The sequence below is a fragment of the Albibacillus kandeliae genome (assembly GCF_003116585.1).
Lineage (GTDB): Bacteria > Pseudomonadota > Alphaproteobacteria > Rhodobacterales > Rhodobacteraceae > Albibacillus > Albibacillus kandeliae.
This window is the reverse complement of sequence record NZ_QEHM01000008.1, coordinates 56140-278918: the sequence shown is the minus strand read 5'-3', so window position 1 is coordinate 278918 and position 222779 is coordinate 56140. Positions and strand designations below refer to the sequence as shown.

219 protein-coding genes and 2 tRNA genes (2 of these 221 only partly in view) are annotated in these 222779 nt (G+C 66.3%); 142 read left to right on the top strand and 79 right to left on the bottom strand.

The genetic code is table 11. The features are described 5' to 3' along the window. The 5 genes from DDT93_RS19155 to rarD all read left to right on the top strand — a co-directional run. On the top strand, window positions 1-2437 hold the 3' portion of the coding sequence (locus tag DDT93_RS19155) for a sarcosine oxidase subunit alpha family protein (protein ID WP_109467482.1). Its footprint begins 575 nt before the window's first position; the window shows 2437 of its 3012 coding nt (coding positions 576-3012); its start codon lies off the left edge, out of view; the stop codon is at window positions 2435-2437. Then, on the top strand, window positions 2430-2996 hold the full coding sequence (locus tag DDT93_RS19150; protein ID WP_109467481.1) for a sarcosine oxidase subunit gamma: 567 nt from the start codon (window positions 2430-2432) through the stop codon (window positions 2994-2996). The genes DDT93_RS19155 and DDT93_RS19150 overlap by 8 nt, the downstream gene beginning before the upstream one ends. 125 nt (window positions 2997-3121) lie before the next feature. Then, window positions 3122-3571 (top strand): hypothetical protein, encoded by a 450-nt coding sequence (locus DDT93_RS19145; RefSeq protein ID WP_157960231.1) that lies wholly within the window; start codon window positions 3122-3124, stop codon window positions 3569-3571. A gap of 211 nt (window positions 3572-3782) precedes the next feature. Further along, on the top strand, window positions 3783-4382 hold the full coding sequence (locus DDT93_RS19140) for a superoxide dismutase (RefSeq protein WP_109467479.1): 600 nt from the start codon (window positions 3783-3785) through the stop codon (window positions 4380-4382). 146 nt (window positions 4383-4528) lie between these two features. Next, on the top strand, window positions 4529-5479 hold the full coding sequence (gene rarD / locus DDT93_RS19135) for an EamA family transporter RarD (protein WP_109467478.1): 951 nt from the start codon (window positions 4529-4531) through the stop codon (window positions 5477-5479). Here rarD and DDT93_RS19130 read toward each other — a convergent pair. Then, window positions 5386-5937, bottom strand: a complete 552-nt coding sequence (locus DDT93_RS19130) for an LOG family protein (RefSeq protein WP_109467477.1) — start codon at window positions 5935-5937, stop codon at window positions 5386-5388. The genes rarD and DDT93_RS19130 overlap by 94 nt on opposite strands. Window positions 5938-6053: 116 nt before the next feature. Here DDT93_RS19130 and DDT93_RS26785 point away from each other — a divergent pair, with 116 nt between their 5' ends. Continuing rightward, window positions 6054-7577 (top strand): LysM peptidoglycan-binding domain-containing protein, encoded by a 1524-nt coding sequence (locus DDT93_RS26785; RefSeq protein WP_232825505.1) that lies wholly within the window; start codon window positions 6054-6056, stop codon window positions 7575-7577. Between the two features lie 78 nt (window positions 7578-7655). Here DDT93_RS26785 and acnA read toward each other — a convergent pair whose 3' ends face one another. Continuing rightward, the gene (gene acnA, locus DDT93_RS19115; RefSeq protein ID WP_109467475.1) at window positions 7656-10400 is read right to left on the bottom strand and encodes an aconitate hydratase AcnA; all 2745 of its coding nucleotides are present in this window, start codon (window positions 10398-10400) and stop codon (window positions 7656-7658) included. A 237-nt stretch (window positions 10401-10637) separates the two neighbouring features. On the opposite strand from acnA, the gene DDT93_RS19110 reads away from it, so the two are divergent. Both DDT93_RS19110 and DDT93_RS19105 read left to right on the top strand, forming a co-directional pair. Beyond that, window positions 10638-11351 carry a DUF1223 domain-containing protein gene (locus DDT93_RS19110; RefSeq protein ID WP_109467474.1) on the top strand — a complete coding sequence of 238 codons (714 nt, stop codon included), beginning with the start codon at window positions 10638-10640 and terminating at the stop codon, window positions 11349-11351. Between the two features lie 210 nt (window positions 11352-11561). Next, window positions 11562-12095, top strand: coding sequence for a CHAP domain-containing protein (locus tag DDT93_RS19105; protein ID WP_109467473.1), 534 nt, complete (start codon window positions 11562-11564; stop codon window positions 12093-12095). Between the two features lie 81 nt (window positions 12096-12176). Here the strand turns inward: DDT93_RS19105 and DDT93_RS19100 are convergent, their stop codons facing one another. Then, window positions 12177-12866 carry a GntR family transcriptional regulator gene (locus DDT93_RS19100; RefSeq protein ID WP_109467472.1) on the bottom strand — a complete coding sequence of 230 codons (690 nt, stop codon included), beginning with the start codon at window positions 12864-12866 and terminating at the stop codon, window positions 12177-12179. Between the two features lie 146 nt (window positions 12867-13012). Here DDT93_RS19100 and hutI point away from each other — a divergent pair, with 146 nt between their 5' ends. The 10 genes from hutI (at window position 13013) to nusB (ending at window position 24959) form a co-directional block, all read left to right on the top strand. Then, the gene (hutI, locus tag DDT93_RS19095; RefSeq protein WP_109467471.1) at window positions 13013-14203 is read left to right on the top strand and encodes an imidazolonepropionase; all 1191 of its coding nucleotides are present in this window, start codon (window positions 13013-13015) and stop codon (window positions 14201-14203) included. Continuing rightward, the gene (hutH, locus tag DDT93_RS19090; RefSeq protein ID WP_109467470.1) at window positions 14200-15708 is read left to right on the top strand and encodes a histidine ammonia-lyase; all 1509 of its coding nucleotides are present in this window, start codon (window positions 14200-14202) and stop codon (window positions 15706-15708) included. Before hutI ends, hutH begins: the two co-directional genes overlap by 4 nt. Continuing rightward, window positions 15705-16505, top strand: a complete 801-nt coding sequence (gene hutG / locus DDT93_RS19085) for an N-formylglutamate deformylase (RefSeq protein ID WP_109467469.1) — start codon at window positions 15705-15707, stop codon at window positions 16503-16505. Before hutH ends, hutG begins: the two co-directional genes overlap by 4 nt. Continuing rightward, window positions 16502-18184 carry a urocanate hydratase gene (gene hutU / locus DDT93_RS19080; RefSeq protein ID WP_109467468.1) on the top strand — a complete coding sequence of 561 codons (1683 nt, stop codon included), beginning with the start codon at window positions 16502-16504 and terminating at the stop codon, window positions 18182-18184. Before hutG ends, hutU begins: the two co-directional genes overlap by 4 nt. Before the next feature lie 553 nt (window positions 18185-18737). Further along, a complete protein-coding gene (gene dctP / locus DDT93_RS19075; protein ID WP_109467467.1) occupies window positions 18738-19838 on the top strand; it encodes a TRAP transporter substrate-binding protein DctP in 1101 nt (366 codons plus the stop codon). Window positions 19839-19922: 84 nt separating this feature from the next. Further along, the gene (locus DDT93_RS19070) at window positions 19923-21236 is read left to right on the top strand and encodes a TRAP transporter small permease subunit (protein WP_109467466.1); all 1314 of its coding nucleotides are present in this window, start codon (window positions 19923-19925) and stop codon (window positions 21234-21236) included. Between the two features lie 2 nt (window positions 21237-21238). Further along, the gene (locus DDT93_RS19065) at window positions 21239-22594 is read left to right on the top strand and encodes a TRAP transporter large permease (protein ID WP_109467465.1); all 1356 of its coding nucleotides are present in this window, start codon (window positions 21239-21241) and stop codon (window positions 22592-22594) included. Window positions 22595-22807: 213 nt separating this feature from the next. After that, window positions 22808-23929: a 3,4-dihydroxy-2-butanone-4-phosphate synthase gene (ribB, locus tag DDT93_RS19060; RefSeq protein ID WP_109467464.1), complete on the top strand. Its 1122-nt coding sequence runs from the start codon at window positions 22808-22810 to the stop codon at window positions 23927-23929. Window positions 23930-23931: 2 nt separating this feature from the next. Beyond that, the gene (locus DDT93_RS19055; protein ID WP_109467463.1) at window positions 23932-24483 is read left to right on the top strand and encodes a 6,7-dimethyl-8-ribityllumazine synthase; all 552 of its coding nucleotides are present in this window, start codon (window positions 23932-23934) and stop codon (window positions 24481-24483) included. Beyond that, window positions 24480-24959: a transcription antitermination factor NusB gene (nusB, locus tag DDT93_RS19050; protein ID WP_109467462.1), complete on the top strand. Its 480-nt coding sequence runs from the start codon at window positions 24480-24482 to the stop codon at window positions 24957-24959. The genes DDT93_RS19055 and nusB overlap by 4 nt, the downstream gene beginning before the upstream one ends. 70 nt (window positions 24960-25029) lie before the next feature. Here nusB and DDT93_RS19045 read toward each other — a convergent pair whose 3' ends face one another. Together DDT93_RS19045 and DDT93_RS19040 are read right to left on the bottom strand one after the other, a co-directional pair. Beyond that, a complete protein-coding gene (locus DDT93_RS19045) occupies window positions 25030-25707 on the bottom strand; it encodes an anti-sigma factor (protein WP_109467461.1) in 678 nt (225 codons plus the stop codon). Beyond that, complete coding sequence (locus DDT93_RS19040) at window positions 25704-26246, bottom strand: sigma-70 family RNA polymerase sigma factor (protein ID WP_109467460.1); 543 nt, start codon at window positions 26244-26246, stop codon at window positions 25704-25706. Before DDT93_RS19040 ends, DDT93_RS19045 begins: the two co-directional genes overlap by 4 nt. A 271-nt stretch (window positions 26247-26517) precedes the next feature. On the opposite strand from DDT93_RS19040, the gene DDT93_RS19035 reads away from it, so the two are divergent. Together DDT93_RS19035 and DDT93_RS19030 are read left to right on the top strand one after the other, a co-directional pair. Next, window positions 26518-26829, top strand: a complete 312-nt coding sequence (locus tag DDT93_RS19035) for a hypothetical protein (RefSeq protein WP_109467459.1) — start codon at window positions 26518-26520, stop codon at window positions 26827-26829. 354 nt (window positions 26830-27183) lie between these two features. Beyond that, window positions 27184-27633, top strand: a complete 450-nt coding sequence (locus DDT93_RS19030) for an MmcB family DNA repair protein (RefSeq protein ID WP_109467458.1) — start codon at window positions 27184-27186, stop codon at window positions 27631-27633. Here DDT93_RS19030 and DDT93_RS19025 read toward each other — a convergent pair. Continuing rightward, window positions 27623-27811 carry a DUF6324 family protein gene (locus DDT93_RS19025; protein WP_109467457.1) on the bottom strand — a complete coding sequence of 63 codons (189 nt, stop codon included), beginning with the start codon at window positions 27809-27811 and terminating at the stop codon, window positions 27623-27625. The two genes, DDT93_RS19030 and DDT93_RS19025, sit on opposite strands and share 11 nt — an antisense overlap. Before the next feature lie 80 nt (window positions 27812-27891). Here DDT93_RS19025 and DDT93_RS19020 point away from each other — a divergent pair, with 80 nt between their 5' ends. The 5 genes from DDT93_RS19020 to DDT93_RS19000 all read left to right on the top strand — a co-directional run bounded on the left by DDT93_RS19020 (window position 27892) and on the right by DDT93_RS19000 (window position 36186). Next, complete coding sequence (locus tag DDT93_RS19020; protein ID WP_109467456.1) at window positions 27892-28374, top strand: GNAT family N-acetyltransferase; 483 nt, start codon at window positions 27892-27894, stop codon at window positions 28372-28374. Between the two features lie 66 nt (window positions 28375-28440). Further along, window positions 28441-28517, top strand: a tRNA-His gene (locus DDT93_RS19015). A gap of 176 nt (window positions 28518-28693) precedes the next feature. Further along, window positions 28694-30898, top strand: a complete 2205-nt coding sequence (locus DDT93_RS19010; RefSeq protein ID WP_109467455.1) for an NADP-dependent isocitrate dehydrogenase — start codon at window positions 28694-28696, stop codon at window positions 30896-30898. Between the two features lie 384 nt (window positions 30899-31282). Next, a complete protein-coding gene (locus DDT93_RS19005) occupies window positions 31283-35404 on the top strand; it encodes a calcium-binding protein (RefSeq protein ID WP_109467454.1) in 4122 nt (1373 codons plus the stop codon). 44 nt (window positions 35405-35448) lie between these two features. After that, window positions 35449-36186 (top strand): hypothetical protein, encoded by a 738-nt coding sequence (locus DDT93_RS19000; protein ID WP_157960230.1) that lies wholly within the window; start codon window positions 35449-35451, stop codon window positions 36184-36186. A gap of 4 nt (window positions 36187-36190) precedes the next feature. Here the strand turns inward: DDT93_RS19000 and DDT93_RS18995 are convergent, their stop codons facing one another. Further along, window positions 36191-36499 carry a DUF6476 family protein gene (locus tag DDT93_RS18995; protein WP_109467452.1) on the bottom strand — a complete coding sequence of 103 codons (309 nt, stop codon included), beginning with the start codon at window positions 36497-36499 and terminating at the stop codon, window positions 36191-36193. Here DDT93_RS18995 and DDT93_RS18990 point away from each other — a divergent pair. Beyond that, window positions 36498-37523 (top strand): RluA family pseudouridine synthase, encoded by a 1026-nt coding sequence (locus DDT93_RS18990; protein ID WP_109467451.1) that lies wholly within the window; start codon window positions 36498-36500, stop codon window positions 37521-37523. The two genes, DDT93_RS18995 and DDT93_RS18990, sit on opposite strands and share 2 nt — an antisense overlap. On the opposite strand, the gene DDT93_RS18985 is transcribed toward DDT93_RS18990, so the two are convergent. Then, the gene (locus tag DDT93_RS18985) at window positions 37520-38182 is read right to left on the bottom strand and encodes a DUF4386 domain-containing protein (protein ID WP_109467450.1); all 663 of its coding nucleotides are present in this window, start codon (window positions 38180-38182) and stop codon (window positions 37520-37522) included. The two genes, DDT93_RS18990 and DDT93_RS18985, sit on opposite strands and share 4 nt — an antisense overlap. 218 nt (window positions 38183-38400) lie before the next feature. Between DDT93_RS18985 and rpoH the strand changes: the two genes are divergently transcribed. Beyond that, window positions 38401-39297 (top strand): RNA polymerase sigma factor RpoH, encoded by an 897-nt coding sequence (gene rpoH / locus DDT93_RS18980; protein ID WP_109467449.1) that lies wholly within the window; start codon window positions 38401-38403, stop codon window positions 39295-39297. Between the two features lie 181 nt (window positions 39298-39478). Further along, window positions 39479-40810, top strand: a complete 1332-nt coding sequence (locus DDT93_RS18975; protein ID WP_109467448.1) for an MFS transporter — start codon at window positions 39479-39481, stop codon at window positions 40808-40810. A gap of 96 nt (window positions 40811-40906) precedes the next feature. Here DDT93_RS18975 and DDT93_RS18970 read toward each other — a convergent pair whose 3' ends face one another. Further along, window positions 40907-41257: a DUF2200 domain-containing protein gene (locus tag DDT93_RS18970; protein WP_109467447.1), complete on the bottom strand. Its 351-nt coding sequence runs from the start codon at window positions 41255-41257 to the stop codon at window positions 40907-40909. 262 nt (window positions 41258-41519) lie between these two features. On the opposite strand from DDT93_RS18970, the gene DDT93_RS18965 reads away from it, so the two are divergent. From DDT93_RS18965 to DDT93_RS18950, 4 genes are all read left to right on the top strand, one after another. Next, entirely contained in the window at window positions 41520-42206 is a 687-nt protein-coding gene (locus DDT93_RS18965; RefSeq protein ID WP_109467446.1) for a phosphatidylserine decarboxylase, read from the top strand. Next, complete coding sequence (gene pssA, locus DDT93_RS18960; RefSeq protein ID WP_109467445.1) at window positions 42206-42970, top strand: CDP-diacylglycerol--serine O-phosphatidyltransferase; 765 nt, start codon at window positions 42206-42208, stop codon at window positions 42968-42970. The genes DDT93_RS18965 and pssA overlap by 1 nt, the downstream gene beginning before the upstream one ends. Continuing rightward, window positions 42967-43584, top strand: coding sequence for a class I SAM-dependent methyltransferase (locus DDT93_RS18955; protein WP_109467444.1), 618 nt, complete (start codon window positions 42967-42969; stop codon window positions 43582-43584). Before pssA ends, DDT93_RS18955 begins: the two co-directional genes overlap by 4 nt. A 108-nt stretch (window positions 43585-43692) precedes the next feature. After that, on the top strand, window positions 43693-44694 hold the full coding sequence (locus DDT93_RS18950) for a Gfo/Idh/MocA family protein (protein WP_109467443.1): 1002 nt from the start codon (window positions 43693-43695) through the stop codon (window positions 44692-44694). Here the strand turns inward: DDT93_RS18950 and DDT93_RS18945 are convergent. From DDT93_RS18945 to DDT93_RS18915, 7 genes are all read right to left on the bottom strand, one after another. After that, window positions 44640-45149 (bottom strand): GNAT family N-acetyltransferase, encoded by a 510-nt coding sequence (locus tag DDT93_RS18945; RefSeq protein WP_109467442.1) that lies wholly within the window; start codon window positions 45147-45149, stop codon window positions 44640-44642. The genes DDT93_RS18950 and DDT93_RS18945 overlap by 55 nt on opposite strands. Beyond that, a complete protein-coding gene (locus tag DDT93_RS18940; protein ID WP_109467441.1) occupies window positions 45149-46969 on the bottom strand; it encodes a M3 family oligoendopeptidase in 1821 nt (606 codons plus the stop codon). Before DDT93_RS18940 ends, DDT93_RS18945 begins: the two co-directional genes overlap by 1 nt. Window positions 46970-47042: 73 nt before the next feature. Next, window positions 47043-48272 carry a caspase family protein gene (locus DDT93_RS18935; protein ID WP_109467440.1) on the bottom strand — a complete coding sequence of 410 codons (1230 nt, stop codon included), beginning with the start codon at window positions 48270-48272 and terminating at the stop codon, window positions 47043-47045. A gap of 81 nt (window positions 48273-48353) precedes the next feature. Continuing rightward, window positions 48354-49946 carry an ATP-dependent DNA ligase gene (locus DDT93_RS18930; RefSeq protein ID WP_109467439.1) on the bottom strand — a complete coding sequence of 531 codons (1593 nt, stop codon included), beginning with the start codon at window positions 49944-49946 and terminating at the stop codon, window positions 48354-48356. Next, window positions 49943-50956 carry a ligase-associated DNA damage response exonuclease gene (locus tag DDT93_RS18925; protein WP_109467438.1) on the bottom strand — a complete coding sequence of 338 codons (1014 nt, stop codon included), beginning with the start codon at window positions 50954-50956 and terminating at the stop codon, window positions 49943-49945. Before DDT93_RS18925 ends, DDT93_RS18930 begins: the two co-directional genes overlap by 4 nt. Window positions 50957-50995: 39 nt before the next feature. Then, a complete protein-coding gene (locus DDT93_RS18920; protein ID WP_109467437.1) occupies window positions 50996-51964 on the bottom strand; it encodes an alpha/beta hydrolase in 969 nt (322 codons plus the stop codon). Then, on the bottom strand, window positions 51964-52254 hold the full coding sequence (locus tag DDT93_RS18915) for an SCP2 sterol-binding domain-containing protein (RefSeq protein WP_109467436.1): 291 nt from the start codon (window positions 52252-52254) through the stop codon (window positions 51964-51966). Before DDT93_RS18915 ends, DDT93_RS18920 begins: the two co-directional genes overlap by 1 nt. Before the next feature lie 167 nt (window positions 52255-52421). On the opposite strand from DDT93_RS18915, the gene DDT93_RS18910 reads away from it, so the two are divergent. From DDT93_RS18910 to DDT93_RS18900, 3 genes are read left to right on the top strand one after another with little or no spacing between them, the layout of a single operon-like run. Then, window positions 52422-52946, top strand: coding sequence for a tetratricopeptide repeat protein (locus tag DDT93_RS18910; RefSeq protein WP_408607950.1), 525 nt, complete (start codon window positions 52422-52424; stop codon window positions 52944-52946). A gap of 32 nt (window positions 52947-52978) precedes the next feature. Next, window positions 52979-55945, top strand: coding sequence for a helicase-related protein (locus tag DDT93_RS18905; protein ID WP_109467434.1), 2967 nt, complete (start codon window positions 52979-52981; stop codon window positions 55943-55945). A gap of 4 nt (window positions 55946-55949) precedes the next feature. Further along, window positions 55950-56315, top strand: coding sequence for an RNA-binding S4 domain-containing protein (locus DDT93_RS18900; RefSeq protein ID WP_109467433.1), 366 nt, complete (start codon window positions 55950-55952; stop codon window positions 56313-56315). A gap of 3 nt (window positions 56316-56318) precedes the next feature. Here DDT93_RS18900 and DDT93_RS18895 read toward each other — a convergent pair whose 3' ends face one another. From DDT93_RS18895 to glmU, 3 genes are read right to left on the bottom strand one after another with little or no spacing between them, the layout of a single operon-like run. Next, the gene (locus DDT93_RS18895; RefSeq protein WP_109467432.1) at window positions 56319-56867 is read right to left on the bottom strand and encodes a pyridoxamine 5'-phosphate oxidase family protein; all 549 of its coding nucleotides are present in this window, start codon (window positions 56865-56867) and stop codon (window positions 56319-56321) included. Window positions 56868-56873: 6 nt separating this feature from the next. Then, on the bottom strand, window positions 56874-58697 hold the full coding sequence (glmS, locus tag DDT93_RS18890; protein ID WP_109467431.1) for a glutamine--fructose-6-phosphate transaminase (isomerizing): 1824 nt from the start codon (window positions 58695-58697) through the stop codon (window positions 56874-56876). A gap of 2 nt (window positions 58698-58699) precedes the next feature. Continuing rightward, window positions 58700-60055 (bottom strand): bifunctional UDP-N-acetylglucosamine diphosphorylase/glucosamine-1-phosphate N-acetyltransferase GlmU, encoded by a 1356-nt coding sequence (glmU, locus tag DDT93_RS18885; protein WP_109467430.1) that lies wholly within the window; start codon window positions 60053-60055, stop codon window positions 58700-58702. Between glmU and DDT93_RS26555 the strand changes: the two genes are divergently transcribed. Both DDT93_RS26555 and DDT93_RS18880 read left to right on the top strand, forming a co-directional pair. Further along, window positions 60054-60200, top strand: coding sequence for a hypothetical protein (locus tag DDT93_RS26555; RefSeq protein WP_157960229.1), 147 nt, complete (start codon window positions 60054-60056; stop codon window positions 60198-60200). The genes glmU and DDT93_RS26555 overlap by 2 nt on opposite strands. Window positions 60201-60202: 2 nt before the next feature. After that, window positions 60203-60874, top strand: coding sequence for an HAD-IA family hydrolase (locus DDT93_RS18880; RefSeq protein ID WP_109467429.1), 672 nt, complete (start codon window positions 60203-60205; stop codon window positions 60872-60874). Here the strand turns inward: DDT93_RS18880 and DDT93_RS18875 are convergent. Beyond that, complete coding sequence (locus DDT93_RS18875; protein WP_109467428.1) at window positions 60817-62157, bottom strand: MmgE/PrpD family protein; 1341 nt, start codon at window positions 62155-62157, stop codon at window positions 60817-60819. The two genes, DDT93_RS18880 and DDT93_RS18875, sit on opposite strands and share 58 nt — an antisense overlap. Before the next feature lie 96 nt (window positions 62158-62253). Between DDT93_RS18875 and DDT93_RS18870 the strand changes: the two genes are divergently transcribed. Beyond that, window positions 62254-63450: a DegT/DnrJ/EryC1/StrS family aminotransferase gene (locus DDT93_RS18870; protein ID WP_109467427.1), complete on the top strand. Its 1197-nt coding sequence runs from the start codon at window positions 62254-62256 to the stop codon at window positions 63448-63450. 122 nt (window positions 63451-63572) lie between these two features. On the opposite strand, the gene DDT93_RS18865 is transcribed toward DDT93_RS18870, so the two are convergent. Then, window positions 63573-64028 carry a CreA family protein gene (locus tag DDT93_RS18865; protein ID WP_109467426.1) on the bottom strand — a complete coding sequence of 152 codons (456 nt, stop codon included), beginning with the start codon at window positions 64026-64028 and terminating at the stop codon, window positions 63573-63575. 16 nt (window positions 64029-64044) lie between these two features. Beyond that, the gene (locus DDT93_RS18860) at window positions 64045-64515 is read right to left on the bottom strand and encodes a pyridoxamine 5'-phosphate oxidase family protein (RefSeq protein ID WP_109467425.1); all 471 of its coding nucleotides are present in this window, start codon (window positions 64513-64515) and stop codon (window positions 64045-64047) included. A gap of 167 nt (window positions 64516-64682) precedes the next feature. Between DDT93_RS18860 and DDT93_RS18855 the strand changes: the two genes are divergently transcribed. Next, a complete protein-coding gene (locus DDT93_RS18855) occupies window positions 64683-65843 on the top strand; it encodes an isovaleryl-CoA dehydrogenase (RefSeq protein ID WP_109467424.1) in 1161 nt (386 codons plus the stop codon). 90 nt (window positions 65844-65933) lie between these two features. Here DDT93_RS18855 and DDT93_RS18850 read toward each other — a convergent pair whose 3' ends face one another. Beyond that, window positions 65934-66536, bottom strand: coding sequence for an OmpW/AlkL family protein (locus DDT93_RS18850; protein ID WP_109467423.1), 603 nt, complete (start codon window positions 66534-66536; stop codon window positions 65934-65936). 149 nt (window positions 66537-66685) lie between these two features. On the opposite strand from DDT93_RS18850, the gene DDT93_RS18845 reads away from it, so the two are divergent. From DDT93_RS18845 to DDT93_RS18680, 35 genes are all read left to right on the top strand, one after another. Further along, window positions 66686-68215, top strand: coding sequence for an AMP-binding protein (locus DDT93_RS18845; RefSeq protein WP_109467422.1), 1530 nt, complete (start codon window positions 66686-66688; stop codon window positions 68213-68215). Next, window positions 68212-68688, top strand: coding sequence for a lysozyme inhibitor LprI family protein (locus DDT93_RS18840; protein ID WP_109467421.1), 477 nt, complete (start codon window positions 68212-68214; stop codon window positions 68686-68688). The genes DDT93_RS18845 and DDT93_RS18840 overlap by 4 nt, the downstream gene beginning before the upstream one ends. A 1-nt stretch (window position 68689) precedes the next feature. Continuing rightward, a complete protein-coding gene (locus tag DDT93_RS18835; RefSeq protein WP_109467420.1) occupies window positions 68690-70294 on the top strand; it encodes a carboxyl transferase domain-containing protein in 1605 nt (534 codons plus the stop codon). 2 nt (window positions 70295-70296) lie between these two features. Beyond that, a complete protein-coding gene (locus tag DDT93_RS18830) occupies window positions 70297-70722 on the top strand; it encodes a WapI family immunity protein (RefSeq protein WP_109467419.1) in 426 nt (141 codons plus the stop codon). A 100-nt stretch (window positions 70723-70822) separates the two neighbouring features. Next, a complete protein-coding gene (locus tag DDT93_RS18825) occupies window positions 70823-72760 on the top strand; it encodes an acetyl/propionyl/methylcrotonyl-CoA carboxylase subunit alpha (protein WP_109467418.1) in 1938 nt (645 codons plus the stop codon). Between the two features lie 64 nt (window positions 72761-72824). Beyond that, window positions 72825-73679 carry a hydroxymethylglutaryl-CoA lyase gene (locus DDT93_RS18820; protein WP_109467417.1) on the top strand — a complete coding sequence of 285 codons (855 nt, stop codon included), beginning with the start codon at window positions 72825-72827 and terminating at the stop codon, window positions 73677-73679. An 8-nt stretch (window positions 73680-73687) separates the two neighbouring features. Next, window positions 73688-74473 carry a crotonase/enoyl-CoA hydratase family protein gene (locus DDT93_RS18815; RefSeq protein WP_109467416.1) on the top strand — a complete coding sequence of 262 codons (786 nt, stop codon included), beginning with the start codon at window positions 73688-73690 and terminating at the stop codon, window positions 74471-74473. Window positions 74474-74685: 212 nt separating this feature from the next. Beyond that, window positions 74686-75051 carry an NADH-quinone oxidoreductase subunit A gene (locus tag DDT93_RS18810; protein ID WP_109467415.1) on the top strand — a complete coding sequence of 122 codons (366 nt, stop codon included), beginning with the start codon at window positions 74686-74688 and terminating at the stop codon, window positions 75049-75051. After that, window positions 75042-75575, top strand: a complete 534-nt coding sequence (locus tag DDT93_RS18805; RefSeq protein ID WP_109467414.1) for a NuoB/complex I 20 kDa subunit family protein — start codon at window positions 75042-75044, stop codon at window positions 75573-75575. The genes DDT93_RS18810 and DDT93_RS18805 overlap by 10 nt, the downstream gene beginning before the upstream one ends. Further along, window positions 75572-76168: an NADH-quinone oxidoreductase subunit C gene (locus tag DDT93_RS18800; RefSeq protein ID WP_109467413.1), complete on the top strand. Its 597-nt coding sequence runs from the start codon at window positions 75572-75574 to the stop codon at window positions 76166-76168. Before DDT93_RS18805 ends, DDT93_RS18800 begins: the two co-directional genes overlap by 4 nt. A gap of 23 nt (window positions 76169-76191) precedes the next feature. Further along, window positions 76192-77151, top strand: a complete 960-nt coding sequence (locus DDT93_RS18795; protein ID WP_109467412.1) for a sulfotransferase — start codon at window positions 76192-76194, stop codon at window positions 77149-77151. A gap of 17 nt (window positions 77152-77168) precedes the next feature. Further along, a complete protein-coding gene (locus DDT93_RS18790) occupies window positions 77169-78383 on the top strand; it encodes an NADH-quinone oxidoreductase subunit D (RefSeq protein WP_109467562.1) in 1215 nt (404 codons plus the stop codon). A 77-nt stretch (window positions 78384-78460) separates the two neighbouring features. Beyond that, window positions 78461-79645 (top strand): NADH-quinone oxidoreductase subunit E, encoded by a 1185-nt coding sequence (locus DDT93_RS18785; protein WP_109467411.1) that lies wholly within the window; start codon window positions 78461-78463, stop codon window positions 79643-79645. Between the two features lie 33 nt (window positions 79646-79678). Then, window positions 79679-80404 carry an endonuclease gene (locus DDT93_RS18780; RefSeq protein WP_109467410.1) on the top strand — a complete coding sequence of 242 codons (726 nt, stop codon included), beginning with the start codon at window positions 79679-79681 and terminating at the stop codon, window positions 80402-80404. A gap of 17 nt (window positions 80405-80421) precedes the next feature. Then, entirely contained in the window at window positions 80422-80643 is a 222-nt protein-coding gene (locus tag DDT93_RS18775; protein WP_109467409.1) for a DUF5337 domain-containing protein, read from the top strand. Window positions 80644-80647: 4 nt separating this feature from the next. Continuing rightward, the gene (gene nuoF, locus DDT93_RS18770; RefSeq protein WP_109467408.1) at window positions 80648-81943 is read left to right on the top strand and encodes an NADH-quinone oxidoreductase subunit NuoF; all 1296 of its coding nucleotides are present in this window, start codon (window positions 80648-80650) and stop codon (window positions 81941-81943) included. A gap of 3 nt (window positions 81944-81946) precedes the next feature. Then, window positions 81947-82342, top strand: coding sequence for a hypothetical protein (locus DDT93_RS18765; RefSeq protein ID WP_109467407.1), 396 nt, complete (start codon window positions 81947-81949; stop codon window positions 82340-82342). Between the two features lie 2 nt (window positions 82343-82344). Further along, a complete protein-coding gene (locus DDT93_RS18760; protein WP_232825504.1) occupies window positions 82345-82701 on the top strand; it encodes a hypothetical protein in 357 nt (118 codons plus the stop codon). 98 nt (window positions 82702-82799) lie between these two features. Beyond that, a complete protein-coding gene (locus DDT93_RS18755) occupies window positions 82800-83213 on the top strand; it encodes a DUF5333 domain-containing protein (RefSeq protein WP_109467406.1) in 414 nt (137 codons plus the stop codon). Window positions 83214-83216: 3 nt separating this feature from the next. After that, window positions 83217-85235, top strand: a complete 2019-nt coding sequence (nuoG, locus tag DDT93_RS18750) for an NADH-quinone oxidoreductase subunit NuoG (RefSeq protein WP_109467405.1) — start codon at window positions 83217-83219, stop codon at window positions 85233-85235. After that, complete coding sequence (locus tag DDT93_RS18745) at window positions 85232-85618, top strand: hypothetical protein (protein ID WP_109467404.1); 387 nt, start codon at window positions 85232-85234, stop codon at window positions 85616-85618. The genes nuoG and DDT93_RS18745 overlap by 4 nt, the downstream gene beginning before the upstream one ends. A gap of 6 nt (window positions 85619-85624) precedes the next feature. After that, window positions 85625-86665 (top strand): NADH-quinone oxidoreductase subunit NuoH, encoded by a 1041-nt coding sequence (nuoH, locus tag DDT93_RS18740; RefSeq protein ID WP_109467403.1) that lies wholly within the window; start codon window positions 85625-85627, stop codon window positions 86663-86665. A 96-nt stretch (window positions 86666-86761) separates the two neighbouring features. Continuing rightward, window positions 86762-87256, top strand: a complete 495-nt coding sequence (gene nuoI, locus DDT93_RS18735; RefSeq protein WP_109467402.1) for an NADH-quinone oxidoreductase subunit NuoI — start codon at window positions 86762-86764, stop codon at window positions 87254-87256. Beyond that, window positions 87253-87660, top strand: a complete 408-nt coding sequence (locus DDT93_RS18730) for a carboxymuconolactone decarboxylase family protein (RefSeq protein ID WP_109467401.1) — start codon at window positions 87253-87255, stop codon at window positions 87658-87660. Before nuoI ends, DDT93_RS18730 begins: the two co-directional genes overlap by 4 nt. Next, window positions 87657-88259 carry an NADH-quinone oxidoreductase subunit J gene (locus DDT93_RS18725; RefSeq protein ID WP_109467400.1) on the top strand — a complete coding sequence of 201 codons (603 nt, stop codon included), beginning with the start codon at window positions 87657-87659 and terminating at the stop codon, window positions 88257-88259. The genes DDT93_RS18730 and DDT93_RS18725 overlap by 4 nt, the downstream gene beginning before the upstream one ends. A 160-nt stretch (window positions 88260-88419) precedes the next feature. Beyond that, window positions 88420-88956: a hypothetical protein gene (locus DDT93_RS18720; RefSeq protein ID WP_109467399.1), complete on the top strand. Its 537-nt coding sequence runs from the start codon at window positions 88420-88422 to the stop codon at window positions 88954-88956. Between the two features lie 58 nt (window positions 88957-89014). Beyond that, complete coding sequence (locus DDT93_RS26550; RefSeq protein ID WP_157960228.1) at window positions 89015-89197, top strand: hypothetical protein; 183 nt, start codon at window positions 89015-89017, stop codon at window positions 89195-89197. 114 nt (window positions 89198-89311) lie between these two features. Beyond that, window positions 89312-89617 (top strand): NADH-quinone oxidoreductase subunit NuoK, encoded by a 306-nt coding sequence (gene nuoK / locus DDT93_RS18715; RefSeq protein WP_109467398.1) that lies wholly within the window; start codon window positions 89312-89314, stop codon window positions 89615-89617. A 4-nt stretch (window positions 89618-89621) separates the two neighbouring features. Continuing rightward, complete coding sequence (gene nuoL, locus DDT93_RS18710; RefSeq protein WP_109467397.1) at window positions 89622-91781, top strand: NADH-quinone oxidoreductase subunit L; 2160 nt, start codon at window positions 89622-89624, stop codon at window positions 91779-91781. Beyond that, on the top strand, window positions 91781-93322 hold the full coding sequence (locus DDT93_RS18705) for an NADH-quinone oxidoreductase subunit M (RefSeq protein ID WP_109467396.1): 1542 nt from the start codon (window positions 91781-91783) through the stop codon (window positions 93320-93322). The genes nuoL and DDT93_RS18705 overlap by 1 nt, the downstream gene beginning before the upstream one ends. Before the next feature lie 13 nt (window positions 93323-93335). Continuing rightward, complete coding sequence (gene nuoN, locus DDT93_RS18700) at window positions 93336-94775, top strand: NADH-quinone oxidoreductase subunit NuoN (RefSeq protein WP_109467395.1); 1440 nt, start codon at window positions 93336-93338, stop codon at window positions 94773-94775. 64 nt (window positions 94776-94839) lie between these two features. Continuing rightward, complete coding sequence (locus DDT93_RS18695; protein WP_109467560.1) at window positions 94840-95589, top strand: biotin--[acetyl-CoA-carboxylase] ligase; 750 nt, start codon at window positions 94840-94842, stop codon at window positions 95587-95589. Window positions 95590-95604: 15 nt separating this feature from the next. Further along, on the top strand, window positions 95605-96378 hold the full coding sequence (locus DDT93_RS18690; protein ID WP_109467394.1) for a type III pantothenate kinase: 774 nt from the start codon (window positions 95605-95607) through the stop codon (window positions 96376-96378). A gap of 4 nt (window positions 96379-96382) precedes the next feature. Further along, on the top strand, window positions 96383-98050 hold the full coding sequence (locus tag DDT93_RS18685) for a ribonuclease J (RefSeq protein ID WP_109467393.1): 1668 nt from the start codon (window positions 96383-96385) through the stop codon (window positions 98048-98050). 93 nt (window positions 98051-98143) lie between these two features. After that, on the top strand, window positions 98144-98569 hold the full coding sequence (locus DDT93_RS18680) for an OsmC family protein (RefSeq protein ID WP_109467392.1): 426 nt from the start codon (window positions 98144-98146) through the stop codon (window positions 98567-98569). Window positions 98570-98624: 55 nt separating this feature from the next. Here the strand turns inward: DDT93_RS18680 and DDT93_RS18675 are convergent, their stop codons facing one another. The 3 genes from DDT93_RS18675 to DDT93_RS18665 all read right to left on the bottom strand — a co-directional run bounded on the left by DDT93_RS18675 (window position 98625) and on the right by DDT93_RS18665 (window position 102934). Next, window positions 98625-100103 carry a DEAD/DEAH box helicase gene (locus DDT93_RS18675; protein ID WP_109467391.1) on the bottom strand — a complete coding sequence of 493 codons (1479 nt, stop codon included), beginning with the start codon at window positions 100101-100103 and terminating at the stop codon, window positions 98625-98627. A gap of 230 nt (window positions 100104-100333) precedes the next feature. After that, on the bottom strand, window positions 100334-101311 hold the full coding sequence (locus tag DDT93_RS18670) for a glycosyltransferase family 2 protein (protein ID WP_109467390.1): 978 nt from the start codon (window positions 101309-101311) through the stop codon (window positions 100334-100336). A 15-nt stretch (window positions 101312-101326) separates the two neighbouring features. Continuing rightward, window positions 101327-102934 (bottom strand): peptide chain release factor 3, encoded by a 1608-nt coding sequence (locus DDT93_RS18665; protein WP_109467389.1) that lies wholly within the window; start codon window positions 102932-102934, stop codon window positions 101327-101329. A 186-nt stretch (window positions 102935-103120) separates the two neighbouring features. Here DDT93_RS18665 and DDT93_RS18660 point away from each other — a divergent pair, with 186 nt between their 5' ends. Continuing rightward, window positions 103121-103483: a nuclear transport factor 2 family protein gene (locus tag DDT93_RS18660; protein ID WP_109467388.1), complete on the top strand. Its 363-nt coding sequence runs from the start codon at window positions 103121-103123 to the stop codon at window positions 103481-103483. Between the two features lie 15 nt (window positions 103484-103498). On the opposite strand, the gene DDT93_RS18655 is transcribed toward DDT93_RS18660, so the two are convergent. Further along, the gene (locus DDT93_RS18655) at window positions 103499-104506 is read right to left on the bottom strand and encodes a Hint domain-containing protein (RefSeq protein ID WP_109467559.1); all 1008 of its coding nucleotides are present in this window, start codon (window positions 104504-104506) and stop codon (window positions 103499-103501) included. A 166-nt stretch (window positions 104507-104672) separates the two neighbouring features. Between DDT93_RS18655 and DDT93_RS18650 the strand changes: the two genes are divergently transcribed. Together DDT93_RS18650 and DDT93_RS18645 are read left to right on the top strand one after the other, a co-directional pair. Beyond that, entirely contained in the window at window positions 104673-105452 is a 780-nt protein-coding gene (locus tag DDT93_RS18650; protein ID WP_109467387.1) for an SDR family oxidoreductase, read from the top strand. 117 nt (window positions 105453-105569) lie between these two features. Continuing rightward, entirely contained in the window at window positions 105570-106661 is a 1092-nt protein-coding gene (locus tag DDT93_RS18645) for an ABC transporter ATP-binding protein (protein WP_232825503.1), read from the top strand. 9 nt (window positions 106662-106670) lie between these two features. On the opposite strand, the gene DDT93_RS18640 is transcribed toward DDT93_RS18645, so the two are convergent. Continuing rightward, complete coding sequence (locus tag DDT93_RS18640) at window positions 106671-107330, bottom strand: helix-turn-helix transcriptional regulator (RefSeq protein WP_109467386.1); 660 nt, start codon at window positions 107328-107330, stop codon at window positions 106671-106673. Between the two features lie 231 nt (window positions 107331-107561). Between DDT93_RS18640 and DDT93_RS18635 the strand changes: the two genes are divergently transcribed. Genes DDT93_RS18635 through DDT93_RS18620 form a run of 4 tightly spaced genes read left to right on the top strand, consistent with a single transcriptional unit; the run spans window position 107562 to window position 110025 of the window. Further along, the gene (locus DDT93_RS18635) at window positions 107562-107777 is read left to right on the top strand and encodes a twin-arginine translocase TatA/TatE family subunit (protein WP_109467385.1); all 216 of its coding nucleotides are present in this window, start codon (window positions 107562-107564) and stop codon (window positions 107775-107777) included. 6 nt (window positions 107778-107783) lie between these two features. Next, on the top strand, window positions 107784-108269 hold the full coding sequence (gene tatB / locus DDT93_RS18630; protein ID WP_109467384.1) for a Sec-independent protein translocase protein TatB: 486 nt from the start codon (window positions 107784-107786) through the stop codon (window positions 108267-108269). Beyond that, complete coding sequence (gene tatC / locus DDT93_RS18625) at window positions 108266-109159, top strand: twin-arginine translocase subunit TatC (RefSeq protein WP_109467383.1); 894 nt, start codon at window positions 108266-108268, stop codon at window positions 109157-109159. The genes tatB and tatC overlap by 4 nt, the downstream gene beginning before the upstream one ends. Beyond that, window positions 109159-110025: an ATP-binding protein gene (locus tag DDT93_RS18620; protein WP_109467382.1), complete on the top strand. Its 867-nt coding sequence runs from the start codon at window positions 109159-109161 to the stop codon at window positions 110023-110025. The genes tatC and DDT93_RS18620 overlap by 1 nt, the downstream gene beginning before the upstream one ends. A gap of 139 nt (window positions 110026-110164) precedes the next feature. Here the strand turns inward: DDT93_RS18620 and DDT93_RS18615 are convergent, their stop codons facing one another. The 7 genes from DDT93_RS18615 to DDT93_RS26545 all read right to left on the bottom strand — a co-directional run bounded on the left by DDT93_RS18615 (window position 110165) and on the right by DDT93_RS26545 (window position 115906). Further along, window positions 110165-111355, bottom strand: a complete 1191-nt coding sequence (locus tag DDT93_RS18615; protein ID WP_109467381.1) for a LysM peptidoglycan-binding domain-containing M23 family metallopeptidase — start codon at window positions 111353-111355, stop codon at window positions 110165-110167. Between the two features lie 62 nt (window positions 111356-111417). After that, a complete protein-coding gene (locus DDT93_RS18610; protein ID WP_109467380.1) occupies window positions 111418-112065 on the bottom strand; it encodes a protein-L-isoaspartate(D-aspartate) O-methyltransferase in 648 nt (215 codons plus the stop codon). Continuing rightward, complete coding sequence (gene surE, locus DDT93_RS18605) at window positions 112062-112844, bottom strand: 5'/3'-nucleotidase SurE (protein ID WP_109467379.1); 783 nt, start codon at window positions 112842-112844, stop codon at window positions 112062-112064. The genes DDT93_RS18610 and surE overlap by 4 nt, the downstream gene beginning before the upstream one ends. A gap of 101 nt (window positions 112845-112945) precedes the next feature. After that, complete coding sequence (locus tag DDT93_RS18600; protein WP_109467557.1) at window positions 112946-113587, bottom strand: SDR family NAD(P)-dependent oxidoreductase; 642 nt, start codon at window positions 113585-113587, stop codon at window positions 112946-112948. Between the two features lie 39 nt (window positions 113588-113626). Then, on the bottom strand, window positions 113627-113881 hold the full coding sequence (locus tag DDT93_RS18595; protein WP_109467378.1) for a hypothetical protein: 255 nt from the start codon (window positions 113879-113881) through the stop codon (window positions 113627-113629). A 218-nt stretch (window positions 113882-114099) separates the two neighbouring features. Continuing rightward, a complete protein-coding gene (gene purF / locus DDT93_RS18590) occupies window positions 114100-115557 on the bottom strand; it encodes an amidophosphoribosyltransferase (RefSeq protein WP_198654914.1) in 1458 nt (485 codons plus the stop codon). A gap of 145 nt (window positions 115558-115702) precedes the next feature. After that, the gene (locus tag DDT93_RS26545; RefSeq protein WP_157960227.1) at window positions 115703-115906 is read right to left on the bottom strand and encodes a hypothetical protein; all 204 of its coding nucleotides are present in this window, start codon (window positions 115904-115906) and stop codon (window positions 115703-115705) included. A gap of 157 nt (window positions 115907-116063) precedes the next feature. On the opposite strand from DDT93_RS26545, the gene DDT93_RS18585 reads away from it, so the two are divergent. After that, window positions 116064-117248: an alpha/beta fold hydrolase gene (locus DDT93_RS18585; protein WP_109467376.1), complete on the top strand. Its 1185-nt coding sequence runs from the start codon at window positions 116064-116066 to the stop codon at window positions 117246-117248. A 15-nt stretch (window positions 117249-117263) separates the two neighbouring features. Here the strand turns inward: DDT93_RS18585 and DDT93_RS18580 are convergent, their stop codons facing one another. The 6 genes from DDT93_RS18580 to DDT93_RS18555 all read right to left on the bottom strand — a co-directional run bounded on the left by DDT93_RS18580 (window position 117264) and on the right by DDT93_RS18555 (window position 123449). Further along, on the bottom strand, window positions 117264-117830 hold the full coding sequence (locus DDT93_RS18580) for a CvpA family protein (protein WP_109467375.1): 567 nt from the start codon (window positions 117828-117830) through the stop codon (window positions 117264-117266). A gap of 38 nt (window positions 117831-117868) precedes the next feature. Further along, window positions 117869-119236 carry a DNA repair protein RadA gene (gene radA, locus DDT93_RS18575; protein WP_109467374.1) on the bottom strand — a complete coding sequence of 456 codons (1368 nt, stop codon included), beginning with the start codon at window positions 119234-119236 and terminating at the stop codon, window positions 117869-117871. A 30-nt stretch (window positions 119237-119266) separates the two neighbouring features. Next, entirely contained in the window at window positions 119267-119722 is a 456-nt protein-coding gene (locus DDT93_RS18570; protein WP_109467373.1) for a paraquat-inducible protein A, read from the bottom strand. 77 nt (window positions 119723-119799) lie between these two features. Continuing rightward, a complete protein-coding gene (gene metG, locus DDT93_RS18565; protein ID WP_109467372.1) occupies window positions 119800-121518 on the bottom strand; it encodes a methionine--tRNA ligase in 1719 nt (572 codons plus the stop codon). Between the two features lie 135 nt (window positions 121519-121653). After that, a complete protein-coding gene (locus DDT93_RS18560) occupies window positions 121654-121926 on the bottom strand; it encodes a PEP-CTERM sorting domain-containing protein (protein WP_109467371.1) in 273 nt (90 codons plus the stop codon). Window positions 121927-122222: 296 nt separating this feature from the next. Next, complete coding sequence (locus tag DDT93_RS18555; RefSeq protein ID WP_109467370.1) at window positions 122223-123449, bottom strand: MFS transporter; 1227 nt, start codon at window positions 123447-123449, stop codon at window positions 122223-122225. Between the two features lie 233 nt (window positions 123450-123682). Between DDT93_RS18555 and DDT93_RS18550 the strand changes: the two genes are divergently transcribed. Further along, window positions 123683-124726 carry an aldo/keto reductase gene (locus DDT93_RS18550; RefSeq protein ID WP_109467369.1) on the top strand — a complete coding sequence of 348 codons (1044 nt, stop codon included), beginning with the start codon at window positions 123683-123685 and terminating at the stop codon, window positions 124724-124726. 124 nt (window positions 124727-124850) lie between these two features. Here the strand turns inward: DDT93_RS18550 and DDT93_RS18545 are convergent, their stop codons facing one another. Further along, complete coding sequence (locus DDT93_RS18545; RefSeq protein WP_109467368.1) at window positions 124851-125819, bottom strand: GlxA family transcriptional regulator; 969 nt, start codon at window positions 125817-125819, stop codon at window positions 124851-124853. A gap of 79 nt (window positions 125820-125898) precedes the next feature. Here DDT93_RS18545 and DDT93_RS18540 point away from each other — a divergent pair, with 79 nt between their 5' ends. The 4 genes from DDT93_RS18540 to DDT93_RS18525 are packed head-to-tail and all read left to right on the top strand — an operon-like array spanning window position 125899 to window position 129495. After that, window positions 125899-126810, top strand: a complete 912-nt coding sequence (locus DDT93_RS18540) for a BKACE family enzyme (protein ID WP_109467367.1) — start codon at window positions 125899-125901, stop codon at window positions 126808-126810. Continuing rightward, window positions 126807-127268 (top strand): lipocalin family protein, encoded by a 462-nt coding sequence (locus DDT93_RS18535; RefSeq protein ID WP_109467366.1) that lies wholly within the window; start codon window positions 126807-126809, stop codon window positions 127266-127268. Before DDT93_RS18540 ends, DDT93_RS18535 begins: the two co-directional genes overlap by 4 nt. Continuing rightward, complete coding sequence (locus DDT93_RS18530) at window positions 127265-128740, top strand: carnitine 3-dehydrogenase (RefSeq protein WP_109467365.1); 1476 nt, start codon at window positions 127265-127267, stop codon at window positions 128738-128740. Before DDT93_RS18535 ends, DDT93_RS18530 begins: the two co-directional genes overlap by 4 nt. Window positions 128741-128784: 44 nt before the next feature. Then, window positions 128785-129495 carry an SDR family oxidoreductase gene (locus tag DDT93_RS18525; RefSeq protein WP_232825512.1) on the top strand — a complete coding sequence of 237 codons (711 nt, stop codon included), beginning with the start codon at window positions 128785-128787 and terminating at the stop codon, window positions 129493-129495. A 3-nt stretch (window positions 129496-129498) separates the two neighbouring features. On the opposite strand, the gene DDT93_RS26780 is transcribed toward DDT93_RS18525, so the two are convergent. Further along, on the bottom strand, window positions 129499-129642 hold the full coding sequence (locus tag DDT93_RS26780) for a hypothetical protein (RefSeq protein ID WP_198654909.1): 144 nt from the start codon (window positions 129640-129642) through the stop codon (window positions 129499-129501). Between the two features lie 85 nt (window positions 129643-129727). Then, entirely contained in the window at window positions 129728-130732 is a 1005-nt protein-coding gene (gap, locus tag DDT93_RS18520) for a type I glyceraldehyde-3-phosphate dehydrogenase (RefSeq protein WP_109467363.1), read from the bottom strand. Window positions 130733-130917: 185 nt separating this feature from the next. Between gap and DDT93_RS18515 the strand changes: the two genes are divergently transcribed. Beyond that, the gene (locus tag DDT93_RS18515) at window positions 130918-131892 is read left to right on the top strand and encodes a DUF808 domain-containing protein (RefSeq protein ID WP_109467362.1); all 975 of its coding nucleotides are present in this window, start codon (window positions 130918-130920) and stop codon (window positions 131890-131892) included. Here the strand turns inward: DDT93_RS18515 and DDT93_RS18510 are convergent. Next, the gene (locus DDT93_RS18510; RefSeq protein WP_109467361.1) at window positions 131889-132776 is read right to left on the bottom strand and encodes a helix-turn-helix domain-containing protein; all 888 of its coding nucleotides are present in this window, start codon (window positions 132774-132776) and stop codon (window positions 131889-131891) included. The two genes, DDT93_RS18515 and DDT93_RS18510, sit on opposite strands and share 4 nt — an antisense overlap. Window positions 132777-132883: 107 nt before the next feature. Here DDT93_RS18510 and DDT93_RS18505 point away from each other — a divergent pair, with 107 nt between their 5' ends. Both DDT93_RS18505 and DDT93_RS18500 read left to right on the top strand, forming a co-directional pair. Then, the gene (locus tag DDT93_RS18505; protein ID WP_408607948.1) at window positions 132884-133804 is read left to right on the top strand and encodes a fatty acid desaturase; all 921 of its coding nucleotides are present in this window, start codon (window positions 132884-132886) and stop codon (window positions 133802-133804) included. Window positions 133805-133824: 20 nt separating this feature from the next. Further along, window positions 133825-134724, top strand: coding sequence for a DMT family transporter (locus tag DDT93_RS18500; protein WP_109467360.1), 900 nt, complete (start codon window positions 133825-133827; stop codon window positions 134722-134724). A gap of 162 nt (window positions 134725-134886) precedes the next feature. Here the strand turns inward: DDT93_RS18500 and DDT93_RS18495 are convergent, their stop codons facing one another. After that, window positions 134887-135615, bottom strand: coding sequence for an NUDIX hydrolase (locus DDT93_RS18495; protein ID WP_109467359.1), 729 nt, complete (start codon window positions 135613-135615; stop codon window positions 134887-134889). Window positions 135616-135638: 23 nt separating this feature from the next. Further along, window positions 135639-135989 carry a DUF983 domain-containing protein gene (locus DDT93_RS18490; protein ID WP_232825511.1) on the bottom strand — a complete coding sequence of 117 codons (351 nt, stop codon included), beginning with the start codon at window positions 135987-135989 and terminating at the stop codon, window positions 135639-135641. A 339-nt stretch (window positions 135990-136328) separates the two neighbouring features. On the opposite strand from DDT93_RS18490, the gene DDT93_RS18485 reads away from it, so the two are divergent. Genes DDT93_RS18485 through DDT93_RS18470 form a run of 4 tightly spaced genes read left to right on the top strand, consistent with a single transcriptional unit; the run spans window position 136329 to window position 138547 of the window. Continuing rightward, complete coding sequence (locus tag DDT93_RS18485) at window positions 136329-136985, top strand: EF-hand domain-containing protein (RefSeq protein ID WP_109467358.1); 657 nt, start codon at window positions 136329-136331, stop codon at window positions 136983-136985. A 22-nt stretch (window positions 136986-137007) separates the two neighbouring features. Beyond that, window positions 137008-137622 carry an RNA polymerase sigma factor gene (locus tag DDT93_RS18480; RefSeq protein WP_408607952.1) on the top strand — a complete coding sequence of 205 codons (615 nt, stop codon included), beginning with the start codon at window positions 137008-137010 and terminating at the stop codon, window positions 137620-137622. Next, window positions 137615-138019, top strand: coding sequence for a hypothetical protein (locus DDT93_RS26775; protein ID WP_198654908.1), 405 nt, complete (start codon window positions 137615-137617; stop codon window positions 138017-138019). The genes DDT93_RS18480 and DDT93_RS26775 overlap by 8 nt, the downstream gene beginning before the upstream one ends. Beyond that, window positions 138020-138547, top strand: coding sequence for a periplasmic heavy metal sensor (locus DDT93_RS18470; protein WP_109467355.1), 528 nt, complete (start codon window positions 138020-138022; stop codon window positions 138545-138547). It begins immediately after the preceding gene. Between the two features lie 45 nt (window positions 138548-138592). Here the strand turns inward: DDT93_RS18470 and DDT93_RS18465 are convergent, their stop codons facing one another. Beyond that, window positions 138593-139990 (bottom strand): diguanylate cyclase domain-containing protein, encoded by a 1398-nt coding sequence (locus DDT93_RS18465; RefSeq protein WP_109467354.1) that lies wholly within the window; start codon window positions 139988-139990, stop codon window positions 138593-138595. A gap of 95 nt (window positions 139991-140085) precedes the next feature. Between DDT93_RS18465 and DDT93_RS18460 the strand changes: the two genes are divergently transcribed. The 3 genes from DDT93_RS18460 (at window position 140086) to DDT93_RS18450 (ending at window position 142790) form a co-directional block, all read left to right on the top strand. After that, complete coding sequence (locus DDT93_RS18460; RefSeq protein WP_109467554.1) at window positions 140086-140370, top strand: DUF3572 domain-containing protein; 285 nt, start codon at window positions 140086-140088, stop codon at window positions 140368-140370. 50 nt (window positions 140371-140420) lie between these two features. Further along, window positions 140421-141110 carry an HAD family hydrolase gene (locus DDT93_RS18455; RefSeq protein WP_109467553.1) on the top strand — a complete coding sequence of 230 codons (690 nt, stop codon included), beginning with the start codon at window positions 140421-140423 and terminating at the stop codon, window positions 141108-141110. Between the two features lie 120 nt (window positions 141111-141230). Continuing rightward, complete coding sequence (locus tag DDT93_RS18450) at window positions 141231-142790, top strand: trimethylamine methyltransferase family protein (protein WP_109467353.1); 1560 nt, start codon at window positions 141231-141233, stop codon at window positions 142788-142790. A 9-nt stretch (window positions 142791-142799) separates the two neighbouring features. Here DDT93_RS18450 and DDT93_RS18445 read toward each other — a convergent pair whose 3' ends face one another. Both DDT93_RS18445 and DDT93_RS18440 read right to left on the bottom strand, forming a co-directional pair. After that, on the bottom strand, window positions 142800-143546 hold the full coding sequence (locus tag DDT93_RS18445; protein ID WP_109467352.1) for a hypothetical protein: 747 nt from the start codon (window positions 143544-143546) through the stop codon (window positions 142800-142802). A gap of 215 nt (window positions 143547-143761) precedes the next feature. Then, a complete protein-coding gene (locus tag DDT93_RS18440) occupies window positions 143762-144247 on the bottom strand; it encodes a GNAT family N-acetyltransferase (protein WP_408607947.1) in 486 nt (161 codons plus the stop codon). A 157-nt stretch (window positions 144248-144404) separates the two neighbouring features. Between DDT93_RS18440 and DDT93_RS18435 the strand changes: the two genes are divergently transcribed. The 17 genes from DDT93_RS18435 to DDT93_RS18355 all read left to right on the top strand — a co-directional run bounded on the left by DDT93_RS18435 (window position 144405) and on the right by DDT93_RS18355 (window position 167325). Next, the gene (locus DDT93_RS18435) at window positions 144405-144992 is read left to right on the top strand and encodes a heme NO-binding domain-containing protein (protein ID WP_109467351.1); all 588 of its coding nucleotides are present in this window, start codon (window positions 144405-144407) and stop codon (window positions 144990-144992) included. Further along, a complete protein-coding gene (locus DDT93_RS18430) occupies window positions 144989-146038 on the top strand; it encodes a GGDEF domain-containing protein (protein ID WP_109467350.1) in 1050 nt (349 codons plus the stop codon). The genes DDT93_RS18435 and DDT93_RS18430 overlap by 4 nt, the downstream gene beginning before the upstream one ends. 149 nt (window positions 146039-146187) lie before the next feature. Then, window positions 146188-146874 (top strand): hypothetical protein, encoded by a 687-nt coding sequence (locus DDT93_RS18425; RefSeq protein ID WP_109467349.1) that lies wholly within the window; start codon window positions 146188-146190, stop codon window positions 146872-146874. Beyond that, the gene (locus tag DDT93_RS18420; protein ID WP_109467348.1) at window positions 146871-148595 is read left to right on the top strand and encodes a trypsin-like peptidase domain-containing protein; all 1725 of its coding nucleotides are present in this window, start codon (window positions 146871-146873) and stop codon (window positions 148593-148595) included. The genes DDT93_RS18425 and DDT93_RS18420 overlap by 4 nt, the downstream gene beginning before the upstream one ends. Window positions 148596-148604: 9 nt before the next feature. Next, window positions 148605-149822 (top strand): hypothetical protein, encoded by a 1218-nt coding sequence (locus tag DDT93_RS18415; protein WP_109467347.1) that lies wholly within the window; start codon window positions 148605-148607, stop codon window positions 149820-149822. Between the two features lie 5 nt (window positions 149823-149827). Then, window positions 149828-152893, top strand: a complete 3066-nt coding sequence (locus DDT93_RS18410) for a virulence factor SrfB (RefSeq protein ID WP_109467346.1) — start codon at window positions 149828-149830, stop codon at window positions 152891-152893. Window positions 152894-152911: 18 nt separating this feature from the next. Then, window positions 152912-155560 carry a virulence factor SrfC family protein gene (locus DDT93_RS18405; protein WP_109467345.1) on the top strand — a complete coding sequence of 883 codons (2649 nt, stop codon included), beginning with the start codon at window positions 152912-152914 and terminating at the stop codon, window positions 155558-155560. After that, on the top strand, window positions 155557-156648 hold the full coding sequence (locus DDT93_RS18400; protein WP_109467344.1) for a hypothetical protein: 1092 nt from the start codon (window positions 155557-155559) through the stop codon (window positions 156646-156648). The genes DDT93_RS18405 and DDT93_RS18400 overlap by 4 nt, the downstream gene beginning before the upstream one ends. After that, complete coding sequence (locus tag DDT93_RS18395; RefSeq protein ID WP_232825502.1) at window positions 156632-158569, top strand: vWA domain-containing protein; 1938 nt, start codon at window positions 156632-156634, stop codon at window positions 158567-158569. The genes DDT93_RS18400 and DDT93_RS18395 overlap by 17 nt, the downstream gene beginning before the upstream one ends. 13 nt (window positions 158570-158582) lie before the next feature. Beyond that, on the top strand, window positions 158583-159302 hold the full coding sequence (locus tag DDT93_RS18390) for an ABC transporter ATP-binding protein (protein ID WP_109467343.1): 720 nt from the start codon (window positions 158583-158585) through the stop codon (window positions 159300-159302). Then, window positions 159296-160492, top strand: coding sequence for an ABC transporter permease family protein (locus tag DDT93_RS18385; protein ID WP_109467342.1), 1197 nt, complete (start codon window positions 159296-159298; stop codon window positions 160490-160492). The genes DDT93_RS18390 and DDT93_RS18385 overlap by 7 nt, the downstream gene beginning before the upstream one ends. Next, a complete protein-coding gene (locus DDT93_RS18380) occupies window positions 160489-162042 on the top strand; it encodes a formylglycine-generating enzyme family protein (protein ID WP_109467341.1) in 1554 nt (517 codons plus the stop codon). Before DDT93_RS18385 ends, DDT93_RS18380 begins: the two co-directional genes overlap by 4 nt. 228 nt (window positions 162043-162270) lie before the next feature. After that, window positions 162271-163599: a peptidoglycan-binding domain-containing protein gene (locus DDT93_RS18375; RefSeq protein ID WP_157960226.1), complete on the top strand. Its 1329-nt coding sequence runs from the start codon at window positions 162271-162273 to the stop codon at window positions 163597-163599. Between the two features lie 220 nt (window positions 163600-163819). Then, complete coding sequence (gene fdxA, locus DDT93_RS18370) at window positions 163820-164158, top strand: ferredoxin FdxA (protein WP_109467339.1); 339 nt, start codon at window positions 163820-163822, stop codon at window positions 164156-164158. A gap of 283 nt (window positions 164159-164441) precedes the next feature. Further along, on the top strand, window positions 164442-164951 hold the full coding sequence (locus DDT93_RS18365; protein ID WP_109467338.1) for a CarD family transcriptional regulator: 510 nt from the start codon (window positions 164442-164444) through the stop codon (window positions 164949-164951). Between the two features lie 181 nt (window positions 164952-165132). Further along, the gene (locus DDT93_RS18360) at window positions 165133-165558 is read left to right on the top strand and encodes a hypothetical protein (RefSeq protein ID WP_109467337.1); all 426 of its coding nucleotides are present in this window, start codon (window positions 165133-165135) and stop codon (window positions 165556-165558) included. Between the two features lie 135 nt (window positions 165559-165693). After that, window positions 165694-167325 (top strand): MFS transporter, encoded by a 1632-nt coding sequence (locus DDT93_RS18355; protein ID WP_109467336.1) that lies wholly within the window; start codon window positions 165694-165696, stop codon window positions 167323-167325. Window positions 167326-167331: 6 nt separating this feature from the next. On the opposite strand, the gene cobS is transcribed toward DDT93_RS18355, so the two are convergent. Next, window positions 167332-168102, bottom strand: coding sequence for an adenosylcobinamide-GDP ribazoletransferase (gene cobS / locus DDT93_RS18350; protein ID WP_109467335.1), 771 nt, complete (start codon window positions 168100-168102; stop codon window positions 167332-167334). A gap of 80 nt (window positions 168103-168182) precedes the next feature. Between cobS and cobT the strand changes: the two genes are divergently transcribed. Continuing rightward, on the top strand, window positions 168183-169196 hold the full coding sequence (gene cobT / locus DDT93_RS18345) for a nicotinate-nucleotide--dimethylbenzimidazole phosphoribosyltransferase (protein WP_109467334.1): 1014 nt from the start codon (window positions 168183-168185) through the stop codon (window positions 169194-169196). Window positions 169197-169211: 15 nt separating this feature from the next. Here the strand turns inward: cobT and DDT93_RS18340 are convergent, their stop codons facing one another. After that, complete coding sequence (locus DDT93_RS18340; RefSeq protein WP_109467333.1) at window positions 169212-171086, bottom strand: monovalent cation:proton antiporter-2 (CPA2) family protein; 1875 nt, start codon at window positions 171084-171086, stop codon at window positions 169212-169214. Window positions 171087-171108: 22 nt separating this feature from the next. Next, on the bottom strand, window positions 171109-171564 hold the full coding sequence (locus DDT93_RS18335) for an Lrp/AsnC family transcriptional regulator (protein ID WP_109467332.1): 456 nt from the start codon (window positions 171562-171564) through the stop codon (window positions 171109-171111). Window positions 171565-171906: 342 nt separating this feature from the next. On the opposite strand from DDT93_RS18335, the gene DDT93_RS18330 reads away from it, so the two are divergent. Both DDT93_RS18330 and DDT93_RS18325 read left to right on the top strand, forming a co-directional pair. Then, window positions 171907-173148 carry a calcium-binding protein gene (locus DDT93_RS18330; RefSeq protein ID WP_109467331.1) on the top strand — a complete coding sequence of 414 codons (1242 nt, stop codon included), beginning with the start codon at window positions 171907-171909 and terminating at the stop codon, window positions 173146-173148. Between the two features lie 99 nt (window positions 173149-173247). Next, the gene (locus DDT93_RS18325; RefSeq protein ID WP_232825501.1) at window positions 173248-174483 is read left to right on the top strand and encodes an MFS transporter; all 1236 of its coding nucleotides are present in this window, start codon (window positions 173248-173250) and stop codon (window positions 174481-174483) included. Between the two features lie 10 nt (window positions 174484-174493). Here the strand turns inward: DDT93_RS18325 and DDT93_RS18320 are convergent, their stop codons facing one another. Beyond that, complete coding sequence (locus tag DDT93_RS18320; protein ID WP_109467330.1) at window positions 174494-177001, bottom strand: hypothetical protein; 2508 nt, start codon at window positions 176999-177001, stop codon at window positions 174494-174496. 183 nt (window positions 177002-177184) lie between these two features. Between DDT93_RS18320 and DDT93_RS18315 the strand changes: the two genes are divergently transcribed. After that, window positions 177185-177967: an SIMPL domain-containing protein gene (locus DDT93_RS18315; protein ID WP_232825500.1), complete on the top strand. Its 783-nt coding sequence runs from the start codon at window positions 177185-177187 to the stop codon at window positions 177965-177967. Window positions 177968-178054: 87 nt separating this feature from the next. Here the strand turns inward: DDT93_RS18315 and tkt are convergent, their stop codons facing one another. Beyond that, window positions 178055-180073 (bottom strand): transketolase, encoded by a 2019-nt coding sequence (gene tkt, locus DDT93_RS18310; protein WP_109467329.1) that lies wholly within the window; start codon window positions 180071-180073, stop codon window positions 178055-178057. Between the two features lie 258 nt (window positions 180074-180331). Here tkt and DDT93_RS18305 point away from each other — a divergent pair, with 258 nt between their 5' ends. Continuing rightward, entirely contained in the window at window positions 180332-180928 is a 597-nt protein-coding gene (locus DDT93_RS18305) for a hypothetical protein (protein ID WP_109467328.1), read from the top strand. After that, window positions 180928-181323: a cell division protein ZapA gene (locus DDT93_RS18300; RefSeq protein ID WP_109467327.1), complete on the top strand. Its 396-nt coding sequence runs from the start codon at window positions 180928-180930 to the stop codon at window positions 181321-181323. The genes DDT93_RS18305 and DDT93_RS18300 overlap by 1 nt, the downstream gene beginning before the upstream one ends. Window positions 181324-181384: 61 nt before the next feature. Here the strand turns inward: DDT93_RS18300 and grxD are convergent, their stop codons facing one another. From grxD to xth, 3 genes are all read right to left on the bottom strand, one after another. Beyond that, window positions 181385-181756: a Grx4 family monothiol glutaredoxin gene (grxD, locus tag DDT93_RS18295; protein WP_109467326.1), complete on the bottom strand. Its 372-nt coding sequence runs from the start codon at window positions 181754-181756 to the stop codon at window positions 181385-181387. A gap of 283 nt (window positions 181757-182039) precedes the next feature. After that, the gene (locus DDT93_RS18290; protein ID WP_109467325.1) at window positions 182040-182282 is read right to left on the bottom strand and encodes a BolA/IbaG family iron-sulfur metabolism protein; all 243 of its coding nucleotides are present in this window, start codon (window positions 182280-182282) and stop codon (window positions 182040-182042) included. 98 nt (window positions 182283-182380) lie between these two features. Next, window positions 182381-183160, bottom strand: a complete 780-nt coding sequence (gene xth / locus DDT93_RS18285) for an exodeoxyribonuclease III (protein WP_109467324.1) — start codon at window positions 183158-183160, stop codon at window positions 182381-182383. Between the two features lie 331 nt (window positions 183161-183491). Between xth and DDT93_RS18280 the strand changes: the two genes are divergently transcribed. The 3 genes from DDT93_RS18280 to DDT93_RS18270 all read left to right on the top strand — a co-directional run bounded on the left by DDT93_RS18280 (window position 183492) and on the right by DDT93_RS18270 (window position 185809). After that, the gene (locus DDT93_RS18280; RefSeq protein WP_109467323.1) at window positions 183492-183779 is read left to right on the top strand and encodes a DUF6749 family protein; all 288 of its coding nucleotides are present in this window, start codon (window positions 183492-183494) and stop codon (window positions 183777-183779) included. Between the two features lie 63 nt (window positions 183780-183842). Beyond that, window positions 183843-184916, top strand: a complete 1074-nt coding sequence (locus tag DDT93_RS18275; RefSeq protein ID WP_109467322.1) for a DUF6902 family protein — start codon at window positions 183843-183845, stop codon at window positions 184914-184916. Beyond that, complete coding sequence (locus DDT93_RS18270; protein WP_332872704.1) at window positions 184913-185809, top strand: DMT family transporter; 897 nt, start codon at window positions 184913-184915, stop codon at window positions 185807-185809. The genes DDT93_RS18275 and DDT93_RS18270 overlap by 4 nt, the downstream gene beginning before the upstream one ends. Window positions 185810-185826: 17 nt before the next feature. On the opposite strand, the gene DDT93_RS18265 is transcribed toward DDT93_RS18270, so the two are convergent. Then, a complete protein-coding gene (locus tag DDT93_RS18265; protein WP_109467320.1) occupies window positions 185827-186150 on the bottom strand; it encodes a HesB/IscA family protein in 324 nt (107 codons plus the stop codon). A gap of 91 nt (window positions 186151-186241) precedes the next feature. On the opposite strand from DDT93_RS18265, the gene DDT93_RS18260 reads away from it, so the two are divergent. The 7 genes from DDT93_RS18260 (at window position 186242) to scpB (ending at window position 194570) form a co-directional block, all read left to right on the top strand. Continuing rightward, on the top strand, window positions 186242-187408 hold the full coding sequence (locus DDT93_RS18260) for a deoxyguanosinetriphosphate triphosphohydrolase (protein ID WP_109467319.1): 1167 nt from the start codon (window positions 186242-186244) through the stop codon (window positions 187406-187408). A gap of 21 nt (window positions 187409-187429) precedes the next feature. After that, window positions 187430-189280, top strand: coding sequence for a cation:proton antiporter (locus DDT93_RS18255; RefSeq protein WP_109467318.1), 1851 nt, complete (start codon window positions 187430-187432; stop codon window positions 189278-189280). 57 nt (window positions 189281-189337) lie between these two features. After that, entirely contained in the window at window positions 189338-191083 is a 1746-nt protein-coding gene (gene argS, locus DDT93_RS18250; RefSeq protein ID WP_109467317.1) for an arginine--tRNA ligase, read from the top strand. 84 nt (window positions 191084-191167) lie between these two features. Further along, entirely contained in the window at window positions 191168-192118 is a 951-nt protein-coding gene (locus DDT93_RS18245) for an SPOR domain-containing protein (RefSeq protein WP_109467316.1), read from the top strand. 7 nt (window positions 192119-192125) lie between these two features. After that, complete coding sequence (nagZ, locus tag DDT93_RS18240) at window positions 192126-193130, top strand: beta-N-acetylhexosaminidase (protein WP_109467315.1); 1005 nt, start codon at window positions 192126-192128, stop codon at window positions 193128-193130. After that, window positions 193123-193908, top strand: coding sequence for a segregation and condensation protein A (locus DDT93_RS18235; protein WP_109467314.1), 786 nt, complete (start codon window positions 193123-193125; stop codon window positions 193906-193908). The genes nagZ and DDT93_RS18235 overlap by 8 nt, the downstream gene beginning before the upstream one ends. A 53-nt stretch (window positions 193909-193961) precedes the next feature. After that, complete coding sequence (gene scpB, locus DDT93_RS18230) at window positions 193962-194570, top strand: SMC-Scp complex subunit ScpB (protein WP_109467548.1); 609 nt, start codon at window positions 193962-193964, stop codon at window positions 194568-194570. An 894-nt stretch (window positions 194571-195464) separates the two neighbouring features. Here the strand turns inward: scpB and DDT93_RS18225 are convergent. The 9 genes from DDT93_RS18225 to DDT93_RS18185 all read right to left on the bottom strand — a co-directional run bounded on the left by DDT93_RS18225 (window position 195465) and on the right by DDT93_RS18185 (window position 201946). After that, on the bottom strand, window positions 195465-196088 hold the full coding sequence (locus tag DDT93_RS18225; RefSeq protein ID WP_109467313.1) for a DUF1236 domain-containing protein: 624 nt from the start codon (window positions 196086-196088) through the stop codon (window positions 195465-195467). A gap of 168 nt (window positions 196089-196256) precedes the next feature. Next, the gene (locus DDT93_RS18220) at window positions 196257-197333 is read right to left on the bottom strand and encodes a 2'-deoxycytidine 5'-triphosphate deaminase (protein WP_109467312.1); all 1077 of its coding nucleotides are present in this window, start codon (window positions 197331-197333) and stop codon (window positions 196257-196259) included. Between the two features lie 55 nt (window positions 197334-197388). Continuing rightward, window positions 197389-197465, bottom strand: a tRNA-Pro gene (locus DDT93_RS18215). A gap of 63 nt (window positions 197466-197528) precedes the next feature. Beyond that, a complete protein-coding gene (locus DDT93_RS18210) occupies window positions 197529-198443 on the bottom strand; it encodes a MerR family transcriptional regulator (RefSeq protein WP_109467311.1) in 915 nt (304 codons plus the stop codon). Between the two features lie 15 nt (window positions 198444-198458). Beyond that, window positions 198459-198761 carry an integration host factor subunit alpha gene (gene ihfA, locus DDT93_RS18205; protein ID WP_109467310.1) on the bottom strand — a complete coding sequence of 101 codons (303 nt, stop codon included), beginning with the start codon at window positions 198759-198761 and terminating at the stop codon, window positions 198459-198461. A gap of 106 nt (window positions 198762-198867) precedes the next feature. Further along, complete coding sequence (locus tag DDT93_RS18200; RefSeq protein WP_109467309.1) at window positions 198868-199839, bottom strand: beta-ketoacyl-ACP synthase III; 972 nt, start codon at window positions 199837-199839, stop codon at window positions 198868-198870. After that, window positions 199836-200969 (bottom strand): phosphate acyltransferase PlsX, encoded by a 1134-nt coding sequence (gene plsX / locus DDT93_RS18195; protein ID WP_109467308.1) that lies wholly within the window; start codon window positions 200967-200969, stop codon window positions 199836-199838. Before plsX ends, DDT93_RS18200 begins: the two co-directional genes overlap by 4 nt. Before the next feature lie 24 nt (window positions 200970-200993). Next, a complete protein-coding gene (gene rpmF / locus DDT93_RS18190) occupies window positions 200994-201200 on the bottom strand; it encodes a 50S ribosomal protein L32 (protein WP_109467307.1) in 207 nt (68 codons plus the stop codon). 209 nt (window positions 201201-201409) lie between these two features. Continuing rightward, window positions 201410-201946 (bottom strand): YceD family protein, encoded by a 537-nt coding sequence (locus tag DDT93_RS18185; protein ID WP_109467306.1) that lies wholly within the window; start codon window positions 201944-201946, stop codon window positions 201410-201412. 84 nt (window positions 201947-202030) lie between these two features. Here DDT93_RS18185 and DDT93_RS18180 point away from each other — a divergent pair, with 84 nt between their 5' ends. The 3 genes from DDT93_RS18180 (at window position 202031) to DDT93_RS18170 (ending at window position 205238) form a co-directional block, all read left to right on the top strand. Next, complete coding sequence (locus DDT93_RS18180) at window positions 202031-202501, top strand: outer membrane protein assembly factor BamE (protein WP_109467305.1); 471 nt, start codon at window positions 202031-202033, stop codon at window positions 202499-202501. Between the two features lie 109 nt (window positions 202502-202610). Next, window positions 202611-203351 carry a GNAT family N-acetyltransferase gene (locus tag DDT93_RS18175; protein ID WP_408607946.1) on the top strand — a complete coding sequence of 247 codons (741 nt, stop codon included), beginning with the start codon at window positions 202611-202613 and terminating at the stop codon, window positions 203349-203351. An 81-nt stretch (window positions 203352-203432) separates the two neighbouring features. Beyond that, window positions 203433-205238: an ABC-F family ATP-binding cassette domain-containing protein gene (locus DDT93_RS18170; RefSeq protein ID WP_109467304.1), complete on the top strand. Its 1806-nt coding sequence runs from the start codon at window positions 203433-203435 to the stop codon at window positions 205236-205238. A 19-nt stretch (window positions 205239-205257) separates the two neighbouring features. Here DDT93_RS18170 and DDT93_RS18165 read toward each other — a convergent pair whose 3' ends face one another. Further along, complete coding sequence (locus tag DDT93_RS18165) at window positions 205258-206148, bottom strand: GNAT family N-acetyltransferase (RefSeq protein WP_109467303.1); 891 nt, start codon at window positions 206146-206148, stop codon at window positions 205258-205260. Between the two features lie 46 nt (window positions 206149-206194). On the opposite strand from DDT93_RS18165, the gene DDT93_RS26770 reads away from it, so the two are divergent. Continuing rightward, the gene (locus DDT93_RS26770; protein WP_198654907.1) at window positions 206195-206332 is read left to right on the top strand and encodes a hypothetical protein; all 138 of its coding nucleotides are present in this window, start codon (window positions 206195-206197) and stop codon (window positions 206330-206332) included. Here the strand turns inward: DDT93_RS26770 and tyrS are convergent. Beyond that, complete coding sequence (gene tyrS, locus DDT93_RS18160) at window positions 206329-207582, bottom strand: tyrosine--tRNA ligase (RefSeq protein WP_109467302.1); 1254 nt, start codon at window positions 207580-207582, stop codon at window positions 206329-206331. The two genes, DDT93_RS26770 and tyrS, sit on opposite strands and share 4 nt — an antisense overlap. Window positions 207583-207646: 64 nt before the next feature. On the opposite strand from tyrS, the gene DDT93_RS18155 reads away from it, so the two are divergent. Continuing rightward, entirely contained in the window at window positions 207647-208756 is a 1110-nt protein-coding gene (locus DDT93_RS18155; RefSeq protein ID WP_109467301.1) for an anhydro-N-acetylmuramic acid kinase, read from the top strand. Between the two features lie 126 nt (window positions 208757-208882). On the opposite strand, the gene DDT93_RS18150 is transcribed toward DDT93_RS18155, so the two are convergent. Then, entirely contained in the window at window positions 208883-209302 is a 420-nt protein-coding gene (locus DDT93_RS18150; RefSeq protein WP_109467300.1) for a cupin domain-containing protein, read from the bottom strand. Between the two features lie 69 nt (window positions 209303-209371). On the opposite strand from DDT93_RS18150, the gene DDT93_RS18145 reads away from it, so the two are divergent. After that, complete coding sequence (locus tag DDT93_RS18145; RefSeq protein ID WP_109467299.1) at window positions 209372-210790, top strand: protein adenylyltransferase SelO; 1419 nt, start codon at window positions 209372-209374, stop codon at window positions 210788-210790. Here DDT93_RS18145 and DDT93_RS18140 read toward each other — a convergent pair whose 3' ends face one another. After that, window positions 210791-211666: a DMT family transporter gene (locus DDT93_RS18140; protein ID WP_109467298.1), complete on the bottom strand. Its 876-nt coding sequence runs from the start codon at window positions 211664-211666 to the stop codon at window positions 210791-210793. Window positions 211667-211851: 185 nt separating this feature from the next. Between DDT93_RS18140 and DDT93_RS18135 the strand changes: the two genes are divergently transcribed. Next, window positions 211852-212211 (top strand): hypothetical protein, encoded by a 360-nt coding sequence (locus DDT93_RS18135; protein WP_109467297.1) that lies wholly within the window; start codon window positions 211852-211854, stop codon window positions 212209-212211. Window positions 212212-212378: 167 nt separating this feature from the next. On the opposite strand, the gene DDT93_RS18130 is transcribed toward DDT93_RS18135, so the two are convergent. Beyond that, window positions 212379-213020 (bottom strand): suppressor of fused domain protein, encoded by a 642-nt coding sequence (locus DDT93_RS18130; RefSeq protein WP_109467296.1) that lies wholly within the window; start codon window positions 213018-213020, stop codon window positions 212379-212381. A gap of 242 nt (window positions 213021-213262) precedes the next feature. Next, on the bottom strand, window positions 213263-214582 hold the full coding sequence (locus tag DDT93_RS18125; protein ID WP_109467295.1) for a DEAD/DEAH box helicase: 1320 nt from the start codon (window positions 214580-214582) through the stop codon (window positions 213263-213265). 358 nt (window positions 214583-214940) lie between these two features. Between DDT93_RS18125 and DDT93_RS18120 the strand changes: the two genes are divergently transcribed. Continuing rightward, the gene (locus DDT93_RS18120) at window positions 214941-215354 is read left to right on the top strand and encodes a Fur family transcriptional regulator (protein ID WP_109467294.1); all 414 of its coding nucleotides are present in this window, start codon (window positions 214941-214943) and stop codon (window positions 215352-215354) included. Here the strand turns inward: DDT93_RS18120 and DDT93_RS18115 are convergent, their stop codons facing one another. Then, window positions 215355-216401, bottom strand: coding sequence for an AbrB family transcriptional regulator (locus DDT93_RS18115; RefSeq protein ID WP_109467293.1), 1047 nt, complete (start codon window positions 216399-216401; stop codon window positions 215355-215357). Window positions 216402-216526: 125 nt separating this feature from the next. On the opposite strand from DDT93_RS18115, the gene DDT93_RS18110 reads away from it, so the two are divergent. Beyond that, window positions 216527-217432, top strand: coding sequence for a DMT family transporter (locus DDT93_RS18110; RefSeq protein ID WP_109467292.1), 906 nt, complete (start codon window positions 216527-216529; stop codon window positions 217430-217432). A 35-nt stretch (window positions 217433-217467) separates the two neighbouring features. Beyond that, window positions 217468-218742: a phosphopyruvate hydratase gene (gene eno / locus DDT93_RS18105; RefSeq protein WP_109467291.1), complete on the top strand. Its 1275-nt coding sequence runs from the start codon at window positions 217468-217470 to the stop codon at window positions 218740-218742. Window positions 218743-218988: 246 nt separating this feature from the next. Here eno and DDT93_RS18100 read toward each other — a convergent pair whose 3' ends face one another. Both DDT93_RS18100 and DDT93_RS18095 read right to left on the bottom strand, forming a co-directional pair. After that, a complete protein-coding gene (locus DDT93_RS18100; protein WP_109467290.1) occupies window positions 218989-219747 on the bottom strand; it encodes a hypothetical protein in 759 nt (252 codons plus the stop codon). 234 nt (window positions 219748-219981) lie between these two features. After that, a complete protein-coding gene (locus tag DDT93_RS18095) occupies window positions 219982-220263 on the bottom strand; it encodes a glucose-6-phosphate isomerase (protein ID WP_408607945.1) in 282 nt (93 codons plus the stop codon). 212 nt (window positions 220264-220475) lie between these two features. Here DDT93_RS18095 and DDT93_RS18090 point away from each other — a divergent pair, with 212 nt between their 5' ends. Further along, entirely contained in the window at window positions 220476-220988 is a 513-nt protein-coding gene (locus DDT93_RS18090; protein ID WP_157960225.1) for a GNAT family N-acetyltransferase, read from the top strand. A gap of 10 nt (window positions 220989-220998) precedes the next feature. Here DDT93_RS18090 and DDT93_RS18085 read toward each other — a convergent pair whose 3' ends face one another. Next, window positions 220999-221448 (bottom strand): GNAT family N-acetyltransferase, encoded by a 450-nt coding sequence (locus tag DDT93_RS18085; protein WP_109467287.1) that lies wholly within the window; start codon window positions 221446-221448, stop codon window positions 220999-221001. Continuing rightward, window positions 221445-222386: a nucleoside hydrolase gene (locus tag DDT93_RS18080; RefSeq protein WP_109467286.1), complete on the bottom strand. Its 942-nt coding sequence runs from the start codon at window positions 222384-222386 to the stop codon at window positions 221445-221447. Before DDT93_RS18080 ends, DDT93_RS18085 begins: the two co-directional genes overlap by 4 nt. An 80-nt stretch (window positions 222387-222466) precedes the next feature. Here DDT93_RS18080 and DDT93_RS18075 point away from each other — a divergent pair, with 80 nt between their 5' ends. Continuing rightward, window positions 222467-222779, top strand: the start of a protein-coding gene (locus DDT93_RS18075) for a hypothetical protein (RefSeq protein WP_157960224.1). It continues 566 nt past the right edge of the window; only the first 313 of its 879 coding nucleotides appear in the window; the start codon lies at window positions 222467-222469; its stop codon lies beyond the right edge, outside the window.

The following is a 222779-nucleotide window of genomic DNA, read 5'->3' as shown; positions in this document are numbered from 1 at the left end:
CAAGGTTCTGCTGATGGAGCAGACCGCCCACTGGGGCGGGCGTGCCCCGGTCGATGGTGGCCTTGTCGATGGCCAGCCGGTGGGTGACTACATCGACGCGCTGGTGCGCGAGCTGTCGGAGATGCCGAACGTCACCCTGCGCCTGCGCTGCATGGCCTCCGGTGTCTACGACCACGGCTATCTGCTTGGCTACGAGCGGGTGCGCGACCACCAGCCCGGCGCGCCGGGGCCGCGGCACCGGCTGTGGCGGGTCCGCGCCAAGCAGATCGTGACGGCGACCGGCGCAATCGAACGTCCGCTGTCCTTTGCCGGAAACGACGTACCGGGCGTGATGCTGGCCTCGGCGGTGCGCGACTACCTCGTGAACTATGCGGTGTCCGCCGGGAAGCGGGTGATCGTCGCGACCAACAACGACGACGGTTATCGTACCGCCATCGCGCTGAAACAGGCGGGGCAGGAGGTGCTACGTATCCTCGACGCCCGCGAGACCGGCGGCGGCGCCCTGATGGCCGAGGCCCGGCGACTGGGAATCCGCATCGACTGTGGCCGTGCCATCGGCAAGGTGTCGGGCGGCAAGCGGGTCAAGAAGGTCCAGATCTGCGCCTATGCCGGTGCCGGCGGGGCGCTGGAAGAGGTCGCCTGCGATGCGGTCGCCATGTCCGGCGGCTGGTCGCCGGTGGTGCACCTGTGGTCCCATTGCGGCGGCAAGCTGACCTGGGACGCGGAGCAGGCTTATTTCCGGCCGGACGCCACGCGCGCGCCGACCGGTGCGGATGGCCAGCCCTACGTGGTGCCCGCAGGCTCCGCCAACGGGGTGATGATGCTGGACGCCATCTGTGGCGATGCCGTCGAGGCGGGGCGTGCTGCGGCCAAGGCGGCGGGCTACAAGCTGAAGAAGGCGGCGGCCATCGAGGCCGAACCCGCGCCCGAGACGCCGATTGAACCGGTCTGGATGATGCCGCGCGACGCGCGGGTGCAACTGCGCATGAAAGCCTGGCTGGATTACCAGAACGACGTGAAGGTCTCGGACGTGCAACTGGCCGCGCGCGAGGGGTACGAGAGCGTCGAGCATACGAAGCGCTACACCACGCTCGGCATGGCCACGGATCAAGGGAAGCTCAGCAACATCAACGGCCTGGCAACCCTAGCCGATGCGCTGGGCGCCGAGATTCCGGCGGTGGGGACGACTACCTTCCGCCCGCCCTATACGCCGATCTCGATGGGGGCCATCGGCGGCGAGGCGCGCGGGGCGGTCTTTCAGCCCCTGCGCCGCACCGCGATGCATGGCTGGCACGAGAAGAACGGCGCGGACTGGGAGCCGGTCGGCCACTGGCGCCGTCCCTACGCTTTTGCGCGCAGCGGCGAGAGTGTGCATGACGCGGTGATGCGCGAGGTGAAGAACACCCGCGAGAACGTCGGTCTGCTGGACGCCTCGACGCTGGGCAAGATCCTCGTCAAGGGGCCGGATGCGGGCAAGTTCCTCGACCTGCTCTACACCAACATGATGTCTTCGTTGAAACCGGGCAAATGCCGCTACGGCCTGATGTGCAACGAGAACGGGTTCCTCGTGGACGATGGCGTCGTGGCGCGCATTGATGACGAGACCTTCCTCTGCCACACCACGACGGGCGGCGCCGACCGCATCCATGCGCACATGGAAGAGTGGCTGCAGACCGAGTGGTGGGACATGCAGGTCTATGCCGCCAACCTGACCGAGCAATATGCGCAGGTCGCCGTGGTGGGGCCGAAGGCGCGGATGCTGCTGGAGAAGCTGGGTGGCATGGATGTGTCGGCCGAGACCTTCCCGTTCATGACGTGGCAGGACGGTACGCTGGGCGGTTTCGACGTGCGGGCCTATCGGATCTCCTTCTCGGGCGAGCTCAGCTACGAGATCGCTGTGCCGACCGCGCAGGGCCTTGCCTTCTGGGAGGCGCTGGTCGCGGCCGGCAAGGAGTTCGGCATCATGCCCTATGGCACCGAGGCGCTGCACATCATGCGGGCCGAGAAGGGCTTTATCATGATCGGGGACGAGACCGACGGCACCATCATCCCGCAGGATCTGGGGCTGAACTGGGCTATCTCGAAGAAGAAGGAAGACTTCCTCGGCAAGCGGGCGCAGGAACGGGCGCACATGACCGATCCGAACCGCTGGAAGCTGGTCGGGCTGGAGACGCTCGACGGTGCCGTGCTGCCCGATGGGGCCTATGCGGTCGCCGAGGGCGTGAACCCGAACGGCCAGCGCAACACGCAGGGGCGGGTGACCTCGACCTACTACTCGCCGACGCTGTGCAAGGGCATTGCCATGGGGCTGGTTCTGAAGGGGCCGGAGCGCATGGGCGAGGTGATCGAGTTCCCGGGGACCGACGGAACGGTCTTCAAGGCGCGGATCGTCGATCCGGTCTTCTACGACAAGGACGGGGAGAAGCAGAATGTCTGAACCCACCAGCGCCCTCAACCGGGCCGAATTCAAGGGTATCGCCAAGGTCGAGGAGACCGGGCTGCACGGCATGATCACCCTGCGGGGCGACCAGTCCTCGGCGGCGATCAAGAAGGCCGTGCTCTCTGTCGCGGGCACCGTCATGCCCGAGCAGCGCGAGGCGATCTTCTCGGACACCGGCGGCGTGGTCTGGATGTCGCCGGACGAGCTGATGCTGCTGTGCCCCTATTCCGAGGTGGAGGCACGGGTGGCCGCGCTGAACGAGGCGCTGGCGGGCACCCATGCGCTTGCGGTCAACGTGTCGGATGCGCGGACGGTGTTCCGGGTCTCCGGCCCGGCCGCGCGCGATGTGCTGTCCAAGCTGACCCCGGCGGACCTCTCGCCCGAGGTCTTCGGGCCCGGGCAGGTGCGTCGCAGCCGCCTTGCGCAGGTGTCGGCGGCCTTCTGGATGGAAGACGACGAGACCTTCGGCCTGTTCTGCTTCCGCTCGGTCGCGCAATATGCCTTTGACCTGTTGAAGGTCGCGGCGGCAGAGGGTTCGGAAGTCGGGTATTTCTGAGATTTCCGCAATCGCGCAGAAAAGCAATTGAAATGCCAGTCCGGGAATTCGGGCTGGCATTTCAGTTTTTACTTCAATTGTTGATCAATTCGAATAATGTCACCGGACCCGGCCGCGCATAGAAAGTGGCTGACGTAACGGAAATTAAGGGTCTGGAATTGAAAGCTAAATTATTCGCGGCAATTGCCGCTCTCGTATTTTCGGCGGGAAGTGCCGGGGCTGTGGTTTACAAGTGTGATGTGAAACCGACCGCACCGGACTCGCGGTTTCTGCAGGGAACGATGTACCTTGGCCTTAATGCTGATCAGACAGAGGGCAGGGCATACGACCGGTTCATCGACCTGGTTCACGGACATGACATTCCCGTAGAACTGAAGAGAACCAGCGAGAGAAAATTGCAGTACTTCTGGCGAGTCACTCAGAAAAAGCCAAAGTACGGGCATAGCTTCAAGCTCGACTTCATGGTGCGCCTCGATACGGTTGCCAAAACCATCACCGTGAGCGCTCATCCGGCCGGTTATGACAACTGGGCCTCGGGCGAGGGGAAATGTGTCCTGGTAAGCGAGACCGGGTAGACGTCGTCCTCCTGACGCGAACCAGCGAAGTCCAGCCGGTGTCTCAATCCATCACGTGCAAGGCACGCAAAGCTGGGCCTCTCGCGCCGAGAGGCAACGCTGGCAGGTAGACGGTTGGAAAGCAGGCGGAAACTGACCTTAACCCTTGACGATAGCATGGAACGGGCTCAGTTACTGCGCAGGACATTCACCAATACCAGAGGGGGCCGACATGGCTTTTGAACTTCCTGACCTTCCCTACGCCCACGACGCACTCGCATCCAAGGGCATGTCGAAGGAAACGCTCGAGTTTCACCACGACCTTCACCACAAGGCCTATGTCGACAACGGCAACAAGCTGATCGAAGGCACCGAGTGGGCGTCGAAGTCTCTGGAAGAGATCATCGTCGGCACCTACGACAAGGGCGCGGTTGCACAGAACGGCATCTTCAACAACATCAGCCAGCTCTGGAACCACAACCAGTTCTGGGAAATGATGGGCCCCGGCGACAGCAAGATGCCGGGCGACCTGGAAAAGGCGCTGGTCGAGTCCTTCGGCTCGGTCGACGAGTTCAAGTCGCAGTTCTCCGCCGCCGGCGCCGGCCAGTTCGGTTCGGGCTGGGCATGGCTGGTCAAGGACACCGATGGCGGCCTGAAGATCACCAAGACCGAGAACGGCGTGAACCCGCTGTGCTTTGGCCAGACCGCGCTGCTGGGCTGCGACGTGTGGGAACACTCCTACTACATCGACTTCCGCAACAAGCGCCCGGCCTACCTGACCAACTTCCTCGACAACCTGGTCAACTGGGAAAACGTCGCCTCGCGGATGTAATCCGCCGCGCGATACGTGCTCTGCGAAGCCCTGCCGCACCCCCGCGGCAGGGCTTTTTCGTGGCCGGGGCGCGACGGCCGGGCCTTGCCTTTCCCGCGCGGGCCTGATCAAGCATGGTTGTTAACAAGGACAGGAAGAGAGTTGTCGTGACCGAGGGCACCAAGGGATTGCTGGCGATGGTCGGGGCCTGCTCGATCTGGGGTCTGTCGCCGATCTACTACAAGCTGCTGGCGCATATCCCCGCGTTCGAGGTGCTGGCCAACCGGATGCTGTGGTCGTTCCTGTTCTTCGCGGCCATTCTTCTCATGCGCGGGCGGGGGCGCGAGATCGTCGCGGCGCTGTCGACGGTCAAGGGCGTGGCGCTGATCGTCGTGGCCTCGCTGTCGATCGCGACCAACTGGTTCCTGTTCATCTATGCCACGCTGATCGACCGCAACACCGAGACCAGCCTCGGCTATTACATCTTCCCGCTGGTGGCGGTTCTCGTGGGCCGGTTCGTCTACAAGGAACGGATGGTGGGGGCGCAGATGCTGGCCGTCGGCCTTGCCGCGCTGGCGGTGGCCGTGCTGGCGATCGAACTGGGCGCGCTGCCGTGGATGTCGCTGCTGCTGGCAGCGACCTTCGTGCTCTACGGGATCGTCAAGAAGAACATCGCGCTGGGCCCCATGGTCTCGGTCACCTGCGAGGTGCTGGTGCTGATGCCGGTCGTGCTTGGCGTGCTCGTCCATGTCTACGCGACGCGGACGGGGGCCTTCGGGTCGAACTGGCACGACAGCCTGCTGCTGCTGTTCTCGGGGCCGCTGACGCTGGCCCCGATGATCCTGTTCAGCTACGCGGCCAAGCGCATCTCGATGTCGGCGCTGGGGGTGATGCAGTACATCAACCCGACGCTGCAGTTTCTCTGCGCGGTGGTGGTGTTCTCCGAACCCTTCACCGCGCCGCTTGCGGCCGCCTTCGGCCTGATCTGGGCGGCGCTGGCGATCTTCTCGGCCTCGGCCTTCCGTCAGGACAGGGCGGCGCGCAGGGTCTCGATGGCGGCCTCGGGGGTTGCGACCTCTGTCAGCAGCGCGGCGAGCGAGGGATCGGCGAAACCCTGATCGATCACGTGATCGACAAGGTCGAGCAGGGGCTGCCAGTACCCCTCGGTGTTCAGGATCAGGATGGGCTTGGCGTGGAGGCCCAGCTGGGCCCATGTCAGGACCTCGAACAGCTCGTCCAGCGACCCGGCGCCACCGGGCAGCACCACGACCGCGTCTGCGTTCATGAACATGACCTTCTTGCGCTCGTGCATCGTCTCGGTGACGATGTAGCGGGTCAGGTCGGTCTTGCCGACTTCCCACTTGACCAGATGCACGGGGATCACCCCGAACGTGTCGCCGCCCGCAAGCTGCGCCGAGCGCGCGACCTCGCCCATCAGCCCCACGTCCCCGGCGCCGTAGACGAGGCGCCAGCCTTCGGTGGCCAGAAGCTGCCCGAGGCTGCGGGCGTGATCGGCATAGGCGGGGCGCGTGCCCGCGCGTGAGCCGCAATAGACACAGACGGATTTCGCTGTCATATCCGGGCCTTCCAGAATTTTCCTGAAACGTCAAAGTGGTTTTGACCCGTGATAGCGCGGTTGATAGACTTGCTCAACTCTGCGACGGGGGACGTCGCCAATTGGGGACACAGGGAATGGCATCAGAAGGCGGGGCGCCCAGCGCTCCCGGTCTCATCGCGTTGATCGCACTTGGTTTGGCCGTCATCGGCGGCGGCGTCTACTACGCGGGTCTGGTGCCCGAATTCGCGCAGCCCGTCACGGTGCCCGAAGTCGCGGACAAGGCGGGAGAGGGGCAGGAGACTGCGACGGCCGAGCCGCAGGCAGAGCAGCCCTCCGAAACCGCACAGGCCCCGGCTCAGGGCGACGCAACTGCAACCACGGATCAGGCCGAGACAGCCCTTGCCGCACCCGCCTTCGACGTCGTCCGGGTAGAGCCCGATGGCACCACGCTGGTCGCTGGCACCGCGCCCGCAGGGTCACGGGTGACCTTCCTGCTGGATGAGGACGAAGTGGGCGAGGCCGTGGCGGACGCCAGTGGCAAGTTCGTCAGCTTCCTCGCGCTGGAGACCGGCGGGACTGCCCGCGTCCTGAGCATGGTGGCCGCGCTTGGTGCGCGGGAGTCGACCTCGGACGAGCCGATCATCGTCGCCCCGGTTCAGGCGCAGGAGCAGGTGGCAAGTGCCGCAGTGGAGGCCCCGGCCGAGACGGGCGAGACGCCTGCGGCGGACGCCCCGGCGGTTGGCGCGGCCCCCGTGATCGGGGATGCCGCCGGGTCCAGCGATGCAACGCCGGCGCCCTCTGCGGAAGCGGAGCAGGTGGCCGAAACTGGGGCCCCCGAAACGCCCGACGCGCCAACGGAAGGCACGGCGCCCGTCGCGGCGCAGGAGAGCGCGGCGGCACCGGTGGCAGAACAGGTTGCCGCGACCGAGCCTGCGGCCACTGCTGTCACAGAGACTGTCGAAACGACGACCAGCACGGACGCTTCGCAAGCCACGACGCAGGTGCCCGAGGCCGTGACCACGGCGGTCACGCCGACGCCTGCCGCATCTGCGACCACGGTCGCCGCTGCGCCGGCATCGACCGAGGCTGCGCCTGCCCAGTCGGCGGCCCCGGTTGCCGTGCTGCGCGCAACGCGCGACGGCGTGGAACTGCTGCAGCCGGTGTCACCCGAACAGCCGGACGCCATGGCCAGCATCGCGCTGGACACCATCAGCTATTCCGACGAGGGCGAGGTCGAACTGACCGGTCGCGCGCGCGGCAACTCGGTTGTCCGCGTCTACCTCGACAACAAGGCCGTCGCCGACCTTGACGCCAGTGCCGAGGGCAAGTGGCAGGGCGAGCTGACCGGCGTGGAGCCCGGGGTCTATACCCTCCGGCTGGACGAACTGAACGCCAAGGGCGACGTGCTGAGCCGCATGGAGACGCCGTTCAAGCGCGAGGCGCCCGAGGTGCTGAACCCGCCCACCTCGGGCGACACGCCGGGGCAGACGGCGCTGGTGCGCGCAGTGACGGTGCAGAAGGGCGATACGCTCTGGGCGATCTCGCGGGACCGCTACGGCGAGGGCCTGCTCTACGTGCGGGTCTTCGAGGCCAACCGCGAAAGCATCCGCGACCCGGACCTGATATACCCCGGGCAGGTGTTCACCTTGCCGGAATAGCGCGGCACCACCGCCGACCGAAAACGAAGACCCCCGGCGCGATGGCCGGGGGTCTCTTGCTTTGCGGGTCGAACCGGATCAGGACTTGGCGAGATCGCGCAGCACGTAGTGCAGGACGCCGCCGTGCTCGACGTATTCCTTCTCGATCGCGGTATCGATCCGACACTTGATCTTGATCGTCGTCTCGGTTCCGTCCGGCGCGGTGATCACGCAGTCGACCACCTCGAGCGGCTTGATGGTGTCGAGACCCTTGATCGAAACGGTCTCGTCCCCGGTGATGCCCAGCGTCTTGCGGGTATCGCCGCCGGTGAACTCGAAGGGGATCACCCCCATGCCGACGAGGTTCGACCGGTGGATGCGCTCGAAGCTCTCGGCGATCACGGCCTTGACGCCCAGCAGGTTGGTCCCCTTGGCGGCCCAGTCGCGCGACGAGCCTGCGCCGTATTCGATGCCACCGAAGATCACCAGCGGGGTGCCCTGCGCCTCGTAGGCCATGGCCGCGTCGTAGATCGAAGTCTGTGCACCGTCGGGGCCCTTGGTGTAGCCGCCCTCGACGCCGTCCAGCATCTCGTTCTTGATGCGGATGTTGGCGAAGGTGCCGCGCATCATCACCTCGTGGTTGCCACGACGCGAGCCGTAGGAGTTGAACTCGCGGACCGGAACCTGGTGCTCCAGCAGGTACTTGCCAGCCGGGGTGGTGTCCTTGAAGGACCCGGCGGGCGAGATGTGGTCGGTGGTGATCATGTCACCGAGCACGGCAAGAATCTTGGCGCCCTCGATGTTCTTGATCGTCCCGGCCTCGGCCCCCATACCCTGGAAGTAGGGCGGGTTCTGGATGTAGGTCGAGGTCGGCGGCCAGTCGTAGGTTTCGCCGCCCGAAACTTCCACAGCCTGCCACTTCTCGTCGCCCTTGAAGACATCGGCGTACTTGGACTGGAACGCCTCGCGGGTGACCACCTTTTCGACCAGTTCGGCGATCTCGGCGTCGCTCGGCCAGATGTCCTTGAGGTACACGTCCTTGCCGTCGGGCGTCTGGGCCAGCGGTTCGCTGGCAAGGTCGATGTTCATGTCACCGGCCAGCGCATAGGCGACGACCAGCGGCGGCGAGGCGAGGTAGTTCGCGCGCACGTCGGGGCTGATCCGGCCCTCGAAGTTCCGGTTGCCCGACAGGACCGCGGCGGCGATCAGGTCGTTGCTGTTGATCGCCTTGGAGATCTCGGGCTGCAGCGGGCCCGAGTTGCCGATGCAGGTGGTGCAGCCGTAGCCGACGAGGTTGAAGCCGACGGCGTCCAGGTCTTCCTGCAGGTTCGCGGCCTCGAGGTACTGGGTCACCACCTGCGAACCCGGCGCCAGCGAGGTCTTGACCCAGGGCTTGCGGTTCAGGCCCAATTGCCGTGCCTTGCGGGCGACGAGCCCGGCGCCGATGAGGACGTAGGGGTTCGAGGTGTTGGTGCAGGAGGTGATCGAGGCGATCACGACCGAGCCGTCCTTCAGCTGGTAGTCCTCGCCTTCGACCGGCGCGGTCTTGCAGATGTCGACGGACTTGGTCGCCACCGGGCCCTCGTCGGCCATGTCCTTGGCTTCCTTGGAAATGTCGATGCCACGGTAGTCGGCAACGACCTTTTCAAAGGCCGAGGCGGCGCCGGTCAGCGGCAGGTAGTCCTGCGGGCGTTTCGGGCCGGAGATGGCGGGAACGATGTCGCCCATGTCGAGGTGCAGCGTGGAGGAGTAGATCGGCGCGTAATCCGCGCCGCGCCAGAAGCCGTTCTCCTTGGCATAGGCCTCGACCAGCGCGATGCGGTCCTCGTCGCGGCCGGTCTGGCGCAGGTAACGCAGGGTCTCGTCGTCGATCGGGAAGAAGCCGCAGGTGGCGCCGTATTCCGGGGCCATGTTGGCGATGGTGGCGCGCTGTGCCAGCGGCAGGCTGTCGAGGCCTTCGCCGTAGAATTCGACGAACTTGTTCACCACGCCATGCTTGCGCAGCATCTCGACGACCTTCAGCACGAGATCGGTGCCGGTGGTGCCCTCGACCATCTTGCCGGTCAGGCGGAAGCCGACGACCTCGGGGATCAGCATCGAGATCGGCTGGCCCAGCATCGCGGCCTCGGCCTCGATGCCGCCCACGCCCCAGCCGAGTACGGCGGCGCCGTTCACCATGGTGGTGTGGCTGTCGGTCCCGACGAGGGTGTCGGGGTAGGCGACCATCTCGCCGTTCTGATCCTTGTCGGTCCAGACGGTCTGGGCGAGGTATTCGAGGTTCACCTGGTGGCAGATGCCGGTGCCCGGCGGCACCACGCGGAAGTTCTCGAACGCGGTCTGGCCCCATTTGAGGAACTGGTAGCGCTCCATGTTGCGCTCGTACTCGCGGTCCACGTTCATCTGGAAGGCGCGCGGGTTGCCGAATTCGTCGATCATCACCGAGTGGTCGATGACGAGGTCCACGGGAACCAGCGGGTTGATCTTGCTGGCGTCGCCGCCGAGCCCGAGGATACCGTCGCGCATCGCCGCAAGGTCGACCACCGCCGGAACGCCGGTGAAGTCCTGCATCAGCACCCGGGCCGGACGATAGGCGATCTCGACCGGGTTCTTGCCGTCCTTCTCGGCCCACTCGGCGAAAGCCTTGATATCGCTGGTGGTGACGGTCTTGCCGTCTTCGAAGCGAAGCATGTTCTCCAGCACGACCTTGAGGGAGGCGGGCAGCTTGGAGAAGTCGCCAAGACCCGCCTCGGTGGCGGCGGCGATCGAGTAATAGGAAACGGAGTTGCCGTTCACACTCAGCGTTCTGCGAGTGCTGGCGGTGTCCTGTCCAACGGTGATGGGCATAAGTGGCCTCCTCATTTGACTGGGAAATGGGAATTCGCTGTGCGTTATCTGCATCAGGTTGGATCGCCGTTCAATAGCGATCCTGAGTTGTTCATGTTTTTCTGTATACCATTGCACACAATCCCCGGCTGGCATTCTTAAGGTAGGCCCGCTCACCGGGGTTTCAAGAAGGATTGATTGGTCATTTCAATTGGCCACCGATACAGGGAACGTCACATTGCAGCAGAGAGCCAACACATGAAAATCCGCCCCATCGCCCCGGTACTGGGACTCGTTCTTGCACTGTCGGGCGCCGTTTCGGGCGCGATTGCCGGGGACAAGGCGGTGGTGGTGGAGCTGTTCACCTCGCAGGGCTGCTCTTCGTGCCCGCCGGCCGATGCGCTGCTGAACGAGCTGAGCGGGCGGGCCGACGTGATCCCGCTGGCGCTGCACGTGGACTATTGGGACTACATCGGCTGGGCCGACGAATTCGCCGATCCCCGCTTTACCAAGCGGCAGAAGGCCTATGCCACCGCGGCAGGCCGGCACATGGTCTATACCCCGCAGATGATCATCGACGGTGTCGACAGCATCGTTGGGGCCAAGGGCATGAAGCTTGGCGAACTGATCGAACAGCATCGCCGGATTGCCGCCAAGGCAGACCTGGACGTGACGTGGCGGGCCGGGGTGGCGCAGATCGTCGTGCGCCCGCTGGCCGGGACGCCGCGCGGCAAGTACGCGGTGCACCTCGTCCGGTTCGAGCCGCGGCGCGAGACCAAGATCACCCGGGGCGAGAACGCGGGCAGGTCGATCGTCTATTCCAACATCGTCACCGACTGGACCGTGCTTGGCACTTGGGACGGGCAGGGTGAACTGGCGCTGACGGCGGAAACGCCGGGCAACGATCGCAGCGTGATTCTCGTGCAGGACAGCGCGCCGGGGGCCATTCTGGCGGCCGCCCGCGCCGAGTAACCCGGCCGGCGCCGCGCGATCTTGCTGACGTAAGGTCCTGATACGGCTGCTCACGCCGCGTTTCATTTGGTTCCTTCTCTTGTTCAGCATCGGCGAGATCTTGCCGACACGTGCAGCACCCTCTTTGCTTTTCACGACAGTCTGACAAAGTTCCGCTCGGCTCGGCAGGGATGGCGGAGCCTCTCAAAAAGAAGACAAGACGAGGGACTTATGAGCGTGAAACGGGTCATTCCGCGGCTGGGCGGGCTGTCAATTCTTTGTGCTTCGCTACTTCTGACTGCCGCGTGTTCGACGACCGAACCGCAAGGACTCGACCCCGACCGCCAGGCTTTCGCATTGCGTGAAGTCAAGGAACTGCAGGCCAAGGGCCAGCGGGTCTGGTGCGTTCCCTTCGCCCGCAACGCCAGCGGCATCGACATCCGCGGCAACGCCGAGACCTGGTGGAACCAGGCCAAGGGTCTCTACGATCAGGGTCGCGAGCCCGAGGTCGGCGCGGTCATGGCGTTCAAATCGACCCGCTCCATGCCGATGGGTCACGTCGCCGTCGTCTCCAAGGTCCTCTCGGCCCGCGAAGTGCTGATCGACCACGCCAACTGGCACCGCAACCAGGTTTCGCTGAACATGGCCGTGGTCGATGTTTCGGAAAAGAACGACTGGTCGGCGGTTCGGCTGCAGAGCAATCCCGACAGCTTTGGCAGCGTCTACCCGGTGAACGGGTTCATCTACCCGGTGATCGCGCAATAAGCGTCGACCACCCGGACATCAGCCTGCGAATGAGCCCCCAAGCGGGGCTTTTTTCATGCCTGATCACGGCCGCCCGCGTCGTCAGAGCTCCAGCCGGACCCGGTGCCCCGGCGCGAAGTGGGTGCGCACGAAGGTGACCGCCGTATCGGGGCTGAAGGTGGCGCGCTCCATCGCCAGCAGGGCGGTGCCCTCGGGACAGCCAAGGTGGCGGGCTTCGAAGGGCCCGGCGGGGCTGGCCAGATAGTCCATCGTGCCACGGGCGAAGGGCGTGTGCTGCACCAGCCATTCGTTCGCGCAGACCTCTTTCAACTCCTGTGCGGCAAAGCCCGGCGCGCCGTCGAGATGGACCCAGCGGTCTTCCAGAGCGTAGGGCTGGCCATCGGCCAGGAACAGCGTGCGCACGCGCTGGGTCACGGCCTCGGCCGAAAGCCCAAGCAGGGCACGTTCGAGAGGCGGCATCGCCTCGGTCTCGCGGCTGAGGAGGCTGTGCGCAAAGCTCTGGCCACGCGCCTCGACCGCCTCGCGCAGAATCGGGATCGCCAGCCGTGCGCGCCGCTGGGGGGCCATCGCGACGCGGGTGCCCGCCTTGCGCCGTCGCTCCAGCCAACCATCCTCGGCAAGGGCCCTGAGCGCCCGGTTCACCGTGGCGCGCGAACAGCCGAGTTCGGCGGCCAGATCGGCCTCGTTCGGGATCAGCGCGCCCGGCGCCCAGTCGCGGCTGTGGATCCGCTCCAGCGCTTCCTTGTGGATGTCCTGCCAGGTGATCGCCATCACTTCGCGCCCTCAAGCGGTGCAGGGCAGGCCCGGTTGCCCGACAGGGCCGATTTCGCATGGAGGACTGTCATGAGCTTTCCCTTGACGACTCGATTATGTCTATACATAAAAATATTAACTCAGACATAAGGGGTCAATCACTGATGGCACGGCGAGTCCTGAAAGGTGCACGGATCGCGACCATGATCGGGGGCTATGGCCTCGTCGAGGCGGGGGTGATCGCTCTGGAGGAGGGTCGGATCGCCCATGTGGGCACCGAGGTGCCCGCCGCCTTTGCCGATGTGGCCGCCGAGGACCTGCAAGGCCGTCTGGTGACACCCGCGCTGATCGATTGCCACACCCATCTCGTCTTTGGCGGCCATCGCGCGCTGGAGTTCGAGATGCGGCTGAACGGCGCCAGCTACGAAGAGGTCGCGCGGGCAGGGGGCGGCATCGTCTCGACCGTGGGGGCGACCCGCCTGGCCAGCGAGGAGGCGCTCGTTGAGGCAGCGCTGCCCCGGCTGGATACGCTGATCGCCGAGGGTGTCGGCACTGTCGAGATCAAGTCGGGCTATGGGCTCGACCTCGAGACCGAACTGCGGATGCTGCGCGCGGCCCGCGCTCTCGGGCGGCGGCGCGATGTGCGGGTGGTGACCTCATTCCTCGGTGCCCATGCAGTGCCTGCCAACTACGCGGGGCGGGCGGATGCCTATATAGACGAGGTCTGCATCCCCGCGCTGCATGCGGCCCATGCCGAGGGGCTTGTCGATGCGGTCGATGGGTTCTGTGAGGGCATCGCCTTTGACACGGCGCAGATGGCGCGGGTGTTCGAGGCCGCCCGGGCGCTCGGCCTGCCGGTGAAGCTCCATGCCGAACAGCTCTCCAACATCGGCGGAACGCTCCTCGCGGCACGCTACGGCGCGCTCTCGGCCGATCACGTCGAATACGCGAACGATGCGGACGCGGCGGCGCTTGCCGCCTCGGGGACCGTGGCGGTGCTCCTGCCGGGCGCCTTCTATACCCTGCGCGAGACGCAGGCGCCGCCGGTCGCCGCCTTTCGTCGACATGGCGTTCCCATGGCCCTCGCCACGGACTGCAATCCCGGGTCATCGCCCATGACCTCGCTGCTGCTGACCCTGAACATGGGCTGCACCCTGTTTCGCCTGACGCCCGAGGAGGCGCTGGCCGGGGTGACGGTTCATGCCGCGCGCGCGCTTGGGCTTTCGGACTGCGGGCAGGTGGCCGCCGGGATGCGCGCGGATCTGGCCGTCTGGGACGCGGAGAGCCCGGGAGAGCTGTCCTACCGGATCGGGTTCAACCCGCTGCACCGGCGGATTATCGGAGGTGAAGGATGATCGAGGTTACGCCGGGCCAGGTGGCCCTGTCGGATTTGGAACGGATCTATCGCGAGGAGCTTTCGGTGCGACTTGCGCCCGGGGCCCGTCCCGAGATCGAGGCCGCCGCGGCGCTGGTTGCCGCCGCCGCCCGTGGGCAGGCACCGGTCTACGGGGTGAACACCGGCTTTGGCAAATTGGCCAACCGCAAGATCGCGCCGGAAGATACCGAGAAACTTCAGGAAAACCTGATCCTTTCCCATTGCTGTGGTGTCGGTGAACCGCTCTCGCCCCGGCTGACCCGCCTGATGATGGCGCTCAAGCTTATGTCTTTGGGGCGCGGCGCTTCGGGTGTGCGCTGGGAGATTTGCGCGCTGCTCGAGGCGATGCTGGCCGCCGGGGTGACGCCGGTGGTGCCGCACCAGGGGTCGGTCGGGGCCTCGGGCGATCTCGCGCCACTGGCCCATATGACCGCGGTCATGATCGGCGCGGGCGAGGCCCTGGTCGGTGGCGAACGGCTGGCAGGGCGCGAGGCGCTGAGCCGGGCAGGACTGGAGCCCGTGGTGCTGGGCCCGAAGGAGGGGCTGGCGCTGATCAACGGCACGCAGTTTTCCACAGCCTGCGCCCTCGCCGGGTATTTCGAGGCCGAGCGGATGGTGCAGAACTCCATCGTCATCGCCGCGCTCTCGACTGACGCGATCATGGGTTCCACTGCGCCGCTGCGCCCCGAGATCCACGCTCTGCGCGGCCATCCCGGGCAGATCGCCGTCGCCGCGCAGATGCGCGCGCTGATGGAGGGCAGCGAGATCCGCGAGAGCCACCGCGAAAACGACAGCCGCGTGCAGGATCCGTATTGCATCCGCTGCCAGCCGCAGGTGGTGGGTGCCGCCGCCGATATCATTGCGCAGGCTGGGCGCACGCTCGAGATCGAGGCTAACGCGGTGACCGACAACCCGCTGGTGCTGGTCGGTTCGGGGCTGATCGTGTCGGGCGGCAACTTCCATGCCGAGCCGGTCGGGTTTGCCGCCGACCAGATCGCCCTGGCACTGGCCGAGATCGGCGCCATCGCCCAGCGGCGCGTCGCGCTGATGGTCGACCCGACCCTGAGCCATGACCTGCCGCCCTTCCTGACGCCGGATCCGGGCCTGAATTCGGGTCTGATGATTGCCGAGGTCACCACGGCCGCCCTGATGAGCGAGAACAAGCACATCGCGATGCCCTGCGTCACTGACTCGACCCCGACCTCGGCCAACCAGGAGGACCACGTCAGCATGGCCGCCCACGGTGCCTTCCGCCTGATGCGGATGGTCGAGAATCTGGCCGTGATCCTGGGGGTCGAGGCGATGTGTGCCGGGCAGGGGATCGAGGCGCGCCGGCCGCTGGCAACCTCGCCGCGACTGGCCGCTGTTCTGGCCTGCCTCCGCGCCGAAGTGGCTCCGTTGGCCGAGGACCGGTACCTGGCGCCCGACATCGCCAAGGCCGCCGAACTGGTCCGCGAGGGCCGCCTGCTGGAGCGCTCCGCATGATCGAGGTCACCCGGGGGGACAGCCCCATCGTCCTTGGCCTGCCGCACACCGGCACCGATGTTCCACCGGACGCCTGGGAACGGCTGAACGAAACCGGGCGCGCCCTTGCGGATACCGACTGGCACATCCATCGCCTTTACGACGGACTGCTGGAGGGGGCGACCACCGTGCGCACCCCGGTGCACCGCTATGTCATCGACGTGAACCGCGCCCCTGATGACGAGAGCTTGTACCCGGGCCAGAACACCACCGGGCTTTGCCCGCTGACCGATTTCGACGGGCGGCCGATCTATCGAGACGGGCAGGAGCCCGACGCCGCCGAAATCGCCCGTCGCGTCGATGCTTTTCACCGGCCCTATCACGAGGCCCTGTCCGCCGAACTGGACCGCGTGAGGGGCATACATGGCGTTGCGATCTTGTATGATTGCCACTCTATCAGGTCGGAAATCTCCTTTCTGTTTCCGGGAATATTGCCGGATTTCAACATCGGCACGAACCAGTCCGCCTCCTGTGCGCCGATCGTGGAGCGGACGGTGGAGCAACTCTGCGCCGCGGCCCCAGGTTACACCTCGATTCTTAACGGAAGGTTCAAGGGCGGGTGGACGACGCGCCACTATGGCCGACCAGAGACCGGGGTCCATGCGATCCAGATGGAACTGGCCCAGTCGACCTACCTCGCCTCCGAGACCCCGCCCTGGACTTATTCACAGGTGGATGGGGATAAAATCCGGAACCACTTGTCAAACATTCTCAACGCCTTGCAGCGCTTAGTTCAAACGGGAGAGCTGAACCGATGACCAACCCGCGCCACAATACCCGCGATGTGTTTCCGCCGACCGGAACCGAGCTGACGGCCAAATCCTGGCTGACCGAGGCGCCGATGCGGATGCTGATGAACAACCTGCATCCGGACGTCGCCGAGAACCCGCACGAGCTGGTGGTTTACGGTGGAATCGGTCGGGCCGCCCGGACCTGGGAGGATTTCGACCGCATCGTCGCCTCGCTGGTCGATCTCGAGGCGGACGAGACGCTGCTGGTGCAGTCCGGCAAGCCGGTGGGGGTGTTCCGGACCCATGAAAACGCGCCGCGCGTGCTGATCGCCAACAGCAACCTCGTGCCGCACTGGGCCACCTGGGATCACTTCAACGAGCTCGACAAGAAGGGGCTCGCCATGTACGGCCAGATGACGGCCGGTTCGTGGATTTACATTGGAACCCAAGGCATTGTGCAGGGAACCTACGAGACTTTTGCCGAGGCCGGACGCCAGCATTACGGCGGCGATCTGACCGGCAAGTGGATCCTGACGGGCGGGCTTGGAGGCATGGGCGGGGCCCAGCCGCTGGCGGCGGTCTTTGCCGGGGCCAGCTGCCTCGCGGTGGAGTGCAACCCGGATTCCATCGACTTCAGACTGCGCACCAAGTACCTCGACGAGAAGGCCGAGACGCTGGACGAGGCGCTCGAGATGATCGACCGCTGGACCAAGGCGGGCGAGGCGAAATCGGTCGGTCTGCTGGGCAATGCCGCCGAGGTGTTTCCCGAACTGGTTCGCCGCATGAAGGCGGGCGGGATGCGGCCGGACATCGTGACCGACCAGACCAGCGCGCACGATCCGTTGAACGGCTACCTGCCCAAGGGCTGGGGACTGGCCGAGTGGCGCGCCAAGCGCGAGAGCGATCCGAAGGCAGTGGAAAAGGCGGCGCGGGCGTCGATGAAGGAACACGTCGCCGCGATGGTCGACTTCTGGAACGCGGGCGTGCCGACGCTGGATTATGGCAACAATATCAGGCAGGTGGCGCTGGAGGAGGGGCTGGAAAACGCCTTTGCCTTCCCGGGGTTCGTACCAGCCTATATCCGCCCGCTGTTCTGCCGGGGTGTCGGGCCGTTCCGCTGGTGCGCGCTCTCCGGCGATCCGGAGGACATCTACAAGACCGACCAGAAGGTCAAGGAACTGATCCCCGACGACGAGCACCTGCACCAGTGGCTCGACATGGCGCGCGAACGCATCGCCTTCCAGGGCCTGCCGGCGCGGATCTGCTGGGTCGGGCTGGGGCAGCGCCACCGTCTTGGCCTCGCCTTTAACGAGATGGTGAGGAATGGTGAGCTAAAAGCGCCCGTGGTGATTGGCCGTGATCACCTCGATTCCGGTTCCGTGGCCAGCCCCAACCGCGAAACGGAGTCGATGAAGGATGGTTCGGACGCGGTCAGCGATTGGCCGCTGCTGAACGCTCTGCTGAACACCGCAAGCGGGGCGACCTGGGTTTCGCTGCATCACGGTGGCGGGGTCGGCATGGGCTTTTCTCAGCACTCCGGCATGGTGATCTGCTGTGACGGGACCGAGGACGCTGACAAGCGCCTTGCGCGGGTGCTGTGGAACGACCCGGCCACTGGTGTGATGCGCCACGCCGATGCCGGTTACGAGATCGCGGTAGACTGCGCCCGCGAGAACGGGCTGAAGCTGCCGGGAATCCTCGGTTAAGTGTGAAATCTCAGAAGGTTGTTCACCCGGATCGGGGCTGGGCTGCAATCGCCAGTTTCCAGTCGAGGACCCGATAGGGTGCGCAACCTGATGAGAAGCCACCGCTAGGGCTTCGTAGCGAGAAATGTGTGCGGTCGGGGTAACCCGGCCGCGCCGAGCTAACTGCTCTGAAACGGCAAGCCTGCCGGGCTTGCGGCTGTCTCCTCTGGCGCAGTCATGCGCGGGGCGCGCGACAAGGGCACGTCGCCCGGGGGGCCGGGTTGCATAGCTTTCTGCGTCAGCCCCTTATCCCGGTCTCCGTAGCCATATCCGACGGCGCCGCCCGGTTAGCAGCGTTCGCACGCCATGTTGTCCGACAGCTCACTATTGATTGCCGTGCTAAACACACGGTTTTCGCCGTAGATTTGGTCAGCCATTCCAGCCATTTACCGGGATATCGCAGATATCGGCAAAATTATCTTACCAATTTAATAAACTCGCGCTAACCTGCGTGGGACCGGGAAAGCTGCGGGAGGAGAGCGCGGCGCCCCGGTCTAACGATGGGAGGAAAATCATGACTGACAAGAACACCACCCGGCGTGGTGCCCTGCGCGCATTCGCAGGAGCCGGTGCCGCGACACTCGCAGCGCCCGCGATTGCAACCGCACAGGGACAGACCACGACCTGGAAGATCCAGACCAGCTGGCCGGGCGGCGCGGGGCTGCAGATCTTCAAGGACTGGTGCGCCACGATTGTCGAGAAGACCGGCGGCGAACTGGCCTTTACGCCCTTTGGCGCCAATGACGTCGTGGGGGATTTCCAGCTGTTCGACGCGGTGAAGAACGGCGTGCTGGAGGCGGTGAACCCGTTTACCATCTATGCGCAGGGCATCATCCCCGCCGCAACCTTCCTGACCTCGATCCCCCTGGGTCTGCGTCAGCCGTCGGAATTCGACACGTTCTACTACGGGCTTGGCGGGATCGACATCGCGCGCGAGCTTTATGCGGCGCAGGGCATGCATTTCATCGGCCCGGTGCACCATGACGCGAACATCATCCACTCCAAGGTGCCGATCCGCTCGATCGACGACTTTGCCGGCCGCAAGATGCGTCTGCCGGGTGGCATGGTGGCCGAAGTCTTCAACGCTGTCGGGGCCGAAACCACGGTTCTGCCGGGGTCCGAGATCTTCCCGGCGCTGGAGAAGGGCACCATCGACGTGGCCGACTACGTGGGCCCGGCGGTGAACTACGCGCTCGGCTTCAGCCAGGTGACCAACTACATCGTCATGGGCCCTCCGGGCTTCATGTCGCTGTACCAGCCGGTCGATATCATGGACATCACCGTGGGTCAGGCCGCGTGGGACAAGCTCTCGCCGCAGATGAAGCAGTTCATGGAAATGGAGACGCATGTCTACTCCGACATGCACTATGCGGCGATCCAGAAGGCGGACCAGGAGGCCTGGGGCAAGTTCGCGGCGGATGGCACCGAGGTTACCCGCCTCAGCCAGGACGACGTGGACCTGATGACCGAGGTCGCCGTGCCGATCTGGTTCGACTACGCCAACCGCGATCCGAACGCGGCGCGGGTGTTCAAGATCCAGCTCGACTACATGATGTCCGGCTCGCTCGGCTACGTGGACCCGGCGCTGACCGAGGGGCTCGAGCTCAAGCTCTGATCTCCGGACGCCGACAAACGTCCTCCGCCCGACACCTTCGCGGTGTCGGGCGGTTTCCCGAAATACCAAGATACGAGGACCGCAATGCCGGGTCTCAGCTTTACGCTGCCGCATTGGCTCTACTGGGTGGGGCTGATCGTCTTTCCCATCGTCGCGATGATCCTGTCGCGGCGCCCGCAGCCAAAGGAACGACGCTATTCGCTGCCGCTGGCCTACATGATCGCCATCGCAGGCGGCATCATCGGGCTGCATCGCTTCTACCTGAAGAGCTTGCTCGGGCTGGTCTACATCCCGATCTTCCTGTTCATCCTCTATGCCAACAACCAGGCGCATGACGCGCGCACCGTGCTGTCGGACTATGCCAACCAGATGCGGGTGGCCGAGCGCACGCTGACGCGCGAGGAGAGCCGGGTGCAGGAGGCGCAGGCGGGGCTTGCCGACCTTCAGAAGGCCTATGACGAGGCCGAGGAGGGCAGCTTTGGCCAGAAGAGTGCCGAGCGGCGTCTGCAACGGGCGCAGGACACCATCAGCAAGGGTGAAGCGCGGCTGACCGAGGCGCGCACTGCCGTGGCCGAAATCGCCCCGCGGCGCGACGAGGCCGCGGCCTCGCGCAACTTCTGGCGGCAGGCGGGGGGCTATGCCTTCTACCTGATCCTTGCGCTGGTGGCGCTGGACTTCGTGCTGATCCCCGGGTTGGTGCGGCGCGCCAACGCGGCGCTGCCCCTGACCGAGGAAGTCTCGGAGGCCGAGGCGGCGCTGGCGGCCGCCGAGAAGGAAGAAGGGCTGAAGCAAGACAGCGACTATGCCGAGAACTGGATCGACCGGCTCTCGCTGTTCTGCGGTGAGTTCGTATCCTACTGGGCGGTGATCGCGGTCTTCGTCTACTACTACGAGGTCATCGCGCGCTATGTCTTCAACTCGCCGACCAACTGGGCGCACGAGGGCATGTACCTGATGTTCGGGATGCAATACCTGATCGCGGGCGCCTATGCGATGCTGACCGAGAGCCACGTGCGGGTCGATATCTTCTATGCCCCGCTGTCGAAGCCGCGCAAGGCGTGGGTCGATCTGCTGACCTCGGTCTTCTTCTTCATCTTTGCCGGAACGCTGCTGGTCACCTCGTGGATCTTCGCCATGGACGCCATCGCGGTGCCCTCGGGCAACTCCATCGTGTCGGACTGGGCGCGGGGGCAGATCGGGTTCGGCGAGATGATCGGCGGGCTGGGGCTGAACCAGTGGACCGATCCGAACATCCGCTGGGGCGAGATCAGCTTCAACGAATGGGAAGTGCCGCTGTGGCCCATGAAATGGGTGATGGTCATCGGCGCGGTCCTGCTGATTTTGCAGGGCATTTCGAAACTGTCGAAAGACGTGCGTGAAATCGCGCGGGGGAACTGAGAATGGGCATCGAAATCGGAATCGAGTGGCTCACACTCATCATGTTCGGCTCGCTGCTGGTGTTGCTGATGGCGGGGCTTCCGCTCGCCTTCGTCACCGGCGGTCTGGCCTGCGTGTTTCTCTTCGTGCTGGGGGATGCGCGCGCGCTCAACATCGTGCCGGGGCGTATCTTTCCGCTGATGACGAACTACCAGCTCTCGGCGATCCCGCTGTTCATCTTCATGGCGGCCATGCTCGAGAGGGCGGGGATCATCAACGACATGTTCGACGTGATCTACAAGGTGCTGGGCGGGGTGAAAGGGGGGCTTGCCGCCGCCACCATCATCGCCTCGACGATCCTTGCGGCCATGGTCGGCGTGATCGGCGCGGCGGTGGTGACGATGGGGATCATCGCGCTGCCCGCCATGCTCAAGCGCGGATACGATCCGCAGATCGCCATGGGGTCCATCATGGCGGGCGGGACGCTGGGCATCCTGATCCCGCCGTCGATCCTCGCCATCATCTATGCGGTGGTGGCCGAGCAGTCGGTGGGCGAGCTGTTCATCGGCGCGGTGATCCCCGGGTTGCTGCTGTCGGGGATGTACATCCTCTACGTGACCATCCGCAGCTACATCAACCCGGCGCTCGGGCCTGCGATCCCTGTGGAAGAGCGGGTGTCGAACCGTGAGAAGCTGCAGCTGATCAGCCGGATGGCCGCGCCCATCGTGCTGGTGGTCGTGGTGCTGGGTGTGATCTTCTCCGGGGTCGCGACCCCGGTGGAGGCGGCAGGTATCGGCACCTTCGGCGCCTTCATCGTGGCGGCGATCCACCGCAAGCTGAACTGGCCGACGGTGCGCGAGGCCTGCACGACGACGCTCAAGGCCAGCGCGATGGTCATCTGGATCATGTTCGGGGCCACGATCTTTGTCGGTCTCTACGTGCTGGAGGGCGGGCAGCAGTTCGTGCAGGACGCACTGGCGGCCACCGGGCTCGGGCCCTGGGGCATCCTGATCCTCATGCAGATCCTGCTGGTGATCCTGGGCATGTTCCTGGACTGGGTCGGCATCCTGCTGCTCTGCGTGCCGATCTTCGTGCCGATCATCAAGGCGCTGGGTGCGGCCTCCTTCGGCCTCTCCAGCCCCGAGGATCTCGTGCTGTGGTTCGGGGTGCTCTACCTCGTGAACATGCAGATGAGCTTTCTCTCGCCGCCCTTCGGCTACGCGCTCTTCTACCTGCGCGGCGTCGCTCCGGCCGAGATCCCGATGTCGGATATCTTCAAGTCGGCGCTGCCGTTCCTGGCGCTGCAGATCGTGGGGCTCGTGCTGTGCATGGTGTTCCCGCAGATTATCACCTGGTTGCCCAGGCTGGTCTACGGCTGAGGCCGAACACGGTTGAGGCAGGAGGTGGGGCGTCCCGTTCCGGCGGGGCGCCTTGCCGCATTCCGGGGCAGGGTTCCGGGGGAGAGCGGTGGCCTGTGCGATCCCGCACAGCCGCCGCGCTGCCGGGAACGCCGCGTTCCGCCCCCAAGCGCTCTGGCAATTGGGGCGGGCGTGGTCTATTTGCGGCGCAACCGCTCATTTGAAAGGCTGCCCATGAGCTTTGAAACCCCCGGGCCGGTGGAGGCCGAGCTGCACGACGCGATCAGCCCGATCGAGGACATCATCGAGGAAGCGCGCAAGGGGCGCATGTTCATCCTCGTCGATCATGAGGACCGCGAGAACGAAGGCGACCTGGTGATCGCCGCCGAGTTCGCCGACTCTGCCGCGATCAACTTCATGGCGACCCACGGGCGCGGGCTGATCTGCCTGCCGATGACCGCCGAGCGGGTCGACCGTCTGGGTCTGCCGATGATGGCCGTGAACAACTCCTCGCGGCACGAAACGCCCTTCACCGTCTCCATCGAGGCGCGCGAAGGTGTCAGCACCGGGATTTCGGCCGCCGACCGGGCGCATACCATCAAGACCGCGATCAACGAACAGAACACCATGGCCTCGCTGGCGACGCCGGGGCACATCTTTCCGCTGCGCGCGCGGCGGGGCGGGGTGCTGGTGCGTGCGGGCCATACCGAGGCCGCCGTCGACATCGCGCGGCTGGCCGGGCTGAACCCCGCGGGCGTGATCTGCGAGATCATGCGCGAGGACGGCACCATGGCGCGCCTGCCGGATCTGGTGGACTTCGCCAAGAAGCACGGGCTGCTGATCGGCACCATCTCGGACCTGATCTCGTACCGGAGCCGGAACGACAACCTCGTCATCGAGACCTCGCGCGAGAAGGTCCAGTCGGAATTCGGCGGCGAGTGGGAGCTGCGCATCTTCACAGATCAGATCCACAACATCGAGCATGTGGTGATGATCAAGGGCGACATCACCACGCCCGAGCCGGTGCTGACCCGGACCCACGCGATGCACGAAGCCTCGGACATTCTGGGCATCGGGTCGCGCCCGGCGCGCGAACTGCCGCGCGCGATGGAGATCATCGCCGCCGAAGGGCGCGGCGTGGTCTGCCTGTTCCGCCAGCCGCGCAAGGAGCTTTATGCCCATGACGAGGAAGGCGTGCGGACCATCAAGCAGACCGGGCTTGGCGCGCAGATCCTCGCCAATCTGGGCATCCACGAGCTGACCCTGCTGACCGATTACCCCGAAACCCGCTATCTCGGGCTGGATGCCTACGGGCTGACCATCGCGGGCACGCGCCCCATTTTGTCGGAGGGCTGATCATGGCCGGAAGCGAAACCCACTACACCCTGCCGCGCCCCGAGTTCGGCAAGCCGGTCAAGATCCTGATCGTCGTCGCACCCTACTACAAGGACATCGCCGACCAGCTGGTCGCCGGTGCCAAGGCCGAGATCGAGGCGGTGGGCGGCACATGGGACCTCGTCGAGGTGCCGGGCGCGCTGGAGGTGCCGACCGCCATCGCCATCGCCGACCGCATGTCGAACTTTGACGGCTACGTCGCGCTTGGCTGCGTGATCCGGGGCGAGACCACGCATTACGACACCGTCTGCAACGACTCGAGCCGCGCCCTGCAGCTGATGGGGCTTCAGGGGCTCTGCATCGGCAACGGCATCCTGACGGTCGAAAACCGCACGCAGGCCGAGGTTCGCGCCGAGGCCAAGGGGCAGAACAAGGGGGGCGGCGCCGCCGCTGCGGCCTTGCATCTGCTCGCACTCAGCCGTAAGTGGGGCGGCCAGTCCAAGAAGATCGGCTTCAAGCCGTCTTCGGACAGCTACCGCATTGCAGGCGACGACACCGGAACCCACACCGCATGACCACCGATACACCCCTCTCGGGCAACCAGAAGCGCAAGATGAGATCGGCCGCGCGGCTTTACGCGGTGCAGGCCCTGTTCCAGATGGAGCAGTCAGGCCAGAGCACGCGCCTGGTGATCCAGGAATTTCTGGACCACCGCTTTGGCGCTGTCTACGAGGGCGAAGAGATGCTCGAAGGCGATGTGGACCTGTTCCGCAAGCTGGTCGAGGATGCGGTGAACTATCAGGCCCGGATTGACCAGATGACCGACCGCGCGCTGGTCGCCAAGTGGCCGATCGCCCGGATCGACCCGACCCTGCGCGGCCTGTTTCGTGCGGCCGGGGCCGAACTGATCGAGGGCGAGGCGCCCCCGAAGGTGGTGATCACCGAGTTCGTCGATATCGCGCGCGCCTTCTTCCCGGAAGGCAAGGAGCCGAAGTTCGTCAACGCCGTGCTGGATCACATGGCACGCGAGGCGAAGCCCGAGGCGTTCTGACCTCTGGCCCGTCCCCGGTTGGGGCAGGGCCACCCCCAGTCAACCAATCATGTATCGTCGCCGCAGGCCGTTAGAGGCCGTGCGGCGCGCCTGTTGCCAGCACCGAGCCCGTCGGGGCGCCGGTCGGCGAGCCGCCGGGCGGTTCGTCGCTGATGGCGAGCACCAGCCCCTCGGCCGCGTGATAGGCGGCCGGGAGCGGCAGGCGCGCGGTTCCTTCGTCTGGCAGCACGCCCAGCGAGGCGGGGGCGGCATCGCCCTGAATGGCCCAGAGTTCGAGCACACGCCCGGCAGGCGCGGCGCCGACGGTGCGGGTGACGTGAAGCTGCCCGCTGGCGGGGTCATAGACCGCGAGCAGCCGCAGGCTGTTGTCCTCGGCCGCGATCTCGGCCACGTAGCCGGGGCCCTCGGGGGCCGCGGGCCGAAGCAGTTCGACGGCGAGGAAGGCGGCAAGGGCGATGGCCGCGAGGCTGACGCCCTGCCAGAGCCACACGCGGCGCCACAGCGGCACCGGCGGAGGAGCACCGAACAGGCGCGCCATCAGCTGCGCCTTGAGCGCGGCGCGGGGCTTGGCCGGGGCAAAGCCGTCGTTCAGCCCGGCAAAGTGATCGACCCAGTCGGCCACGTCGGATTGTAGCTCTGGATCGGTTTGCATCTCGGCCTCGAAGGCCGTCTGCTCTTGCGGGGTGAGCAGGCGCAGAACGTATTCGGCGGCGCGCGGGGTCCTGTCTTCGCCGGTCATCTCCGTCATCGGCTCATGCACTCCCGAAGCGAGATCAGCGAGCGGCGGAGCCAGGTGCGGATGGTGTTGAGCGGCACGTTCAGCGCCCGCGAGAGATCATTGTAGCTGAGCCCGTCGAGGTAGGCGCCCCGGACCGCGCGGGCGCGGTCGGTTTCGAGTTCGTCGAGGCACTCCGCGATGCGCGCGGCTTCGGACCGGGCGATCGCCGAGGCTTCGGGCGAGGGCGCGGGGTCGCTCAGGCGATCGGCCAGTGGGGCGACATCCTGCGTGTCGCGGTGCCGGCGCAGCCGATCGACGGCAGTATTGCGGGCGATGGTGATCAGCCACGTCATCGGACTCACCCCGTTTGCGGTGTAACTGCCGGCAAAGCGCCAGACCTTCATGAAGGTCTCCTGCAGCGCGTCCTCCGCGCCGGCCCTGTTCTTCAAGATACGCAGGCACACACCGAAGAGTTTCGCCGAGGTGGCATCGTAGAGGGAGGAAAAGGCCGCCCGGTCACCCATTGCGACCCGTGCCAGCCACTGTTCGAGGTCTTCCCGTGTTGCCATGACCGACGCCTGTTCCCCCTCGCGGCGAGGCGGTCCCGGCCTGCCATGAGGCATGGGCACCGCGCTCTTGTCCTTGAGATTAGGGGGAAGTCGCGGAAAATCCAGCCTCTTTCCCGAGATGGTTGCCCAAGTTTTGGGCGTTTCGTGCCTGCGTGTGGCCGCGCCGGGACGTCATTTCGCCGCGCGGCTGTCATGGAGTCTTTAAACTCCTGCGGATCGGTCTATCTTTGAGATGTATTGTGATCCTGTAGCCTGCTTGGAGGAGAACGCGATGCCAGAACTCGTCAAAATGTATATCCGCAATGTTGCGATCGGCTTTGTCGTCGCCGCGATCTTCGTCGGCCTGCTTCTGGGTTTCGACGTATCCGGGCTGCGCGGCCTGATCTTCGGTTCGGACGCCGGGCTGCTGGCACTGGGCATGATCTGGTTCGTTAACGGCATCGTCTTTGCCGGCGTACAGTTCGCCTGGGCCGTGATGTCGATGGCGGAAAAGGAACCGCGCACTCCGCGTGGCGGTCTGCGTGTCACGCCGGACCTCGTGCCGGTCAGGGTTCGCGCCGAGAAGACCAAGCGCCCGTTCTGAGCGACACGGACCGCACGATGAGAAAAGCCGCCCCGAGGGGCGGCTTTTTCGTTGCGGCGAGAACCACCAGTCAACCGTGCGGTGTTTTATTCCCGAGGACCTGTTAATACAGGTGGGCGCCAGGTAACCGGACCAGGGTCCGGACAGAGCCAGCTCCCTCGGATTTGCTTAAGGCCACCGGAATGTAACCGTCCACAAGAAGGGCAGAACCCGCCTCGGCAAGAGATAGGCGCAGTTCTGCCCTGCAGCAAGGGGGGAGGGGGATCGCCGGAAAAGATTTCCCGCGTCTGCCTTCCAAGGCCGCCCGGGCAGGTGCCTCTTGAAAAATGTTCATGGATTGTTCATGGTGAGCCCATGAACGAGCTTTTGCTTCCAGATGTCAGGCCGGGACAGCTCCTCGCGCGCGGGGTCGCGCGGCTGCTGCATGGCCACGGCTTTGTCTCGGTCGAGGAACTGGTCCCGGCGCGCGGCCTCAGGGTCGATGTGATGGGGCTGGGACCAAAGGGCGAGATCTGGGTGGTGGAGTGCAAGTCCTGCCGCGCGGACTTTCAGTCGGACGCCAAGTGGCAGGGCTACCTGGAATGGTGTGACCGCTACTTCTGGGCGGTGGATCAGGATTTTCCGACCGACCTGCTGCCCGAGGGCACCGGGCTGATCATCGCCGACGCCTATGATGCCGAGATCATCCGCATGGCGCCCGAGACCAAACTGGCCCCGGCGCGTCGCAAGGTGATGGTTCAGAAGTTCGCGACCCACGCGGCGCGGCGGCTGCACGCGCTGCGCGATCCCGGCTTTATCGTTTGATCGAACGTGCGGCCTTGGCGGCGGCGAGGATCTCTTCGGCGATCTCCTCTGCCTCGTCCGGATCGAAATCCATCGGCACTTCGAGCCCATGCGCCTCGATGAACAGGCGCACCATGCCCTTGTCGGTCGGGCCGATCTGCAGGTTCGCTTCCATGTCGCGTTCGGTGTTGATGCCCATCGTGTCTCTCCGGGAAGATAGGGGCCTCTGCTATATCGCGCCGGGTTGAGAATCAAGCGGGGTTTGGCGTTTGATGCCGCATGACCGATCTGATCCTGCGCCCCTTCACCTCCGATGACACCGACTGGCTGGTCGAACAGCACGGGCAGCTCTACGCCCGGGACGAGGGATTCGACGAAAGTTTCGGGGAACTGGTCCGCGAGATCCTCGTCGCCTTCAACGCCGATCACGACTCCGCGCGCGAAACCGGCTGGATCGCCGAGGAGAACGGTCAGCGACTCGGCTCGATCTTCTGCGTTTCGGCGGGGGAGGCCACGGCCAAGCTGCGGCTGTTCCTGCTGACGCCGGAGGCGCGCGGCAAGGGTTTGGGAAAACGACTGCTGACCACCTGCATGGAATACGCGCGCTCGAAGGGCTATTCCGAGATGGTCCTGTGGACCCACGAGAGCCACCGCGCGGCCTGTGCGCTTTACCGCGCCTTCGGCTGGACACTGGAAGACAGCAAGCCGGTCCGCTCCTTCGGGGTGGACCTTGTCGAACAGCACTGGCGGATTTCGCTCTGAGCGGTAGCGATTTCCGGCAACTTGGCCTTGCAATCGGATCCCGCCTTGGCTAAATCGCCCCCCAGTGCCGCCTTAGCTCAGTTGGTTAGAGCGCTGGATTGTGGATCCAGAGGTCCCCTGTTCAAGCCAGGGAGGCGGTACCATCCGGTTTTCCCCCATGACATCGCGAAGTATTCCCGCCTTGCAGGGCGTTGCGCCTGCCTGTTTCCGGGCGTTTTCCGCGTGTCCGTAGGTTAATGCGGCTTGTCCCACGCGGTGAGTAGACCTTGCCCGACGCATCGGGTAAGCGTTGCGCGGATCAAGAAAAGGCTAGGAAACTATGGCTGAACCGAACACTCCCGATATCGTGTATACCAAGGTGGACGAAGCGCCGGAGCTGGCCTCCGCCTCGCTTCTGCCGATCATCCGGACCTTTGCCGCCGCGGCCGGGGTTTCGGTGGGCACCAAGGACATTTCGCTCGCCGGGCGCATCATCTCGGCCTTCCCGGACAAGCTGACCGAAGCGCAGCGCATCACCGACGACCTGGCCGAGCTGGGTGAACTGGTGAAGACGCCCGAGGCCAACGTGATCAAGCTGCCGAACATCTCGGCCTCGGTCCCGCAGCTGGTCGCCGCGATCAAGGAACTCCAGTCGCAGGGCTACGCGCTGCCGGACTACCCCGAAGAGCCCTCGACCGACGAGGAAAAGGCCGCCCGCGCCAAGTATGACGCGATCAAGGGTTCGGCCGTGAACCCGGTCCTGCGCGAGGGCAACTCCGACCGCCGCGCCGCCGTGGCCGTCAAGAACTACGCCAAGGCAAACCCGCACCGCATGGGCGAGTGGACTGCCGACAGCAAGACCCGCGTGGCCGCCATGTCGGGCGACGACTTCTGCTCGAACGAGGTTTCGGCGACGCTGGCCAAGGCCGCGAGCGCCAAGATCGTTCTGGAAACCGCCGACGGCGAGACCGTCCTGAAAGAGGGTGTGTCCTACCCGGCAGGCACCGTTGTCGACGCGACCTTCATGTCGGCCAAGGCGCTGGATGCCTTCCTTGCCGCGGAAATCGAGAAGACCAAGGCCGAAGGCGTGCTGTTCTCGCTGCACATGAAGGCCACCATGATGAAGGTCTCGGACCCGATCATCTTTGGCCACGCGGTCAAGGCATGGCTGGCGCCGGTCTTCGACAAGTTCGGTGACAAGATGACCGCTTTGGGCGTCAACCCGAACTCGGGCCTCGGCGACCTGCTGGCCCGCGTCAAGGACGATGCCGAGATCATGGCCGCCATCGACGAGGTGACCGCCGCGCGTCCGCCGATGTACATGGTGAACTCCGACAAGGGCATCACCAACCTGCACGTGCCCTCCGACGTCATCATCGACGCCTCGATGCCCGCGCTGATCCGCGCCGGCGGCAAGGGCTGGGGCCCGGACAACAAGGAGCATGACTGCGTCTGCGTCATCCCCGACAACTCCTATGCCCCGGTCTATGACGAGACGGTCAAGTTCTTCAAAGCCAACGGCAAGCTGAACCCGGCCACCGCCGGCACCGTTCAGAACATCGGCCTGATGGCGCAGAAGGCCGAGGAATACGGCTCGCACCCGACCACCTTCGAGATCCCGGTGGCCGGTACGGTCAAGATGATCCTTGACGACGGCACCGTGCTGCATTCGCACGCCGTCGAAGCGGGCGACATCTGGCGCTCGGCTTCGGCCCGCAAGGCGCCGATCGAGGACTGGGTGAACCTGGCCATCGAACGCCAGAAGGCCGAAGGCTGCGAAGCCATCTTCTGGCTGGACGAGAACCGCGCCCACGATGCCGAACTGATCAAGTACGTGACGCCGATCCTCGAGGCCAAGGGCGTGGCGGACAAGTTCCAGATCATGTCCCCGGCCAAGGCGACCACGCAGACGCTGGAGACCATCACCAAGGGTGAGAACTCCATCGCCATCACCGGCAACGTGCTGCGCGACTACCTGACCGACCTGTTCCCGATCCTCGAACTGGCCACGTCGGCCAAGATGCTGTCGATCGTGAAGCTGATGAACGGCGGCGGCCTGTTCGAGACCGGCGCGGGCGGTTCCGCTCCCAAGCACGTCCAGCAGTTGGTGGAAGAGAACCACCTGCGCTGGGACTCGCTCGGCGAGTTCTGTGCGCTCGGCGAGAGCCTGAAGTTCCTGGCCGATGCCAAGGGCAACGAGAAGGCGCGGGTGCTGGGCAAGGCGGTGGATGCCGCCACGCAGGGCATCCTCGACCACGACCGCAGCCCCTCGCGCAAGGTGGGTGAGCCGGACAACCGCGACAGCCATTACTGGTTCGCCCGCTACTGGGCCGAAGCTCTGGCGGCGCAATCCGACGATGCCGATCTTGCCGCGCATTTCGCGCCCATCGCCAAGGGCCTGGCCGAAGGCGAGGCCGCGATCATCGGTGAACTGGCCGCGGTTCAGGGCAAGCCCGCCGATCTTGGCGGCTACTATCACACCGACGCGGACAAGACCGCTGGCGTGATGCGCCCCTCGGCCACGCTGAACGCGATCATCGGCTGACACCGGCGCCCGTGACGGGCTTTGGCCAAGCTTGAGAAATGATGGAAATGGCCCCAATTCGGGGCCATTTCCTGTTTCGGCGTGTCCCTGTCGCGGGAAGGGAAACTATTTGCGAAACGTGCGGGGAATTGAGCGCCGCAGTGAACTTCTTCACAGATTAATTATGGTCAATACACGACAAAAGCGTGCGAAAGGCGCCGGAATCGTCTATAGGACCGGGGTGGGTAGGGGGCTGCGGACGGCTTGGCCGGTAGTGTTTCTCGTTTTCCTCGTTTGGTATGGGTCGGTCTGTCCCGCCTGAAAAATCTTCCCGTCCGGGGCGCGGCTCCAGGCGGATCATTTCGATAACCCCGGGACGATCTCCCCGCCAATTCTGGTGAACGAATGGCAATTCTACGATTTTCCACGCCTTATGCGATTGGCTCAGAAAGCGTTACCGCGACTTTCTCGATTTCGGGCGATGCAATCATTTTCGAAAACGCGGATGGATTTCGCGGCGTCTATTATGTCGAGGATCTCGTCTATCGCGACGAGCCCAACAATACCTCTGGCCGCTACACCCTGATCAGCGGCACCATCTATGCCTATGAACAGTCTTATGACGGGGTGGACCAGTTCTCGCTCGAGGATATCTCGGTGTCGATCGAGGATGCGATCCTCAATCCGCCGGACACCACGGTCGGATTCCTCAACCTGTTCTACGACGGCGATGACGAGATCTATGGCTCGTCCGGCGATGACACGCTCTGGGGCTACCGGGGCGACGACCTGCTAGAAGGCGGCCTCGGGAACGACACGCTCTACGGCAACCTGGGCGATGACAGTCTGTATGGCGGCCTGGGTGCGGACCGTCTGGTAGGTGCCGAGGGCGCCGACCTGCTGGATGGGGGCAGGGGCGCCGACACGATGGAAGGTGGCGCGGGCAATGACACCTACATGGTGGACAACGCCAACGATGTCGTGACCGAAGCGGCGGGTGAGGGGACCGACACGGTCGTCACCACGCTGGCGAGCTATCAGCTGAGCGCGAATGTCGAGAACCTGACACTGACCGAAGACGCGGGAGAGCGCAGCGGGACAGGCAACAGCCTCGACAACGTGATCCGGGGCGCGGCCGGGGCCGCCAACACGCTCTCGGGCCTGGACGGCGACGACCTGCTGGTCGGCAGGGCGCTTGCGGACATCCTCCAGGGCGGCAACGGCGACGATATCATGCGCGGCTATGGCGGTGCGGACCTGCTGGACGGGGGCAACGGCGCCGACGTCATGGAAGGCGGCAAGGGCAGCGACACCTACGTGGTGGACAATGCCAATGACGTTGTGACCGAGGCGGGAGGACAGGGCAATGACACGGTCCTCACCACGCTCGGGGCCTACCAGCTGAGTGCGAATGTCGAGAACCTGACGCTGACCGGCGATGCGGGAGACCGCAGCGGGACCGGCAACGCGCGCAACAACGAGATCCGGGGCGCGGCAGGGGCCGCCAACACATTGTATGGGCAGAACGGCAACGACCTGCTGATTGGCCGCGATGGTGATGATACGCTCTATGGTGGCAAAGGGGCCGATACCCTGACCGGCAACGGCGGTGCGGACTTCCTGCAAGGCGGCGCGGGCGGCGATACGCTCGAAGGGGGCGGCGGTGACGACACGCTTTATGGCGGCACGGGCAAGGATACCCTGCGCGGCGCCGGCGGCGACGACCTGCTGAATGGCGGCAGCGGGGCCGACAGCATGGAGGGCGGCAAGGGCGACGACACCTACGTGGTGGACAACGCCAATGATGCCGTGACCGAGGCGGCGGGAGAGGGGACCGATACGGTCATCACCACGCTTGCCTCCTATGAACTGGGCGCGAACCTTGAAAACCTGACCTTGAACGGGGGCGGAGACGAGCGCAGCGGGTCCGGCAACAGCCGTGACAACGAGATCCGGGGTGCGACGGGGGCCAACAATACGCTGACGGGCCTCAAGGGGGCCGACATTCTGATCGGGCGCGGTCGCGCGGACACGCTTTATGGCGGGTTGGGCGACGACGATCTGCGCGGCAACGGCGGAGGCGACTGGCTCGACGGCGGCAAGGGCGCCGACTCGATGGCGGGCGGCGCGGGCAACGATACCTACGTGGTCGACAATGCCGGTGACGTGGTGATCGAGAGCGCGGACGCGGGCCGCGATACGGTCATGACCAGCCTGTCGACCTACACGCTGACGAGCAATGTCGAGAACCTTGAGTTCTCGGGGGCCACCGGCCCGGTGACCGGCACCGGCAATGCGGTGGACAACGTCATCACCGGGCAGTCGGACGTGGCCAACACGCTCTCCGGCGGTGCAGGCGACGACGAACTGACCGGCGGTTCGCAGGACGATGTGCTCGACGGCGGGACCGGGGCGGATACGATGACCGGCGGCGCCGGGGACGATACCTACGTGGTGGACGACGCGGACGATACGGTGGTGGAAGATGTCAGCGACGGGACGGATACCATCCTAAGCAGCCTCTCGACCTATACGCTGGGCGACAACCTCGAGAACCTCACGTTCTCGGGCGCGAGCGGCACCGTCAGGGGGACCGGCAACGCGCTCGACAATATCATCACCGGCCAGTCCGACGTGGTGAACCGTCTGTGGGGCGAAGCGGGCGACGATACGCTGATCGGCGGTGACGAGGACGACCGGCTGGATGGCGGCACGGGCGCCGACAGTATGTCGGGCGGCGCCGGGGACGATGTCTACTTCGTGGACGACGCGGGCGACACGGTCGACGAAGCCGACGGCGAGGGCAGCGACCAGGTGCGTACCACGCTGGCCTCCTACACGCTGGGTGACAATGTCGAGCGGCTGAAGTTGCTTGGCAATGACAGCGCGGACGAACTGGAAGGCACAGGCAACGCGCTCGATAACGAGATCCTCGGTTACAGCGGCACCGCGAATGTGCTGAGCGGGCTTGGCGGCGCGGACACGATCACCGGCGGCAAGCAGGGCGACCAGCTCTCCGGCGGTGGCGGCAACGATGAATTGCACGGGCTTGCCGGTGACGACACGCTGCAGGGAGGCAACGGCCAGGACACCCTCTATGGGCAGGGTGGCCGTGACCAGCTCTACGGCGACGGGGGCGCCGATACGCTCTACGGCGGCGGTGGCGACGATGCGTTGCTCGGTGGCGCGGGCAGCGACAGCCTTTATGGCGGGTCCGGCGAAGACCTGATCTATGGCGGTGACGGCGCGGATCTGCTCGATGGCGGCAATGGTGCCGACAGCATGTACGGCGGCGCGGGCGACGATACCTATGTCGTCGAAAACTCCGACGATTACGTCTCGGAAGAGGCGGAAGAGGGCACCGATCTCGTGCGGACCAGCCTCGGCTCCTACACGCTTTCCTCCTATGTCGAAAACCTCGAGCTGGATGGCAGCGGCGCGCAGACGGGCACCGGCAACGATCTGGCCAACGAGATCACCGTGACCGGCGACTTCGACTACACGCTCTACGGCATGGCGGGCGACGATACGCTGACCGCCGGGGCCGGGAACGACATTCTCGACGGGGGCACTGGCGCCGACACCATGACCGGCGGTGCGGGGGACGATACCTATGTCGTCGATGACGCGGGCGACGTGGTGGTCGAACTGGCCTCGGGCGGTACCGACCTGGTGAACACGGCGCTGGCCTCCTACACCCTTGGGGACAATGTCGAATACCTCGGCCTGCTGGAGGAAGACGGCACCGCGACCGAGCGCAGCGGCACCGGCAACGACCTCGACAACCGGATCACCGGCGCCACCAGCGCCGACAACACGCTCTCGGGCCTTGGCGGGAACGATACGATCTACGGTGGAGTCGGTGCGGATACCATCGACGGCGGGGATGGCGACGATACCATCTATGGCGGCGACGAGGTGTTCAACAGCTCGGAGGAGTTCTACCCCGGCGACACCATCGACGGCGGCGCGGGCAATGACACCATTTATGCCGAAGCCGGAGACGACACGCTGAACGGCGGCGACGGGGATGACCTGCTCGATGGCGGGGCCGATTACGATTACCTCTATGGCGGGCTCGGGGCGGACTCCCTTTACGGCGATGGCGATGCCGCGGAGTCGAGCTACGACACCTTCATCTTCAAGAGCTTCGAGGAGAGCCGGTCGGGTGATGGCAACCGCGACACCATCTACGATTTCGAGCAGGGCAACGACGTCATCGACCTCAGCGAGATCGTGATCTCGGACGGGGCCAACGTCGAACTGGTTCTGGAGGAGTGGAACGGCGAGGGCTACGACGAGAACTTCTATTACGTGGCGGGGGATGGCGACGCGAGCGCCGACGTGATCATTCACGTGGTGTTCGACGGAACCGACACCCACATCATCGCCGATTACGCCGCCGACTACCTGGGAGTGGGCACGGCGGATACCTCTCTGGATGCCGATTTCGAGATCCTGCTCAAGGGCGAGTTCGAGCTGGACCGATACGATTTCTACCTGTCTTTCTTCGGTGACGCAGCATGATCGGGAAGAGAGGGGAACGCCCCGGAGCGGTGCGGAGCAAGGGATTGAAGAAGATGACATTTGCCAAGAAAACGATGGTGTTGCTGACGGTGCCGGGCATGGTCCTTGGCCTTGCGCAGGGGGCCGAGGCGCGGCAGGTTCCGGGCTGGCCGATGCCGGCCACCCAGACCGAGGGCGCGCAGATCTACCTCGCGCAGGTGACCGGCGGCTCGGTCGCTGGCGAGGAACCCGACAACGATGTTTCGGAAGGGCCCGACCAGTCGCGCGAGCAGTCTTTCACTGACACCACCACCGAGATCAGTGCGCTGTCGATGTCGGTGACACCCGAAACCACGGCAACGACACAGTCGATCGTGGCCATGCTGAACGATTCCGACGCGGTCTGCAGCGTGCTTGAACTGAACTACCGGGTCGACTGTCTTGCACAGGAACTCGACCGCATCGCCGAGTCGATCCCCGAGGACCCGGCCTTTCGCGAGGTGAAGGCGGCGCTGGCCGATGCCTCTGCCGAGATGGGGGAACTGGTGCGCCAGAACCGCGACCCCGACAAGCCGCGCGTGCGGGTCGAGATGCCTGCGGGCAGCGGGCGCCAGTCGACGGGGTCGTTGCGCCCGGTCAGTCCGGAGGCGCTCGACAGCACCCGCGAGGCGGCGCTTGACATCCTCGACCGGACGGCGACCGTCCTGCTGCGCTCGGCGGACAACTACGAAGAGCGCGCGGTCGAATTCCAGCGCGTCGCGCAGGCGCTCGATTCGAGCAAGGTCCTGCTGCGGTCGTCGTAACGGCCTATTCCAAGGGCGCGATCTCGACCGTCTGGCGCAGCCTGCCGGTGGCGCGGTCGAAGATCAGCAGGCGGCTGCCGCCCTCGGTCACCACCGCGTACCAGCCCGGTGTCATGGTAAAGGCCTCGGCCCTGACACCGTCCGGCAGGGTGATGGTTTCGGGCACCACCGGCGCAGTTTGCGTGAATCGGATGACAAACAGGGCGACAATTACTAAAAGCCCGCAAATCATCACTGCCGTCAGTACCGTCACCAGCACCCGCAGGAACCGCAGGTTGGCCGGAAGAGGGCTCTGCTCCGAAGGTTCGCTCATGGCCACCCGTCACATCTCATTCGTCATCGCGGCCGATCCGCCGCCCCGTCTTGATAAGGCGCTTTCGCGCGATGTGCCAGACGAGGCGGCCCTGTCGCGCACCCGCCTGTCGCGCCTGATCGACGAGGGCGCCGTCGCGGTCGACGGTCAGCCGGTGACCGACGCCAAGGCGCGCGTGGCGGAAGGGGCCGAGGTGGTCATCACGCTGGAAGCCGCGGAAGAGAGCCATATCGGCCCCGAGGACATCCCGCTGGACGTGGTCTACGAGGACGACGAGCTGATCGTGGTGAACAAACCCGCGGGCATGGTGGTGCACCCGGCGCCGGGAACCCCGACCGGCACGCTGGTCAATGCGCTGCTGCATCACTGCGGCGATGACCTCTCGGGCGTGGGCGGCGTCAAGCGGCCCGGCATCGTGCACCGGATCGACAAGGACACCAGCGGCCTGCTGGTGGTGGCCAAGACCGACGCGGCGCACCACGGCCTCGCCGCCCAGTTCGAGGCGCATAGCGCCGAACGCTATTACCAGGCGCTCTGCTTCGGGGTGCCGAATGCCAACGATCCGCGCCTCAGGGGGATCAAGGGCACAAATTTCGAGCCCGGCAACATCCTCAAGATCACCACGCAGCTGGCCCGACACAAGACCGACCGGCAGAAACAGGCGGTGCTGTTCCAGGGCGGACGCCATGCGGTCACGCGGGCGCGCGTGGTCTCGGAGTACGGCACGCCACCAGTTGTGGCGCAGATCGAATGCTGGCTCGAGACCGGGCGGACCCACCAGATCCGCGTGCACATGGCCCATGCCGGGCACGGGCTGGTCGGTGATCCGGTCTATGGCGGCAAGCGGCGGCTTGCCAAGGGCGCGCTGAGCGATGCGGCCGCGGCAGCAGTCGTCGCCTTTCCACGTCAGGCCCTGCACGCGGCGGTTCTGGGCTTTGAACATCCCGTGAGCGGAGAGCTGATGCGCTTCGAGGCGCCGATGCCCGAAGACATGCTGGAGCTGATCGCGCTGCTGGAGGGCTAGATCCGCCCGGTGACCAGCAGCCAGAGGCACAGGGCAGACTCGCTCACCAGGGGGATAACGTAAGCGGTCTGGAACCCGGCAAGCTGCTCGGGCGCGAAGAGCCGCAGCGCGCTGCCGGTGAGGTAGACGAGGGCCGAGAGCGCAAGGCCGACGTAGATCGGCCGGGGCACGGTGCCCGCCTTGGCCAGCAGCACCGCCATCGCCGCGCAGCTGACGGCGAAGAACACGAGGCCGAGGTCGTAGGCGAGGGCGTGCAGCCCGATCAGCGCCATGGCCTGTGCCTCGCCCGCGGCAAACATCGCGGGGGCGCCAGCGAGCGCGACCAGACCCGCCCCGATCAGCGCTGCCTGCACCAGACGGAAGAACGCGGCGATCAGGGCCAGCAGCGGCTGGACCGTCGAGAGCAGGGCGAGAAAGACGGCGGCCAGCGCCACATCGGCACAGGCCATGACCGTATCCGCCGCGACCGAGAGGCTCAGGAGGCCGGGCGCGGCGGCGATGGCCAGCGCCGTGGCTGCGGCATCGCCGGGGACGATCAGCTGCGCGCGGGCGATGCCCTCGCTCCAGACCCCGCAGAGGATGATGACGAGGTAGAGGGCACCGGCAAACCTAGCCAGCCGGGACCGATTGCGCCGGTCAAAAGATGAAAAATATGTCATACTGGCGCCAGCCTCGTTACATCAATTGCCGCTAGACTAGCCATGCGCGGAGGGGAAAGCACCCTTGCGATGCCCCAACCCTGTGCACGGCTGCACAGAATTCCCTGTAACCGAATGACCTCTGAGGAATTATTCATAGTGAGCGCCTTGAAATGGCGGAAACCCTGACCCATATCCCATGTTAAGACCCTAAACATTGGGAGGAGTGGATAAGAACAATGGCAAATTACGCAAATCTCCCCGCACCGACGCCCGAAGGCGGTCTGAACCGGTACATGCAGGAAATTCGCAAGTTTCCTATGCTGGAGCCGGAAGAGGAATACATGCTGGCCAAGCGTTGGGTCGAGGAACAGGATACCGAAGCGGCGCACAAGATGGTGACGTCGCACCTTCGCCTCGCGGCCAAGATCGCCATGGGCTACCGTGGCTATGGCCTGCCGCAGGCCGAAGTCATCTCGGAGGCCAACGTCGGCCTCATGCAGGCGGTCAAACGCTTTGACCCCGAGAAGGGCTTCCGCCTTGCCACCTACGCGATGTGGTGGATCCGCGCCTCGATCCAGGAATACATCCTGCGGTCCTGGTCGCTGGTGAAGCTCGGCACCACCTCGGCGCAGAAGAAGCTGTTCTTCAACCTGCGCAAGGCCAAGGCCCGTATCGGCGCGCTCGAGGAAGGGGACCTGCACCCCGATAACGTGAAGCAGATCGCGAACGATCTCGGCGTGACCGAGGACGAGGTGATCAGCATGAACCGCCGGATGTCGGGCAGCGATGCCTCGCTCAATGCCACAGTGGGGCAGGAGGGCGAAGGTTCGATGCAGTGGCAGGACTGGCTCGAGGACGAGGATGCCGATCAGGCTGGCGACTACGAGGCGCGGGACGAACTCGACGCGCGCCGCGAACTGCTGGCCCAGTCGCTGGACGTGCTGAACGACCGCGAGAAGGACATCCTGACCCAGCGCCGGCTGGCCGAGGAAACCGTGACGCTGGAAGACCTCAGCACCCAGTACGGGGTCAGCCGCGAGCGGATCCGCCAGATCGAGGTGCGGGCCTTTGAAAAACTGCAGAAGCGGATGCGCGATCTCGCCCGCGAAAAGGGCATGCTGCAGACCGCCTGAGGGCGGAGCGAACCGATGAAACGAGAGGCCGGGCGCGATGCGTCCGGCCTTTTTCGTATCCGGGCGCGGGCACCGGGCCGATCACGTTTCGACGAAACCGGGGTCGCGCCGGTTGTAAGACCGTGACGGCGTGTCCGGCGTCTGGAATACTCGTGGCATCAGTACTGCGAAGGCGAATGCGATGATCCGGATACTGGCCAATACCACCTATGCCCGCCTGTTCGCGGCACAGGTCATCGCCCTGCTGGGCACCGGCCTGATGACCGTGGCACTGGGGCTGCTGGCCTACGACCTTGCGGGCGATCGCGCCGGGGCGGTGCTGGGAACGGCGCTGGCGATCAAGATGATCGCCTATGTCGGCTTGGCTCCGCTGACCAACGCCATCGCCGAGTACCTGCCGCGCAAGGTGCTGCTGGTCGGGGCGGACCTGATCCGCGCCGCGGTGGCGCTGGCCCTGCCGTTCATCGACGCGGTCTGGCAGGTCTATGCGCTGATCTTTGTCCTCCAGGCGGCCTCGGCGACGTTCACGCCCGCCTTCCAGGCGCTGATCCCCGAGATACTGGAAGACGAGGGCGACTATACCCGCGCCCTGTCACTGTCGCGTCTCGCCTACGATCTGGAGAACCTCGTGAGCCCGGCGCTGGCCGGTCTGCTGTTGCTGGTCATGACCTACAGCGGCCTGTTCGTCGGCACGGCGGCGGGGTTCCTCGGCTCGGCCCTGCTGGTGATCTCGACGGCGCTGCCGGTTCGGCAGGCCCCGGCCAAGCGGCGCAGTTTCTTCCAGCGCCTCACCCGGGGGGGCCGTATCTACCTTGCGACACCCCGCTTGCGAGGGCTGCTGGCGCTGAACCTGTCGGCCGCCGCCGCCGGCGCCTTCGTCATCGTCAATACGGTTGTGCTGGTGCGTTCGGGCTATGGCGGGTCGGAGGCCGATGTCGCCTATGCGCTCGCCGCCTTCGGGGGCGGGTCGATGCTGGCGGCCCTGACATTGCCGCGCCTGCTGGAGCGGCTGTCGGACCGCGCGGTGATGACCGGGGCGGCTGCGCTGCTGGTGATGCTGACGCTCGCCCACGGGATCTGCATGTTGACCGCCGGTACGCTCGCCTGGGCGCTGTTTCTTGTCGCATGGGCGGCAAGCGGCGTGCTCTACTCGGCGATCCTGACGCCCTCGGGGCGATTGCTGCGGCGCTCCAGCCATGCCGAGGACCGGCCCGCGCTGTTTGCCGCTCAGTTCGCCCTGTCCCACGCCTGCTGGCTGCTGACCTACCCGCTGGCAGGCTGGATCGGCGAGGCCTTTGGCATGGCGGCGGCGTTGTTGCTGCTTGGGGCACTGGCGGCGCTGGGCGTCTGGATCGCGCTGCAGGTCTGGCCGGATGCGGACCCGGAGGAGATCGAGCATCTTCATCCCGATCTGCCGGACGACCATCCGCACCTTGTCGAACACGGGCGGCGCAGGCATCGCCATGTCTTTGTCATCGACGACGAGCACGAGGCCTGGCCGACGCACGGGTAGCCGCAGGGCGCGATACCATCCGTGCATCCTGTGGTTGACGGCAGAACGGGGCAGGGAGGTTATCTCCCCTGCCTCCACCACTGCGCGCAGGGGGAGCTACGACTGCCGCAGGATCTTCTCCATCGGCCGACCCTTGGCCAGTTCGTCGACCAGTTTGTCGAGATAGCGGATCTCGCGCATGGTCTCTTCCTCGATCTCCTCGATCGTGACCCCGCAGATCTTGCCGGTGATCGACCGGCGGGCCGGGTTCAGCGCGGGGGCCTTCGCGAAGAAGGTCTCGAAATCGGTTCCGTCCCCGATCAGCGCCTCCAGCGCGTCCTGTTCATAGCCGGTCAGCCAGCGGATGATCTCGTCCACCTCCGCCTTGGTGCGCGCCTTGCGCTCGGCCTTGGCAACGTAGTGCGGATAGACCGAACCAAAGCTCGTCGTGTAAATCCTGTGCGCCATCTGTCTGTCCGGCCTCCCGTCCTAAGGGCCAGCCTAGCACGAGCCACGGCGCAGGGCCGTGAAAAACATAAGCCATGTCATTGGGTTGAGAGGCGGATTGACGCCGATCTATTGCGAGGGCGGCGTGGCATGAGCGCGCGGCGCGGGGAAATCTCCGTTGAACACGCGGCGGGGGCGGGTTAACTCATGGTCTGCCCGGACGCGACGTCCGGTGGAGGACTGGGCCGCGCTGCCCGTCAGGAAGGATTGCCGCCCCGTGAAAATGCACGAGACCTTCATCAAGCCGATGCACCCCGAGGGCATCCGCTTTGTCGCGATTTTCGCAGTCATCACGCTGATTCTGTTCTGGGCCTGGGAGCCGCTGGGCTGGATCGGGGTGGGCCTGACGGTCTGGTGCTATTACTTCTTCCGCGACCCCAAGCGCAGCGTGCCGCAGCGCGACGGGCTGATCGTATCACCGGCGGACGGAATCATCTCGCTGATCGAACCCGCCGCGCCGCCGCCGGAACTGGGGCTGGGCGATGTGCCGCTGACCCGGGTCAGCGTGTTCATGTCGGTTTTCAACTGCCACGTGAATCGCGCGCCCATCGCGGGCACGCTCGAGACGATGGTCTACCGCCCCGGCAAGTTCCTCAATGCCTCGCTCGACAAGGCGAGTGAGGACAACGAGCGCAACAGCCTCCTATTGCGGCTGGCCGATGGCCGGGCTCTGCCGGTGGTTCAGATCGCCGGGCTGGTGGCGCGTCGCATCGTTCCCTTCGCCAAGGAAGGCCAGCAGCTCGCAACCGGCGAGCGCTTCGGCCTTATCCGCTTCGGTTCCCGGCTCGATGTCTACCTGCCCGACGGAGTGGAGCCGCTGGTGGCCCTCGGTCAGACCATGGTGGCCGGTGAAACCGTGATGGCCGACCTCGCCGCGTCGGAGCCCCGCCGCATGGCGCGGTCGGAATAATGAGCGAGCAACCCCCCCGGCGCGAACGCGGAACGGTTTTGAGCCTCGTTCACCTGCTGCCCAACCTGATGACCCTTGGCGCGGTCTGTGCCGGCATGACCTCGATCCGCTTTGCCATCGAAGGGCAGGTGGTGACCTCGATGTCGCTGATCGTGCTGGCGGCCGTACTCGACGGGCTCGACGGGCCGACGGCACGATTTCTCAAGAGCGAGAGCGCCATCGGTGCCGAACTCGACAGCCTCGCCGACTTCATCAACTTCGGCGTGGCGCCGGGGCTGCTGCTGTATCTCTGGGCCCTGCACGACGGGCGCAGCGCAGGTTGGATCGGGGTGCTGATCTACGGCGTCTGCTGTGCCTACAGGCTGGCGCGCTTCAACGTCGCCTCGCGGATCGAGACCACAACGCCCAAGACGACCTTTACCGGGGTTCCGGCCCCGGGGGCCGCGCTGCTGGTGCTGATGCCGCTGGTCTTCTCGCGCACGATTCCGGGGCCAACGGGCCCCATCCTGCCGGTGTTCACCGGCGTCTGGCTTGTTTTCGTCGGTTTCCTGATGATCTCGCGCTTTCCCACCCCGGCGCTCAAGACGCTGCGGGTGCCGCGCGACAAGGCCCCGTTTGTGACCGTGGCCCTCCTCGGGTTCATAGCGATTTTCCTGACATGGCCCTGGCCGGCGCTGCTGGCCATCGAGGTGGGGTACCTTGCCCTGCTGATCCGTTACGCCATGCATGACCGTTTCAGAGTTCGGAAGGAGGCCGATGAATGAAAGCAGATTCCGTCACGACATCGTACCGTCGTTGGGCGCCAATCTATGACAAGACCTTTGGCGCGCTGACCAATCCGGGTCGGCAACGGGCGGTCGATTACGTGAACCGGCGCGGCGGTTCGGTGCTGGAGGTCGGCGTCGGCACCGGCCTGGCGCTGTCGCATTATGCGCGTGGGGTCGAGGTGACGGGCATCGACTACTCGCCGGAGATGCTGTCGAAGGCGCGCAAACGGGTCACCGAAGAGCGCCTGACGCAGGTGAGGGAGCTGCGCCAGATGGATGCGCGCACGCTCGACTTTCCCGACAACAGCTTTGACTTCGTGTCGGCGATGCACGTGATCTCGGTGGTGCCCGAGCCGCAGAAGGTGATGGCCGAGGCTGCGCGGGTCTGCAAACCCGGTGGCAAGGTGATCATCGTCAACCATTTCGCGACCGAGAAGGGCTTTCTGGCCGTGGCCGAACGCGTGGCCGCGCCGCTCGACCACCTGTTGGGCTGGCACTCCGACTTTCCCATCTCGACGGTGCTGGGCGAACCCGCGCTGGTCGAAACGGAGCGCTGTGCGCTGCCGCCGATGGGAATGATGACCTGGCTGGTGCTGACCAAGCAGGGCTGATCCTACTTCCAGAGATTGAAACGGGCCGGGACCGGGCGGGGCGAAATACCTCATGCCGGGACCGGCCCGTTTTGCTATGTATGTCGTCGGAGCGAGGGAGGTCGGACGATGACGGTAAGATGGGGAATCCTCGGCGCGGCGCGCTTTGCCGAGAAGCACATGGCGCCCGCGATCCACGCGGCAAAGGGCGCATCGCTGGACGCGCTGGCGACCTCATCGCCGGACAAGGCCGAGCGGTTCCGCGCCTTCTGCCCCGGGCTGCGGGTGCATGACAGCTACGAGGGGCTGCTGGACGATCCCGAGATCGATGTGGTCTACATCCCGCTGCCGAACACGCTGCACGTCGGGTGGAGCCTGAAGGCGCTGGCGGCGGGCAAGCACGTGCTCTGCGAGAAGCCCATCGCCATGCAGGCCCCCGAGATCGACGCGCTGATTGCGGCCCGCGACCAGAGCGGACTGCTGGCGGCCGAGGCCTACATGATCGTTCACCACCCGCAATGGCAGCGCACGCGGGCGCTGATCGCCGATGGCGCCATCGGGCAGGTGGTTCATGTCGAGGGGCTGTTCGGCTTCGACATTTCCGCAGATCCCGGCAATATCCGCAACCGGCCCGAAACCGGCGGCGGGGCGATACCCGATATCGGGGTCTATACCTACGGCTCCACCCGCTTTGCCACTGGGGCCGAGCCGGAGGACATCACTCAGGCGGCGCTGGTCTTTGACCGGGGCGTCGACGTGATGGCGCAGGTCTCGGCCAAGTTCCCGGGCTTCACGGCGCACTGGGTCAATTCCACCCGCATGTTCCCGGCCCAGACGATGACCTTTGTCGGATCTGAGGGCCTGATCCGTCTCACCGCGCCCTTCAATGCAGGTGTCTTCGGCGAGGCGCGCGTCGAGGTGCACCAGCCGGGTCTGGCGATCCGGGAAGAGCGCTTTCCGGGCGTGAACCAATACGTGCTGCAGGTCGAGGCCTTCTGCCGTTCGGTAGACGGGGGCGAGCCCTATGCCTGGCCTCTGGAAGAGGCCCGCGCCACCCAGCGCATGATCGACCGCATCTACACCAAGGCGCAGGGCGGCGTTTCGGCCAGTTCCATCCGCATGATGTGCTGAGGACCCGCCGCGCCGCCCTCCCATAGTTCGCCGGTGTCGATGAAGCCGGCGGAGAGATAGCTGCGCACGGCAATCGGATTTCGCAGGTTCACCGTCAGCGCGAGGCTCGGAGCGCCGGGATAGTGTCTCGGCAGGTAGTCCTGCAGCAGTCTGATGGTGCCCTTGCCGATCCCCTTGCCCTGATGGGCGGCGTCCACCATCACGGCGCGCAGGCCCAATTCGCCCTCGCGGGCGAAGGGATGGGTCTGGTCATAGCCCCGGTCGATCTTGAAGAACCCGACCGGATGGCCGTCCAGCAGGACGGCGAAGAGATCCATCATCGGGTCCGGCGACTCGAAGGCGCTCTCGAGGGTTCCCGAGAACAGCACCTGCTCGGGCGCCACGGCGACATGTTTGACCAGGTCGTAGTCGTCCAGCCCGATGGGGCGGAGGGCGAGGGCCGCGAGGGAGGACATCAGTCCTCCATCGCCTCCAGTTCGTCGATGAAGCCCGAGATCATGTCGAGGCCCTTGTCCCAGAACTTCGGATCCGAGGCGTCGAGACCGAAGGGGGCCAGCAGCTCCTTGTGGTGCTTTGACCCGCCGGCCTTGAGCATCTCGAAGTACTTGTCCTGGAAGCCCGGCGTGCCCTCGGCATAGACCGAGTAGAGCGCGTTCACGAGCCCGTCGCCGAAGGCATAGGCATAGACGTAGAAGGGCGAGTGGATGAAGTGCGGGATGTAGCACCAGAAGGTCTCGTAGCCTTCCATGAACTCGAAGGCCGAGCCGAGGCTCTCGCCCTGCACGGACATCCACAGCGCGTTGATGTCTTCCGGCGTCAGTTCGCCACCGCGGCGGGCGGCGTGCAGCTTGCACTCGAAGTCGTAGAAGGCGATCTGGCGGACCACCGTGTTGATCATGTCCTCGACCTTGCCGGCCAGCAGCACCTTGCGCTGCGCCTTGGTCTCGGCCTTTTCCAGCATCTTGCGGAAGGTCAGCATTTCGCCGAACACGCTCGCCGTCTCGGCCAGCGTCAGCGGCGTCTGGCTCAGCATCTCGCCCTGACCGGCGGCCAGAACCTGGTGCACGCCGTGGCCAAGTTCATGGGCCAGCGTCATCACGTCCCGCGGTTTGCCGAGGTAGTTCAGCATCACGTAGGGGTGCACTTCGGTCACGGTCGGGTGGGCGAAGGCGCCCGGCGCCTTGCCGGGTTTCACCGCGGCGTCGATCCAGCCCTTGTTGAAGAAGGGCTCGGCGATCTCGCCCATGCGCGGGTCAAAGGCGGTGTAGGCCTCCATCACCGTCTTTTCCGCCTCGTCCCAGCCCACGGTGCGCGGGTCTTCGAGCGGCAGGGGCGCGTTGCGGTCCCAGACCTGCATCTTGTCGAGGCCAAGCCACTTGCGCTTGAGCTCGTAGTAGCGGTGGCTGAGCTTGGGGTAGGCGTTGACCACGGCGGTGCGCAGCGCTTCGACCACCTCGGGCTCGACATGGTTGGACAGGTGCCGTGCGGTCTGTGCGGTCGGCATCCCGCGCCAGCGGTCGATGACTTCCTTCTCCTTGGCCTGCGTGTTGTGCACACGGGCGAAGGTCTTGATGTTCTCGGAAAAGACGTCGGCCAGTTCCCGCGCCGCCAGCTCGCGCTTTTCGCGGTCTGTGTCGGTCAGCAGGTTCAGGGTGCCCTCGATGTTCAGCGGCTCGCCATCGACGAAGAACTCGAGGCCCGCGATGGTCTCGTCGAACAGTTTTTCCCAAGCGTCGCCGACGACGCCGAGGTCGTGCAGGAACTTTTCCAGCTCGTCCGACAGCTGGTAGGGCTTCATCGCGCGGATACGCTCGAACACCGGGGCGTAGCGGGCAAGGTCGTCATTCGCGGCGAAGAGCTTTTCCAGGTGCCCGTCTTCCAGACGGTTCAGCTCCAGCGTGAAGAACACCAGCGGGGTGGTGAAGTTGGTGATCTTCTCCTGCATGTCGGACATGAACTTGGCCCGGCCCGCGTCGGTGGTCAGTTGGTAATAGCGCAGGCCCGCGAAGGACATGATGCGCCCCGCGATGGTGCTGATGCGCTCGTTGCGCAGCACGCAGTCCAGCATGCCCTTGTCGTCGAGCGAGGCCAGCTTGCCCTCGTAGTCGGCGGCGAAGGAGGCGCAGGCCTCTTCCAGCCAGTCGAGGTCGCGCTTCAGCTCGGGCGCGGTCTCGCTGGCGTAGAGGTCGGTGAGGTCCCATTCCGGCAGGTCGCCAAGACCCTTGTTGCCGGAACCGGCGTTGGCGTCGCGAACGGGGAAGGGAAGCTGGAACATCGGTAACCTCTTTCTCATGCGTTGCCAGAACACTTAAGCCCGCATCGCGGCAGAGACAATGGACAGGCGGTGCTCAGGGGCATCCGAGGCTCTGCTCGACGCCGCGAATGCGCTCGACCTCGGCGCGTTCGGCAAGGGTCAGCGGCACATCGGCCACGGCAAGGCCTGGGATGCAGGCGATCCCGGCAAAGGCCGCGCGCCCCCGAGCGCTCTGGAAGCAGTAGCCGCGCCGCGCGAAATAGGCGTTGCGCTGGTACCAGAGCTGATCGCACTGCGACTGCGAGGCGACAGGGCGCGCGGCGGGCTGGGCCGGTCTGATCCAGTTGGAATGGGCCCAGCCGCGCAGCCCGGTCTCTGTCTCGACCATCATCCACGCGCCGCTCTGGCCCAGCACGTTCAGCCGCGTGCCTTCGCCCATCTTGGCGATCCGCTGCGCGTTGCCGGTGATCCCGTCGCGCAGGGCCAGAAATCCGTCGCCATTCGGATCGAGGCCCGAGACCATGTAGGAAAACACCGGCTGGGGTGCGGGTGGCTGGACCTGCGCAGGCGCCTGAACCTGTGGCTGGGTTGCGGCCGAGAGGTAGAGTTCCTCGATCAGCGAGGAGTTTTCCCACGGGATTTGCTGGTCGTCGGTGTCGCGCCGCACCTCGGCCCGCACGTTGCGCATGATCGCGTGAATGTCGGCGCCGGGCGTCGCCATGTGCCGCAGCAGCGCGGCGGTGAAGGGGCTATTGCGGCCCCGGCCGTCGGCGGCGACGTTGTTGGGGCCGGTCGAAAAAGCGATGAAGCTGCCGATGCCGCCCTCCATCTTTCCGAGCCCGCTGCGCACGCCACCGGCGCGGCTGGCGCTGGCGTTGACGAAAGGATTGGTGCGGCAGGCGTCCAGGATGATGATCCGGGTGTTCGAGCGCTCACCGATCGAGCTGAGGATGCTCTGCATGCGGATCGAGCTGGACTTGAGCGCATCCTCGCCGCTCAGGTCCGCGTCGACGGGCATCAGGTAGTTGTCACTGCCGATTTGGCTGGCGTGTCCCGCGTAGTAGAACAGCGCGATATCATCTCGACCAAGGCTGGCGGCAAAGGTCTGAACCAGCTGCATCGCCTCGGTACGGGACAGGTCGATGCCCTCGTCGACAAGAAACCCCATTTGGCGCAGGCGTTGCGCCACGTCGCGCGCGTCGTTGGTGGGGTTCGGCAGCGCGTTCGCCGGATAGGCGCCGTTCCCCAGAACCAGCGCGCGCCGCTCGGCAAGGGCGGGCAGGGCGCTGGCGAGCAGCAGGAGAAGGACAAGAAGCAATTTCATGGCAGCCGCAATGACTTGGTCGGTTGCGGGATTTCTACATGGCGGGGCCGGTGGTGCAATGCGTTCTTGCCCGCCCGGGTGTCAGCCGTACTGCCGCAGCATCTCTTTGAGGTCGTCGAGCGTGTTGGCCTCCTGTACCGGCTTGTCTCGTCGCCAGCGCGCCATGCGCGGAAACCGCAGGGCAACGCCGGACTTGTGGCGCGTGCTCCGCTGGATGCCTTCGAAGGCGATCTCGAAGACATGCTCGGGCGTCACCTGCCGGACGGGCCCGAACTTCTGCCGGGTGTTGCGCCGGACCCAGGCGGTGATCTCGCGGAATTCCTCGTCGGACAGACCCGAGTAGGCCTTGGTAAAAGGCACGAGGTCGTTGCCGTTCCAGACCGCGAAGGTGAAGTCGGTGAACAGGTTGGCGCGCCGGCCACTGCCGGACTGGGCATAGATCATCACCGCGTCGATGGTCAGCGGATCGAGCTTCCACTTCCACCAGTCGCCCTTCTTGCGCCCGGCGAGATAGGGGCTGTCGGCGCGTTTCAGCATCAGCCCCTCGGCCGTGGCCTCCCGCGCGCCCTTGCGGATGCGGGCGAGGTCCTCCCACGTTCCAAAATCGACCGGCGGGGAGAGCCGCAGAGGCGCATCGCGGGGCAGGTCGGCCAGCAGCCGCTCCAGCCGGGTGCGCCGCTCGGCGAAGGGCTGGTCGCGGATGTCGGTGCCGTGCTCCTCCAGCAGGTCGTAGGCGCAGAGTTCGACCGGGGCGTCGGTGAGCAGCTTCTTGGACACCGTCTTGCGCCCGATCCGCTTCTGCAGGGCGTTGAAGCTCTGGGGGCCCTCGGCCGTCCAGACCATGATCTCGCCGTCAAGTACCGTGCCGTCCGGAACGAAATCGATCGCGCGGGCAAACTCGGGGAAGGTGTCGGTGATCAGCTCCTCGCCGCGCGACCAGAGGAAGTGGCTGCCGTCGCGCAGGACCAGTTGCCCGCGGATGCCGTCCCACTTCCATTCCGCGCGCCAGTCTTCGGGCGGGCCAAGTGCCTTGGGTTCGGTGTCGAGCCCGTAGGCAAGGTAGAAGGGATAGGGCCGCGAGGCATCCGCCGCGCTGTTCTCGGCCTCGATCAGCTCGTGCCAGCTGGTGGTCTCGGGCGTCCAGTTGCCCATCAGGCGGTGCGCCATCTCGGCCTCGTCCCGCCCGGTGGCTTGCGCCAGCGCGCGGGTCATCAGCTTCTGGCTGACACCGATGCGGAAGCCCCCGGTGATCAGCTTGTTGAATAGGAAGCGTTCAGTGGTGCCAAGTTGGTCCCACGCGCGGTGGATGAAGTCCTTGCGGTCTTCTTCGCTCACATTCGAAATGTCTCGCAGGGCGTTGATCCAGAACGTCAAACCGGAGTCATCCACAGACTCCCCAGGCGGCAGGAGCAGCGCGATGGTCTCGGCTAGGTCACCGACGATCGCATAGCTTTCCTCAAGCAGCCAGAGCGGCAGGCCAGCGCGCTCCGCCGCCCACTCGCGCAGACGGGTGGTGGTAGTGGCGCGCCGGGGCCGACGCCCCGAGAACAGTGCCACGGTCCACAATCGGTCGGTTTCCGGTGCGTCGCGGAAGTAGTCGGCAAGGGCCGCGACCTTGACGGTGGTCTTGGTCGAGCCGTCGATCTCGCGGAACAGCTGGGCGAAACGTTTCATTCCGCCGACTCGCTCTCGGTGGTCTCGCCTTCGTATTCGGTCCGGACCACGGCGGCATTCCAGCCGCTGTCATTCAGGTATCTTGTGAAGACATCGGTGTAACCGTGCGTGACATATATGTTTTCCGCGCCGGTTTGCTCGATGGCCCACAGCAGCCCGGTCCAGTCCGCGTGGTCGGAAATGACAAAACCGCGGTCGACGGCGCGGCGGCGGCGTACCCCGCGCAATTGCATCCAGCCGCTCGCGAAGCCGCCCGAAACCTTGCCGAACCGGCGCGCCCAGGTACTGCCGAGCGCGGAGGGCGGCGCGAGCACCAGCGCCCCGGGGTGGTCGGTGCCCTTGGTCTCCGGCGTGACATGAACGGTGTCGGGCAGCGCATAGCCCTGCCGACGCAGCACCTCGGTCGTGCTCTCGACCGCGCCGTGGGTCAGGATCGGCCCGATGGCCGGGTCGAGCATCGCCAGCAGCCTCTGCGCCTTGCCAAGCGAGTAGGCCCCGAGCACCGGCGTCACCCCCTCCGCCACGCTCTCGCGCCACCATTGGTTGAGCCGGGCGGCAACATCGGCCTGCGTGGGCCACCGAAACACCGGCAGCCCGAAGGTGCTCTCGGTGATGAAGCTGTGGCAGCGGACCGGCTCGAAGGGCTCGCTCAGCCCGTCGGCGACGACCTTGTAGTCGCCCGAGACCACCCAGACCTCGCCCGCGACCTCGATCCTGATCTGCGCCGAGCCGGGCACGTGGCCCGCTGGATGAAACGAGACCAGCGCGTCGCCGATCCGGAGCGTGGCGCCATAGGCCACGGTTTCGAGAGTGATGTCGCCCAGCCGATGGTGCAGCACCGGGGCAGCGGCCTCGGTGGCGAGATAGCGGGCATGGCCGGGGCGGGCGTGGTCCGCATGCCCGTGGGTGATCAGCGCCCGGTCGACCGGGCGCCACGGGTCTACGAAGAACCCGCCGGCGGGGCAGAAAATACCCCTGTCGGTGAAGGTGAGGACCGGATCGCGTGTCATGCCGCCGAATCTAGCATCCGGCGGCGACAGGACCAGTGGTCAGGCGCAGTGCTTGCTGCTGCCGTTCCCGATCTGCCCCGAGAACAGGGCGTCGAGCCGGTCGAAGACACGGGCGCGCGTCTCGGGCGTTTCCATCAGCACCTCGTGCTGGGCCCCCGGGACCACGTCCAGCTCGCCGCGCGGCCAGCGGCGCATGCGATCATGCGCTGCCGCCGTGTCGATGATGCTCTCGTCGGCCCCGATGAAGGTGATGCAGGGCAGGTCGGGCGACGGCTGGCGCGCAAGGGACTTGCACTCTTCCAGCGCCTCCCGGAGCCAGATCATGCTGGGCCCGCCGAGGGCCAGCTCGGGATGGGATTCCAGCTGGTGCTGCATCATCCGGAACATCTCGGCGTCGGTGGTCAGCATGTTGCCCTCGAACGGGTTCGACAGCACGTAGCTTTCGTACCGGGTGCTCGGCGGCAGGCGGTTGCCCATGCCGACGAGGTTCGCCACGCGGGGCAGGACCCAGCCGAAGGGCTTGAGCAGCGCGGACATGTAGATGCCCCACATCGGCCCGGTAAAGGCGCAGCTCTGGACGGGGAGGCCCTCCATCACGGCGCGCAGGCCGATGGCGCCGCCCATCGAGTGCCCCAGCACGTGCCAGGGCCGCGGCAGGTCCATCTCGGCCGCCCATTCCATCACCGCGGCCACATCGCGCTGATAGTCGGTAAAGCGCACCACGTGACCCACGCGGACATCGTCGATCAGGCGGTCGGCAAGACCCTGACCGCGCCAGTCGATGGCGACCATCGCATAGCCACGCTCGGCCAGTTCGGCGGCGGTACGGCCGTATTTCTCGATGTATTCAGTACGCCCGGGGAACAGCAAAAGCGTCCCCCTGGCGTTGTCGCAGGGCCAGTAGCCCACGCGCAGTTTCACCCCGTCAGAGGCGGTCAGCCACCAGGCCGCGCCGCCCTGCGGGCCGCCGGCCAGGTCGTCGAAGAAGGGGGCCGGCTGAAGGGTCATCAGGCCAGCACCGAGGCGAGCTTCATCGCCATCCCCATGTCGCCGTCGACTTTCAGTTTCCCGGTCATGAAAGCGCTGGTGGGGTTCATGTCGCCTTCGAAGATGGCCTGAAAGGTCTCGGCATCGGCGCTCATGGTCACGTCGGCCTCTTCGTCACCGACGCGCGCGCCGTCGGAATCGAGCATGATGCAGCCCACATCGGCCACCTCGAACTTGGCGGTGCCGCCGAAATCGGCGCCTGCGACCTTGGCATTCAGCTCGTTCGCTGCCTGCTCCAGAAAATCGCTCATCTTTCAGTCCTCATGGATATTTGACGCGCTTGTCTCTGGCCTTCGCCGCGCGTCGCGTTACACTGCAAATTGTTATGAGCATTCGTCATCCCAGACTCAAAGGTATCGTGGCGGCAATCGCCCTCATAGTCACGTATTCCATACCTTTGAACGCACAGACACTGGAGGTGCCCGGCACCCCCGCGCCGCAGGCGGCGCCGGAGGTTCCTGCGGACCTCACCAGCGAGCCGGAACTGCTGCAGCGACTCGCCACCGCGGACACCGCCGAGGCCAAGCGGCTGGACCGGCAGTTGCAGGCGATCTGGAGCAAGAGCGGATCGACCTCGATGGATTTGCTGCTGCAACGCGGGCGCGACGCGCTGGAGGCCGACGAGGCCAGCGTGGCAATCGAGCACCTGACCGCGCTGACTGATCATGCGCCCGAGTTCGCCGAGGGCTTCCATACCCGCGCGACCGCCTACTTCCGCGCCGGGCTCTATGGCCCCGCGCTGGCGGACCTCGGGCGTGCGCTGGAGTTGAATCCGAACAACTACAATGCCATCTACGGGCTCGGTGTCATGCTCGAGAGCCTTGGAGAGGACAAGCGCGCCTTTGCGGCCTACGAGCGGGTGCTGGCGCTGAACCCTCATCACGAGGAGGCCGCGCAGGGTGAAGAGCGTCTCCGGGTGGGCGTAGAGGGTACCTCTCTCTAGAGGTCGGTTGCATTGATTACAGGGTTCCGCTGATGACAGGGTCATCCCGGGTCGTGGCCGTTCTCGGCCCCACCAACACAGGCAAGACACACTACGCGATCGAGCGGATGCTGGGGCACCGGACCGGGGTCATGGGCCTGCCGCTGCGCCTGCTGGCGCGCGAGGTCTACGACCGGATCGTCGCGATTCGCGGTCCCTCGGTGGTGGCGCTGGTCACCGGTGAAGAGCGGATCGTGCCGCCGCGCACCCAGTACTGGGTCTGCACGGTCGAGGCGATGCCCGAGGGCATGGGCTGCGATTTCCTTGCCGTCGACGAGATCCAGCTTTGTGCCGACCCTGAGCGCGGCCATGTCTTTACCGACCGCCTGCTGCGCGCGCGCGGCCTGCACGAGACGCTGTTTCTTGGGTCCGACACCATGCGCGGAGCGATTCAGGCGCTGGTGCCCGAAGCGCGGTTTCTCCAGCGCGAGCGAATGTCGCAGCTGGTCTACACCGGCGCCAAGAAGATCACGCGGATGCCGCCGCGCAGCGCCATCGTCGGCTTCTCCGTCGAGAACGTCTATGCCATCGCCGAGCTGATCCGGCGGCAGAAGGGCGGGGCGGCGGTCGTGATGGGCGCGCTCAGCCCGCGCACGCGCAATGCCCAGGTCGCGCTCTACCAGAACGGCGAGGTCGACTACCTCGTGGCGACCGATGCCATCGGCATGGGCCTGAACCTCGATATCGACCACGTGGCCTTTTCCTCGCTGAGCAAGTTCGACGGGCGCCGGATGCGGCCGCTGGCGCCGAACGAACTGGCGCAGATTGCTGGACGGGCAGGGCGTGGCATGTCCAACGGCACCTTCGGCGTCACCGGCGAGGCGCGGCCGCTGGACGAGGGGATGGCGCAGGCGATCATGGAGCATCGCTTTACCCCGCTGAAGAAGCTGAACTGGCGCAACGCGGCGCTGAGCTTCGGGACCATTCCGGCTCTGATCGACTCGCTGGAGCGCAGCCCGGACTCCGAACACCTGAACAAGGCGCGCGAGGCCGACGACCTGATGGCGCTGAAAACGCTGGGCCGTCAGGCCGAGGTCGCGGCGCGCGCGACCGATGCGGTCTCGGTACGGCTGCTCTGGGATGTGTGCCGAATCCCCGACTTCAGGGGAATCAGTCACGCCGAACATGCGAGCCTTCTCGAGGTTATTTTCAATCACCTGCATGAACGCGGAGCGATTCCCGACGACTGGATGGCGCGACAAATTCGCAGGATTGACCGAACTGACGGCGATATTGACGCGTTAAGCAAGAGATTGGCCTTTATCCGCACATGGACCTACGTTGCACAGCGCAAGGGATGGACGAAGGACGAAAGCCATTGGCGGGATGAGACCCGCGCGGTAGAAGACAGGGTGTCCGACGCTCTTCACGAACGTTTGACGCAGCGATTTGTGGACCGGCGGACCTCTGTTCTGCTCCGCCGGCTCAAACAGAAGGAGGCCCTTTTGGCCGAAGTGAACGAAAAAGGTGAGGTCACAGTCGAAGGCGAATTCGTCGGTCGGCTGGAAGGATTCCGCTTTAGCCCGGACAAGGGCGCCGCTGGCGCCGAGGCAAAAGCGATCAAGTCTGCATCCCTGCAGGCCCTGGCGCCGCAATTCCATCTGCGCGCGGACCGTTTCTATAACGCCCCCGATACCGAGATCGATTTTACCGAACAGGGTGGCCTGATGTGGGGCGACAGCGCCGTTGGCAAGCTGGTCGCCGGATCGGAGCCACTGAAGCCGCAGGTCGAGGTCTTTGTCGACGACGTGGCCGGACCGGAGGTGGCTCAGAAGGTCCAGCGCCGTCTGCAGCATTTCATCGACCGCAAGATCGCCGCGCTGTTCGAGCCGCTGCTGAACCTTCAGCGCGACGAGACGCTGACGGGCCTCGCCCGCGGCTTTGCCTTCCGCATGGTCGAAGGGCTGGGGATCCTGATCCGCGCCGACGTCCAGCAGGAGGTCAAGGACCTCGATCAGGACGCGCGCGCCAGCCTGCGCAAGCATGGTCTGCGTTTTGGCCAGTTCACCATCTTCATGCCGCTGCTGCTCAAGCCCGCGCCGACGCGCCTGCGGCTGGTGCTGTGGTCGCTGGGCAAGGGCCTGCAGGAGTTCCCCGAGGCCCCGCCGCCGGGTCTGGTGACCATTCCCGCGGTCAAGGACGCGCCCGATGGCTACTTTGCCATGTGCGGCTACCGCGCAGCGGGCGAGCGGGCGATCCGCATCGACATGCTGGAACGCCTTGCCGACATGCTGCGGAGCGAGGACAGCCGGGGTGGCTTTGAGGCCAAGCCCGACATGCTCTCGATCACCGGCATGACGCTGGAACAGTTCGCCGACCTGATGCAGGGCCTTGGCTATCGCGCCGAGAAGGGTGAACGGACCAAGGTCAAGGCGGTCGACCAGGTGGTGCCTGAAGCGGCCGAGCTCTCCGAGCCCGAGACGCCAGTTGCCGATACCCCGGTGATGGATGCCGCCGAAGAGGCCGCCCCCGGCGCCGTGATCGCGGAACCGGAGACACCGGCCGCCGCCGACGTGCCGGAAGGCACCGAGGCAATTGCGGACGAGGGTGTCGCGCCCGTGGCCGAGGAACCGGCGGAGCAGGCCGAGGTCGCAGCCGAGATCCCCGAGGTTTCGGAAACCGAGGTTCCGGTGGGCACGCCTGCCGACGCCGAGGTCGAAGGCCCCGAAGCCGAGGTCTTCTATACCTTCACCTGGGGTCGTCAGAACACCCGCAGCCGGGGGCCGCAGCAGCAACAACAGCGCGGCGCCGGTGGCGGCGGTGCTGGCGCAGGGCGCCCGCAGCAGGGCAAGGGCGGCAAACCGCGTGGCAACAAGCCCAAGGGGGGCAAGCCGGGTGGTAACAAGCCCCGCAACGAAGGTCCCCGGACCTTCTCGGCCAAGCCCAAGCGTGAAGAGAAGAAGATCGACCCGGACAACCCGTTTGCCGCAGCCCTGATGGGGCTTCGGGACAACAAGTAATCCCATGGCCGAGGCGCCGGGCAAGATCCGCGTCGACAAGTGGCTGTGGTACGCCCGGTTCTTCAAGACCCGCTCGCTGGCGACAAAGCTGGTGAGCGGGGGACATCTCCGGTTGAACGGCGAACGTATCGAGAAACCGGCGCATTCGGTTGCGCCGGGAGATGTGCTGACCTTTCCGCAGGGGCGGCAGGTTCGGGTGGTCCGCATCGTCGCCATCGGCGAGCGGCGCGGCCCGGCGCCTGAGGCGCAGGCGCTCTACGAGGATCTCACCCCGCCCGAAGAGCGCGACAAGCCCGTGGAACGGGCAGGGGAACGGCCGACCAAGAAGGACCGCCGCGCGCTGGATGCCTTCCGGCAGCTCGACGAGTAGTGATCAGTCGAACAGCGGCACGTTGGTCGGCTTGCCGTCGATGGTGACGGTGTTCTTCTCCCGCCAGTAATCGTGCAGGTCGTCGTCCGACTTCTTGTTGGTCCACTGGTCCAGCGTATCGCGGTGGCGGTCGAAGTCCATGAAGGGCACCGCGTAACCGCAGGAGGTCTGCACCATGTCGATCTGCAGGTCGTAGACCTGCCGTGACCCGCGATGCGCCGGGAAGTGGGCGGCCAGGTCGTCCCAGCCCTCTTCACCGTACTGGCAGACAGTCGCGGTGCCATAGCAGCGCAGGATCAGCGGTCGCGTGGTGAAGGAACACCACATCAGCGTCATGCGCGGGTTTTCCAGCAGGTGGCCGGCCGTCTCATTCCCCGACCCGGTGATGTTGAGCCAGAGGATGCGGTTCGGCCCCATCACCCGCAGGCTGTCTCCGCCCTTGGGCGAGACGTTGACGCGCCCGTCCGGCCCGGCGGTTCCGGTGAAGAAGATGTGCTGATCCTCGATGAAACGCCGGTGGGCGTCCTCGAGGTTCGGGAACTGCTTGGCCATCGGCGCTTACTCCACGGTGACGGACTTGGCGAGGTTCCGAGGTTGGTCCACATCGGTCCCCTTGGCAACCGCCGTATGGTAGGCCAGCAGCTGGGCCGGCACGGCATAGAGGATCGGTGCCAGAACATGCGGCACCGACGGCATCCGGATCACCGACCAGACCCCCTCGCTTGCCTCGTTGATGCCCTCGATGTCCGAGATCAGCACCACCTTGCCCTTGCGCGCCATCACCTCCTGCATGTTCGACACCGTCTTGTCGAACAGCTCGTCCCGCGGGGCCATGACCACCACGGGCATGTGCTTGTCGATCAGCGCGATGGGGCCGTGTTTCAGCTCGCCAGAGGCATAGCCCTCGGCATGGATGTAGCTGATTTCCTTGAGTTTCAGCGCCCCTTCCAGCGCGAGCGGGTACATCTGGCCGCGCCCCAGGAACAGCACGTCGCGCGCTTCGCTCAGCGACAGGGCAGCGCGGCGGATCGCGTCTTCCTCGTCGAGCGCGGCGTTCAGGTGCGACGGCAGGCTGCGCAGGGCCGAGATGTGATCGGCAAGTTCCTCTGCGCTCAGCGTGCCCCGGTCTGCGGCGGCCTTCAGCGCCAGCAACAGCAGGACCGAAAGCTGGCAGGTGAACGCCTTGGTCGAGGCCACGCCGACCTCGACCCCGGCGTGGATCGGCAGCGCGAGGTCGCTTTCCCGCGCAATCGAGCTCTCGGGGACGTTGATGACCGAAACGATCTGGCGCGCTTTGCCTTCGCAGTAACGCAGGGCGGCGAGGGTATCGGCGGTCTCGCCCGACTGGCTGACGAACAGCGCCAGCGTGTTGGCGCTGACCGGCGGCTCGCGATAGCGGAACTCCGAGGCGACATCGACCTCGACGGGCAGCTTGGCGATCTGCTCGAACCAGTACTTGGCGGTGAGGCAGGCATAGAAGGCCGTGCCGCAGGCCACCATGGTCAGCCGCTCGATCTTGGTAAAGTCGATGCCCTTGCCCGGCAGCGAGATGGTGTCGTCCGCAATCGGCAGGTAATGCGACAGAGCATCGGCCAGAACGTTGGGCTGTTCGGCGATCTCCTTCGCCATGAAGTGCTTGTGTCCGCCCTTGTCGATCCGGGTCGATCCGATGGCGATCTCGCGCATCTTGCGGTTGGCGATGGAGCCATGCGCGTCGCGGATTTCGAGGCTGGTGCGGGTCAGAACCGCACGGTCACCTTCCTCGAGGTAGGTGATGCGGTTTGTGAGCGGGGCGAGGGCGATGGCGTCAGACCCCACGTACATCTCGCCGTCGCCATGCCCGATGGCCAGCGGAGAGCCCTTGCGCGCTGCGACGATGAGGTCGTCCTCACCCTCGAACAGGAAGGCGAGGGCAAAGGCGCCCTCCAGACGGTCGAGCGTGCGGTAGACGGCATCGACCGGGCCAAGCCCCTCCTTCATGTGCTGCTCGGTCAGCAGCGCGACGGTCTCGGTGTCGGTCTCGGTGACAAAGGTGGCCCCCTTGGCGGCCAGTTCGGCCCGGAGATCGCGGAAGTTCTCGATGATCCCGTTGTGCACCACCGCCACCTGTCCCGCGCGATGGGGGTGGGCGTTGGTCACCGTCGGGGCCCCGTGGGTCGCCCAGCGGGTATGGCCGATGCCGGACTTGCCCGGAAGCGGTTCGTGCACCAGAAGGTCCGAGAGGTTGACCAGCTTGCCGACCGCGCGGCGGCGGTCCAGCACACCGGAGTTCACCGTGGCGATCCCGGCGCTGTCATAGCCGCGATATTCCAGACGTTTCAGCGCTTCGACAAGGATCGGCGCTGCTTCGTGGTCTCCAAGAACCCCGACAATACCGCACATTTCTACTGCCCTTTTTCTTTGTTGGCTTTAATTGCCTTCAACTTTTCGAACAATTTGACGGCCAGGCCCGGTTTATTCTCTTGGCGTGCACGGGCGACGGCCATGGCCTCTGCCGGGACGTCTTTGGTGATGACCGAGCCGGTGGCGGTCATGGCATCGTTGCCCACCGTGACGGGTGCAACCAGCATCGTGTTCGACCCGATGAAGGCGCGTTCGCCGATCACGGTGCGGTGCTTCATCACCCCGTCGTAGTTGCAGGTGATGGTGCCCGCGCCGATGTTGGTTTTCGCCCCCACATCCGCATCGCCGATATAGCTCAGGTGGTTCACCTTGGCGCCCTCGGCGATTTGGGCGTTCTTGATCTCGACGAAGTTGCCGATGTGGACGTGTTCAGCCAGTTCGGCACCCGGGCGGAGCCGGGCAAAGGGGCCGACCGTGGCGCCACGGCTCACATGGCATCCTTCAAGATGCGAGAAGGCGCGGATCGTCGCCTCGGACTCGACCGTCACGCCGGGGCCAAAGACCACGTTGGGTTCGATCACGCTGTCGCGCCCGATGTAGGTGTCGAAGGCAAGGTAAACCGTCTCGGGAGCCATCAGGGTCACGCCGAGGTCCAGCAGTTCGGCCCGCGCCCGCGCCTGGAACACCGCGTCGGCCTCTGCGAGGTCGGCGCGCGAGTTGATGCCGAGGGTTTCCGCCTCGTCGCATTTCACCGCCGTCACCGAGAGGCCGCGCGCATTGGCGAGTTCGGCCACCTCGGTCAGGTAGTACTCGCCGGCGGCGTTGTCGTTGCCGACCTCGGCGATCAGCGAGAACAGGGTCTTGGCATCGCAGGCAAGGAGGCCGCTGTTGCAGAACCGGATCGCCCGTTCCTCTTCGCTCGCGTCCTTGTACTCGACGATGCGGGCAAGGCGGTCGCCCTGCATGACCAGCCGGCCATAGCGCGCGTCGGGGTGAGCGGTGTCAAAGCCGAGGATCACCATGTCGTGCCGGCCGCGCGCCGCGACCATCGCGTCGAGCGTCTCGGGCCGGATGAAGGGGGTGTCGCCGAACAGGACGACGACGTCGCCCTCGAACTCCTCCAGCGCAGGCCGCGCCATGTCGACCGCGTGCGCCGTGCCGTTCTGCTCTTCCTGCAGGACGACTTCGGCGGTTTCGTCCAGTTCGGCCACCGCCGCGCGCACCAGATCGGCCCCGTGCCCCGCCACGACCACGGTGCGCGCGGGCTCCAGAGCGGCCCCCGCCTGCAGCGCGTGGGCCAGCATCGGCGCCTGCGCGATCGGATGCAGGACCTTGGGCAGGTCCGAGTTCATCCGCGTGCCTTTGCCGGCGGCCAGTATGACGAGGGCGATATCCATGCGTTTTCTCTTTGTGTTCCGGGTCCGCCCGTTTTATCCGCTGTCGGGCGCGGCGCAAGCGGGCGCGCGATCAATCAAGGTTGCAGGCTGCAACAGCATCGGGCGAAAAGCCGCCCAGCAGCAGCTCGCGGTTCACGGAGAGTAACGATGCGGACGGTGATTTTCGACCTTGATGGCACTCTGGCCGATACCTCGGGCGACCTGATCGCCGCAGCCAACCACTGTTTCCGCGACATGGGGCTCGGCGACATGCTGGACCCGGTACGTGACGCGGGCGTGGCCCTGCGGGGCGGGCGGCGCATGCTGAGCCACGGCCTGACCCTCGCCGGACGCCATGACGAGGCGGTGATCGACGCCTACTACCAGGTGTTGCTCGACGCCTACGCCGAGGACATCGACACCCATACCGTCCTCTATCCCGGCGCGATGGAGGCGGTGGAGGCGCTGCGCATGGCGGGCTATGGCGTGGGTATCTGCACCAACAAGCCCGAGGCGCTGGCCGAGATGCTGCTGACCCGGCTCGGCGTGCGGGATGCCTTTGCCTCGATGGTGGGGGCCGACACGCTGCCGGTACGCAAGCCCGATCCCGCGCCGCTGCGCGAAGCGGCGCGCCGGGCCGGGGGCGACCCCGCGCTCTGCCTGCTGGTCGGCGACAGCGACACCGACCGCAACACTGCCCGCGCAGCAGGCGTGCCCTCCGTCCTCGTGACCTTCGGACCCTCGGGCGACGACATGGCCGCCCTCGCGCCCGAGGCGCTCTGTCACGCGTACTCGGACCTGCCCGACATCGTGACCGGGCTGATCGGCCGGAACAGCTGAGCCGTCAGCGCGTCGAAGCCGCTCTTCGGCAGGGCATGAACCGCGGCCTCGATGGCCCCGGCACGGTCCGCCCCCAGCGCCTCGTCGGCGAGCACATGGTACTTGGCCCGGATCTCGTCCTCGCTCGGCGGATCGGTCGCGTCCCAGCGCGGGGTGGTGATGCCCCCCTCGAGCCGCCGCCCATCCTTCAGCACCAGCGTCACCCGCGCGATCCGCTTGCCCGGAAAGAGGGCGTTCGCCTCCTCCGACTCGCGCATCACCATCCCGGTCGACAGGCGCACCACCTCGGGCTCGTTCAGCGCCTCGTCCGCGATGTCGGCGGCGCTGATCCCGCCGCGCACCATCGCGACGGCACTGGGGAAGGAGGTGGAATACTGCGCCTCGTCTGTGTCTGTCGGGCGGTTCATCGCCAGACGCACGGATTCGTGGAAGGTCTCCACCTCGATCCGCTCCACCATCTCCGAGGTCAGGTCATGTGCCCGGCGCAGCGCCAGCACCCCCTCGACCGGGGCCTGGGCCCAGCGGCAGACCGGATAGGGCTTGAAATACTGTTCGAGGATCAGCCAGCGCTCGCCGAGGTCGCCCCAGTAGGCCGGGGCCTCCTCGACGGTGATGGCTGGTGCCCCGGTGAAGCCGCGCGCGGCAAGCTGCACCGCCGAGACCCCGCACATGGCGCCCCAGCCCGAGCCATCCTTGACGTTGGTCGGCGTGTCGATGCAGCGCATCATCTGGCTGCGCGGCCCGTGGTACTCGGCGATGCCGAGCGCGTGCCGGGTCTTCTCGCGCCCCAGCCCGGCGATCCGCGCCCCGGCGGCGGCGGCCGTGACCGCGCCCCAGCTGCCCGAGGTGTGGTAGTCTGCCACCGTGGCATGCTGTGCGGTCGCGGCGCGCGAGCCGAACTCGTAGCCCATCACCAGCGCCGTCATGGCGTCCTCGCCGCTGATCCCGTGCAGGTGCCCGAAGGACAGGATCGACGGTAGAAGCGGACAGCCCACGTGACCCTTGGCGGGGTTGTAGCCGTCATGCCCGTCGAGCGAGTCGATGGTCATGCCCGCCGCGAGGGCCGCGCCGGGGGCGCTCGCAGTGCGTGCGTCGAAGAGCATTGGCACTGTGCCGCCGAAGGCCTCGACGGCATGGTCCCGGATCAGGGCGCTGACCCGCGTCGTGGCCGACGCCGCCGCGGCGACGCCGAGGAGGTCGAGCAGGCACATTTCCGCCCGCAGGCGGACGGGTGCGGGAATGTCCGACCAGCGCAGGTCGTGTATGAAATCAACGGGTGTCATGCCCCGAGGCTAGGCGCTGGCCCGCGCGATTCTGTTCCGTTCGCGACCTTTCCCGATCCGTCTTGACCATCCGCCGGGCGCGGCGCAGAAAGAGCCATGAGCGAAAGATTTACGGGCACATTCACCCAGCAGGAACCGATCCCGGAAGATGCTGTCGAGGCGGCGCTGGCAGTCCTGCGCCACGGCCGGCTGCACCGCTACAACGTGGTCGCTGGCGAGATCGCCGAGACCGCCCTGCTGGAAGAGGAATTCGCGGCCTTCACCGGCGCGCGCTACTGCCTCGCCGTGGCCTCCGGCGGTTACGCGATCGCGACCGCGCTGCGGGCCGCGGGCGTGACACCCGGCGACAGCGTCCTGACCAACACCTTCACGCTCGCCCCGGTGCCGGGCGCCATCGCGGCCGTGGGGGGCACCCCGGTCTTCGTGGGCGTCACCGAGCAGTTGACCATCGACCTCGACGATCTGGCCGCCAAGGCCGGTCAGGCCGGTTACCTGCTGCTGTCGCACATGCGCGGACATATCTGCGACATGGACCGGCTGATGGAGATCTGCGACGGCGCGGGCATCAAGGTGATCGAGGATTGCGCCCATACCATGGGCGCCGCGTGGAACGGCACGCCCTCCGGGCGCCACGGCGTCGCCGCCGCCTATTCCACCCAGACCTACAAGCACATGAACTCGGGCGAGGGCGGGTTCCTCGTGACCGACGACGAGGAACTCGCGGCGCGGGCGACGATCCTGTCGGGGTCCTACATGCTCTACGGCCGCCATCGCGCGGCGCCGGGACCGGAGGTCTTCGAGCGGGTGAAATACGACACCCCGAACATCTCGGGCCGGATGGACAACCTCCGCGCCGCCATCCTGCGCCCGCAGCTGAAAACGCTGCACGACCAGGTGGCGCGCTGGAACGAACGGTACGGCGTGCTGGAAGCCGGGCTGCGCGGCACGCCGGGCCTGACCGTGATCGAACGCCCGGCGGCAGAGACATATGTCGGTTCCTCGATCCAGGTGCTGCTGCTGGACTGGGCCGCCGAGGCGATCCTCGACGTGGTGGCGCGCTGCGCCGCGCGCGGGGTCGAGCTGAAATGGTTCGGCGCGCCGGAACCGGTGGCCTTCACCTCGCGCTACGACAGCTGGCGCTACGCACCGAGCGCCCCGATGCCGCCCAGCGACCGGGTGCTCGCGGGGATTCTCGACATGCGGGTGCCGCTGACCTTCTCGCTCGAGGACTGCGCGCTGATCGCCCGGATCATCCGCGAAGAAGTCAGTACCGTCTACGGCAACGGCGCATAGGGGGCGCTGCCCCCGTCGCGCGCTGCGCGCCTCCCCCGGGATATTTCTCACCCAAAGAAGGCACGCGGTTTTCTTTGGGTGTCAAATATCCCCGCCGGAGGCCTCGCGCCGCAGGCGCGACCCTATTGCGAGCCGAACAACGGGACGGTCGAGATCGAGAGCTTGGCCGAGCCGTCGGTCAGTTCGGCGGCATGGGCGAGGTAGATCAGCGTCTGGTTCTTCTCGTCGAAGATCCGTTTGACCCTGAGGGACTTGAGGATGATCGACCGCGAGGTGCGGAACACGTCCTCGCCGTCGGCAGAGCGGTCGATGTCGCCGAGGGTGATGGGCCCGGTCTGGCGGCAGGCGATCGAGGCGTTCGACGGATCCTCGAACCAGTTGCCCTTGGACAGACGGTCGATCAGGCCGCGTTCGAAATAGGCGATGTGGCAGGTTACGCCCTGCACCTTGGGGTCCTGGACCGCCTCTATGATGATGTCGTTGCCGACCCAGTCCACGCCAACCTCGCCGACCTGTTCGGCGGCGAGGGGCGTGGCGAGGCCGATCAGGCAGGTCAGCGCAGCGCAGATGCGATTCATGTCGAGGTCCGTCAGATCAGAAGGTGACGACTCCGTGGTCGCCGGCGTCGGGAGTGTCGCCGGTGAGGCGCGCCTTCGCAATCTCGTAGAGGAAGCCCGCGCCGGAGGCGGTGGCCCAGACCTCGGCGCTGGCGGGTTGCAACCGCACGAGGCGTACATCGTCGTCACGGCGCCCGTCCTCGAACCAGGCGGAGGCGACGACGCTCCAGAGTTCCTCGAGCTTCTCGGTGTCGTTCACCTCCATCACCCGGCCCTCGACGGTGGCGTAGAGATTGGCCTTGGGGTCGGCGACCTGCAGCCGGGCCTCCGCCCCGGTGGCCGCGGCCCTGGCGACACTGGTATCTCTGGCCGTAATGAACCAGATCGCGTTGGCCTCCGCGTCGCCGTAGGGGGCCATCGGCACCGGGGTGTTCCCGGCGGTTTCCAGCATGCCGGCCTGAACATGGCCGATGCGGTTCCAGAACTCTGCTTTGAGGCTGTTGGTCATTTGATGTGCTCCTGAGTTCGGCTTCGGAAACTGAACGCCTGCCCCGGCCTGCGGTTCCGGCGGCGCCGCGCGATTTCGCGCCGCGCGCCCGCGCAGGGCCCTTGACCGGGGGCGGCGGCGGTCGTAGTATTTGAACACTTGTTCATTTACGGCGGGGAGGGCCGGGCATGTTCACCGCAACGATGCAATTCGATCTGGGCGAGGACGTGAACGCCCTGCGCGACATGGTCCATCGCTGGGCGCAGGACCGGGTCAGGCCGATGGCGGCCGAGATCGACCGCACCAACGCCTTCCCCAACGCGCTGTGGCGCGAGATGGGAGAACTGGGGATGCTGGGCATCACGGTTCCGGAGGAATACGGCGGCGCAGGGATGAGCTACCTTGCCCATACCGTCGCGGTGGAGGAGGTGGCGCGGGCCTCGGCCTCGGTATCGCTGTCCTATGGCGCCCACTCGAACCTTTGCGTCAACCAGATCAAGCTGAACGGCAACGAGGCCCAGAAGAAGAAGTACCTGCCGGGTCTCGTTTCGGGCGAACACGTGGGCGCGCTGGCGATGAGCGAGCCGGGCGCCGGGTCCGACGTGGTTTCGATGAAGCTCGCCGCCGAGAAACGCAACGATCACTATCGGCTGAACGGCAACAAGTACTGGATCACCAACGGCCCCGACGCCGACACGCTGGTGGTCTATGCCAAGACCGACCCGGAGGCGGGCAGCAAGGGCATCACCGCCTTCCTGATCGAGAAGTCGATGAAGGGTTTCTCCACCTCGAAGCATTTCGACAAGCTCGGGATGCGCGGGTCGAACACCGCCGAGCTGATCTTTGACGACGTGGAAGTGCCCTTCGAGAACGTGCTGGGCGAGGAGGGGCGCGGCGTCGCCGTGCTGATGTCCGGGCTCGACTATGAACGCGTGGTGCTGGCGGGCATCGGCCTCGGCATCATGGCCGCCTGCATGGACGAGATCATGCCCTACCTGAAGGAGCGCAAGCAGTTCGGGCAGAGCATCGGGAACTTCCAGCTGATGCAGGGCAAGATCGCCGACATGTATACGGCGATGAACTCGGCGCGCGCCTACGTCTACGAGGTGGCCAAGGCCTGCGACCGGGGCGACGTGACGCGCCAGGATGCGGCGGCCTGCTGTCTCTATGCCTCCGAGGAAGCTATGAAACAGGCGCACCAAGCGGTGCAAGCGATGGGCGGGGCGGGGTTCCTGAACGACGCGCCGGTGGCGCGCATCTTCCGTGACGCCAAGCTGATGGAGATCGGGGCAGGGACCTCGGAAATCCGTCGCATGCTGGTGGGCCGCGAGCTCATGGCGTCGATGTAGCCGGGCAAGAGGGCCCGCATGGACGAGGCTGTACCATGCGGGCCGTTGCGGCCGGGGACCTTGCGGCCCCCGGTGTCTTCAGGGAGGAGATCAGAAGCGGTGAACGTAGCTCACGCCGAGGGTGACCGGATCGATTTCGGCGGTGCCGATGGCGGTGCCGTTCAGCGTCGCGTCCGTGCTGATGTCCATGTAGCGGATGTTCATCCGCAGCGCGCCGCGTTCCGAGATCTGCCAGTCGGCGCCGATGCTGGCGGCAAGGCCAAAGCTGTCGTCCAGCTTGAGGTCGCCCAGCGGCGAGGATTCCTCGAAGAAGGTGGTGTAGTTCAGGCCGAGACCGACGAAGGGCTTGAAGTTGCCACGGGTCGGGAAGTGGTAGTTCACCGAGATGGTCGGCGGCAGCTGCTTGGTCGAGCCGGCAAAGGCGCCCCCGAGGCTGATGTCATGCTCGAAGGGTGTGGCGGCGAGGATCTCGATGCCGAGATTGTCGCGGATGAAGTATTCACCGGTCAGCGAGAGCTGGGTGCTGTCGTCGATGGTGGTCGCGGCACCGGCGACGCTGCCATTGTCCGACTTCGGATTGACGTTGATGATACCGATGCCAAGCGTCCAGTCCCCGCGGGACTGGGCGGCGGCGGGGCCCGCGAGGGCGGCCAGGGCAGCGGTGAGGGCCAGAGCTGCGGTCGAGCGTGTCATGGCGATATTCCTTTGTCTTCTGGTTACGCGCCCCTTTTGCGCCCGGCGGGGCCTGCGCACCCTGATCCAGATCAAGTGAGCGCCCTGTTACCCCTTGGGAATGCAGGCGTTTCTCGCATGGCCGCCATGCGCTGGCCGGAGGGCTGGGCATGAGCGCGCCCCGGGGCATTCCCGGTCTTGGCCCCGATGGCGGTTGGGCCATCCCTGCGCAGCTGAACATGGCGCGGCAGGCGCTGGATCATCCGGCGGAGGCCCTCGCGGTGATCGACCTCACCGGGGGAGCGCGGCGTGATGTGACCTTTGGCGCACTGTCGCAGATGGTCGACGGGCTGGCGCGGCGGCTGCTGGAGGAGGTGCGCCCGGGCGACCGTGTCGGCGTGTTGCTGAGCCAGTCGCCCTGGTGCGTGGCGGCCCATCTCGCGATCTGGAAGATCGGGGCGATCTCGGTGCCGCTCTTCAAGCTGTTCAAGCGCGACGCGCTGCAGAGCCGGGTCACCGACGCCGGGACGGCGCTGGTATTGACCGACGCGGAGGGCGCGGCGCTGCTGGGCGATCTGGCGCGGCCCCTGCTGGCGGCCGAGGCCGGGCGCGAGGGCGCGCGGGTGCCCTTTGCAGACACCGGTCCGGACGATCCGGCGATCATCATCTACACCAGCGGCACCACCGGCAGCCCCAAGGGCGCGCTGCACGGGCACCGGCTGCTGACCGGTCACCTGCCGGGCGTTTCCGTCAGCCACGATCACCTCGGCCAGCCCGGCGACTGCCTGTGGACTCCGGCGGACTGGGCGTGGATCGGCGGGCTCTTCGACATTGCCATGCCGGGGCTGGCGCTGGGCGTGCCGGTGGTCGCCGCACGAATGGAGAAATTCACCCCCGAGGGCTGCGCCGCGATTATCCAGGAGGGCGGAGTGAAGAATGTCTTCTTCCCGCCCACCGCGCTGCGGATGCTCAAGGCTGCCGACATGGCGCTGCCCGGCCTGCGCTCGGTCGCAAGCGGGGGAGAGCCGCTCGGGGCCGAGATGCTGGACTGGGGGCGGCGCGCCTTTGGCCTCGCCATCAACGAGTTCTACGGCCAGACCGAATGCAACATGGTCGCCTCCTCCTGCGGGGCCGACTTCCCGGCGCGGCCCGGCTGCATCGGGCGCCCCGTGCCGGGCCACCGGGTCGAGGTGATCGACGCCGCGGGCAACCCGACGCGCGCGGAGGGCGATATCGCGGTGCACCGCGGGTCCGCTTCGATGCTGCTGGCATACTGGAACCGTCCCGACGCGACCGCCGAGAAGTTCCGCAGCGACTGGCTGGTGATGGGCGACCGTGGGGTCTGGGAGGGCGACTACCTTCGCTTCGTGGGTCGCGAGGATGACGTCATCACCTCGGCGGGCTACCGCATCGGCCCCGCCGAGATCGAGGACTGCCTGCTCACCCACCCCGACGTGGCGACCGTCGGCGTCGTCGGCAAGCCCGATCCGCTGAGAACCGAGATCGTCAAGGCCTATGTGGTGCTGAAGCCGGGGGCCAAGAGAGACGCCGCCGCGCTGCAGGTCTGGGTCAAGGAGAGGCTCGCGGGCTATTCCTACCCGCGCGAAATCGCCTTTCTTGAGGCCCTGCCGATGACAGTGACGGGCAAGGTGATCCGGCGCGAGTTGAAGGCGCTGGCGGCGCAGGAGGACATCGGATGAGACGCTTGGCGCTGGCAGCTCTGTTGCTGATCGCAGGCGTAGGCGCCACCAGCCTGCGGGCGCAGGACGTCCGGGTGAACGAGGCGACGGTCCAGTCCTGTTTTGCCTACGCAGGCCCCGGAGACGTCGCCCCGGCCTGCCTCGGCGCGGCATCTAACGCGTGCCAGCAGACGAACGCTTCGACCCTTGGAATATCGCTGTGCCTCCAGGCCGAAACGGCGGTCTGGGACAGCCTGCTGAACCGGGAGTACCAGGCGCGCCAGTCGCAGTTTTCGGCGCAGGACCCTGCGGGCGGGATCGGCAACGCCCTGCGCGATGCCCAGCGGGCCTGGATCGCCTACCGAGACGCCGAATGCGGCCTCGCCTATGCACGCTGGCAGGATGGATCGATGCGCGTGATCGTCGCCGCCAACTGCCTCATGACCATGACGGCACAGCGGGCCATCGAACTTCGCGACATGAAGGGAAACTGAAATGAAACTGCAATCCCGGGCCATCCCCTCGTCCGAGGACTTCCAGACCAATATCTCGGCCCACCTGGCCGCGCTGGAGGACATCCGCTCCGCTGCCGACCATGCGGCTTCAGGCGGCGGGCAGAAGTCCCGCGACCGCCACGTGTCGCGCGGCAAGATGCTCCCGCGCGAGCGGGTGGCCAACCTGCTCGACCCGGGCACGCCCTTCCTCGAGATCGGCGCGACGGCGGCACACGGCATGTACGATGACGCCGCCCCCTGCGCCGGGGTCATCGCGGGGATCGGTCGGGTCGAGGGGCAGGAGGTCATGGTGGTCTGCAACGACGCCACCGTGAAGGGCGGCACCTACTACCCGATGACGGTCAAGAAGCACCTGCGCGCGCAGGAGATCGCCGAGGCCAACCATCTGCCCTGCGTCTACCTCGTGGACTCGGGCGGCGCGAACCTCCCCAACCAGGACGAGGTGTTCCCCGACCGCGACCACTTCGGGCGCATCTTCTTCAATCAGGCGAACATGAGCGCCAAGGGCATTCCTCAGATCGCCGTGGTCATGGGCTCCTGCACCGCCGGGGGGGCCTATGTGCCCGCCATGTCCGACGTGACCATCATCGTGAAGGAGCAGGGCACCATCTTCCTCGCCGGTCCGCCGCTGGTAAAGGCCGCGACAGGCGAGGTGGTCAGCGCCGAGGACCTCGGTGGCGGCGACGTCCACACGCGCCTTTCGGGCGTGGCCGATTACCTTGCCGAGGACGACAGCCATGCCCTCGCACTGGCCCGCCGCGCGGTCGCCGGGCTGAACCGCTCGAAACCCGCGACGGTGAACTGGGCCGCGCCCGAGGAGCCTGCCTATGACCCGGCAGAGATCCTCGGCGTGGTTCCGGCAGACCTGCGCACGCCCTACGACATCCGCGAAGTCATCGCCCGCGTGGTCGACGGCTCGCGCTTTGACGAGTTCAAGGCCCGCTTCGGCGAGACGCTGGTCTGCGGCTTTGCCCATGTAAAGGGCTGCCCGGTCGGGATCGTCGCCAACAACGGCGTGCTGTTCTCGGAATCCGCCCAGAAGGGCGCCCATTTCGTCGAGCTCTGCAGCCAGCGCAACATCCCGCTGGTCTTTCTGCAGAACATCACCGGCTTCATGGTCGGGCGGAAATACGAATCCGAGGGCATCGCCCGGCATGGCGCCAAGATGGTCACCGCCGTCGCCACCACCCGTGTGCCGAAGATCACCATGCTGGTCGGCGGGTCCTATGGCGCGGGCAACTACGGCATGTGCGGCCGCGCCTACGCGCCGCGCTTCCTCTGGACCTGGCCCAATTCGCGCATCTCGGTGATGGGCGGCGAACAGGCGGCGGGCGTGCTCGCCACCGTGCGGCGCGAGGGCATCGAGCGCGCGGGCGGCAGCTGGTCCGCCGAGGAGGAGGCCGAGTTCAAGCGCCCCACGCTCGAGATGTTCGCCGAGCAGTCGCACCCGCTCTACGCCTCCGCCCGGCTCTGGGACGACGGCATCATCGACCCGAGAAAGACGCGCGACGTTCTGGCCCTCTCGCTCAGCGCCGCGCTGAACGCTCCCATCGAAGAGACACGCTTCGGCGTGTTCCGGATGTAGCCATGTCCCTTGCGCGGATCGGCGATCTGACCCTGCGGGCCCGAAAGTACGAGTTCCCGGACGGGAGCGACTACTTCGATCGAAACTGGCTGAACATCTCGGTCACGCTGTCCGGCGGTGCAGAGCCGCTCTCCTATCAATGGCCCTGCCTGCTGACCACCGACCTCCGGCAGTTCCGCGACCGGCTCTCGGTCCTGCTTGCGGGCCTTGCGGACACGGCCTCGCTCGATTCCATGGAGCCCCACATCTACGTGGTGATGTCTCGCGCGGGGTCAGGTAGCTACAGCGCACAACTCAGCATCCGCGATCTCGCGGACCGCGAGCATCAGCGCTCGACCGATCTATCGCCCACCGACGTCCTCGCGCTACGGAACCAGCTGGACGAGATAATAGCGCTCTTTCCCGAGCGCGATGGCGGGGAGGTGTGATCTTGGACCTCCCTGTTCATCTTTTCTTCGAAAATACTCCCGGGGGGCTCCGGGGGGCAGGCGGCCCCCCGGTCCGGCACCAGACACAAAGGACAGACCCATGTTCGATACCATCCTGATCGCCAACCGCGGTGAGATCGCCTGCCGTGTCATCGAGACGGCGCGGGCCATGGGCGTGCGCACGGTCGCCGTCTATTCCGACGCCGATGCCGGGGCAAAGCACGTCCAGATGGCGGACCGGGCGGTGCATATCGGCGGCGCCGCACCCTCCGAGAGCTACCTGCGCGGCGATGTGATCGTCGCGGCAGCGCGGGCAACGGGGGCGCAGGCGATCCACCCGGGCTACGGCTTCCTCTCCGAGAACCCCGATTTCGTCGCCGCAGTCGAGGCGGCGGGGCTCACCTTCATCGGCCCTTCGGCCCGGGCGATCCGCGCCATGGGCCTGAAGGACGCCGCCAAGGCGCTGATGGAAAAGGCCGGGGTGCCGGTGGTTCCGGGCTATCACGGCGAAAACCAGGACCCGGAGTTCCTTGCGCGGCAGGCCGGGGAGATCGGCTATCCGGTTCTGATCAAGGCGGTGGCGGGCGGCGGCGGCAAGGGCATGCGTCTGGTCGAGCGGGCCGGAGATTTTGCCGATGCGCTGGTTTCGGCGCAGGGCGAGGCCCGGACGGCCTTTGGCAACCCGGCGGTCCTGATCGAGAAGTACGTGAGCAAGCCGCGCCATATCGAGCTTCAGGTGTTCGGCGACGGCGAGCGGGCCGTGCACCTCTTCGAGCGTGACTGCTCGCTGCAGCGCCGGCACCAGAAAGTGATCGAGGAAGCCCCGGCGCCCGGCATGACCGCCGAGATGCGCGCAGCGATGGGCGAGGCGGCAGTGCGCGCGGCCGAGGCCATCGGCTATCGCGGTGCGGGCACCATCGAATTCATCGTCGATGCCTCCGAGGGGCTCCGCCCCGACCGCTTCTGGTTCATGGAGATGAACACCCGTCTGCAGGTGGAACACCCGGTGAGCGAGGCGATCACCGGCGTTGACCTCGTGGAATGGCAGCTCCGGGTCGCGGCGGGGGAGGCGCTGCCGAAGACGCAGGAACAACTTGCCATCACCGGCCATGCCTTCGAGGCCCGCCTCTATGCCGAGGACGTACCGAAGGGCTTCCTGCCCGCGACAGGTCGGCTGACGCATCTGACCTTTCCCGAGGGCGTTCGCGCGGACAGCGGTGTGCGCGCCGGTGACACCATCAGCCCGTGGTACGACCCGATGATCGCCAAGGTCATCGTGCATGGGCCCACGCGCGCTGTGGCGCTGAAACGGCTGGCTCGGGCGCTGGCCGAGACCCGGGTGGGCGGCACCGTCACCAACCTTGCCTTTCTGGGCGCGCTGGCCGGGCACGAGGGCTTCGCGCGGGGCGATGTCGATACCGGGCTGATCGCGCGCGATCTCGACCAACTGGTGGTTCCGCCTGCACCGCGCCCGCTGCACCTCGTGGCGGCGGCGATGGCCGGGGCCGGGGTGGCCGAACCTGCCGAGAGCGCAGGCTTCTCCCTTTGGGCGCCGCTGCGCCGGACCATCACGCTGAACTGGCAGGACGAGACGGTGAACGCGGTGCTGATGGCCGAGGAGGAGAACCGTCAGCGCTGGGAAGTGGCGGAGCGCACCCTTGTGGCCGAGCGCGCCGGGAGACAGTGGCGGATCGACGGAGAGCCGATGCCCGCGACCGCCCGGGCCGGGAACCATGTCACCGTCTTCGACGACTACGGGCTGGAATTCACCCTCGTGAACCCGCTGGAGCGCGCGGCGGGCCGCAGCGGCGATGGAAACCTGATCGAGGCGCCGATGCCGGGTCTGGTCAAGTCGGTGCACGCCACCGTGGGCCAGAGCGTGTCCGAGGGCGACCGGCTGGCCGTTCTCGAAGCGATGAAGATGGAACACGCGCTTCTGGCCGAGCGCGACGGGGTCGTTGCCGAGGTGCTGGTGAGCGCCGGGTCTCAGGTCGAGGCCGGGGCCGCGCTGGTGCGTCTCGAGGCGGAGGAGACCTGAGCGATACCTGTGGTCAATCGGGTTCCTTTGAGTCTTTATGAAGGGCAGAAGCAGGGAGGACGTCATGCTGGGTTCGGTTGAGATCTTCGAGGTGGGGCCGCGCGACGGCCTGCAGAACGAAAAGCGCGAGATCCCGGTCTCGGAAAAGGTCGCGCTGGTGGATTGCCTGAGCCGCGCGGGGTTCTCGCGGATCGAATGCGCAAGCTTCGTCAGCCCCAAGTGGGTGCCGCAGATGGCGGGCAGCGCCGAGGTGCTGGCCGGGATCAAGAAGGCAGACGGCGTCCGCTACGCGGCGCTGACCCCGAACATGCGCGGCTACGAGGATGCGCTGGCGGCGGGGGCCGACGAGATCGCGGTATTCGCCTCGGCGAGCGAGGGGTTCAGCCGTGCCAACATCAACGCCTCCATCGCGGAATCGATCGAACGGTTCGAGCCGATCCTCGAGGCCGCGCGCCATATCGACCTGCCGGTCCGGGGCTATGTCTCCTGCGTGACCGACTGCCCCTATGACGGTGCGGTGGCCCCGGCACAGGTGGCCGCTGTCGCCGACCGGCTCTTCGCGCTCGGCTGCTACGAGATCTCTCTGGGCGACACGCTGGGGCAGGCGACCCCGGACAAGGTCGCCCGGATGCTGCTGGCAGTGCGCGACGTGGTGCCAGCCGGCCGGCTTGCCGGTCATTTCCACGACACCTCCGGGCGCGCCATCGACAATATCGACGCCGCGCTCGCCCTCGGGGTCCGGGTCTTCGACTCGGCTGTCGGCGGGCTGGGCGGCTGCCCCTATGCGCCGGGTGCGGCGGGCAACGTGGCCACCGAGGCCGTAGCCGCGCATCTCGAGCGGCTGGGGTACAAGACGGGGCTGGACCTCGACGTGGTGAACGAGGCGGCGGCGATGGCCCGCGCCATGCGGACGGCGTGAGGCAAGGCATGTACGAAACGATTACGGTTGAAACCGACGCCCGTGGCGTCGCCACCCTGACTCTGAACCGCGCCGACAAGCACAACGCGATGTCGGCGCAGATGATCGCCGAACTGACCGAGGCCGCGGCTCGTATCGCGGCGGACCGGACGGTGCGCGTGGTCATCCTGACCGGGGCAGGGGCCTCCTTCTGCGCCGGAGGAGATCTCAAGTGGATGCAGGCCCAGATGGCGGCCGACCCCGAGACCCGCTATGCCGAGGCGCGCAAGCTGGCCGAGATGCTCTTTGCCATGAACACCCTGCCGCAGCCGGTGATCGGCGCGATCCAGGGCAATGCCTTTGGCGGCGGGCTGGGCCTGATCAGCATCTGCGACGTGGCCATCGGGGTCGAAACGCTGAAGCTCGGCTTTACCGAGACCCGTCTTGGCCTGATCCCGGCCACCATCAGCCCCTACTGCCTGGCCCGCATGGGCGAGGCGATGGCGCGGCGCGTCTTCATGTCGGCCCGCCTGTTCGGCGCGGCAGAGGCGGTAACGCTTGGCCTGCTGGCGCAGGCGGTCCCGGCCGAGGCGCTGGCAGAAGCCATCGAGGCCGAGGTGAAGCCCTACCTTGCCTGCGCGCCGAGCGCGGTGGCCGCCTCCAAGCGGCTGGCCCGCGACATGGGCACCGTCATCGACGACGCGGTGATCGACCGGACCATTCGCGCCCTCGTCACCCAGTGGGAGACCGAGGAGGCGAAGGCGGGCGTTGCCGCTTTCTTCGACAAGCGCAAGGCCCCCTGGATCCAGGAGTGAGTCGCCCCGGCCGGGCGGCTCGGGCGGTCAGCATCTGTTAATACTTTGAACACAATCTCATTCTGCGGGGATTCCGCGGCGAAACCTGTTGTCCGGCCCCGTTGACCCTCCCTTTCGACGGGGCTAGAGAGAGGAACAAGTCAACACGCCACTTGACGGCGCGCCCCACCGATCACGCGTCGCGGGGGCCTGCGCAGCAAAAGGAGCCACTCGTGGAAGAGATGTTGCGGGAATACCTCCCAATTCTGGTGTTTTTGGCCGTTGCAATCGCGTTGGGCGTTATCCTGATCGTTGCGGCAGTGGTCATCGCGGTGCGTAATCCGGACCCCGAGAAGGTTTCGGCCTACGAATGCGGGTTCAACGCCTTCGACGATGCGCGGATGAAGTTCGACGTCCGATTCTACCTCGTGTCGATCCTCTTCATCATCTTCGATCTCGAGATCGCCTTCCTGTTCCCCTGGGCCGTGGCCTTCAAGGACGTGAGCATGGTCGGCTTCTGGTCGATGATGGTGTTCCTCGCCGTGCTGACCATCGGCTTTGCCTATGAATGGAAGAAGGGGGCTCTCGAATGGGAGTGAGCACCGCAGTAAACAGTGCCGGCGCCGACAAGGAAGTCGCCACCCAGGCCCTGAACAAGGAACTGCAGGACAAGGGTTTCCTGCTGACCTCGACCGAGGACCTGATCAACTGGGCGCGCACCGGCTCGCTGCACTGGATGACCTTCGGCCTCGCCTGCTGCGCGGTCGAGATGATGCACACCTCCATGCCCCGCTACGACGCCGAGCGTTTCGGCATCGCCCCGCGCGCCTCTCCGCGCCAGTCTGACGTGATGATCGTCGCCGGCACGCTGACCAACAAGATGGCCCCGGCGCTGCGCAAGGTCTACGACCAGATGCCCGAGCCGCGTTACGTGATCTCGATGGGCTCCTGCGCCAACGGCGGCGGCTACTATCACTATTCCTATTCCGTTGTGCGCGGCTGTGACCGGATCGTGCCGGTCGACATCTACGTGCCCGGCTGCCCCCCGACCGCAGAAGCGCTGCTCTACGGCCTGATGCAGCTGCAACGGAAGATCCGCCGCACGGGGACTATCACACGATGAGCGAAGCGCTGAATGAACTCGGGACCCATATCGAGCTGAAGCGGCCCGATTGCGTCCTGTCGTGGGACGTGAGCCACGGCGAGCTGAATATCGACGTGACGCCCGCGAACATCGTCGGTTTCGTCGAGTTCCTGACCGCCGACTCGAGCTGCCGGTTCTCGTCGCTGGTCGACATCACCGCGGTGGACTACCCCGAACGCGCCAAGCGCTTCGATGTCGTCTATCACTTCCTGTCGATGTACCAGAACCAGCGCATCCGCCTGCGGGTGTCGATCCGCGAGGACGAGATCGTTCCCTCGATCATCGAGATCCACCCCTCGGCCAACTGGTTCGAGCGCGAGACCTACGACATGTTCGGGATCCTGTTCTCGGGTCACCCGGACCTGCGCCGAATCCTGACCGACTACGGGTTCCGGGGGCATCCGCTGCGCAAGGACTTCCCGACCACCGGCTATACCGAGGTCCGTTACGACGAGGCCGAGAAGCGCGTGGTCTATGAACCGGTGAGCCTGGTGCAGGAATACCGGCAGTTCGATTTCATGTCGCCGTGGGAGGGTGCCGAGTACATCCTGCCGGGTGACGAGCGGTCCTGAAGGGACGGGTGGCTTAGGCAGCTATGGACGCAGTTCGCACATCAGCCGCACCCGTCGCGGGTGAAGCCGATCACCGGCTCTCCAACGTGGAGACGGTGGTGGTCTGCATCGGTGCGCAGAAGGCGTCCACGACATGGCTGCACCAGCTGCTGGAGAGCCGGCCCGACGCGGCCCGGTCCCGGTTCAAGGAAATCGAGTACTGGTGGGAAGACGCCATCTTTCACGGGCGGGTCACCCCGATGACCCGCGTCAAGCAGGTGAGCGAACTGACCGTCGTGCGCGATTACGTCTCGGCCATGCTGTCGGGCGGCCCGAAAGGGATGTACCGGTTCTGGAAGAGCGACAGCTATCGCCGCTACCGCGAAAAGATGCGGACGGCCCCCTCGCTCGACGACTACATCAGCGTTCTGCTGCCCGACCCTTCGCGCCAGTACGGCGTGGCGATGGACTTCTCGCCCAACTACGCGCTGCTGACGCAGGAGTCGTTCCGCGACATGTACCGGTTCTTCGGGGACAAGCTGCGCGTGGTCCTGATCATGCGCGAGCCGGTCGAGCGCATCTGGTCGATGGCCAAGCATTATGCCCGCAACTCCGCAGCCAACCTCGAAGAGGGCAGGGTGCAGGACGAGTTTCGGAAAATCGTGGAAAAGCCGTCGGACATCGGCTATTCGCGCAGCCGGTACGAGCTGACGGCCCAGCAACTGGAAGAGGCGATTCCGCCGGAGCAGGTCCTCTACCTGTTCCACGAGTCGATCCGCTCTCCGGAAGAGATGGAGCGGCTCAGGGTTTTCCTCGGGTTCGAGACACTCGAAGCCGAAACGCTCTCGAAAGCGGTGAACGTGTCCGAGACGAAGCAGGTGCCACCGCCGGCACTGGTTGAGATGGCGCGACGCCAGCTGGAGCCGACCTACGAGTGGGCCCAGAGGCGTTTCGGTGGGCGTCTGCCCGACAAATGGCGCGTTTCCGCGCCCACAAGAACATGAACGGATTGGAGAGCATGATGGACGGCTCCAAAGGTTTCGAAGACGCCCTGACAGGCGAGCAGAAGATCCGCAACTTCAACATCAACTTCGGTCCGCAACACCCTGCGGCGCACGGCGTTCTTCGCCTCGTGCTGGAACTGGACGGCGAGATCGTCGAGCGTTGCGACCCGCACATCGGCCTGCTGCACCGTGGCACCGAGAAGCTGATGGAAAGCCGGACCTACCTGCAGAACCTGCCTTACTTCGACCGCCTCGACTACGTGGCGCCGATGAACCAGGAACATGCCTGGTGCCTCGCCATCGAGAAGCTGCTCAAGCTGGAGGTTCCGCGTCGCGCCCAGCTGATCCGGGTGCTCTACTCCGAGATCGGCCGCGTGTTGAACCACCTGCTGAACGTGACCACGCAGGCCATGGACGTGGGGGCGCTGACGCCGCCGCTCTGGGGCTTCGAGGAACGCGAAGACCTGATGATCTTCTATGAACGCGCCTGCGGCGCGCGTCTGCACGCGGCCTACTTCCGGCCCGGTGGCGTTCATCAGGATCTGCCTGACGAACTGCTCGACGATATCGAGGAGTGGGCGATCCGCTTCCCGCAGAAGCTGGACGACATCGACGGCCTGCTGACCGAGAACCGCATCTTCAAGCAGCGCAACGTCGACATCGGCATCGTGAGCGAGAAGGAAATCCAGGAATGGGGCTTCTCCGGCGTCATGGTGCGCGGGTCCGGCCTAGCCTGGGACCTGCGGCGCGCGCAGCCCTATGAGTGCTACGACGAGTTCGACTTCCAGATCCCGGTGGGCAAGAACGGCGACTGCTACGACCGCTACCTCGTCCGCATGGAAGAGATGCGCCAGTCGACCTCGATCATCCGCCAGGCGATCGTGAAACTGCGCGAAGCCACCGGCGACGTGCTGGCCCGCGGCAAGACCACACCGCCGAAACGGTCTGACATGAAGACCTCGATGGAATCCCTGATCCATCACTTCAAGCTCTACACCGAGGGTTTCCACGTCCCGGCGGGCGAGGTCTATGCCGCCGTCGAGGCGCCCAAGGGCGAATTCGGCGTCTACCTCGTGGCCGACGGATCGAACAAGCCCTACCGCGCCAAGATCCGGGCTCCCGGTTACCTGCACCTGCAGGCGATGGACCACGTCGCCAAGGGCCACCAGCTGGCCGATGTCGCGGCCATCATCGGGACCCTCGACATCGTGTTCGGCGAGGTCGACCGTTGACCGGCGGCGCGCCGGACAGGACTGATGCTACCGCCGGTGCCACGGGCACCGGCGCCCCGAATAGAAAGACGATCTAGATGCTCCGCCGTCTCCACCACGAACAGCCCGAAAGCTTTGCCTTCACCCCGGCCAACATGGCCTGGGCGGAAAAGCAGATCTCGAAGTACCCCGCCGGGCGTGAAGCCTCGGCGATCATCCCGCTGCTGTGGCGGGCGCAGGAGCAGGAAGGCTGGCTGAGCCAGCCCGCCATCGAGGCCGTGGCCGAGATGCTGGGCATGGCCTATATCCGCGCCCTCGAGGTCGCCACCTTCTACTTCATGTTCCAGCTACAACCGGTTGGCAGCATTGCGAACATCCAGATCTGCGGCACCACGACCTGCATGATCTGCGGCTCGGGCGACCTGATCGAGGTCTGCAAGTCCAAGATCGCTCCCAAACCGCATCAGGTCTCGGCTGACGGCAAGTTCTCGTGGGAAGAGGTCGAATGCCTCGGGGCCTGCGCCAACGCGCCGATGGCCCAGATCGGCAAGGACTACTACGAGGACCTGACCGGCGCGCGCCTGTCCGAGATCATCGACGAACTCTCCTCCGGCAAGGTACCGGTGCCGGGCCCGCAGAACGGCCGCTATTCGTCCGAACCGCTCAGCGGTCTGACCTCGCTGACCGAGTACGACAGCGGGCGGACCCAGTACAACGCCTCGGTGCAGCGCGCCGTGGACGTCGGCGAGACGGTCAAGCGCATCGACGGGACCGAGGTTCCGCTGGTCGCGCCCTGGACCGATCAGGGCGGCCGCCCGCACGGCGAGTCGGCCGTGGTGGAGGCCACCATCGCCCCGACCGCGCCCAAGGCCGGTGCCAACGAGGCGAAGCCCTCCAAGGCCAAGCCCGCGGACGAGACCGGTGTGACGGTGCAGGAGGCCAAGGCAACCTCGGCCGCCAAGCCCGTATCGGCGGACGAGCCGGAAGCGGGTGAAAAGCCCGAACTGCTGAACGCGCCGCGCGCGGGCAAGGCGGATGACCTCAAGATGATCAAGGGCGTCGGTCCCAAGCTCGAAGGCGTACTGCACGACATCGGCGTCTATCACTTCGACCAGATCGCGGCCTGGACCCCGGCGGAAGTCGCCTGGGCCGACCAGAACCTCGTCGGCTTCAAGGGCCGTGTCAGCCGCGATGGCTGGGTCGAGCAGGCCAAGCTTCTGGCCACGGGCGGGGAGACCGAATTCTCCAAGCGGGCCAAGGACGAAGGTATCTACGAAGACTGAACTCACTGAACGGCAAGGGGGCACGGAACACGCATGACGACGGCAACGGAACAGGAAGACTGCGCCAAACGCTGCTGGCTTATCGGCCTGGCGGTGGCGGTGGTTCTTGCGCTGCTGCTGATGCTGTTCGGCGTCGGGTTCCTGATGTCGCTGTTCATCGGCATCCTGGCCTTCGTGGCCGTGGGCGAAGCGCTGCTTTACTTCTGGTGCCGCGAGGCGCCGGTGGTGACACGCGCCCCGGCCGCGCCCGTCGCGGCCCCGGTTGAATCACAGCCCATGGTCGAGGCCAAGCCCGCGCCGGAGGCAAAGGTTGAGCCGGAGGCAAAGGCCGAGCCTGCGACTGTGCAGAGTGACGTGGAGACGCCCGCCGCTGCGGTGGTGAAGGCGACGACCGCGCTGCCGGGACAGGCCGAACTCGCCGAGCGCAAGGGCAGCTGGAAGTACGAGGGCGGGGCAGCCGTGCCGGCCGCAGCCGCAGCCGAGGGCAGGGCACCCGGTGCCGTCGACGCCGCACGCGGCGGCAAGGCGGACAACCTCAAGAAGATCAAGGGCGTCGGTCCCAAGCTCGAAGGCGTGCTGAACGGGGTCGGGGTCTATCACTTCGACCAGATCGCAGCCTGGAGCGAGGCCGACGTGGCCTGGGCAGACGAGAACCTCGTTGGCTTCAAGGGCCGGGTCAGCCGTGACGACTGGGTGGCCCAGGCGAAGATCCTCGCCAGTGGCGGCGAGACCGAGTTTTCCAAGCGGACGAAACCGTGAGGGGACCGCAGACAGAAATGGGCGCGAACAGGGACAAGTCCAACAGGGCACGGCAGCGGGTGGCGCTGCTGATTGCCGGGATGGGTCTTCTCTGGCTCGCCGCGAATGCAGCCGGGTCCTACCTGGGCTGGTCCGACCGGACCCTCGCCCTGTTCGACCTGATCGCGCTGGCCGGGTTCGGCTTTGCGCTGTGGCAGACGATCAACATCTGGCGCGACCGCCAGAACGACAAGGGTTAGGCAGATGCTGAAAGACCAGGACCGGATCTTTACCAACCTCTACGGGATGCACGACCGGACGCTGAAAGGCGCCCAGGCGCGCGGCCATTGGGACGGGACCGCCGGTATCATCCAGAAGGGCCGGGACTGGATCATCCAGCAGATGAAGGACAGCGGCCTGCGCGGTCGTGGCGGCGCGGGCTTCCCCACCGGCCTCAAGTGGTCCTTCATGCCCAAGGAAAGCGACGGGCGTCCGCATTACCTTGTCGTCAACGCCGACGAATCCGAACCCGCGACCTGCAAGGACCGCGAGATCATGCGCCACGATCCGCACACGCTGATCGAAGGCTGCCTGATCGCCTCCTTCGCGATGGGCGCGCACGCGGCCTACATCTACATCCGCGGCGAATACATCCGCGAGAAAGAGGCGCTGCAGGCCGCCATCGACGAATGCTATGACGCCGGCCTGCTGGGCAAGAACGCCGCCAAGTCGGGCTGGGATTTCGACCTCTACCTGCACCACGGGGCCGGGGCCTATATCTGCGGCGAGGAAACCGCGCTGCTGGAAAGCCTCGAAGGCCGCAAGGGAATGCCCCGGATGAAGCCGCCGTTTCCGGCGGGCGCGGGCCTCTACGGCTGCCCGACCACGGTGAACAACGTCGAATCCATCGCCGTCTGCCCGACCATCCTGCGCCGTGGCCCCGAGTGGTTCTCGTCCTTCGGCCGTCCGAACAACGCGGGCACCAAGCTGATGGCGCTGACCGGCCACGTGAACACGCCCTGCGTCTTTGAAGAAGAGATGAGCCTCTCGGTCCGCGAGATCATCGAAAAGCACGGCGGCGGCATCCGTGGCGGCTGGGACAACCTCAAGGCCATCATCCCCGGCGGCGCGTCCTGCCCGGTGCTGCCCAAGGACAAGCTGGAAGACGCGATCTTCGACTTCGACTGGATGCGCCAGAACCAGTCTTCGTTCGGAACCGGCTGCATGATCGTGATGGACAACTCCGTCGACGTCATCAAGGCCGTGTGGCGCCTCTCGGCCTTCTTCAAGCACGAGAGCTGCGGCCAGTGCACACCTTGCCGTGAAGGCACCGGCTGGATGATGCGCGTGATGGACCGTCTGGTCACCGGCGAGGCGGAGGTCGAGGAGATCGACATGCTGCTCGACGTGACCAAGCAGGTTGAAGGCCACACCATCTGCGCGCTCGGCGACGCGGCGGCATGGCCGATCCAGGGCCTGATCCGTCACTTCCGCGACGAGATCGAGGACCGCATCAAGGCCAAGCGCACCGGCCGCGTCAGCGCGGTGGCGGCGGAGTAAGCCTTGCGGATTCTCGCCTTCATACCCCTCGCGGCGCTGCTGGCCGCCTGCGTGGCAACCCCGCGCATGGACGACCCGCGCGCCGCCGCGATGATCTCGATGGACGGGCCGCAGCATTATGCGGACCGCAACGTCGTGCGCGAACTCGCGGTGAACTGCGCGCGGTATCGCTATGACGAGGAACTCGCCACGGCGATGACGCAGGAACGCATCAGGCAGGGGCGCCAGACCCTGATCCAGGTGCAGGGCGCCACCGATCTCGAAACCGATCTGCAGCGCCGGTCGCTGGCAGCCCGGTATGGCAGCGCGGACTACTGGAACCTCGACCCCTGCGCGGTGCTCGATGACGAAACCGCGCGGCAGACGCCGCGCAGCGTACTTGTGGTTAGGAGGGGATGAGCATGACCATGCATATCAGATCGACGGCGCTGGTCGCCGGGCTTGCCGTTGCCCTGACCGCCCTGGGCGGGTGCAGCACCTTCCAGGACAAGGAAAACCGTATCCTGTTCGACGGGATCAACTTCCGGACCAAGTCCAAGCGGATCGACGACGACTGGTCGCGGTTCACCGTGACGGTGCCGAATGTCTCGCGCTCGCTCACCGGTGCGCTGGAGGCAGGCGACTACGAGGGCACGCGCTATTGCGTGACCAACTTCGGCACCTCGCGCATCAAGTGGACGGTCGGGCCCGATACTCCGCCGCAGCAGCTGCCGATCAACAAGGACGACCTGACCCTGAGCGGGGAATGCAATCCGTGACCCTGTCTTGGCATATCCCCGCCACCGGCGCGGGCCTGCTATTGCATGACAGGTCGGCGGCATGGCCAGATCTGCGCTCCTGGAAGGAGTGTCTTGATATGAATAAACTGGTTACCACCCTGCTGGCCGCCGCCACCGGCGCGCTGACCCTTGCGACTCCCGCCGCCGCCCGGCCGGCGCTGCGGGACGTGCCCGAGATCGAGAACGGGTTGTTCGCCGTCGCCATCGCGGACGAGATCCGCGATCACTGCGACAGCATCAGCGCCCGTCTGATGCGCGCCATAGGCGTGCTCCAGCGGCTCAAGTCCCGCGCCAATGCGCTCGGCTACTCCGATGCGGAGATCCGGGCCTACATCGAATCCGATGCGGAAAAGGCCCGTATGCGTGCCAAGGGCGAGGCCTTCCTCTCCCAGAACGGCGTGCGCTATGGGCAACCGGAAACATTCTGCGCATTTGGCCGCAGTGAAATACAGAAAAACAGCGCCATCGGCGCGCTGCTGAGGGCGAATTAGATCATGTCTGACCTCCGTAAAATCGTCATCGACGGCAACGAGATCGAAGTGGAAGGGGCGATGACCCTGATCCAGGCCTGCGAACAGGCCGGGGTCGAGGTGCCGCGCTTCTGCTACCACGAGCGTCTGTCGATCGCGGGCAACTGCCGGATGTGCCTGGTCGAGGTTGTCGGCGGCCCGCCGAAGCCCGCCGCCTCCTGCGCCATGCAGGTCAAGGACCTGCGTCCGGGGCCGGAAGGCCAGCCGCCGGTGGTCAAGACGAACTCGCCCATGGTCAAGAAGGCCCGCGAGGGGGTGATGGAGTTCCTCCTGATCAACCATCCGCTGGACTGCCCGATCTGCGACCAGGGCGGCGAATGCGACCTGCAGGACCAGGCGATGGCCTACGGTGTCGACTTCTCGCGCTACCGCGAGCCCAAGCGCGCCACCGAGGACCTGAACCTCGGGCCGCTGGTCGAAACCCACATGACGCGTTGCATCTCCTGCACCCGCTGCGTCCGCTTCACGACCGAGGTTGCCGGCATCACCCAGATGGGCCAGACGGGCCGGGGCGAAGATGCCGAGATTACCTCGTACCTGAACCAGACGCTCGACTCGAACCTGCAGGGCAACATCATCGACCTGTGCCCGGTGGGCGCACTGGTGTCCAAGCCCTATGCCTTCACCGCCCGTCCGTGGGAACTGTCCAAGACCGAGTCGATCGACGTGATGGACGCGCTTGGGTCCAACATCCGCGTCGATGCCAAGGGCCGCGAAGTCATGCGCATCCTGCCGCGCAACCATGACGGCGTGAACGAGGAGTGGATCTCGGACAAGACGCGCTTTGTCTGGGACGGCCTGCGCCGCCAGCGGCTCGACGTTCCCTACATCCGCGAGAACGGCAAGCTGCGCAAAGCGACCTGGGGCGAGGCCCTCGGCAAGGCTGCCGAGGCGCTGAAAGGCGCGGGCAAGGTTGCCGGTATCGTGGGCGACCTCGCCCCGGTCGAGGCCGCTTTCGCCCTGAAACAGCTGGTCGAAGGGCTTGGCGGCGTCGTCGAATGCCGCACCGACGGGGCCAAGCTGCCCGCCGGTAACCGTTCGGCCTATGTGGGTACCGCCGCGATCGAGGATATCGACACTGCCGGTGGCATTCTTCTGATCGGCACCAACCCCGCCATCGAGGCGCCGGTGCTCAATGCCCGCATCCGCAAGGCCTGGACCCGTGGGGCCGAGGTTGGTGTGATCGGCGAGGCAGCCGAACTGACCTACACCTACCACCACTTCGGCACCGATCGTGCCGCGCTGGCCGATCACCTGAAGCTGGCCAAGGACGCCCCGGCGGATGACACGCAGGGCATCGTGATCGTGGGGCAGGGCGCCATTCGCGAGGCCGACGGTCTCGCCGTGCTGGCCATGGCGATGGAAATCGCCGCCGCCCGCGACGCCAAGCTGCTGGTCCTGCACACCGCCGCCTCGCGCGTCGGCGCGATGGACATCGGCGCGGTGACCGAGGGCGGCATGGAAACCGTCTCGCAGGCCGATGTGATTTACAACCTGGGCGCTGACGAGGTCGAGATCGCCGAGGGTCCCTTCGTGATCTACCAGGGCAGCCATGGCGACCGGGGCGCGCACCGCGCGGACCTGATCCTGCCGGGCGCGGCCTATACCGAGGAATCCGGGCTCTTCGTGAACACCGAGGGGCGCCCGCAGATGTCCATGCGCGCCGGCTTCGCGCCGGGGCAGGCCAAGGAAAACTGGGCGATCCTGCGCGCGCTCTCCGGCGAGCTGGGCACCGCGCTGCCCTACGACAGCATCGCACAGCTCCGCATGGCGCTGGTCAGCGCGGTTCCGCACCTCGCCGACATCGACGTGGTGGCAGAGAACGAACCCGTCGCGCTGGAAGCGGGCAAGCTTGGCACCGCGACCTTCCGCAACGCGGTAAGCGACTTCTACCTGAGCAACCCCATCGCACGGGCCTCGGCCCTGATGGCCGAGCTCTCGGCGAACGCCAAGGCACGCACGCAGAAGATCGCCGCCGAATGAAACAGATGGCGATCATATCGCCCCTGGTTCTGGCAGCCTGCGGCACCGCGCCCGCACCGGATGTCGCCCGCTTCGCGCCACAGTACGACGGCGTGGAGACCAGCCTGCTGGACGGCGACCTGGTGCAGTTCTCGGTGACCATGCAGGGGGCCCGGACGGCCGATGACGTGGCCGCTTATGCGGACTGCGCGGCGGCACAATACGCGCTGATCCGGGGCTACGGATTTGCGCGTCATCTACGCACAAATATTGACGAAAAGGGTGGCGCGTGGACGGCGGATGCTGTTTACACCATCTCGCCGACCCTGCCTCGCGGATTGGAGACCATCGACGCCGAAGTCGTCGTGGCCAATTGCGCTGAAAACGGGATACCCACGGTGTGAGGACTTATGGCTGACTTCTTTACTTCCAACCCCTTAGGTATCGCACTGCTGATTCTCGGTCAGATCCTGCTGATCGTGATTCCGCTGCTGGTGGCGCTGGCCTTCCTGCTCTACGCGGACCGCAAGGTCTGGGCCGCGGTCCAGCTGCGGCGCGGCCCGAACGTCGTCGGCGTCTTCGGCCTGATGCAGAGTTTTGCCGACTTCCTGAAGTACATCACCAAGGAAGTCGTCATCCCCGCCGGGTCCGACCGCTTCGTGTTCCTGATGGCACCGGTCATCGCGTTCGTCCTGTCGATGATCGCCTGGGCGGTGATCCCGTTCAACGATGGCTGGATCCTGTCGGACGTGAACGTGGCGGTGCTCTACATCTTCGCGGTGTCCTCGCTCGAGGTTTACGGCATCATCATGGGCGGCTGGGCGTCCAACTCGAAGTACCCGTTCCTCGGCTCGCTGCGCTCTGCCGCGCAGATGATCTCCTACGAGGTCTCCATCGGCCTCATCATCATCGGCGTGATCATCTCGACCGGTTCGATGAACTTCGGAGATATCGTCAAGGCGCAGGACGGGGCCTATGGCCTGCTGAACTGGTACTGGCTGCCGCACTTCCCGATGGTCTTCCTGTTCTTCATCTCGGCGCTCGCCGAGACCAACCGCCCGCCGTTCGACCTTCCCGAAGCGGAATCCGAACTCGTCGCCGGCTATCAGGTCGAATACAGTTCGACCCCGTTCCTGCTGTTCATGATCGGCGAATACGTGGCCATCGTTCTGATGTGCGCGCTTGTCTCGCTGCTGTTCTTCGGCGGCTGGCTCTCGCCCATCCCGGGCCTGCCGGACGGGTTCCTCTGGATGGCGCTCAAGATCATCGCGGTCTTCTTCCTCTTCGCCATGGTGAAGGCCGTCGTCCCGCGCTACCGCTACGACCAGCTGATGCGCCTTGGCTGGAAGGTCTTCCTGCCCTTCAGTCTCGTCTGGGTGGTCTTCGTGAGCTTCGCGGCCAAGTTCGAAATTCTTGGCGGGTTCTGGACCCGCTGGATGATCGGGGGCTGAGGATGACGCTGACACGAACCGCACCGGCGCGCCGGGTCGCACCGAAACTCAACCGGCCCAGGGCCTGACCGACAGGCAGCGAAGGGAGCAATCGAGATGACACAGATCGACTACACCAGAGCCGCCAAGTACTTCCTGCTGGCGGACATGTTCAAAGGGCTCGGGCTGGGGCTCAAGTACCTCGTCAAGCCCAAGGCGACGATCAACTACCCGCACGAGAAGGGCCCGCTGAGCCCGCGTTTCCGGGGCGAGCACGCCCTGCGCCGCTATCCCAACGGGGAAGAGCGCTGCATTGCCTGCAAGCTCTGCGAGGCGATCTGCCCGGCACAGGCCATCACCATCGACGCCGAACCGCGCGAGGACGGCAGCCGCCGCACCACGCGCTACGACATCGACATGACCAAGTGCATCTACTGCGGCTTCTGCCAGGAAGCCTGCCCGGTGGATGCCATCGTCGAAGGCCCGAACTTCGAATTCGCCACCGAAACCCGTGAAGAGCTGTTCTACGACAAGGAAAAGCTGCTCTCGAACGGGGAGCGCTGGGAAGCCGAGATCGCCCGCAACCTGGAGCTGGACGCGCCGTACCGATGAACGACATTCGCAACCCCTTCGAAACGATGATGGCGCAGGCGCGGGACATGGCGAAGGCCCTGAACCCGGCGCTCGAGACATTCTCGCCCAAGGGGTTCGAAGCGCTCTGGCCGACGATGCCCAAGGAAGCGATGGAGTTCTGGTTCGGCAATACCGTCAACAAGGACGGGCTCGACGCCAAGACCCGGCTGCTGCTGACGCTGGCGGGACTGACGATGCAGGGCGCCCAGTCGGATACGGCGGTGCGCCAGACGGTGCGCCACCTGATCGAGGCGGGCGCGAGAAAACAAGAGATCGTGGAAACGATCGGACAGATGTCGGTCTTTGCGGGGATCCCTGCGATGACCCGCGCGCTGAACCTCGCGCAGGAGGTTCTGGACGCGCAAGAAGAGGATGAGACATGAGCGTATTTGCCTTCTATCTCTTTGCGATCGGCGCGATCGCAGGCGGGTTCTTCACCGTGGTGAGCCGCCAGCCGGTGCACTCGGTGCTCTGGCTGATCCTGGCCTTCATCTCTTCGGCGGGGCTCTTCGTTCTGCTCGGGGCCGAGTTCGTCGCGATGCTGCTGGTCATCGTCTACGTGGGCGCCGTGATGGTGCTGTTCCTCTTCGTGGTCATGATGCTCGACGTCGACTTTGCCGAATTGAAGGCGGAGATGGCCAAGTACATGCCACTGGCGATCCTGATCGGTCTCGTCATCCTGATGCAGTTCGTCATGGCCTACGGCGCATGGCAGAGCAACGCGGCAGCCGAGACCCTGCGGACGCAGGTGATCCCGACCGACCGTCACAACACCGAGGCCCTCGGCCTGATCCTCTATGACCAGTACTTCCTGCTGTTCCAGCTTGCCGGCCTGATCCTGCTGGTCGCGATGATCGGGGCCATCGTCCTGACGCTGCGCCACCGGACGGACATCAAGCGCCAGAGCCCGGTCGCCCAGATGATGCGCGACCCGGCCAAGGCGATGGAACTGCGCGACGTGAAACCGGGGCAGGGGCTTTGAAGAGCCAGATCGTCATAGATATGGCATCGTTGCCCATGCTGTCCTGTGCGGAGAGGGACCCATTCGGGTTGCGCCCGGACTGTTCGGTCGCCGAAGTCGATTTCGGTTTGCCGGCGCCGGTGAACGAGGGCAATGAAATCGTGACCGAGGGGGCAAAGCAATGAGCAAGACTTGCGCTGACCTCTCGTCCGGGCACCATGTCTGGTCTGTTAAGCAATCGCTGCGGGCCTTTGGTCTGGCGGCACCCGTCGTTCTGGTGGCCTGCGCGGCGCAGCTGTCGGCGGAGGATTGCGGAGCCTCATATATCCACCATTCCTCGGACCTTCCCGAGGACTTTGGTGAAGGGCATACGCTGACCTATTCGGGGCACAAGGGGTATCATAACCCATCAGACGCCTGGGGCGCCGACGAGGTCAAACTTCAGAACTGTGCAACCGGTGCGTGGACCCGAGTTCGCATGGCGGAGCAGAATGAGTACGGCAAGGACGTCTACAATTACGCCACCGAAACCAAGGCGGAATTGGAACGGCTCAAGGAGACCCCGGCGGGCTCCTGGGTAAGCAGCTTTGAACAGACGGCGCAGAAGCTTGGTGCAAAGCTTAAGGGAGCAGGGGTCTCTGACACCGAAACCTGTGGCTGTAAGGTCTTCTATCCCGATCTGCGCGGCGACAAGAAGCGTTTCGAGGCGAACGCATGATGCGCGGCGCTTTACATACCTCGCCCGCGGGCTGCGGAGGTGAGACAGGGTGCAGGCTGTGATCCATTCCCTGTACGACCACGTGGCCGCCATCGGCGTTGCGGGGTTTGCAGGGTTTTGGGCAGCCAAGGCGGCGGTCAGCTACTCGGTCTACCGGGTCTGGAAACGCCGCCGCAGCCGGAGACTGGGTGTGATCGAAGCGATTGCACCGACGAAAATCGGAACGCCCCCCGGGTCATGAGCCGGGGCCGGGCGCCCGAAGCCCCGGAGTGGGGCGCAACCAATAGGCCCCGGCCTGACCGGGGCGATACAAGACAAGGCCGGCACAGGCCGACACGGAAAACCGAGGGACGACATGATCGGACTTGAACATTATCTTACCGTCGCGGCGACGCTGTTCGTGATAGGCATCTTCGGCCTGTTCCTGAACCGGAAGAACGTCATCATCCTGCTGATGAGCCTCGAACTGATCCTGCTGTCGGTGAACATCAACTTCGTGGCCTTCTCCTCTTTCCTCGGCGATCTTGTCGGACAGGTGTTCACCCTGTTCGTCCTGACGGTCGCCGCGGCAGAGGCGGCGATCGGCCTTGCCATTCTCGTCTGCTTCTTCCGCAACCGCGGCACCATCGCCGTGGAAGACGTCAACGTGATGAAGGGCTGAACCAATGGAAACCATCATCCTCTTCGCCCCTCTGGTCGGCGCGCTGATCTGCGGGTTCGGCTGGAAATTCATCGGCGAGACCGCCGGGCAGTGGATCGCGACGGGCCTCTTGTTCCTGTCGTGCCTGCTGAGCTGGATTGTCTTCCTCTCCTTTGACGGCGTGACCGAGCACATCCCGGTGCTGCGCTTTATCGAAAGCGGCAGCCTCGCGACCGAATGGTCCATCCGCCTCGACCGTCTGACCGCGATCATGCTGATCGTGATCACTTCGGTCTCGAGCCTCGTGCACCTCTACAGCTTCGGCTACATGGCGCATGACCCGCAGTGGAAGGAAGGCGAGAGCTACAAGCCGCGCTTCTTTGCCTACCTGTCGTTCTTCACCTTCGCGATGCTCTGCCTCGTGACCGCCGACAACCTCGTCCAGATGTTCTTTGGCTGGGAAGGCGTGGGCGTGGCCTCGTACCTGCTGATCGGCTTCTACTATCGCAAGCCCTCGGCCAACGCCGCCGCGATCAAGGCTTTCGTGGTCAACCGGGTCGGAGACTTCGGCTTCTCGCTGGGCATGTTCGCCCTGTTCTTCCTGACGGACTCGATCGACTTCAACACCATCTTCGCCGAGGCGCCGACTATCGCGGAAACGCAGATCAGCTTCCTCTGGGGCGAGTGGAACGCGGCCAACGTGGTTGCCACGCTGCTGTTCATCGGCGCGATGGGCAAGTCGGCGCAGCTGCTGCTGCACACCTGGCTACCCGACGCGATGGAAGGCCCGACCCCGGTGTCGGCCCTGATCCACGCCGCGACCATGGTGACCGCGGGCGTGTTCCTCGTCTGCCGCATGTCCCCGCTGATGGAATTCGCCCACGAGGCGACGGCCTTCATTACCTTCCTCGGTGCGACCACCGCCTTCTTCGCGGCCACCGTGGGTCTGGTGCAGACCGACATCAAGCGCGTGATCGCCTATTCGACCTGTTCGCAGCTGGGCTACATGTTCGTCGCCGCCGGTGTCGGCATGTACTCGGCGGCCATGTTCCACCTGTTGACCCACGCCTTCTTCAAGGCGCTGCTGTTCCTCGGGGCCGGTTCGGTCATCCACGCGATGCACCACGAGCAGGACATGACCAACTACGGCGGCCTGCGGAAGAAGATCCCCTATACCTTCTGGGCGATGATGATCGGCACGCTGGCCATCACCGGCGTCGGCATTCCGCTGACCCACATCGGCTTTGCGGGCTTCCTGTCCAAGGATGCCATCATCGAGAGCGCATGGGGCGGCGGGTCGACCTACGGGTTCTGGATGCTGGTCATCGCGGCGGCCTTCACCTCGTTCTACTCCTGGCGCCTGATCTTCCTGACCTTCTACGGCACCCCGCGCGGTGACAAGCACACGCACGACCACGCGCACGAAAGCCCGATGGTCATGCTGATCCCGCTGGGCGTTCTGTCCATCGGCGCGGTGCTGGCCGGGATGGTCTGGTACTCGAACTTCTTCGGCCACGCCGACCAGATCGGCAAGTTCTACGGCATTCCCGTGGCCGAGGCCGGGGTGCACGAAGAGTCCGGCCATGCCGAGGAAGCGACCGAAGAGGCCACCGGCGATCACGCCGCGGCCACCGAGGAGACCCACGGCGAGGCAACGGCAGACGCCGGCCACGGGGAAGCCGCGGCACATGGCGAAGGCGCGGGCGAACACCACGCGGGCTTTGCCGGTCAGCCGGGCGAGGGGGCTCTCTACTTCGGCCCCGACAACCACGTGCTCGACAACGCCCACGCCGCTCCGGCCTGGGTCAAGGTCTCTCCCTTCATCGCCATGGCGCTTGGCTTCGTCGTCGCCTACCTGTTCTACATCGTGAACCCGGCGCTGCCGCGGCGACTGGCCGAGAGCCAGCGCCCGCTGTACCTGTTCCTGCTGAACAAGTGGTACTTCGACGAGATCTACGACGTAGTCTTCGTCAAGCCGACCTTCCTGATCGGCAAGCTGTTCTGGAAACGCGGTGACGGCAATGTCATTGACGGCTTTCTCAACGGCGTCGCCATGGGGATCGTGCCCTTCTTCACCCGCCTCGCGGGCCGGGCACAGACCGGATACATCTTTACCTATGCCTTCTGGATGGTGCTTGGCATTGCCGCACTCATCACCTGGATGTCGATCGGAGGCGGCAACTAATGGATAACCTTCTTTCGATTGTCACCTTCCTCCCCGCCCTGGCGGCGGTGATCCTCGCGATCTTCCTGCGGGGTGAGGACAAGGCGGCGCAGCGCAATGCCAAGTGGGTAGCGCTGTTGGCGACGACGATCACCTTCCTGATCTCGATCGGCATCTATACGCAGTTCGATCCCTCCAACCCCGGCTTCCAGCTGGTGGAAGAGGGCGAGTGGCTGATGGGGCTCAAGTACAAGATGGGCGTGGACGGCATCTCGGTGCTCTTCGTGCTGCTGACCACCTTCGTCATGCCGCTGACCATCCTGGCCAGCTGGAACGTCGAGTCGCGGGTCAAGGAATACATGATCGCCTTCCTCGTGCTCGAAACACTGATGCTCGGCGTGTTCATGGCGCTGGACCTGGTGCTGTTCTACCTGTTCTTCGAGGCCGGGCTGATCCCGATGTTCCTGATCATCGGGATCTGGGGCGGGGCCAACCGCATCTACGCCTCGTTCAAGTTCTTCCTCTACACCTTCCTCGGCTCGGTGCTGATGCTGGTGGCGATGATCGCGATGTACGCCGACGCAGGCACCACCGACATCGTCGCACTGATGGATCACCAGTTCGCGTCCGAGACGATCACGCTGTTCGGGGTCCATATCCTCGGCGGCATGCAGACGCTGCTGTTCCTCGCCTTCTTCGCCTCCTTCGCTGTGAAGATGCCGATGTGGCCGGTGCACACCTGGCTGCCGGACGCGCACGTGCAGGCGCCGACCGCCGGTTCGGTCGTGCTGGCCGCGATCCTGCTGAAGATGGGCGGCTACGGCTTCCTGCGCTTCTCGCTCCCGATGTTCCCGGTCGGCAGCGACGTTCTGACCCCGCTGGTCCTCTGGATGTCTGCCATCGCCATCGTCTACACCTCGCTCGTCGCGCTGGTGCAGGAAGACATGAAGAAGCTGATCGCCTACTCGTCGGTCGCGCACATGGGCTTTGTCACCATGGGCATCTTCGCGGCCAACCAGCAGGGCATCGACGGCGCCATCTTCCAGATGCTGAGCCACGGCTTCATCTCTGCCGCGCTCTTCCTTGCGGTCGGCGTGATCTACGACCGGATGCACACCCGTGACATCGAGGCCTACGGCGGCCTCGTGAACCGGATGCCGGCCTATGCGCTTGTCTTCATGCTGTTCACCATGGCCAACGTCGGCCTGCCGGGCACCTCGGGCTTCGTCGGTGAATTCCTGACGCTGATGGGCACCTTCCAGGTCAACACCTGGGTTGCCGCAGTCGCCACCACCGGGGTGATCTTCTCGGCAGCCTACGCGCTGTTCCTCTATCGTCGGGTCGTCTTTGGCGACCTGATCAAGGAGAGCCTGAAGACCATCACCGACATGACCACCCGCGAGCGCGCGATCTTCGCTCCGCTGGTGGTGATGACACTGCTGCTGGGCGTCTACCCCTCGCTGATCACCGATATCATCGGCCCGTCCACCGCGGCGCTGGTCGATCACTATGACACCGCGGTTGCGGCGGCCGAGGCCGCGTCGCAGCACGCATCGAACTGAGGAGGGACGGGACGTGATCCAGTCCGATCTTAACATCATCATGCCGGAAATCGTGCTGGCGGTCTTTGCCATGCTGGCACTGATCGGGGCGGTCTACTCCAGCAAGGACAAGCTGGCCCCTGGCCTCGTCTGGGTGACGGCGCTTGTCATGACTGCGGTCGCGGCATGGATCGGGATGAACGGCGAGGGCAGCCACCCTGCCTTCAACGGCATGTTCATCGACGATGCCTTCTCGCGCTTTGCCAAGGTGACCATCCTGCTCTCGGCCGCCGCCGTCCTGGTGATGAGCCAGGAGTACATGCAGCGCCGTGGCCTGCTGCGGTTCGAATACCCGCTGCTGGTGGTGCTCGCCTGTATCGGGATGATGGTCATGGTCTCCGCCGGTGACCTGATGTCGCTCTACATGGGTCTCGAACTCCAGTCGCTCTCGCTCTACGTGGTCGCCTCGCTGCGCCGCGACAGCGTAAAGTCGACCGAGGCCGGTCTGAAGTACTTCGTGCTGGGCGCGCTGTCGTCGGGCCTGCTGCTCTACGGGGCCTCGCTGACCTACGGCTACTCCGGCACCACGCTGTTCTCGGGTATCATCCAGACGGCGACCGAGGGCAGCGTGTCGCTTGGCATGCTGTTCGGCCTGATCTTCCTGATCTCCGGACTTGCCTTCAAAGTCTCTGCCGTGCCGTTCCACATGTGGACGCCCGACGTCTACGAAGGCTCGCCGACCCCGGTCACCGCCTTTTTTGCCACCGCGCCCAAGATGGCCGCGATGGGCCTCTTCGCCCGCCTGCTGTTCGACGCCTTCGGCGCCGACGTCGCGGACTGGAGCCAGGTCATTGCGCTGCTGGCGGTCGCCTCGATGTTCCTCGGCGCGGTCGCCGCGATCGGCCAGCGCGACATCAAGCGACTGATGGCCTACTCGTCGATCACCCACATGGGCTTTGCCCTGATGGGTCTCGCCGCCGGGACCGAGTTCGGCGTGCAGGCGATGCTGGTCTACCTCGCCATCTACGTCACGATGAACGTCGGCACCTTCGCCTTCATCCTCTCGATGGAGCGCGACGGCGCGCCGGTGACCGACATCAACGCACTGAATCTCTATGCCCGCAAGGAGCCCGCACGGGCGCTGGCGGTGCTGGTCCTGATGTTCAGCCTCGCGGGCGTGCCGCCGATGCTGGGCTTCTTCGCCAAGTTCTACGTGCTGAACGCAGCGGTGTCGGCCGGGCTGACATGGCTGGCCGTGCTGGGCGTGATTGCCTCGGTGATCTCGGCCTTCTACTACCTGCGGATCGTCTACTACATGTACTTCGGCGAAGAAGGCTCGGAGCTGCAGACCAATGCCTCGCCCGTGCTCTGGGTGATGCTGATGGCCTCGGCCGCGGTGATGCTCTTCGGCGTCATCAACATGTTCGGCGTGGAAGGGGCGGCAGCCTCGGCGGCCGCGACGCTCCTGCACTGAGGTTCGTTGTTCCGGCCGGGGGCGTAATGCCTCCGGCGGACGTCTCTTTCGAAAGAAGATGAACATGACCGACTGGCCCCGAGGCTATGGACTGCATGTTCTCGAGAGCGTGGACTCGACCCTGAACGAGGCCGCGCGGATCGCGCCCTCTCTGGCCGGGCCGGTCTGGATCCTGGCCCATGAACAGACCGCCGCGCGCGGGCGCCGGGGCAGGGCATGGGTCAACCCCAAGGGCAACCTGGCCGCCACCCTCGTCCTGAAACCGCAGGAGGGCCCCGAGCGCGCCGCCTTGCGCAGCTTCGTGGCCGCGCTGGCCCTGTTCGACGCCTGCGTGGACCTGACCGCAAGGCCCGAGGCCTTTGCGCTGAAGTGGCCCAATGACGTTCTGCTGAACGGCGGCAAGCTGGCAGGCATCCTGCTGGAAAGCGCCGGGAGCGGGGGCGGCATCAGCTATCTTGCCATCGGCATCGGCGTGAACCTTGCCGCCGCTCCCGACGGCGGCGCGGTGGAGCCCGGAGCGGTGCGCCCGGTCTCGCTGCTGTCGGAGACCGGCTCATCGGTCGACCCCGAGACCTTCCTGACTCATCTCGCCGCCGCCTATGCGCGCTACGAGACGCAGTTCACCACCTACGGCTTCGAACCGATCCGCACCGGCTGGCTGGCGCGGGCGGCGAAACTGGGCGAGCGGATCACCGCGCGCCTCACCCGCTCCGAAACCACGGGCATCTTCGAGACGGTGGACGCCGAGGGCAATCTTGTCCTACAGACGGCGGAAGGCCGCGTTCGCCTGCCCGCGGCAGAGATCTATTTCTGAAGGGATCACGCGCGCATGCTTCTCGCGATCGACTGCGGCAATACCAATACCGTGTTCTCCATCTGGAACGGCTCCGAGTTCCTGTGCACCCTGCGCACCTCGACCCACCATGCGCGGACGGCAGACGCCTATTTCACCTGGTTCTCGACGCTGGTGAAGCACTACGGGATCGAGCCCGACATTACCGATGTGATCATCTCCTCCACGGTGCCGCGCGTGGTGTTCAACCTGCGTGTCTTTGCCGACAGGTTCTTCAACTGCCGTCCGCTGGTGGTGGGCAAGCCGGAATGCCTTCTGCCCCACGAACCGCGGGTCGATGCGGGCACGCAGGTCGGGCCCGACCGTCTGGTCAACACCGCCGGGGCCTTTGACCGTCACGGTGGCAACCTGATCGTCGTCGATTTTGGCACCGCAACCACCTTTGACGTGGTCGCGGCGGATGGCGCCTATGTCGGCGGTGTCATCGCTCCCGGCGTGAATCTCAGCCTCGAGGCGCTTCATATGGCGGCGGCGGCCCTTCCGCACGTCGATATCGCCAAGCCTCAGCGCGTCGTGGGTACGAATACGGTTGCATGTATGCAGTCTGGTGTGTTCTGGGGCTACATCGGTCTGGTGCGCGAAATCTGTACGCGCATCAAGGCCGAGCGCGACCGGGACATGAAGGTCATCGCCACCGGCGGTCTGGCCCCTCTGTTCCAGCAGAGTGAAGACCTGTTCGACCTGTTCGAAGAAGACCTGACCATGCACGGCCTGACCGTGATTCACGAGTACAACAAGGAAAACGCCTGATCTTATGAGCAGCGAGAGATTGATCTACCTGCCCCTTGGCGGGGCGGGCGAAATCGGCATGAACGCCTATGTCTACGGCTATGGTGCGCCCGGCGAGGAACGACTGATCCTCGTCGACATCGGCGTCGCCTTCCCGGACATGGACGGCACGCCCGGGGTCGATCTGATCCTGCCCGACACCACATGGCTGGAGGAGAACGCCGACCGTCTGGAAGCGGTGTTCATCACCCATGCCCACGAGGACCACGTCGGCGCCGTCGCCCACAGCTACGAAGCGCTTGGCGCGCCGATCTTCGCGCGCGCCTTCACCGCCAATATCGCGCGGCGCAAGATGGCCGAGTACGGCTATCCCGACGATACCGTCACCACGGCCTCCCCCTGGCCCGAACAGGTGACGGTCGGTCCCTTCAAGGTCGGCTTCCTGCCGATCTCCCACTCGATCCCCGAGAGCGCGGCGCTGGTCATCGACACGCCGGCGGGCCGGGTGATCCACTCCGGCGACTTCAAGCTCGACCCGACCCCGCTGGTGGGCGAGGCCTTTGACCCCGAGCTTTGGGCCGAGGTCAGCAAGGGCGGTGTCCGGGCGCTGATCTGCGACAGCACCAACGTCTTCTCGCCGAATCCGGGCCGTTCCGAGCTCGAAGTGGGCCCGAACATCGAGGCACTGGTCGGGGCGGCCACCGGCATGGTGGTGGCGACGACCTTTGCCAGCAACGTGGCCCGCGTGAAGACTCTGGCCGAGGCAGGGCATCGCGCCGGCCGGTCCATCGTCCTGCTGGGGCGCGCCATGCGGCGGATGATCGAGGCGGCGGTCGAGACCGGCGTGCTTGTTGACTTCCCCACGGTGATCAGCGCCGAGGACGCGCAGGACATGCCGCGCCAGAACCTGATGCTGATCGTCACCGGCAGCCAGGGCGAGCGGCGTGCCGCCAGCGCCCAGCTGGCCCGCGGTAAGTACAACGGGCTGGAATTGCAGGAAGGCGACCTGTTCCTGTTCTCGTCCAAGACGATCCCCGGCAACGAGAAGGGGGTGATCCGGATCATCAACGCCTTCTCCGAAAAGGGCGTCGACGTGGTCGATGACAGCACCGGGCTCTACCACGTATCTGGCCACGCCAACCGGCCCGACCTCGAGCGCATGCATGCCATCGTCAAACCGCAGATGCTGATCCCGATGCACGGCGAGCACCGCCACCTGCGCGAGCACGCCCGCGTGGCCGAAGCCGGTGGCCTGCAATCGGCTGTCGTGGTCAACGGCATGATGATGGATCTGACCGGCAACGCCCCGACAGTGGCTGCCTATATCGAAACGGGCCGCACCTATCTGGACGGCTCGGTGCAGATCGGCGCGCTGGACGGCGTGGTGCGCGACCGTATCCGCATGGCGCTGAACGGGCACGTGATGGTCTCGGTCATCCTCGACGAGGACGACGAACCGCTGGGCGAACCCTGGTGCGAGATCATGGGCCTTGCCGAGACCGGCAGCTCGCGCACGCCACTGGCGGAGATTCTGGAAGAGGACCTGAGCCAGTTCATGGGCCGGGCGGGCGACAAGACCCTTACCGACGACGACGCGCTGGAAGAGGGCCTGCGACGCATCGTGCGCCAGACCACCCAGAACGAGATCGGCAAGAAACCCGAAGTGACGGTGGTGATCAGCCGCCTGGGCTGATCACTGTCGCAAAGATTTCACTGGCAACCATTGCCCGCTTCATGTGTTGACTCGATCCATGCCGGAGAACCGGCACAGGAGAGGAGTAAGGACATGATCAGGAAAAGCGGATCGGCCAAGTGGTCGGGCGGGCTCAAGGATGGCAAGGGCACCGTCTCGACCGAGAGCGGCGTCCTCAGTGACCAGCCTTACGGGTTCAACACCCGGTTCGAGGGCGGCAAGGGCACCAACCCCGAGGAACTGATCGGGGCCGCCCATGCGAGCTGTTTCTCGATGGCCTTCAGCGTCGTTCTGGGCGAGGGCGGGATGACAGCCGATAGCATCGAAACCAAGGCCACCGTGTCGCTGGAGCAGAAGGACGGCGGATTCGCCGTGACCGCCGTGCACCTCGACGTGAAGGTCTCGGTCCCCGGGGCGGACGAGGCGGACGTATTGAAGGCTGCCGAGTTTGCCAAGGCGAACTGCCCGATCTCGAAGCTGTTGAACGCCGAGATCACGATGGACGCCAAGGTGGTGTAACCAAAACGAGAAACGGGCCCCGAGGGGCCCGTTTTTCTGTGGATCGCGGCCAGGATCAGCTGGCGCGGCGTTCCTCGAAACTCAGAGCGATGAAGCTCGGCATGTGATCGCCCATGCCGACCACCTTGTTGTTGTCGCGATCGCGGTCACCACGCTCGCCACGGCCACGGTTGCGTTCGCCGCGCTCCCCACGCTCACGATCGCCGCGCTCTCCACGCTCGCGGTTGCCCGAGCTCTTCTCGGGTGCCGGTGCCTCGGGGGCGGCGGCGGTGGCTTCCGTCTCGCCGCGCGGTGCGGATTTCCGCGAGGAGGAGCGGCTGCGGCCCGACGACTTGCGAGTCTCGCGGGTCTCTCCGTCGGCCTCGTCCTCGACCGGAGCGGCGCTCGCCACCGGGTTGTCGATGCGCGGGATTTCCTTCTGCACCAGCCGCTCGATGTCGGCGAGGTTCTTCTCGTCGCGCGGCACGCAGATCATCATCGCGCTGCCTTCGCGCCCGGCGCGGCCGGTCCGGCCGATACGGTGCACGTAGTCTTCGGCGTGCGAGGGAACGTCGAAGTTGAACACATGGCTGACCGAGGGCACGTCGAGTCCGCGCGCGGCCACGTCAGAGGCCACGAGGAACCGCAGATCGCCGCTGCGGAACTGGTCCAGCGTGCGGGTACGGTGCGACTGGTCCAGATCGCCGTGGATCGGCGCCGCGTCATAGCCGTATTTCTTGAGCGATTTCGCGACGATATCCACGTCCGTCTTGCGGTTGCAGAAGATGATCGCGTTCTTGCACTTGTCGCCTTCGGCGTCGATCAGCCCGCGCAGCACGGCGCGCTTCTCGGTCGCCTCGCGGTCCTTGCGCGACCCTTTGAACATGACCACGCCTTGCGTGATGTTCTCGGAGGTCGTGGCCTGCCGGGCAACCTCGATCCGCGCGGGGGCGGAGAGGAAGGTGTTGGTGATCCGCTCGATCTCGGGCGCCATGGTGGCCGAGAAGAACAGGGTCTGGCGGGTAAAGGGTGTGAGGCCGAAGATGCGCTCGATGTCGGGGATGAAGCCCATGTCGAGCATGCGGTCGGCTTCGTCCACCACCATGATCTTGACGTCCGACAGGATCAGCTTGCCGCGCTCGAAATGGTCGAGCAGGCGGCCCGGGGTGGCGATCAGCACGTCGACGCCCTTGTCGATCAGCTTGTCCTGCTCATTGAACGAGACGCCGCCGATCAGCAGGGCCTTGGTCAGCTTCACGTGCTTGGCGTAGGTGTCGAAGTTCTCGGCCACCTGCGCAGCGAGTTCGCGGGTCGGGCACAGCACGAGGCTGCGCGGCATCCGTGCCCGCGCGCGTCCGCGCGCCAGCAGGGTAATCATCGGCAGGGTGAAACTGGCCGTCTTGCCCGTGCCCGTCTGCGCGATGCCCAGAACGTCCTGTCCTTCGAGGGCAGGCGGGATGGCGCCAGCCTGAATCGGGGTGGGCGTTTCGTATCCGGCCTCTTCAATGGCCTTCAACACCTTGGGGCTCAGGTTCAGATCGGTAAATTTGGTCATGTGTTTCCGCTATTTGCGGACACTGTCACACGGCCCGCACGTATAAGAACAGCCGGGCCCGGATGGCCCCTGGGGTTCGATGAACCGGCTTGATGCGTGCCCTTAACAAAAACGTGGCTGCTGGTCAAATCGCCATTCAATTTCAGGTGAGCCGAGGGGCCGGAAGGCACAGTCCGGCAACGATCTTCCATTCTGGGTTGTGCATTAAGGCGCCAACGCTCTCTTTGGTTTCATTTCCGGTCGGCACCCGCCCACTGCGGAAAATGCCGACTCCGCTTCGCCGCGAGGCCAAGGTCCTCGATCCGCAGCAGCCCAAGTTCGCGCAACGCGGCGCAGTGCTGCGGCGTGGCTCTGAAGAGTGTCTCGTAGAAGCGGCGCAGCCCCGCTTCGCCTTCGCTCTCGATCAGGGCCGAGAAGAATTCGTGCAGGTTCAGCCCAGTCGGGCCCTTGCGCTCGAGGCTGGCGCGATAGGCGCCGTGGGCATGGCGATAGTCAAAGCGCGCGCGCCACGCCTCCCAGCTCTCGGCGTGCAGGTGGAGCAGGGGGACCGACTCCAGTTCGACCTGTCCGGGGTTCTTTTCGCCGTCGCTCGAAAAGTTGTGGATGCGGAACCGGGGGCCCGGCAGCCCGGTGCGGACAAGGAGCTTGCCCGCGACATGGCTCAGGAACCCGTCGTCGATCAGCGCAGCGAACTCGGGGTAGAGCGCACTCGTGACCGTCCCGCGGGCCTCGTGCAAGATGGGCATTCCCTTGAAGCAGACCGCCGGGGCATGTGGGTCGGGCTCGGTGGGGGCAAGGGCCTCCAACGGACGCACCCGGGCCACGTTGATATCAGGTGGCAGCGCGGCCAGCGCCTCGGTCACCGAGGTCTCCGGCCGGAGGAATTCGTCGCAGTCGATATGGGCCAGCCAGTCCACCTCGGCGGGACGCCGATAGGCCCGCGTGGCGTTCTGCGTCTGGCGCGACTGGTGAGCGTCAGGCCGCTTTCCCCGTTTCGCCCAATGCGCCTGGTCGCAGGCGATGACCCGAACCTTGGGGTGCGGTTTCAGGGCCGCGATGGTCTGCGGGTCCGGGGCGTCGAGATAGATGTAGAGGCGGTGCGCGCCCAGCTCCAGATGATGGGCGGCGAAATCGAGGATGTCCTGCGTCTCGGCCTTGATGGTCGAAACGATGCCCCATGTGGGCCCGCTGCGGCGTTGGTCAGCCATGCGGGCCCTCCGAGATCAAACCATCATCTCTTTCGTGGCGGTCAGCGTCACGTCTGGATAGTCGCGCACGACGCGGTCGATGTCCCACTGCAGGCGCGTCAGGTAGACGATATCGCCGTCGTGGTCATGTGCGATGTGCTGCTTGTTGGCGTTGACGAACTTGTCCACCGCCAGCTTGTTGCCGCTGACCCAGCGTGCCGAGGTGAACTGCGATTGCTCGAAGCGCACCGGCAGGCCGTATTCCAGCTCGATCCGGCTCGCCAGCACTTCGAACTGAAGCTGGCCCACCACGCCGACGACAAAGCCCGAACCGATGGAGGGCTTGAACACCTTGGCGGCGCCTTCCTCGGCGAACTGCATCAGCGCCTTTTCAAGGTGCTTGGCCTTCATCGGGTCGCCCGCGCGGACGCCCTGCAGCAGTTCCGGCGCGAAGGAGGGGATGCCGGTGACCCGGATTTCCTCGCCCTCGGTCAGGGTGTCGCCAATGCGCAGCTGACCGTGGTTCGGAATACCGATGATATCGCCGGCCCAGGCTTCCTCGGCCAGTTCCCGGTCTGAGGCGAGGAACATCACCGGGTTGGAAATCGCCATCGGTTTCTTCGTCCGGACATGGGTCAGCTTCATGCCGCGCTTGAAGTGACCCGAGGCCATGCGGACAAAGGCAACGCGGTCGCGGTGCTTGGGATCCATGTTCGCCTGAACCTTAAAGACGAAGCCGGAAACCTTTGTTTCCTCAGGAAGAATCTGCCTCGGTTCTGCCGATTGAATCTGGGGCTGCGGCCCGTAGGTCGCGATGCCGTCCATCAGTTCCTTGACCCCGAAGGAGTTGATCGCCGAGCCGAACCAGATCGGCGTCAGCGTCCCTTCGAGCATCGCCTTGGGGTCCAGCGGCGGCAGCAGCTCGCGCGCCATTTCGAGGTCTTCGCGCAGCTTCTCCAGCTGGGCGGCGGGCACGTGATCGGCCAGCTTCGGGTCGTCCAGACCCTCGATCTTGATGCTCTCGGCCACCTTGTTGCGGTCGGCGCGGTCCATCAGTTCCAGCCGGTCGCGCAGGATGTCGTAGCAGCCGATGAAGTCGCGCCCCATCCCGATCGGCCAGGAGGCCGGGGTCACGTCGATGGCAAGGTTTTCCTGGATCTCGTCGATGATCTCGAAGGTATCCCGGCTCTCGCGGTCCATCTTGTTACAGAAGGTCAGGATCGGCAGGTCGCGCAGGCGGCAGACCTCGAACAGCTTCTGCGTCTGGCTTTCCACGCCTTTCGCGCCGTCGATCACCATGATCGCCGCGTCCACCGCAGTCAGCGTGCGGTAGGTGTCCTCGGAAAAGTCCGAGTGGCCGGGCGTATCGACAAGGTTGAAGCGGTACTTGTCGTAGTCGAACGACATCGCCGAGGCCGAAACCGAGATGCCCCGGTCCTTTTCCATCTGCATGAAGTCCGACCGCGTCCGCCGCGCCTCGCCCTTGGCGCGGACCTGTCCAGCCATCTGGATGGCGCCGCCGTAGAGCAGGAACTTTTCCGTCAGGGTCGTCTTCCCGGCATCCGGGTGAGAGATGATGGCAAAGGTCCTCCGCCGGGCGATCTCGGCGGGCAGTTCGGGGCGATTTTGAGCGGTATCGAGCATGAGCGCGCGTATATTCAGGCTTTCGTCTCAGCGCAAGAAATACAAGGTCCCCGGCTCCCTTCAGGATGCGTGATCGTCAGCGGCGCGCAGCTCATTGGGCCTTCTTGCGTTAATCGGGCTTTAACGAATCGAGCCGTCATGCAATGGATGGGAACATAAAGTGAACATTTGCTTGGGAGAGAGATCATGGACGTTAAGGAAATTGCACAGGAACTGGTCAAGGGCTGCCGCGATGGCAAGGCCGCCGAAAACCTCGACCGCCTGTATTCGGCCAACGCGGTCTCGGTCGAATCCGTGGCCATGAGCGGCGATGGCCGAACCGCCTCGGGCCTTGCCGCGATCAAGGGCAAGCACGACTGGTGGGACAGCAACATGGAGACCACGGGTGGATCGGTCAGCGATCCCATGATGCATGGCGACGACCGCTTCGCCGTGATCTTCGAAGCCTCCGGCAAGGAAAAGGCGACGGGCAAGCCCTTCGCGATGAAGGAGGTCGCCGTCTACCATGTGGCGGACGGCAAGATCGTCAGGGAAGAGTTCTTCTACTGAGCACCGGCGCCGCGTCTATTTCTGCGAGGCGCGGCGCAGCAGCTCGATGGCGTCTGGCCGGTCGAGCAGGATCTTCTGAACCTCCAGACCGTGATCGCCGCGGCCCCCGTGGTGGGGCAGGATGTCCGACAGCTTTTCCAGCAGGTCGCGCGGCAGGGCGGGCCGCGTGCGCGGCTCCACCAGCAGCGACTCGGCGGCGATGCCCTCGGCGTAGATGATGTGGTGGCGGTCGAACAAGATCTGGAAGTAGTCCACGAAACCGCCCTGCATGACATAGACCGACTGGCCGTTGACCAGGTGGCGCGCCTTGACCAGCAGCTCGCGCTGACCCGCGCCAATCCGGTCGCTGCGCTGGTAGACGAACAGCCGGTGGTCGGGGCTGACCACGAGGTCGCCCTCGTTGTTCAGGGTGCCGGCCTTGATGACGATGGGAGCGAAATCACCCGTCGCGCGCACGGTCGACTGGCCGATCCAGCGGACTTCCTGCGCGCCGTGGTCCCGGGTCAGGACGCGGTCGCCGACCTTCAGGTCCTCGATGGGGCACTGTGCGCCCGAGGCGAGGGTGATCCGTGTTCCGCGCGAGAAGGAAACGCAGGCGACCAGCGCGAATTTCCTCTGGGCGCGGTCGCGGTTGACGTCGACCAGTTGATAGTCGAGGCCGGCGTCGAGCTGCGACAGCGGCAGCAGGAAGATCTCTGCAATCGTGCTGTCGGCGTCCACCTCCACCAGCACCAGCGCCTCGACCAACTCGCCCTCCGGCGACATGAGCTGAACGGCGCAGTCCAGGTGCAGCGCCGCACCGGACGTGCCCAGTTCGCTCTCGGGCGCGACCTCGATCCGTGCGTCGCCGTGGACATGCAGCGCCAGTCGGTGCCGCGTGGCCGTGGGCGACAGGACGTAGATGTCGTTTGGCACCAGATCGTCGCCAACCGAGATGGCATCGCCCAGGTTCGCGCCCTCCGTTACCCGGAATCCATCGGCCCGGTAGACGAGGAGATGCTGGACTGGAACGGACAGGCTCACGTGAATTGCCAATGGTTTACCGTCGGTTGTTGATGGGCGAGGGTTGCCCGCTGCCGACGGAAATAGCCTAGGATTGTGGCGCCAAGGGGTCAATCGCCCGGTGAAATGCTGGCAATCTCCCTTAGGCGGCGATAGGTCAGGGGGAAAGTCAACGGAAGGTAAGACGATGGACCTTGGAATTGGTGGGAAACGCGCTCTGGTCTGTGCCAGCAGCAAGGGATTGGGGCTGGGCTGCGCCGAGGCGCTGGCCGCCGCAGGCGTGGATCTGGTGATGAACGCGCGCGGCGCAGAGGCGCTGGAAGCCTCGGCCGAGGCGATCCGCAAGGAATACGGCGTGACCGTCACGACGGTTGCCTGCGACGTGACCACGCCCGAAGGTCAGGCCGAAGTCCTGAAGGCCGCCGAAGGGGTCGAGATCCTCGTCACCAACGCGGGTGGCCCCCCTCCGGGCAAGTGGAGCGACTGGGAGCGCGAGGATTTCATCAAGGCGCTGGATGCCAACATGCTGACGCCCATCGCCTTCATGAAGGCGCTGCTGCCGGGCATGATCGACAAGGGCTGGGGCCGCGTGGTGAACATCACCAGCCAGTCCGTACGCGCGCCCATCGGCGTTCTTGGCCTTTCGAACTCCGCCCGCACCGGGCTGACCGGCTATGTCGCCGGCACCTCGCGGCAGGTCGCGCCCTTTGGCGTCGCCATCAACAACCTGCTGCCGGGCATCCATGACACCGACCGCGCCGTGGCGCTCGACGGTGGCGCCAGCCGGGCCGAGAACATGACTCCCGAGGCGGTGCGCGCCCGGCGCGAGGCTTCGATCCCCGCCCGCCGCTACGGCACGCGGCAGGAGTTCGGCGCGGCCTGCGCCTTCCTCTGTTCGCAACACGCGGGCTTCATCATCGGGCAGAACCTGCTGGTTGACGGCGGTGCAACGAACCTGACGATGTGATCCACCGGAACCGGCCGCGCCGCAGCCTGCGGCGTTGCCGGTTCTTGCGTGCCCCGGGTTCGGTTGCTATCTGCCGCCGATACCCGATGAAATCCGTCGGAACCTTATGAGGCAGGCGTGCAGACCCTCCCGAAGCCACGACTGGAAATCCGCAACCTCGTCCGCAGCTACGACGGGCGGGCCGTGGTGGATGACGTCACCCTGACGATCATGCCGGGGCAGGTGACCTGCCTGCTCGGCCCCTCGGGCTGCGGCAAGTCGACAACCCTGCGCATCATCGCCGGGGTCGAGATGCAGGACGCGGGCGAAATCTGGGTCGACGGCAAGCTGGTCTGCGACACCGTCTACCGGGTCCCGCCCGAGCGCCGGGGCATCGGCCTGATGTTCCAGGACTTCGCCCTGTTCCCCCATCTCAGTGTTTCCGAGAACGTCTCCTTCGGCCTCAAGGGCGCCACCCGCGAGGAAAAGCGCGCCCGCGTGGTGCAACTGCTCGAACGGGTGGACCTGCTGCGCCATATCGACAGCTACCCCCACGAGCTCTCCGGCGGCGAGCAGCAGCGCGTGGCACTGGCGCGGGCGCTGGCCCCGCGGCCCAAGATCATGCTGATGGACGAGCCCTTCTCGGGCCTAGACAACCGTCTGCGCGACGGCATTCGCGACGAGACCCTGAGCGTGCTCAAGGAAGAAGACACCGCCGTCCTGCTCGTCACACACGAGCCGGAGGAGGCCATGCGCATGGCCGACGAGATCGCGCTGATGCGCAAGGGCAAGATCGTGCAGTTGGGCGCGCCCTACAATGTCTATACCCGCCCGGTCGACCGCGCGGCGGTCAGCTTCTTCAGCGAGGCCAATGTGCTGCGCGCCGAGGTCAACGGCGCGCTGGCCAAGACTCCCTTCGGCCAGTTCCTGGCGCCCGGAGTGGCCGACGGAACCGTCGTCGATATCGTGTTCCGGCCCCAGCACGTCCGCATCGACTTCGACCGCAACGGCTCCGGCCCGCTTCCGACCCCCTCCGAGGGCGTGGCCGCGCGCGGCGTCGTCGAACGGGCCCGTTTCCTCGGCCACGAGTCTCTGGTCGAATTCCGGATGGATTTCGACGGATCGGTCCTGAAGGCGACGGTCCCCAACGTCTTCCTGCCGAACCCGGGCAAGGTCATGTGGCTGACAGTGCGCCGCGACCGCTGTTTCGTATTCCCCGCCAGCCACTGACAGCGCCGGTCAGGCGCGGGCGAAATCCGCCAGTGCCTTGCCGGGCTCATCGGCAAAGAGCACCGGCAGCGGTTCCGCCTCGGCGATCATGTCGGTCCGCAGTTCGGCAAAACCCCCCGTGGTTTCGCACCATCCGGTCAGGATCCAGCTCCGCCCCCAGTTCTCCAGCCTGAGCGGACGCAGAACGCGCGCTGCCGGGCTGTCCGCCAGTACGACCCGCAGCTTCTGCCGGGCACCGATGGCGGCGCGCAGCACCGGCAGGTGCGAGAATCCGCGGGCGGCGCTGGCGGCGGGCAGGGTGGCGCTCTTCCAGCCGTCGGATGGGGCAGTGGCGGACTGTGGCAACGCCGCGTCGATCTTGTCGGCCAGCGCATTCGCTGCGGCGCTGAGGCCCGGGTCGGCGGATTCGGCCACGATGGCGATGCCGAGGTTCAGCGCCTCGACCTCCGCCGCGCTCAGCAGCAGGGGCGGCAGGGCCACGTGGTCCGTCAGACGATAGCCGGTGCCCCGCGTGCCAGTCACCGGCTGCCCGGCGGCCGCCAGAGTTTCCATGTCACGGTAGATGCTGCGCTGGGACACGCCGAGCGCGACGGCGAGATCCTCGGCACGGTGGCTCTGGCCATCGTGCAGCAACTGGAGCAGGCGGAACAGGCGATCGGATCGGGTCATGACTGGCGGAGTCCATCACGGCGGCCGGGAAATGTCCACTGAAACTGCCAAAAACCTGTCAGTTGTGGCGCGGGGCCACGCAGCGCACCGCTTTGCGCCCCCGGAACGAGGCCTCGGGTGGCCTTTGCCGCTTCCGTCCGCCCGACGCGCTGCTTAGAAACGCGGCGAACCGTCCCGCACCTCATCGCGCGGGAACCGGACACGGAACATTCGAGACAAGAGGAATCGACAATGCTGAACAATATCGGTCTCCCGGGGCTTCTGCTGATCGCCGTCGTGGTGCTCGTGCTTTTCGGGCGCGGCAAGATCAGCTCGCTGATGGGCGAGGTGGGCAAGGGCATCACCGCGTTCAAGAAAGGCGTGAGCGACGGAACGAAGGAACTTGAGGAGGACACCGCTGCCTCCGCCAAGGACATCACGCCCGAAACCGAGAAGGACAAGGCGTAACCGCAAATGTTCGACATGGGTTGGAGCGAGCTCCTGGTGATCGGCGTCGTCGCGCTGATCGTCGTGGGGCCCAAGGATCTGCCGGTGCTGTTCCGCAATGTCGGACGCTTCGTCGGCAAGGCCCGCGGCATGGCCCGCGAGTTCACCAAGGCAATGAACGATGCCGCCGACGAATCCGGGGTGAATGACATCGCCAAGGGGTTCAAGACGGCGACGAACCCGCTGGCCTCGGCCATGGACGGGGTGCGCGACGCCGCGCGCGACGTGACCAAGAGCTTTGACCCGAACAAGTTCGGCTCCGGCACCGAGACGGCCAAGCTGGCCAAGGAGCGGGCCGCGGACGCCAAGAAGATACAGGCCGCCACCGCCCGCGCCGCCGCCGAACGCAAGGCGAGGGAAGCGGCCGAGGCGCTGGCCAAGGCCGAAGAGGCCGAGGCTGCACTGGCTGCGCCAGACGCGCCCGAAGGCGAAGAATCCGGGAATAAAGCATGAGTCAAACCGCCGAGGACGAGATCGACGATTCCGCCGCACCGCTGATCGAACATCTCGCCGAGCTCCGTACGCGTCTGATCCATTCGGTGGTGGCCTTCATCATCGGCATGGTGATCTGTTTCGCCGTCTGGAACCCGATCTTCAACTTCCTGACCCAGCCGCTCTGCCATGCCATGGCAGCGCGCGGGCAGACGGGCGATTGCGGCCTGATCCTGATCAAGCTTCAGGAAGGCTTCTTCGTGGCCATCTCCATCTCGCTCCTTGGCGGGCTGGTGCTGTCCTTCCCCTACATCAGCTACCAGATGTGGCGCTTCGTGGCGCCGGGGCTCTACAAGTCCGAGAAAGGCGCGTTTCTGCCCTTCCTCGTGGCCTCCCCCTTCATGTTCTTCCTCGGCGCGACCTTCGCCTTCTACGTGGTCACGCCGATGGCCTTCGACTTCTTCCTCGGCTTCCAGCAACCGGGCTCGGTGCTGAACGGCGGGGCAGAGGCGACAGGCGTCGCGGGCATCGCCTTCCAGGGTTCGGCGCAGGAATACCTCAGCCTGACGATCAAGTTCATCGTCGCCTTCGGTCTCTGCTTCCAGCTTCCCGTGCTGCTGACCCTGATGGGCAAGGCCGGGCTGGTCAGCGCCTCGGGGCTCGGCGGGGTGCGCAAGTACGCGGTCGTCGCCATCCTCGTGCTGGCCGCGCTGGTGACGCCGCCCGACGTGATCACCCAGGTGATCCTGTTCACCGTGGTCTACGGCCTCTACGAGATCTCCATCCTCCTGGTGCGCCGGGTCGAGCGCAAGCGGGAGGCACAGCTCCGGGCCGACGGGTACTATGACGAGGACGCGGACGAGGATCCGCTGACGGACGAGCCTGCCGAGGGCATGGAGGAGGGCCGGTGATGCGCGACGACAGCCATCCCGAAACCCTCACCCCCTCGCTGGACCGGATCGCGGCAGCCCTCGAGCGCATCGCGCCCGCGCCGCTGCCCGCACCGGATTTCGCCGGCGCCCCGGCCTTCGTCTGGCATGTGGAGCCGGACCGCCTCGAGCCTGTGCCTTCCGTCAACCGCATCGGGCTGGACCTGCTGGTGGGCATCGACCGCTCGCGCGACACGCTGCTGGCCAATACCCGGCGCTTCGCCGAGGGGTTCGCCGCCAACAACGCGCTTCTCTGGGGCGCGCGCGGAATGGGAAAGTCAAGCCTTGTCAAGGCGATACACGCCGAGGTTCAGGCAGAGCACGAAAGCCTCAAGCTGATCGAACTCCAGCGCGAGGACCTGCCGTCGGTGGGGCGCCTGCTGGGCCATCTGCGCGGCGCGGCAGAGCGGTTCATCCTGTTCTGCGATGACCTGTCCTTCTCGCATGACGACCAGCACTACAAGTCGCTCAAGGCGGTGCTGGACGGCGGAATCGAGGGGCGGCCGGCCAACGTGGTGCTCTATGCCACTTCCAACCGGCGCCACCTGATGCCGCGCGACATGATCGAGAACGAACGCTCCAGCGCCATCAACCCCTCCGAGGCGGTGGAGGAGAAGGTGTCGCTCAGCGATCGCTTCGGTCTCTGGCTCGGCTTCCACCCCTGCAGCCAGGATGAATACCTTGCGATGATCGACCGCTACTGCGCCTCCTACGGTGTCAGCGTCGATCCCGACACGCTGCGCGCCGAGGCGATCGAGTGGCAGGCCACCCGCGGTGCCCGTTCGGGCCGCGTCGCCTGGCAGTTCTTCACCGACCTCGCCGGGCGCCACGGCATCCGCATCGGCTGACCGCCCCAACTTCTTTGGGGTCCAAATATCCCGGGGGGAGGCCGAAGGCCGGGGGCAGAGCCCCCTGAGACCCGCAAAAGAAAGGACCGGCGCCCGTGATGGGCGCCGGTCCTTTTCGCATTCCGGTGCGGGCAAAGCCCTATTCGAGGTAGGGCATCGGGTTCACACTGTCAAAGCCGTTGCGGACCTCGAAGTGAACATAGGAGTTCGAGCCGCCGCGCAGCTGGGCGATCTGCTGACCGCGCGAGACCGGATCGCCTTTCTTGACCTTGATGTTCTCGACGTTGGCATAGACCGTCAACAGGTTGTCGGCATGGCGCACCACGACGATCGGCACCTGGTCGGCGCTGGAGGTGATCGCGGCCACGCTGCCGTCCTTGGCGGCGGTCACCGCGGCACCCGGCGATGCGGCGATGTCGATGCCTTCGTTCTTGCCCTTGGTGTAGGTGCGGATGATCTTACCCTTCACCGGGAAATCCATCTGCGCCGAGCTGGTTGCCGTCGGCTTGCCGACGGAGACCTCCTGCGCCACCTCGTCGGTGCGCGCGGCAACCTTCTCGTCCGGCAGCGGCTTGCTGGCGCTCGGCGGCACCGGGGTCGGGCTGCCCTGGCCGGGTTCGGTCACCGCAGCGGCGGTCTGGACCGTACGGGCAGGGGCGGCGGCGCCCGCGACCGGGATCAGCAGGTACTGGCCCTCGCGGATGGTGAAGTCCGAGCCGAGCCCGTTCCATTCCGCCAGCGACTTGATCGGCACGTCGTAGAGGCGCGCGACGGTATAGGCGGTCTCGCCCCGGACCACCTTGTGCCGCACCGGCTCGGGCGAGGCGGTGGCGACCGGCGCAGGCGCGGGGCGGGCGGCGCTGCTGCTGCTGGCGGGCGGCAGGGTCGCGGTGCTGACCGAGGGGGTGGTGTCGGGAGAGGCGTCGATGGCGCTCCCGGCGAGCGAGGCGATGTCGACCCCGGTTGCCGCCGAGGGTTCGGCCACTCGGCGCGGCAGGGCGATCACCTCGCCTTCGCGCAGCGGGTCGCCCGGTGTCAGGCCGTTGTAGCGCGCAAGGTCGGAGGAGGGCAGGCCGATGCGGTTTGCCACGTCGCTGACCGTATCGCCGCGCCGGGCCACGACCACCTGGTAATTCGGGTAGGAGATCACGCCGCGATCATCGGGCTGGGGCCGCGCCCCGACCGCCTGCTGCGCCGCAGACGCGGTCGAGAAGGCGCCGACCTTGCCGCGCATGTCAAAGTCCAGCGGCTCGTCACAGGCGGCTGTCAGCGCCAGGACAGACAGGGCTGCGATAGCGCGGATGGAAAAGGGTCCAGCGGGCATTTTCATCTCGATATCCTCAATACGCCCCTCCCGTTGTGCCGGGCGGTGGCGGTCATCCTGCCTATGGCCTATCCGTCCCGGCCCAGTCCTTCAAGGAGGGGGACGAAGCGGACGGGCAGCAATTCATCATAGTCGAACCCGTTTTCACCGCGCCGGACGCGGATCAGGGTCTGCACCGCGTCGGACTGGCCGACCGGCACCACCATGATACCCCCGATCTTGAGCTGAGCCAAGAGCGGGCCGGGCGGGTCCTCGGCGGCGGCGGTCACGAGGATTCGGTCGAAGGGGGCCTGTTCCGGCAGCCCGTGCGATCCGTCCGCCGTCATCGCGGTGATATTGACCAGCCCGAGCGACTGGAACACCTCGTTCGCCTCGCGCACCAGCCGGGCGTGGCGGTCCACCGTGTAGACCCGGCGCGCGAGCCGCGACAGGATCGCGGCCTGGTAGCCCGAGCCGGTTCCGACCTCCAGCACCTTGTCGCGCGGGCTCAGTTGTAGGGCCTGCGTCATGCGCCCCACGATGGAGGGCTGCGAGATGGTTTGCCCGCAGGCGATGGGCAGCGGCGTGTCCTCGTAGGAGCGCTCGGCGAAGAGACCGGTGATGAACCGGCCCCGGTCGATCTCTTCCATTGCCTTCAGCACGCGGGTGTCGGTCACCCCGTGCGAACGGAGCGCGAAGAGAAACTGCATCTTGGTTTCGGCGGAGGGCCCGGTCATTCGATGGCCTTCAGCTGGTCGAGTACGTCATGGGCCGTGAAGTCCGCCCGCATCGGCGTGACCGAGATATAGCCTTCGAGGTTGGCGTGTGCGTCGCTGCCGGGCTGGCTGGCGATCTGCTGGTTGCCGCCCCGGACCCAGAGAAACCGCCGCCCGGAGGGCGAGTCATGCGGTTCGACGCTGAAGCGGGTGTCGGGGCGCTTGCCCTGCGGGGTAACCCGGATGCCCTGCACCTCTGCCGCCGGGACCGGCGGGAAGTTGACGTTGTAGAAGACCGGATAGGGATTGCTGTTGCCGGGTGCATTGGCCAGGATTCGGCGCACCACCTCGGCCCCGTGCTGACGCGCGGCCTCGAACGGGTCGTCCAGCCCCGCCAGTCGCGGCCCCATGAACTGCGAGAGCGCGATGGCCGGGATGCCCTGCAGCGAGGCCTCGATCGCGCCGCCCAGCGTACCCGAGTAGAGCGCGTTCTCGGCCGAGTTGTTGCCCCGGTTCACACCGGACAGGACCAGCGTGGGTTCGTTGTCGCTCAGCACCTCGTGCAGGCCCGCGAGCACACAGTCGGCGGGCGAGCCTTCGGCCGCGTAACGGCGTTCAGACATGCGGATCAGCATTGTGGGATGGGTGTAGCTGATGCAATGCGCCACCCCCGATTGCTCGAAGGCGGGCGCGACGACCCAGACCTCTCCTGAGGGCCCCGCCAGCTCGGCGGCAATGGCCTCCAGCGTCTCGAGACCCGGTGCGTTGATACCGTCGTCGTTGGTGATAAGTATGCGCATCCGCCGCCCCTTTTCGCGCCTTGCCCGTTTTGGGCCCTTGATAGGCGAGGGGGCAGAACGGGGCAAGGGAGGAGGCGCCCTTCGCGCCTCCTGCACTCCTGTCAGAGTGACAATTGTGCGAGCAGCCGCTGCGCTTCGTCCTGCGTTGTCGCCAGCGTGCTCCGGTCTTCGCCCGGGAAGAACCGGGCGCGGGTCGCGGTGGGCATCGGCGCGGGGGCAAGGACATGCACGCGCGGGCCGATCTTGTCGGATTCGGCCTGCCACGCCCGGGCCAGCGCGATCTGGGCCGCCTTGGTCGCGGCATGGACCGCAAAGAATTTCTCGCCCACGTGGGGATCGTCGAAGAACACCGCCTGGCCCTCTGCGCCCAGCAGGGGGGCGACGTAGGAGATCAGCACCGAGGTTGCCGTGGCGTTGACCGCGACGGCCTTGGCCCAGTCCTTGGGATCGGCATGGGGGGCAGGGCTCAGCGGCGCGGCATGGACCGCGGTGTGCAGCCAGAGGTCCAGCTTGCCCCAGCGGTCGTAGATGCCCCGGCACAGGGTCGCCATGGCCTCGGGCACGGTGACGTCCATGGGGGCCAGGGTCGCGCTGCCGCCCCGGGCCTGGATCCGGTCATCCAGCTCTTCGAGCGCGCCGGTGGTGCGCGCGACTGCGATGACATGATGGGTCGGTGCCAGCGCTTCGGCGAGCGCGGCACCCAGTCCGCGCGAAGCGCCGGTGATCAGGGCAAGTTTGGTCATGCCCAGCGGTGTGATCAGGAACGCGCCAGAGGTCAAGCCTCAGCTGTTCGGCAGGCTGTAGCGTTTGGCCGCACCGTGTTCGACCACGATCACCTCGCCGTCGGAAATCGCGGTCACGGTCGCGCCCGAGACCTTGTCGCCCTTGTTCAGGCGGTGAACCTTGCCGTTGTTGCTGCGCATCAGCGCCACCGACCCCGAAGGAGAGGTCAGCGTGCCCAGCAGGGTCAGCGGACCGGCGCGCAGGGCATTGGGGATCGTGGCCGTCCGAGCGACGGCTGCGGGTGTTTCTGACATGAGAACCTGACTCGTTTTGCTGCGCTGCGGCAGCTTGCGGGGATGGCTCTTGCCAGACGGGGGAGAAAGGTTAAAGAGCGGTTTCGCCGCGGCCCGCGCGGACCGGCGGCGCCTTGCCGTCCTCCAGCAGGGAATCGCCGATCAGCCCCAATGAAATAAGGCCCGAACGCGATAACGTCGCGTCCGGGCCCGATGATTTTGCGCGCTGCGCTGGTGGCTTACTCGGCCGCCTTCATCTCGAACCCCTGTTCGAGCATGTCGGCCGGGCGCACCGGGTACTCTCCCGAGAAACAGGCGTCGCAATACTGCGGGCGCTTGTTGTCGCGGCCACCGGCTTCGCCCACCGCACGGTAGAGACCGTCGAGCGAGATGAACTTGAGCGAGTCGACTTCGAGGTGCTGGCGCATCTCTTCCTCGCTCATGGTCGCGGCCAGCAGCTTCTCCCGCTGCGGCGTGTCGACGCCGTAGAAGCAGGGCCATGCGGTCGGCGGCGAGGCGATGCGGAAGTGCACCTCCTTGGCGCCCGCGTCGAGGATCATTTCCTTGATCTTGCGCGAGGTGGTGCCGCGCACCACCGAGTCGTCCACGAGGATGACCCGCTTGTCCTTGATCAGGGCACGGTTCACGTTCAGCTTGAGCCGCACGCCCATGTTCCGGATCTGCTCGGTCGGCTCGATGAAGGTCCGCCCCATGTACTGGTTGCGGGTGATGCCGAGCGCGAAGGGAATGCCGCTCTCCTGGCTGAAGCCGATGGCCGCCGGGGTGCCGCTGTCGGGCACCGGGCAGACCAGGTCGGCATCCACGGCCGCTTCCTTGGCCAGTTCCACGCCGATCTGGCGACGGCTCTCGTAGACCGAGCGGCCGCCGAGGATCGAGTCGGGACGCGAGAAGTAGACGTGTTCGAAGATGCAGAAGCGCGAGTTCTGGCGGCGGAAGGGGAAATGGCTCTCCACGCCCGATTTCTCGCTGATCACAACCATCTCGCCCGGTTCGATCTCGCGGACGAAATCGGCACCGATGATGTCGAGGGCGCAGGTTTCCGAGGACAGGACCCATCCTTCGGCCAGCTTGCCCAGAACCAGCGGGCGCACGCCCAGCGGGTCACGCACGCCGATCAGCTTGGTGCGGGTCATCGCGACGACCGAGAAGGCGCCTTCGACCTTGCGCAGCGCCTCTTCCATGCGGTCGGGAATCGACCGGCCCATGGAGCGCGCCATCAGGTGGATGATGCATTCGCTGTCCGAGGAAGACTGGAAGATCGAGCCGCGCTCGATCAGCTCGCGGCGCAGGGCGTTGGCATTGGTGATGTTGCCATTGTGGGCAATCGCCGCGCCGCCCATCGAGAACTCGCCGAAGAAGGGCTGGACGTCGCGGATCGCGGTGTTGCCCTTGTTGCCGGCGGTCGAGTAGCGCACGTGCCCGATGCCGATGGGGCCGGGCAAGGTTTCCATCACGCTCTGAGAGGTGAAGTTGTCGCGCACATAGCCGAAACGGCGGGCCGAGTTGAACCCGTGCTCGGGGTGGTGGACGACGATCCCGCCGGCCTCCTGACCACGGTGTTGCAAGGCATGGAGACCTAGGGCGACGAAGTTAGCGGCGTCTGATACACCGACAACGCCGAAGATCCCGCATTCCTCCTTCAACTTGTCATCGTCGAATGGGTGCGCGGGCGGCATTTGCAGCTTGGACAAGGCGGCAGCTCCGAATCCGGGGGGTGTTAGACCCCTCACATAATGGCTCAAGCCGCCAGTGTCATCAAAGGATCACAAATAACCTGCGCCTTGCCCGCAAACGTGACCGCCCTGCCGCCCCGGATAGCGCCTAAGCTGTGCGTACGCGGACACCGCCAAGCAGTCTTTGCAACAGGTTGGCGGGCTTTTGCGGCGTTGCAGGCGCAGGGCTGTGCGCCCGGGCACAGAGCCTCTGCGCCTGTTCCGCCCGCGCCCGTCGCCCATGCGCGATGTAATGCGCGACGTCGATGGAACCATCGGGGCGGCGGCGGGGGGTGATTTCGGTAAAATCCATGGCCGGTCTCCTCTGCGGATGTCTCTCCCGAACATGGCAGGAAGCCTGAGCGCGCGCCTGACGGGGACCTGAAGACGATCTGCAGATTTGCCTGAATCTCCGTCTTGCGGGCCGGTTTTTCTTGAGAGGCGCGCGGGGGACGAGGCAGACTTGGGGCATGATCTACCATTTCGCCGACTGTACGCTCGACACCGAACGCCACCGTCTGCTCCGTGCGGGCGAGGAGGTACATGTCGAGCCGCAGGTGTTCACCCTGTTGCGTCTGCTCGTCGAAGGGGACGGCGCGCTGGTCAGCCGCGATACCATGATCGCGGAAATCTGGCGGGGGCGCATCGTCTCAGAAGGGGCGATCGACTCGCGCATCCGCTCGGCCCGTGTGGCGGTGGGGGACGACGGGCGGCGCCAGTCGGTGATCCGCACGGTCACGCGCCACGGCGTGCAACTCGCCGTCGAGGTCACACGGGATGGTGCCACGGCTGCCCGCCCGGCGGAGGCGCGGCAGACGGTGCGCCTGACACGGTCCGCCGACGGTACGGGACTCGCCTGGGCCGAGTCCGGACAGGGGCCCGCCCTGATGCGGGCCGGTCACTGGCTGTCGCACCTCGAACTCGACTGGCAGAGCCCTGTGTGGCGCCCGTTGCTGGATCGCCTCGGGGCGGACCACCGGCTGCTGCGCTACGACCAGCGTGGCACCGGTCTGTCGGAACGGGCGGTGGCGGGGATCACGGTGGAGACCTGCGTGGAAGACATGAAGGCGGTGGCCGATGCCGCCAGCGCAGAAGACTTCTTCATCTTCGCGGTCTCACAAAGCGTGCCGGTCTCCATTGCCTTTGCCGCGCGCTACCCGGAACGGGTCAGGGCGATGGTGCTCTACGGCGGATTCGTCGAGGGAAGCGGCGTGCGCGACCGCCACACCGGCGAGGCCGAAACCGAAACTCTGGTTCAACTGGTACGGCAGGGCTGGGGGCAACCGGGCAGCGCCTTCATGACGGCGCTGTCCACGCTCTTCATGCCGGAGGCGACCAGCGAGCAGATGGACAGTTTCATCGAAATGCAACTCGCCTCGGCGACACCGGATGGGGCGGCAGCGTTGCGGCGGGCAGTGGGAGAGTTCGATGTGACCGACAGGCTGGCGCAGGTCCGCTGCCCGGTGCTGGTGGTGCACAGCGAACGCGACGCGGTGCAACCCTTTGCGCAGGGCAGGCGGCTGGCGCAGGACCTGCCAGATGCGCGGTTTCTGGCGCTGGAAACCGCCAGCCACGTGATCCTGCCGCAAAGCCCCTGCTGGGAGAGGCTCATGTCTGCGACAGGGGCGTTCTTCAAGGAAATGGCGGAGCGCTGAGCGCGCTCGCGCGGGTCAGTTCGCGGCGGGCGCGCTGCACTTGCCGACGAGGTCTTCGTACTTGGTGGTGATCCAGCCAAGCGCCTCTTCGGGGTTGTTGCTTTCGATCTCGCCGGTCAGGCGGTCGAACACCTGTGCCGAGCGGCTGCCGTCGACCATCGGAACCGGGTCGTTCGCCATCACCTGCTGGTAGACGAAGAAGCCGATGGTGACGAGCAGGATGCCGCGCGCCACGCCGAAGAGAAAGCCGAGGCCCTGGTCGATTCCGCCGGCTGCCGAGCGGCGCACGAGGGTCGAAAACAGCGGCGTGAAGAAGGAGACGAGGATCAGCGCGATGGCAAAGACCACGGCAAAGGCCGCAATCACCGAGAGCTCGCAGCTGTCGGCGAAGAACTTGCCGACGGCGGGGATTTCCTTGACCAGCGGTTCCACCTTGGGGGCGAACATGTAGGCGAGGACGGCGGCTGCCACCCAGCCGACGATTGCCATGGCCTCGCGTACGAAACCACGGGAATATGCCAGCAGCGCCGACAGGACGATGACAATCGCCACGACACCGTCAATGAGGGTGAAACCTTCCATGTACTTCTCTGCCTTCGTTCCTGCCTGTCGCGGGTCTTTTAACCGGCTCCGAATACTTCGCCAACAAATCCTGTCAGATCGGTGGCCCGAACAAGGGACAATCCATCACCTGTAACGGTTTTGCCACCCGCAGGGGCGATGGCCGCGGTAAAACCAAGTTTCCGGGCCTCTTTCAACCTGTTTTCCGTCTGCGGCGCCGGGCGCAGCGCCCCCGACAGTGAGATCTCGCCGAAGACGACGGTATCCGCGGGCAGGGCGGCGTCCTCCCGTGCCGACAGCAGGGCCGCCGCGACCGCGAGGTCCGCAGCGGGTTCCGAGATCTTCAGCCCGCCCGCCACGTTCAGGTAGACGTCGAGCCCGGCGAAGGGGATGCCGCAGCGCGCCTCGAGCACGGCAAGGATCATGGCGAGCCGCCCGCCGTCCCAGCCGACGACCGTACGGCGCGGCTGCGAGTGGGGCGAGGGCGCGACCAGTGCCTGCAGCTCCACGAGGACCGGGCGGGTGCCCTCGATCCCGGCAAAGACCACCGACCCCGGCGATGGTTCGCCGCGCTCGGACAGGAACAGGGCAGAGGGATTGGTCACCTCGGCCAGCCCGTTGCCCGTCATCTCAAACACGCCGATCTCGTCCGCCGGGCCAAAGCGGTTCTTGACAGCGCGCAGGATGCGGAACTGATGGCCGCGCTCGCCCTCGAAGTAGAGCACCGTGTCGACCATGTGCTCGACCACGCGGGGGCCTGCGATCTGGCCCTCCTTGGTGACGTGACCGACAAGGATCACCGAGCAGCCGCGCCGCTTGGCAAAGGTCGTCAGCTCGTGCGCCGCCGCGCGGACCTGGCTGACAGAACCCGGCGCACTCTCGACGTTGTCGGCCCACATGGTCTGGATCGAGTCGATGATGGCCAGCTGGGGCCGCTCGGCCTCCAGCGTCGTGAGGATGTCGCGTAGGTTGGTTTCGGCGCCAAGCTGCACCGGGGCCTCGGCCAGACCGAGCCGCTGGGCGCGCATACGCACCTGGGCCGAGGCTTCCTCTCCCGAGATGTAGAGCGTCTTGATGCCGTTGCGCGCGAATTGCGCCGCGGCCTGAAGCAGCAGCGTGGACTTGCCGATGCCCGGGTCGCCGCCCACGAGGATGGCCGAGGCCGGGACCAGCCCGCCGCCCAGAACCCGGTCGAACTCCTCGATGCCGGAATGGGTGCGTGGGGGCGGTGCTTCCTCGGTCGCGAGGTCTGTCAGGGGAATGGTGCTGCCCCGCGCCGCGCCGAGCGACTTCGAGGCGGGGCCCGCCGAGAGCGGGGCCTCCTCGGTGATCGAGTTCCACTCGCCGCAGGCTTCGCAGCGGCCCGACCACTTGGAAGAGGTGGCGCCGCAGCTGTTACAGATGAAGGTCTTGGTGGATTTGGCCATGCGCCTGTGTGCCCGAGCCCGCGCCGGGCCTCAAGCCCCCGCAGAGCGCGACCGTGATTTCGCGGTCAGATGGCTGATGAGAATGGAGGCGAGGATGCAGGCGGTGAAGGCATAGAGCCCCCAGGCAACCTCGATCCGGGCGAGCCCGATGCCCTTGGCGATGACCACGTAGAGCGCGATCAGGAACACGTCCGCCATCGCCAGCTTGCCCAGCAGTTCCAGCGCGGGCACGACCTTGCGCCGCATCAGCCCGAAATGGACTAGGGCAAGGCCGATGGTCTTGGCATAGGGCGCGAATACCGCGAGGAAGGTCACGATCAGCGCCAGCGCCACATCGGTGCCCCAAAGCGATTGCAGGCCCGACATCACGGAAATTTCGGAAAGGCCGAACAGCGGCAGGTCGATCCCGGCGCGTATCAGCGGTGCAAACCAAGACAGCGGGAACAGCACCAGCAGGGCGAGATTGGCGATACGCAGGAACTTCATGCTGTCTCCGGGCCGTCAGGGTCCGTTAGCAGCTAGTCACAAAGGGCGCGGCGCGCAAGCGCCACGCCCTTGGATGGTCAGGTGCGGACACCGGCAAAGCGGGTCTGCCAGTCCTCGCGCTGTTCGTCTGCGATCTTGGCGAACAGCACGTCCGGCACGGTAAAGGCGTGACCGGCGGGCAGGGCGGCCAGCGCCTCGGCCACGTCGCCGGGCCAGGTCGCGTCCTCGGTCTGCATCGCCGCCAGCATCCGGGCGGAGGCGTCGGGGATGAAGGGCGCCGAGAGCACCGCGTAGAGGCGGATCAGGTTCAGGCCGAGGCGCACCTGCATGGCGGCGGTCTCGGGATCTTCCTTGAAGGTGGTCCAGGGCGCTGCCGACTGCAGGTACTCGTTGCCAAGCACCCAGATCGCCCGCAGCTCCTGCGCCGACTTGCGCACTTCCATCGCCTCCATGAAGCCTTCGTAGGCACGGATGCGGGTGGTCAGGTTCTCGATCAGCGCCGTCTCGGCCGCGCCGTATGCGCCGCCCTCGGGCACCACTTCGCCAAACTTCGAGCGGCAGAACTTGGTGATCCGGCTGACGAAGTTGCCAAGCACGTCGGCCAGGTCCTTGTTGACCGAGACCTGGAAGTTCTCCCAGGTGAACTCGCTGTCCGAGCTTTCGGGGGCGTGGGACAGCAGCCACCAGCGCCAGTAGTCGGCAGGCAGGATGTCGAGCGCCTGGTCCATGAACACGCCACGGCCCTGGCTCGTCGAGAACTGGCCGCCATCGTAGTTCAGGTAGTTGAAGGACTTCAGGTGGTCGACCATCTTCCACGGCTCGCCCGAGCCGAGGATGGTGGCCGGGAAGCTCAGGGTGTGGAACGGCACGTTGTCCTTGCCCATGAACTGGATGTAGCGGACGTCGTCCGCGCCCTTGTCGGTGCGCCACCAGCGCTCCCACTCGGCATCCGGTGCGCCGCGCGCGTCGGTCCATTCCTTGGCGCAGGCGATGTATTCGATCGGGGCGTCGAACCAGACGTAGAAGACCTTGCCTTCCATGCCGGGCCATTCGGCCTCGCCTTTCCTGACCGGGATGCCCCAGTCGAGGTCGCGGGTGATGCCCCGGTCCTGCAGGCCGTCGCCGTCATGCAGCCATTTCTTGGCGATCGAGGTGGTCAGCACCGGCCAGTCGGACTTGCTGTCGATCCACGAATCCAGCTCGTCCTTGAGCGCGGACTGGCGCAGGTAGAGGTGCTTGGTCTCGCGCACTTTGAGGTCGGTGGAACCCGAGATGGCCGAGCGCGGGTTGATCAGGTCGGTCGGGTCCAGCTGCTTGGTGCAGTTCTCGCACTGGTCGCCGCGCGCCTTGTCATAACCGCAGTTGGGGCAGGTGCCCTCGATGTAGCGGTCAGGCAGGAAGCGTCCGTCGGCGTTCGAGTAGACCTGCCGCTCGCTCACTTCCCGGATCAGCCCGGCCTCGTCCAGCTTGCCCGCGAAATGCTGGGTCAGCCGGTGGTTCTGCGGGCTCGACGAGCGGCCGAAGTGGTCGAACGAGAGGCCGAAGCGGTTGGCGATGTCTGACTGCACCTCGTGCATCTCGGCGCAGTATTCCGCGACCGGCTTGCCCGCCTTCGCGGCGGCCAGTTCAGCCGGGGTGCCGTGTTCATCGGTCGCGCAGAGAAACAGGACCTCGTTGCCGCGTCCACGCTGGAAACGGGCAAAGAGATCTGCCGGAAGCTGCGAGCCGACGAGATTGCCGAGGTGTTTGATCCCGTTGATGTAGGGAATTGCCGAAGTGATCAGATATCGTGCCATGTCGCGCCCTTGGGTCGGTTGCGCCACCGTTTAGCGCAAGGGCAGGGCGAGGGCCAGCGGCGGATTAGGGCTGCGGAAAACGAAACCGCCGCCCCCTTGCAGGGACGGCGGCAGGATCAGCTGTTGCGCAGCGCATCAGGACTTCTTGCGGCGACGACCGATGAAACCCATCAGGGCGAAACCGCCGGCTGCCAGCGGCAGCGACGCGGGCAGCGGAACGACGGAAGGATCGCAATCCTCGTCGCCATACTGCGGCTTGTCGTAGGACGGACGCTGGTAATCCGGCTTGAAGTAGCCGGAGGGTTGGCTACCACCGGATTGGTGGCTTCCATGCCCGCCACCACCGGCCAGGGCCGGTGCCGAGAGCGCCAGCAGGAGCGCGCCCGAGATAGCAAGTGTCTTCTTCATATTACCCCCAGAGGACAATGAATGGTTACTCGTAAGTTCCCTCATTCGCGTCCCGAGGTATCTGCAATTTCACGCAAATTCCGCAGGGCGAAAAGATCTCCCACGAAATGGGATAATCTCAGATCCCCGTAATTTTTTCCATAGCTTTGTCGCTTGTTTTCAAAGGTTTCCCGCAGTGAAACGCTTTCTCCTCAGGGTAGAATTGCAGCGCTATTCCAGGTTGAAAAAGCAATCGTATTTACGGTTTATTCGCTACTTCCGCAATTGAATCGATTACAAACTGTGCGAAATGAAAATTAATTGTGCTTGTCCCGGCTGCGTCCCATAAGTCGTCCAATTAAGAAAGTCGTGCGCGGGGCATAGCGATAGGGGGTCTTGTCGGTCGAGGCCGGGCGCGCGCGCATCCGGGCGATTCCGAAGATCACCAGCGCCACGTGACCGACGGCGATCATCGAGAACATGGCGCCCGCCCCGAAGGAGCCGATCAGCCGCGACGCGAGGTAGGGGGCGGCAATGGCGCCGAGCGCATAGAAGAACATCAGCGCGGCCGAGAGCTCGACCCGTTCCGAATTCTCGGCAAAGTCATGGGCGTGGGAGGCCGCCACCGAGTAGATCGGAAAGGTGGTCAGCCCAAAGATGAAGGCCGCGCACATCACCCCCTCGACGCCATAGCCCTGGCTCAGCACGGTGAGCCCCGAACTGAGGATCGCAGCGACCGAGAGCCAGATCAGCACCCAGCGGCGGTCGAACCGGTCCGCCAGCGCGCCCACCGGGAACTGCGCCAGCGCGCCGCCCAGCACGAAGGAGGCGAGGAACCAGCCGATCTGCCCCGCCGTCAGTCCCACCTCCTGCCCGTAGATCGGCCCTACCATCCGGAAGGAGGCCCCGGAGAGCGCCGAGACCACAACGCCGGCGGCGGCAAGGGGCGAACGCTGAACCGCCAGCCACGGCCGCAGGCGCGGCGCCTCCGGCGTTTCCGGCTGCGGGCTCGAGGTCAGCGTCAGCGGCAGCAGTGCGGCGCAGCAGAGGATGGCGAGGATATTGTAGGAGACATAGCTCGCCGGAGCGAGAATGCCGATCATCAGCTGGGCAAGCAGCGAGCCGCTCATGTCGACCACGCGGTAGGCGCCCATCATCCGCCCGCGCGTGTCGTTGGTGACCCTGTCCTGCAGCCAGGCTTCGATCACCGTGTAGCAGCCCGCGATGCAGAACCCGGACATCACCCGCATCAGCGTCCAGGCATAGGCGTCGATCACCAGCATGTGCCCGAGCAGGCCGATGGCCCCGGTGGCGGTAAAGGCGGCGAAGCTGCGCGAATGGCCCACGTTGCCCATCATACGGGGTGCCCACCAGCAGCCGATGAAGAAGCCGAGGAAATGCGCCGAGCCAAGCAGACCGATCTGGGAGGTGCTGAACCCGAGTTCGAGACCCGAGAGGGCATCGAGCGGCCCGACGCCGCCTGACGACAGCTGCAACAGAACGACGGACAGAAACAGGGCGGCAAATGAAATGAGCAGTCGCATGAGTCCTCACAAATCCCACGCGCGGCGGCCGGGCTCGCAAGTAATCGACTTTTTCATGTCGTTCTTCCACCCCCGACCTCGCATCTCTCGCGGCAGGGCCAGCCCAGACATGAGGCACGACCGGGGAAACGCCCTTGGCGACGGGGCGTTTGGGGCGGATCGGGCGGCTATCGCCTTGCCTTCGGGCGTCCGGTGGCTAGGGTCCGCGCAAACCCGAAAAAAGGATCCGCCTCATGAAGATGAACCCGCTGGGCCGTACCGGCCTGACCGTCTCCGAACTCTGCCTCGGGACCATGACCTTCGGCAACCAGACCAGCGAGGCCGGGGGCCATGCCCAGATGGACAGGGCGCTCGACGCCGGGATCAACTTTGTGGACACGGCCGAGATGTACCCGGTGAACCCGGTCCGCAAGGAAACCATCGGCAAGACCGAAGAGATTCTCGGCACATGGAACGCGGCCAACAAGGCGCGGCGCGGCGACTACATCCTTGCCAGCAAGCACTCGGGCGAGGGCTCCTTTGCACGCGACGGCGCACCGATCACAGCGGCCTCGATCCCCGAGGCCGTCGAGGGCTCGCTGAAGCGGCTCCAGACGGATGTCATCGACATCTACCAGTTCCACTGGCCCAACCGCGGCAGCTACATGTTCCGCCAGAACTGGACCTACGATCCCTCCGGGCAGGACCGCGCCGCGACCCTCGCCAACATGGAGGAGTGCCTCGAGGCGCTGCAGAAGGAGGTCGACAAGGGCAACATCCGCTACTTCGGCCTCAGCAACGAAAGCACATGGGGCACCGCGCAGTGGCTGCGCCTGTCCGAGGCGCGGAACCTGCCGCGCGTGGTGACGATCCAGAACGAGTACTCGCTGCTCTGCCGCTACTACGATACCGACATGGCCGAACTCAGCGTGAACGAGGAAGCTGGGCTGATCGCCTTCTCCCCGCTCGGGGCGGGTCTGCTGACCGGCAAGTACCAGAACGGCGTCATCCCCGAGGGCTCGCGCCGTTCGCTGGTGCCGGAAATGGGCGGTCGCATCACCGCGCGCATCTTCGACGCGGTGCAGGCCTACCTCGACATCGCGGCGCGCCACGGCCTCGACCCGGTGCACATGGCGCTGGCTTGGTGCCGGACCCGGCCCTTCATGACCTCCGCCATCTTCGGCGCGACCACCACGGACCAGCTCGAGGTCGCCCTCGGTTCGGTCGATGTGACGCTCTCGCAGGAGGTGCTGGACGAGATCACCGCAGCCCATCGCGCCCATCCCATGCCGTACTGAGGCGCGGGCGTTTGGGGCAGGACAGTGAGCATTTGAAGAGAAAAGATGACATGAGCGCGCCCAGTCATCTTCTCTCCGAAAATACTCAAATCCTGACATTCACACGGGCGCGCCGCCCGAGGGTTCAGCGCCCCGACCGCACCTCGCGCGCCGATCTGCCATAGGCGGCGCGGAAGGCGCGGGAAAAGCTCGACTGCGAGGCAAAGCCGGTGGCGAGCCCGATGTCGGTCAGCGACATCGCGGTATCGGTCACCAGCCGCTGCGCCTCGGCCAGTCGCAGGGCGAGGTAATGCGCCTGTGCCGTCGCGCCGAGGCGGCTGCGGAATTGCGCCTGCAGCGAGCGCGGGCTGGTGCCGGTTCTCCGGGCGATTTCGGCGAGGGTCAGGGGCGTTTCAAGGTGTTCTTCCATCAGCGCATGGGCGCGGGCGGTCAGCGGTGAATGGCGCGGCGCCCGGGCGGCGCGGCGCTGGGCACGGGCCGGGTCCGGCGCGCTGTCGTAGATGAAGACCCCGGCGACCCGGGTGGCAAGGCGCTCGCCGCAGCGGGCCGCGATCAGGTGCAGCATCATGTCGATTGCGGGCGTCGCGCCGCCGCTGGTCATGCGGTCGCGGTCGACGTGGTAGCGGTCGTGCAGCACCTCGATCGAGGGGAAGTTGGCGGCGAATCCATCGAGGTCCTCCCAGTGGGTGGTGGCGCGATAGCCATCCAGCAGACCGGCCTTGGCCAGCAACCAGGGCCCGCCGTCGATTCCGGCGATGGTGGTGCCGCGCGCGGCGAGCCTGCGCAGTGAGGCCAGCAGCGCGGGGGTGCCGTGCCGGTCGAGGTTGAAGCCGGCGATGACCAGCATGAGGTCGCAGCCTTCCAGCCGGGCGATGGGAGTGCCCGGAACGGCAAGCCCGGAGGTCAGGCGCGCGGGCTGCTCAGTGGCGGTGACATAGCTCCAGTCAAACGGGCGCCCCGGCCCGAGCCGGTTTGCCGCGCGCATCGGGTCCACCCCGGCGGCGAAGGAAAGCGTGTTGCAGTCGTCGAGGACCAGCACCGCCACGTTCAGCGGAGCCTCGGAGCGCTGGAAGATGTTTTTCGCGGATTTCATCAACTCAGCTGCGTATCAGGGAAAGTGTGACCTGCCAAGCCGGGCCATGGTGGCGCCAAAATAACGACTGGAGGACATCATGCCCCTGACCATGAACAAAGAGGTCTTCATCACCTGCGCCGTGACCGGGTCCGGCGGGACCCAGGACCGCAGCCCGCATGTGCCGCGCAGCCCCGAGCAGATCGCCAACAGCGCCATCGCCGCCGCCAAGGCGGGCGCCGCGGTGGTGCACTGCCACGTGCGCGACCCCGAGACGGGCAAGCCCTCGCGCAAGCTGGAATACTACCGCGAGGTGACCGAGCGCATCCGCGAATCCGAAGTGGACGTGGTGCTGAATCTCACCGCCGGCATGGGCGGGGACATGATCTTCGGGCCGACCGAACGTCCGCTGCCTCTGAAGGAAGAGGGCACCGACATGGTCGGCGCCTCCGAGCGGGTCGAACACGTCGCTCAGTGCCTGCCCGAGATCTGCACCCTCGACTGCGGTACCATGAACTTTGCCGAGGCAGACTATGTCATGACCAACACGCCCGGCATGTTGCAGGCGATGGGCCGGATGATGACAGCGCTGGGCGTCAAGCCCGAGATCGAGGCCTTTGACACCGGTCACCTCTGGTACGCCAAGCAGCTGGTCGCCGATGGCGTGCTGGACAGCCCGGCGCTGGTGCAGCTCTGCATGGGCGTGCCCTGGGGCGCGCCGGATGACATGAACACCTTCATGGCGATGGTGAACAACGTCCCCGACGACTGGACCTTCTCGGCCTTCGCGCTGGGCCGCAACCAGATGCCCTATGTCGCCGCTTCGGTACTGGCGGGGGGCAACGTGCGCGTCGGTCTGGAAGACAACCTCTGGCTCGACAAGGGCGTGCTGGCCGAGAACTGGCAGCTGGTCGAGCGGGCGCATAACATCATCGAGAACCTCGGTGCCCGGGTGATCGGGCCCGAGGAAGTGCGCAAGAAGCTGGGGCTGGTCAAGCGGGCGCCCAAGTGAGGCTCCTGCTGGTCGCGCTGCTGCTCGGGGCCTGCGCCATGCAGGCGCCGGGCGCGCGCGATCCCTCCGCGCCGATCTGGTCGAGCACCCGGTTCGAGCCCGCGCGTTTCGCGGGCGACTGGGTCGTGCGACAGGCGGTCGGCGCGGCGCCACGGCAGCTCGCGGTGACGAGCGCTACGCCCGAGGGCTTTGGCTGGCTGGCCGACGGGGTGCCGCGCACCGCGCGCCTCACCGGGCCGGGCCGCTTCGTGCTGGACGGCAAGGGAGCGGGCCGGGACGTCTGGGTGCTGTGGGTGGATGACGATTTCCGCACCGCCGCGCTCGGCACGCCCGACGGCAGCCTCGGCTGGATCATCGACCGCGGCGCCACCGGCGGCACCGACCGCATCGCGGCGGCGCGCGACATCATGGAATTCAACGGATACGACGTGTCCAAACTTGTGGATGTGAGACAATGACGAAAACGGCGGCAATCATCGGGGGCGGGGTCATCGGCGGCGGTTGGGCCGCGCGGTTCCTGCTGAACGGGTGGAATGTGCGGGTGTTCGATCCGGACCCGGAGGCCGAGCGCAAGATCGGCGAAGTGCTGGCCAACGCCCGCCGCTCGCTGCCGGGCCTGTCGGATGCACCGCTGCCCGAAGAGGGCAAGCTGACCTTCCATGCCGAGATCGCCGATGCGGTCGCCGGGGCGAGCTGGATCCAGGAGAGCGTGCCGGAGCGGCTGGACCTCAAGCACAAGACCTTTGCCGCGATCCAGCTGGCCTGTGACAAGGGCGCGCTGATCGGTTCATCGACCTCGGGCTTCAAGCCAAGCGAGTTGCAGGATGGCGCCGCTGTGCCTGCGCAGATCTTCGTCGCGCACCCGTTCAACCCGGTCTACCTGCTGCCGCTAATCGAGGTGGTGACCACCGAAGAGAACACCGCCGAGGTGATCGCGGCGGCCAAGGACACGCTGACCTCGGTCGGCCTCTACCCGCTGCACGTGAAAAAGGAGATCGACGCCCATATCGCCGACCGTTTCCTCGAAGCCGTCTGGCGCGAGGCGCTCTGGCTTGTCACCGACGGCATCGCCAACACCGAGGAGATCGACAACGCGATCCGTTACGGGTTCGGCCTGCGCTGGGCGCAGATGGGCCTGTTCGAGACCTACCGCGTCGCCGGGGGCGAGGCGGGGATGAAGCACTTCATGGCACAGTTCGGCCCCTGCCTCAGCTGGCCCTGGACCAAGCTGATGGATGTTCCGGAGTTCACCGACGAACTGGTGGACCTGATCGCGGGCCAGTCCGACGAACAGTCGGGGATGCACTCGATCCGCGAGCTGGAGCGCATCCGCGACAACAACCTCGTGGGCATCATGCGCTCGCTCAAGACCCAGAACTGGGGCGCCGGGGCGCTGCTCAAGGATCACGACACACTGCTGAAGGCGGGCACGGACCTGGCAAAGCCGGCGGCCGAGATCGCCGAGCCGGGCAAGCCGATCCTGACCGTGCAGCGCGCCGTGCCGCTGGACTGGACCGATTACAACGGTCACATGACCGAGGCGCGCTACCTCGATGTATTCTCGCTGGCGACCGACCGCTTCATGGAGATGGTGGGCTGCGATCAGGACTACATCGCGGCGGGCATGAGCTATTTCACCGCCGAGACGCATATCCGCCATATCGACGAGATGCTGGCGGGAACGAAGTTCGAGACGCGCACCCAGATGCTGCTGGGGCAGGGCAAGAAGCTGCACCTCTACCACACGATCTACGCGGACGGCCGCGAGATCGCGACGGGCGAGACCTTCCTGCTGCACGTCGATCTCTCGACGCGCCGTCCCTGCGACCCCAAGCCCGAGGTCGCCGCCGCGCTGGCGCTGATCGCCGAGGCGCAGGCCGGGCTGCCCTATCCCGAGGGAGCGGGTCGTTCGATCCGCAAGCCAGAGTGAACCGCGTCCTGATCACTGCCGGTGCCAGCGGCATCGGCAGGGCCATGGCCGAGGCCTTCGACGCGGCGGGGGCCAGGGTCTGGGTCGCCGACATCGACGGGCGCGCGCTGGAGAGCTGCCCGCAGCATTGGGAAACCACGCTGCTGGATGTCACCGACGAGGAGGGCGTCGCGGGCATGTTCGGCGCCATCGAGGCCACCTGGGGTGGCCTCGACACGCTCTGTGCCAACGCGGGCGTCGCGGGGCCGACGGCAGGGATCGAGGACATTAGGCTGGCCGACTGGCGCGCATGCATCGCGGTCAACCTCGACGGCGTGTTCCTCTCGGTGAAATACGCGACCCCGCTGCTCAAGGCGGCGGGGAAGGGGGCCATTGTCGTGACCTCCTCGACCGCCGGTCAGTACGGCTATCCCAACCGCGCGCCCTATTGCTCGGCCAAGTGGGCCGTCATCGGGCTGACCAAGACCATCGCGATGGAACTGGGCAGTTTCGGCATCCGCGCCAACGCGATCTGCCCCGGTTCGGTCGAAGGGCCCCGGATGGAGGGCGTTCTGGAACGTGAAGCGAAGGCCAAGGGCATGACCCGCGATCAGGTCTACGACGGCTATGCCAGCGGCACCGCGATGGGCAGCTTCGTCGAGGCGCGGGACGTGGCCGGAATGGCGGTCTTCCTTGCCTCCGACAATGCGCGCCTTGTCTCGGGGCAGGTGATCGCGGTCGACGGGTTCACGGTGAACCCCGACCCCAAGCTCTGAGGGTCAGCGCCAAAAGGCGAGCCACTCGATGAATTCGTAGAACTTCTTGCCGAGGTACACCATGTGCCCGGATCCGAAGATCGCGACGTCAACGACGATGCCAAGCACGATCAGGATGCCCAGAACCACTGCGAGCGTATTGGTCATGCGTGTCTCGGTCCCGGTGCCAGCAACGAAAAAGCCCCGCCAGCTATGCCTGACGGGGCCATTGTTCACAAGTCCCGGGTGGGCCTCAGTTGACGAGGCGGCCCATGGCGACGGCCACGTCGGCCATGCGCACCGAGAAGGCCCATTCGTTGTCATACCATGCCAGCACGCGGACCATGCGGTTGCCGATCACGCGGGTCTGGTCGGGGGCGAAGATCGAGCTTTCCTCGGTGTGGTTGAAGTCGATGGAGACCTTGGGCTCGGCATCGTAGCCCAGCACCTTGCCCATCGGGCCCTTGGCGGCGGCGGCGACGATGGCGTTGATCTCCTCGGCGGTCACGTCGCGGCCGGCACGGAAGGTCAGGTCCACGGCGCTGACGTTCGGGGTGGGAACGCGGATCGAGGACCCGTCGAGCTTGCCCTTGAGGTGCGGCAGCACTTCGCCGATGGCCTTGGCGGCGCCGGTGGTGGTGGGGATCATCGCCATGGCGGCGGCGCGGGCGCGGTAGAGGTCGCTGTGGCGGCGGTCGATGGTCGACTGGTCGCCGGTGTAGGAGTGCACGGTGGTCATGATGCCGTGCTCGATGCCGACAGCCTCGTCCAGCACTTTGGCCAGCGGCGCGAGGCAGTTGGTGGTGCAGGACCCGTTCGAGACCATGCGGTCGTCCGAGGTCAGCGTCTCGTCGTTGACGCCGAACACGATGGTCTTCTGCACGTTCTTCGCGGGGGCCGAGATCAGGACCGACTTTGCGCCCTGTTCAAGGTGCACCTTGGCCTTCTCGCCGTCGTTGAAGTTGCCGGTGCATTCCAGCACCACGTCGCAGCCCGACCAGTCCAGTTCGGCCGGGTTGTAGCTCGAGAACATCTCGATCTCGCCGCGGCCGAGGTCCAGCGAGTTGCCGCTGACCTTGATGTCATGGCCGAAACGGCCGTGAATGCTGTCGTAGCGCAGCAGGTGCGCGGCGGTCTCGATCGGTCCGGTCGCGTTGGCCTTGACCACGCGAATGTCGTTCCGGCCGCTCGCCGCGATATGCGACAGGGTGCAGCGGCCGATCCGGCCAAATCCGTTGATACCGACATTAATGGTCATGACATACGCTCCGACGAAAGATTCGTTTCGGATCGGATATAGCCACCGCCGGGGCTGGCCTAAAGGGAAAAACCCCCAGAAATAGAATGTGTTAGCGCAAACTGTGTTTGTTAACGCTCACGCTTGCCCTAACAGGCGATTGCGCTAGGCTTCTGGCAGTCGACAGATCGGATAAGGGTGAAACAATGAGCGGCCTCCTGGCACTATTGGACGACGTGGCCGGGATCGCCAAGGTCGCCGCCGCATCGGTGGACGATGTTGCCGCGCAGGCCGCAAAGGCCGGGGCCAAGGCGGCGGGCGCCGTGATCGACGACGCCGCCGTCACGCCCAAATACGTGCACGGCTTTGCCGCCTCGCGCGAATTGCCGATCATCTGGCGCATCACCAAGGGCTCGCTGCGCAACAAGCTGGTGTTCCTGCTGCCCGTCGCACTGCTCCTCAGCGCCTTCGCGCCCTGGCTGATCTCGCCGCTGCTGATGCTGGGCGGGGCCTATCTCTGCTTCGAGGGGGCCGAGAAGGTCTGGCACGCACTGGTGCCCTCCGACACCCACGAGGTGTTTCCCGAGGACCGCCCGGGCGATCCGGCGCATCTCGAGGAAGAAAAGGCCAAGGGCGCGATCAAGACCGACTTCATCCTCTCCGCCGAGATCATGACCATCGCCCTCTCGGCCCTGCCGGAGAGCAATTTCTGGATGGAGGCAGCCGCCCTCGCGGTGGTCGGCATCGGCATCACCGTGGTGGTCTACGGCTCGGTCGCGCTGATCGTGAAGGCCGACGACCTCGGCCTGCTGATGGTCGAGAAGGGCCGCTTGGGCCTGACCCGCGCGCTGGGGCGCGGCATCGTCCGGTGGATGCCGACCTTCATGCACCTGCTGACCATCGTCGGCACCGCCGCCATGCTCTGGGTCGGCGGTTCCATCGTCATCCACGGGCTGGAGGAACTGGGCCTCGGCTGGCTCGGCCACCATATCCACGACTGGGCGGCAGCAGCGGCCCACGCGGTGCCCGAACAGTACGAAGCGGCGATGGAATGGTTCGCCAAGGCCGCGATGGACGGTGTCTTCGGCCTTGCCCTTGGCTTGGTCCTGATCCCGATCGCCACAAAGCTGATCCTGCCGGTCTGGCAGGCCGTCACCGGCGCGAAGCCGGCCGCGCACTAGGTCATGGGCCGCGCGGTGCCCGCCGCGCGGATGTTCTCCCTCAGGCGCCGTAGGTGCGTCGGCAGATGCCGCGCCGACAGATCCGCCTCGCGCACGAGCCGGTCGAAATGCCGGGTGAATGTGGTCACCCGGTCGCGGTCGCGGAATGCCATGTAGTGCCCCCCGGCATAGAAGACGCAGAGCAGGGGGCCGAAGACGGTGATCGGGGCGGAGTAGAGCCGCTTGGAATCGAACAGGTAGATCCGGAGCCGCGGATAGAGCTGGTCGCAAAGCTCCAGCAGCTGGTCGATCTGCTCGCGCCGCACGTCCGCGGGCAGCCCGTGGTAATAGCCGATCCCCTCGGCAAAGCAGTGCAACTCGTAGATCGGGATGCAGATCTCATAGTCCGATCCTGCCGAGCGCATCCACTGCAGGCGGTCCTCCGAGGCGCCGATGGCCTGGTCCGCCGTGCGCCCGAGGTGGGGCTTGTATTCCCATTCCAGCAGGGCGCGCGTCTTCAGCATGTCGGGCAGCGAGGCGGGCACATGGCGGATCTTGTAGCCCGCCGCCTCCTGGTGCCAGGCAAAGATGCGTTCATCCACCAGTGCGCGCGGCGCCTCGGTCATCGACAGCGATCCGGCCAGCAGTTCGGCTGCACTCTCGCGCCGGTCGGATAGCGACAGCAGCCAGTCAGCCGAAACCCCCAGCGCCGAGGCGCAGGCCCCGACCACGTGGGCATTCGGCAGTCGCGCGCCCTCGTCTGTCAGCAGTTGCGAGATGGTCGACCGGTCGACTCCGATCGCTCGTGCCAGCACGCTCTGGTTGGTCCCTGAATCCTGCATCGCGCTCATCAGGCGGGATCGGAATTGCGCGGCCCGCAGGCGTTTGTCGATTCTATCTGACATACGGTGATAAATATCACGCCTGCATATATTTGTTCACCATATTCCGAATGGTAACATTCCTGTGACGGGGTCTAATGGATCCCGGACGGACGAATGAAAGACCACGAATGACCGCAATGACGGAGGCCGCCCCGCGCGCCAGGCTCAAATCCTTTGAGTGGGTTACCTTTTCCCTGATCGCCGGCTGCTACGGCGGATGGGCTCTGGCCCTGTTCTGGCTGTGGGACACGCTGCCGGTCGTCGCCTTCCTGATCGCGGTCCTCACCATCGCCCTGCATTCCTCACTGACCCACGAGGTGCTCCACGGGCACCCCTTCCGCTCCGCCTTCTGGAACGAGATGATGGTGCGCCTGCCGCTCACCCTGACCGTGCCGTACTGCCGCTACCGCGACCTGCACCTGGCGCACCACCGCGACGCCAACCTGACCGACCCCTACGACGACCCCGAGACCAACTACCTCGACCCGGTGGTCTGGGCCCGGCTGACCCGCTGGCAACGAGCGGTCCTGTCGTTCAACAACACCCTGCTGGGGCGCATCCTGATCGGCCCGGCCATCAGTAACGTGCTGTTCATCCGCGGCGAGTTCCGCCTGATCGCCGCCGGGGACCGCAAGGTCGCCCGCGCCTGGATGTATCATGCCCTCGGACTGGCGGTGCTGTTGCCGATCGTGGTGCTCGCCCCCATGCCGCTCTGGGCCTATGTCGCCGCCGCCTACATGGCGCAGGGCGTGCTGCGCATCCGCACCTTCCTCGAGCATCAGGCCCACGAGAAGGTGCGCGGGCGCTCGGTCATCATCGAGGATCGCGGGCCGCTGGCCTTCCTTTTCCTGAACAACAACCTGCACGCGGTGCACCACATGCATCCGGGCGTGCCCTGGTACCGCCTTCCGGCGCTCTACCGGGCGCGGCGCGAGCGCTTCCTGACCATCAACCAGGGCTACGCCTACCGCTCCTACGGCGAGGTCTTCCGCCGCTACCTGTTCAGCGCCAAGGACGAGGTGCCCCATCCGCTCTGGCGGGGTCGCTGAATTTGCGTCAATAGGACGCCATGGAACTCTGGATACCCGTCACCGTCGCCGCAGCCACGTTTCAGACCCTGCGCTTCATGCTGCAGAAAACCCTCAGCGCCACGCGCCTCAGCGCGGCGGGCGCGACCTTTGCCCGCTTCGTCTATTCCGCGCCGGTCATTCTCGCCATCCTCGCGATCTGGCTCAAGCTCACGGGCACCGAACTGCCCGCGGTCACGCCCCTCTTCTGGACCTACGCGGCGGTGGGCGGCCTGACCCAGATTCTCGCCACCGTCCTCGTCGTGCTGCTGTTCAAGCAGCGCAACTTCGCGGTGGGCATCACCTTCAAGAAGACCGAGGTCATGCAGACCGCGCTGGTCGGCGCCATCGTGCTGGGCGAGGGCATCAGCCTCGGCGGCTTCCTCGCCATCCTCGTCGGCCTCGCCGCGGTGCTGGTCCTGTCGAAAACCCCCGATGTCGCAGGCCCCTGGTGGCGGGCACTCGTCACCCCGGCCTCGCTGACCGGCCTCGCCTCGGGCGCGCTCTTCGCGGTGTCCGGCGTGACCTACCGCGGCGCCTCGCTGCAACTCGACGCCGAGGCGCCCCTGCGCGCCGGGGTCACCCTGGCGGCGGTGGTCACCATGCAGACGCTCGCGATGACGATCTGGCTGCTCTGGCGCGACCCCGGGCAAATCCGCGCGGTCTGGGTGGCCCGTTGCACGGCGGTCTGGGTCGGGCTGACCAGCCTCGCCGGATCCTTCTGCTGGTTCCTCGCCTTCACCCTCCAGAACGCGGCCTATGTGAACGCGCTCGGACAGGTCGAGATGGTGCTCTCGCTGTTGGCCTCGGTGCTGTTCTTCCGCGAGACGATCCACCGCCGCGAGATGCTGGGCATGGCGCTGCTGGGGGTCTCGCTACTGACCCTGATCCTGGTGATCTGACGGACAACGGAGCAGGGGGCGCTGCCCCCGTCGCGCCCTGCGCGACTCCCCCGGGATACTTTTTACCCAAAGAAGGCGCGTGACACCCAACTTCTTTGGGTCGCAAATATCCCCGCCGGAGGCATCGCGCGCAGGCGCGATACCGGTTCGGCGGCAGGAGCCCTAGTCGGGCTGGGGATAGCCGCGGAGCCGCAGGAACAGGCTCGATTCATCGTTGTTGCGGAAGTAGGGGACGCTCGCGGGCGGCTCGCGATCGCGGGCGCGCGCCTCGACCTCGGCCAGCACCACCTCGGTGATGAAGGGCAGGTCGAAGTTGCGCGCGTCGCTCAGCTTGATCCATTGCAGATGCGACAGCTCGTCGGTGGCATGGGTGAAATCGTCGAGGTCGCCCTGAATGTCCTCCGCGTCGACGAGGAAGAAACGCGCGTCAAAGCGGCGCGGGCGACCCGGCGGGGTGAGCGCGCGGAACACGAACTGCAGGGCCGAGGCTGTCGGCAGGTTGCCGGTGGCGGCAAAGCGTTCCCAGTCCGGCGCGGGCGCGTCCGGCCATGCCCCGGGGGTGCCGAGCACCAGGCCGGTTTCTTCCCAGAGCTCGCGGATCGCGGCGGCGGCAAGTGCGTGCTGCAGCCCGTCGGGCGCATTGTCGGCCAGCCGCGCGTGGCAGAGCTCGGGCAGGGGCGCGGCCAGCGGGACCGCGCGATCCGCCTCGTCCACGGCGCCGCCGGGGAAGACGAACTTGTTGGGCATGAAGGCGGCCTTGGCGCCGCGCTGGCCCATCAGAATCGCGGGGGTGGTGTCGCGGTCGCGCAGCACGATCACGGTGGCCGCGTTGCGCACTGCGGATTTGTCGATGGCCGGCGTATCGGCGCCGGACTGGGTGTCTCTGCTCATGTATCCTCCCGAAGTCGGGGGGATCAGGCTGGCTTCCCGAAGCCGTAGAGCTGGCGGGCCCACTGATAGCCGACGATCGCCCCCTTCAGTCGAGGCAGAAGGTAGAGCGATAGCGCGACGCAGCCAACTGCAAAAATGCTGAACAGCACCAGCGGTTCGGGGCGCCACGTCTCGAACACGAAGAGCAGCAGCGGCGCCATCAGGTGCCCGACGATCAGGATGGTCAGGTAGGCCGGGCCATCATCGGCGCGATGGTGGTGCAACTCCTGACGGCAGACCTGGCAGGTGTCGTTGACCTTGAGGTAGCCGCGCAACAGCGGGCCGGTGCCGCAGTTGGGGCACTTGCAGCGCCAGCCGCGGACCAGGGCGGGCATCAGGTCGCGCGGCTCCTCGGCCCCGGGCGAGGCGGGGTCGCGCTGATCGGCCACCGAACCCTCCATGAGGTCGGCGGTGGCTGTGTCGTCGAAAGCGGTGCAGGTCTGGGTCATGATCTCGTGTCTCCGCCCTTGAAGATAAGGATGCGCGGCCCCGCGAAAAGAGGACAGGATGTCCTTGCGGCGCCTTGTCGCAAAGCCCTGCGGCGGGTCCGGGCGCGGTTCCGCCGGTTGCAGCCTTGCAAAAAAATCAGGCACGGCGCGACGGAAGCGCGGAGACCTCCCGTTAGAGAAGCATGGTTGGCGGCGATCGTCGACTTGGTTAAGAGGAAAGACACCATGACTTATAAAGGTTTCATCGCAGGCATTCTGGTGGCTGGTGCTGCAGTGACGGCGACCTCCGCCTTGGCCATGGGGTCCGATTTCGGACCCCGGCGCGGGCCGGTCAGCTTCGAGATGCTGGACGTGGACGGCAATGGCGAGATCACCCTCGACGAGATCGAGAACCGCGCCGAGGCCCGGTTCAAGGCCGACGACGCCAATGGCGACGGCATCCTCAGCAAGGACGAGCTGATCGCGGCGGGCCAGGCCCGGGTCGAGCAGCGGGTCGCCAAGATGATCGAACGGTTTGACAAGGATGGCGATGGCGCCCTCTCGACCGAGGAGCTGCCCAAGCCCGGCAAGCCGGGTGCGCCCGACGCGGCACACGAGGGCAAGCCCGGACCTGACCGCGCGGCCATGATGTTCCGTGCGGCGGACAGCGACGGCGACGGCGTGGTCACCGAGGAAGAGTTCGCCTCCATGCAGGACTTCATGAAGAAGTACCGTTTCATGGAGATGAGCGAGAACCGTCGCGGCGATGGCCGGATGGGGGACCGGATGCGCCAGCGCATGGGCGAGCACATGGGCGAGCACCGCAACATGATGGACCGTGACATGCACGGCCAGCACCGTCCGCCGATGTCCGGCGAGGCACCGCAGGAGAGCCAAGACTAAGCGTGTGGGACTTCACCACGACATATCCGCCGCGTCCGTCGGGCGCCGGGAGGTCCGGGTCATCATGACCGAGGACGATCCCGATGCGGATCTGCTTGCCCGCTTCGCGGCGGGCGAGCGCCACGCGGCGCGGGCGCTGACCGACAGTCTCGGGCCGCGGGCCTTTGGCGTCGCTCTCAGGATGCTGGGCGATGGCGCCGAGGCCGAGGATGTGGCCCAGGAGGCGATGATGCGCCTCTGGCGGATCGCGCCGGACTGGCGCACGGGCGAGGCCAAGGTCAGCACCTGGCTCTACCGGGTGACGATGAACCTCTGCGTCGACCGCCAGCGGCGGCGGCGCGGCGGCACTGCCTCGCTCGACGAGGTGGCAGAGCCCCCCGATCCGGCGCGCAGCGTGCCGGAGCAGATGCAGGACCGGGCGCGTGTGGACGCGCTGCAGGCGGCGCTGGACGAACTGCCGGAGCGACAGCGCCAGGCGGTGGTCCTGCGCCACATGGAAGAATTATCGAACCCGGAAATTGCCGGGATCATGGAAATCAGCACCGAAGCAGTCGAAAGTCTGACGGCAAGGGGCAAGCGGGCGCTGGCGGCCATCCTGGCCGGGCGCAGGGACGAACTGGGGTATCAAGATGGCTGAGGACGAAAAGGAACTCGACATTTTCTTCGCTGCCGCCCGGCGCGAGACGGCACGGCTTCCCGATGCGCTCGCGGACCGGATGATGGCGGATGCCGGGCATGTTCAGCGTGAGCGGGCCCGGTTCGGTTCCACGGCACGGTCTGCCATGTCGGCGCCGGCCCGGGTCCTGGCGACGGGGCAGAGCCGCGCCGAGGGCTGGCTGGCCCAGCTGCGCGAGATGATCGGCGGCTGGTACGGCATGGGCGGCATGGTCGCGGCCTGCGCCGCCGGGGTCTGGCTCGGCTTCGCGCCGCCCTCCGGGCTGCCCGATCCCGCCAGCCTGCTTGGCCGGTCCGACGCCTCGGTCGATCTGTTCTCGACCGAGACGCTTGCCGTCGTGCTCACGGAGGACCACTAGATGGCGGAGACTACCGGGCTTACCAAGAGGCAGCGCCGCATGTGGCTGCGCATTCTGGTGATCGTCTCGCTCACGCTGAACCTGCTGTTCATCGGGCTGGTGGCGGGAACCTTCGCCCGCGTGGGCCCGCCGATGCCGCCGCCGCCGCCCTCGGTCGGTGCGGCGATGTTCAAGGCGATGCCGCCGGACGACCGCAAGGAAATCCGCGAGCGGATGCGCGGCACCCGCGACATGCACCGCGACGAACGCCATGCCTCCGAGGCCGAGGCGGTGCTGGCGGCGCTCAGTGCCGAACCCTTCGATGCCGAAGCGCTGCGGCAGGTGGTGCTGAGCCAGGCGCAGTCGCGTTTCGAGGAGATCTCGGCCGCGCAGAGCGACTGGGTCGACCGGGTCGCCGGGATGAGCGACAGCGAACGGCAGGCCTTCGTGGGCCGGATGCAGCAGATCATCGCCGAGGCCGCCAAGAAGCGCAGCAAGGGCTGGTTCGGCGACAAGGACCGTCACGGCGATGAAGGCCCGCGCGATTGAGCGAGAGCAAATGAGAGAGGTGGCGCGGCCCGGGCCGCGCCGCTGTCAGGCCGCCTCGGGAAAGGTCGAGACCTTGTTTCTGCCCCCGGCCTTGGCGCGGTAGAGCGCCCGGTCGGCCCGGGTGATGAGGTCATTGGCCGACATATCGGTCGCGACCAGTCCTTCACCGCCGCTTGGCCCCAGCACCAGTCCGACACTGATCGACACCGGCAGGTCCCGCTGAAGACCGGCGAGGCGATAGGGACGGCCATTGATCTCGCGGCAGAGCCGTTCCGCGAGCAAAGCCGCCGATGCGGGTGACGTATGCGCCAGCACGACAAGAAACTCCTCTCCGCCAACCCGGGCCAGCATGTCGCTGGGGCGCAGCAGCGATTGCAGGCGCAGGGCGGTTTCGACCAGAACCGCATCCCCGACGGGATGGCCAAAGCGGTCGTTCACCTGCTTGAAGTGGTCAATGTCAGCCAGCATCACCGCAAAGCGCGCGCCCGAAGCCTGCGCCTCCTCGGTCACGCGCGCGAGATGGGGCAGGGCGTAGCGTCGGTTGTAGATCCCGGTCAGCGGGTCCAGCACGGCGGCGCGAAGCCCGTTGCGCACCGACCGGCGCAACAGGTCTGCCCGCGCCTTGCGCCTCAGCGCCTGATCCAGCCGCAGTGCCAGTTCCTGTGGGCAGAACCCGCGTTCCAGCACATCATCGGCCCCGCGTTCCAGCGCATCGGCGGCGGCGCGGGCATCCCCGGTCTCGGTCACCGCGATCACCGGCACGCCGCCGGTCACCGCCCGTGCCTTGAGCTCGGCCATCAGGCTCAGCGGATCCCGTTCGCCCCGCGCCCCGAGGTCCAGCACCACAGCGTCGGCCCCGGGGGCCGAGAGCAGGGCGAGGATGTCCCCGGTCCGGTGCACGGTCAGGAAATGGGGGCAGGCGGTGCGCAGGTCGTTCTGCCAGCGCGCGCCCCGCGCCTCGGTCGCGGTCAGCAGGGCCACCCGCGCCTGAGGCGGCGCAAACAGTTGCGCCGGTTCGGAAAAGCCCAGCGGATGCCCGGTGGCCTCGCGCAGCACCTGCACCTCGGCGTTGTTGCGCGACCGGACCAGGTTGCGGACCCGCGCCATCAGCAGCGGATCGTCGAGCGGCCGGGAAATCACGTCGTCGATCCCGGCCTCCAGCGCGCGGATGCGGGAATGGCGGTCGTTCTCCTCGGTGATGGCGATCACCGGAATGGCGTCGAGGTCGGGATCGTGCCGCAGACGCTGGCGCAGGGTGATGGCATCGCCGTCGGGCAGGTTCATGGCACAGGCGATCACGTCGGGCCGCGTCCTGCGGACCAACTCGGCGACACCGGCCAGCGCGGTGGCCTGAACGACCCGGTAGTAGGCCGCCGAGAGCTGGACGCGGAGCATGATCCGGCTGGTGGCGACACCGTCGAGAATGAGGACTGTACCCTGCACCTTCGAAGCTTCCCGAGATTGCGAAAACTTTGCATTGAAGTTTCATTGAGAGTCGTTAACAAACTCTTTCCACTGCTTGAAATAAGGTGCTGGACGTGTCCCTTTCCGCCGATGCTGCCGAAACCCTCGCCCTCCAGGCACTTGCCTGGTTGATGACGCAGGACGAACTGGTTCCGGTCTTCCTTGGTTCGACAGGCGCGTCCGAGGCCGATCTGCGCGCACGCGCGGGCGAGGCGGACTTCCTCGGTTCGGTCCTCGACTTCCTGCTCATGGACGACGCCTGGGTGATCGCTTTCTGCGACAGCGCCGAAATCCCCTATGACAGGGTGATGCCGGCCCGTGCCGCCCTCCCGGGTGGCGCCCAGACGCACTGGACCTGACAGGACCCGACTGGCGGACCGAACCTTAAGACCCGATGAAAGAGACCCCGATGCACATCCAGGCCCTGCTGTTCGACAAGGACGGAACCCTGTTCGATTTCTCCGCAACCTGGGTGGCCTGGGCCGAGGCCTTCCTGCTGCGCGCCTCCAAGGAAGACCGCGCCCGCGCCCGCGCCGCCGGGGCCGAAATCGGTTTTGACCTCGACGCGCGCCGCTTCCTGCCCGAGAGCATCGTGATCGCCGGTACGCCCGGAGAGGTCTGCGACCGCCTGCTGCCGCTGTTCCCGGAATACGACCGCGAAACGCTCCTGCAGGTCCTGAACGAAGAGGCCGAGATCGCACCGCAGGTCGAGACCGTGCCGCTGGTGCCCTTCCTGACCGGGCTGCGCGCGATGGGGCTCAAGCTCGGCGTGGCGACGAACGACGCCGAGACGCCCGCGCTGGCGCACCTCGATGCCGTCGGCGCGCGCGACCTGTTCGACTTCATCGCAGGTTGCGACAGCGGTCATGGCGCCAAGCCGGGACCGGGCCAGATGCTCGCCTTTGCCGAGCGCACCGGCCTCGCGCCCGAGCACATCGCGATGGTCGGCGACAGCACGCACGACCTCTTTGCCGGGCGCAGCGCGGGCATGGTCACGGTGGCGGTCCTGACCGGTATCGCCCGGCACGATGACCTCGCGCCGCACGCAGATGTTGTTCTCCCCGACATCAGCCATATCCCGGCCTGGCTCGCCGGCTGACCGGCGCCCGGGGCTTCACATCGGACCACTCTGTTCGTCTGCGACATGACCTGTCGCGATCAGAACGGAACCTGACCTTCCTCTGGGGCTTGCTGTGATCAGGCAGTCTCGGAGGCCGACATGACGGATACCCTCACCAAGAAGAAACGTGGCGGCGGACGCGCCGGCAATGCGGCGCGGCGCGGCAAGGCGCTGATCGAGCAGATGCCCTGGCGGCTCCCGGTAAACATCGACAAACCGACCGAACCGCTGAGCGAGGAGGGCGTCGCCGCCATCCATGACGGCGCGATGCGCATCCTCGAGGAGATCGGCATCGTCTTCCTGAACGAGGAAGCGCTGGAGATTTTCCGCGAGGCGGGGTGCACCGTCGAGGGCGACCTCGTGAAGATGGACCGCGAGTTCGTGATGGAAATGGTCGGCAAGGCGCCGTCCAGCTTCAACATCACCCCCCGCAACCCCGAGCGCGAGATCACGCTCGGCGGCAAGTACATCCTGTTCGGCAACGTCTCCTCGCCGCCCAACTACTGGGACATGGAGATTGGGCGCAAGGTGCCGGGCACCCGCGAACAATGCGCCAACCTGTTGAAACTGACGCAGTATTTCAACTGCATTCACTTCGCGGGCGGTTACCCGGTCGAGCCGGTGGACCTGCACGCCTCGGTCCGTCACCTCGACGTCCTGTTCGACAAGCTGACCCTGACCGACAAGGTCATGCACGCCTACTCGCTGGGCAAGGAGCGGGTCGAGGACGTGATGGAGATGGTGCGCATCGCGGGCGGGCTGACGCAGGAGCAGTTCGAAGCCAAGCCGCACATGTATACCAACATCAACTCCACCTCGCCGCTCAAGCACGATCACCCGATGATCGACGGCTGCCTGCGGCTGGTGCGGCACGGTCAGGCCGTGGTGGTCTCGCCCTTCACCCTCGCCGGTGCAATGGCGCCTGTAACGATGGCGGGGGCCGTGGCGCAGTCGATCGCCGAGGCCCTCAGCGCCATCGCGCTGTTCCAGTACGTGCGCCCGGGTTGCCCCTGCGCGATCGGCACCTTCACCTCGAACGTCGACATGAAGTCGGGTGCCCCCGCTTTCGGCACGCCCGAATACATGCGCGCCACCCAGATGACCGGCCAGCTGGCGCGGTTCTACAACCTGCCGCTGCGCTCCTCCGGGGTCTGCGCCGCCAACGTCCCGGACGGGCAGGCGATGTGGGAAACTTCGAACAGCCTCTGGGCCGCCGTCCAGTCGGGGACCAACATGGTCTACCACGCGGCCGGATGGCTCGAGGGCGGGCTGATCGCCAGCCCCGAGAAGTTCATCATGGACTGCGAGGTGCTCCAGCAGATCCAGCGCTACATGGAGCCCGAGGTCTTTGCGACCGGACCGGACGAGATCGCGTTCGATGCCATTCGCGAGGTCGGCAACTCCGGCCACTTCTTCGGCATCCAGCACACGCAGGACCGCTACACCACCGCTTTCTACCAGCCCTTCCTGAGCGACTGGAAGAACTACGAGGCCTGGGACCTCGCAGGCGCGGTGTGGACGCCCGAGCGCGCGCATCGGATGTTCAAGGAGATCATCGGCAGCTTCGAGGCGCCCCCGATGGACCCGGCAATCCGCGAGGAACTCGCGGACTTCGTGGCCCGTCGCAAGGCAGAGGGCGGTGCGCCGACCGATTTCTGATCGGGAACGTCAGTTCCCGACAGCTGTGGCTGCATCGGCCAGGGCAACCTGCCGGACCGGCAGATCGGCGAACCGCTGCGGGTTCTCGATCGGGCTGTCCGGCGGAAGCCGGTCGGCCAGCGCCTGCTCCAGCGCGGCGATGTTGCCAAGCGGCGGCGCCGTCTGGTCGCAGGGGAAGCTTCCCAGCGTGGCGGTGAACCCGCCCTCGTGATAGCTGGTAAGGGTGCAGAGCGCCTTGCCCTCGGCGCTGGCAGACCCGCATTCCGCCATTGCCACCATCCGCCCGCCAAGGGCCACCCAGTCCATCCGCCGGTCCTGGACACTGCCGCAGTCGTTCAGCACCGGGGCGAAATCGGTCAGCAGCAGGGTGTCGGGGTCGGCACGGCTCTCTTCGAGAAAAGTCGATACCCGCGCGAGCACTTCGGGAGAGGTGCAATTCTCCCCCGCGCTTTCCATCCGCCGTAGCACCGGGGTCGGAACCGTCTGGCCAAGCTGCGCCGCCAGCGCGGTGTCGTCCCGGTCGGGCCCGGAAAAGGACAGCTCGGTTTCTCCGGCACAGTCGGGCTGCGCGGCGTCCTGGGTGCAATCGGGCAGAAGGTCGGCCCGCAGAGCCACCTGCTGAAAGGCCACATCACCGGTCCCCTTGGCGGTGCCAAAGGCGTTGTCGGTGAAGTAGACGTAGCCGCCGATGACGAAAACCATGACGCCGATGGGAAGCCAGCGTGCGATTTTCAGCGTGGTCAGAATTTCATTCACGGGTAAGTATCGCCATTTTTAATTATGGTCGAGCTGAACGCTATCCAAGAGCGGTCACGAGTCAACTGGGTTTAATTAATTAATATCGAATTGTAGGAATTCAGACGTAATTTGTAATTAAGTTAGTTTTCATCAATTCTCCGTGAATGTTGGCGCCTCTCTTGCCTGACCTCGGGCGGGGCGGCAAGACCGAATTGCGCCTGTCCCCCGATTGTTCATTGTTCCGGCCCGCGCACCTCCGCTTCCATCGTGATCGAGGTCGGCCGGTCATAGCCTTCATGCGCGGTTTCCCCGGTCTTGACGAAGCCCAGCCGAGCAAAGATCGCATGGTTTTCCACCAGTTCCACACGGGTTTGCAGTTGCAACCGGTCATATCCCAGCGCCAGCGCCCGTTCCCGCGCGATCCCGATCATCCGGGCGGCCAGCCCCTGTCCGCGAAGGTGCTGATCCACTGCGAGTTTTCCGAGATAGAGACAATCTGGCCGGGGGGTGAGGACCATGCAGGCAACGGGCGGCGCGCCCAGCGACCAGACCTCGCCGGTGCGGCAGCTCTGGTCCAGGTCCTCGCGCGTCAGCCGATGCATGGACGAGGGCGGGTCGATACGGCCGTCCATGTAGGCGAAAGAGCGGCGGATCAGCTCCAGAACCGGGGCAAGGGCCGGGTCGCCCGCCACATGCCGAATCGCCTTCATATTCATCATCGAGTGCCCTTCGCGCTGATATTGCATGACGTTTCATGGAATTGCGCGCCGTTGCAAGACCCGCTTGGTGAATCGACCGCTTTAATTTCCGTTAGGTCAATTGGCGGTTTCTTTACCGTTTCCTGTCAACTTTCGGGGAAATGAATCGGGGTTGCGGATGCACGGTCTGATTAATAAGGCCATCCAGTCTTTCTTTTGCGTGACCTACGGTGACGCGCGCTGGAAACGGGTGACCCGCATCGCCGAACTCGGGTTCACCGACTTCGAACCTATGCTGACCTATGACGACGACCAGTACGAGCGGCTGGTCAGCGCCATCAGCCGCGAGGCGGGGCGTCCGCGCGAGGATCTGTTCGAGGATCTCGGGACCTTCCTCGTCTCCCATCCCGATTTCGAGGCGCTGCGCCGCCTGCTGCGGTTTTCCGGCCAGACCTACGTGGACTTCCTTTATTCCCTCGACGACCTCGCCGACCGCGTCCGGCTCGCGGTCTCCGACCTCGTGCTGCCGCAACTGGAACTGCGCGAACACACGCCGGGCCTGTTCAGCCTGCTCTGCCAGCCTGGGCTGCCGGGGTTCGGCAGCGTGCTGGTCGGCCTCCTGCGCGCCATGGCCGACGACTACGGCGCGCTGGTCATGCTCGACCATCGCGGCCGCCGCGACGGGTGCGAGGTGATCTCGGTCGCCCTGGTGGAGTCCGCCTTTGCCGAGGGGCGGCGGTTCGACCTCGGGGCGGGCCTGGGATGATCTCGACCGGGCAACTGACCGCGCTGCTCGATATCCTCTGCCCGATGTACGCGATCGTCTCGCCCGCGGGACGGATCGAACACGCGGGGCCGACGCTGCAGAAACTGCGCCCGGATCGGCCTCTGCGGGGCGCGGGCTTCCTTGACCTGTTCGAACTCGCGCGTCCGCGCCGGGCAGGCAACATCGCCGATCTGCTGGAGCGGTCGGGAACCCGGCTGCACCTGCGCCTTCGCGAATCCCCGGGCACCGCGCTGAAGGGCGTGATCGTGGCTCTGCCGGGCGGGCAGGGCGGGCTGGTGAACCTTTCCTTCGGTATCTCGGTGCTCGACGCGGTGCGCGACTACGGGCTCAGCGCCTCCGACTTCCCGGCGACCGACCTCGCAGTCGAGATGCTCTACCTGGTCGAGGCGAAGTCGGCGGCGATGGAGGCCTCGCGCAAGCTGAACCTGCGTCTCAGGGATGCCATGACCGAGGCCGAGGAGCGAGCGATGACCGACACGCTCACCGGGTTGCGCAACCGGCGCGCCCTCCACCGGGCCCTGCAGGGGCTGGTCGAGTCCGGGCGCCGGTTCGCCCTGATGCAGCTTGATCTCGATTTCTTCAAACAGGTGAACGACACCCTCGGCCATGGCGCGGGGGATTTCGTGCTGCGCCACGTCGCCCGGATCATGGAGGAGGAGACGCGCGACACCGACCTGATCGCGCGGACGGGAGGGGATGAATTCGTCCTCGTCCTCGACAGGCTGACTCACCGCGACCGGCTGGAAACCATCGCCGCCAAGCTGATCGAACGGATCGCCAAACCCATCCCCTACGGCAGCGCGTCCTGCCGGGTCTCGACCAGCATTGGCATCGTGGTGTCGCCTCGGCACGGTCTGCCCGACAGCGACGGCCTGCTGCGGCAGGCCGACCTCGCGCTCTACGCGGCCAAGCGCGCGGGGCGCTCGGTCTATCGCTTCTTCACCGCCGACATGGCCGACCAGCGGGCGGAGGGCGGCCCTGACGCCGGCGAGGCCAGCGCGGACGCGGCGGCAGAGGAGTCCTGACCCCCTCGCGGTCGCGCGCGCCTGCCAAAGCCCGCCGGTCGCGGCAGAGGGCGCTTGCGGTTGTTCCAGCGAAAAGCGTAACCTGACGCCGTTAGAGTACGGAATTTCTAGGGAATTCGGGTGGCGGTCAGGCCAGAGGAGAAAGGGTGATGGGGCGGCTTGCCGTCCTGCTCATGGCCGCGCTGCTGGTTGCCGCGGTAGCCGCCTCGGCGGCGCTGCTGCTGCCTGCCTGCGGTGTCCGGCTGCCTGTGTTCGGTGTGCTGAGCGTCTGCGATACGCCCGAGGCGGCGGCGACACGCCGCGATCTGGCCGCCGAACGCGCCATGACCGCCGATCTCGCCGCCGATGTCACCCGGCTGGAGCGCGACCTTGCGCTGCTGCAATGCGTGGCCGAGCCGCCACCGCCGCCTCCGCCGGTCATTCCCGAAACGCCGAGCGGACTGGCGCCGGAAGCCTTCGAAGAAGACGATATTTCGGTGATGGAGGGCTGCTGGGAACTCCAGAGCGATTACCAGGTCCGCGACGTCGATACCGGAGACATCGTCCAGTTCAACCACTGGCGCATCTGCTTCGACGAGAATGGCAATGGCCGCGAAGAGATGCGCGCGACCGACGGAACACTCTGCGAGGGCGTCCTGACCGGGGCCATCGGCGACGGCCGCCTGACCATGCGCGAGCCGGGCAAGCTGCAATGCGATGCGGGCTGGTTCATCTTCCGCCGTGACATCACCTGTGCATTGGACGCGGCGGGCGCCGCCCAGTGTGAGACCTTTCAACCGGAGATCAACGGGCGGAGCAGCGCAACGCTGCGCCGTGCCGGGAGAGAGCCGCAATGAGCAAGCAGTTCCTGACCAAGACGCGGGTGACGGCCGAGGATTTCGTCGAGGCGGGCGGCCGTCCCGTTCTGGAACGCTACGACGAGCTGGTCGATCTCCTCGCCGCGCGACTGGGGCCCGAGGCCGCCGAACTCTTTGCCGAGCCGCTGATCAGCCGTGGCAACGACCAGGCGCCGCCAACAATCTCGTGGTACGGGCCCGGGGGCGGCGAGGCCCGCGCGCTCGACCGGCTCGAGGGGGCGGAACGCGCGCTGATCCAGCGCTACCTGTCCGATCACCTGCGCCCGCTGCGCGCCTTGGCGGACACCGGGGCAGGAGACGGGTTGCTCGCTGGTGCGCTCTCGCTCTATGGCGAGGGCGACGTGCTGGTGGTCGACGGGCTCCCGGTGATCGTGAACTGGGGGCTGATGCCGGGCGGCAAGGGGGCGGCGGCCACGGCCCGACCGGACCACTACGCGGCGACCATTGGCCGGTATCTGCCAGCCGCCCCGATGGCGGCGAGTGCGCCCCCGGCCGCCGCCGCACCACCTGACGGGCGCGCTCAGGGGAGCGACGTGCCACCGCCGCCGCCGCCGACAGGGGGCGCGCCAACCGTGCCCGCTGATCCACCCGCGCCGGCGCCGCGCCGGGGGATCAGCCCGCTGGCCTGGGTGCCGCTGCTGGTCCTGCTGCTGCTGGCCGGTGGCACGCTGGCCTGGCTGCTGATGCCGGGCACCCGCCTGTTCAACGCCGCCGCGCCAGTGGCGGTCACCGAGGCCCGCATCCTCGGCGCCGCCCGCGCCGAGAACGAAGCGTTGCAGGCGCGGCGGACCCGGCTGCAGCAGGCGCTCGCCGGGGCGCAATGCCGGGCCGATGGCGAATTGATCCTGCCCGGCGGCCTGACTCCCGAGGGGCTGACACCGCCCGAGCTCGGCACCGCGCCCGAGGCCCGCGCCGAGGCCGAGCCGGACGCCATGCTGCCGAGCCGCAGCAACCGCGTGGTCGTGCCCGACGGCGCGGATGGCGAGGTCAGCCTGCTTGCCCGGCTCGAGGCCAGCACGGTGATGGTTTTGTCCTCCGGCAACGGCGAGCTCGCCCTCGGGTCCGGATTCTCGATCGCGCCGGGGCTGATCGTCACCAACTATCACGTCATCGAACAGGCGCTGGGAACGGGGTCCGAGATCTTCGTGGCAGGGGCAGGGCTCTCTGCCCCGCAGGCCGCCACCGTGGTCAAGCGCGCCGGACCCCTGCTCGACACCGGTGCCGATTTCGCGCTGCTCCAGATCGCCGACGAGGGGCTGCCGCCGCTGCCGGTCCATGTGCCCGAAACATCGCTCAAGCTGGCCAATGTGGTCGCTGCAGGCTTCCCCGGCGATGTGCTGGAGACCGACGCGGGCTTTGCCGCGCTCAGCCGGGGCGACGTGGCCGCAGTGCCGGAGCTGACCGTGACCGACGGCATCGTGAACACCGAACAGCAGCTGTCGGACCAGACCCACGTGCTGATGCATTCCGCGGCGCTGAGTTCGGGCAATTCCGGCGGCCCGCTGGTCGACATGTGCGGCCGCCTCGTCGGGGTGAACTCCTTCGTGCGCAAGGGACCGATGCAGAACCGCGGCTTTGCCCTGACCTCCGCCGACCTGCTGGCCTTCCTTGATGGCACGGCGGCGGCGCCCGTGCTCGACGCGACCCCGTGCCGCCCGGTGGTGGTGCGCCCCGGCGCCGCGTCCACCGACGGCCAGTAGGGGCAGACCATGCGGGACAGGGTCCTCGTCACCACGTCGCCCGAGGGGCTGCAACCGCTGGGAACGGCGGCGCAGCGCTCGTACGAGCTGGTCACGGGTATCCTGCGGGCGCGCCTGTCCAAGGATCATGCCGCGCTCTTTGCCGAGCCCGTCGCGACCGAGCATGGGGACAGCATCGACTGGCACGCCGGAGCGGGTGGGCCGGTGGTGCGCCTGCCTGAACTTGACGAGGCGGAACAGGCCGCGCTGCGGGACCGGATCGGCAGCCTGATCGGCGACATCAGGGCCGAGGCAGACCGCCTTGCCCTCTCTGCCGACCCCGATGACCAGCGGTTGGGCGAGGCGCTGGCGAACGCCATCGAGATCCCCGGCGAGGAGATGATCTTTGCCGCCCGCGACGACGGCGGCGCGCTACGACCGATCCTCGTGCATTGGGCCTGGCACCGCAGCGAGGCCCGCGCGGTCCGGGGCGTGCTGACCGCAATGGTGCCGCGTCCGGTTGCGCCCGTGCCCCCCGCGCCGGTGGCTGCCACGGCGACGGCGGCCCCCTCACGCGCGCCCTGGTGGATCCTGATCTTGCTGGGCTGGCTGCTGCTGGCGGCGATGATCGGGGCTATCCTCTACCTGCTGATCGCGCCCTGTGCCCTTGCGCCGGGGTGGTTCGATCACTGCCGCGCCCCCGAGGGGCGGCTGGAGGCCGTGCTGACCGAGGGGCGCGCGCTGGAAGACGAGGTGGCGACGCTGGAGTACGATCTGGCCCGCACCGGGCGCGAATGCCGCCCCGAGCCGCAGGAACAGGCGATGCTGCCCGAAGTGCCGGAGCCGGACGAGGAACTGACCCAGAGGCTGGAAGAACGGGGCGCCAGCCGCGGCGATCTGAACTTTGCGCTTCAGTGGTCCACCTCGGACGACATCGACCTGCACGTGACCTGCCCGACGGGCGAGCGCGTCTTCTTCCGCAACAAGACCGCCTGCAACGGCACGCTGGACCTCGACGCCAACATGCGGTCACAGGGGATCGTTGCCGATCCGGTTGAAAACGTGGTGTTCGAGCCTGCGATGACGGGTATCTACGTGGTGCAGGCGCATCTCTACAAGGAACGAACCCCGGGCCCCAAGCGTGTTGTTCTGACCGTTCTGCGCCGAGATGGACCTTCGCAGAGCTATGAAGCTATCCTCGGGGGCAACCAGCGGGACTGGACACTGAACATAAGTATTTCAAGATAGGCCGTATGCAGACTCCAGATCATCTCGCTCCATTGCCGGACTGGCACGACGACATCACCCTGGTGCCCTACTCGGGGACGCAGGTGCTCGACTTCGGGTTCCGTCTCGATACGCTCGATCTGCGCAGCGCCCGCTTTGTCGAGCGCGTGGTGGGCGGCACCGAGGCGGCGCAGGAGTGGGCGTTGGTTCCGATGACGGGCGATCCGGAGACGGACGAGCAGATCGAGGCGGCGGCCCGGGCGGACGATGACGAGTACAGCATCCGCCCCTCGGCGGCCCTCGACCCCTACCTTTCGAAATGGGTGCCGGTCCCGGTGCTGCGGATCAAGAACGACCGTGGCCCCGGCGGCGAGGAACGCTTTGACCCGGGCCCGTCCGCATGGGCCCGTATGCGGGTGGTGGAACTGGACGAACCCGATGCCACGACGGGCGACACCCACCGGGTGCAGCTGGCGCTGGATACCGCGCTGGTCGAGAGCCCCGGTCCATTGCACTACCTCGGCCCCGATCGCTCCGATGCCGAAAAGGCCCGCGATTTCCGCTTTGTCTCGGACCCGGTGGCGATGGACTGGTACCTGCGGCGCCTGGAAACCGACGACTCGGGCGAGGTGCTGGACCTTCAGAAATGGGTTTCGGACTGGCTGGACGAGCTGTTCATGGCCTTCAAACGGGCGGAACGTCCCGGGCGCAAGGTGACGCACGAGACGCTCCCGCACAAGTTCGAGCACTGGGCGCGCTACCTCGCCTTCCTGCGGGTGATCGACCATGCCGTCAGCATCCCGCGCATCCGCCTTGCCAATACTGTCAGCAGCCGTGACAGCGTTACCCCGGTCGAGGCGGAACTGGTGCTCGACATCGGCAACTCGCGCACCTGCGGCATCCTGATCGAACGCTTTCCCGGCGAGACCCGGCTGGACCTTGCCCGGTCCTTCCCGCTGGAGGTGCGCGATCTCTCGCGGCCCGAGTTCGTCTACTCCGGGCTCTTCGAATCCCGCGTGGAGTTTGCCGAGCACCTGATGGGGGACGAGCGCTATGCCAGCCGCTCGGGGCGGCGCAACGCCTTCCTCTGGCCCTCCATCGTCCGCATGGGCCCCGAGGCGCTGCGCCTTGTCGCCAGCGAGGAGGGGACCGAGACCGCCTCGGGCCTGTCTAGCCCCAAGCGCTACCTCTGGGATGATACCCCGGCGCCGACCGACTGGCGGTTTCATCACCACAGCGATCCCAACAACCTGCCCAAGTCCCTGCGCGCCGCCATGCGTCACCTGAACGAGGCGGGCGATGTGCTGGACCAGATCCGCGAGGACGAGGGCGCCAAGCTGCGCCCGCGTGGCAGCACCCCGACCACCCCGGCGATCCGCCCGCGCTTTGCCCGCGCCTCGCTCTTCGGGTTCATGCTGGCCGAGATCATCGCCCATGCGCTGATCCAGGTGAACGCCCCGGCGGGTCGTGCGCGGCGTCCGCAATCGGAACTGCCCCGGCGGCTCGACCGGATCATCCTGACCCTGCCGACCGCAACCACCGCGCAGGAGCAGGCCATCATCCGCTCCAAGGCGCGGGGCGCGCTCAAGCTAGTCTGGACCATGCTGGGGCTCAAGGACGGCGAAAGCACTATCAGCCGGATGCCCGAGCTGATCGTCGACTGGGACGAGGCCAGCTGCACGCATCTCGTCTGGCTCTACTCGGAACTGACCCAGAAATTCGACGGGCGCATCGACCGTTTCCTGCGTCTCAAGGGACGGGAACGCGAGGGCGAGCCCTCGCTGCGCCTGGCCTGCATCGACATCGGGGGCGGCACCACCGACCTGATGGTGACGACCTACAAGGGCGAGGCGGGCCGCGTCCTGAACCCCGAGCAGAACTTCCGCGAGGGCTTCCGCGTCGCCGGGGACGAGCTGTTGCAGCGGGTCATCGCCTCTGTCGTGCTGCCCGGTCTCCAGTCCGCCATCGAGGCTGCGGGCGGGCGCTTTGCCGGGGACAAGCTGCGTGAACTCTTTGCAGGCGACATCGGCGGCCAGGACCAGAAGACGGTGCAGAAACGCCGCCAGTTCGCCCTGCGCGTGCTGGTGCCGCTCGCCATCGCGATCCTCAAGGTCTGCGAAACCGCCGAGGAGTTCGAAACGCTCTCGGTGCGCGTGGCCGATACGCTGCCCCGCCTGCGCGAGATCGGCGAGGAGGCGGCCGAGGTGCCGCGCGAACTGGTCGCCTATATCGAGGACGCCGCCATCGCGCTGGGCGCCGAGGGCTTCCGGCTCGAAGACGTGACGCTGGGCTTCTCCCGCGAGGACGTGGACGCCGTGGCGCGCGAAGTCTTCCAGCAGGTGCTGTCGAACATGGCCGAGGTCATCGACCACCTTGGCGTCGACGTGGTGCTGCTGACCGGGCGCCCCTCGCGTCTGCCTGCGGTGCGGTCCGTCTTCGAGGAGATGATGGCGGTGCCGCCGCACCGGCTGGTCTCGATGCACGCCTACAAGACCGGGCGCTGGTATCCCTTCCGCGATCCGGTGACCCAGCGGATCGGCGACCCCAAGTCCACCGTCGCGGTGGGCGGGATGCTGATCGCCCTGTCGGAGTCGCGCATCCCGAACTTCAAGGTCGATACGCGGGCCTTCCGGATGCAGTCCACCGCGCGCTACATCGGCGAGATGGACAGCTCGGGCCAGATCACCAACGACCGGGTACTCTTCTCCAACGTCGACCTCGACAAGCGCAAGAGCCCGGCGGACATGATCGCGACGCTGACGATGTATACGCCGATCTACCTCGGCTCACGCCAGCTTCCGCTGGAGCGCTGGACCACCACGCCTCTCTACCGGCTCGACTTCGCGTCGCCCCGGGTAGAGGCGCTGGCGCCGCTCAAAGTCACCTTCGAGCGGACCGACTTCGATGACGACCCCGACAGGGAAACCTCGGAATCGGTCCTCAAGCGAGAGGCGATGCGCGAGGCGTTTGCCCCGTCGGATGTGGAAGATGCCGAGGGCGGCGGTCTCAGGAAGACCGATGTGCGGCTCAGATTACATACACTGGGCTTCGAAGATGAATACTGGATCGACACCGGCCTGTTCCGGCTGTGAGCAACGGGTAACTAGGGTATGAGCACTGAGGAACAGAACAAGCTTGCCGCCGACTGCGCCGACCTCGAGCGGCTGGCGGTCGAGGCGCTGGGCTGGCTGGGTCAGCCCGAGAACGCAGATCTAGTCGGCGCCGAGGCGCGGTCGCTGACCCGATCGCTGCGCAAGTCCGTGCGCCGCGCGCGCCGGCTGGGCAGCTCGGCCGTCACGCCCATGTCGGTCTCGGTTTTCGGCCCCAGCCAGGCGGGAAAGTCGTTCCTGGTGTCGGTCCTCGCGCGTCCGTCCGGCGGACGCCTTGTTGGAGATTTTCCAAGCAATGACGGCATGTTGGACTACATATCTCAGGTGAACCCTGAAGGAGAGGGTGAGAGCACCGGCTTGGTAACCCGCTTTACCATGCGCAAGGAGCCCGCGCCTGAGGGCTATCCGATCAAGCTGACCCTGCTGGGCGAAGCCGACATCCTCCGGACCGTTCTGAACTCGTTCTTCAACGATGGCGACGAGTCCGAGATCCCGCCTGAACCGCAGGAGATCGCGGCCCACCTCGATGCGTTCCGTCCCCGCGCTGGCGCGCCGGTGCCCGGGCTCGATGCCGATGCCGTTCTCGAAGTCGGGGAGTACGTGGAAAACGTATTCAGAAAAAGCGCTTACGCGGCGGCCTTGAAGCCTTTCTGGGAGGAGGCAGCCGAGATCGCCCCCGGCCTCTCGCTCACGGATCGCGCGGCGTTTTTCTCGATCCTCTGGGGCCGTCATGAGGCGCTCGGCGACCTCTACGCCCAACTGGCCGGGGCGCTGGCGCGCCTAGGACACGCGGCCTCGCTCCACGTCGAGATCGCGGCGCTGGTGCCGCGCGAGCAGTCGATTATCGACGTCAAGACGCTCCGCGGCCTCCGGGGCGAAGATGTCGGCCCGCCGCTGGCGGTCCAGACCCCAACCGGGCAGCGCCTGAACATGGATCGCGCCGAGCTCTGTGCGCTGGCGGCCGAGCTGGTGTTCCCGATGGCCGAACAGCCCTCGGACCTCTTCGGGCGCACCGATCTGCTGGATTTCCCCGGTGCGCGCAACCGGTTCGAGGAACCGCTGACCAAGACGCTCGGCAACCTCGACAAGAACCTGCACGAACTGCTGCTGCGCGGGAAGGTCGCCTATCTGTTCGACCGCTACGTCGAGAACCAGGAAATCACCTCGATGCTGCTCTGCGTCCCGGGCAGCAACATGGAGACGCTGGATCTGCCCGGCCTCGTCGACAACTGGATCGCGCTGACCCACGGCGACAGGCCCTCGGTGCGCAGCAAGACCGATACCGCGCTGTTCTTCGTGCTGACCAAGTTCGACATGCAACTCGGCGACAGCGCGGCCGATGGCGGCGCAACCTCGCGGTTCGAACGGCGGATGAAGGCCTCGCTGCTCGAACGTTTCGGGCGGGGGCAGGACGGATGGGTCGAGGAATGGACCCCGGGGCGGCCCTTCGACAACTGTTTCTGGCTGCGCAACCCGAACTACTTCGTCGAGGGGCTGATCGAATACGGCCCCGACAAGCGCGAGATCCGGATCCGCCCCGAGAAGGAGGCGCGCATCGCCGAGCTGAAGGCCGGATGCCTCGAAGCCGCGCCGGTGCAGGCGCATTTCGCCGACCCCGAGGCCGCTTGGAACGCCGCGCTGGCGCTGAACGACGGCGGCGTGACCTACCTTACCGATGCCCTGGCCCGTGTCTGCAAGCCCGACGCCAAGCTCCGCCAGATCCGCGTCCAGCTTGACCAGATCGTCGCCGACATCACCCGGTCGATGGCGCCGTTCCATGTCTCCGACGATGTCGAGCAGCGCATTACCGAAAAGCAGGAGGCCGCGAGCCGGGTCATCGACGACCTCGAGCTGTCGCTCTCGCGGCACCGCTTCGGCGCGGTCCTCTCTGCGCTGATGGTCGATCAGGACACCATCGAGACGCGTATCGCGCGGGTCCCGAGCTCGGTGCGTATCTCCAGTGCGGTCAGCGCCGTCGCCGCGCGCCCGGAACCGACTCAGGCCAGCCGGCCTCAGCGGCCGCAACGCCCGCGCCCGGCCTCGGCCCCTTCGGCAGGCGGAGGCGACATCCGCACCATGTCGCTGGAGCAGTTTCAGGCCGATACCGCGATACAGTGCTGGATCGACGTGCTGAAATCCTTCCGTGACGACGCCCGCCGCTGCAATGCGCTGGGGTTGCAGGAGGGAACGGCGGGCGACCTCGTGGCTGAGCTGATCCATGCCGCCCGCCGCACCGGGCTGGCGCCGCGCACGGCCAGCGCGTTGGAGGCGGTGAACTTCGGTCTCAGCGTCGAGAAACAGGCGCAGGCCGCGGCCATTCTCGGCGCGGAACGGATCAACGCCTTTGTCAGCACGCTGGGCATGGATGCCCTGCCAGAGGCGGAACGGCCGAGGGTGGAGACGGGCGAGGGCACCAGCCGCCCGGTCTTTGCGCCGCGCACCGGGGCCGACACGGTAGACACGCTGCCCACGCCGCCGCTCGACCGGGCCGGTCAGGTCTGGACCGACTGGGTCTTTGCGCTCGACGCCGTCTTTGCCGCCAATGCGCGCGACGGCGACAGCGGGGCCGTGAACATCGAGCAGAATCTGGCCCTTGGCCGCATCCTCGGCGCATTGGGCGGTCTGCACACCGGGCTGGCGGCGGAATGAGCCTGATCCTCCACGGCGATCCGCAGCAGCCTGCGGGCGGCTATGCGTTCCTCGAACTGCCCGAGGGGCGGCTTTCGGCGCCTGCCGTGACCGTGGCGATCTTCGATGCCTATGGAGAGCGCTGGCTCTCCCCGAGCGCGGGTGACGAGCAGAAGGTGGCCATCGGCAACCCCAACTGGCAGGCCGAGAAGTACGAGTACGGCCCCTACAAGGTCTATCGTCACAACGGTGCCGACTGGGTGCGCGTCGGGCCCGAGATCGTGAACAAGATCGAAGCCTACGCGCCGCTGCGCATCTCGGTCGAGGGGCGGGACTACGACGTGTCATGGCCCGACGATATCCCGCCGCGCGCGCTCGCGGCGGTCGTCGGTGGGCTGCAGACCGTCAGCCGTCCGGCCGCCGAGCTTGAAGACCGTACCGTGATCGCCCGCAAGCCCCCGGCGCCCAAGGTCGAACCGGAGCCGGTTGAAGAAGCGCCGACCTTGGCCGAGGAGCCGGCCAAGGCAACCGTCGCACCGGAGCCCGAGCCGAAGAACCGGCGGAGCGCTTTGTGGCTCCTGCTGATCCTGCTGGTGCTGGCACTGGCCGGAGCCGCTTTCTGGTGGTTCGTCCTGCGCGATCCGGCTGACGCGGATCAGGAACAGGGCACGGAGCAGACGACGACTGGCGAAACGGGTACCGAACAGACCTCGCAGGTGCCGCCGCCGGTCGGGGATACCTGCACTGCCGAGGCGCTCGGCGCGCTGCAGGGCGGCTTCGCTGTCATCGGCCCGGCGCTGCGGGAGTGCGGTGCCCGGGTCTCGCCCGACGTCGCTCTCACGCTGGTCGAGAATTCGGCGGCTGACGAGGACCCCGAGGCGCTCTATCTATTCGGTATGCTTTACGATGGCAGCCAGCAGGACGGCGTGGTGGAGGATACCATCGGCCTCACCTTCGGGGCGGACGACCCGAAGGCGGCGGAGTATTATGCCCGCGCCGTGACCGCCGGTTCGCCGGAGGCCGCGACCGCGCTCGCCGCGACCTGCGCCCGCCTCGGGCAGGAGACCGGCACGCTCGCAAAGGGGGCTCATGATGACTACTGCCGCTAGGTTCACCCGCCGCGGTCTGTCCCGGCTGGCCTTGGCCGCCGCGCTCGGGCCGATGCTGCCGCTGCGTGGCCTGGCCCAGGCCGCCGTCCGGCCGATGAAGCAGGACGGGCGCGCCACCGTCTATCAGCGTGTGCTGACGAAACCGGGCGCGACGATGCTGCAGGAGCCCGGCGGGCAGACCCGTCGCGACTGTGCCGCCTTCGAACCGCTCTACGTCTACGAGGCGCGGCCCGGCTGGTTCGCCGTCGGTCCCTCGATCGCCTCTGGTGTCGAGGGCTGGCTTCCGGCCGAGGAATGCGTCGCGTGGAAACAGAACATCGTCGCGGCCTTCACCAATCAGGCCGGGCGCAAACGGCAGCTCCTCTTCGACACCGAGGCGCGGCTCGAGGCGCTGATGAACAGCGAGGGGCTCGCCGCCGAGCAGGACAGGCTGCTGGCCGATGTCGCCGGGGGCACCGTGCCGCCCGAGGCCGGTATCGTCGCCGCCGAGCCCGCGACCTTCGTCAATATCGTCGATGACCTCTACCTGATGCCGATCCTCGATTTCTCGCAGGTGCCGCACCCGCTGACCTACGAGCCGAACCTGCTGATGGAGGTCGCCTCGGTTCCCCTGCGGGAGGCCGGCAGCGGCACCGGTGCCAGCAGCGAGGAGTTCGACGCCGGGATCGTCTTTGTCTTCGACACCACCCGCTCCATGCGGCCCTTCATCGAGGGGACGCAGAAGGCCGTCGAGAAGGTGATCCGCGACATGCAGGGCTCCGACATCGGCGGCAAGATCCAGTTCGGCGTGGTCGGCTTCCGCGACAACACCGACGCGGCGCCGGGCCTCGAATACCGCACGCGGACCCTTCTGCCGCTGAAACGACGGCAGGACCAGTCCGAGGTGGTGGCGACAATCCGCGCTGCGACCAACGTGGCACAGGTCGACTCCCCGGGGTTCAACGAAGACAGCTTTGCCGGGGTCGAGGACGCGGTCTATCTCACCGACTGGACCGGGGGCACGCGCGACCCCTTCGACGTCAAGGTCGTGATCCTGATCACCGACGCGGGTCCCAAGGACCTGCGCGACCCGAACGCGCGCTCCGAGATTGGCGCGGCCGAGTTGCAGGCAGCGGCGCAGGACAAGGGCGTCGCGGTGATGACATTGCACCTCAAGACCCCGGCGGGGGGAGAGGCCCAGCACGCCTATGCCGAAGGGCAGTACCGCAGCCTGTCGCGGTTCCACGATGGCAGCTACTACTACGGCATCGAGGGTGGCTCGACGCAGGCCTTCGAGGACACCGCCACGCGACTGGTGACCGGTCTGACCGACCTGATCCGCGTTGCCCGCGACGAGCGTCCGGTGCTCTCCGGCTCCGAGGCCGCGCCGGAACTGGCCGACCTTGGCCGCGCGATGCAGCTTGCCTACCTCGGACGGCGCGAGGGCGAACGGGCGCCGGACGTGATCCGCGGCTGGGTCTCGGAAAAGGCTATCGAGGACCCGGTGAAACTTGCCATCGAACCGCGCCTGCTGATCTCCAAGAACGAGATGGCCACGATGACCGACCTGCTGACCCAGCTGTCGCAACTGGGCGAGCAGAGCCGGGGCGAGGAGGATGCGGCCAGCTTCTTCAGTCAGGTGCGCGACGTGGTGGCGCGGATGGCACAGAACCCCGACCGCCTGATCAACCCCGAATCCGAGACGCTGGGCGGCGCGCTCGAGTTCCTCGAGGACCTGCCTTACGAGAGCGTCATCATGAACATGACGCAGGAACGCTGGGAGCAGAGCGCGATGACGCGGCGCACCGTGCTGGACGGGCTGCGCCAGAAGATTGCCCAGTATCGCAAGTGGTTGCTCGACCCGACCGTCTGGACTGCGCTCTACGACGGCGCGCCCGACGGCGATTACGTCTTTGCGATGCCCTTCGACGTTCTGCCCTGAGACGGCGCGCGACATGCTCGACCTCGGTGCGGCGCGGATAGACCTTGCGGATGGCGACCGCACCTTCCGGCTGGAAGTGGAGGCGCTGCGCCTGGAACCGGGGCAGATGCTGGCGCTGACCGGCTCCAGCGGCTCGGGCAAGACGCTGCTGCTCGAACTGCTCGGGCTTCTGCGGGCGCCGGGGCAGGGCACCCGGTTTCGCTGGCTGGGCGAGACGGGCGAGGTCGACCTTGCCGCGCTCTGGTCGCGCGGGCCGCGCAACGCCGAGCTGTCGCGGCTGCGCGGGCGCCTTTTCGGCTTCGTGCCGCAGACCGGCGGGCTGATGCCCTTCCTCTCGGTGGCCGAGAACATTGCGCTGCCGCAGCGGGTCAACGGCGCGCCCGACCCGGGCCGGGTAGAGCACCTGATGGAGCGCTTGGGCCTTTCCGACATCGCGAGGCTGCGCCCCGACGCGCTGTCGATCGGGCAGCGACAGCGCACCGCCATCGCCCGGGCGCTGTCTCACCGCCCGCCCTTCGTCATCGCGGACGAACCCACGGCCGCCCTCGACCCCGAGACCTCCGACCGGGTGCTTGACCTCTTGCTGGATGCCGCCCGAGCCGAGGGCAGCGGCGTCATCCTCTCCTCGCACGACATCGACCGGATCGAGCGGTTCGCCATCCCGCGCGTGGCCCTCAGCGCCGAGAGCGCAGGCGGCACCGTCACCAGCCGGCTGGAGGGCGCGACGTGCTGATCCTTTCGCTGGCATGGCGCGCGCTGCTGCGCGACCGGTTCTTCCTGTTCTGCAACGTGGCGGTCATGGTCGGGATCCTCGTGCCCCTGCTGGTCCTGCTCGGGGTCAAGAACGGCGTCTACCAGGCGCTGGTCGGCGAGATGCTGGCCGATACGGCGAACCTGCAGATCGACACCGCAGGCAACGCCACCCTGACCGAGGACGAGATCGCGCCGCTGCGCGCATGGCCCGAGATCGCCTTTCTCACCCCCAAGGTGCGTGGCCAGTTCGACTACATGAACGTGCGCGCCGTGGATGGCCGCCGCATGAGCACCGCGCTGATGATCCCGACGGGCGAGGGCGACCCGACCCTGCCCAAGGGCGCGGCGCTGGCCGAGGGCGAGGTCGCGGTCAGCGCGCAACTGGCGGCGCAGCTGGAACTGACCCCGGGCACCGAGGTCCAGCTGATCAGCCAGGCCGAGGACCGGCCGAAGCAGCTGGTGCTGCCCGCCCGTGTCGGCCTTGTGCTGCCCGCGAATGCGACGGCGGGGCGCGCGGTGCTGGCGCCTTTCGCCACGCTCGACCTGATCGAGGCCTTCTACGATTCCTACAGCCTGCCGGACTATGGCATCGAAGGTGCCAAACCGCTCTCGGAACGCGCGCCGACCTATGCCGGGCTGCGGGCCTACGCGCGCTCGCTCGAAGACCTCGCAGGGCTCCAGACGCGGATCGAGAAACAGCTGGCTCTCGCCACCTCGGCGCGGACGCGGGACGTGGAGTCGCTGCTGGGGCTCGGGCGCAAGCTGAACCTCGCGCTGCTCGGCACCGCGGTCCTCGCGGCCATCGGCCTTGGCGCGGCGCTGGTGCTGGGGTTCTGGTCCGATGTCCTGCGCAAGCGGACGGTACTGGCCGGGATCGCCCTGATCGGCGTGCCGAGCCATCGCCTCGCGCTTTTCCCGATGGTGCAGGCGCTGATCACGGCCACCCTCGGGCTCGCGCTCTCCTTCCTGCTCTACGTGCTCGCCGGGCGCGGGGCGACATGGCTCTTCGGACAGGGCTTGCCGGGAGAGGCGCCGCTCGCCCATATCGGGACGGGGCAGGGCATCGCCATCGCGGCGGCCGTGCTGCTGCTCGCCTTGCTGGCCTCGGGCGCCGCTGCATGGTCGGCGCTCCGGCTGGACCCGGCCAGCGTTCTGAGGGAGGGATCATGAAACCGCTTCTGCTCGCGGCCTGCCTTGCGCTCGGCCCCGCCCTCGCCCTGGCGCAGGACCGCGCCTGGCCGCGCGACCTCTACGATCCGGCGACCGAACCGGCGGACCTTGTCTTGCCCATGCCCTGTGGCGGGGCGATGGCGTTCCAGAAGGTCACCGTCCCGGTGGATGCAGGCGACCCGCTGGCCGACCGACGCATCCGGCTGGGCCAGACGCTGGACGACACCGGCTATTCCGACTACCTGCGCCCCGATTTCCTGCGTGGCGCCTTTACCGACGACACGGCGGGCACCACCTTCTATTTCATCGCGCGCTACGAGATGACCCGGGGCCAGTACCGCGCCCTGCAGGGCGACTGCGACGCATCCTTTACCCGCGCCGACCGGCAGGCGCAGGGCGACCTGTCGTGGTTCGACGCGATCAGTGCGGCGCAAGGCTATTCCGGCTGGCTGCTGGCCAATCACCCCGAGAGCCTGCCGCAGGCCGACGGCACCCCGGGCTTCCTGCGACTGCCGACCGAAGCCGAGTGGGAATACGCCACCCGTGGCGGCGCACGCGTCGACTCGACCGAGTTCGCCGGGCGCACCTTCTTCGGCTCGGACGATCCGCGCAACTACGCCTTCTTCTACGCCGGGTCGGGCCGGGACCAGCTGATGCTGGTGGGGCTGCGCCAGCCCAATCCGCTCGGACTCTACGATGTCTACGGCAATGCCGAGGAACTCATGCTCGACCCGTTCCGGGTCAACGTGCTGGGGCGGCTCGGCGGGCAGGCGGGCGGCGTGGTGACGCGCGGCGGGTCGATCCTGACGCCGGCCGAGCAGATCTACAGCGCCCAACGCACCGAGTATCCACCCTTTGCCCGTGCGACCGGCGCGCCGACGCGTGCGCCCACCTTCGGCCTGCGCCTCGTCATCGCCAGCCAGATCGCCACCTCCGACGCGCGCCTGCGCTCGATCCAATCGCGCTGGCAGGACCTGGCAGGCTCCGTGGCGCCGACAACCGGCGAGACCGACCCGATCGACCTGCTCGGGGCGCTCATCGACAACGAGATCGACCCCCGGCGCCAGACCGCGCTGAACGAGCTGAAACTGGAATTCCGCCGCGCCGACGACCGGGCGCAGATCGCCCAGACCCAGTCGGCGCGCGCCACGCTGATGTCCGGTGCCGTCTTCGTCGAGACACTGGTGGACCTGACGGCGCAGATCGAGGCCAAGAAGGCGGTGATCCGCATGCTGGTCGGCCTGCGGCCCAGCGGCGAACCCGGTGCGCTCTTTGCCCGCCAGCTGGAAAAGCACGTGACCGAGATAGGCGAGCTGCGCGACAGCCGCTCGACCTACCTGCTGTCCTTTGCCACCGCGCTCGATACCCTCGGTGGCGATGTGCCCGCCGAGCAGCGCCAGTCGGCCTACGAGGTGCTGCGCGAAGAGATGTCGCTGGCCGGGCGGGGCGAGTTGCTGGCCAGCCTCGACAGGTTCTGGGCCGATCTCGGCGCCTATTCGGAACGACCGGACATGAGCCAGGACGACCTTCTGGACCTCGCGCTGCAATAACATGGGCCGGAACGCCATACCTGCCACGTCATGACCCCATTCGCGGCAATCTTCCGCCTTGCTTGGCTGCGAGGGTTGCGCCGATCCGCCAGTGGGGCGCGGGGCGTAATGCTTGACTTTGATTCCGGGCTTTGTTGGTCTGACTCATCAGACTATGGTATCATTTCAGTATGACTTGCTTTCCCCTGCTGCCGAATGCGGTGGAGTGAACAGCGAAGGGAGTTCATGATGATTAAGAAAAGTGTTTGTGCATCGCTGGTTGCGGCGAGCCTGATCGCAGTTCCGGTGCAACGTGCCATGGCCGACGAAGGAGCCGCTCTGCTCGGCGGTCTGATCGTCGGCGGCCTGATCGGCAACGAGATCGCCAAGAACAAGCAACGCAAGACCACCACCACCACGCGCAGCTACAGCAACAACGCGGCCTACAGCGCCCAGCGGGAACAGAACCGCCAGGTGCAGAACGCGCTGAACTACTTCGGCTACAACGTCGGCAGCGCCGACGGCGTGCTGGGCAGCCGCTCGCGCTCGGGTATCGCGCAGATGCAGGCGCAGATGGGCTTCAACCCCGACGGCCACCTCGACGACTACGAGCGTGACTTCCTGCTGGGCAGCCACCAGCGCGCGCTCGCAAGCTCGCACATGGCACCCTACAATCAGGTGATGGCAACCCAGGGCCCCTCGGGGCTGCTGCGCACCTATCGCAACGAGCAGCTGGGCATCAGCACCGCAACCGCGGTACAGCCCTCTGCACCGGTCCCCGCACCGGCCCCGGTTCCGCAGCCGGTCGCCAGCCCGGCACCCCAGCCGGTGCCCGCGCCCGCGCCCCAGACCACGCAGCAGACCGACGTGACCGCACGCTCTGACAACGCGGCGCTGCCGTCGTTCACCTTCGGGGCCACCAACCGCTCGGTCAGCGAGCACTGCAACGAGATCAACGTCCTGACCGCCGCCAATGGCGGCATCACGGCGCCGGGGCAGGTCAGCGATGCCGAGTTTGCCCTGAACGAGCAGTTCTGCCTCGCACGGACCCACGCGATGGCCGAAAGCTCGGCGATCACGGCGACGATCCCCAACCTGACCGACGCCCAGATCGAACAGCAGTGCGGCGGTCTGACCCAGGTGATCCAGCCGCAGGTCGACAGCCTGTCCAGCAAGCGGCCTGACATGGTGATCGCCGATGCCTCGGCCATCCTGCAGGGCTCGGGCCAGCCGATGGCGCAGCTGGTGTCCAGCGGCAAGGTCTGCCTCGGAGTCGGCTATCGCATCGACGATCCGCAGATGGCGCTTGCCTCTGCCGTCCTGCTGACGGCGGCGGGCCAGCTCGGCTATGGCGAGGCGGTAAGCCACCACATGCGCGAGGGCTTCGGCACCGCGAAGACCGACAAGGCCAAGTCGGACGCCTGGATGAAGCTGGCGCTCGAAACGGTCACCAACACCGCCGGAACCGCCGTGATGGGCCAGTCGCCCGAACGAGTTGCGGTTCTGGAGGATGCCATCAACGGCAGCGGCGGCGGCGGCGCGGCACTGCCGGTGTTCGGGAACAGCGCGAACAACTGATCGCGCCCTGAAAAAACACGCTGCGCCCGCCGGTTCCGGCGGGCGTTTGCGTTTCGGGACGAGGGCCCGGGGAACGAATTCGTCGCCTTCGGGGCAGGGCGCGGATATTGGACCGCGGGGAACGCACGGACCGGACTTAACGTCTTTCTCGCGCCGAGGTGCTTGAATGCCCGGCTCGGCTGATTTAGCTAGGGCTCAAACGGCCCAACGGAACCCGCCAATGACCTATGTCGTCACCGAAAACTGTATCGCCTGCAAATACACCGACTGCGTGGAAGTCTGCCCGGTCGACTGTTTCTACGAGGGCGAGAACACGCTGGTGATTCACCCCGACGAGTGCATTGACTGCGGGGTCTGCGAGCCCGAGTGCCCGGCCGACGCAATCCGGCCGGATACCGAGCCGGACATGGAGAAATGGGTCGAGTTCAACCGCAAGTATGCCGAGCTGTGGCCGGTGATCGTGACCCGCAAGGATCCGATGCCCGGGCACGAGGAACGCGATGGCGAGAGCGGAAAACTGGAGAAGTACTTCTCCGAGGCCCCGGGCGAGGGCGGCTGAGCGATTCGCCTGTCCGTCGGCCGCAGCGCCCTTTGACCCCGCCGCGGATTCGCGTCGGAACTAGAAGGCTTTGCTGCCTCTGACCCAACGTCATCTTCCGTTTGGCGTTTTTTTATGATATATTCCTGTCACGAAATATAGGAAACAACCGGATTGATCCCCGGCGCACTCACCAGGGGACGAAAAAAGCCGAGTGACCAGAAAACGCTGTATGACGGGACATGGACTTGTCCCGCCACAGCGTTGTTGTCGCCGGGCATGCCGGTCAGCAAGGAAGACCTGAATGACAAAATCGAAAAAGCTGGATTTCCGCCCCAACGACTATGTGGTCTACCCGGCCCACGGCGTCGGTCAGATCATCTCGATCGAAGAGCAGGAAGTGGCCGGCATCGCGCTGGAACTTTTCGTGATCTCCTTCGAGAAGGACAAGATGACCCTGCGTGTGCCGACCAACAAGGCCACCGAGATCGGGATGCGGTCGCTCAGCACACCTGACGTGATCAACCAGGCCATGAAGACCCTCAAGGGCAAGGCCAAGGTCAAGCGGGCCATGTGGTCGCGTCGGGCTCAGGAATACGAACAGAAGATCAACTCGGGCGATCTCATCTCGATCGCCGAAGTCGTGCGCGACCTGCACCGCACCGACGACCAGCGCGAGCAGTCCTATTCCGAGCGTCAGCTGTACGAAGCCGCTCTGGAGCGCCTGACCCGCGAAGTCGCCGCCGTGGGTGGTGGAGACGAATCCGCCGCCGCCAAGCAGGTAGACGACGTTCTGATGTCGCGCGCTGCCTGATCAACGGCAACCCCGACAGAGCCTGGGCCGTACCCGTGGGTGCGGCCCTTTTCTTTTGGAGGTGTCCGCAAACCGTGTCGGTCCATCATGTGCTTTGGAGCGGACCCTTTGGGCAAAGCGCGACGAAGGTCGGCCTTAAGCCCATTGCGGACGGTCCAGGATACGAGCCATCCTGTACTACATGAATGATTCTTCGATCTATAAAACAGTGAAAGCCAAGCTGATCACCCACGGTGTCGACCGCACGGCGGACGGTCGCCTAACGTTGACTGATGCTGAGCTATTTTCTCTCTTCGTGCAGCTTGAGCGTGCAAAGGAGAGAGCAAGTTTCGACGCCGTGCTCGAAGTCTGCGCAAAGATGGAAGCCCACCTTGCTCACATTGGGAAGAGGCAACTCATTGTGTTCGCGTACATGTACCTGTGCTTCTCGGAACTGACGCCTGCTACTCAGGAACCCGATAAACTCATGCCAGACGGCAAAGTTCGAAAATCGTGGATCTTTCGCCGGGCAGTATCGGATGAGGAAATGCTCATCGGTCTTTGGGCGCGCGTAAGGTATGACGCTGTTAGGGAGCACATGCTCCGCCTTGTCTACGCCAACGGCTGAGGGCGCTGGTCAAACGAATGACTTCTCCGTCCGCATAACCAACCAACCCAGTGTGCGGACGCCCCCTTTCTTCTCAACACCCTAGCTTGACTGGCTCCGGCCCCGCGCCGACTGTGAGGGGCAAAGGAGACGGCGATGGAGCAGGCGGCGCGCAAGGGGTGGTATGACCGGATCGTTCTGGATCTGGGTCGCCAGATGCGGTGGTCTTTCGTGCCGCCGCTCATGGTCTATCTCGCCTACGGCGTCTCCACCCTGACCGCCATCGTCGGCACGTTCTTCGTCAAGGACTACCTCGGCCTCTCCGCGGCCTTCCTTGCCGGATTGGGGTTCTGGGCGGGCATTCCCTGGGCGCTCAAGATGCCGTTGGGCCATCTGGTCGACCTCATGTGGCGCTGGAAATCGCTCCTGATCTTTGTCGGCGCGGCGCTGATTTCGGCGAGCCTCGGCATCATGTACCTGCTGATCACCCGCCCCGATGCGATGGGGGCCATCCTGCCGCCGGGCTCTTGGTACGTCCTGTCGGTGGTCCTCGCGCCCGCAGGCTATGTCATTCAGGATGCCGTGGCCGACGCCATGTCGGTCGAGGCCGTCCCGACCATCGATGAACACGGCCAGCCTGTGAGCGAGGAAGCCTCGCGTGCGATGCACACCACGATGCAGACGCTCGGGCGTTTCGCGCTGATTTCGGGCACCGTGGGGGTGGCGCTGCTCAACATCGTGATGTTCTCCGGCGCCGAGGGTCTGCCACAGGCAGCCAAGGCGGCGATCTACGCCCGCATCTACCTGATCGCGCAGGTGGTGCCGCTGCTGTCGATCTCGGGTGTGGTCCTTGCCGCGCTGGAGCGGCGGGCGCGGGCAGGGCGCCTCCGCCGCCGTGGCGTGGCCGAAGCCACCATCACTGCCGGGTTCGCACGACAGGGAGAGCGGCCCCGGGTCAATCACTGGTACTTCACCGGAGGCCTTGCCTTCGTGGGGCTCTCGCTGGCCGTGGGCCTGTCCGAGATCGCCTATGGGCAGGAGCTGATCTTTCTCGGTTCGATGCTCGTTGTCGTCTTCCTGATGCACCAGCTGGCCCGCAACCTCGCGCCGGCGCAGGCGCGGTCGCTCTTCGGCACCGCCATCATCATCTTTGTCTTCCGCGCCGTGCCCTTGCCGGGTGCGGGCTATTCGTGGTTCGCCATTGACCAGTTGGGGTTTGACGAACAGTTCCTTTCAGTCCTGTCGCTCATCACCTCGGTCCTGACCCTCGCGGGCATCATCGTATTGCGCCCGATGATGGCCAGCCACACCATCACCTGGATCGTCGTGCTGCTGAGCCTTGCCGAGGCGGTGCTCTCGCTGCCCAACATCGGCCTCTACTACGGCATCCAGAACTGGACCGCGCCGTTGACCGGCGGGGTGGTGGATGCGCGGTTCATCGCGATCATCGACACGGCCGCCGAGTCGCCGCTGGGACAGATTGCGATGATCCCGATGCTGGCCTGGATCGCGCGGAACGCGCCTGACGGGCTCAAGGCGACCTTCTTCGCGGTGATGGCCTCCTTCACCAACCTTGCACTCTCGGCCAGCAGCCTTGGCACCCGCTACATGAACGAGATGTTTCATGTGGCGCGAGAGGTTCGCGATCCAACCAGCGGAAATATAACGGTTCCTGCCGATTACTCGCAGCTGGGACTCCTGCTGATCGTGGTCGCGGTGATCACCGTGGCCGCGCCGCTGATCGCGATCGTTCTGGTGCAGGCTTCTCCCCTCAGAACCCGGGACTGAGGCCGCTCAAAGCTCGGCGATGAGACCGAGGAGGAAGAGCATCTCGGCCACCTGCTGCGCCGCGCCGAGGACATCGCCGGTCTGGCCGCCGATCTTGGCGCGCGCCAGCAGCGCCAGACCCCCAACTCCGGCAAAGGCCAGCAGGATGGGCAGGATGCCCTGGATGCCGACGGCGGCCAGCGCGATACCGACCCCGAGCAGGACCGCCACGGCGACACGGTCCCAGCCGGGCACGCCGACGTGGCGCGAGAGGCCGCCGGGCCGGGCGTGCGGCAGGGCCCGCATCAGCACCGGCATCACCGCGCGCGACAGGGCGGCGGCGGCAAAGATGGGGCCAAGCCCGTCGGTTGGCAGCAGCGCCGCCAGCGCCAGCCAGCGCAACCCCAGCGACATCACCAGCGCCACGATGCCGTAGGTGCCGGTGGTCGAATCCTTCATGATCTCCAGCCGCCGCTCGCGGTCGTGCCCGCCCCAGAACCCGTCGGCGGTATCCGACAGCCCGTCCTCGTGCATGGCGCCGGTCAGCACCGTCATCACCGTGAGGACAAGACCAGCCGCCAGCCCGGGCCCAAGCTCGAACCCGAGCGCCAGATGCCCCGCCAGCGCGGCCAGCAGGGCCACCGGTAGGCCCGCGAGCGGAAACGCCCATGCGGAGCCGGACTGGCGTTCAAAGACCCTTTCGGGCAGGTGCGGAAGGGGCAGCCGGGTGAGCAGGACGCAGGCAACACCGATGTCCCAGAGCGAGGGGGTCTGCCAGGCTTTGTCGTTTTTGCCCATTGTCCTGACCGTTCCGGGGGTTGTGGCCTCTGCACGAGCGGTTAAACACCGGGGGCAACGCGGATGCAATGAGGCTTTGAATGCTGCCCGACCTGACCGACCTCGCCACACTTCGCAACCTTCTTGCCGGGGCGTCCGGGCCCGATACGGCCGCACTCGAGGGCGCGCGCGAGCGCAACGCCGCGCTGACCAAGCCCCCCGGCGCGCTGGGGCGGCTCGAAGAACTGGCGATCTGGTACGCAGGCTGGCGCGGCGATGCGCGCCCGGTGATCAAGTCGCCGCAGGTCGTGATCTTTGCCGGCAACCATGGCGTGACGGCGCAGGGCGTCTCGGCCTTCCCCTCCGAGGTCACGGTGCAGATGGTCGCGAACTTCCGTTCCGGTGGCGCCGCGATCAACCAACTGGCCGGGGCCGCGGGTGCCCGGATGGATGTGATGGACCTCGCGCTCGACCAGCCCACCGCCGACTTCACACAGGCCCCGGCGATGAGCGAGGCGGACTGCGTCGCGGCGCTGCGCGCGGGCTGGGGTGCGGTCGACATCTCCGCCGATCTCCTCGTCGTGGGCGAGATGGGCATCGGCAACACCACTTCCGCCGCTGCCCTTGCGCATGCGCTCTACGGCGGCACGCCCGATCAGTGGGTGGGGCGCGGCACCGGTGTCGATGACGCCGGGCTTGCCAACAAGGCGCGCGTGGTGGCCGAAGGCGTGGCGCTGCATGCCACGGCGGGCGACGGGCTGGACCTGCTGGCCGCGCTCGGCGGGCGCGAGGTCGCTGCCATGGCCGGGGCCATCGCGGCCGCACGGCTCCTGCATATCCCGGTGATCCTCGACGGCTTCATCTGCTGCGCCGCCGCGGCCTGCCTGCGGCAGGTCTCGCCCGGGGCGCTCGACCACTGCGTGGCCGGGCATCAGAGCGCCGAGAACGCGCATGGCATGCTGCTGGAGCGGCTCGGCATGGAGCCGCTGCTGCGGCTGGGCCTGCGCCTTGGCGAAGGGTCGGGCGCGGCACTGGCCATCCCGCTGCTTCAGGGCGCGGTCGCCTGCCATAGCGGCATGGCCACCTTTGCCGAGGCGGGCGTCTCCGGCGGCTGAGGCCAAGGTCGGCCCTCAGGCCGACTTGCGCTTGTCCTCGCTGGCCCGGTTCAGCAGGGCCGCCTCCAGCTCCTTCTCCAGCTCGCGGGAGCGCGCCACATAGGCGGCGTTCTCGCTCGGCGGGATGTTCGGGTCCCAGACCTCGGCCAGCTGCCGCAGCGCGTGGCGGTCGTGGGCGTAGAAGGTCTGCTCCGCCTCCGCCGCCTCGAACCCCGACAGGCCGACGTTCTCGAGCACATAACGCCCCGCGCGCAGCGAACTGTCGAAGGTCTCGCGGACGATGTCGTCGGCCCCGGCACGGAACAGTTGGAACACGTGGTTGCGGTCATAGGCGCGCACCACGATGTGCAGATCCGGCCGCTGGCGCCGCGCGTAAGACACCAGCATGGTCGCCTTGTCCTTGTCGTCGAGCGCCACGACCAGAACCCGCGCCTTCATCAGCCCGGCGGCCTTCAGCAGCTCGGGTCGGGTCGGGTCGCCAAGGAACCCCTTGAAGCCGAAGCGCCGCATCAGCTGGATGGTCTGCATGTCGTGGTCCAGAACCACCGTCTTGAACCCGCTGTGCTGCACCAGCCGGTTCACGATCTGCCCAAAGCGCCCGATACCGGCGATGATCACGGGGCCTTCCTCGTTGATCTCGTCGGGCTTGAAGGACGGACCGCTGTCGCGCATCCGCTTCGAAATCTGGTCGTAGAGGATGAACAGCAGCGGCGTGATCAGCATGGTCAGCGCGATCACCAGCAGGAGCTTCTCGGACAGGTCATTGGGCAGCACGTTGATCTGCACGGCAAAGGCCAGCAGGACAAAGCCGAATTCACCGGCCTGAGCGAGGGACAAGGTAAACAGCCAACGGTCGCGCCCCTTGAGCTTGAACAGCTTGCCCAGCAGGTAGAGCACCGCACCCTTGGCGACGATCACCAGCAGCGCGAGGCCGATCAGGTCGCCGGCATCGGCATAGAAGGCCTCGAAGTTGATACCGGCCCCGACCGTGATGAAGAACAGGCCCAGCAGCAGCCCCTTGAAGGGTTCGAGGTCGCTCTCGAGCTCATGCCGGAATTCGGAGTTGGCCAGAACCACGCCCGCGAGGAAGGCGCCAAGCGCCGGGGAGAGGCCCACCAGCGTCATCAGGAAGGAAATGCCGACCACGATCAGCAGAGCCAGCGCGGTATACATCTCGCGCAGGCGGGTGGCGTGGATAAAGCGGAACACGGGCCGGGTCAGGTATACCCCGGCGAGGATGATGAAGGCGATGGCGGCGATGGTCACCAGCGTCACCGCCCAGCCGGGCAACCCATCGACCAGCGAGGGCGCGGCATGGTGCGCCTCGTCCTGGATCGCGAGCGAGATCGAGCCGTCATCGTTGATCGACCCGTAGGTCGGGATCGCCAGCAGCGGCAGGAAGGCGAGGATCGGGATCACCGCGATATCCTGCGTCAGCAGAACCGAGAAGGCCGATCTGCCGCCGCCTGTGCGCACCAGCCCTTTCTCCGACAGCGTCTGCAACACGATGGCGGTGGAAGACAGCGACAGGGTCAGGCCGATTGCCAGCGACGAGGTCCAGTCGAGCCCGCTGGCGATGGCGGCGCCCATCAGCACCAGCGTACTCACCACGACCTGCAACCCGCCCAGCCCGATCAGCCGGTGGCGCATGTCCCACAGCGCGCGCGGTTCCAGCTCCAGCCCGATCAGGAACAGCATCATTACCACGCCGAACTCGGCAAAGTGCTGCAGCTCTTCGGTCTCGCTGCCCACGAAGTGCAGTGCGGGGCCGATCAGGATACCCGCGGCGAGGTAGCCGAGCACCGAGCCCAGCCCCAGCCGCGAGGCGATCGGCACCGCGATGACCGCGGCGGCAAGGTAGATCGAGGCCTGGTAGAGGAAACTTTCCATCGATAGCGGTTCCTTGTGGCGGTCAGGTCGGCAGCGGGGCGTCGCGTTTCAGCTGGTCCATCACGATCTGGCTCTGCACCCGCGCGACGGCGGGATGCGCCAGCAGGACCTCGTGGATCAGCCGGTTCAGGGAGGGCAGGTCGACACAGTAGACCCGCAGCAGGTAGTCGGCCTCGCCCGTCATGGTCCAGGCGCTGGTCACTTCGGGGCGGCCCCGGATCAGCCGGGCAAAGGAGGAGGACTGCTCGGGGCCGTGGGTGCCCAGCTGAACCTGGATGAACCCCTGCACGGCCAGCCCCAGCCGCAGCGGGTCCAGCCGGGCGCAATAGCCCTGAATATAGCCGTCGGCCTCGAGCCGCTGGCGCCGCCGCCCGGCTTGGCTGGGGGACAGGTTGAGCATCTCGCCCAGCTCCTGCGCGGTCAGGTGCGCGTTCTTTTGCAAGGCTGCCAGAAGGCGGGTGTCGGTATCGTCAAGCACGTGCGGCGAATCCCCTCGTTACTGCACAGATAGTGCGGAATTTACGCGCTTGAACAGGGAAGGCGTTTCACAAGCGCGCAAGTTCAAGCGCTGACTCGGCGTATCCTCGCCGACGAAGCGCGCGCATTGAAACAACTGGTGAGCGCGGTGCCGGTGGCTGCGATCTCTCCCGCCTTGTCTTTTTGGACGCCGTTCAACCCGCCGTTGCGGGGGCGTTGCGCAAGTGTCGCAGCCAGCCTGAATTGGCTTCTTCGCTCGCAGGGAAAGGGTTACCGTGCCTGACCGCATCCTTAGTTTAGGGACGGCGGATTGAATGAAGAACTTTCAGGGGGGAAGACCGGAATGACCACCTACACGGTCTACGACTACGCAAACAGATGGACCTACTCGGACCTCACCAACATCCTCCTGGACGACATCCAGACGGTCAGCGTCAGCTCGACCCGCCTCGTCGGTTCGGCAGGGGGCTTCCTGGTGACCTTCTCGGGCAGCTTCACCTTCTCTGGCGGTCAGCTGAGCGGGGGCACGGTGACCGGCATCTCCATGACGCACCAGGGCCATGCCGTCGCCAGCTACACGGATTTCCGGATCGGCATCATCGACCTGGCCTACGCCTACGACATCAACGCCGAGCTGTTCGGGGGCGACGACACCATCGTCTCCTACTGGAATCATGACGACCAGATATGGGCCTATTCCGGGAATGACCGGATCCGTCTGGGGACCGGGGACGACATCATCGAGGCAGGCTCGGGCACCGACACCTTCGTCGCCATGACCAAGTTCGCGCCCGGGCAGATCAGCCACGGCTACGATGTGCTGGTGATCGACGGTGCCTATGGCCGCGACCAGCTCTACGATGTCGAGATCGTCGAGTTCCTGGACGCCAAGATGGCGGTCCGCTTTGGCACCTACAGCTCCCAGCAGATCGAGGGCGACACTTTCGCCGCGACGAAACACGACTACATCGCCGGGCAGGGTGGCAATGACATCATCCTCGGGCGCACCGGCAACGACCGCCTGTTTGGCGACGGCGGCAACGACAACCTGCGCGGCGGCAACGGCGAAGACTACCTGTCGGGTGGCAGCGGCGACGACACGCTGGCCGGCGAAAAGGGCTGGGACCGGCTCGTGGGCGGCGCCGGTAACGACAAACTGCTGGGCGGCGATGGTCTCGACACCCTGCTTGGCGGCGGCGGCGAGGATATCCTCGACGGCGGGGCGCACGATGACCGCCTGCTGGGCGGTGGCCGGGCCGACGATCTGTTCGGCGGCGAGGGCAACGACGTGCTGATCGGCGGTGCGGGCAACGACCGGCTGAACGGTCACGTGGGGAACGACATCCTGACGGGCGGTGCCGGGAAAGACGTCTTCTACTTCCGCACTGGTCACGGTGACGACGTGATCACCGATTTCGAGATCGGCCGTGACCTGATCGAGATCGGCAAGGGCGCCTCGCGCTTCGGGCAACTCGACTTCGAACGCCAGGGGCAGCACGTGTTGGTCAGCTTCGATGATGTCAGCGTTCTGGTCGAAGGGGTGCGCGTGGCTGACCTGCGCGACGCCGACAACTTCCTTCTCTGACCTGAGAACCGGCATGCCCGGATCGAGTGAGTTCCTATTTTGTTCTTGATCCGGGCGCGCCTATGATGCCACCCTGCCGGAAACGGCGGGGCAGGTTGCATGGCGCATTTCAGACAGGGCGAGATGGCGCGCAACCTGCGCCTCTACCCCTGGTTCAAGTTCTTTCAGGGCCTCTATTTCTGGCACGCGGTCTGGTTCCTCTACTTCCAGTCCGAACTGTCCGCCGCCGAGGCGGTGCTGCTCTACGCCATCTACGACATCGGCGCCCTCGCGCTCGAGGTGCCCTCGGGCTACATGTCCGACCGGCTCGGGCGCCGCGTGACCCTGATCGCCGCCGCAGCATCCGGCATGGCCGGTGCGGTGCTGCTGGGCATCGGCGGCAGCTTTCCCGTGTTCGCTCTGGGGCAGGTCCTGATCGGGGCGGGCATGGCCTTCATGTCGGGAACCGACAGCGCGCTCCTCTACGAAAGCCTCGCCGCAGACGGCCGGTCCGACCAGATCGAGCGGGAGGAACTGCGCGCCTGGCGCGCAGGCTTCGCCGCCAGCGCGATGGCGGGGCTGGCCGGGGGCGCCATGGCCCTCGCGTCCGGTGCGCTGCCGTTCTGGGCCAGCGCGGCGGCCTCGGCCTGCGCCCTCGTGATCGCCCTGCGCTTTGCCGAGCCGGACAGCGCCACCCCAAAGCCGACAGGTGGCGAGCTCGCGCGCCTCGGCGGACTTGGCCGGTCCTTCCTGCATCCCGTTCTGGTCTGGCTCTTCGTGCTCAACATGGCGATGTATATCCTCGGCCATGTGCCCTTCGTCTTCGGCCAGCCTTTCATCCTCGCCACGCTCGACAGCCTCGGCCTCGCGGGCGAGGCACCGCTCGTCAGCGGCGGCGTCTCGGCCACCATGATGGCGGTCTCGCTGCTAGCCTCCCTCATCGTCGTTCCCCTGCGCCGCCGCCTCGGTCTGCCCCTGCTGCTGCTTGTCGCCTTCGCGATCCAGATCCTGCTCTGCGCCGCCCTTGCCCTGTCGGGGTCGCTGCTGGCCATAGCCCTGCTGTTCCTGCGGATGGTGCCCGACGCCCTGTCATGGCCGCTGATCCTCGCACGGATCCAACCCCTGCTGAGCAGCGCCAGCCGGGCCACCTACCTGTCATTGCAGAGCTTCAGCGGGCGCATGATCTTTGCCGGCACGCTGCTGTTCGCGGCCGATGCGATCCCGGGCGAGGGGCAAATGGATCAGGGCGCCCTCGCTACGGTTCTGGGAGCCTACACCATAGCGGGGCTGGTTGTGCTGGGGCTGCTGGCGGTGGCACTGCTGCGTGTCCGGATAGAGCAACCACCCGGGGCCTAGGTGGAAATGATCAGCCGCTCGGGATCTTGAGGGTCATGTTGCGGCCCTTCTTCTGATAGCGAAGCTCGCTGTCGCCAATCGCCACGACCCGTCCGCCGTCGACCGTGTCGCCGACCTGGACCTTCTTGTAACGCCCGCTCGGCAGGCGCACCAGCGCGCGGCGGTCGGACGAGGTGCCGTAGACGCCGATCAGGTTGACCTTGTTCAGGTTGATCGCGCCGTCCTGCGTGGCCTGACGGGCCACCGAGGCCGCTGTCGGGATCGAGGGCTGCACCGTTGCGGCGGCCGCCGTCTGTTCCGGTTCCGGCTCGTCGTCGCCAGCGTCGGACTGGCCGGCGCTGGTGTCGGGCTGGGCGGCGACACTCGGTACGCTCGCCACCGTCTGCTGCACGATGCTGGCAAAGTCGCTCGGGCGCGCGCCGGGGCGCGGCGACGCGGCGACCGCCTGTTTCGTCGGGGGCAGGCCGGGCTCGGCCTGTTCCTGCAGTTCCTGTTCCTGCTCGGACTGCGGGCGCAGACGCGGCCGCAGCGTTGCGAGTTCGGTCCGGGTCAGCCCGCCAAGCTGGTTGCGCTCGGCCTGCTCCTGCAGGTCCTCGGGACGGGCGCGGGGCCGCAGGTTGGCGAGACGGTTGCGCGCCTCCACCGTCTCGGCGGGCACATCGACGCGCGCGGGGATGGTGGCCGGTGCCAGCGGGGGCCGACCGGCGTAGATCATTACGCCATCGGGGTTCAGCGTCCCCTCGGCCGAGGCGGCGACGAGCCCGCGCGGGTCAAGCTCGAAGTCGGTGCCATGCGCCGCGGGAGAGCTGAGGATGGTCGGAGCGTTGTCGGTGGCGAACCCGCTGTCGGGCGGCAGGGCGACGGCATCCTGCGCCATGTCGGTGCGGTCGATCGAGGCGACGAACACATCGTCGATCCCGACGATCGCGGGGCTTTCGAGCGTCTCGGGCGCTTCGGGCCAGATGCCGGTGGCGGCATAGCGCGCCATCAGGTCGGTCTCGTCGCCCGGTTCGAAGTCGCCCAGTTCTTCCTCCGGCAGGGCCGCGAGCTCCATCGCTTCTTCCTCGGCGACGGTCTCATCCGCCAGCATCTCGTCGGTCAGCTCCGGCGCCGACTCTTCCGAGGTCTCGGGAATGGCATCGTCCGGCGTGGCCGACAGCGCGTCCAGCACGGCGACATCGGTGTCGCTCAGCGCCGGAGCCGTGGCGGCGGGCTGGTCGCCCGTCTCGGGCATCGCCGGGGTCGCCGCCCCATCGGGCGCGGCCATGGCGACGGGGTCGGTATCCTGCACCGTGGGCGCGGGAGCCGGGCTCATGGCGAATTCGCTCGGGTCGTCGCGGGGGCCGAAGATCCCTGCCAGCCCGTCGTCGAGGAACAGCGAAGCCCATGCGGCGACGGCGGCCAGCGCCAGCAGCAGCGCGGCGGTCAGCATCAGGCCAAGTCGCTTGGGCTTGCCGCCGACCTCGCCGGGACGGCGCGCGCCGAAAACGGTCATCCGGTCGGTTTCGTCCCGCGGTGTCTGGCCGTCGGGCAGCGGCGGCGCCTCGGTATGTGCCACCGCTTCGGCGGCGACAGGGCGGGGCGCGCGCGGCGCCTCGCGTCGGCGACGTTGCCCCAGAAGGGCGCCAAAGCTCGCGTCCGGAGTTTCCGTGCTCTCTTCGGTCCCGGGTGTTTCCTCGTCGGCAGTCTCGAACTCCGGCACCGCGATGCCCGGGTCGGTCACGGCCGCACGGGCCACGGCACTTTCCGTCTCGGCCTCGTCCAGAAGGACATCGGCCTCGGCAGGGGCCAGCGTGATGCGGGGCTGCTCGGCGGTGACCGGCGTGGCCGGGGCCGGCGTCTCGCCGCCCTCGGGGCTCTTCTGGCGGCGGCTGGAGAAACCCGCCGCGGGTGTGCTTTCCTCGGCGGCCTCTGCCGCAGGGTCTGCAACCTCGGGCGTCTCGGGTTCGTCGGGCGTCTCGTCGGGGAACTCGGCCGGCCCAACCACCACCACGGCAATGCCGTCTGGCTCGACCTCGGCGCCGCCGGTGATGTCGCGGGCACAGGCCGTCTCGCCGAAGAAGGGCTCGCCCAGAAAGGCCTCCTCGCCGGGATTGGCCACGAAACAGAGCGGCGCAAAGCGGTGCTCGTTGGCAAAGGCCTCGGCCTCGTCCAGCGTCTCCTGCGCCACCGCCGCGACATGGGTCATCCGCCCGTCGGGCGAGATGTCATAGGCCAGTTCGTCGATCTCGTAGGGCGTCGCACCGGCAAGCTGGGCACGCGCCATCTCGAGCCGGGCGTCGCCTTCGAAACTGCCGGTCTCGACGCTCAGATAGCGGATCTGGTCGTTCGGCAGAACCAGCTTGGTGGTGATCCCCTCAGGCGACAGGCGCAGCGCGGTCTCGCGCAGATCGGCCAGCGCGGCGCGCAGGTCGGGCGTATCCAGCGCGACCTCGCCCACATGGCGCCAGCCACCTGCCGCGCGATGCAGCAGGGTAATGCCCTCGAAGGACAGTGAAAGCGCGAATTCGGGTTTCATCCGCCGGGCCACTCGTATTCCTTGCTCGATCTCCTCCGCCCCGGATGCCGGGGGCGAGGGCCGTCTGCGACAGTGCCGATACTCTAAGGCAGGACTCTGCCGAGGAAAAGAAAAACACCATCCGGACGGTTGCGGTCTCCATAGCAAAGACTCAAAGTTTAAGAAAATGCAAAGGAGTGGGAATTGACCCGTATTGCGAATCTTGGGCGGCAGTTCGCCGCCGATACCGTGCGCGCCGGTGCCGCCGGTTTCCGGGCCGTGGGCCTGCCCTGCCTCGTTCTGTGCCTTGGCCTGTCGCAGGCTGCCCCGGTCCTGGCCGAGGCCGCGCCGATGCGCCAGATCACGGTAACCGGCGAAGGCACCGCCGAGGCCGAGCCCGACATGGCGCGCATCACCCTTGGCGTGACCCATCAGCAGATTGACGCCAGCGACGCGATGAGCGCCACGTCGGACGATATCGCCCGCATCACCAGCCGCCTTCAGAGCCTTGGCGTGGCCCCGCGCGACCTCCAGACCCAGTCGATTTCGCTCTCGCCGGTCTGGTCCGATTCCGAACCGGGCCGCGAAGACGGCGCGCATCGGATCACTGGCTTCGTCGCCAGTTCCACCATCATGGTCCGGGTGCGCGACCTCGACGGGCTCGGCCCGCTGCTCGATGCCGTCATGGCCGGAGGGGCCAACGACTTCAGCGGCCTGCAATTCTCGGTGACCGATCCCAAGCCGCTCGAGAACGCGGCGCGGACGGCGGCGGTCAAGGATGCGATGGCCAAGGCCGTGCTGCTGGCCGATGCCGCCGGCGTCAACCTCGGCCCGATCCAGAGCATCTCGGATCATGGCGGCGGTGGCGGCCCCGTCATGATGGACATGGCCCCGGCGTCCTTCCGCAAGGGCGCGATGCCGATCTCCTCGGGCGAGATCTCGGTGGGCGCCAACGTGACGGTGGTGTTTTCCATCGTCGGCGAGTGACCGTCGGGTATCACCCCGCAAGCCATTGAAATCAAAAAGGGCCGCCCATCGGGGCGGCCCTTTGTCATTCTGTCAGGAGGCCGGGGATCAGCCCAGCAGGTCCTTGACCTTGGCCACGGTTGCGGCGGCGGTGATCCCGAACTTTTCGTAGAGCACTTCTGCCGGGGCCGAGGCGCCGAAGCTGTCCATGCCGATGAAACCGGCCTTGGCCTCGCGGCCGCGCTCGCCCAGCAGCCAGCGATCCCAGCCCTGGCGCACGGCGGCTTCGATGCCGACGCGGACGGGGCCCGCAGGCAGGACCTTGCGGCGGTAGGCTTCGTCCTGCTCGGCGAAGAGCTCCATGCAGGGCATCGAGACGACGCGGGTGCCGATGCCGTCGGCCTCAAGCGCCTCGCGGGCCTCCATCGCGATCGAAACTTCCGAACCGGTGGCGATCAGGATCGCCTGCCGCTTGCCGGTAGCCTCGGCCAGAACGTAGGCGCCCTTGGCGGTCAGGTTCGAGTTCTTGTGCTCGGTCCGCACGGTCGGCAGGCCCTGACGGGTCAGCGACAGAACCGAGGGAGTCTCGGTCGAGGTCAGCGCCAGTTCCCAGGCTTCGGCGGTCTCGATGGTGTCGGCGGGGCGGAACACCCAGGTGTTCGGCGTCGCGCGCGAGATCGCCAGATGCTCGACCGGCTGGTGGGTCGGGCCATCTTCGCCCAGACCGATGGAGTCATGGGTCATCACGAAGACGGTCGGCACCTTCATCAGCGCGGCAAGGCGCATCGAGGGGCGGGCGTAGTCGGTGAAGCACATGAAGGTGCCGCCGTAGGGGCGGATCCCGCCATGCAGCGCCATGCCGTTCATCGCGGCGGCCATGCCGTGCTCGCGGATGCCGTAGTGGATGTAGCGACCTTTCCGGTTCTCCGGCAGGAAGACCCCCAGATCACCGGTCTTGGTGTTGTTCGACCCGGTCAGGTCGGCAGAGCCGCCCAGCGTCTCGGTCATGATCGGGTTGATCACTTCCAGCACCTTTTCCGACGACGCGCGCGTCGCCAGCTTGGGCGCGGTCTCGCTCATCTGCTTCTTCAGCGCCTTGATGGTCGCCGACAGCTTCCTGGGCGCTTCACCGGCATAGATCCGGTTGAACTCGGCCTGCTTGCGCTCGGACAGCATACCAAAACGCGACCGCCACTCGGCGAGGTCCTCTGCGCCCTTGCTGCCAATCGCTTCCCAGGCCGCTTTCACGTCGGCAGGAACTTCGAACGGGCCGTAGTTCCAGCCATAGGCTTCCTTGGCGGCGATCAGCTGCTCGGGGTTGGTCAGCGCGCCGTGGCCCTTGGAGGTGTCCTGTGCGGCGTGGCCAAGCGCGATATGCGTCTTGCAGGCGATCATCGTCGGCTTCTTCGAGGACTTGGCCTTGGTCAGCGCGGCGTCGATCTGCTCCGGGTCATGGCCGTCGATCTCGATCACCTGCCAGCCGGATGCGCGGAAACGCGCCGGCTGGTTGGTGGCGTCGGCAATCTCGACAGTGCCGTCGATGGTGATGTTGTTGTTGTCCCACAGCACGATCAGCTTGCCGAGTTGCAGGCGGCCGGCCAGCGTGATCGCTTCCTGGCTCACACCTTCCATCAGGCAGCCGTCACCGGCGATGACGTAGGTGTGGTGGTCGACGACCTTCTTGCCGTACTGCGCGCGCTGCACTTCCTCGGCAATGGCAAAGCCCACCGAGTTGGCAATGCCCTGGCCCAGCGGGCCGGTCGTGGTCTCGATCCCCTTGGCGAGGAAGTTCTCGGGGTGACCGGCGGTCTTGGCGCCCCACTGGCGGAAATTCTTGATCTCCTCCAGCGTGATCTCCTTCGAGCCCGTGAGATAGAGCAGCGAGTAGAGCAGCATGGAGCCGTGGCCCGCCGACAGGATAAAGCGGTCGCGGTCCGGCCAGGTCGGCTCGGAGGCGTCGAACTTGAGGTGTTTCTCGAACAGCACCGTGGCTACGTCGGCCATGCCCATCGGCATCCCGGAGTGGCCGGAATTGGCGGCATGGACGGCGTCGAGCGTCAGGGCGCGGATGGCGGTGGCCTTGGCCCAGTGATCGGGGTTCTTTGCAGCGAGAGAGGTCAGATCCACGGGGACGGGTCCTTTGGTTTCGGCTGAGATCCCGCTGCTAATAACAGCCATAGGTCAAAGATCAAGCGATTGCCGGACGCCGCTCAATCCATCACATCAGGTCCACCGGGCAAGCCCCTGAATCCAAAGGGGAGGCAATTTGCATTCCCTTTGCTAGACTGGCAGGACAACCGGGCAGGGACCGATTCGGCTCGCCCGCTCAAACCGGAGGCAACGGTGCGGCGCGCGGGCGGTCAGGTCAGTAAGGCAGGTGAGGGCATGAGTGAACTAGACAACTTGCAGAACCGTATCGCCTCGGCGATGGAACGGATCGCCTATCGCGTCGAGAAGCTGAACGACCGGGTCGGCACCGCTGCCCCCGCGGCGCCGGGGCTGGCCGAGGCTCTAGAAGAAGAGAAGCTGGCCAATTCCCAGCTGCAGGAACGCCTGCGCGTCCTGAACCAGAACCATTTCGATGAACTCGCGCGCCTCCAGAGCCGTCTGGCCGATGCGCCCGACGCCGAGGAACTGGCGCGGCTGCGGGCCGAGCTTGCCGCCGCCCCCGACGCGGGCGAGGTCGCACAGCTGCGGGCCCAGCTTCAGGCCCAGTCTGCTGCCGTCTCGCGGCTCGACACCGATCTGCAGCGCCTGCGGCAGGCCAATGACAAGCTGCGCGCCAGCAATGCCGCCCTGCGCGAGGCCAACGAGGCCGGGGTGGGCGAGCCGCACCTGATCAACAGCGCCATGCTGGCCGAGCTGGAGGGGCTGCGCGCCGCCCATGCCGCCGATGCCGCCGAGGCCGCCGCCGTGCTGGCCCAGCTCGAACCGCTTCTTGCCCACGCGGGCGCGGGCGAAGACCACGGGGAGGACGCCTGATGCCGGAAGTCACCATTCGTATCGGCGGGCGCAGCTTCGATGTCTCCTGCCAGTCGGGCGAGGAAAGCTACCTGCAGGCCGCCGCCAAGATGCTGGACGACGAGGCCCAGGTGCTGTCGGACCAGATCGGGCGGATGCCCGAGGCTCGGATGCTGCTGATGGCGGGACTGATGCTCGCCGACAAGACCGCCTCGGTCGAGGACCGCATCCGCGAGGTCGAAAGCCGGCTCGCCGAGAAGGAGGCCGAACTTGACCAGCTGCGCGACCGCCGCCCGGTGGCCGAGCGCGTCGAGGTGCCGGTGATCCCGCCTTCGGTCACGGCCACGCTGTCGGAACTCGCCGCGCGCGCCGAGTCGCTGGCGGCCATGCTGGAAGAAGAAGAGGCGCCCGAATAGGGCGCCTCTCTTTCAGGTCCGCGGCCCCCTCTGGGAACACGGACGATCCGATGCACTGATCTCAGGCGTTGGCTTCGCGGATCTTGTTCGCCGCGTCCTTGTCGTAGGCAACACCGTTCTCTTCGAACAGCGTGTCCAACTCGCCCGAGAGGGTCATCTCGGTGACGATGTCGCAGCCGCCCACGAACTCGCCCTTGACGAAGAGCTGCGGAACGGTCGGCCAGTCCGAGAAATCCTTGATGCCCTGGCGAATGGCGTCGTCGGCAAGAACGTTCACGTCCTTGAAGTTGACGCCCATGTAGTTCAGCACGCCCGCCACGCGGCTGGAAAACCCGCACTGCGGCATTTCCTTGGTGCCCTTCATGTAGAGCACCACGTCATTGGCGCTGATCGTGTCCTTGATCTGGCTTGCGATATCGGTGGTCTCGGTCATTTGCGATGTCCTTTGGTCCTGTCTGTCGGGTCCGGCGGCCCGGAGAGCGCCCCGTCATCTTTGTCGAACATATAGGGTCTGTCAGGGTTGCGGTCCATAGCCTGCCTAAATCCCGTCAGGTCGGTTTCGTCCATGCCGACCGCGTGGTCGCGTCGTGGCTTCGGCTGGTGGGACGACAGGGGGCGCCGCGGGCGATTGCGGCGCAGGACCGCCTCGACACAGATCGCCAGGGCAACCAGCGCCCCGATCGCGATGCCTATGACCGCGGCGGTCCCCAGAGGGCCTAGTCCGGCGCCTTGGTGGTCAGCGCCAGCGCGTGCAGTTCCCCGGCGCTGCCGTCCATCTTGCCCTTCAGCGCGGCATAGACGGCGCGCTGCTGCTGCACCCGGTTCTGGCCCCGAAAGCTCTCGTCGATCACTTCGGCCGCATAGTGGTTCCCGTCCCCGGCAAGGTCGGTGATGGTGATCTTGGCGGCAGGAAAGCTCGCCCGGATCAACTCTTCGATTTCATGGGCTTGCATGGCCATATGGCGTTCTCCTTTCGCTGTGCGGGCGCCCCGACTGGGGTCGGCCCGCGGCTTCTTCACTTAGAAAATACCCGAAATTCCCCGGCCCGCAACGGGCGCTAGAGGTCGAGCTCGACCCAGACCGGCACGTGGTCCGACGGCTTGTCGCGCCCGCGCACTTCCTTGTCGATGCCGGTGTCGACCAGCCGGTCGGCGCATTGCGGCGTCAGCAGGAAGTGGTCGATCCGGATCCCGTTGTCGCGTTGCCAGGCTCCGGCCTGGTAATCCCAGAAACTGTAGTGCCCCGGACCCGGCACGCGGGTCCGGAAGGCCTCGGTGAAACCAAGGTTGGCGATCCGCTGAAACGCCGCGCGGCTCTCGGGGCGGAACAGGGCGTCTTCGCGCCAGCTCTCCGGCCTCTTGGCGTCCTCGGCCTGGGGGATGATGTTGTAGTCCCCGGCCATCAGCGCAATCTCCTCGGCATCGAGCAGCGCCTGCGCGCGGGCCTTCAGGCGGTCCATCCACGCCAGCTTGTAGTCGAACTTGGGTCCCGGCGCGGGGTTGCCGTTCGGCAGGTAGAGCCCGCAGACCCGAAGTGCTTCCTTGCCGACGACCGTCGCCTCGATCCAGCGCGCCTGTTCGTCCTCGTCGTCGCCGGGCAGGCCGCGAGTCACGTCCTCCAGCGGGAGTTTCGACAGGATCGCCACGCCGTTGAAGGACTTCTGGCCGTGGGTCTCCACGTTGTAGCCGCGATCCTCGAACAGCTCGCGCGGAAAGGCCTCGTCGACCGACTTGATTTCCTGCAGCACCACCACGTCCGGCGTCGCTTCGTCAAGCCAGGCGGGCAGCGCCTCGGCGCGCGCCTTGATCCCGTTGATGTTGAAGGTGGCCACTTTCATTGGATGCGCGCCTTTCGGGTGTTCCGGCAGTTCCCGATCTATGACCCAGCCCGGCCCCGGGGGCAAGGGAAGCCAGGGCGCGGGGTGATTCAGGAGGGCTGATTCGGGGCGCAAACGGGGCGGCCCGGCGCGATTCTGGAGTTATCCAAGGGTGTGGATAGAGTTTTTTCTGTCCACAGGCCCGTCAGGCATCCGGAGATCCGGCGCAAGGGTAGGGCGCTGCTTTAATGTGGAAAAGCGGGCAACAATACACGCTCTCAGAGAAAAATGTTTTCAGAACTATCGCTATGGTGTCAGCCTCATCGTGTTCATCAGCAAAGGAGGGACCGCGATGATCGCTCAGAAAGTCTTTTTGAAAGAAAATGTTAGCCGTACCACAGACCTGGATGCCATGGGACTTGGCGAAGGTCTGTCGATGTTCACGTCAAGTTCGCAACCAACCGCCCACGCCGACATGCATGCTGGCGACCAGATCGCTCTCTTCACCTCCAGTTCCGGACCGGTGGAGGGGCTGGCCAGCGGCGAAGGGGTGGAAATGTTCACCTCCAGTTCGGCACCATCGTCGGGCGGGGTGATCCTGCTGGGCGCGGCGACGGGTCTTTTCACCTCCGGCAGCTGAGCCGGGCAAGGGAGCAATACCGGCGGATGGCGTTTGCCATCCGTCGCTTGCGGAGGAACGGAGATGACCAACATCCTGCAGCCGGTGGTTCCGCATTGGACAGGCCAAGAGGGCGACCGTCTCACCTGTCTGGTCGAGGCCTTCGCGCGCCATCGCCGCAACGAGGAAGAGGTGTTCTGGCTTAAAGAAAACGCCGAGTTGCTGGGCATCCTCGAATGCACCGGCCTGCCTCTCTCCGATGACATTCTCGCGCCCTACGCCGATTTCTACGCCGGGCTGGAGCAGCGCATGGGCTTCTTCCCGCAATACTACCGTTTCTTCCTCTCGCTCTGCCTCGACCTCGAAGACCTGGGAATGCCCGGGAGCAAGGGCGAGGCACTGGCACTCTGGTCGGCCCGGCAGGGCTTGGCCGATGCCGAACTCTCGGACCTGCAACGCGCCGAGGCGCGCCGGCTGATGCAGCGCAGGGGCGTGGACCCGTTCCCCAGGGACCCGGACCTCGACCAGCGCCTGCATGCCTTCATCGACCGTAACGAGACCTTCGCGCTGCCCAACCGCAAGGCCGCCTACGAACTGACCCATATCGTCTTCTACCTCGGCGAATACGGCCGCCGAGATCCGGGCCTGTCGCCCGCCGCGCTGGTCAGCCTCGAATACGCGGGCCTTGTCGCCTACCTTGGGCAGGATGCCGACCTGATGGCCGAGATCTGCATCGCGTTGCGGCATGCCGGAGCCACCCCGCCGCCGCTCTGGGAGGACTGGATCGCCCGCGAGGCGCGTGGCTTCTCGCTGTCGCATAGCGAGGTCCGGGGCGCCGATGACTACCATACCTTCCTCGTCAGCAACTGGGCGATGGCAGCCGCCGGTCGGCCCGCCTTTGCCCTTCCGCCCCGGCGCGGGGCGCTCGGCTTTCACCGCTACGCGGACCCGAGCGCGCCGTTGCGCCAGATCTCCGAACGACTGCTGCGGCTGGGCGAGCGGCGCCGCCGCGACTGGGGCGCGATGCGCGCGACCCTGCTGCAGGACATCGGGCACGAGGGGCAGGGCATCCTCGCCCGGGCCGAGGCCAGCAGCGCCCGTTTCGGCAGCTTCTTCGAAGGCTTCGCCCGAACCGGGCTGTGCGGGGTGCGGTTGTGAGCGCGGCGCGAATGGCCGCGACCGGCGCGGCACTGGCCGTCGGCTACACCGTTCTGGCCTCGGGCGCGGACGCCATCACCAAGGTGATCGCGGGGGCCTACGCAGCCCCCCAGCTCTACGCGATGTCCGGCCTGCTGGTCGCACTGATGAGCCTCGCCGCAGACCGCCACCCGGCCCAGCGGCGGGGGTTCCGCACCACCTGTCCCCGCGCCATGGCGATGCGCTCGGCGGCCACCGTGATCGCGGCCATCGCCTTCTTTCAGGCGTTCCGCCTGCTGAGCTTCGCCGAGGTGTTCCCTTTCGTCGCGCTGATCCCGATCATCGCGGCCCTGATGTCCGGCCCGGTGCTGGGCGAGCCGGTGCGCCCGGTGGCTTGGGCCGCGCTCGGGGTCGGGGTGCTGGGGGTCTTCTGCCTGTTCCCGGCCGGTCTCGGTTCCATCGGGGCGGGCCACCTCTGGGCGCTTCTGGCCTCGGTCGCGGGGACCTTCTCCATCGTGCTCGCCCGCTACATCGGCAGGCGCGAGAGCAACGGGCTGGCGCTCGTGCTCTATCCCAACCTCGCGCTCTGCGTGGCGATGGGGCTGGTGCTGCCCTTCGTCTGGCGGCCCATGCCGCTGGCCGACCTCGGCTGGGTCGTGGGCTATGCGGTGCTGCTGTTCAGCGCGCGCTGGGTGCTGGTGCTCTCGCTGCGCCGCTTGCCGGCCTACGCGGTGACCCCGCTGCTCAACCTCCAGTTCGTCTGGATGGTCGCGCTTGGTGCACTCGCCTTCGGCGAAGCGCCCGAGATGCGCGTCATGCTCGGCGCGACGGCGGTGATCGTGTCAGGGGTGGCGCTTGTGCTCGGCGAAGCCTTCGGCACCGGGACTCTCAGGGAGAGCCCGGCGCGGGCCTGAGAGTCACGGGGCTTGAATTACATCGAGAAGGAAGTGCCGCAGCCGCAGGACGAGGTAGCATTCGGATTCTCGATCACGAAACGCGCACCGATCAGTTCCTCGGAAAAGTCGATGGTGGCGTTCGACAGGAACGGCAGCGACACGCTATCGACCACGACCTTCTCGCCCTGACCTTCAAGGACCAGATCGTCCTCCGCCGGGTCATCCAGCGCGATCTCGTATTGGAAACCGGAACAGCCGCCGCCTTCGACGGCAACCCGCAGGGCCTTGCCCTGTGTGGCCGCGCCGATCTCGGCAAGGCGTTCAAAGGCGCGTTCGGTGACTTTCGGGGGAAGCTGCATGGGGCGCTCCGTCAATTTCAAAGGGGCGGTTTCATAACCGCTTCGCCTACAATATAGAAAGCCCGGGAACAGGCGACAAGGATCGGCGAACATGTGGGCGCCCTATGCCTCGGATCCGGCACAGTCCAGAGGACGTTTGATGCCGGAAGAAGAGAGTTTTTTCCGCTCGTGCTTTCAGCGCGACCGGGACCGTATCATCCATGCCAGCGCCTTCCGGCGGCTGAAGCACAAGACGCAGGTCTTCATCGAGCACGAGGGCGATTATTACCGCACGCGCCTGACCCACTCGATCGAGGTGGCGCAGGTGGCCCGCACCATCTCGGGCTCGCTGGGGCTGAACCAGGAACTGACCGAGGCGGTGGCGCTGGCGCACGACCTCGGCCATCCGCCCTTCGGCCACACCGGCGAGGATGCGCTGCACGTGCTGATGGAGCCCTACGGGGGCTTTGACCACAACGCGCAGGCGATCCGCATCGTCACCTCGCTCGAGCGGCACTATGCCGAATTCGACGGGCTGAACCTGACGTGGGAGACGCTGGAAGGCATCGCCAAGCACAACGGCCCTGTCGTCGGGGACCTGCCCTGGGCGCTCGAGGCCTACAACAAGCGCCACGATCTGGAACTGCACACCTATGCCAGCGGCGAGGCGCAGGTGGCGGCCATCGCCGACGACGTGGCCTACAACCACCACGACCTGCACGACGGTCTGCGGGCCGAGCTCTTCTCGACCGACGAACTGGCCGAGCTCCCGATCCTGCGCGACAACTTCGCCGAGGTGGACCGCAAGTATCCCGGCCTGAACTATTACCGCCGCCGGCACGAGGCGCTGCGGCGCTTCTTCGGCGTGCTGGTCGAGGACGTGATCGCCTTTGCCAAGGTCCGGCTGGACGAGATCGACCCGCAGTCGGCCAGCGATATCCGCCATGCCGGGCGCACGGTGATCCGTTTCTCGCAGCCGCTGTTCGACGACCTCAAGGTAATCCGGCAGTTCCTGTTCGACCGCATGTACCGCGCGCCCACCGTGGTGGAGATGCGCAGGAACGTGACGCGCGTGGTTTACGAACTGTTTCCCTATTTCATGGAGCATCCCGACCAGCTGCCGAAACAGTGGCGCAAGGACGTCGAAGAGGTGCAGAATGAAATCGAACTGGCGCGCATCGTCTGCGACTACGTTTCGGGCATGACGGATCGCTTCGCCTTGCAGGAACACGCGAGATTGCTGGGAACGGAACCGCTGACGGATCGTTCTCCCCTCTGATCCCGCAGAAAAGGAGAGGGCATGACGGAGGCAGGCGCGGGGATGACCCCGGTGATGGCGATTGCGCTGGTCGGGGTGCTGGGGGTCGGCGCGCAATGGCTGGCCTGGCGCCTCAAGCTTCCTGCCATCGTGCTGATGCTGCTGGCGGGCATCCTCATCGGCCCCGTCACCGGCATCTTCGACCCCGAGCGGGACATCGGCGACCTGACCGAGCCCTTCATCTCCATCGCCGTGGCCGTGATCCTCTTCGAAGGCGGCCTGACCCTTAGCCTCGGCACGCTCAAGGGCGTGGCGCAGGGGGTGCGGCGGCTGGTGCTGATCGGCGCGCCGCTCGGCTGGCTGCTGTCCTCGCTCGCCCTGCATTTCGGGGCCGGGCTGACGTGGGAAACCTCTGCGGTCTTCGGCGGCATCATGATCGTGACCGGGCCGACGGTGATCGCGCCGCTGCTGCGGCAGGCGCGGCTGTCGCGCAAGCCCTCGGCGCTGCTCCAGTGGGAGGCCATCGTCAACGACCCGATCGGCGCCATGGCCGCGGTTCTGGCCTTCGAGGTGGTTCGCATCAAGTATCTCGATACCGAGACCATGGGTGAGGCGATCTTCTCGGTCGTCGGCGGCATCCTTTTCGGCATCGCCGTCGGCTCCCTCGCCGGCTGGGGCCTCGCCCGCGCCTTCAAGCGTGGCTGGGTGCCCGAATACATGAAGGTCTCGGTGCTCTTCACGGTGCTGCTGGGCGTTTTCGCCCTGTCAAACTGGACCCTGCATGAAAGCGGGTTGCTGGCAGTGACAGCGATGGGTGTGATCCTCGCCAATGCCAACCTGCCGTCCTACGAGGAAATCCGCCGCTTCAAGGAACATGCGACGATCCTGCTGGTCTCCGGCGTCTTCATCCTGCTCGCCGCCTCGCTCGACTTCTCGATGCTGGGCCAGCTGACATGGCGCGCGGCGCTCTTCCTCGTGCTGGTGATCTTCCTCGTACGTCCGCTAACGGTCTACACCTCGCTGATCGGCAGCGACGTGGGCTGGCGCGAACGCACGCTGGTGGCGCTGACCGGCCCGCGCGGGGTGGTGTTGGTGGCGGTGGCGGGCCTGTTCGGCGCCCGCCTTTCGGGGCTCGGGGTCGAGGATGGCGACCTCGTCGCGCCGCTGGCCTTCGCGCTGGTGGCGGCCACCGTGGTCGTGCACGGCTTCACCCTCGCGCCGCTGGCCCGCGCCCTGGGCCTGACCGGGGCCGAACAGCCGGGCGTGCTGGTCGTCGGGGGATCGCGCTGGAGCACGGGCTATGCCGAGGCGCTGAAAAAGGCCGAGATCCCGGTCCTGATCAGCGACCGCAACCTGTCGCACCTGCGCCCGGCCCGCAGTGCCGGCATCCCGGTGTTCTTCGGTGACGTCCTCTCCGAGGACGCCGAGCACCGCATCGAGAGCGCCCATTTCGCCCGCCTTGTCGCGGTCACCGACAACGACGCCTACAACACGCTGGTGGCAACCGATCTGGGCCATGAGTACGGGCGGGACAACGTGTTCCAGCTCAAGCGCGCCAACGAGGAGAGTGCGCGCAACTCCCTGCCTGCGACGCTCGGCGGGCGGCTCTTCGCGCAGGGGCTGACCTATGACGAGCTCGAGAGCAGGCATCGGCAGGGCTGGGAATTCCGCACCACGCGGCTCAGCAAGGAATACACGCTGGAGCACTGGCTCGAACAGCGGCCGGACTCGGTGATCATGACCATGATCTACCCCAACGGGCAGCTTCGCTTCCCGGGGCCCGAGACCGAGGTGTCGGGCGGAGAGGGGGCGCGCATCGTCCACTTCTCGCCCCGAAAGGCCGAGCCGAAAACGGCTCCGGACGCCGGGAAGGGAGCAGGGGACGACGCTTGAGGCGTTGACCTCCTTGGCGCGCGTGGTACACCGCGCAAATCTCTCAAAGGACCTGTCATGAACCTCTTTGCCGAAATCCGTACGCTCGTGCTCGAGAGCCTCGATGCCATGGCCGCCGATGGGGCGCTGCCGCAGGGGCTTTCGCAGGAGAGCGTGACCGTCGAACCGCCGCGCGACGCCGCGCATGGCGACATGGCCACGAATGCCGCCATGGTGCTGGCCAAGCCCGCCGGTCTGAAACCCCGTGACATCGCCGAGGACCTCGCCGCGCGCCTGCAGGCCGACGACCGGATCGTCAGCGCCGAGGTGGCCGGTCCGGGCTTCCTTAACCTGCGCCTCGCGCCGACCGTCTGGCAGGGCATCGTCGGCGCCGTGCTGGAGCAGGGCACCGCCTTCGGCAAATCCGACATGGGCAAGGGCCAGAAGGTCAACGTCGAATACGTCTCGGCCAACCCGACCGGCCCGCTGCACGTGGGCCATACCCGCGGCGCGGTCTTCGGTGACGCGCTGGCGAGCCTGCTGGACTACGCCGGTTACGAGGTCACCCGCGAATACTACATCAATGACGGCGGCGCACAGGTCGACGTGCTGGCCCGCTCGGTCTACCTCCGCTATCTCGAAGCCCACGGCAAGGATGTCGAGTTCGCCGACGGAACCTACCCGGGCGACTACCTGATCGCGGCCGGGGAAAAGCTCAAGGCCAAGGTCGGCGACGCCTACATCGACGAGCCGGAGTCGGTCTGGCTGGAAGAGGTGCGCGACTTTGCCACCGACGAGATGATGGCGCTGATCCGCGAGGACCTGAAGCTCCTGAACGTCGAGATGGACGTGTTCTACTCCGAAAAGTCGCTCTACGGGACCGGCCGGATCGAGCAGGCCATCGCCCAGCTCGAAAGCAAGGGCCTGATCTATCGCGGCGTGCTCGAACCGCCGAAGGGCAAGACGCCCGAGGACTGGGAGCCGCGCGAGCAGACCCTGTTCAAGTCGACCGAACACGGCGACGATGTCGACCGCCCGATCAAGAAGTCGGACGGCGCCTGGACCTATTTCGCGCCCGACATCGCCTATCACTACGACAAGGTGCAGCGCGGCTTCGACGCGCTGATCGACGTCTTCGGCGCCGACCACGGCGGTTACGTCAAGCGGATGAAGGCGGCGGTCTCGGCGCTTTCTGACAACCGCGTGCCCCTCGACATCAAGCTGTGCCAGCTGGTCAAGCTGTTCAAGAACGGCGAGCCCTTCAAGATGTCCAAGCGGGCAGGGACCTTCATCACCCTGCGCGACGTGGTCGATCAGGTCGGCCCCGACGTGACCCGCTTCGTCATGCTGACCCGCAAGAACGACGCCCCGCTGGACTTCGACTTTGACAAGGCCGTGGAGCAGTCCAAGGAGAACCCGGTGTTCTACGTGCAATACGCGCACGCCCGGGTGATGAGCGTTCTGCGCCGCGCCGCCGAGGCCGGTGTGGCCGCGGATGACGACACGCTCAAGGCCGCCGACCGGTCGCTCGCCGCCCACGAGGCCGAGCTGGCGCTGTCGCGCAAGTTGGCGGAATGGCCGCGCCTCGTCGAGATCGCCGCGCGCACGCACGAACCGCACCGCGTCGCCTTCTACCTCTACGAACTGGCCGGCGATTTCCACGCGCTCTGGAACCGTGGTAACGACCAGACCGAGCTGCGCTTCCTGCAGGAGGGCGATGCCGCCGCAAGTCAGGCGAAAATCGCCCTCGCTCGGGCTGTTTCCGTTGTTATTTCTGCAGGTCTTGGTATCTTGGGTGTCACACCGGCGCAGGAGATGCGGTAACAAATTCGCCCGAAGCGCCGATCGAGCAGTTCAAGAACAGCACCGTTAAGCGGGTCAACCGTACAAGACGGGCAGTGAGGCGACATGGCGGATATCGAATACACTCAGGGTGTAGACGAAGACTACGACGTTCCCGCATCTGCGGGCATTGGCAGGCTGGTCAACATTCTCGGTGCGGTGGCCTCGGTCGCCCTTGTCGCCGGTATCGGTGTCTGGGGCTACAAGCTCCTCATGCGGGATGTCAGCGGCGTGCCGGTGGTACGCGCGCTGGAAGGTCCGATGCGGATTGCGCCCGAGGACCCGGGCGGCCGCCCCGCCGACCATCAGGGGCTCGCGGTGAACGAGGTTGCCGCCTACGGCACCGCCGCCGCACCGGCCGAGCAGGTGATGCTTGCCCCCAAGCCCGTGGAACTCGCCGCCGAAGACAAGGCGATGGACGAGCTGGAACAGGAAAAGGTGGCCGGTGACGTCAGTTCGACCGTCGACGCGCTGGTGCGCGAGCTGATGTCGGACTCGGGCGATGTCGACGAAGAGGGCGATACCAGCGCCGTCGACGGGCCGGAGGTTCTGACTGAAGCCGCCGTGCAACTTCCCGCAACCGAACCCGAGGAAACCCCGGCCATGTTCAGGCCGGAATCCGGTGTGGGCCGCGCGCCCGGGCTGCGCGAGTCGCTGCGCCCGTCGCCCCGGCCCGCCGGCTATGTCGCCAGCCACCAGCCCGAACGGCTGGTGCGCGCCAGCGCCTCGGCCCCGGTGCAGGAGATCGACTCCGCGACGCTGCCCGCAGGAACCCGCCTTGCACAGCTCGGCGCCTTCGACACGCCCGACATCGCCCGCGCGGAATGGGACCAGCTCAGCCAGCGCTTTGCCGACTACATGGGCGGCAAGGCGCGGGTGATCCAGGAGGCCGAGAGCGGCGGGCGCACCTTCTACCGCCTGCGCGCGATGGGCTTTGACGATATCAACGATGCACGGCGCTTCTGCTCGGTCCTCGTGGCCGAGAGCGCCGACTGCATTCCCGTGACGACCCGGTGAGGTTCATTTGAAGTTCGGTGCCACCATCCTCGACGCCGAGGGTCTTCGCCTGACGGCGGAGGAAAAGGCGTTTTTCCGTGACGTGAACCCCTTCGGGTTCATCCTCTTCGCACGCAACCTCGAGAGCGCCGACCAGATCCGCGCACTCTGTGCCGAGTTCCGCGACTGCGTGGGCCGCGAGGCGCCAATCACCATCGACCAGGAAGGCGGCCGCGTGCAACGCCTGCGCCCGCCGCTCGGGCGCCAGTGGCTGCCGCCGCTCGACCATGTGTCCCGCGCGGGCGAGGGGGCCGAACAGGCCATGTACCTGCGCTATCGCCTGATCGCCGACGAACTGCGCGGCCTCGGGATCGACAGCAACTGCGCCCCGATGGTCGATATCGCCGGGCCCGAGACCCACGATTTCCTCAAGAACCGCTGCTATGGCGATACGGCCGAAACCGTCGCGCGGCTGGGTCGGGCTGCCGCCGACGCGATGCTGGCGGGCGGGGTCCTGCCGGTGCTCAAGCACATTCCCGGGCACGGGCGCGCCACCGCCGACAGCCACTTCGACCTGCCGCACGTCGCGACCGACGCGGACACGCTCGCCGAGAGCGATTTCGCCACCTTCCGGATGCTGAACGACCTGCCGATGGGGATGACCGCGCACCTCGTTTACGACGCGATCGACCCCGACCCGGCGACCATTTCGCCCAAGGTGATGGGCCTGATCCGCGAACAGATCGGCTTTGACGGGCTGATCATGACCGACGATATCTCGATGAAGGCGCTCAAGGGCGATCTCGGCGACCTCTCCCGCCGCGCTATCGCCGCAGGCTGCGACGTGATCCTCCATTGTAACGGGACCCTGCCCGAGCGGATGGCCGTTGCCGAGGCCGCCGGAGAGATGACCGACACGGCGCAGGCCCGCGCAGAGGCGGCGATCGCCGCGCGGCAGGCGCCCGACGAACTTGACATTCCCGCAGCAGAGGCCGACCTTAGCCGACTGATGCGCGGGATGGTCTATGGCTGAGAACATCTTTCAGGAAGACACGGTTTCAGTTGCCGAACGGCTTGCGGCCGAGGCGCTGATCGTTGACGTCGACGGGTTCGAAGGCCCGCTCGACGTCCTCCTGATGCTGTCCCGCACCCAGAAGGTCGACCTGCGCAAGATCTCGGTGCTGCAACTGGCGCGCCAGTACCTCGCCTTTGTCGAGAAGGCCAAGCAGCTCCGGCTGGAACTGGCCGCCGACTACCTCGTGATGGCGGCCTGGCTCGCCTTCCTGAAATCCCGCCTGCTGCTGCCGCCGGACCCCACCGAGGATGGTCCCTCGGGCGAGGAACTCGCCGCGCACCTCGCGTTCCAGCTGGAACGCCTGCAGGCCATGCGCGATGCCGCCGCCCGGCTGATGGCGCGCGACCGGCTCGGGCGCGACTTCTTCGCCCGTGGCCAGAGCGAGGACGTGACCCGCATCCGCACGGTGAAATACACCGCGACCCTGTTGGACCTGATGCAGGGCTATGCCCGCATCCGCACCCGTGACGAGTTCCGCCCCTTCGTGATGGACCGGCACAACGTCTTTACCATGGAGCAGGCGCTGGAACGCATGCGCCCGATCATGGGCTACGCCACCGACTGGGCCGACATCCTGAGTTTCCTGCCCGAAGGGTGGGAGACGGATCCGGTGCGCCGGCGTTCGGCCACCGCGGCGACTTTTGCCGCCTCGCTCGAGCTGGTAAAGGAAGGCCACATGGAAATCCGGCAGTCCGAGACCTTCGCGCCGATACAGATACGCAAGAGAACGGATTGATAGTGAGCCAGGTCCCCGAAGAGCAGGAAGAAACGCTGTTCGAAGCACCGCCCATGGGCGAACAGGAACGCATGGTCGAGGCGGTGCTCTTTGCCAGCACCGAACCGGTGACCGTGCGCGATCTGGAAACCCGGATGCCGCACGGCTGCGACGCCGCCGAGGCGCTGGTCCGCCTGCGCAAGCGCTACGAGGGCAGGGGCGTCCGCGTGGTCAAGGTGGACGACGCCTGGGCGATCCGCACCGCGCCGGACCTCGGCTACCTGATGCAGAAGGAAACGGTCGAAACCCGCAAGCTGTCGCGTGCGGCGATCGAGACGCTGGCAATTATCGCCTATCACCAGCCGGTAACGCGCGCCGAAATCGAGGAAATCCGCGGTGTCTCCGTCTCGCGGGGGACCATCGACCAGCTGCTCGAGATGGAATGGATCCGCTTTGGCCGGCGCAAGATGACCCCGGGCCGCCCGGTAACATTCGTTGTCACCTCGGAGTTTCTGGACCACTTCGGGCTGGAAAACGCCCGCGACCTGCCCGGCCTCAAGGAACTGCGCGCCGCCGGCCTGCTGGAAAACCGCCCACCCCCGGGCGCCTTCTCGCTGGGCGAACGCGAAGAGGACGACGAGGAAGAGGCAACCTCCGGCCAATCGGAACTGTTCGAGGACTGACCGCCCCGCAAGGGCGAGTTGGGTCTTGGGGACGTGCGACGGCAGGTGCCTCGCGACGAGCGCTGGAGTGCGAGGGATTGTACCGCGCGACATGCACTGGGGGGGGGGGGACGGCAGCGCGCGATATGCGCTGAGGTGCAAGAGATGGCACCTCGCGCCGAGCGCTGAGGCGGAACTGGTAGCCCGCGTTGAGCGCAGGTGTCCTACTCCCGCATTGAGCGCTGGAGCGACTGATGCAAAGGTCGGCTCGTCTGGACGGTCTAGGCTGGGCAAGCGCTATTCAGGTCTGGCCAGGCGGGTCTGGGCCGTCCGTGAAACCCGGGCATGAGCTTTCAGTGAAGCGTCCCCTGGTGCAATCGCGATCAGTGGGGCCGGTCAAATGGCGCTGAGACCGGTCGGTCTGCTATGGAACCGTTCGCTCGCCTGTGCAACTGGACGCTCTCCTGTGGCACCTCTCGATCGCTTGTGGGATCTGTTGATCTCCTGTGAGACCTCCCGATTGCTTGTGGAACCTGTAGATCTCCTGTGAGACTGATCAATCTGCTGTAAGACGGGGACATCTGCCGTGCGTAGGTCCCGTCGCAATTACCGCTACGACGGCAACCCGCGATCCCACAAATCACGTCCGGTCCGGTATGACCCGTATGACCCGCGCCTGAGGGCAGGGCAGGGACCCGACCACAACTGATATTTCTCTAAGACCGGATGAGAACCGGCCCAATCCCATCTCCGCGCCCCGACCGATCAGCATGGACTAGGATGCTCTTCATAACTGGTCGGAGTAATTAACGTTACGTTCCGTATCTGAAAATAAGAAACGTTACGTATCGTTTATTCATAACGATACGTAACGTGCCTGTATTGGGCGAGATCTTCTCACCCGGGTCGACCGCCTCAGCGGACGACTTCAACGATGCGGCGACCTTCCGGTTCGACCAGCACGATGTGATCGTTGACGTTCACGTATTCGTACTGGGTCTCCGGCACCGGGTAGAGCGTCACATTGCCGGGAATGCCGGCGCCAACCACCACGTCACCATCGAGGTAGACCGGCTGGACCGGGTTCTGCTGGACGTAGGTCACCACCTGCGCCTGGGGGGCAACGGGGACGAGCGCAGAGCTCTGAACCGGGGCCAGCAGCACCTTGGGCGCGGGGTGGTAGAGCGTGGTCTTGTCGTCGATCCGCTCGGCCGTCGGCTGGCCCACCGGCACTTCGTAAAGCACCTGCGGCTGGGCCTCGCCCACCACGACCTGCTGACCCGGCTGCACGTTCAGATAGGACGACGAAGCCCAGCCGGACTGGCCATCATAGCTGACCTTGCACCAGCCAGAGGCGCTCACGCAGCTTTCGACGCTGACTTGTCCGGTGGAATGGATCACGTCGGTCACCGGGAACTCGGTGCCCGGGCCCGAACGCATGTTCAGGTCGGTGGTGGCCGTCGCAGTCACGGCGGCGGCGGCGGGGCCGGCAACGGCCAGCAGAATGGCGGTTGCGGTCAGGTTTCGCTTAAGAGTCATCAGATCTCTCCTTGCTGTTCACCATCGGACGGGCAGGGATGCCGTCCTTCCTGTGGACAAGAACAAGGAAAGGCCGCGTCCGGTTTCAGACGATCCTCTGAAAAGGTGAAAACCGGCGGATCGGCGCCGGTTTCGGGGGGTAAGCCGCGGGAATCGCCGGGTTTCGGCTCAGGCTGCTCGGAAGTGCTTGGAGAGCTTCAGGCCCTGTCCCTGGTAGTTCGAGGCGATGCCGGCGCCGTAGAGCTGGGTCGGAACCTCGGCCATGCGTTCGTAGACCAGCCGCCCGACGATCTGGCCGTCCTCCAGCACGAAGGGCGCCTCGTGGCAGCGCACCTCCAAAACCCCGCGCGACCCTGCGCCCCCGGCTTCGGCATGGCCAAAGCCCGGGTCGAAGAACCCGGCGTAATGGACGCGGAACTCGCCCACCATGGCAAGGTAGGGTGCCATCTCGGCGGCGTATTGCGGCGGGATGTGCACCGCCTCGCGGCTGACGAGGATGTAGAAGGCGCCCGGGTCCAGAATGATGCGGCCCTGGTCGCTGTGCACCTCTTCCCAGTAATCGCGCGGTGCGTACTGGCCGATGCGGTCAAGGTCGATGACGCCCGTGTGCGGCTTGGCCCGGTAGCCGACCAGCGTGGTGTCAGACAGCGCCAGATCGACGGAGAAGCCCAGACCCTCCTGGATCACGGCAGGGCCGTCCACCAGCGGCGTGCGGGCGTGCAGCCCGCGCAATTCGTCGTCCGAGAGCACGGCCTGACCCGAGCGGAACCGGATCTGGTTCAGCCGCATCCCGGGGCGCACCAGCACCGAGAACGAGCGCGGGCAGATCTCGGCATAGAGCGGTCCGGCGTATCCCTCGGGGATTCGGTCGAATTCCGCGCCGCCATCGGTGATGGTGCGGGTCAGCAGGTCCAGCCGCCCGGTCGAGCTCTTGGCGTTCGCCACCGCCTGAACTCCCTCGGGCAGGGCCAGCGATTCCATCAGGGGTACGACGTAGACACAGCCCTTTTCCAGCACGGCGCCGGCGCTCAGGTCGATACGGTGCATGGTGAATTCTTCAAGGCGCTCGGCCACGTTGCGGCCCTTGCCCGCAAGGAACGAGGCGCGGACACGATAGGCGGTGCGCCCCAGCCGCAGATCGAGGCTGGCAGGCTGCACCTGTCCCGCGACGACAGGCTCGGAGAGCCCGATCTCGCCGCGCGCGATCATGCCTTCGATGAACTGGTTGGGAAATACCCCGGTCACGCCACATCCTCCTGCATCTGCGGGATGGGCGTTCCTAGGCATCGTCGGTGTGATTTGGTCGGGCTAGCAGGACTCGAACCTGCGACCTTCCGTCCCCCAGACGGACGCGCTACCAGGCTGCGCCATAGCCCGACGATGGGCGTTACATACCTGTTTTGAAGCCGGGGACAAGAGGTAATCACCTCCTTTTTCCCGTCAGGAGACGCGGCGTGTGCCGGAACGGTCCAGCCAGTCCGCCAACTGGCCTGCAACAGGGGCCAGCCGCCGGGCTTCGGCGCCATCCAGGGCATAGATTTGGGCGATTCTGCTCAACAAACCGGGGCTCACGGCGATCTCGGATTCGCTCGGCGGATCGGGCGCGTCGACCACGCGGGCCCGGGGCGAAACCGATGCTTCGGGCGCCGAGGGCGCCTGTGTGGCCGCAGAGCGGATGAAAGCGGGCAGTTCGGGCTCCGGTTCGGCAACAGATTCGGGCGCCTCGTCGGCCTCTGCATCGGCCATCAGCTCATCCTCGGCCGGGACGAGGGCTCCGTCATCGGAATCAGTGTCCGCGGCAGGAAAGAGCGACTCGGCGGTCTCGGCCTCTTCCGGGGCCTCCTCGGACTCGGACGACTCATCAAAGAGGGTCGCCTGATCCACCGGTTCCAGCGGTTCGGGTGCGTCCTCCACGTCCGCAACCTCGTCGGCGGGCTCGGCCTCGAGGCTCCTGTCTGTCTCGACCGGCTCGAGCGCCTTGATCTCCGGCGCAGGCTCCGGCTCGTCCACCGGGGTGGCGGCGGAGGGCGCGATGAAGGGCACCACCGTCGCATCCACCGCGACCTCTGCGAAGTCGCTGTCGAGCGGCCGGGAGAGAGAGGAAACATGGGCAATGCCCTGTTCCCTAAGGATCTTCTGGGCGCCTTTGATGGTCATGCCGTCGTCGTGGAGCAGTTGGCGGATTCCGCCCAGAAGCAGCATGTCGGACGGGCGGTAATAGCGCCGCCCACCGGCGCGCTTCACGGGTTTGACCTGAGTGAACTTGCTTTCCCAGAACCGCAGGACATGGGCCTGAACGCCCAGCCAGTCCGCGACTTCGCTGATGGTGCGAAAGGCGTCGGGCGATTTGCTCATGACACGCGGTCCCGTTTACTTCTTGTTGCCGGCGGCAACACGGTCCTTCATGAGGTGGGACGGGCGGAAGGTCAGGACACGGCGGGGCTGGATCGGAACTTCTTCGCCGGTCTTGGGGTTTCGGCCAACGCGGGCCGACTTGTCACGCACGCTGAAAGTGCCGAAGGACGAGATCTTGACCTGCTCGCCCCGTACCAGCGCGTCGGACATGTGTTCCAGCATGCTCTCGACCAGCTGCGCACTTTCGTTGCGGGAGAGGCCGACTTCGCGAAAGACGGCTTCGCTCAGATCCATGCGTGTCAGAGTCTTCTCACTCATAACTTCCCCCTCTGCTGTTTCGGGTCAGCATAGGGCCAGCGCAAATTAACTGTCAATGTCAATGATTTGCGGGCTACCTTAAAGGCACTGCTATGCCGCGCAGGAATTACCAGCGCAGGACGACAGAGCCCCAGGCAAGCCCGCCGCCGATCGCTTCGGTGACGATCAGGTCGCCTTCCTTGATCTGGCCGCGCTGCTTTCCGACCGACAGGGCAAGCGGAATGGAGGCTGCCGAGGTGTTCCCGTGATCCTGCACGGTGACGACGACCTTGTCCATCGGCAGGCCCATCTTCTTGGCGGTGCCCTGGATGATCCGGATGTTGGCCTGATGCGGCACGATCCAGTCCACGTCATCGCTCGTCAGGTTGGCCTTGCCGAGAGAGATGTTGGCAGTGGAGGCGAGCTTCTCGACCGCGTGGCGGAAGACCTGGTTGCCCTGCATCCGCAGGTGCCCGGTCGACTGGGTCGAAACCCCGCCGTCGACATAGAGCAGGTCCTTGTAGCGCCCGTCGGAGTGCAAGTCGGTGGCGAGGATGCCCCGGTCGTCCGAGGTGCCGCCGCCCGGGCGGGCCTCCAGCACGAGGGCCCCGGCGCCATCGCCGAAGAGAACGCAGGTTGACCGGTCGCTCCAGTCCATGATCCGGCTGAAGGTCTCGGCCCCGATCACCAGCACCCGCTCGGCCTGACCAGAGGCGATCAGGGCATTGGCGTTGGCAAGGGCGTAGATGAACCCGGCGCAGACGGCCTGCACGTCAAAGGCAAAGCCGGTTTCCATCTCCAACTCGGCCTGCACCATGGTGGCAGCCGAGGGAAAGGTCAGGTCGGCGGTCGAGGTAGCGACGATGATGGTGTCGATCCGGTCCGCGCCGATCCCGGCATCGGCCAGGGCGGCACGCGCGGCATTGGCGGCCATCTGCGAGGTCGTCTCGCCCTCGGCGGCAAAGTGCCGGCGCTCGATTCCCGAGCGCGTGCGAATCCATTCGTCGGTCGTGTCGAGGGTCGCTTCGAACTCAGAATTGGGGACCACCCGCTCAGGGAGATAGTGGCCTACTCCGATAACAACCGCTCGCGTGGTCATGCCTGTCCTTCTTTTTCATCGCCGGCGTCCGTTTCGCCGAATTTTGCGGCATCTTGTGAAAGCTCGGCGGCGGATGCAACCCGCGCCGCGAGTTTTTCGCTGAAGCCCGACTCGGCCAGCCGGAAGGCCAGCTTGATGGCGGCCGAAACGCCCGTGGCGTCGGCGCTGCCATGCGATTTCACGATGGTGCCGTTCAGCCCCAGAAACACCCCGCCGTTCACTCGGCGCGGGTCGATCCGCTTCTTCAGGCGGCGCAGCGAGGTGATGGCGAGAATCGATGCCAGCCGTGACAGGGGCGAGTACTGGAACGCCTCGCGCAGCGCGTCGCCGATCATCCCGGCGGTGCCTTCGCCCGTCTTGATCGCCACGTTGCCGGTAAACCCGTCGGTCACGATCACGTCGGCGACATCGCCGGCGAGGTCCGTGCCCTCGACGAATCCCACGAAGTCAAAGCTGCTGCTCTCGGCCACGCGCGAGATCAGCGCATGCGCGTCCTTCAGCTCCTGCCGGCCCTTGTGCTCCTCGGTGCCCACGTTCAGCAGGCCGATGCGGGGGCGGGCAAGGTTCATGCCGTTGCGGGCGTAGGAGGTGCCCATCAGGGCGAACTGCAGCAGGTCCTGCGCGTCGGCGCGCACATCGGCGCCCACGTCGAGCATGACGTTGAACCCCTGCGGATTGCGCGAGGGCCAGAGAATGGCAATGGCGGGACGGTTCACGCCGGGCAGGCGCCTGAGCCGGATCATCGACAGCGCCATCAGCGCGCCGGTATTGCCGCAGGACACGGCGGCCTTCGCCTCACCCGTCCGGACCGACTCGATGGCCGACCACATGGAGGTGCCCTTGCCGTGGCGGACCACCTGGCTCGGCTTGTCCTCCATCGTCACCACGTCGGCGGCGTCACAATAGCTTACGCGCCCCGCGAGGCTGCGCCTGCGCGAGACAAGGGGTTCCAGCTCGGCCCGGGGGCCGTGCAGGACAAACCCGATGTTCGGGTTCTTGCGTGCGGATTCGTCCATGCCGGCGATGACGGTGGTTGCACCGGCATCGCCACCCATGGCGTCGACCGAGATGATGATACGGCCGTCGGACGTATCGGCCTGGGAAGTCGGCTGTTCAGGCTGGGCTGTCATTGTAGGATGGCCCGCCGCCTTAATTTATGCCGCGTCTTCGTCCAGGTCGATTTCTTCCGCCTGCGCTACGATCTCTTTGTCATCGTAGTGGCCGCAGGATGCACAGATGTGGTGCGGGCGTTTCAGCTCGCCACAGTTCGGGCATTCGTTGGGGTTTGCCGCAACCAGGGCGTCATGTGCGCGGCGGTTGTTGCGGCGCGATTTCGATACTTTGTTCTGTTGGACAGCCATGTCTCAACCTTTATCTCGTTACGTCGGCGGGCGGTCCCGGCGACTTGTGTTTCCATTCTTCGGGCGCGTGTCGCGGCGTGACGTGCGTTTAGGGCCAAGGCCCCGCGTTGTCCAACCAAAAATCCGATGAGCGCGCGAAAATACTGCGAATCCCGTTCCGTGCAAGCGCTTTTTGGCGGGACGTTCCGTCGCGGTAGTGCCGCGAAGGTCTACTCCTCCTTCTTCAGCGAGTCGCGAAGCGCTGCCAGACCGGCAAAGGGCTTGGCCTCCTCGTCGGTCATGGGCGTGATGCCCGGACCTGCAAAGGACGCGTCGCCCGATCCGACCCCTTCCTTGCGCGGATAGAGCGGCAATGCAAGGGCCAGCGCCTCGACCATGACCTGACCGGGGTCGATGACCGACCCCAGCTGCTCCTGGGTGTCGTCTTCCGGCATCTCGACTTCCTCGCCCTCGGGCTCGGGCATCTCGGCCAGGTAGGTCCGCGTGACCTCGGTGTCGATCCGGGTCGTCACCGGCTCCAGCGTGACCACGCAGGGCTGCACGACCGTCGCGCCAAGCTGCCCGGTCAGTACCCAGTCGCGGCGCCCCTGACCGGCGATCTGGCCGGAGAAGGAGAGCTTGCGCAGCCCGAGAAGTCCAAGCTCCTCGGCGAGGGCCGACAGTTCCGCCGCATCGGGGCGGAGTTCGAAGGGGGTTGACCTGTTCTGCGCCAGGTCGGCGACCCGGAAGGGCTGGGTGGTGGGCATGGCGGAACTTTCGTTTCTTGAACCGGTGGCGCGGAGCCGCTAATCGGGATAGAAGCCGGTCAAGGCCAAGGCAAGAGGGCAAGAATGAGTGGTATCGTGACTTCGTGGACCGTGGTGCGCCGCATGGTGCTGATGGGACTGGTGGCCCTGACCTGCACGGCCTGTATCTCCACCTACCGCAAATTCGGTTATGTGCCCACCCCGTCGGAACTGTCCGAGATCCAGGTCGGCAAGGACACCCGCGAGACCGTGTTCCAGGCCATCGGCTCGCCCGGTGCCTCGGGCGTCCTCAAGGAAAGCGGCTATTACTACATCGCCAGCCGGATGCGCTATTACGGCGCCACCGAGCCCAAGCTGGTCAACCGCGAACTGGTGGCGATCAGCTTCGACAGCCGCGGTGTGGTCAGCGGGGTCGAGCGTTACGGCCTCGAGGACGGCCGGGTGATCCCGCTGGAGCACCGGGTCACCGACAACGGCGAATCCGACCGTACCTTCATCCAGCAGCTGCTGCGTAACATAGGGCGCATCAACCCCGGCGATTTCGCCCAGGAGTAAGGCGGCGCGCGGCGGTCACGCCGCGCCTCTTCCGGGTCATGCCCCTGTCATAACTTGTGCGTAGAAGGCCGCAGACCTACTGTAACAGGTATCGTCTCGTGGAGGCCCCATGTTGCGCAAGATGTCCCTTCTGACCAGAGGCCGCTACAGCGCACGGCTGGCGGAGACCTCCGAGGATCTCGCCGCGGCGCAGGCCCTGCGCACGCTGGCCTTCCGCACCACCGGCCCCGACCGCGACCGTTTTGACCGCGAATGCGCGCATGTGCTGGTGCACGAGGTGCGCAGCGGCACACTGGTCTGCTGCTTCCGGATGCTGGTGCTCGAAGGCGGGGCCGAGGTCGGCCGCAGCTACTCCGCGCAGTTCTACGGGCTCGAGGCGCTTGCCGGGTTCGAGGGCCGCATGGTCGAGATGGGCCGCTTCTGCATCCACCCCAATTGGAAGGACCCCGACATCCTGCGCGTCGCCTGGGGCGCGATGACCGGATTCGTCGACGACAACGGCATCGGCATGTTGTTCGGCTGCTCCTCCTTCGCCGGGACCGAGACCGAGGACTATCTCGACGCCTTCGCAATGCTCAAGGCCCGCCACCTCGCGCCCAAGCGCTGGTGGCCCAAGGTCAAGGCGGGCGAGGTCTTCCGCTATGCCGCACGGCTGCGGCGCAAGCCCGACGCGAAGAAGGCCATGCTGCGGATGCCGCCGCTGCTGCGCACCTACCTGATGATGGGCGGCTGGGTCAGCGATCACGCCGTGGTGGACCGGCAGCTGAACACCCTCCACGTTTTCACCGGGCTCGAAATCGGGGCGATTCCCCCGGCGCGCAAACGTCTGCTGCGGGCAGTGGCCGGGTAGAGTCGCGTATTTGCCGAAAGAAGATGGGGCCGCCGCGCGCGCCCCGTTGACGTTGCGCGGGCGCAGGGATAGCTCGCCCATATGGCACGTATACCTCTTCTCCAGCTGAACGGGATCTCGCTCACCTTCGGGGGCGACCCGGTGTTTTCCGACCTCGACCTGGTGGTTCACCAGGGCGACCGCGTGGCGCTTGTCGGGCGCAACGGATCGGGCAAATCCACCCTGATGAAGGTGATGGCGCGGCTGGTCGATCCCGACCGCGGCGAGGTCATCCTGCCGGCGGGCTTCTCCGTCGGCTACATGGAGCAGGACCCCGACATGTCGGGCTGCGAGACGCTGGGCGAATTCGCCTCGATGGGGCTGGAACCGGGCGAACTCTACAAGGTCGAGCGCGCGGGCGAGGGGCTCAAGTTCGACCCCGACCGCCCCGTCGCCACCGCTTCGGGCGGGGAACGGCGGCGCGCGGCGCTGGCCGGTCTGATGGCGCGTGCGCCCGACCTGATGCTGCTGGACGAACCGACCAACCACCTCGACATCGAGGCCATCGAATGGCTCGAGAACGAACTCAAGGCGACCCGGGCGGCCTTCGTGCTGATCTCGCACGACCGCGCCTTCCTGCGGAACCTGACGCGCGCGACCCTCTGGATCGACCGGGGCCAGGTGCGGCGGCAGGAGAAGGGATTCGAGGCCTTCGAGGGCTGGCGCGATCAGGTCTGGGAGGAAGAGGACATGCAGCGCCACAAGCTCAATCGCCTCATCAAGTCCGAGGCCCGTTGGGCCGTGGAAGGCATCAGTGCGCGCCGCAAGCGGAATCAGGGCAGGGTGCGGGCCCTCGCCGATCTGCGCGCCGAACGGGCCTCGCAGATTCGCCGCAAGGGCACGGCTGACCTCGCGCTCGAATCCGGGCCCAAGTCGGGCAAGAAGGTGATCGTCGCCGAGGGCGTGAGCAAGACCTTCGGCGACAAGCAGATCGTCAAGGGCTTCTCGCTGGCCGTGGAACGCGGCGACCGCGTGGCCTTTGTGGGCCCCAACGGCGTGGGCAAGACCACGCTGCTGAAGTTGCTGCTGGGGCAGGAGGCGCCCGACGAGGGCAGCATCCGGCTTGGCACCAACCTCGAGATCGCCGTTTTCGATCAGGCGCGGGCTCAGCTCGACCCGAACATGTCGCTCTGGGAATCGCTGACCGGCGAACCGGACATGCGCGTGAGCGGGCAGGCGGACCAGGTTATGGTGCGCGGAGCACCGCGCCACGTGGTCGGCTATCTCAAGGACTTCCTCTTCGACGAGGCGCAGGCGCGCGCCGCGGTCAAGTCGCTCTCGGGCGGCGAGAAGGCGCGGCTGTTGCTGGCCAAGCTGATGGCCCGGCAGAGCAACCTGCTGGTGCTGGACGAACCGACCAACGACCTCGACGTCGAAACCCTCGACCTCCTGCAGGAGGTGCTGGACGACTACGACGGCACCGTTCTGCTGGTCAGCCACGACCGGGATTTCCTTGACCGTGTGGCCACCGCCACCGTGGCGATGGAGGGTGATGGCAACGCCGTCGTCTACGCAGGCGGCTGGACCGACTACGTCAGCCAGCGCGGCCCGCGCGAGGTGAAAACCGAAGAGAAAACAAAGCCAAGCGAGCAGAAGGTAAAGCAGGAGGCGAAGAAGAAGGCCGGCTTGTCCTTTACCGAAAAGCACCGGCTCGAAGCGCTGCCGGACGAGATCGCGCGGCTGGAGGCCGAGATCGCCAAGCTGGAACAGCTGATGGCCGACCCGGAGCTCTTCACCCGCGAACCGGTCAAGTTCCGCAAGGCGACCGAGGCCCTCGTCGAGCGGCAGGAAAAGCTCTCGGCGGCCGAGGAGGAATGGCTCCTGCTCGAGGAAAAGGCCGAGGGCTGAATTTAGGTCCGCATCGGGGTCACATCCGATGCAGGTCCAGCCGCGCGAGGGGGCCGAGGCTGCGCCCCAGTGGCGGCCACCAGCCCCATGTCCCCCCAAGCCGGCGCAACTCCGCCCCGGTCCCGAGCTTGAACCGCGCCAGCCCCGCGCCGCGCTGCATGTCGATGGGCCCGAGATCGAGCCGGCTGTGTCCCTCGGCGCGCAGCCACAGCATCGCCTCCCACAGCAGAAGGGTGTGCGCCGACAGCGCCCGCCCGCGCGCGCTGGTCTGGCCGATCTGGTAGGTCGCCGCGCCCCCGTGGCGAAGGAACAGCATCGCGGCCACGGTCTCGCCACGCTCCCGCGCCGCAAAGATCACGCATTGCCCCGGGTTCACCGCGCCATAGGCAAGGATCAGCGCCAGCGGCCATGTCCGATATCCTCGCCGGGCCTGCATCTCGGCCTCGGCACGGAACAACCAGTGGCGCGCAGACCCATCCGGCCCCTCGCGCGCCACCCGCAGCCCCTGACGCTCCGCATGGCCAAGGCGATTGCGCCATTTCGGGAGCAGCCCGGCCCGCAGCGCCTCGGGCTCCGGGCGCAGATCCAGTTCGGCAACGGTGGCCGGTGTCATCAGCGGCACCGCGCCGATCTCGCGCAGGTCCGGTGCAGGGGCATCCGGCCCCAGCAGCAGCGGCACGCGGGCCAGTGCCGAGTCCATCACGATACGCCGTATGTCCCCGGCCGGGTGGGCCGCGCGCGAGATCATGGCGAGGGGCAGGCCACCGGGCAGACGGCGCAGCATGGCGAGGGGCCCCGAGGGTCCGCCGGGGCGCAGCGTGGCCTGCCCGCAAGCGGCCAGCGCCGCCGCGAACTGCGGATGCTGCTGAAGGGGGACCGGGCGAGGGGGAGGAGGGCCGGAATCATCCATGCCCCCGTTTACCCGATGTTAACCTAACGCATGGTTAACTGATCGCATGACAAGACGAAGCCTGCCACTCACGAAAGAAGCCGCCGCACCGCGTCCGACGCGGGCGGCGGCCCTGTTGCTGGCGACCGGGCTCTCGCTCCCGGTCTTCCTGTTGCTCTCGCTGGCGGAACGCTGGCTGCTTTAGCCCGCCAGCTTGACCAGCGCGTGGCGCTTCTTGCCCGCGGTCAGCTTGATCGGCGAGGACAGCGCCGCCGCGTCGAGCATCAGCCCGGCGTCGGTCAGCGGTGCATCATCCATGCGTGCGCCATTCTCGGCGATCAGCCGCTTGGCCTCCTTGCCGGACTTGGCAAGGCCCGCGCGCACGATCACCTGCACGATCGAGATGCCCTCGGCCACCTCGGCCGCGGTCAGGTCCAGCGTCGGCAGATCGTCCCCGATGCCACCTTTCTCGAAGACCTCGCGCGCGGTCGCTTCGGCGGCTGCCGCAGCCTCGGCCCCGTGGCAGAGCGCGGTGACCTCGTTGGCAAGGATGATCTTCGCCTCGTTGATCTCCGACCCCGCCAGCGCCGCCAGCCGGTCGCACTCGTCCACCGGCAGTTCGGTGTAGAGCTTGAGGAACCGGCCCACGTCGGCATCGGTGGTGTTGCGCCAGAACTGCCAGAACTCGTAGGGCGACAACATGTCGGCGTTCAGCCACATGGCACCGCCCTGGCTCTTGCCCATCTTGCGCCCGTCCGAGGTGGTCAGCAGCGGCGATGTCAGCCCGTAAATCTCGTGGTCCAGCACCCGCCGGGTCAGGTCGATCCCGTTGATGATGTTGCCCCACTGGTCCGAGCCGCCCATCTGCAGGATGCAGCCATAGCGCCGGTTCAGCTCGAGGAAGTCATAGGCCTGCAGGATCATGTAGTTGAACTCGAGAAAGCTCAGTGACTGCTCGCGGTCCAGCCGCGATTTCACCGACTCGAACGACAGCATCCGGTTCACCGAGAAATGCCGCCCGATGTCACGCAGGAATTCGAGGTAGTTCAGATCGTCGAGCCACTCGGCATTGTTCAGCATGATCGCGTCCGAGGCCCCGTCGCCATAGGCGAGGTATTTGGCAAAGACGTTCTTCATGCTGGCGATGTTGTCGTCGATCGCCGCCGGCGTCAGCAGCGGGCGCTCGTCCGACCGGAACGAGGGGTCGCCCACCTTGGTGGTGCCCCCGCCCATCAGCGTGATCGGCTTGTGCCCGGTTTTCTGGAACCAGCGCAGCATCATGATGTTCAGCAGATGGCCGACGTGCAGCGACTTGGCGGTCGCGTCGTAGCCGATATAGGCAGGCCGGCCCGGCACCATCAAAGCCTCGTCGAGACCCTGATAATCGGTGCAGTCGGCGAGATAGCCGCGTTCCATCATGATGGCGATGAAATCCGATTTGGGGTGGTAGGTCATGGCTTGCCTCCGGTTGAAATTCAGGGTGAACGTATAGGCGGCAGTGCAGCGAAGGAAAAGGCCAATGAATAAGGCCATAGGGGCGTCCGGACCGGTTCGGGCGCTGGGGGCGATGAGCGGCACCTCGCTAGACGGGGTGGATGCGGCGGTGGTGGTCACGGATGGCCACAGGATCATCGAGTTCGGCGAGAGCGGATACCGGCCCTACACGGTCGAGGAACGCTCGATCCTGCGCGCAGGCCTCGGGCGCTGGTCGGGGCCCGAGGTGACGCTCGCGGGCGACGTGATCGACGTGGCCCACTTCGAGGCGCTGAAGGGTTTTGACGGCATCGACATCGTCGGATTCCACGGCCAGACCCTTGCGCACGAGCCGCGCGGGCGCGGCACGCTTCAGGTCGGCGACGGCGCCGCACTGGCCGAGGGGCTGGGGCGGCCGGTGGTCTGGGATTTCCGCACCGACGACGTCAAGATGGGCGGCGAGGGCGCGCCGCTCGCCCCCTTCTTCCATTTCGCCTGCGCCAAGTGGATGGGCACCACCGCGCCGGTCTGCTTCCTCAACCTCGGCGGCGTCGCCAACATCACCTATGTCGATCCCTCGTTCGAGCGCCCGGAAACCCCGGGCGCGCTGCTCGCCTTCGACACCGGCCCGGCCAACGCCCCGGTCAACGACCTGGTGCAGGCCCGCCTCGGCCTCGAGATGGACGAGGGCGGGCGCATCGCCTCCACCGGCACGGTGGAAGAGGGCGCGCTCGAACTGTTTCTCGCCGAACCCTACTTCGCGCGCATGCCGCCCAAGTCGCTGGACCGAAACGATTTCTCCGAGATGATCGGCCTCGTCGGCGAGCTGGACGATGCCGATGCCGCCGCCACCCTCACCGCGATGATCGCCGCCGGGGTGGCGCAGGGCATGGAACATTGCCCCACCGCGCCCGAGCGCGTGCTGGTCACCGGCGGCGGGCGGCACAACCCGGTGCTGATGCAGATGCTGTCGGTCAGCCTCGACTGCCCCGTGGTCCCGGTCGAAGAGGCGGGCCTCGACGGCGACATGCTCGAGGCGCAGGCCTTTGCCCACCTCGCCGTGCGCGTCGCGCGCGGCCTGCCGACCTCCTGCCCGGGCACCACCGGCGTGCGCGCTGCGGTCGGCGGCGGGATCGTGTCGCGGCCCGAGCGCTGAACCCCATTGTGGCGAACGTGGCGGATGACGTGCCCTGAGTATTTGGAGAGAAAAGATGGGCAGAGGGCGCTCCCCTGATCCCATCTTTTCTTCTCAAATACTCATATCCGGCCCTCTCACCGGCGCTCAGCCGCGGGGAATGTCGAACCCCGGCGCCGCCAGCGTGAAGCCTGCGAAGTCAAAGCCCGGGCTCACGGTGCAGCTGACCAGCGTGTAATCCCCGGTGGCGCGGGCGGCCTGCCAGTGGTTCTCCGGCACGATGAACTGCGGCTCGCCCGCGGCGAGGTCCGGGGTCAGCAGGTGATCCGTCGCGGGCCCGACCTCGGTGGCGGCGAGGGACAGCACCAGCGGCGCGCCGGCGTGCCAGAGCCAGATCTCGGTGGCGTCGACCCGGTGCCAATGGCTCGATTCGCCGGCCTTGAGCAGGAAGTAGATGCAGGTGCCCGACGCGCGGCCCGCGTTTCCGGCGATCCAGGTCTGGCGATAGTGGCCGCCCTCGGGGTGCGGGGCGAGGTTCAGGCGGGCGATGATCTGGTCGGCTGTCATGACCCAAGATTAGGGCGGGCAGGGCGCGGAGGCCATGGCATTTGCGCCCCGAGCGATTATGTTTGGCGCATGAGCACCATGATCGCCTTCGACAACACCTTTGCCCGCCTGCCGGGTGTCTTCTATGCGCGCCAGGATCCGCAGCCGGTGAAGGCCCCGCGCCTCGTGGCCTGGAACCGCGATCTGGCACGGATTCTCGGTCTGCCCCCATCGGCGGGAGACGACTTTGCCGAGGTCTTCTCCGGCAACCGCGTGCCCGAGGGGGCGGAGCCGCTGGCGCAGCTCTATTCGGGGCATCAGTTCGGTCAGTACAACCCGCAATTGGGGGACGGCCGCGCGATCCTGCTGGGCGAGGTGGTCGGCAGCGACGGCATCCGCCGCGACATCCAGCTCAAGGGGGCCGGACGCACGCCCTATTCCCGCATGGGCGACGGGCGCGCCTGGCTCGGCCCCGTGCTGCGCGAATACGTGGTGAGCGAGGCGATGCATGCGCTCGGCATCCCGACGACGCGGGCGCTGGCGGCGGTCGAGACCGGCGAACCGGTGGTGCGCGAGCGCGTGCTGCCCGGTGCGGTGTTGACCCGGGTGGCGCGAAGCCACCTGCGCGTGGGCACCTTCCAGATCTTTGCCGCGCGCGGCGAGGTCGAGAGCCTGAAACGGCTCACCGACTATGCCATCCAGCGCCATTACCCGGAGGCCGAGGGGCCGATGGGCCTGCTCCGCGCCGTGCGCGATGCCCAGGCCGAGCTGATTGCCGCCTGGATGTCGGTCGGTTTCATCCACGGGGTGATGAACACCGACAATTCCTCGATCTCGGGCGAGACCATCGACTACGGCCCCTGCGCCTTCATGGACAGCTATCACCCCAACACGGTCTTCAGCTCGATCGACCGGATGGGCCGCTACGCCTATGCCAACCAGCCCGATATCGCCGTCTGGAACCTGGCCCAGCTCGCCACCGCGCTGATCCAGCAGTACGAGGACCGCGAGGCGATGGTGGAGGAGGCGACCGAGATCGTCCACGCCATGCCCGGCCTCATGCAGCGGGCCTGGCTGCGCCGCTTTGCCGCCAAGCTCGGGATTTCCGCGCCGCGCGAGGAAGACGCGGGGCTGGTCACCGATCTGCTGACCAGAATGGCCGGGAACCAGGCCGATTTCACCAATACCTTCCGCGCCCTCGGTTCGGGCCGCGAGGGCGACCAGTTCACCGACCCCTCGGCCTTTTCCGCCTGGGCGGAGGGCTGGCGTGCCCGTCTGGAAGGCGAGCCATACCCGGAGGGCGTGCGCCGTGCCGCCAACCCGGCCTTCATCCCGCGCAATCACCGGATGGAGGAGATGATCGAGGCGGCGGTGGAGGGGGACTACGCTCCCTTCAACCGGCTGGTCGAGGTCCTGGCACGACCCTACGAGGACCAGCCCGGGGCCGCCGACCTCCAGCGCCCGCCCTTGCCCGAGGAAGTGGTGCCCGCAACCTTCTGCGGGACCTGATCACTTCCGGTTGATGAGGGTGATCCCGAGCGCCACCAGCGCCAGCGCGACCAGCACGGCGGGGCCGATGTGCTCGCCCAGCAGGGCCCAGCCGAAGAAGACCGCCAGCACGGGCGAGAGAAAGCTGAACGAGGCGACGCTGCTCGCCCGGTAGATCTTCAGCAGGCCGAACCAGAACAGGTAGGCGATGCCGACCACGGCAATGGCCCCGAAGAGCAGACCGGCCCAGTGCACCGGACCGAGGTCGCGGATCAGCGGGCCGAAGAAGGGCGCCGCGATCAGCAGGATCGGCGCCGAGACCACGGTCTGGAACAGAAGCTGCCCCTCGGGCGCCACGGTCTGCAGCGGCGTGGCCCGCACCACCAGCGCGATTCCGGCCCAGCCAAAGGTCCCGACCAGCGCGAGGATGTCCCCCGCGAGGCTTGCCTCGCCGTTCGAGCGGTCGCTCAGGGCCAGCACGACACCGCCGATGGCAAAGGCCATCCCGAGGACATGCACCGCGCGCAGCTTTTCCCCCGGCAGCAGGAAGTTGGCCGCAATCGCGAGCCAGACCGGCATGGTGTAGAAGATGATCGAGGCGCGCGCGACGGTGGTCAGGTCGAGCGCGATGAACAGGCAGAGGAATTCGAAGGCGAACAGCAGCCCGCTGACGATGCCCCAGGGCAGGGCGGCGCGGGGCAGGGAGACCCGCTTGCCGGTGACGCCCAGCCAGCAGAACAGGAACAGGCTCGCGATGACCGACCGCAGGGCCGCCTGGAACACCGGGCTGAAGCCGTCGCTGGTGACCTTGATGACGACCTGGTTGAATGCCAGCAGGGCGGCAAAGCCCACAAGGGCTGCCGCGCCGTACAGGTCTATGGCGCGTTTCTCCTCCACGGCGCCACAGGAGGACGCGGCAGTCGGACTGTCAAGGGTGGTTCGCCTGTTATCTATCCGAATTCATGAATTTCGGGATCCTGTGAAATTTCTCTTTCGATGGCGGGAACCCGCTGCACCAGCGCGGAGTTGAGCAGAGAACCGCCGGTTAAGCGGTTGCGTTTTTAACGAGTATCGAGGTTCCCATGTTTGCGAGAGTTGCCATTGTTCTGGCACTGACCCTTGGTCCCGGACTTGCCCAGGCGGAGTGCTTTGCAGCCGCCGCCGGCGGCTCCTGCGGGACCGCTTTAGGTGGTGTGGCGGTAAGCGGTGCGGAGATGACGGTGAAAACGGTGAGGGCCGAGCGCACGACTCCGATGTACGGGGTGGGCGACACGTTGCCGGCGGGGCAGTACTACATGCTGATCAACCGGGAATACTACGGGCTCCCGCCGATTGACGGGTACTGGCGTTACTACCGGGTGGAGGGGCGCGTGCTCAAGGTCCACCCGGATACGCTGACCGTGATCGAGGACGCAACCAGCCTGACAAATGCCGCGTTCTGATCGGGTCCGGGAAGTCTGACTAAGCTCCGGTGTTTCGTCCCGGGCCCCCTGCAGTGCAAGGGGCTCGGGTGACTCGTAGAGTTACGTGTCGCGATGTCGGGTCCGGGCCCAAATATACCGATGCCGCGCGTCGTTTGAACGTCGACTGTGAGCAAAATACAGATCACCTATCGGCGGTGTAGATCGGTGGCTGGAAAGTTCCCCTCAGAAAGAAGTTTGGCGCGGAGCGCATCAAAGCCGTCGCTTCGCGCGAGGTCGCACTCTTCGTCTGTCACGCCAATGAATTGCAGGATTTCGACCTTGCCGGAAGGCAGTTGAAAGCTGTTCGGGTAGCTTTCGGGCGTATGCAGGATGACATGGGTCACCGGGGTTCCTGCATTGCCGTCCACAGGGCCTCCGAGTGGAATTCTGTCATGAAGGCCGAGAGGGGGCTTATCGCCGAAATGGCCCGACGACAGAAGGAGATCAAACGCAAGCATCCTTAGCAGAAACCGTATCGCCCAATCACCATTTTCCCGTGTTTCAATGGAGAATTCAACGCCTGCACCAGATGTTGCGTCTGGTCGGTATTCATCTGGTGGAGTGTCCCACGGGTTTGAATGACCAGAGGTCACGTATAGCCAGCTTTCTCGTTTCTCGGTTGGGGCAAATTCGAACACACCATAGTGCATCCAGCGTGGATCGATTTCAGCATTGGGGAAGGGCTGGAAATACGTCTGCGATAGCGGGAAAATGCCTCTGGAAAAGCCACCGAAAGTCTCAGGGTAAATTACTTCTTCACGGTGAGCCCAAACAGATTCTAAATCCATACCCAACCTGCATCCATTTTGTTGACGAGACTACCGGATCAATGCGCAAGGGCAACAACGGACCCTCCAAGGGCGACAGCCAACGCCCGCTCCGTCCGCACAATCGCCGTCCATCCCCGAAACCTCCCCGAAACCTGAGCGCGGCATGGCGCAGCACCCACAAGCCCATAAACCCCACGCTGCACCAAAAACAGAAAAAGCCCCGGCCTTGGCCGGGGCTTTCCTGTCTCAGCGAGTGTGCCTTACGCCGCGCTGCGGTTGCCGCCGGTCTTGGCACCGGCAGGGCGCCGACGACGGCGCACGCCGCCCGGCTTGCCCGCACCTTCGGCCGGCTTCGGCCCGGCGTTGCCGCCCCGGCCACCGCCTCCGCTACCGCCACGCCGGCGATTGCCGCCGTTGCTCTTTTTCGGCGCGTCCGGCACGTCGACCGGTGCCCAGGGGCGGCCGGAGGCGACGGGAATGGTGATCCCCATCGTCTTCTGGATCGCCTTCAGGTCGTCCATCTCGTCCGGGGCGCAGAAGGCCACGGCGGCGCCGTCCTTGCCGGCGCGCGCGGTGCGACCGATCCGGTGCACGTACTGGTCCGGCACGTTGGGCAGCTCGTAGTTGTAGACGTGCTTGACGTCTGGGATGTCGAGGCCGCGCGCGGCCACGTCGGTTGCCACCAGCACCTTGATCTCACCGGCCTTGAAGGCGGCGATGGCGCGGTCGCGCTGACCCTGGCTCTTGTTGCCGTGGATCGAGGCAACGGCAAAGCCCTTTTTCTCCAGCACCCGCATCAGCTTTTCCGAGCCGTGCTTGGTGCGGCCGAACACCAGCGCGAGGTCGTCGCGGTGCTTGTCCAGCAGCTCGATCAGCAGGTCGGTCTTCTCCGCCTTGGCGATGAAGTGGATCTCCTGCGTGATCTTGTCGGCGGCCTTGCCCGGAGGCGAGACCTCGATGCGGATCGGCCGGTTCAGATAGCTCTGGGCCAGCTCGTTCATCTGCTTGGGCATGGTGGCTGAGAACAGCATGGTCTGACGCTCGGAGGGCAGCAGGGCCGCGATCTTGCGCAGGGCATGGATAAAACCGAGGTCCAGCATCTGGTCGGCCTCGTCCAGTACCAGGAAGGTACAGGCATCCAGCAGCACGGCCTTGCGGTCCAGCAGGTCCAGCAGGCGGCCCGGGGTGGCGACCAGCAGGTCGGTGCCGCGCTCCAGCCGCTTGATCTGGGCATTGATCGACTGGCCGCCGACGACGACACCCACCTTCAGCGGCGAGTCCTCGGTCAGCGCGCGCAGCTGCACGGCGATCTGGTTGGCCAGCTCGCGGGTCGGGGCCAGCACGAGGCCGCGCACGGTCTTCTTCTCGGGCTTCTTGCCGATCTCCAGCATCTGGCTGACCAGCGGCACGCCAAAGGCCGCGGTCTTGCCGGTGCCGGTCTGGGCAAGGCCCATCACGTCACGGCCGTTGATCGCATGCGGAATGGCCTGCTTCTGGATCGGGGTGGGATCGGTGATCCCCATCTTGTCGAGGGCTGCAACTACCTTGGCCGGCAGGCCCATCATTTCGAAATCGCTCAAAGTCTTTCCTTTCGGACTCCGCACATGCGGATCCATGGTGTGCCGCATCCGGTGCGGCGCATGGGAATGCCTTTCCTCGGGTCTGCGGGCCGGATGCCACGAACAGACCGGATCGGCATGATTGCCCCACGCGTGATTTTGGGAACACGAAGTGTCAGCGCTGTCTTGCGTTCGGCCCTTGGTCGGGCGGGCAGGCATGTGGCCTGCCGGCGGTCTGCTCACGCGGCAGAAGACAGCGGTCAGGGCGCAAATGGCGTGGCGGGACGATAAAGTCAACCGGGGCAGGCCAAGAAAAGCCGGTGGAACCATCTGGCTGTGCGCGCTAAACCACAGGAACAGGACCGCTGAGGGAGGTGTTATGCCGGAAACGATCATGGCTCGCTGCGAGGCCAAGGGCTTGCGAATGACAGGCCAGCGGCGGACCATCGCGCAGGTTCTCGAGGACAGCACCGACCACCCCGACGTGGAAGAGCTCTACGCCCGCGCCAGTGCGCTTGATTCCGGTATTTCCATCGCCACGGTCTACCGCACCGTGAAGCTGTTCGAAGAGGCGGGCATTCTCGAACGGCTCGAGTTCGGCGACGGGCGTGCGCGCTATGAGGATGCCACGCGCGAACACCACGACCACCTGATCGACCTGCATTCCGGCGAGGTCATCGAATTCGTGGACCCCGAGATCGAGGCTCTGCAGGAAAAGATCGCCGCCAAGCTGGGCTACGACCTGCGCGGCCATCGCCTCGAACTCTACGGGGTGCCGCGCAAGAAGGTTTGATCAGGCTTCGGCCCGGTTGCGCCCCAGCAGCAGCGGGATCAGCACCAGCAGCGCCATCAGCCGCATGATGTGGCAGGCGACGACAAAGCCCGGATCGGCGTGCAGCGTCGTGCCGAGGGCGATCATCGTCTCAAGCCCCCCGGGCGCAAAGGCCGTCAACACATGCGCGGCGGGCATCCCGAGGGCCAGCGCCACCGGGACGGCGGTCAGCACGGCCACCGCCGCGGCCATCACCGTGATCAGCGTCCCGGCCAGGAACGAGTCGCGAAGCTGCGCAAGGCTGATCCCCGAAAAGCGTGTGCCGATCAGCGTGCCAAGGACGACGTAGGCCGGGGTGATCACCACCTTGGGCAGGCTCCCGGTGGCAAGGCCGGTGACATGGCCAAGGCCCGACACCGCCATACCGCCAAGCAGCAGGGCGGCGGGAACTCGGAAGCGCGCAAAGATCAGCCCCAGCACCACCCCGAGCGCGCAGAGCGCAACCAGCTCCGGCACCGACATCACCGGGCCCGCGATGATGCCGATATCGGCCATCGGAAAGCCCATCGCCAGCGCCACGAAGGGAACGATCAGCGTCAGCGCCAGCAGGCGGATGCTCTGGATCACGGCAATCCGCGCCACGTCCGAACGGGTGTCGGCCGCAAGGCTCATCACGAAACTCAGGTGCCCCGGAGCCGAGGCCAGCACCGCCGACCGTCGGTCCAGCCCGAAACCGCGTTCGAGGATCTGCCGGCTGGCCAGCATCGTCACCAGCAGTCCGGCCACCAGGGCGACGAAGGCGAGGGGCCAGTGCAGCAGCGCCGCCCCCGCTTCAGCGTTGAACCCGGCCCCGAGGCTGACGCCCAGCACCACGAAACAGAGGTCGCGCGCGCGGCTGTCGATGTCCATTTTCAGACCGGCGAGCGCCGCGATGCAGACGGCGACAGCGGGGCCGATCAGGATCGGCGCGGGCAACGAGAGCCAGGTCGCAGCGGCTGCGCCGACGCCCCCGATCACGAGGGACAGGCCGGTGGTCCAGAGGGGGGAAAGCGCGGAGAGGTTCGCCATGCCCGTGAGTTAGCACCCGGACCGCGCCGCGGCAATCTGCCCGGATGCATATTGTTCTTGCGCCGCCTCCCGCTTTACGTCACGGCGCGTACAACCCTTTTCAAATCCCCCCGGAGATCGCTGGCATGGATAATTTTCGCGGAGCCGTGATGATGGTGTTCGCGATGGCAAGCTTTGCCATCGAGGACATGCTGATCAAGCTGACCGCCGGTGCAGTGCCCACCTCGCAGATCATCTTTCTCTACGGCCTCGGCGGTTCGCTGGTTTTTGCGCTGCTGATCGTGCTGCGCGGGCAAAAGCTGTTTCCCCGCGACCTGCTCAGCAAGCCGGTGCTGCTGCGCTGCGCGGGCGAGCTTGTCAGCACCACCTCCTTCGTCACCGCCCTGTCGCTGATCCCCATTTCCACCGCCTCGGCTATCCTGCAGGCGACGCCGCTCGCCGTGACTCTGGGCGCGGCGCTGGTGCTGAAGGAGCCGGTGGGCTGGCGGCGCTGGTCGGCCATCTGCGTCGGCTTCATCGGCGTGCTGATCGTACTGCGCCCCGGCGCCTCCGATTTCGACGTGCTTTCGCTCTTCGCCGTGCTGGCGGTGGTGGGGCTCGCCGTCCGCGATCTCGCCACGCGCGGCGCGCACCTCGGGATCAGCTCGTTCCAGCTCAGCTTCGTGGCGCTTCTAGTGCTGGTGCCAGGCGGCGCGGCGCTGGCGCAGCCCCCGGGGCAGGACTGGGTCAGCCTCACCGGGCGCGACTGGCTGCTGATCTCGGGCATCGTGGTCTTCGGGGCCGTCTCCTACTACGCCATCGTCGCCGCGATGCGCACGGGCGAGGTCTCGTTCGTGACACCCTTCCGCTACTCACGGATTCTCTTCGCACTGGTGATCGGTCTGGTGGTCTTCGGCGAGCATCCGGACCTGCCGATGCTGGTCGGCGCGGGCATCGTCGTGGCCTCGGGCATCTATATGGTCTGGCGTGAGCGCAAACAGCGTAACTTCCGCCCTGTGAGCCCTTTTCCTGCCGGTCAGGGGCCGGTATGAGGCGCATGACCCGAACATAACGGAATGGGATTGCCATGAGCACGATCATCGACATTCACGCCCGCGAGATCCTCGACAGCCGGGGCAACCCGACCGTCGAGGTCGACGTCATCCTCGAAGACGGCACCATGGGCCGCGCCGCCGTGCCCTCGGGCGCCTCGACCGGCGCCTACGAGGCGGTTGAAAAGCGCGACGGCGACAAGTCCCGCTACCTCGGCAAGGGCGTGCTTGACGCCGTGGCCGCCGTGAACGGCGAGATCGCCGACATGCTGGTGGGCTTCGACGCCACCGAGCAGCAGGCCATCGACGCCGCCATGATCGAACTGGACGGCACCGAGAACAAGGGCCGCCTCGGCGCCAACGCCATCCTCGGCGTCTCGCTGGCAACCGCCAAGGCCGCGGCCGATTTCACCACCCAACCGCTCTACCGCTACGTCGGCGGCACCTCGGCCCGCATCCTGCCGGTTCCGATGATGAACATCATCAACGGCGGCGAGCACGCCGACAACCCGATCGACATCCAGGAATTCATGATCATGCCGGTCGCTGCGGACAACATCCGCGACGCGGTCCGCATGGGCTCCGAGGTGTTCCACACGCTGAAGAAAGAGCTCTCGGCCGCCGGCATGTCCACCGGCCTCGGCGACGAGGGCGGTTTCGCCCCGGAACTGGCCTCGGCCACCGCCGCGCTCGACTTCATCCTGAAGTCCATCGAAAAGGCCGGCTACAAGCCGGGCGAGGACATCTACCTCGCACTCGACTGCGCCTCGACCGAATACTTCAAGGGCGGCAAGTACGAGATGAAGGGCGAGGGCAAGAGCCTGACCTCGGCCGAGAACGTGGCCTACCTCGAGAACCTCGTCGCCAACTACCCGATCATCTCGATCGAGGACGGCATGGCCGAAGACGACTGGGACGGCTGGAAACTGCTGACCGACGCGCTCGGCGACAAGGTCCAGCTGGTCGGCGACGACCTCTTCGTGACCAACCCCGCGCGCCTTGCCGAAGGTATCAAGAAGGGCGTGGCCAACTCCATGCTGGTGAAGGTCAACCAGATCGGCTCGCTCTCGGAGACGCTCAAGGCCGTCGATATGGCCCACCGCGCGCGCTACACCAACGTGATGAGCCACCGCTCGGGCGAGACCGAGGACGCCACCATCGCCGACCTCGCCGTCGCCACCAACTGCGGCCAGATCAAGACCGGCTCGCTGGCCCGCTCCGACCGGCTCGCCAAGTACAACCAGCTGATCCGCATCGAGGAATCGCTGGGCGAAATGGCCGAATACGCCGGTGCCTCGATCCTTAAGTGATCGTTCTTCATCGCTGAAACGCGGAAAGCCCCGGGGGAGACCCCGGGGCTTTTTCGTTTTGCCGGAACCGCATCAGCCCCGGCCCCGGCGCCACGCCTCGGCCCCCGCGCCGGGGCCCCGCCGAACAGCGCGCTGCGCGAGGCCCCGGGTCAAGCCCGGGGCGCGAACCACATCCGCCCCGGCCCCGGCGCCGAAGCCTCGCAATACCTGGCGCGACCCGGATGGCGCGCGACCTAAGGCCTTCAATCACCCCTTGAAGGCGGCGATGTCCTTGACCTGACCGATGGCGGCCTTGACCAGTTTCACGCCCTTGTCGGAAAAATCAGAATCCTCGAACCCGAGGGTCCCGGCGTCGAAGCCCTTGAACTTCTCGAAATCGGTCCAGAATTTCACGCGGTAGTTCTGCAATTGCGCCACCGAGTTCGAAACGCTGCGACCCTGCTGCTTGATATTCGTCTCCCAGGATTCCTTGGTCGGATCGCCAAGGTAGGTCTTGGCGCCCTGAGCGAACTTCGCAAGCGACGCTTTCAGGTGCTTGGCGGCCAGTTCGTTCTTCTTCTGGATATCGGCCATCACCTTCTTGACCGCGCCTTCGAGGTCGAGGCTCTTGCAGGTGACGGAATAGACGTCCGCATCCTTGGCGATCTGCGCGGCCGCCTTGGCCGCATCCCCGCCAAGCGGCATCTTCTTCAGCTTCTTGACCGCTTCCTCGGCCTTGTCACGCACGGCTTTCAGCTGTTTCTGCAGCGGCACGACGCTCGCCTGGTATTCCTTCTTGGCGGCGTCGACGCGGACCTTCAGTTCCTCGACGCTCTTGGACGGGATGGACGACGGGTCCAGCGCGACCACATCGACTTTCTTCAAGAGGGCCTCGACCTTCTTCAGCTCGTCGCCAAGCCCGGTTTTCACCATCTTGCCGACCTTGCCCTTCTTCTTTTGCCAACTGCTGTCGTTCAGCGTGTTCGGGCAACTGATAACGAAAAGCCCCGGTTCAATTCCTGCCACTTTCAATCCTCCAATTCCGCCGGACCATCCGGCATTTCCCTCGCGTACATTCCGCTCGCGTGCCGTTTCATACGCGTCGTGATTAACGCGGTAAGTAAACGGGATCACATTGGCGTATTGTCAATTAATTAGGAGAAAATTGAGCCGTTAATCTGTCTTAATCGGACAGGGTGCCGCAAACGAAAACACCCTGCCACGAGGGGCAGGGTGTCTTTTCGTCGGGTTTCGACGGTGTCAGCCGCAGGGCTGGGTATAGTAGGTGCCGTCGCCGCGCGAATAGGCGCAGGTCTTCTGGTTTGCGTTCTGGGCCACCATGGTCCCTGCCGCTGCGCCCCCGAGGGCGGCGATCAGTTTCCAGTCGTCGTCGGCCTTTAGCGCGTCTGCCGCGATCAGGCCCGCCGCAGCGCCGCCAGCCACACCGGCCACGGTGCGTTGGTCCGCCGTCATGTTGTCACAGGCCGATACCAGCAGGGCAGAAGCGCAAAGGCCGCCAATCATCCAGGATTTCATAGTCATCTCCTCGTTCAGTCCGAAGTTACCCCTTACCTCTCGGGCAGGGTGCACGGGGGGCGCCTCGACGCACCCGGCTGAGGGGCTAACGCCCGAGCGCATGGCAGGTTCCATGCCGGTTGCCTTCCCCGTTACGCCATCGGCGGGAACCTGCACGCCATCGACGGCTTTGACATCGGGCAAGCGCTGCGGGCAAGCTCTGCCCGATGGAGGAAAAGTTGCAGATACGGCAGATGCAGGGCGAGGCGGAACTGGCGGCGGTGCAAGATCTCTGCCGGGCCTACCGCGCGCTGCTGCTCGAACGCTGGCCCGACTTCCGGCCGTTCTGGGACCGCTACTATGGCGCGGAAGACTACGAGGCCCTGCTGCAACGCCTGCCCGAGGTGCACCGCGCGCCCGAGGGCGCCGTTCTGGTGGCCGATATCGACGGTCAGATCGTCGGCTGCGGCATGTACTACGAGCGGGGAGAGGGTATCTGCGAGATCAAGCGGGTCTATGTCTCGGGGGCCGCGCGCGGGCACGGCGCGGGCCGCGCTATCTGTGTCGAGGCGATGCGTATGGCGTATGAGGCGGGCTACCGGCAGATGGTCCTCGACACCACCACGCGGCTACCCGAGGCGATCGCGCTCTATGAAAGCCTCGGCTTCCGCCAGATCGCGCCCTTTTATGACCCGCCTGCGGATTTCGCCGGGAACCTGCTGTTCTACGGGGCGGACCTGACCGAGAGCTGAGCCCCGGCAATCAGAGCCGCTTGGACATGATCACGTAGTTCTCGCGCTCGCGGAACCCCATCCGCTCGTAAAGCCTGCGGGCTTGATCGTTGGTCTTGTCGACCTCGAGGTGGATCGCCCTCAGCCCGGCCTGCTGCGCAAGAGAGGCGGGCAGGGCGTTCATCACCTCGCCCGCGATGCCGCGCCCGCGCACGGCGGGGCGCATGTAGATTTCGTCGATGAACCCGTCGAGCCCGCCGTATTCCACCGACCAGGTGAAGGTGATGATGACATAGCCGATAGGCGCCCGCGACGGCCCCACCAGGTAGGCCGCCCCGTGCGGAATGCCCTCGAGCAGGGGCATCAGCCCGGCCCGCCGCCGTTCGGGAGAGAGCGCGATGCCCTCTTCCTCGTGAAAGGCGGCCACCAGCGTATCCAGCCGGTCGATGTCCTCGGGCCTGGCCAGGTGGATCGCGGTCACAGGCGCCCCAGTCTCTCGGTCAGCAGGTCAAAGAAGCCGGCGGCATCGATATCGCCCATGAAGGTCGCGTTCGGCGCCCGGTCGGTCACGCCCCACCAGTCGGCCACGGTCATGCCCAGCGTCAGCTCCGAGCCGGTCTCGATCTCGACGTTGATGTGGCGCCCCGTGAACAGCTCGGGCTTGATCACATAGGCGGTCACGCAGGGATCGTGCAGCGGCGCACCGGCCGAGCCGTACTTCTCCTTGTCGAACCGCTCGAAAAAATCGGTCATCTCGGCCACGGCCACGCCCACGGGCGTGCCGAGCGCGCGGAAGGCATCGTTGCGGGCCTTGGTCACCAGCGCCTTGTGCGTCACGTCCAGCGGCATCACGGTAATCTTGATACCGGATTTTAACACGATATCAGCGGCTTCCGGGTCGACGTAGATGTTGAACTCGGCCGCGGGGGTGATGTTGCCCACCTCGAAGTAGGCCCCGCCCATCAGCACGATCTCCTGCACCCGCGCGGCGATCTCGGGCGCTTTCTCAAGCGCTGCGGCGATGTTGGTCAGCGGGCCCAGCGGGCAGAGCGTCACCGTGCCTTCGGGCTCGGCCAGCAGTGTTTCGATGATGAAGTCCACCGCGTGCCCCTCGGCCAGCGGCATCGTCGGCTCGGGCAGCACCGGGCCATCCAGTCCGGTCTTGCCGTGCACGTGTTCGGCGGTCACCAGCGGCCGTTTCAGCGGCGCGTCGCACCCGGCGTAGACCGCCACATCGGTCCGCCCGGCCAGCTCGCAGATGATGCGCGCGTTGCGGGTGGTCAGCGGCAGCGGCACGTTCCCGGCGACGGCGGTGATGCCCAGAACCTCGATGTCCTCGGGGCTGGCGAGCGCCAGAAGAATGGCGACGGCGTCGTCCTGGCCGGGGTCGGTGTCGATGATGATCTTGCGCGGGGACATGGGCTCTCCTTGTTGCGGCGCGACAGTCGCAGGTGCGTCGGGCCTTGTCCAGCGCCCGATTGCAGGCCATCGTGCGGCCCATGAGCAGGTCAGTCTACATCCATGCCGGGGCCCATCGAACCGGCACAAGTTCTTTTCAGCAATGCCTTTTCCGCAATCGCGCGGTGCTGGCCGAACATGGGCTGGATGCTGCTTACCCCGGGCGCGACGGCGCGCCGAAGGGCAAGCTAAACCTGCGCCTCCCAAGGCCCTGGCATGGGGACAACTGGCCCGAGAACACCGTCGAGCGCCTGCGCGGTCACCTCGCGCGGATGAACCCCAACAAGGACCGCGGGCTGGTCTTCTCGGAAGAGAACATTCCCGGCCCGATGCGGCATTTCTTCGAAGGCCGCT

Bases quoted from the DNA above. Each gene is read 5' to 3' on its own strand.
- DDT93_RS19150 (WP_109467481.1), top strand. From the start codon at position 2,430: ATGTCTGAACCCACCAGCGCCCTCAACCGGGCCGAATTCAAGGGTATC.
- DDT93_RS19140 (WP_109467479.1), top strand. From the start codon at position 3,783: ATGGCTTTTGAACTTCCTGACCTTCCCTACGCCCACGACGCACTCGCA.
- DDT93_RS19130 (WP_109467477.1), bottom strand. From the start codon at position 5,937: ATGACAGCGAAATCCGTCTGTGTCTATTGCGGCTCACGCGCGGGCACG.
- DDT93_RS26785 (WP_232825505.1), top strand. From the start codon at position 6,054: ATGGCATCAGAAGGCGGGGCGCCCAGCGCTCCCGGTCTCATCGCGTTG.
- acnA (WP_109467475.1), bottom strand. From the start codon at position 10,400: ATGCCCATCACCGTTGGACAGGACACCGCCAGCACTCGCAGAACGCTG.
- DDT93_RS19110 (WP_109467474.1), top strand. From the start codon at position 10,638: ATGAAAATCCGCCCCATCGCCCCGGTACTGGGACTCGTTCTTGCACTG.
- DDT93_RS19105 (WP_109467473.1), top strand. From the start codon at position 11,562: ATGAGCGTGAAACGGGTCATTCCGCGGCTGGGCGGGCTGTCAATTCTT.
- DDT93_RS19100 (WP_109467472.1), bottom strand. From the start codon at position 12,866: ATGGCGATCACCTGGCAGGACATCCACAAGGAAGCGCTGGAGCGGATC.
- hutI (WP_109467471.1), top strand. From the start codon at position 13,013: ATGGCACGGCGAGTCCTGAAAGGTGCACGGATCGCGACCATGATCGGG.
- hutH (WP_109467470.1), top strand. From the start codon at position 14,200: ATGATCGAGGTTACGCCGGGCCAGGTGGCCCTGTCGGATTTGGAACGG.
- hutG (WP_109467469.1), top strand. From the start codon at position 15,705: ATGATCGAGGTCACCCGGGGGGACAGCCCCATCGTCCTTGGCCTGCCG.
- hutU (WP_109467468.1), top strand. From the start codon at position 16,502: ATGACCAACCCGCGCCACAATACCCGCGATGTGTTTCCGCCGACCGGA.
- dctP (WP_109467467.1), top strand. From the start codon at position 18,738: ATGACTGACAAGAACACCACCCGGCGTGGTGCCCTGCGCGCATTCGCA.
- DDT93_RS19070 (WP_109467466.1), top strand. From the start codon at position 19,923: ATGCCGGGTCTCAGCTTTACGCTGCCGCATTGGCTCTACTGGGTGGGG.
- DDT93_RS19065 (WP_109467465.1), top strand. From the start codon at position 21,239: ATGGGCATCGAAATCGGAATCGAGTGGCTCACACTCATCATGTTCGGC.
- ribB (WP_109467464.1), top strand. From the start codon at position 22,808: ATGAGCTTTGAAACCCCCGGGCCGGTGGAGGCCGAGCTGCACGACGCG.
- DDT93_RS19055 (WP_109467463.1), top strand. From the start codon at position 23,932: ATGGCCGGAAGCGAAACCCACTACACCCTGCCGCGCCCCGAGTTCGGC.
- nusB (WP_109467462.1), top strand. From the start codon at position 24,480: ATGACCACCGATACACCCCTCTCGGGCAACCAGAAGCGCAAGATGAGA.
- DDT93_RS19045 (WP_109467461.1), bottom strand. From the start codon at position 25,707: ATGACGGAGATGACCGGCGAAGACAGGACCCCGCGCGCCGCCGAATAC.
- DDT93_RS19040 (WP_109467460.1), bottom strand. From the start codon at position 26,246: ATGGCAACACGGGAAGACCTCGAACAGTGGCTGGCACGGGTCGCAATG.
- DDT93_RS19035 (WP_109467459.1), top strand. From the start codon at position 26,518: ATGCCAGAACTCGTCAAAATGTATATCCGCAATGTTGCGATCGGCTTT.
- DDT93_RS19030 (WP_109467458.1), top strand. From the start codon at position 27,184: ATGAACGAGCTTTTGCTTCCAGATGTCAGGCCGGGACAGCTCCTCGCG.
- DDT93_RS19025 (WP_109467457.1), bottom strand. From the start codon at position 27,811: ATGGGCATCAACACCGAACGCGACATGGAAGCGAACCTGCAGATCGGC.
- DDT93_RS19020 (WP_109467456.1), top strand. From the start codon at position 27,892: ATGACCGATCTGATCCTGCGCCCCTTCACCTCCGATGACACCGACTGG.
- DDT93_RS19010 (WP_109467455.1), top strand. From the start codon at position 28,694: ATGGCTGAACCGAACACTCCCGATATCGTGTATACCAAGGTGGACGAA.
- DDT93_RS19005 (WP_109467454.1), top strand. From the start codon at position 31,283: ATGGCAATTCTACGATTTTCCACGCCTTATGCGATTGGCTCAGAAAGC.
- DDT93_RS18990 (WP_109467451.1), top strand. From the start codon at position 36,498: ATGGCCACCCGTCACATCTCATTCGTCATCGCGGCCGATCCGCCGCCC.
- DDT93_RS18995 (WP_109467452.1), bottom strand. From the start codon at position 36,499: ATGAGCGAACCTTCGGAGCAGAGCCCTCTTCCGGCCAACCTGCGGTTC.
- DDT93_RS18985 (WP_109467450.1), bottom strand. From the start codon at position 38,182: ATGACATATTTTTCATCTTTTGACCGGCGCAATCGGTCCCGGCTGGCT.
- rpoH (WP_109467449.1), top strand. From the start codon at position 38,401: ATGGCAAATTACGCAAATCTCCCCGCACCGACGCCCGAAGGCGGTCTG.
- DDT93_RS18975 (WP_109467448.1), top strand. From the start codon at position 39,479: ATGATCCGGATACTGGCCAATACCACCTATGCCCGCCTGTTCGCGGCA.
- DDT93_RS18970 (WP_109467447.1), bottom strand. From the start codon at position 41,257: ATGGCGCACAGGATTTACACGACGAGCTTTGGTTCGGTCTATCCGCAC.
- DDT93_RS18965 (WP_109467446.1), top strand. From the start codon at position 41,520: ATGCACGAGACCTTCATCAAGCCGATGCACCCCGAGGGCATCCGCTTT.
- pssA (WP_109467445.1), top strand. From the start codon at position 42,206: ATGAGCGAGCAACCCCCCCGGCGCGAACGCGGAACGGTTTTGAGCCTC.
- DDT93_RS18955 (WP_109467444.1), top strand. From the start codon at position 42,967: ATGAAAGCAGATTCCGTCACGACATCGTACCGTCGTTGGGCGCCAATC.
- DDT93_RS18950 (WP_109467443.1), top strand. From the start codon at position 43,693: ATGACGGTAAGATGGGGAATCCTCGGCGCGGCGCGCTTTGCCGAGAAG.
- DDT93_RS18945 (WP_109467442.1), bottom strand. From the start codon at position 45,149: ATGTCCTCCCTCGCGGCCCTCGCCCTCCGCCCCATCGGGCTGGACGAC.
- DDT93_RS18940 (WP_109467441.1), bottom strand. From the start codon at position 46,969: ATGTTCCAGCTTCCCTTCCCCGTTCGCGACGCCAACGCCGGTTCCGGC.
- DDT93_RS18935 (WP_109467440.1), bottom strand. From the start codon at position 48,272: ATGAAATTGCTTCTTGTCCTTCTCCTGCTGCTCGCCAGCGCCCTGCCC.
- DDT93_RS18930 (WP_109467439.1), bottom strand. From the start codon at position 49,946: ATGAAACGTTTCGCCCAGCTGTTCCGCGAGATCGACGGCTCGACCAAG.
- DDT93_RS18925 (WP_109467438.1), bottom strand. From the start codon at position 50,956: ATGACACGCGATCCGGTCCTCACCTTCACCGACAGGGGTATTTTCTGC.
- DDT93_RS18920 (WP_109467437.1), bottom strand. From the start codon at position 51,964: ATGACCCTTCAGCCGGCCCCCTTCTTCGACGACCTGGCCGGCGGCCCG.
- DDT93_RS18915 (WP_109467436.1), bottom strand. From the start codon at position 52,254: ATGAGCGATTTTCTGGAGCAGGCAGCGAACGAGCTGAATGCCAAGGTC.
- DDT93_RS18905 (WP_109467434.1), top strand. From the start codon at position 52,979: ATGACAGGGTCATCCCGGGTCGTGGCCGTTCTCGGCCCCACCAACACA.
- DDT93_RS18900 (WP_109467433.1), top strand. From the start codon at position 55,950: ATGGCCGAGGCGCCGGGCAAGATCCGCGTCGACAAGTGGCTGTGGTAC.
- DDT93_RS18895 (WP_109467432.1), bottom strand. From the start codon at position 56,867: ATGGCCAAGCAGTTCCCGAACCTCGAGGACGCCCACCGGCGTTTCATC.
- glmS (WP_109467431.1), bottom strand. From the start codon at position 58,697: ATGTGCGGTATTGTCGGGGTTCTTGGAGACCACGAAGCAGCGCCGATC.
- DDT93_RS26555 (WP_157960229.1), top strand. From the start codon at position 60,054: ATGCGTTTTCTCTTTGTGTTCCGGGTCCGCCCGTTTTATCCGCTGTCG.
- glmU (WP_109467430.1), bottom strand. From the start codon at position 60,055: ATGGATATCGCCCTCGTCATACTGGCCGCCGGCAAAGGCACGCGGATG.
- DDT93_RS18880 (WP_109467429.1), top strand. From the start codon at position 60,203: ATGCGGACGGTGATTTTCGACCTTGATGGCACTCTGGCCGATACCTCG.
- DDT93_RS18875 (WP_109467428.1), bottom strand. From the start codon at position 62,157: ATGACACCCGTTGATTTCATACACGACCTGCGCTGGTCGGACATTCCC.
- DDT93_RS18870 (WP_109467427.1), top strand. From the start codon at position 62,254: ATGAGCGAAAGATTTACGGGCACATTCACCCAGCAGGAACCGATCCCG.
- DDT93_RS18865 (WP_109467426.1), bottom strand. From the start codon at position 64,028: ATGAATCGCATCTGCGCTGCGCTGACCTGCCTGATCGGCCTCGCCACG.
- DDT93_RS18860 (WP_109467425.1), bottom strand. From the start codon at position 64,515: ATGACCAACAGCCTCAAAGCAGAGTTCTGGAACCGCATCGGCCATGTT.
- DDT93_RS18855 (WP_109467424.1), top strand. From the start codon at position 64,683: ATGTTCACCGCAACGATGCAATTCGATCTGGGCGAGGACGTGAACGCC.
- DDT93_RS18850 (WP_109467423.1), bottom strand. From the start codon at position 66,536: ATGACACGCTCGACCGCAGCTCTGGCCCTCACCGCTGCCCTGGCCGCC.
- DDT93_RS18845 (WP_109467422.1), top strand. From the start codon at position 66,686: ATGAGCGCGCCCCGGGGCATTCCCGGTCTTGGCCCCGATGGCGGTTGG.
- DDT93_RS18840 (WP_109467421.1), top strand. From the start codon at position 68,212: ATGAGACGCTTGGCGCTGGCAGCTCTGTTGCTGATCGCAGGCGTAGGC.
- DDT93_RS18835 (WP_109467420.1), top strand. From the start codon at position 68,690: ATGAAACTGCAATCCCGGGCCATCCCCTCGTCCGAGGACTTCCAGACC.
- DDT93_RS18830 (WP_109467419.1), top strand. From the start codon at position 70,297: ATGTCCCTTGCGCGGATCGGCGATCTGACCCTGCGGGCCCGAAAGTAC.
- DDT93_RS18825 (WP_109467418.1), top strand. From the start codon at position 70,823: ATGTTCGATACCATCCTGATCGCCAACCGCGGTGAGATCGCCTGCCGT.
- DDT93_RS18820 (WP_109467417.1), top strand. From the start codon at position 72,825: ATGCTGGGTTCGGTTGAGATCTTCGAGGTGGGGCCGCGCGACGGCCTG.
- DDT93_RS18815 (WP_109467416.1), top strand. From the start codon at position 73,688: ATGTACGAAACGATTACGGTTGAAACCGACGCCCGTGGCGTCGCCACC.
- DDT93_RS18805 (WP_109467414.1), top strand. From the start codon at position 75,042: ATGGGAGTGAGCACCGCAGTAAACAGTGCCGGCGCCGACAAGGAAGTC.
- DDT93_RS18800 (WP_109467413.1), top strand. From the start codon at position 75,572: ATGAGCGAAGCGCTGAATGAACTCGGGACCCATATCGAGCTGAAGCGG.
- DDT93_RS18795 (WP_109467412.1), top strand. From the start codon at position 76,192: ATGGACGCAGTTCGCACATCAGCCGCACCCGTCGCGGGTGAAGCCGAT.
- DDT93_RS18790 (WP_109467562.1), top strand. From the start codon at position 77,169: ATGGACGGCTCCAAAGGTTTCGAAGACGCCCTGACAGGCGAGCAGAAG.
- DDT93_RS18785 (WP_109467411.1), top strand. From the start codon at position 78,461: ATGCTCCGCCGTCTCCACCACGAACAGCCCGAAAGCTTTGCCTTCACC.
- DDT93_RS18780 (WP_109467410.1), top strand. From the start codon at position 79,679: ATGACGACGGCAACGGAACAGGAAGACTGCGCCAAACGCTGCTGGCTT.
- DDT93_RS18775 (WP_109467409.1), top strand. From the start codon at position 80,422: ATGGGCGCGAACAGGGACAAGTCCAACAGGGCACGGCAGCGGGTGGCG.
- nuoF (WP_109467408.1), top strand. From the start codon at position 80,648: ATGCTGAAAGACCAGGACCGGATCTTTACCAACCTCTACGGGATGCAC.
- DDT93_RS18760 (WP_232825504.1), top strand. From the start codon at position 82,345: ATGACCATGCATATCAGATCGACGGCGCTGGTCGCCGGGCTTGCCGTT.
- DDT93_RS18755 (WP_109467406.1), top strand. From the start codon at position 82,800: ATGAATAAACTGGTTACCACCCTGCTGGCCGCCGCCACCGGCGCGCTG.
- nuoG (WP_109467405.1), top strand. From the start codon at position 83,217: ATGTCTGACCTCCGTAAAATCGTCATCGACGGCAACGAGATCGAAGTG.
- DDT93_RS18745 (WP_109467404.1), top strand. From the start codon at position 85,232: ATGAAACAGATGGCGATCATATCGCCCCTGGTTCTGGCAGCCTGCGGC.
- nuoH (WP_109467403.1), top strand. From the start codon at position 85,625: ATGGCTGACTTCTTTACTTCCAACCCCTTAGGTATCGCACTGCTGATT.
- nuoI (WP_109467402.1), top strand. From the start codon at position 86,762: ATGACACAGATCGACTACACCAGAGCCGCCAAGTACTTCCTGCTGGCG.
- DDT93_RS18730 (WP_109467401.1), top strand. From the start codon at position 87,253: ATGAACGACATTCGCAACCCCTTCGAAACGATGATGGCGCAGGCGCGG.
- DDT93_RS18725 (WP_109467400.1), top strand. From the start codon at position 87,657: ATGAGCGTATTTGCCTTCTATCTCTTTGCGATCGGCGCGATCGCAGGC.
- DDT93_RS18720 (WP_109467399.1), top strand. From the start codon at position 88,420: ATGAGCAAGACTTGCGCTGACCTCTCGTCCGGGCACCATGTCTGGTCT.
- nuoK (WP_109467398.1), top strand. From the start codon at position 89,312: ATGATCGGACTTGAACATTATCTTACCGTCGCGGCGACGCTGTTCGTG.
- nuoL (WP_109467397.1), top strand. From the start codon at position 89,622: ATGGAAACCATCATCCTCTTCGCCCCTCTGGTCGGCGCGCTGATCTGC.
- DDT93_RS18705 (WP_109467396.1), top strand. From the start codon at position 91,781: ATGGATAACCTTCTTTCGATTGTCACCTTCCTCCCCGCCCTGGCGGCG.
- DDT93_RS18695 (WP_109467560.1), top strand. From the start codon at position 94,840: ATGACCGACTGGCCCCGAGGCTATGGACTGCATGTTCTCGAGAGCGTG.
- DDT93_RS18690 (WP_109467394.1), top strand. From the start codon at position 95,605: ATGCTTCTCGCGATCGACTGCGGCAATACCAATACCGTGTTCTCCATC.
- DDT93_RS18685 (WP_109467393.1), top strand. From the start codon at position 96,383: ATGAGCAGCGAGAGATTGATCTACCTGCCCCTTGGCGGGGCGGGCGAA.
- DDT93_RS18680 (WP_109467392.1), top strand. From the start codon at position 98,144: ATGATCAGGAAAAGCGGATCGGCCAAGTGGTCGGGCGGGCTCAAGGAT.
- DDT93_RS18675 (WP_109467391.1), bottom strand. From the start codon at position 100,103: ATGACCAAATTTACCGATCTGAACCTGAGCCCCAAGGTGTTGAAGGCC.
- DDT93_RS18670 (WP_109467390.1), bottom strand. From the start codon at position 101,311: ATGGCTGACCAACGCCGCAGCGGGCCCACATGGGGCATCGTTTCGACC.
- DDT93_RS18665 (WP_109467389.1), bottom strand. From the start codon at position 102,934: ATGCTCGATACCGCTCAAAATCGCCCCGAACTGCCCGCCGAGATCGCC.
- DDT93_RS18660 (WP_109467388.1), top strand. From the start codon at position 103,121: ATGGACGTTAAGGAAATTGCACAGGAACTGGTCAAGGGCTGCCGCGAT.
- DDT93_RS18650 (WP_109467387.1), top strand. From the start codon at position 104,673: ATGGACCTTGGAATTGGTGGGAAACGCGCTCTGGTCTGTGCCAGCAGC.
- DDT93_RS18640 (WP_109467386.1), bottom strand. From the start codon at position 107,330: ATGACCCGATCCGATCGCCTGTTCCGCCTGCTCCAGTTGCTGCACGAT.
- DDT93_RS18635 (WP_109467385.1), top strand. From the start codon at position 107,562: ATGCTGAACAATATCGGTCTCCCGGGGCTTCTGCTGATCGCCGTCGTG.
- tatB (WP_109467384.1), top strand. From the start codon at position 107,784: ATGTTCGACATGGGTTGGAGCGAGCTCCTGGTGATCGGCGTCGTCGCG.
- tatC (WP_109467383.1), top strand. From the start codon at position 108,266: ATGAGTCAAACCGCCGAGGACGAGATCGACGATTCCGCCGCACCGCTG.
- DDT93_RS18620 (WP_109467382.1), top strand. From the start codon at position 109,159: ATGCGCGACGACAGCCATCCCGAAACCCTCACCCCCTCGCTGGACCGG.
- DDT93_RS18615 (WP_109467381.1), bottom strand. From the start codon at position 111,355: ATGAAAATGCCCGCTGGACCCTTTTCCATCCGCGCTATCGCAGCCCTG.
- DDT93_RS18610 (WP_109467380.1), bottom strand. From the start codon at position 112,065: ATGACCGGGCCCTCCGCCGAAACCAAGATGCAGTTTCTCTTCGCGCTC.
- surE (WP_109467379.1), bottom strand. From the start codon at position 112,844: ATGCGCATACTTATCACCAACGACGACGGTATCAACGCACCGGGTCTC.
- DDT93_RS18600 (WP_109467557.1), bottom strand. From the start codon at position 113,587: ATGACCAAACTTGCCCTGATCACCGGCGCTTCGCGCGGACTGGGTGCC.
- DDT93_RS18595 (WP_109467378.1), bottom strand. From the start codon at position 113,881: ATGTCAGAAACACCCGCAGCCGTCGCTCGGACGGCCACGATCCCCAAT.
- purF (WP_198654914.1), bottom strand. From the start codon at position 115,557: ATGCCGCCCGCGCACCCATTCGACGATGACAAGTTGAAGGAGGAATGC.
- DDT93_RS26545 (WP_157960227.1), bottom strand. From the start codon at position 115,906: ATGGATTTTACCGAAATCACCCCCCGCCGCCGCCCCGATGGTTCCATC.
- DDT93_RS18585 (WP_109467376.1), top strand. From the start codon at position 116,064: ATGATCTACCATTTCGCCGACTGTACGCTCGACACCGAACGCCACCGT.
- DDT93_RS18580 (WP_109467375.1), bottom strand. From the start codon at position 117,830: ATGGAAGGTTTCACCCTCATTGACGGTGTCGTGGCGATTGTCATCGTC.
- radA (WP_109467374.1), bottom strand. From the start codon at position 119,236: ATGGCCAAATCCACCAAGACCTTCATCTGTAACAGCTGCGGCGCCACC.
- DDT93_RS18570 (WP_109467373.1), bottom strand. From the start codon at position 119,722: ATGAAGTTCCTGCGTATCGCCAATCTCGCCCTGCTGGTGCTGTTCCCG.
- metG (WP_109467372.1), bottom strand. From the start codon at position 121,518: ATGGCACGATATCTGATCACTTCGGCAATTCCCTACATCAACGGGATC.
- DDT93_RS18560 (WP_109467371.1), bottom strand. From the start codon at position 121,926: ATGAAGAAGACACTTGCTATCTCGGGCGCGCTCCTGCTGGCGCTCTCG.
- DDT93_RS18555 (WP_109467370.1), bottom strand. From the start codon at position 123,449: ATGCGACTGCTCATTTCATTTGCCGCCCTGTTTCTGTCCGTCGTTCTG.
- DDT93_RS18550 (WP_109467369.1), top strand. From the start codon at position 123,683: ATGAAGATGAACCCGCTGGGCCGTACCGGCCTGACCGTCTCCGAACTC.
- DDT93_RS18545 (WP_109467368.1), bottom strand. From the start codon at position 125,819: ATGAAATCCGCGAAAAACATCTTCCAGCGCTCCGAGGCTCCGCTGAAC.
- DDT93_RS18540 (WP_109467367.1), top strand. From the start codon at position 125,899: ATGCCCCTGACCATGAACAAAGAGGTCTTCATCACCTGCGCCGTGACC.
- DDT93_RS18530 (WP_109467365.1), top strand. From the start codon at position 127,265: ATGACGAAAACGGCGGCAATCATCGGGGGCGGGGTCATCGGCGGCGGT.
- DDT93_RS18525 (WP_232825512.1), top strand. From the start codon at position 128,785: ATGGCCGAGGCCTTCGACGCGGCGGGGGCCAGGGTCTGGGTCGCCGAC.
- DDT93_RS26780 (WP_198654909.1), bottom strand. From the start codon at position 129,642: ATGACCAATACGCTCGCAGTGGTTCTGGGCATCCTGATCGTGCTTGGC.
- gap (WP_109467363.1), bottom strand. From the start codon at position 130,732: ATGACCATTAATGTCGGTATCAACGGATTTGGCCGGATCGGCCGCTGC.
- DDT93_RS18515 (WP_109467362.1), top strand. From the start codon at position 130,918: ATGAGCGGCCTCCTGGCACTATTGGACGACGTGGCCGGGATCGCCAAG.
- DDT93_RS18510 (WP_109467361.1), bottom strand. From the start codon at position 132,776: ATGTCAGATAGAATCGACAAACGCCTGCGGGCCGCGCAATTCCGATCC.
- DDT93_RS18505 (WP_408607948.1), top strand. From the start codon at position 132,884: ATGACCGCAATGACGGAGGCCGCCCCGCGCGCCAGGCTCAAATCCTTT.
- DDT93_RS18500 (WP_109467360.1), top strand. From the start codon at position 133,825: ATGGAACTCTGGATACCCGTCACCGTCGCCGCAGCCACGTTTCAGACC.
- DDT93_RS18495 (WP_109467359.1), bottom strand. From the start codon at position 135,615: ATGAGCAGAGACACCCAGTCCGGCGCCGATACGCCGGCCATCGACAAA.
- DDT93_RS18490 (WP_232825511.1), bottom strand. From the start codon at position 135,989: ATGCCCGCCCTGGTCCGCGGCTGGCGCTGCAAGTGCCCCAACTGCGGC.
- DDT93_RS18485 (WP_109467358.1), top strand. From the start codon at position 136,329: ATGACTTATAAAGGTTTCATCGCAGGCATTCTGGTGGCTGGTGCTGCA.
- DDT93_RS26775 (WP_198654908.1), top strand. From the start codon at position 137,615: ATGGCTGAGGACGAAAAGGAACTCGACATTTTCTTCGCTGCCGCCCGG.
- DDT93_RS18470 (WP_109467355.1), top strand. From the start codon at position 138,020: ATGGCGGAGACTACCGGGCTTACCAAGAGGCAGCGCCGCATGTGGCTG.
- DDT93_RS18455 (WP_109467553.1), top strand. From the start codon at position 140,421: ATGCACATCCAGGCCCTGCTGTTCGACAAGGACGGAACCCTGTTCGAT.
- DDT93_RS18450 (WP_109467353.1), top strand. From the start codon at position 141,231: ATGACGGATACCCTCACCAAGAAGAAACGTGGCGGCGGACGCGCCGGC.
- DDT93_RS18440 (WP_408607947.1), bottom strand. From the start codon at position 144,247: ATGATGAATATGAAGGCGATTCGGCATGTGGCGGGCGACCCGGCCCTT.
- DDT93_RS18435 (WP_109467351.1), top strand. From the start codon at position 144,405: ATGCACGGTCTGATTAATAAGGCCATCCAGTCTTTCTTTTGCGTGACC.
- DDT93_RS18430 (WP_109467350.1), top strand. From the start codon at position 144,989: ATGATCTCGACCGGGCAACTGACCGCGCTGCTCGATATCCTCTGCCCG.
- DDT93_RS18425 (WP_109467349.1), top strand. From the start codon at position 146,188: ATGGGGCGGCTTGCCGTCCTGCTCATGGCCGCGCTGCTGGTTGCCGCG.
- DDT93_RS18420 (WP_109467348.1), top strand. From the start codon at position 146,871: ATGAGCAAGCAGTTCCTGACCAAGACGCGGGTGACGGCCGAGGATTTC.
- DDT93_RS18415 (WP_109467347.1), top strand. From the start codon at position 148,605: ATGCGGGACAGGGTCCTCGTCACCACGTCGCCCGAGGGGCTGCAACCG.
- DDT93_RS18410 (WP_109467346.1), top strand. From the start codon at position 149,828: ATGCAGACTCCAGATCATCTCGCTCCATTGCCGGACTGGCACGACGAC.
- DDT93_RS18405 (WP_109467345.1), top strand. From the start codon at position 152,912: ATGAGCACTGAGGAACAGAACAAGCTTGCCGCCGACTGCGCCGACCTC.
- DDT93_RS18400 (WP_109467344.1), top strand. From the start codon at position 155,557: ATGAGCCTGATCCTCCACGGCGATCCGCAGCAGCCTGCGGGCGGCTAT.
- DDT93_RS18395 (WP_232825502.1), top strand. From the start codon at position 156,632: ATGACTACTGCCGCTAGGTTCACCCGCCGCGGTCTGTCCCGGCTGGCC.
- DDT93_RS18390 (WP_109467343.1), top strand. From the start codon at position 158,583: ATGCTCGACCTCGGTGCGGCGCGGATAGACCTTGCGGATGGCGACCGC.
- DDT93_RS18380 (WP_109467341.1), top strand. From the start codon at position 160,489: ATGAAACCGCTTCTGCTCGCGGCCTGCCTTGCGCTCGGCCCCGCCCTC.
- DDT93_RS18375 (WP_157960226.1), top strand. From the start codon at position 162,271: ATGATTAAGAAAAGTGTTTGTGCATCGCTGGTTGCGGCGAGCCTGATC.
- fdxA (WP_109467339.1), top strand. From the start codon at position 163,820: ATGACCTATGTCGTCACCGAAAACTGTATCGCCTGCAAATACACCGAC.
- DDT93_RS18365 (WP_109467338.1), top strand. From the start codon at position 164,442: ATGACAAAATCGAAAAAGCTGGATTTCCGCCCCAACGACTATGTGGTC.
- DDT93_RS18360 (WP_109467337.1), top strand. From the start codon at position 165,133: ATGAATGATTCTTCGATCTATAAAACAGTGAAAGCCAAGCTGATCACC.
- DDT93_RS18355 (WP_109467336.1), top strand. From the start codon at position 165,694: ATGGAGCAGGCGGCGCGCAAGGGGTGGTATGACCGGATCGTTCTGGAT.
- cobS (WP_109467335.1), bottom strand. From the start codon at position 168,102: ATGGGCAAAAACGACAAAGCCTGGCAGACCCCCTCGCTCTGGGACATC.
- cobT (WP_109467334.1), top strand. From the start codon at position 168,183: ATGCTGCCCGACCTGACCGACCTCGCCACACTTCGCAACCTTCTTGCC.
- DDT93_RS18340 (WP_109467333.1), bottom strand. From the start codon at position 171,086: ATGGAAAGTTTCCTCTACCAGGCCTCGATCTACCTTGCCGCCGCGGTC.
- DDT93_RS18330 (WP_109467331.1), top strand. From the start codon at position 171,907: ATGACCACCTACACGGTCTACGACTACGCAAACAGATGGACCTACTCG.
- DDT93_RS18325 (WP_232825501.1), top strand. From the start codon at position 173,248: ATGGCGCATTTCAGACAGGGCGAGATGGCGCGCAACCTGCGCCTCTAC.
- DDT93_RS18320 (WP_109467330.1), bottom strand. From the start codon at position 177,001: ATGAAACCCGAATTCGCGCTTTCACTGTCCTTCGAGGGCATTACCCTG.
- DDT93_RS18305 (WP_109467328.1), top strand. From the start codon at position 180,332: ATGAGTGAACTAGACAACTTGCAGAACCGTATCGCCTCGGCGATGGAA.
- DDT93_RS18300 (WP_109467327.1), top strand. From the start codon at position 180,928: ATGCCGGAAGTCACCATTCGTATCGGCGGGCGCAGCTTCGATGTCTCC.
- grxD (WP_109467326.1), bottom strand. From the start codon at position 181,756: ATGACCGAGACCACCGATATCGCAAGCCAGATCAAGGACACGATCAGC.
- DDT93_RS18290 (WP_109467325.1), bottom strand. From the start codon at position 182,282: ATGGCCATGCAAGCCCATGAAATCGAAGAGTTGATCCGGGCGAGCTTT.
- xth (WP_109467324.1), bottom strand. From the start codon at position 183,160: ATGAAAGTGGCCACCTTCAACATCAACGGGATCAAGGCGCGCGCCGAG.
- DDT93_RS18280 (WP_109467323.1), top strand. From the start codon at position 183,492: ATGATCGCTCAGAAAGTCTTTTTGAAAGAAAATGTTAGCCGTACCACA.
- DDT93_RS18275 (WP_109467322.1), top strand. From the start codon at position 183,843: ATGACCAACATCCTGCAGCCGGTGGTTCCGCATTGGACAGGCCAAGAG.
- DDT93_RS18265 (WP_109467320.1), bottom strand. From the start codon at position 186,150: ATGCAGCTTCCCCCGAAAGTCACCGAACGCGCCTTTGAACGCCTTGCC.
- DDT93_RS18260 (WP_109467319.1), top strand. From the start codon at position 186,242: ATGTGGGCGCCCTATGCCTCGGATCCGGCACAGTCCAGAGGACGTTTG.
- DDT93_RS18255 (WP_109467318.1), top strand. From the start codon at position 187,430: ATGACGGAGGCAGGCGCGGGGATGACCCCGGTGATGGCGATTGCGCTG.
- argS (WP_109467317.1), top strand. From the start codon at position 189,338: ATGAACCTCTTTGCCGAAATCCGTACGCTCGTGCTCGAGAGCCTCGAT.
- DDT93_RS18245 (WP_109467316.1), top strand. From the start codon at position 191,168: ATGGCGGATATCGAATACACTCAGGGTGTAGACGAAGACTACGACGTT.
- DDT93_RS18235 (WP_109467314.1), top strand. From the start codon at position 193,123: ATGGCTGAGAACATCTTTCAGGAAGACACGGTTTCAGTTGCCGAACGG.
- scpB (WP_109467548.1), top strand. From the start codon at position 193,962: ATGGGCGAACAGGAACGCATGGTCGAGGCGGTGCTCTTTGCCAGCACC.
- DDT93_RS18225 (WP_109467313.1), bottom strand. From the start codon at position 196,088: ATGACTCTTAAGCGAAACCTGACCGCAACCGCCATTCTGCTGGCCGTT.
- DDT93_RS18210 (WP_109467311.1), bottom strand. From the start codon at position 198,443: ATGAGCAAATCGCCCGACGCCTTTCGCACCATCAGCGAAGTCGCGGAC.
- ihfA (WP_109467310.1), bottom strand. From the start codon at position 198,761: ATGAGTGAGAAGACTCTGACACGCATGGATCTGAGCGAAGCCGTCTTT.
- DDT93_RS18200 (WP_109467309.1), bottom strand. From the start codon at position 199,839: ATGACCACGCGAGCGGTTGTTATCGGAGTAGGCCACTATCTCCCTGAG.
- plsX (WP_109467308.1), bottom strand. From the start codon at position 200,969: ATGACAGCCCAGCCTGAACAGCCGACTTCCCAGGCCGATACGTCCGAC.
- rpmF (WP_109467307.1), bottom strand. From the start codon at position 201,200: ATGGCTGTCCAACAGAACAAAGTATCGAAATCGCGCCGCAACAACCGC.
- DDT93_RS18185 (WP_109467306.1), bottom strand. From the start codon at position 201,946: ATGCCCACCACCCAGCCCTTCCGGGTCGCCGACCTGGCGCAGAACAGG.
- DDT93_RS18180 (WP_109467305.1), top strand. From the start codon at position 202,031: ATGAGTGGTATCGTGACTTCGTGGACCGTGGTGCGCCGCATGGTGCTG.
- DDT93_RS18175 (WP_408607946.1), top strand. From the start codon at position 202,611: ATGTTGCGCAAGATGTCCCTTCTGACCAGAGGCCGCTACAGCGCACGG.
- DDT93_RS18170 (WP_109467304.1), top strand. From the start codon at position 203,433: ATGGCACGTATACCTCTTCTCCAGCTGAACGGGATCTCGCTCACCTTC.
- DDT93_RS18165 (WP_109467303.1), bottom strand. From the start codon at position 206,148: ATGGATGATTCCGGCCCTCCTCCCCCTCGCCCGGTCCCCCTTCAGCAG.
- DDT93_RS26770 (WP_198654907.1), top strand. From the start codon at position 206,195: ATGACAAGACGAAGCCTGCCACTCACGAAAGAAGCCGCCGCACCGCGT.
- tyrS (WP_109467302.1), bottom strand. From the start codon at position 207,582: ATGACCTACCACCCCAAATCGGATTTCATCGCCATCATGATGGAACGC.
- DDT93_RS18155 (WP_109467301.1), top strand. From the start codon at position 207,647: ATGAATAAGGCCATAGGGGCGTCCGGACCGGTTCGGGCGCTGGGGGCG.
- DDT93_RS18150 (WP_109467300.1), bottom strand. From the start codon at position 209,302: ATGACAGCCGACCAGATCATCGCCCGCCTGAACCTCGCCCCGCACCCC.
- DDT93_RS18145 (WP_109467299.1), top strand. From the start codon at position 209,372: ATGAGCACCATGATCGCCTTCGACAACACCTTTGCCCGCCTGCCGGGT.
- DDT93_RS18135 (WP_109467297.1), top strand. From the start codon at position 211,852: ATGTTTGCGAGAGTTGCCATTGTTCTGGCACTGACCCTTGGTCCCGGA.
- DDT93_RS18130 (WP_109467296.1), bottom strand. From the start codon at position 213,020: ATGGATTTAGAATCTGTTTGGGCTCACCGTGAAGAAGTAATTTACCCT.
- DDT93_RS18120 (WP_109467294.1), top strand. From the start codon at position 214,941: ATGCCGGAAACGATCATGGCTCGCTGCGAGGCCAAGGGCTTGCGAATG.
- DDT93_RS18115 (WP_109467293.1), bottom strand. From the start codon at position 216,401: ATGGCGAACCTCTCCGCGCTTTCCCCCCTCTGGACCACCGGCCTGTCC.
- DDT93_RS18110 (WP_109467292.1), top strand. From the start codon at position 216,527: ATGGATAATTTTCGCGGAGCCGTGATGATGGTGTTCGCGATGGCAAGC.
- eno (WP_109467291.1), top strand. From the start codon at position 217,468: ATGAGCACGATCATCGACATTCACGCCCGCGAGATCCTCGACAGCCGG.
- DDT93_RS18095 (WP_408607945.1), bottom strand. From the start codon at position 220,263: ATGACTATGAAATCCTGGATGATTGGCGGCCTTTGCGCTTCTGCCCTG.
- DDT93_RS18080 (WP_109467286.1), bottom strand. From the start codon at position 222,386: ATGTCCCCGCGCAAGATCATCATCGACACCGACCCCGGCCAGGACGAC.